The 225915-nt window shown below is 62.3% G+C and carries 208 protein-coding genes and 5 pseudogenes (2 of these 213 only partly in view); 91 read left to right on the top strand and 122 right to left on the bottom strand.

All coding sequences use genetic code 11. The features are described from left to right. Both FJ972_RS25780 and FJ972_RS25775 read right to left on the bottom strand, forming a co-directional pair. Positions 1 to 1296, bottom strand: partial view of an aspartate aminotransferase family protein gene (locus FJ972_RS25780; RefSeq protein ID WP_140498398.1) — the 5' portion only. 36 nt of this gene lie to the left of the window's left edge; only the first 1296 of its 1332 coding nucleotides appear in the window; the start codon lies at positions 1294 to 1296; the stop codon falls past the left edge of the window. Beyond that, positions 1293 to 2177 (bottom strand): MurR/RpiR family transcriptional regulator, encoded by an 885-nt coding sequence (locus tag FJ972_RS25775; RefSeq protein ID WP_140515002.1) that lies wholly within the window; start codon positions 2175 to 2177, stop codon positions 1293 to 1295. Before FJ972_RS25775 ends, FJ972_RS25780 begins: the two co-directional genes overlap by 4 nt. A 107-nt stretch (positions 2178 to 2284) precedes the next feature. On the opposite strand from FJ972_RS25775, the gene FJ972_RS25770 reads away from it, so the two are divergent. The 5 genes from FJ972_RS25770 (at position 2285) to FJ972_RS25750 (ending at position 6985) form a co-directional block, all read left to right on the top strand. Next, positions 2285 to 3514 (top strand): ABC transporter substrate-binding protein, encoded by a 1230-nt coding sequence (locus FJ972_RS25770; RefSeq protein WP_140524814.1) that lies wholly within the window; start codon positions 2285 to 2287, stop codon positions 3512 to 3514. A gap of 77 nt (positions 3515 to 3591) precedes the next feature. Further along, positions 3592 to 4491, top strand: coding sequence for a branched-chain amino acid ABC transporter permease (locus FJ972_RS25765; protein ID WP_140524813.1), 900 nt, complete (start codon positions 3592 to 3594; stop codon positions 4489 to 4491). A gap of 10 nt (positions 4492 to 4501) precedes the next feature. Then, positions 4502 to 5482, top strand: a complete 981-nt coding sequence (locus tag FJ972_RS25760; RefSeq protein WP_140524812.1) for a branched-chain amino acid ABC transporter permease — start codon at positions 4502 to 4504, stop codon at positions 5480 to 5482. Beyond that, the gene (locus FJ972_RS25755; RefSeq protein WP_140515007.1) at positions 5472 to 6227 is read left to right on the top strand and encodes an ABC transporter ATP-binding protein; all 756 of its coding nucleotides are present in this window, start codon (positions 5472 to 5474) and stop codon (positions 6225 to 6227) included. Before FJ972_RS25760 ends, FJ972_RS25755 begins: the two co-directional genes overlap by 11 nt. Then, positions 6227 to 6985: an ABC transporter ATP-binding protein gene (locus FJ972_RS25750; protein WP_140498392.1), complete on the top strand. Its 759-nt coding sequence runs from the start codon at positions 6227 to 6229 to the stop codon at positions 6983 to 6985. The genes FJ972_RS25755 and FJ972_RS25750 overlap by 1 nt, the downstream gene beginning before the upstream one ends. Positions 6986 to 6994: 9 nt before the next feature. Here FJ972_RS25750 and FJ972_RS25745 read toward each other — a convergent pair whose 3' ends face one another. Then, a complete protein-coding gene (locus tag FJ972_RS25745; protein ID WP_140524811.1) occupies positions 6995 to 8410 on the bottom strand; it encodes an amidase in 1416 nt (471 codons plus the stop codon). A gap of 74 nt (positions 8411 to 8484) precedes the next feature. Between FJ972_RS25745 and FJ972_RS25740 the strand changes: the two genes are divergently transcribed. The 4 genes from FJ972_RS25740 (at position 8485) to FJ972_RS25725 (ending at position 13461) form a co-directional block, all read left to right on the top strand. Beyond that, entirely contained in the window at positions 8485 to 9324 is an 840-nt protein-coding gene (locus FJ972_RS25740) for a 3-keto-5-aminohexanoate cleavage protein (protein WP_140524810.1), read from the top strand. Positions 9325 to 9537: 213 nt separating this feature from the next. Then, positions 9538 to 10158 carry a (2Fe-2S)-binding protein gene (locus tag FJ972_RS25735; protein WP_140524809.1) on the top strand — a complete coding sequence of 207 codons (621 nt, stop codon included), beginning with the start codon at positions 9538 to 9540 and terminating at the stop codon, positions 10156 to 10158. Position 10159: 1 nt separating this feature from the next. Next, positions 10160 to 11179: an FAD binding domain-containing protein gene (locus FJ972_RS25730; protein WP_140524808.1), complete on the top strand. Its 1020-nt coding sequence runs from the start codon at positions 10160 to 10162 to the stop codon at positions 11177 to 11179. Positions 11180 to 11181: 2 nt separating this feature from the next. Then, on the top strand, positions 11182 to 13461 hold the full coding sequence (locus tag FJ972_RS25725) for a xanthine dehydrogenase family protein molybdopterin-binding subunit (protein ID WP_140524807.1): 2280 nt from the start codon (positions 11182 to 11184) through the stop codon (positions 13459 to 13461). 214 nt (positions 13462 to 13675) lie between these two features. Here the strand turns inward: FJ972_RS25725 and FJ972_RS25720 are convergent, their stop codons facing one another. Next, positions 13676 to 13957, bottom strand: coding sequence for a hypothetical protein (locus tag FJ972_RS25720; protein WP_224619155.1), 282 nt, complete (start codon positions 13955 to 13957; stop codon positions 13676 to 13678). 372 nt (positions 13958 to 14329) lie between these two features. On the opposite strand from FJ972_RS25720, the gene FJ972_RS25715 reads away from it, so the two are divergent. The 3 genes from FJ972_RS25715 (at position 14330) to FJ972_RS25705 (ending at position 17025) form a co-directional block, all read left to right on the top strand. Continuing rightward, complete coding sequence (locus FJ972_RS25715; protein ID WP_140524806.1) at positions 14330 to 15349, top strand: isopenicillin N synthase family dioxygenase; 1020 nt, start codon at positions 14330 to 14332, stop codon at positions 15347 to 15349. Positions 15350 to 15674: 325 nt separating this feature from the next. Beyond that, positions 15675 to 16364, top strand: a complete 690-nt coding sequence (locus FJ972_RS25710) for an SDR family NAD(P)-dependent oxidoreductase (protein ID WP_140515016.1) — start codon at positions 15675 to 15677, stop codon at positions 16362 to 16364. A 409-nt stretch (positions 16365 to 16773) separates the two neighbouring features. Next, positions 16774 to 17025: a DUF768 domain-containing protein gene (locus FJ972_RS25705; protein ID WP_140498383.1), complete on the top strand. Its 252-nt coding sequence runs from the start codon at positions 16774 to 16776 to the stop codon at positions 17023 to 17025. A gap of 52 nt (positions 17026 to 17077) precedes the next feature. Here FJ972_RS25705 and FJ972_RS25700 read toward each other — a convergent pair whose 3' ends face one another. From FJ972_RS25700 to FJ972_RS25690, 3 genes are all read right to left on the bottom strand, one after another. Beyond that, a complete protein-coding gene (locus FJ972_RS25700) occupies positions 17078 to 18196 on the bottom strand; it encodes a P1 family peptidase (RefSeq protein WP_140524805.1) in 1119 nt (372 codons plus the stop codon). Between the two features lie 8 nt (positions 18197 to 18204). Then, on the bottom strand, positions 18205 to 19836 hold the full coding sequence (gene xseA, locus FJ972_RS25695) for an exodeoxyribonuclease VII large subunit (protein ID WP_140524804.1): 1632 nt from the start codon (positions 19834 to 19836) through the stop codon (positions 18205 to 18207). Positions 19837 to 19912: 76 nt separating this feature from the next. Continuing rightward, positions 19913 to 20869, bottom strand: a complete 957-nt coding sequence (locus tag FJ972_RS25690; RefSeq protein ID WP_140498380.1) for a LysR substrate-binding domain-containing protein — start codon at positions 20867 to 20869, stop codon at positions 19913 to 19915. Between the two features lie 177 nt (positions 20870 to 21046). On the opposite strand from FJ972_RS25690, the gene FJ972_RS25685 reads away from it, so the two are divergent. Continuing rightward, positions 21047 to 21337, top strand: coding sequence for a DUF1127 domain-containing protein (locus FJ972_RS25685; RefSeq protein WP_140524803.1), 291 nt, complete (start codon positions 21047 to 21049; stop codon positions 21335 to 21337). 168 nt (positions 21338 to 21505) lie between these two features. On the opposite strand, the gene FJ972_RS25680 is transcribed toward FJ972_RS25685, so the two are convergent. The 4 genes from FJ972_RS25680 to FJ972_RS25665 all read right to left on the bottom strand — a co-directional run bounded on the left by FJ972_RS25680 (position 21506) and on the right by FJ972_RS25665 (position 25697). Beyond that, the gene (locus FJ972_RS25680) at positions 21506 to 22552 is read right to left on the bottom strand and encodes a DUF937 domain-containing protein (protein ID WP_140524802.1); all 1047 of its coding nucleotides are present in this window, start codon (positions 22550 to 22552) and stop codon (positions 21506 to 21508) included. A 99-nt stretch (positions 22553 to 22651) separates the two neighbouring features. Further along, the gene (locus FJ972_RS25675) at positions 22652 to 24025 is read right to left on the bottom strand and encodes a glutamate--cysteine ligase (RefSeq protein ID WP_140515023.1); all 1374 of its coding nucleotides are present in this window, start codon (positions 24023 to 24025) and stop codon (positions 22652 to 22654) included. Positions 24026 to 24268: 243 nt separating this feature from the next. After that, positions 24269 to 25003, bottom strand: coding sequence for a 16S rRNA (uracil(1498)-N(3))-methyltransferase (locus FJ972_RS25670; protein WP_140524801.1), 735 nt, complete (start codon positions 25001 to 25003; stop codon positions 24269 to 24271). A gap of 31 nt (positions 25004 to 25034) precedes the next feature. Beyond that, on the bottom strand, positions 25035 to 25697 hold the full coding sequence (locus tag FJ972_RS25665) for a hypothetical protein (protein WP_140515026.1): 663 nt from the start codon (positions 25695 to 25697) through the stop codon (positions 25035 to 25037). Positions 25698 to 25785: 88 nt separating this feature from the next. Here FJ972_RS25665 and FJ972_RS25660 point away from each other — a divergent pair, with 88 nt between their 5' ends. Beyond that, positions 25786 to 26484, top strand: coding sequence for a type 1 glutamine amidotransferase (locus FJ972_RS25660; protein WP_140524830.1), 699 nt, complete (start codon positions 25786 to 25788; stop codon positions 26482 to 26484). Positions 26485 to 26765: 281 nt separating this feature from the next. After that, the gene (locus tag FJ972_RS25655) at positions 26766 to 26906 is read left to right on the top strand and encodes a hypothetical protein (protein WP_181165325.1); all 141 of its coding nucleotides are present in this window, start codon (positions 26766 to 26768) and stop codon (positions 26904 to 26906) included. Between the two features lie 40 nt (positions 26907 to 26946). On the opposite strand, the gene FJ972_RS25650 is transcribed toward FJ972_RS25655, so the two are convergent. The 3 genes from FJ972_RS25650 to FJ972_RS25640 are packed head-to-tail and all read right to left on the bottom strand — an operon-like array spanning position 26947 to position 29719. Further along, entirely contained in the window at positions 26947 to 27714 is a 768-nt protein-coding gene (locus FJ972_RS25650; protein ID WP_140524800.1) for a metallophosphoesterase family protein, read from the bottom strand. Positions 27715 to 27753: 39 nt separating this feature from the next. Beyond that, positions 27754 to 28890, bottom strand: coding sequence for an alpha-hydroxy acid oxidase (locus FJ972_RS25645; protein ID WP_140524799.1), 1137 nt, complete (start codon positions 28888 to 28890; stop codon positions 27754 to 27756). Positions 28891 to 28915: 25 nt separating this feature from the next. Beyond that, on the bottom strand, positions 28916 to 29719 hold the full coding sequence (locus tag FJ972_RS25640; RefSeq protein ID WP_140515030.1) for a FadR/GntR family transcriptional regulator: 804 nt from the start codon (positions 29717 to 29719) through the stop codon (positions 28916 to 28918). A 210-nt stretch (positions 29720 to 29929) separates the two neighbouring features. On the opposite strand from FJ972_RS25640, the pseudogene FJ972_RS25635 reads away from it, so the two are divergent. The 4 genes and pseudogenes from FJ972_RS25635 to glcF all read left to right on the top strand — a co-directional run bounded on the left by FJ972_RS25635 (position 29930) and on the right by glcF (position 35664). Then, a pseudogene (locus FJ972_RS25635) lies at positions 29930 to 31250 on the top strand (DUF3422 family protein). A gap of 160 nt (positions 31251 to 31410) precedes the next feature. Next, entirely contained in the window at positions 31411 to 32907 is a 1497-nt protein-coding gene (locus FJ972_RS25630) for an FAD-linked oxidase C-terminal domain-containing protein (protein WP_140515031.1), read from the top strand. Positions 32908 to 33124: 217 nt separating this feature from the next. Next, the gene (gene glcE / locus FJ972_RS25625; protein WP_140524797.1) at positions 33125 to 34330 is read left to right on the top strand and encodes a glycolate oxidase subunit GlcE; all 1206 of its coding nucleotides are present in this window, start codon (positions 33125 to 33127) and stop codon (positions 34328 to 34330) included. A gap of 11 nt (positions 34331 to 34341) precedes the next feature. After that, positions 34342 to 35664: a glycolate oxidase subunit GlcF gene (gene glcF / locus FJ972_RS25620; RefSeq protein WP_140524796.1), complete on the top strand. Its 1323-nt coding sequence runs from the start codon at positions 34342 to 34344 to the stop codon at positions 35662 to 35664. Positions 35665 to 35682: 18 nt separating this feature from the next. Here the strand turns inward: glcF and FJ972_RS25615 are convergent, their stop codons facing one another. After that, positions 35683 to 36603 (bottom strand): bifunctional 5,10-methylenetetrahydrofolate dehydrogenase/5,10-methenyltetrahydrofolate cyclohydrolase, encoded by a 921-nt coding sequence (locus FJ972_RS25615; protein WP_140524795.1) that lies wholly within the window; start codon positions 36601 to 36603, stop codon positions 35683 to 35685. Positions 36604 to 36855: 252 nt separating this feature from the next. Next, positions 36856 to 37590 (bottom strand): L,D-transpeptidase, encoded by a 735-nt coding sequence (locus tag FJ972_RS25610; protein ID WP_140498365.1) that lies wholly within the window; start codon positions 37588 to 37590, stop codon positions 36856 to 36858. Between the two features lie 214 nt (positions 37591 to 37804). Here FJ972_RS25610 and FJ972_RS25605 point away from each other — a divergent pair, with 214 nt between their 5' ends. Continuing rightward, positions 37805 to 38443 (top strand): DNA-3-methyladenine glycosylase I, encoded by a 639-nt coding sequence (locus tag FJ972_RS25605; RefSeq protein WP_140498364.1) that lies wholly within the window; start codon positions 37805 to 37807, stop codon positions 38441 to 38443. Positions 38444 to 38445: 2 nt separating this feature from the next. On the opposite strand, the gene FJ972_RS25600 is transcribed toward FJ972_RS25605, so the two are convergent. After that, positions 38446 to 38697, bottom strand: coding sequence for a hypothetical protein (locus FJ972_RS25600; RefSeq protein WP_140515041.1), 252 nt, complete (start codon positions 38695 to 38697; stop codon positions 38446 to 38448). A gap of 249 nt (positions 38698 to 38946) precedes the next feature. On the opposite strand from FJ972_RS25600, the gene hisS reads away from it, so the two are divergent. The 7 genes from hisS to FJ972_RS25565 all read left to right on the top strand — a co-directional run bounded on the left by hisS (position 38947) and on the right by FJ972_RS25565 (position 48053). Continuing rightward, entirely contained in the window at positions 38947 to 40449 is a 1503-nt protein-coding gene (gene hisS / locus FJ972_RS25595) for a histidine--tRNA ligase (RefSeq protein WP_140524794.1), read from the top strand. Positions 40450 to 40704: 255 nt separating this feature from the next. Then, on the top strand, positions 40705 to 41826 hold the full coding sequence (locus tag FJ972_RS25590) for an ATP phosphoribosyltransferase regulatory subunit (RefSeq protein WP_140524793.1): 1122 nt from the start codon (positions 40705 to 40707) through the stop codon (positions 41824 to 41826). After that, positions 41823 to 42521: an ATP phosphoribosyltransferase gene (gene hisG / locus FJ972_RS25585; RefSeq protein WP_140524792.1), complete on the top strand. Its 699-nt coding sequence runs from the start codon at positions 41823 to 41825 to the stop codon at positions 42519 to 42521. The genes FJ972_RS25590 and hisG overlap by 4 nt, the downstream gene beginning before the upstream one ends. Before the next feature lie 246 nt (positions 42522 to 42767). Further along, positions 42768 to 44540 carry an AMP-binding protein gene (locus tag FJ972_RS25580; protein WP_140524791.1) on the top strand — a complete coding sequence of 591 codons (1773 nt, stop codon included), beginning with the start codon at positions 42768 to 42770 and terminating at the stop codon, positions 44538 to 44540. A gap of 431 nt (positions 44541 to 44971) precedes the next feature. Beyond that, a complete protein-coding gene (locus tag FJ972_RS25575; RefSeq protein ID WP_226880426.1) occupies positions 44972 to 45787 on the top strand; it encodes a DUF427 domain-containing protein in 816 nt (271 codons plus the stop codon). 29 nt (positions 45788 to 45816) lie between these two features. Next, positions 45817 to 47580, top strand: a complete 1764-nt coding sequence (locus FJ972_RS25570) for an MOSC and FAD-binding oxidoreductase domain-containing protein (RefSeq protein WP_140524789.1) — start codon at positions 45817 to 45819, stop codon at positions 47578 to 47580. Positions 47581 to 47687: 107 nt separating this feature from the next. Further along, entirely contained in the window at positions 47688 to 48053 is a 366-nt protein-coding gene (locus tag FJ972_RS25565) for a hypothetical protein (RefSeq protein WP_210239845.1), read from the top strand. Between the two features lie 55 nt (positions 48054 to 48108). Here the strand turns inward: FJ972_RS25565 and FJ972_RS25560 are convergent, their stop codons facing one another. The 3 genes from FJ972_RS25560 to FJ972_RS25550 all read right to left on the bottom strand — a co-directional run bounded on the left by FJ972_RS25560 (position 48109) and on the right by FJ972_RS25550 (position 50488). Continuing rightward, positions 48109 to 48624: a TMEM175 family protein gene (locus FJ972_RS25560; protein WP_226880636.1), complete on the bottom strand. Its 516-nt coding sequence runs from the start codon at positions 48622 to 48624 to the stop codon at positions 48109 to 48111. A gap of 605 nt (positions 48625 to 49229) precedes the next feature. Beyond that, the gene (locus FJ972_RS25555; RefSeq protein ID WP_226880424.1) at positions 49230 to 49946 is read right to left on the bottom strand and encodes a nucleoside-diphosphate sugar epimerase; all 717 of its coding nucleotides are present in this window, start codon (positions 49944 to 49946) and stop codon (positions 49230 to 49232) included. Positions 49947 to 50065: 119 nt separating this feature from the next. Beyond that, a complete protein-coding gene (locus tag FJ972_RS25550; RefSeq protein ID WP_140524788.1) occupies positions 50066 to 50488 on the bottom strand; it encodes a DoxX family protein in 423 nt (140 codons plus the stop codon). Between the two features lie 117 nt (positions 50489 to 50605). Here FJ972_RS25550 and FJ972_RS25545 point away from each other — a divergent pair, with 117 nt between their 5' ends. Next, positions 50606 to 51511: a LysR family transcriptional regulator gene (locus FJ972_RS25545; RefSeq protein ID WP_140524787.1), complete on the top strand. Its 906-nt coding sequence runs from the start codon at positions 50606 to 50608 to the stop codon at positions 51509 to 51511. Between the two features lie 192 nt (positions 51512 to 51703). Here FJ972_RS25545 and FJ972_RS25540 read toward each other — a convergent pair whose 3' ends face one another. The 3 genes from FJ972_RS25540 to FJ972_RS25530 form a co-directional block, all read right to left on the bottom strand. Beyond that, positions 51704 to 52621 (bottom strand): NADP-dependent oxidoreductase, encoded by a 918-nt coding sequence (locus FJ972_RS25540; RefSeq protein WP_140524786.1) that lies wholly within the window; start codon positions 52619 to 52621, stop codon positions 51704 to 51706. 157 nt (positions 52622 to 52778) lie between these two features. Beyond that, positions 52779 to 53480, bottom strand: a complete 702-nt coding sequence (locus tag FJ972_RS25535; protein WP_224681810.1) for a nitroreductase family protein — start codon at positions 53478 to 53480, stop codon at positions 52779 to 52781. Positions 53481 to 53608: 128 nt separating this feature from the next. After that, a complete protein-coding gene (locus FJ972_RS25530) occupies positions 53609 to 54562 on the bottom strand; it encodes an AraC family transcriptional regulator (protein ID WP_140524785.1) in 954 nt (317 codons plus the stop codon). A gap of 262 nt (positions 54563 to 54824) precedes the next feature. Here FJ972_RS25530 and FJ972_RS25525 point away from each other — a divergent pair, with 262 nt between their 5' ends. Then, positions 54825 to 55778: a DMT family transporter gene (locus FJ972_RS25525; protein ID WP_140524784.1), complete on the top strand. Its 954-nt coding sequence runs from the start codon at positions 54825 to 54827 to the stop codon at positions 55776 to 55778. Between the two features lie 12 nt (positions 55779 to 55790). Here FJ972_RS25525 and FJ972_RS25520 read toward each other — a convergent pair whose 3' ends face one another. Continuing rightward, positions 55791 to 57227 (bottom strand): PLP-dependent aminotransferase family protein, encoded by a 1437-nt coding sequence (locus tag FJ972_RS25520; protein ID WP_140524783.1) that lies wholly within the window; start codon positions 57225 to 57227, stop codon positions 55791 to 55793. A 579-nt stretch (positions 57228 to 57806) separates the two neighbouring features. Between FJ972_RS25520 and FJ972_RS25515 the strand changes: the two genes are divergently transcribed. Then, positions 57807 to 58931 (top strand): acetylserotonin O-methyltransferase, encoded by a 1125-nt coding sequence (locus FJ972_RS25515; protein WP_224619146.1) that lies wholly within the window; start codon positions 57807 to 57809, stop codon positions 58929 to 58931. A gap of 122 nt (positions 58932 to 59053) precedes the next feature. After that, positions 59054 to 59581, top strand: coding sequence for a c-type cytochrome (locus tag FJ972_RS25510; protein WP_140524782.1), 528 nt, complete (start codon positions 59054 to 59056; stop codon positions 59579 to 59581). Between the two features lie 159 nt (positions 59582 to 59740). On the opposite strand, the gene FJ972_RS25505 is transcribed toward FJ972_RS25510, so the two are convergent. After that, on the bottom strand, positions 59741 to 61285 hold the full coding sequence (locus FJ972_RS25505) for an alpha/beta hydrolase (RefSeq protein ID WP_140524781.1): 1545 nt from the start codon (positions 61283 to 61285) through the stop codon (positions 59741 to 59743). A 283-nt stretch (positions 61286 to 61568) separates the two neighbouring features. Here FJ972_RS25505 and FJ972_RS25500 point away from each other — a divergent pair, with 283 nt between their 5' ends. Next, positions 61569 to 62363, top strand: a complete 795-nt coding sequence (locus FJ972_RS25500; RefSeq protein ID WP_226880421.1) for a class I SAM-dependent methyltransferase — start codon at positions 61569 to 61571, stop codon at positions 62361 to 62363. Here FJ972_RS25500 and FJ972_RS25495 read toward each other — a convergent pair. Beyond that, positions 62357 to 63427: an ROK family transcriptional regulator gene (locus tag FJ972_RS25495; protein ID WP_224646902.1), complete on the bottom strand. Its 1071-nt coding sequence runs from the start codon at positions 63425 to 63427 to the stop codon at positions 62357 to 62359. The genes FJ972_RS25500 and FJ972_RS25495 overlap by 7 nt on opposite strands. 81 nt (positions 63428 to 63508) lie before the next feature. Further along, a complete protein-coding gene (locus FJ972_RS25490) occupies positions 63509 to 64159 on the bottom strand; it encodes an SGNH/GDSL hydrolase family protein (RefSeq protein WP_140498346.1) in 651 nt (216 codons plus the stop codon). A gap of 355 nt (positions 64160 to 64514) precedes the next feature. On the opposite strand from FJ972_RS25490, the gene FJ972_RS25485 reads away from it, so the two are divergent. The 5 genes from FJ972_RS25485 to FJ972_RS25465 all read left to right on the top strand — a co-directional run bounded on the left by FJ972_RS25485 (position 64515) and on the right by FJ972_RS25465 (position 69842). Next, the gene (locus FJ972_RS25485; RefSeq protein ID WP_411961462.1) at positions 64515 to 65561 is read left to right on the top strand and encodes a substrate-binding domain-containing protein; all 1047 of its coding nucleotides are present in this window, start codon (positions 64515 to 64517) and stop codon (positions 65559 to 65561) included. A 68-nt stretch (positions 65562 to 65629) separates the two neighbouring features. After that, complete coding sequence (locus tag FJ972_RS25480) at positions 65630 to 67141, top strand: sugar ABC transporter ATP-binding protein (protein WP_140524779.1); 1512 nt, start codon at positions 65630 to 65632, stop codon at positions 67139 to 67141. A gap of 9 nt (positions 67142 to 67150) precedes the next feature. Further along, positions 67151 to 68113 carry an ABC transporter permease gene (locus FJ972_RS25475; protein WP_140524778.1) on the top strand — a complete coding sequence of 321 codons (963 nt, stop codon included), beginning with the start codon at positions 67151 to 67153 and terminating at the stop codon, positions 68111 to 68113. Positions 68114 to 68116: 3 nt separating this feature from the next. Beyond that, entirely contained in the window at positions 68117 to 69070 is a 954-nt protein-coding gene (locus tag FJ972_RS25470; RefSeq protein WP_140524777.1) for an ABC transporter permease, read from the top strand. Between the two features lie 88 nt (positions 69071 to 69158). Then, positions 69159 to 69842, top strand: coding sequence for an SGNH/GDSL hydrolase family protein (locus tag FJ972_RS25465; RefSeq protein WP_140498341.1), 684 nt, complete (start codon positions 69159 to 69161; stop codon positions 69840 to 69842). 228 nt (positions 69843 to 70070) lie between these two features. Here the strand turns inward: FJ972_RS25465 and FJ972_RS25460 are convergent, their stop codons facing one another. After that, positions 70071 to 70979, bottom strand: a complete 909-nt coding sequence (locus tag FJ972_RS25460) for a hydrogen peroxide-inducible genes activator (protein ID WP_140515065.1) — start codon at positions 70977 to 70979, stop codon at positions 70071 to 70073. A gap of 125 nt (positions 70980 to 71104) precedes the next feature. Here FJ972_RS25460 and katG point away from each other — a divergent pair, with 125 nt between their 5' ends. Next, on the top strand, positions 71105 to 73303 hold the full coding sequence (gene katG / locus FJ972_RS25455) for a catalase/peroxidase HPI (RefSeq protein ID WP_140524776.1): 2199 nt from the start codon (positions 71105 to 71107) through the stop codon (positions 73301 to 73303). A gap of 78 nt (positions 73304 to 73381) precedes the next feature. Here katG and FJ972_RS25450 read toward each other — a convergent pair whose 3' ends face one another. Continuing rightward, positions 73382 to 74059 carry an MIP family channel protein gene (locus FJ972_RS25450; protein ID WP_140498338.1) on the bottom strand — a complete coding sequence of 226 codons (678 nt, stop codon included), beginning with the start codon at positions 74057 to 74059 and terminating at the stop codon, positions 73382 to 73384. 318 nt (positions 74060 to 74377) lie between these two features. Here FJ972_RS25450 and FJ972_RS25445 point away from each other — a divergent pair, with 318 nt between their 5' ends. The 4 genes from FJ972_RS25445 to guaA all read left to right on the top strand — a co-directional run bounded on the left by FJ972_RS25445 (position 74378) and on the right by guaA (position 78674). After that, positions 74378 to 75667, top strand: a complete 1290-nt coding sequence (locus tag FJ972_RS25445) for an RsmB/NOP family class I SAM-dependent RNA methyltransferase (RefSeq protein ID WP_140524775.1) — start codon at positions 74378 to 74380, stop codon at positions 75665 to 75667. Between the two features lie 128 nt (positions 75668 to 75795). Next, positions 75796 to 76254: a PaaI family thioesterase gene (locus FJ972_RS25440; RefSeq protein ID WP_027146613.1), complete on the top strand. Its 459-nt coding sequence runs from the start codon at positions 75796 to 75798 to the stop codon at positions 76252 to 76254. Positions 76255 to 76388: 134 nt separating this feature from the next. Continuing rightward, entirely contained in the window at positions 76389 to 77057 is a 669-nt protein-coding gene (locus FJ972_RS25435) for a 5'-methylthioadenosine/S-adenosylhomocysteine nucleosidase (RefSeq protein ID WP_140524774.1), read from the top strand. 54 nt (positions 77058 to 77111) lie between these two features. After that, on the top strand, positions 77112 to 78674 hold the full coding sequence (gene guaA / locus FJ972_RS25430; RefSeq protein WP_140498335.1) for a glutamine-hydrolyzing GMP synthase: 1563 nt from the start codon (positions 77112 to 77114) through the stop codon (positions 78672 to 78674). Positions 78675 to 79075: 401 nt separating this feature from the next. Here guaA and FJ972_RS25425 read toward each other — a convergent pair whose 3' ends face one another. The 9 genes from FJ972_RS25425 to FJ972_RS25385 all read right to left on the bottom strand — a co-directional run bounded on the left by FJ972_RS25425 (position 79076) and on the right by FJ972_RS25385 (position 89525). Continuing rightward, complete coding sequence (locus FJ972_RS25425) at positions 79076 to 79828, bottom strand: hydroxypyruvate isomerase family protein (RefSeq protein ID WP_140524773.1); 753 nt, start codon at positions 79826 to 79828, stop codon at positions 79076 to 79078. Further along, positions 79828 to 80481: a 3-oxo-tetronate 4-phosphate decarboxylase gene (gene otnC / locus FJ972_RS25420; RefSeq protein WP_140524772.1), complete on the bottom strand. Its 654-nt coding sequence runs from the start codon at positions 80479 to 80481 to the stop codon at positions 79828 to 79830. The genes FJ972_RS25425 and otnC overlap by 1 nt, the downstream gene beginning before the upstream one ends. Beyond that, a complete protein-coding gene (gene otnK, locus FJ972_RS25415; RefSeq protein WP_140524771.1) occupies positions 80478 to 81743 on the bottom strand; it encodes a 3-oxo-tetronate kinase in 1266 nt (421 codons plus the stop codon). Before otnK ends, otnC begins: the two co-directional genes overlap by 4 nt. A gap of 51 nt (positions 81744 to 81794) precedes the next feature. Then, entirely contained in the window at positions 81795 to 82781 is a 987-nt protein-coding gene (denD, locus tag FJ972_RS25410) for a D-erythronate dehydrogenase (protein ID WP_140524770.1), read from the bottom strand. Positions 82782 to 82822: 41 nt separating this feature from the next. Continuing rightward, positions 82823 to 84778: a hypothetical protein gene (locus FJ972_RS25405; protein WP_140524769.1), complete on the bottom strand. Its 1956-nt coding sequence runs from the start codon at positions 84776 to 84778 to the stop codon at positions 82823 to 82825. 15 nt (positions 84779 to 84793) lie between these two features. Then, the gene (locus FJ972_RS25400; protein WP_224619126.1) at positions 84794 to 85732 is read right to left on the bottom strand and encodes an ABC transporter permease; all 939 of its coding nucleotides are present in this window, start codon (positions 85730 to 85732) and stop codon (positions 84794 to 84796) included. 23 nt (positions 85733 to 85755) lie between these two features. After that, on the bottom strand, positions 85756 to 87663 hold the full coding sequence (locus FJ972_RS25395; protein ID WP_140515078.1) for a sugar ABC transporter ATP-binding protein: 1908 nt from the start codon (positions 87661 to 87663) through the stop codon (positions 85756 to 85758). 80 nt (positions 87664 to 87743) lie between these two features. Next, entirely contained in the window at positions 87744 to 88727 is a 984-nt protein-coding gene (locus FJ972_RS25390) for a substrate-binding domain-containing protein (RefSeq protein ID WP_140498327.1), read from the bottom strand. Between the two features lie 51 nt (positions 88728 to 88778). Further along, positions 88779 to 89525 carry a FadR/GntR family transcriptional regulator gene (locus FJ972_RS25385; RefSeq protein WP_140498326.1) on the bottom strand — a complete coding sequence of 249 codons (747 nt, stop codon included), beginning with the start codon at positions 89523 to 89525 and terminating at the stop codon, positions 88779 to 88781. Positions 89526 to 89661: 136 nt separating this feature from the next. On the opposite strand from FJ972_RS25385, the pseudogene FJ972_RS25380 reads away from it, so the two are divergent. From FJ972_RS25380 to FJ972_RS25370, 3 genes and pseudogenes are all read left to right on the top strand, one after another. Next, positions 89662 to 89763 (top strand): annotated as a pseudogene (locus tag FJ972_RS25380) (tyrosine-type recombinase/integrase); the annotation flags it as partial. A gap of 258 nt (positions 89764 to 90021) precedes the next feature. Then, complete coding sequence (speB, locus tag FJ972_RS25375; RefSeq protein WP_140515080.1) at positions 90022 to 90990, top strand: agmatinase; 969 nt, start codon at positions 90022 to 90024, stop codon at positions 90988 to 90990. Between the two features lie 17 nt (positions 90991 to 91007). Then, positions 91008 to 91640 (top strand): DUF1989 domain-containing protein, encoded by a 633-nt coding sequence (locus tag FJ972_RS25370; RefSeq protein WP_140515081.1) that lies wholly within the window; start codon positions 91008 to 91010, stop codon positions 91638 to 91640. A 75-nt stretch (positions 91641 to 91715) separates the two neighbouring features. Here the strand turns inward: FJ972_RS25370 and FJ972_RS25365 are convergent, their stop codons facing one another. Further along, a complete protein-coding gene (locus tag FJ972_RS25365; protein ID WP_181167339.1) occupies positions 91716 to 92627 on the bottom strand; it encodes a LysR family transcriptional regulator in 912 nt (303 codons plus the stop codon). Positions 92628 to 92973: 346 nt separating this feature from the next. On the opposite strand from FJ972_RS25365, the gene FJ972_RS25360 reads away from it, so the two are divergent. The 8 genes from FJ972_RS25360 (at position 92974) to FJ972_RS25325 (ending at position 99460) form a co-directional block, all read left to right on the top strand. Further along, complete coding sequence (locus tag FJ972_RS25360) at positions 92974 to 93828, top strand: transporter substrate-binding domain-containing protein (protein WP_140524768.1); 855 nt, start codon at positions 92974 to 92976, stop codon at positions 93826 to 93828. 110 nt (positions 93829 to 93938) lie between these two features. Continuing rightward, positions 93939 to 94586, top strand: a complete 648-nt coding sequence (locus FJ972_RS25355) for an amino acid ABC transporter permease (protein WP_140524767.1) — start codon at positions 93939 to 93941, stop codon at positions 94584 to 94586. A 3-nt stretch (positions 94587 to 94589) separates the two neighbouring features. Next, positions 94590 to 95240 (top strand): amino acid ABC transporter permease, encoded by a 651-nt coding sequence (locus FJ972_RS25350; RefSeq protein WP_140498320.1) that lies wholly within the window; start codon positions 94590 to 94592, stop codon positions 95238 to 95240. 30 nt (positions 95241 to 95270) lie between these two features. Then, positions 95271 to 96089, top strand: a complete 819-nt coding sequence (locus FJ972_RS25345) for an amino acid ABC transporter ATP-binding protein (RefSeq protein WP_140498319.1) — start codon at positions 95271 to 95273, stop codon at positions 96087 to 96089. Positions 96090 to 96129: 40 nt separating this feature from the next. Then, on the top strand, positions 96130 to 97140 hold the full coding sequence (locus tag FJ972_RS25340; protein WP_140524766.1) for an agmatinase family protein: 1011 nt from the start codon (positions 96130 to 96132) through the stop codon (positions 97138 to 97140). A gap of 61 nt (positions 97141 to 97201) precedes the next feature. Then, positions 97202 to 98146, top strand: coding sequence for an agmatinase (gene speB, locus FJ972_RS25335; protein WP_140524765.1), 945 nt, complete (start codon positions 97202 to 97204; stop codon positions 98144 to 98146). Positions 98147 to 98234: 88 nt separating this feature from the next. Beyond that, entirely contained in the window at positions 98235 to 98678 is a 444-nt protein-coding gene (locus tag FJ972_RS25330) for a transposase (RefSeq protein WP_224681797.1), read from the top strand. 416 nt (positions 98679 to 99094) lie between these two features. After that, a complete protein-coding gene (locus FJ972_RS25325; protein ID WP_140524764.1) occupies positions 99095 to 99460 on the top strand; it encodes a hypothetical protein in 366 nt (121 codons plus the stop codon). 167 nt (positions 99461 to 99627) lie between these two features. Here FJ972_RS25325 and FJ972_RS25320 read toward each other — a convergent pair whose 3' ends face one another. Beyond that, a complete protein-coding gene (locus FJ972_RS25320; RefSeq protein WP_140524763.1) occupies positions 99628 to 99927 on the bottom strand; it encodes a DUF1236 domain-containing protein in 300 nt (99 codons plus the stop codon). A gap of 823 nt (positions 99928 to 100750) precedes the next feature. Further along, entirely contained in the window at positions 100751 to 102205 is a 1455-nt protein-coding gene (locus tag FJ972_RS25315; protein WP_140524762.1) for a caspase family protein, read from the bottom strand. Positions 102206 to 102394: 189 nt separating this feature from the next. Between FJ972_RS25315 and FJ972_RS25310 the strand changes: the two genes are divergently transcribed. The 4 genes from FJ972_RS25310 to FJ972_RS25295 all read left to right on the top strand — a co-directional run bounded on the left by FJ972_RS25310 (position 102395) and on the right by FJ972_RS25295 (position 108648). Beyond that, positions 102395 to 103120, top strand: a complete 726-nt coding sequence (locus tag FJ972_RS25310) for a hypothetical protein (RefSeq protein ID WP_140498312.1) — start codon at positions 102395 to 102397, stop codon at positions 103118 to 103120. 235 nt (positions 103121 to 103355) lie between these two features. Beyond that, entirely contained in the window at positions 103356 to 106031 is a 2676-nt protein-coding gene (locus FJ972_RS25305) for an autotransporter (RefSeq protein ID WP_140524761.1), read from the top strand. 246 nt (positions 106032 to 106277) lie between these two features. Then, the gene (locus FJ972_RS25300; protein WP_140515088.1) at positions 106278 to 107384 is read left to right on the top strand and encodes an OmpA family protein; all 1107 of its coding nucleotides are present in this window, start codon (positions 106278 to 106280) and stop codon (positions 107382 to 107384) included. A gap of 19 nt (positions 107385 to 107403) precedes the next feature. Continuing rightward, a complete protein-coding gene (locus FJ972_RS25295; RefSeq protein ID WP_140524760.1) occupies positions 107404 to 108648 on the top strand; it encodes a caspase family protein in 1245 nt (414 codons plus the stop codon). Between the two features lie 56 nt (positions 108649 to 108704). Here FJ972_RS25295 and FJ972_RS25290 read toward each other — a convergent pair whose 3' ends face one another. Next, positions 108705 to 109214 (bottom strand): DUF6931 family protein, encoded by a 510-nt coding sequence (locus tag FJ972_RS25290; protein WP_226880417.1) that lies wholly within the window; start codon positions 109212 to 109214, stop codon positions 108705 to 108707. A 259-nt stretch (positions 109215 to 109473) separates the two neighbouring features. Here FJ972_RS25290 and FJ972_RS25285 point away from each other — a divergent pair, with 259 nt between their 5' ends. Beyond that, positions 109474 to 110007 carry an OmpA family protein gene (locus FJ972_RS25285; RefSeq protein WP_140498307.1) on the top strand — a complete coding sequence of 178 codons (534 nt, stop codon included), beginning with the start codon at positions 109474 to 109476 and terminating at the stop codon, positions 110005 to 110007. A 68-nt stretch (positions 110008 to 110075) separates the two neighbouring features. Here the strand turns inward: FJ972_RS25285 and FJ972_RS25280 are convergent, their stop codons facing one another. The 8 genes and pseudogenes from FJ972_RS25280 to FJ972_RS30280 all read right to left on the bottom strand — a co-directional run. After that, positions 110076 to 112406: a M23 family metallopeptidase gene (locus FJ972_RS25280; protein WP_140524828.1), complete on the bottom strand. Its 2331-nt coding sequence runs from the start codon at positions 112404 to 112406 to the stop codon at positions 110076 to 110078. Beyond that, positions 112403 to 112810 carry a DUF1036 domain-containing protein gene (locus FJ972_RS25275; RefSeq protein ID WP_181165311.1) on the bottom strand — a complete coding sequence of 136 codons (408 nt, stop codon included), beginning with the start codon at positions 112808 to 112810 and terminating at the stop codon, positions 112403 to 112405. Before FJ972_RS25275 ends, FJ972_RS25280 begins: the two co-directional genes overlap by 4 nt. Before the next feature lie 104 nt (positions 112811 to 112914). Next, positions 112915 to 115341 (bottom strand): serine/threonine-protein kinase, encoded by a 2427-nt coding sequence (locus tag FJ972_RS25270; RefSeq protein WP_140515092.1) that lies wholly within the window; start codon positions 115339 to 115341, stop codon positions 112915 to 112917. Next, positions 115341 to 116120, bottom strand: coding sequence for a PP2C family protein-serine/threonine phosphatase (locus FJ972_RS25265; RefSeq protein WP_140515093.1), 780 nt, complete (start codon positions 116118 to 116120; stop codon positions 115341 to 115343). The genes FJ972_RS25270 and FJ972_RS25265 overlap by 1 nt, the downstream gene beginning before the upstream one ends. Before the next feature lie 158 nt (positions 116121 to 116278). After that, complete coding sequence (gene tssM, locus FJ972_RS25260) at positions 116279 to 119833, bottom strand: type VI secretion system membrane subunit TssM (protein WP_140524759.1); 3555 nt, start codon at positions 119831 to 119833, stop codon at positions 116279 to 116281. Between the two features lie 22 nt (positions 119834 to 119855). Next, the gene (gene tssL, locus FJ972_RS25255; protein ID WP_140524758.1) at positions 119856 to 121361 is read right to left on the bottom strand and encodes a type VI secretion system protein TssL, long form; all 1506 of its coding nucleotides are present in this window, start codon (positions 121359 to 121361) and stop codon (positions 119856 to 119858) included. A gap of 333 nt (positions 121362 to 121694) precedes the next feature. Next, the gene (tagH, locus tag FJ972_RS25250; RefSeq protein ID WP_319023032.1) at positions 121695 to 122474 is read right to left on the bottom strand and encodes a type VI secretion system-associated FHA domain protein TagH; all 780 of its coding nucleotides are present in this window, start codon (positions 122472 to 122474) and stop codon (positions 121695 to 121697) included. A 48-nt stretch (positions 122475 to 122522) separates the two neighbouring features. Next, positions 122523 to 122744, bottom strand: a pseudogene (locus tag FJ972_RS30280) (FHA domain-containing protein); the annotation flags it as partial. Between the two features lie 274 nt (positions 122745 to 123018). Between FJ972_RS30280 and tssI the strand changes: the two are divergent. From tssI to FJ972_RS25235, 3 genes are read left to right on the top strand one after another with little or no spacing between them, the layout of a single operon-like run. Further along, complete coding sequence (gene tssI, locus FJ972_RS25245; RefSeq protein ID WP_140524756.1) at positions 123019 to 125346, top strand: type VI secretion system tip protein TssI/VgrG; 2328 nt, start codon at positions 123019 to 123021, stop codon at positions 125344 to 125346. Beyond that, positions 125330 to 125782 (top strand): DUF6484 domain-containing protein, encoded by a 453-nt coding sequence (locus FJ972_RS25240; protein WP_140524755.1) that lies wholly within the window; start codon positions 125330 to 125332, stop codon positions 125780 to 125782. Before tssI ends, FJ972_RS25240 begins: the two co-directional genes overlap by 17 nt. 7 nt (positions 125783 to 125789) lie before the next feature. Further along, positions 125790 to 126953: a hypothetical protein gene (locus FJ972_RS25235; RefSeq protein ID WP_140524754.1), complete on the top strand. Its 1164-nt coding sequence runs from the start codon at positions 125790 to 125792 to the stop codon at positions 126951 to 126953. A gap of 30 nt (positions 126954 to 126983) precedes the next feature. On the opposite strand, the gene FJ972_RS25230 is transcribed toward FJ972_RS25235, so the two are convergent. From FJ972_RS25230 to tssA, 18 genes are read right to left on the bottom strand one after another with little or no spacing between them, the layout of a single operon-like run. After that, positions 126984 to 127991: a hypothetical protein gene (locus FJ972_RS25230; RefSeq protein ID WP_140524753.1), complete on the bottom strand. Its 1008-nt coding sequence runs from the start codon at positions 127989 to 127991 to the stop codon at positions 126984 to 126986. Positions 127992 to 128023: 32 nt separating this feature from the next. Beyond that, positions 128024 to 129112 (bottom strand): DUF2169 domain-containing protein, encoded by a 1089-nt coding sequence (locus FJ972_RS25225; protein WP_140524752.1) that lies wholly within the window; start codon positions 129110 to 129112, stop codon positions 128024 to 128026. 3 nt (positions 129113 to 129115) lie between these two features. Further along, positions 129116 to 129607 carry a hypothetical protein gene (locus tag FJ972_RS25220; RefSeq protein WP_140524751.1) on the bottom strand — a complete coding sequence of 164 codons (492 nt, stop codon included), beginning with the start codon at positions 129605 to 129607 and terminating at the stop codon, positions 129116 to 129118. Beyond that, complete coding sequence (locus tag FJ972_RS25215) at positions 129607 to 129999, bottom strand: hypothetical protein (RefSeq protein WP_140524750.1); 393 nt, start codon at positions 129997 to 129999, stop codon at positions 129607 to 129609. Before FJ972_RS25215 ends, FJ972_RS25220 begins: the two co-directional genes overlap by 1 nt. A gap of 11 nt (positions 130000 to 130010) precedes the next feature. Then, the gene (locus FJ972_RS25210) at positions 130011 to 130859 is read right to left on the bottom strand and encodes a DUF4150 domain-containing protein (protein ID WP_140524749.1); all 849 of its coding nucleotides are present in this window, start codon (positions 130857 to 130859) and stop codon (positions 130011 to 130013) included. 2 nt (positions 130860 to 130861) lie between these two features. After that, positions 130862 to 131407, bottom strand: coding sequence for a type VI secretion system-associated protein TagF (tagF, locus tag FJ972_RS25205; protein WP_140524748.1), 546 nt, complete (start codon positions 131405 to 131407; stop codon positions 130862 to 130864). After that, entirely contained in the window at positions 131389 to 134925 is a 3537-nt protein-coding gene (tssM, locus tag FJ972_RS25200) for a type VI secretion system membrane subunit TssM (protein WP_140524747.1), read from the bottom strand. Before tssM (FJ972_RS25200) ends, tagF begins: the two co-directional genes overlap by 19 nt. 1 nt (position 134926) lies before the next feature. Next, positions 134927 to 136249, bottom strand: a complete 1323-nt coding sequence (gene icmH, locus FJ972_RS25195; RefSeq protein ID WP_140524746.1) for a type IVB secretion system protein IcmH/DotU — start codon at positions 136247 to 136249, stop codon at positions 134927 to 134929. 4 nt (positions 136250 to 136253) lie between these two features. Further along, positions 136254 to 137588, bottom strand: coding sequence for a type VI secretion system baseplate subunit TssK (gene tssK / locus FJ972_RS25190; protein WP_140524745.1), 1335 nt, complete (start codon positions 137586 to 137588; stop codon positions 136254 to 136256). 38 nt (positions 137589 to 137626) lie between these two features. Then, positions 137627 to 138079, bottom strand: a complete 453-nt coding sequence (tssJ, locus tag FJ972_RS25185) for a type VI secretion system lipoprotein TssJ (RefSeq protein ID WP_140524744.1) — start codon at positions 138077 to 138079, stop codon at positions 137627 to 137629. Positions 138080 to 138082: 3 nt separating this feature from the next. Then, positions 138083 to 139555, bottom strand: a complete 1473-nt coding sequence (gene tagH, locus FJ972_RS25180) for a type VI secretion system-associated FHA domain protein TagH (RefSeq protein ID WP_140524827.1) — start codon at positions 139553 to 139555, stop codon at positions 138083 to 138085. Then, entirely contained in the window at positions 139552 to 140619 is a 1068-nt protein-coding gene (gene tssG / locus FJ972_RS25175; RefSeq protein WP_140524743.1) for a type VI secretion system baseplate subunit TssG, read from the bottom strand. Before tssG ends, tagH (FJ972_RS25180) begins: the two co-directional genes overlap by 4 nt. Further along, positions 140583 to 142457, bottom strand: coding sequence for a type VI secretion system baseplate subunit TssF (gene tssF, locus FJ972_RS25170; protein ID WP_140524742.1), 1875 nt, complete (start codon positions 142455 to 142457; stop codon positions 140583 to 140585). The genes tssG and tssF overlap by 37 nt, the downstream gene beginning before the upstream one ends. 1 nt (position 142458) lies before the next feature. Then, positions 142459 to 143214 carry a type VI secretion system baseplate subunit TssE gene (gene tssE / locus FJ972_RS25165; RefSeq protein ID WP_140498535.1) on the bottom strand — a complete coding sequence of 252 codons (756 nt, stop codon included), beginning with the start codon at positions 143212 to 143214 and terminating at the stop codon, positions 142459 to 142461. Continuing rightward, positions 143201 to 143656, bottom strand: coding sequence for an Hcp family type VI secretion system effector (locus FJ972_RS25160; protein WP_115143971.1), 456 nt, complete (start codon positions 143654 to 143656; stop codon positions 143201 to 143203). The genes tssE and FJ972_RS25160 overlap by 14 nt, the downstream gene beginning before the upstream one ends. Positions 143657 to 143701: 45 nt before the next feature. Then, positions 143702 to 145207: a type VI secretion system contractile sheath large subunit gene (tssC, locus tag FJ972_RS25155; protein ID WP_140498288.1), complete on the bottom strand. Its 1506-nt coding sequence runs from the start codon at positions 145205 to 145207 to the stop codon at positions 143702 to 143704. A 2-nt stretch (positions 145208 to 145209) separates the two neighbouring features. Continuing rightward, positions 145210 to 145749 (bottom strand): type VI secretion system contractile sheath small subunit, encoded by a 540-nt coding sequence (gene tssB / locus FJ972_RS25150; protein WP_140524740.1) that lies wholly within the window; start codon positions 145747 to 145749, stop codon positions 145210 to 145212. A gap of 5 nt (positions 145750 to 145754) precedes the next feature. Continuing rightward, positions 145755 to 146927 carry a type VI secretion system protein TssA gene (gene tssA, locus FJ972_RS25145; RefSeq protein ID WP_140524739.1) on the bottom strand — a complete coding sequence of 391 codons (1173 nt, stop codon included), beginning with the start codon at positions 146925 to 146927 and terminating at the stop codon, positions 145755 to 145757. A 321-nt stretch (positions 146928 to 147248) separates the two neighbouring features. On the opposite strand from tssA, the gene tssH reads away from it, so the two are divergent. Continuing rightward, positions 147249 to 150008: a type VI secretion system ATPase TssH gene (gene tssH / locus FJ972_RS25140; protein WP_140524738.1), complete on the top strand. Its 2760-nt coding sequence runs from the start codon at positions 147249 to 147251 to the stop codon at positions 150006 to 150008. 154 nt (positions 150009 to 150162) lie between these two features. Here tssH and FJ972_RS25135 read toward each other — a convergent pair whose 3' ends face one another. The 4 genes from FJ972_RS25135 to FJ972_RS25120 all read right to left on the bottom strand — a co-directional run bounded on the left by FJ972_RS25135 (position 150163) and on the right by FJ972_RS25120 (position 152893). Then, positions 150163 to 150561: a hypothetical protein gene (locus FJ972_RS25135; protein ID WP_140524737.1), complete on the bottom strand. Its 399-nt coding sequence runs from the start codon at positions 150559 to 150561 to the stop codon at positions 150163 to 150165. Between the two features lie 537 nt (positions 150562 to 151098). Further along, positions 151099 to 151311, bottom strand: a complete 213-nt coding sequence (locus FJ972_RS25130; RefSeq protein WP_181168590.1) for a hypothetical protein — start codon at positions 151309 to 151311, stop codon at positions 151099 to 151101. Positions 151312 to 151397: 86 nt separating this feature from the next. Next, a complete protein-coding gene (locus tag FJ972_RS30370; RefSeq protein WP_411969792.1) occupies positions 151398 to 151688 on the bottom strand; it encodes an SDR family NAD(P)-dependent oxidoreductase in 291 nt (96 codons plus the stop codon). A gap of 89 nt (positions 151689 to 151777) precedes the next feature. Next, complete coding sequence (locus FJ972_RS25120) at positions 151778 to 152893, bottom strand: alkene reductase (protein WP_246674174.1); 1116 nt, start codon at positions 152891 to 152893, stop codon at positions 151778 to 151780. A 171-nt stretch (positions 152894 to 153064) separates the two neighbouring features. On the opposite strand from FJ972_RS25120, the gene FJ972_RS25115 reads away from it, so the two are divergent. Then, the gene (locus FJ972_RS25115) at positions 153065 to 153976 is read left to right on the top strand and encodes a LysR family transcriptional regulator (protein WP_140524735.1); all 912 of its coding nucleotides are present in this window, start codon (positions 153065 to 153067) and stop codon (positions 153974 to 153976) included. 22 nt (positions 153977 to 153998) lie between these two features. On the opposite strand, the gene FJ972_RS25110 is transcribed toward FJ972_RS25115, so the two are convergent. Continuing rightward, positions 153999 to 155426: a PLP-dependent aminotransferase family protein gene (locus FJ972_RS25110; RefSeq protein ID WP_140524734.1), complete on the bottom strand. Its 1428-nt coding sequence runs from the start codon at positions 155424 to 155426 to the stop codon at positions 153999 to 154001. Positions 155427 to 155511: 85 nt separating this feature from the next. On the opposite strand from FJ972_RS25110, the gene FJ972_RS25105 reads away from it, so the two are divergent. The 5 genes and pseudogenes from FJ972_RS25105 to FJ972_RS25090 all read left to right on the top strand — a co-directional run. Then, the gene (locus FJ972_RS25105) at positions 155512 to 155925 is read left to right on the top strand and encodes a cupin domain-containing protein (RefSeq protein ID WP_140524733.1); all 414 of its coding nucleotides are present in this window, start codon (positions 155512 to 155514) and stop codon (positions 155923 to 155925) included. Between the two features lie 13 nt (positions 155926 to 155938). Continuing rightward, positions 155939 to 156394 carry a carboxymuconolactone decarboxylase family protein gene (locus FJ972_RS25100; protein WP_140524732.1) on the top strand — a complete coding sequence of 152 codons (456 nt, stop codon included), beginning with the start codon at positions 155939 to 155941 and terminating at the stop codon, positions 156392 to 156394. A 12-nt stretch (positions 156395 to 156406) separates the two neighbouring features. Beyond that, complete coding sequence (locus FJ972_RS30205) at positions 156407 to 156535, top strand: hypothetical protein (protein WP_263486386.1); 129 nt, start codon at positions 156407 to 156409, stop codon at positions 156533 to 156535. Between the two features lie 165 nt (positions 156536 to 156700). After that, positions 156701 to 156894, top strand: a pseudogene (locus FJ972_RS25095) (SDR family oxidoreductase); the annotation flags it as partial. Then, a pseudogene (locus tag FJ972_RS25090) lies at positions 156895 to 157186 on the top strand (NADP oxidoreductase coenzyme); the annotation flags it as partial. A 133-nt stretch (positions 157187 to 157319) separates the two neighbouring features. Here the strand turns inward: FJ972_RS25090 and FJ972_RS25085 are convergent. Continuing rightward, on the bottom strand, positions 157320 to 157907 hold the full coding sequence (locus tag FJ972_RS25085; RefSeq protein ID WP_140524731.1) for a TetR/AcrR family transcriptional regulator: 588 nt from the start codon (positions 157905 to 157907) through the stop codon (positions 157320 to 157322). A gap of 140 nt (positions 157908 to 158047) precedes the next feature. Between FJ972_RS25085 and FJ972_RS25080 the strand changes: the two genes are divergently transcribed. The 4 genes from FJ972_RS25080 to FJ972_RS25065 are packed head-to-tail and all read left to right on the top strand — an operon-like array spanning position 158048 to position 161491. After that, on the top strand, positions 158048 to 158683 hold the full coding sequence (locus FJ972_RS25080; protein ID WP_140524730.1) for an NADPH-dependent F420 reductase: 636 nt from the start codon (positions 158048 to 158050) through the stop codon (positions 158681 to 158683). 46 nt (positions 158684 to 158729) lie between these two features. Beyond that, positions 158730 to 159683: an SDR family oxidoreductase gene (locus tag FJ972_RS25075; protein WP_140524729.1), complete on the top strand. Its 954-nt coding sequence runs from the start codon at positions 158730 to 158732 to the stop codon at positions 159681 to 159683. 31 nt (positions 159684 to 159714) lie between these two features. Next, the gene (locus FJ972_RS25070; RefSeq protein WP_140524728.1) at positions 159715 to 160335 is read left to right on the top strand and encodes an NADPH-dependent F420 reductase; all 621 of its coding nucleotides are present in this window, start codon (positions 159715 to 159717) and stop codon (positions 160333 to 160335) included. A gap of 46 nt (positions 160336 to 160381) precedes the next feature. Further along, complete coding sequence (locus FJ972_RS25065; RefSeq protein ID WP_140524727.1) at positions 160382 to 161491, top strand: epoxide hydrolase family protein; 1110 nt, start codon at positions 160382 to 160384, stop codon at positions 161489 to 161491. Between the two features lie 246 nt (positions 161492 to 161737). Here FJ972_RS25065 and FJ972_RS25060 read toward each other — a convergent pair whose 3' ends face one another. Beyond that, on the bottom strand, positions 161738 to 162673 hold the full coding sequence (locus FJ972_RS25060; protein WP_140524726.1) for an IS110 family transposase: 936 nt from the start codon (positions 162671 to 162673) through the stop codon (positions 161738 to 161740). Between the two features lie 240 nt (positions 162674 to 162913). Next, positions 162914 to 163114, bottom strand: a complete 201-nt coding sequence (locus FJ972_RS25055; protein WP_140524725.1) for a hypothetical protein — start codon at positions 163112 to 163114, stop codon at positions 162914 to 162916. A 243-nt stretch (positions 163115 to 163357) separates the two neighbouring features. Between FJ972_RS25055 and FJ972_RS25050 the strand changes: the two genes are divergently transcribed. Together FJ972_RS25050 and FJ972_RS25045 are read left to right on the top strand one after the other, a co-directional pair. After that, positions 163358 to 164002 carry a non-heme iron oxygenase ferredoxin subunit gene (locus FJ972_RS25050; protein WP_181173460.1) on the top strand — a complete coding sequence of 215 codons (645 nt, stop codon included), beginning with the start codon at positions 163358 to 163360 and terminating at the stop codon, positions 164000 to 164002. After that, positions 163999 to 164253: a hypothetical protein gene (locus FJ972_RS25045; RefSeq protein ID WP_140524723.1), complete on the top strand. Its 255-nt coding sequence runs from the start codon at positions 163999 to 164001 to the stop codon at positions 164251 to 164253. Before FJ972_RS25050 ends, FJ972_RS25045 begins: the two co-directional genes overlap by 4 nt. Positions 164254 to 164552: 299 nt before the next feature. Here FJ972_RS25045 and FJ972_RS25040 read toward each other — a convergent pair whose 3' ends face one another. Next, complete coding sequence (locus FJ972_RS25040; RefSeq protein ID WP_140524722.1) at positions 164553 to 165155, bottom strand: NADPH-dependent F420 reductase; 603 nt, start codon at positions 165153 to 165155, stop codon at positions 164553 to 164555. An 83-nt stretch (positions 165156 to 165238) separates the two neighbouring features. Continuing rightward, complete coding sequence (locus FJ972_RS25035; protein WP_140524721.1) at positions 165239 to 165973, bottom strand: SDR family NAD(P)-dependent oxidoreductase; 735 nt, start codon at positions 165971 to 165973, stop codon at positions 165239 to 165241. A 277-nt stretch (positions 165974 to 166250) separates the two neighbouring features. Here FJ972_RS25035 and FJ972_RS25030 point away from each other — a divergent pair, with 277 nt between their 5' ends. Together FJ972_RS25030 and FJ972_RS25025 are read left to right on the top strand one after the other, a co-directional pair. Next, positions 166251 to 167147: a LysR family transcriptional regulator gene (locus tag FJ972_RS25030; RefSeq protein ID WP_140524720.1), complete on the top strand. Its 897-nt coding sequence runs from the start codon at positions 166251 to 166253 to the stop codon at positions 167145 to 167147. A gap of 92 nt (positions 167148 to 167239) precedes the next feature. Beyond that, positions 167240 to 167791 (top strand): GNAT family N-acetyltransferase, encoded by a 552-nt coding sequence (locus FJ972_RS25025; protein WP_140524826.1) that lies wholly within the window; start codon positions 167240 to 167242, stop codon positions 167789 to 167791. A gap of 108 nt (positions 167792 to 167899) precedes the next feature. Here FJ972_RS25025 and FJ972_RS25020 read toward each other — a convergent pair whose 3' ends face one another. Next, positions 167900 to 168739 (bottom strand): hypothetical protein, encoded by an 840-nt coding sequence (locus tag FJ972_RS25020; RefSeq protein WP_140498263.1) that lies wholly within the window; start codon positions 168737 to 168739, stop codon positions 167900 to 167902. A gap of 556 nt (positions 168740 to 169295) precedes the next feature. Between FJ972_RS25020 and folP the strand changes: the two genes are divergently transcribed. After that, on the top strand, positions 169296 to 170072 hold the full coding sequence (folP, locus tag FJ972_RS25015; protein ID WP_246679090.1) for a dihydropteroate synthase: 777 nt from the start codon (positions 169296 to 169298) through the stop codon (positions 170070 to 170072). Between the two features lie 9 nt (positions 170073 to 170081). Here the strand turns inward: folP and pqqE are convergent, their stop codons facing one another. The 8 genes from pqqE to FJ972_RS24975 form a co-directional block, all read right to left on the bottom strand. Next, positions 170082 to 171203: a pyrroloquinoline quinone biosynthesis protein PqqE gene (gene pqqE / locus FJ972_RS25010; RefSeq protein WP_140498258.1), complete on the bottom strand. Its 1122-nt coding sequence runs from the start codon at positions 171201 to 171203 to the stop codon at positions 170082 to 170084. After that, positions 171200 to 171493 (bottom strand): pyrroloquinoline quinone biosynthesis peptide chaperone PqqD, encoded by a 294-nt coding sequence (pqqD, locus tag FJ972_RS25005; RefSeq protein ID WP_140498256.1) that lies wholly within the window; start codon positions 171491 to 171493, stop codon positions 171200 to 171202. The genes pqqE and pqqD overlap by 4 nt, the downstream gene beginning before the upstream one ends. Further along, complete coding sequence (gene pqqC, locus FJ972_RS25000; RefSeq protein ID WP_140524719.1) at positions 171490 to 172248, bottom strand: pyrroloquinoline-quinone synthase PqqC; 759 nt, start codon at positions 172246 to 172248, stop codon at positions 171490 to 171492. Before pqqC ends, pqqD begins: the two co-directional genes overlap by 4 nt. Continuing rightward, positions 172245 to 173183: a pyrroloquinoline quinone biosynthesis protein PqqB gene (gene pqqB, locus FJ972_RS24995; RefSeq protein WP_140498251.1), complete on the bottom strand. Its 939-nt coding sequence runs from the start codon at positions 173181 to 173183 to the stop codon at positions 172245 to 172247. The genes pqqC and pqqB overlap by 4 nt, the downstream gene beginning before the upstream one ends. A 413-nt stretch (positions 173184 to 173596) precedes the next feature. Next, complete coding sequence (locus tag FJ972_RS24990) at positions 173597 to 174154, bottom strand: PQQ-dependent catabolism-associated CXXCW motif protein (RefSeq protein WP_140524718.1); 558 nt, start codon at positions 174152 to 174154, stop codon at positions 173597 to 173599. Further along, on the bottom strand, positions 174151 to 175044 hold the full coding sequence (locus tag FJ972_RS24985) for a substrate-binding domain-containing protein (RefSeq protein WP_140524717.1): 894 nt from the start codon (positions 175042 to 175044) through the stop codon (positions 174151 to 174153). The genes FJ972_RS24990 and FJ972_RS24985 overlap by 4 nt, the downstream gene beginning before the upstream one ends. Then, positions 175016 to 175540 (bottom strand): c-type cytochrome, methanol metabolism-related, encoded by a 525-nt coding sequence (locus tag FJ972_RS24980; RefSeq protein ID WP_140515133.1) that lies wholly within the window; start codon positions 175538 to 175540, stop codon positions 175016 to 175018. The genes FJ972_RS24985 and FJ972_RS24980 overlap by 29 nt, the downstream gene beginning before the upstream one ends. 176 nt (positions 175541 to 175716) lie before the next feature. After that, positions 175717 to 177492 carry a methanol/ethanol family PQQ-dependent dehydrogenase gene (locus tag FJ972_RS24975; protein ID WP_319023031.1) on the bottom strand — a complete coding sequence of 592 codons (1776 nt, stop codon included), beginning with the start codon at positions 177490 to 177492 and terminating at the stop codon, positions 175717 to 175719. An 812-nt stretch (positions 177493 to 178304) separates the two neighbouring features. Between FJ972_RS24975 and FJ972_RS24970 the strand changes: the two genes are divergently transcribed. Continuing rightward, positions 178305 to 178658: a hypothetical protein gene (locus FJ972_RS24970; protein WP_140498241.1), complete on the top strand. Its 354-nt coding sequence runs from the start codon at positions 178305 to 178307 to the stop codon at positions 178656 to 178658. 52 nt (positions 178659 to 178710) lie between these two features. Here FJ972_RS24970 and FJ972_RS24965 read toward each other — a convergent pair whose 3' ends face one another. The 6 genes from FJ972_RS24965 to FJ972_RS24940 form a co-directional block, all read right to left on the bottom strand. Further along, positions 178711 to 179574 carry a quinoprotein dehydrogenase-associated SoxYZ-like carrier gene (locus FJ972_RS24965; RefSeq protein WP_140515257.1) on the bottom strand — a complete coding sequence of 288 codons (864 nt, stop codon included), beginning with the start codon at positions 179572 to 179574 and terminating at the stop codon, positions 178711 to 178713. A 117-nt stretch (positions 179575 to 179691) separates the two neighbouring features. Continuing rightward, positions 179692 to 180663 (bottom strand): quinoprotein relay system zinc metallohydrolase 2, encoded by a 972-nt coding sequence (locus FJ972_RS24960; protein ID WP_140524716.1) that lies wholly within the window; start codon positions 180661 to 180663, stop codon positions 179692 to 179694. A 34-nt stretch (positions 180664 to 180697) separates the two neighbouring features. After that, the gene (locus FJ972_RS24955; RefSeq protein ID WP_140498534.1) at positions 180698 to 181438 is read right to left on the bottom strand and encodes an ABC transporter ATP-binding protein; all 741 of its coding nucleotides are present in this window, start codon (positions 181436 to 181438) and stop codon (positions 180698 to 180700) included. After that, entirely contained in the window at positions 181407 to 182153 is a 747-nt protein-coding gene (locus FJ972_RS24950; RefSeq protein WP_224519073.1) for an ABC transporter permease, read from the bottom strand. The genes FJ972_RS24955 and FJ972_RS24950 overlap by 32 nt, the downstream gene beginning before the upstream one ends. A gap of 77 nt (positions 182154 to 182230) precedes the next feature. Then, entirely contained in the window at positions 182231 to 183217 is a 987-nt protein-coding gene (locus tag FJ972_RS24945; RefSeq protein WP_140524715.1) for an ABC transporter substrate-binding protein, read from the bottom strand. Between the two features lie 31 nt (positions 183218 to 183248). After that, positions 183249 to 183458 carry a hypothetical protein gene (locus FJ972_RS24940; protein ID WP_140524714.1) on the bottom strand — a complete coding sequence of 70 codons (210 nt, stop codon included), beginning with the start codon at positions 183456 to 183458 and terminating at the stop codon, positions 183249 to 183251. A 360-nt stretch (positions 183459 to 183818) separates the two neighbouring features. Here FJ972_RS24940 and FJ972_RS24935 point away from each other — a divergent pair, with 360 nt between their 5' ends. Then, positions 183819 to 184199 (top strand): c-type cytochrome, encoded by a 381-nt coding sequence (locus tag FJ972_RS24935; RefSeq protein ID WP_140498230.1) that lies wholly within the window; start codon positions 183819 to 183821, stop codon positions 184197 to 184199. A 48-nt stretch (positions 184200 to 184247) separates the two neighbouring features. Here the strand turns inward: FJ972_RS24935 and gph are convergent, their stop codons facing one another. Genes gph through FJ972_RS24885 form a run of 10 tightly spaced genes read right to left on the bottom strand, consistent with a single transcriptional unit; the run spans position 184248 to position 194227 of the window. Continuing rightward, the gene (gene gph / locus FJ972_RS24930) at positions 184248 to 184949 is read right to left on the bottom strand and encodes a phosphoglycolate phosphatase (RefSeq protein WP_140524713.1); all 702 of its coding nucleotides are present in this window, start codon (positions 184947 to 184949) and stop codon (positions 184248 to 184250) included. Next, the gene (locus tag FJ972_RS24925; protein WP_140524712.1) at positions 184946 to 185503 is read right to left on the bottom strand and encodes a thioredoxin family protein; all 558 of its coding nucleotides are present in this window, start codon (positions 185501 to 185503) and stop codon (positions 184946 to 184948) included. The genes gph and FJ972_RS24925 overlap by 4 nt, the downstream gene beginning before the upstream one ends. Positions 185504 to 185524: 21 nt before the next feature. Continuing rightward, positions 185525 to 186211: a ribulose-phosphate 3-epimerase gene (gene rpe, locus FJ972_RS24920; protein ID WP_140524711.1), complete on the bottom strand. Its 687-nt coding sequence runs from the start codon at positions 186209 to 186211 to the stop codon at positions 185525 to 185527. Positions 186212 to 186271: 60 nt separating this feature from the next. Continuing rightward, on the bottom strand, positions 186272 to 187210 hold the full coding sequence (gene cbbX / locus FJ972_RS24915; RefSeq protein ID WP_140524710.1) for a CbbX protein: 939 nt from the start codon (positions 187208 to 187210) through the stop codon (positions 186272 to 186274). Between the two features lie 7 nt (positions 187211 to 187217). After that, positions 187218 to 187652, bottom strand: coding sequence for a ribulose bisphosphate carboxylase small subunit (locus tag FJ972_RS24910; RefSeq protein ID WP_140498220.1), 435 nt, complete (start codon positions 187650 to 187652; stop codon positions 187218 to 187220). 18 nt (positions 187653 to 187670) lie between these two features. After that, positions 187671 to 189164: a ribulose-bisphosphate carboxylase large subunit gene (locus FJ972_RS24905; protein WP_140524709.1), complete on the bottom strand. Its 1494-nt coding sequence runs from the start codon at positions 189162 to 189164 to the stop codon at positions 187671 to 187673. A 21-nt stretch (positions 189165 to 189185) separates the two neighbouring features. After that, a complete protein-coding gene (gene fba / locus FJ972_RS24900) occupies positions 189186 to 190265 on the bottom strand; it encodes a class II fructose-bisphosphate aldolase (RefSeq protein ID WP_140524708.1) in 1080 nt (359 codons plus the stop codon). 11 nt (positions 190266 to 190276) lie between these two features. Then, positions 190277 to 192289, bottom strand: a complete 2013-nt coding sequence (gene tkt, locus FJ972_RS24895) for a transketolase (RefSeq protein WP_140524707.1) — start codon at positions 192287 to 192289, stop codon at positions 190277 to 190279. 10 nt (positions 192290 to 192299) lie between these two features. Further along, positions 192300 to 193172 (bottom strand): phosphoribulokinase, encoded by an 873-nt coding sequence (locus tag FJ972_RS24890; protein ID WP_140498210.1) that lies wholly within the window; start codon positions 193170 to 193172, stop codon positions 192300 to 192302. A gap of 8 nt (positions 193173 to 193180) precedes the next feature. Continuing rightward, a complete protein-coding gene (locus tag FJ972_RS24885; RefSeq protein WP_140515144.1) occupies positions 193181 to 194227 on the bottom strand; it encodes a class 1 fructose-bisphosphatase in 1047 nt (348 codons plus the stop codon). A 124-nt stretch (positions 194228 to 194351) separates the two neighbouring features. Here FJ972_RS24885 and FJ972_RS24880 point away from each other — a divergent pair, with 124 nt between their 5' ends. Beyond that, positions 194352 to 195284: a LysR family transcriptional regulator gene (locus FJ972_RS24880; RefSeq protein ID WP_140498205.1), complete on the top strand. Its 933-nt coding sequence runs from the start codon at positions 194352 to 194354 to the stop codon at positions 195282 to 195284. 101 nt (positions 195285 to 195385) lie between these two features. Here FJ972_RS24880 and FJ972_RS24875 read toward each other — a convergent pair whose 3' ends face one another. From FJ972_RS24875 to FJ972_RS24850, 6 genes are all read right to left on the bottom strand, one after another. Continuing rightward, a complete protein-coding gene (locus tag FJ972_RS24875; RefSeq protein WP_140524706.1) occupies positions 195386 to 196012 on the bottom strand; it encodes a hypothetical protein in 627 nt (208 codons plus the stop codon). After that, positions 196012 to 196887 carry an ABC transporter permease gene (locus FJ972_RS24870; protein WP_140498201.1) on the bottom strand — a complete coding sequence of 292 codons (876 nt, stop codon included), beginning with the start codon at positions 196885 to 196887 and terminating at the stop codon, positions 196012 to 196014. The genes FJ972_RS24875 and FJ972_RS24870 overlap by 1 nt, the downstream gene beginning before the upstream one ends. Then, on the bottom strand, positions 196884 to 197672 hold the full coding sequence (locus tag FJ972_RS24865; protein ID WP_140515148.1) for an ATP-binding cassette domain-containing protein: 789 nt from the start codon (positions 197670 to 197672) through the stop codon (positions 196884 to 196886). Before FJ972_RS24865 ends, FJ972_RS24870 begins: the two co-directional genes overlap by 4 nt. A 70-nt stretch (positions 197673 to 197742) precedes the next feature. Continuing rightward, a complete protein-coding gene (locus tag FJ972_RS24860) occupies positions 197743 to 198186 on the bottom strand; it encodes a hypothetical protein (RefSeq protein ID WP_140498197.1) in 444 nt (147 codons plus the stop codon). Positions 198187 to 198215: 29 nt separating this feature from the next. Further along, positions 198216 to 199187, bottom strand: coding sequence for a YVTN family beta-propeller repeat protein (locus FJ972_RS24855; RefSeq protein WP_140524705.1), 972 nt, complete (start codon positions 199185 to 199187; stop codon positions 198216 to 198218). Between the two features lie 21 nt (positions 199188 to 199208). Next, a complete protein-coding gene (locus tag FJ972_RS24850; RefSeq protein WP_140524704.1) occupies positions 199209 to 200438 on the bottom strand; it encodes an ABC transporter substrate-binding protein in 1230 nt (409 codons plus the stop codon). 68 nt (positions 200439 to 200506) lie between these two features. Here FJ972_RS24850 and FJ972_RS24845 point away from each other — a divergent pair, with 68 nt between their 5' ends. From FJ972_RS24845 to FJ972_RS24825, 5 genes are read left to right on the top strand one after another with little or no spacing between them, the layout of a single operon-like run. Beyond that, on the top strand, positions 200507 to 200722 hold the full coding sequence (locus tag FJ972_RS24845; protein ID WP_181170932.1) for a hypothetical protein: 216 nt from the start codon (positions 200507 to 200509) through the stop codon (positions 200720 to 200722). Further along, a complete protein-coding gene (locus FJ972_RS24840) occupies positions 200719 to 202545 on the top strand; it encodes a (5-formylfuran-3-yl)methyl phosphate synthase (RefSeq protein WP_140524703.1) in 1827 nt (608 codons plus the stop codon). The genes FJ972_RS24845 and FJ972_RS24840 overlap by 4 nt, the downstream gene beginning before the upstream one ends. 3 nt (positions 202546 to 202548) lie before the next feature. After that, complete coding sequence (locus FJ972_RS24835) at positions 202549 to 203100, top strand: flavoprotein (protein WP_140524702.1); 552 nt, start codon at positions 202549 to 202551, stop codon at positions 203098 to 203100. After that, a complete protein-coding gene (locus tag FJ972_RS24830) occupies positions 203093 to 204487 on the top strand; it encodes a DUF6513 domain-containing protein (protein WP_140524701.1) in 1395 nt (464 codons plus the stop codon). Before FJ972_RS24835 ends, FJ972_RS24830 begins: the two co-directional genes overlap by 8 nt. Beyond that, complete coding sequence (locus tag FJ972_RS24825; protein ID WP_140524700.1) at positions 204488 to 205072, top strand: DUF447 domain-containing protein; 585 nt, start codon at positions 204488 to 204490, stop codon at positions 205070 to 205072. Between the two features lie 20 nt (positions 205073 to 205092). Here FJ972_RS24825 and FJ972_RS24820 read toward each other — a convergent pair whose 3' ends face one another. After that, on the bottom strand, positions 205093 to 206139 hold the full coding sequence (locus FJ972_RS24820; RefSeq protein WP_140524699.1) for a hydantoinase/oxoprolinase family protein: 1047 nt from the start codon (positions 206137 to 206139) through the stop codon (positions 205093 to 205095). On the opposite strand from FJ972_RS24820, the gene FJ972_RS24815 reads away from it, so the two are divergent. Beyond that, entirely contained in the window at positions 206089 to 206880 is a 792-nt protein-coding gene (locus FJ972_RS24815) for a HisA/HisF-related TIM barrel protein (protein WP_140524698.1), read from the top strand. The genes FJ972_RS24820 and FJ972_RS24815 overlap by 51 nt on opposite strands. A gap of 135 nt (positions 206881 to 207015) precedes the next feature. Here the strand turns inward: FJ972_RS24815 and fae are convergent, their stop codons facing one another. The 7 genes from fae to FJ972_RS24780 form a co-directional block, all read right to left on the bottom strand. After that, positions 207016 to 207522, bottom strand: coding sequence for a formaldehyde-activating enzyme (gene fae / locus FJ972_RS24810; protein WP_140498176.1), 507 nt, complete (start codon positions 207520 to 207522; stop codon positions 207016 to 207018). Between the two features lie 148 nt (positions 207523 to 207670). After that, positions 207671 to 208480, bottom strand: a complete 810-nt coding sequence (locus tag FJ972_RS24805; RefSeq protein WP_246673099.1) for a triphosphoribosyl-dephospho-CoA synthase — start codon at positions 208478 to 208480, stop codon at positions 207671 to 207673. A gap of 63 nt (positions 208481 to 208543) precedes the next feature. After that, the gene (locus FJ972_RS24800) at positions 208544 to 209491 is read right to left on the bottom strand and encodes an ATP-grasp domain-containing protein (protein WP_140515160.1); all 948 of its coding nucleotides are present in this window, start codon (positions 209489 to 209491) and stop codon (positions 208544 to 208546) included. Positions 209492 to 209542: 51 nt separating this feature from the next. Continuing rightward, positions 209543 to 210499, bottom strand: a complete 957-nt coding sequence (mch, locus tag FJ972_RS24795; protein WP_140498170.1) for a methenyltetrahydromethanopterin cyclohydrolase — start codon at positions 210497 to 210499, stop codon at positions 209543 to 209545. After that, positions 210496 to 211557 carry an ATP-grasp domain-containing protein gene (locus tag FJ972_RS24790; protein WP_226880412.1) on the bottom strand — a complete coding sequence of 354 codons (1062 nt, stop codon included), beginning with the start codon at positions 211555 to 211557 and terminating at the stop codon, positions 210496 to 210498. Before FJ972_RS24790 ends, mch begins: the two co-directional genes overlap by 4 nt. A 46-nt stretch (positions 211558 to 211603) precedes the next feature. Next, a complete protein-coding gene (locus FJ972_RS24785; protein WP_140524696.1) occupies positions 211604 to 212497 on the bottom strand; it encodes an NAD(P)-dependent methylenetetrahydromethanopterin dehydrogenase in 894 nt (297 codons plus the stop codon). Between the two features lie 29 nt (positions 212498 to 212526). Next, on the bottom strand, positions 212527 to 213498 hold the full coding sequence (locus FJ972_RS24780) for a beta-ribofuranosylaminobenzene 5'-phosphate synthase family protein (RefSeq protein ID WP_140524695.1): 972 nt from the start codon (positions 213496 to 213498) through the stop codon (positions 212527 to 212529). Positions 213499 to 213655: 157 nt separating this feature from the next. Between FJ972_RS24780 and FJ972_RS24775 the strand changes: the two genes are divergently transcribed. The 5 genes from FJ972_RS24775 to FJ972_RS24755 all read left to right on the top strand — a co-directional run bounded on the left by FJ972_RS24775 (position 213656) and on the right by FJ972_RS24755 (position 218591). Continuing rightward, on the top strand, positions 213656 to 214036 hold the full coding sequence (locus FJ972_RS24775) for a 4a-hydroxytetrahydrobiopterin dehydratase (protein ID WP_140524694.1): 381 nt from the start codon (positions 213656 to 213658) through the stop codon (positions 214034 to 214036). 385 nt (positions 214037 to 214421) lie between these two features. Continuing rightward, positions 214422 to 215261: a tungsten formylmethanofuran dehydrogenase gene (locus FJ972_RS24770; RefSeq protein WP_226880409.1), complete on the top strand. Its 840-nt coding sequence runs from the start codon at positions 214422 to 214424 to the stop codon at positions 215259 to 215261. Beyond that, positions 215255 to 216886: a formylmethanofuran dehydrogenase subunit A gene (locus FJ972_RS24765; protein ID WP_140524692.1), complete on the top strand. Its 1632-nt coding sequence runs from the start codon at positions 215255 to 215257 to the stop codon at positions 216884 to 216886. The genes FJ972_RS24770 and FJ972_RS24765 overlap by 7 nt, the downstream gene beginning before the upstream one ends. After that, positions 216874 to 217782: a formylmethanofuran--tetrahydromethanopterin N-formyltransferase gene (gene fhcD / locus FJ972_RS24760; protein WP_140515165.1), complete on the top strand. Its 909-nt coding sequence runs from the start codon at positions 216874 to 216876 to the stop codon at positions 217780 to 217782. Before FJ972_RS24765 ends, fhcD begins: the two co-directional genes overlap by 13 nt. Then, the gene (locus FJ972_RS24755) at positions 217779 to 218591 is read left to right on the top strand and encodes a formylmethanofuran dehydrogenase subunit C (RefSeq protein WP_140524691.1); all 813 of its coding nucleotides are present in this window, start codon (positions 217779 to 217781) and stop codon (positions 218589 to 218591) included. The genes fhcD and FJ972_RS24755 overlap by 4 nt, the downstream gene beginning before the upstream one ends. A 124-nt stretch (positions 218592 to 218715) precedes the next feature. Here FJ972_RS24755 and FJ972_RS24750 read toward each other — a convergent pair whose 3' ends face one another. The 5 genes from FJ972_RS24750 to FJ972_RS24730 all read right to left on the bottom strand — a co-directional run. Beyond that, positions 218716 to 219462 carry a GGDEF domain-containing protein gene (locus tag FJ972_RS24750; protein ID WP_140524690.1) on the bottom strand — a complete coding sequence of 249 codons (747 nt, stop codon included), beginning with the start codon at positions 219460 to 219462 and terminating at the stop codon, positions 218716 to 218718. A 104-nt stretch (positions 219463 to 219566) separates the two neighbouring features. Next, a complete protein-coding gene (locus FJ972_RS24745; RefSeq protein ID WP_140524689.1) occupies positions 219567 to 220253 on the bottom strand; it encodes a thermonuclease family protein in 687 nt (228 codons plus the stop codon). Positions 220254 to 220272: 19 nt separating this feature from the next. After that, a complete protein-coding gene (locus FJ972_RS24740) occupies positions 220273 to 221472 on the bottom strand; it encodes an ABC transporter substrate-binding protein (protein WP_140524688.1) in 1200 nt (399 codons plus the stop codon). A gap of 453 nt (positions 221473 to 221925) precedes the next feature. Then, positions 221926 to 222294, bottom strand: a complete 369-nt coding sequence (locus FJ972_RS24735) for a hypothetical protein (protein ID WP_140498145.1) — start codon at positions 222292 to 222294, stop codon at positions 221926 to 221928. Between the two features lie 26 nt (positions 222295 to 222320). Next, positions 222321 to 225915, bottom strand: partial view of a DUF5801 repeats-in-toxin domain-containing protein gene (locus FJ972_RS24730; RefSeq protein ID WP_226880407.1) — the 3' portion only. Its footprint extends 12299 nt past the window's final position; only the last 3595 of its 15894 coding nucleotides appear in the window; its start codon lies beyond the right edge, outside the window; it ends in the stop codon at positions 222321 to 222323.

Here is a 225915-nt window from a genome sequence, read left to right as displayed (position 1 = left end):
GTCGCCCAAACGGTCGACGATAATATCGACCGTGCCGTCGTCGACGATGAATGGCGGTGCAAGCAGGACGTGATCGCCAGCCCGCCCATCGACGGTGCCGCCCATCGGATAAACCATCAACCCCCGTTGCATCGCTTCAGATTTTATCCGGGCATGGACCTTCAGGCGTGGATCGAACGGGGCCTTGGCCGAGCGATCCGCGACGAGCTCGATGCCCTGGAAAAGGCCGCGCCCGCGAATGTCCCCGACATGGTGATGGTTGCCGAAGCGCTCACGCAGCCGCCGTTCGAGCGTGGTGCCTCGCGCCGCGACATTGGCAAGCAGACCATCACGCTCGATGACCCGCTGGACGGCGAGGCCGGCCCCACAGGCGAGCGGATGGCCGATATAGGTGTGACCGTGCTGGAAGTCGCTGCCTTGCGAAAAGGCATCGAATATCCGCTCGGACGCCAGCACCGCGCCGAGCGGGGCGTAGCCGCCGCCGAGTCCTTTGGCGACCACCATGATGTCGGGAGCGACGCCCTCCTGCTCGCAGGCATGCAGTGTTCCGGTGCGACCCATGCCGCACATGACTTCGTCGAGGATGAGCAGCACGCCGTGGCGATCGCAAATCTCGCGGATGCGCCTGAAATAACCGGGTGCGGGTGGCACGGCGCCGAGAGTCGCTCCAACCACGGTCTCTGCGACAAAAGCAATGACCGTTTCCGGCCCGAGTTCCTGCAGCTTCGTCTCAAGCGCATCGGCGGCGCGCAGCCCGTAGGCCTCGCTGCCTTCATCCGGCCGCTGATGCCGATAGGCATAGCATGGTTCGATATGATGGTTTTCGATCAGCATGGGCTCGAACGGCGCCTTGCGCCAGGCGTTGCCTCCCACCGAAAGCGCGCCCAGCGTATTGCCATGATAGCTCTGCTGACGGGCCACGAAGCGGCGGCGCTGCGGCTCGCCGCGCTCGACGAAATATTGCCGCGCCATCTTCAGGGCGGTCTCGATGCCTTCCGATCCGCCGGAGACGAAATAGACGTGATGAAGATCGCCCGGCGCGTGAGCGGCAAGTTCGTCCGCCAGTTCCTCCGCCGGCCGGGTGGTGAAGAAGCTGCTATGCGCATAGGCGAGCCGGTCGAGTTCGGCATGCATCGCGGCAAGAACAGCCGGATGCTGATGGCCAAGGCATGAGACGGCCGCACCGCCGGAGGCGTCGATATAGCGGCGTCCCTTGCTGTCGATGACGGTGACGCCATCGCCGCCGACGGCAACGGGATAGTCGTGGTGGATCTGGCGATGGAGGATATGCGTCATGACCGTTGCCTGGTTTCGTAGATATGGGTGGAAAGGGTGTCGAACTGACGTTCCACGTCGCGCATGGCGGCCAGCGCGCGATCGCCGGCGGCGGCCGCCAGGATCGCGGCCAGCGTTTCGGCGATGGCAAAGGCCGGTGCCATGGTGTGGAAAAAGGACGGGCTCTCGGTCGGCACGATGATGACGGCGCCCGCCCGGTTGACGAGCGGAGAGACCACGCTGTCGGTAATCGCCACGATTTCGAGCGCGCGGCTGCGTGCATAATCGACGAGTTCGACGGCGGCGCGCGTATAGGGCTTGACGCTGATCGCCAAAAGCACGTCGCCCGCTCCCGCTTCCCACAAAGGATCAGGCCCGGTTCCGCCGACGCCGTCAAGCAGACGCACCGCGCCGCCGGCGAGGCCATAGACGTAGGCGAAATGGCAGGCGACGGGGTAGCTCGACCGATAGCCCAGCGCATAGATGCGCTTGGCGCCTGCCAGCACCGAGGCTGCCCGGGTCACCGCCTCCAGCGTCGCCGGATCGCAAAGCTTCGCCATATGGCGCTCGAGCGTTTCGGCCAGTTCGAAGGCCAGCGCGCCGTCTCCTCCGCGCTTCCGCCGCGCCATCAATGCTTCGGCCTTGCCCAAGAACTCCTTCTCGCCGCGGCGAAGTTGCTCGGCGTAGAGGTCGCGCAGGCTATCGTAGCCGTCGAAGCCCATGCGCTGGGCAAGCCGCGTCATCGATGCCGGGGTCACCCCGGCGCGCTGCGCCTGGACGCGCATCGACAGGAGGGCAACGTCACGCGGATTGTCGAGCACCCATTGCGCCGCCGCGCGAAGCTGGCGCGGCATCGTCTCGAAACTCTCGAGCAGGCGCGAGCGGAAGGCGGGTTCCAACATGGCGCGAATTTACGCCGGCCGTTGACGAGCTGCAATGAATATTTCAATCTGCCAGAAATGAGCGTAGTGTTTCATTCAATCAGAAAACAAGAACAGGGGAAATTCGCATGAAACAGACCATATCCAGTCATTTGGGAGCGCTGGCGGCACTCGCGCTGGCTTCCTTGCCGTTCGCAGCCGCACCGGCTCTGGCCGAGGATCCAATCGCGCTAGGCTGGGTGGGGCCGCTGTCGCCGCCCGGCAACTATTCCGGCGGCCAGGAGATGCAATGGGCGGTGCAGCTCGGAGTTGACGAGGTCAACAAGGCCGGCGGCGTGCTCGGCCGTCAGCTGAAGGTGAGCTACGAGGACACCAAAGGGCAGCCGGCCGACGGCAGCGCGGCGGCGGTTCGGCTCATCACCAAGGACAACGTCGCCGCAATCTTCGGCGAATTCCATTCCTCGGTCGCCCTCGCCGAAATCGAGGAGGCGCACAAATACGGCGTCGCCTGGGTCGGTACAGACGTATGGGCGGATGCCATCACGGCCAAGCAGTATCCGGAAGTCTATCGTCTCGCTCCGGCCAACTCGCTCGTTTACGTTAAGGCAGCCGACTGGACGGTCGAGCAAGGTTTCAAGAACATCGCCATCATCGCCGAAAACACGGACTTCGGCCAGGGCGGGGCCAAGGTCATCGCCGATGAGCTGAAGGCCAAGAACGTCCCCTATACGCTGGCAACGATCGACCTGAACCAGCAGGATTTCACGCCCGCGCTGCTGCGCCTGATGAACCAGAGCCCGAAGCCTGATGCGATCCAGATGGTGATCGCCGGACAGGCGCAGTATCAGCTGGTCAAGCAGGCCTGCCAGCTCGGCCTCGCACCGACTGCCGAAACGGCCCTCATCGGCTCCTCGGGTCTGCTGCAGAAGGAAGTGTGGGAAGTCGACGGCGAATGCGCCAACAATCTTCTCATCGTCAACGTCGCGCAGCCCAAGTCGCAATGGAACGACAAGGCCAAAGCATTCGTGAAGGCGTTCACCGAACGCTACAATAGGGCACCGACCGGCGTGGCCATGGAGGCCTATGACACGTTCGGTGTCGTCGTCGAAGCGATCAAGAAGGCAGGCTCGGCTGACCGCGCGGCGATCGTGAAGGCACTGGAAGAGATCAAATATGAAGGGGTGAACGCCACCTACACCTTCCCGACCACCAAATCTCCCGACTGGGCTTTCCATCAGTTCGTCGACGTGCCGTTCACGATCATCCAATACACGGCCGTGAACCAGGCGCCGGAGGATGCTGCGATCGTCTATCCGAAGAAGTGGGCCACCACCGACAAGGTCATGCCCGGCAAATGAACGGCACGCCGGCGGCTCCATGGCCGCCGGCGGCCGCTTCGCTGGACAGGCGGCCGACAACAAGGTGATGTGAACCCATGAGCTATTTCCTCCTCCTGGCCGTCAACGGCCTGGTCATCGGCCTCATTTTCGCGCTGACGGCGGCGGGGCTCACTTTGGTCTTCTCGGTGTTGAAGGTCGTCAATTTCGGCCATGGATCGCTCTATATGCTGGGCGGCTATGCGTCCTACTACATCATCGCCTGGTTCCATGCGCCGCCGCTTGTCGGTGTCGCCGGCGCGATGGTGGCCCTGTTCATCTTCGGCGTGCTCTTCGAGAGGCTCGTCATAGCGCCGATGTATACCGACAAGGTCGAGCGCAAGGACGAATACGCCATTATCGTCACCTTCGGCCTCACCATTCTGATCACCAATCTCGGCCTTGTCGTCTTCGGCCCCTTCGCCAAGGCGCCGCCGTCCTTCATGACGGGAGCGCTGATCCTCGGTCCGTTGATCCTGCCTTACGACCGGCTGATCGCTGCGGTCGCTGCCGTCGTCCTGCTTGTCGGTCTGACGCTTTTCCTGAAGCGCACCTCGCTTGGCCAGGCACTCGATGCGGTGAGCCAGAGCCGCGAGTCCGCCGCGGTCATCGGTATCGATCCACGCCGCATGTACACCATCGCCTTCGGCATCGGCTCGGCGCTTGCCGGCGGGGCAGGGGCGTTGATCGCGCCGATCTTCGCCCTGTCGCCGTCGATGGGTGAGTTGCCGGCCGTGCAGGCCTTCATCATCATCGTGCTCGGCGGCATGGGTTCCGTCGGCGGAAGCATTACCGGCGGCATCCTGCTCGGCCTGGTGCAAGGGCTGGGTGTCGGCTATCTGCCGGACCCCAATCGCGCGCTTGCCTATACGCAGGCGTTCGGAGCGCTGCTGCTCGTCATTGCATTGCTCTTCAGGCCGACCGGCCTGTTCGGCCGCTCGCATCTGCGGCTGGAATAGGATCACGGCAATGGTCCGTCCAACATTCTCGCAATCGGCCCAGGCGATTCTGCTCGTGGTGGCGTTGCTGGTGCCGCTCGGCGTCGGACCATACTGGACCCACGTCGGCGCCATCGCCTGGTACTATGCGCTGCTTGCCGCGAGCTGGGCGCTGCTTGCCGGTTTCGCCGGTCAGTTCTCCTTCGCCCATGTGGCTTTTGCCGCGCTGGGCGGATATGCCTCGGCCTTGTTCGTTGGCCAGATCGGCATGCCGCTGCCGCTTGCCATTCTTGCCGCCATCGCTCTTGCCGTCGTGGCCGGCGCCCTGATCGGCGCGCTCGTCCTGAGGCTTTCCGGGCCTTATCTGGCCCTCTTCACGCTTGCCATTTCGGAAATCTTCCGCCTCGTTCTGGTCGCGGAGGAGGACATCACACGCGGCATGCTGGGCTTGCCGGTGCCCGGCCTCTTTTCCGGTCGATCGGACCTGCCTTATTACTATCTCGGCCTTGCGCTCGTCGTCCTGGCGGTATTGGGAATGAATGCCTTGTTGGCGACCCGCGTCGGTCTTTTTCTACGTGCCATCCGGGAAGACGAGGGCGCCGCGCGCGCCAGCGGGGTGGATACCACGCGCTACAAGATCCTCGTCTTCGTGGTAACCAGCGTGATCGCGGCGATAGCCGGCATTTATTACGGCCATTTCATCGGCATCCTGACGCCCAACATGGCTATCCTGCCGGAGATGGGTCTGGTTATCGCGATGGCGGTGATCGGCGGCATCGAAAGCCTGCCCGGCGCCGTGGTCGGCGCAGTCGTCGTCTTCCTGCTTTCCGAGACGCTGCGGTCCTACGGCGAATGGCGTTTCGTGCTGATGGGTCTGGCGCTTATCCTGGTGCAACGCTTCGCGCAGAACGGCCTGTATCCGATGGTCGAAAACTGGGCGCGCTTCCGCGCGCGGCCACGGGAACAAGCGCCTGTTCCAACTGCTACCACCGAGGAACCCCATGCCGGTTGAGAAGGACACCGCTTTTTTCTCGGTCAGTGGTCTTGCCAAGCATTTCGGCGGCATCCATGCCGTCGAAGGCTTATCCTTTGCCTTGGCCCGCGGCGAAATTGTCGGGTTGATCGGTCCCAACGGCTCGGGAAAGACAACCACCATCAACATGGTGACGGGCGCGCTCAAACCCGACGGCGGTGCCATCCTCGTCGAGGGCACCGACATGGCGCGCTCGCCGGCCAATCTTTTCGCGCGCCGCGGTGTTGCCCGTACTTTTCAGGTTCCCCGCCTGTTCCGCCGCATGACCGTCCTGGAAAACCTGATCGTGCCGGCGCTTTCCGACCCGGCGGAACGGCGCGCCGCGGCAGAGGAGCGCGCCCGTGGGGTTCTTGCTTTCCTGAGGCTCGACCATCTCGCCGACAGTTATGCAAGAGCGCTTTCCGGCGGCCAGCAGAAGCTGCTGGAACTCGGCCGGGCGCTGATGCTCAAACCGAGATTGCTGCTTCTGGACGAGCCCTTCGCCGGCGTCCACCCGCGCCTGCTGGAGGAGATCATCGAGCACATAAGGAGCCTCAATCGCGACGGTCACACCATCGTCGTTGTCGATCACAACCTCGAGGCTATCCAGTCGGTCGTAACGCGCGTCATGGTGATGGCGCGAGGGCGCAAGATCGCCGACGGCGCGGTCGCCGAGGTGCTGCGCAATCCCGAGGTGGTGCACGCCTATACGGGATCCCGCGCAACGCATCGGGAAGCACGATAATGGAAACCGCTTCCCTGCCATCGACCCCGCCGCTGATCGCCTGCGAGAACCTTGTCGCCGGCTATACGCGCGACATCGACATATTGCGCGACGTTTCGGTCAGGGCCTGGCCTGGCAGCATTTCCTGTGTGGTCGGGCCGAACGGCACCGGCAAGTCGACGCTTCTCAAGGCGTTGTTCGGCTTTCTGAAACCGAGTGCCGGCCGGGTGCTTCTGCGAGACGTGGACATCACCGGAAACCCGCCCTTCCGGATGCTGGGCCTTGGCCTGGCCTACCTGCCGCAGCGGCCGAGCCTCTTTCCTCATCTCTCGGTCGAATCGAACCTGAAACTCGGTCTCTGGCATGCCAGGCCGAAGAAGACGGTGCTGACCGAGAAACTGGAACATGTCTATGAGCGGTTTCCCGTCGTTCGCGAGAAACGCGCGCAGCCTGCCGGCCAGCTCTCGGGAGGCCAGCAGCGGCAGGTCGAGATCGCACGCAGCCTGATGGCCGATCCGTCGGTCTACCTGATCGACGAACCGACCGCCGGCGTCGATCCGCAGACCAGCGAGACGATCTACGACATCGTCCGCGATCTTGCCCGCGAACTCGGCAAGGCCGTGCTGCTGGTCGACCAGGATATTCGCGCCGCGCTTGCCATCACCGACTACGTCTATGTGGTCAAGAACGGCACGGTTTTTTCCGAAGGCGCGCGCGCGGATTTCGGTGCCGACACCGACGCTCTTGTCGCACGTTGGCTGTATGCGAGCGGTGAATGAACGGGCAGCTTACGGAGTGGCGTAGCCCGGCGGCTGTTCGAACAGGCCGTCGCGCCGAATCTCTAGCGCCCGCCCGATCCTCAGCGCCAGCGGATCCTGGAAGCGGCGAACCGCGATCTGCAATCCTGCGGGCAGACCATTGACGAGACCGATGGGGACGCTGAGCGCTGCCATGTCGAGGAGGTTCACCATGCGGGTAAACGTCCCAAGCGGCGTCGTTGTCTCATCGATGTCGGCCAATGGCGGCGCGGTAATCGGCGCCGTTGGCGTCAGGAACGCATCGGCGCCTTCGAGATCGCGATGAAACTCGATCTGCGCGGCTCGGCGCCTTGCAATCAACTCGTGATAAGCGGCGAGGCCGATTTCCCTGCCCTTGAGAACCCGCATGCGGATCGCCGTGCCGACGCCGCTGTCCGCGGGTTCCACGTAACGGCCGAGATGATGCCAGGCTTCGACGGCCATGATGTCGCCGGCCAGGGCCTTGTAGGTGTCGTAAGATTGCGGCATCGGCATCCGATCGACATTGGCACCGAGCGCCTCCAGTTCAGCGACGGTGGAGTCGAAGCGGTCCAGGATGCCGGGGTCTACGCCGGCAAGGTCCACGGCCGAGGGGATGCGCAGGCGAAGGCCCGATATGCTCCGCTCGAGCCCGTCGAGCGGCGAGGTCGGCGCCACGCCAAAGGTGGCCGGATCGCCGGGATCGGGACCCTCGAGCGCGGCCAGCAGAAGGGCTGCATCCTCCACCGACCGGGTCATGGGACCGATGCTGTCGAAGGACATGGCAAGCGGCAGCAAGCCGCCGCGCCCGATAAGGCCGAAGGACGTCTTCAGGCCCACGATTCCGCACATGGCGGACGGATTGCGGATGGAGCCCGTAGTGTCGGTGCCGAGCGCGACCGGCACCAGTCCGGCGGCGACGGCCACGCCCGAACCGCTCGACGATCCGCCCGGCGCGCGCGGGATGGCGCTGTCACGCGGGTTCAGGGGCGTGCCGGCGACCGGGTTGGTCCCCCAACTGCCAAAAGCAAATTCCACGGTGTGCACCTTGCCCAGCAGGATCATCCCGGCCGCGACAAGGCGTTCGATTGCCGTTGCCGTGGCGGTTGCGAGTTCGCCCGCAAGCGCTTTCGAGCCTGCCAGGGTCGGATAGCCTTCGACGTCAAGCAGGTCCTTGGCCGCGAAAGGGATACCGTCCAGCGGCCCTTTCGAGACGCCGCGACTGCGACGCTCGTCGGCTTCGCCGGCGGCCTGGAGCGCAGCCTCAGGAAACAGCCGGACGAACGCATGCAGCGAATTGTCATGAACGTCGACACGATCCAGCGCGCGCCGGACGATCTCGGTCGAGGATGTGTTGCCATCGGCGAGCGCGCGGCTGAGTTCGGCGGCGGTGGCGAAGGCGGAAATCCCTTGGGCGGTGGCGTTCATGCTGTCCTACCTGTGCGAGTCGGTGAAATGAAGCATGGAAAACCACGTTGCGGGAGAGCCAATTGGGCCCGGAGATGAAATTGAAGCCGTTGCTGATCATGGTTGCGCCGAACGGAGCGCGCAGAACGAAGGCCGATCATCCGGCTCTGCCGATGACCGCCGACGAACTTGCCGAAACGGCGAGGCAGTGTCTCGCTGCCGGCGCCGCCGCCATCCATGCGCATGTCCGCGATGCTTCAGGCCGGCACACGCTTGACGCCGCGCTTTACCGGGATGCCATCGCGGCGATCCGGGAGCGGACGCAGGGCGTCATGGCGATCCAGATCACGACCGAAGCGGTCGGGCTCTATTCGCCACGCGAACAGATGGATCTTGTTCGGACGCTTCATCCGGTTTCCGTCTCGATAGGCTTGCGTGAGATAATCAGCGATGGCGAGGCGGAGCCGGCCCGCTTCTTCGCGTGGGCCGGTCGGGAAGGCATCGCGGTCCAGCACATTCTCTATGATCGGGCCGATCTCGACCGTTTCATCGATCTGCGGCGGCGAGGCATTCTGGCGGAGCCCACAAGCCCCCGGCTGCTGTTCGTCCTTGGACGCTATGCCGCCGATCAGGAAAGCCGGCCCGAAGACCTCGATGTCTTCCTTGAAGGGCTCGATGCGCATGATCTTGAAGGCGCCGTATGGTCGGTCTGCGCCTTCGGACGGGGCGAGACCTTGGCGCTGACGGCGGCGATCGCTGCGGGAGGGCACGTGCGGGTCGGCTTCGAGAACTCTCTCTGGCACGCCGATGGCAGCCTCGCCCGCGACAATGCCGAACGGGTCGCGGCAATCGTCGAAGCCGCTGGCCGCACGGGGCGCCCGATTGCTTCTGCCGCGCAGGCGCTTGATATTCTCGGAATTGCCCGCCAGCAGTGAGGGCCCGCGCGCCTTGTTAGGGGATCGGCCGCGCGCCTGCAAATTCGCCAGGGTAGGACGGGCACGGTCTCGAACGGACCCGTCATATCCTTGCATCCAAATCGGGCGGCTTGCCTTGCGAGCCGTCTTCCTTGTGCGTTTTATCGCGGATGGCCCGGAACAATGGCCCCGATGAGGGGTTTGGTCGCGACATAGCGAGCGACGGAGCCAGCGATGTCCGAGCATGTTCCCCCAAACTCCTCCAGTCTCAGCAGACGAAGCTTTATGACCGCGACCGTCTCCGCGGCTGCGGTGACTCCGCTTCTGGCCTCGACAGCCAGGTCCGAGGAGCCTCCGGCTGCTGCCGCCAAGCCAACCGAGCCTGTCATGACAACACTGACCATCAACAAGCAGCCATACAATCTGGCGCTCGACAGCCGAACCAGCCTGCTCGACGCCTTGCGCGACCATGTCGGCCTGACGGGCACGAAGAAAGGTTGCGATCATGGCCAATGCGGTGCCTGTACGGTGCTGGTCGATGGCCATCGCGTGCTCTCCTGCCTCAGCTTCGCGGTGATGAACGAGGGCAAGGCGGTAACCACCGTCGAAGGGTTGGCGTCGACGGATGGCGGCCTGCATCCGATGCAGCAGGCCTTCATCGATCACGATGCGTTCCAGTGCGGCTATTGCACGCCCGGCCAGATCATGTCCGCGATCGGCTGCGTCCACGAAGGACATGCCGGTTCAGAGGACGACATTCGCGAATATATGAGCGGCAACCTTTGCCGATGCGCGGCATACCCGAACATCGTCGCGGCAATCGTCCAGGCCCGCGACCAGATCAGGAGGGCCTGAGATGCATCCTTTCGTCTATGAGAGGCCCGCCAGCCTCTCCGCGGCGGTCGCCGTCGCCTCGCGCTCGGCCACCAGGCATCCGCCGACGCAAGCCCCCGCGCAGTTCATTGCCGGTGGCACCAATCTCGCCGACTATATGAAACTCGGCGTCGCCCGGCCGGAACGCTTGCTCGATTTGAACGGTCTCTCCGAACCGGCATTGCGGCGGATCGAGACCGGTGGTGAGGGTCTGCGCCTTGGCGCTCTTGTGCGGATGGGCGACGCGGCCGAGAATGCCGAGATCAAGCGTCGGTATCCGGTGATCGCGGAGAGCCTGCAACTGGCGGCAAGCGGCCAGCTGCGCAACATGGCAAGCCTTGCCGGCAACATCCTGCAGCGGACCCGCTGCGAATATTTCCGCGAAACCTCATGGCCGTGCAACAAGCGCGAGCCAGGCTCGGGCTGCGCCGCGATGGAGGGGTTCAACCGCCAGCATGCCGTGCTGGGGACCAGTGAGAACTGCATCGCGACCTATCACGGTGACTTTGCCCAGGCCCTGATCGCGCTTGACGCCACGGTTCATGTCCAAGGCCACAACGGGCGGCGAAAGATTCCGTTTGCCAGCCTGCATCGCCTGCCCGAGGACAGCCCTCACATCGAGACCGACCTGGCACCCGACGAGATCGTCACCGCCATAGAGGTGCCCGCCGGCGCATGGACCAGGCGTTCGCGCTATCTCAAGATCCGCGATCGGCAATCCTATGCGTTTGCCCTTGCATCGGCCGCGGTCGCCCTCGACCTCGACGGCGAGACCGTGAACGAGGCGCGCATCGCGCTTGGCGGCGTGGCGACCGTACCCTGGCGGGCAAGAGCGGCGGAGGAGATCCTGCGCGGCAAGGTGCTCGACGAGGCAGCGGCGGCCGAGGCCGCCGAAGCCGCGTTCGCCGAGGCCCAGCCGCGTCGGCACAACGCATTCAAGATAGAACTCGGCAAGCGAACCTTGATCAGGGGGCTGCTCGAAACCCGTGACATGAAGGTGTGATCATGAACGTCGCCGCTCCACAGCCGAAGGAAAACATGGGACAGCCGCTGCCGCGTATCGATGCGCGGCTGAAAGTGACCGGCCAGGCCGAATACGCGGCGGATCTCCCGGCCGCCAACATTGCGCACGCCGTGCTCGCGACGAGCAGCATCGCCAAGGGCAAGGTCGCCAGGCTTTACCTGGATGACGCGCGCTCGGTGCCCGGCGTGCTCGACATCGTCACCTATGGCGACCTCGACAAGGTCGAGACGCCGAAATTCGGAAATACCGGCGCGAGTTCTATCGGGCCGCTGCATGACAAGGCGATCTTCCATGACGGTCAGATCATTGCGCTGGTGGTCGCCGAGACCTTCGAAGCGGCCGAGGAGGCGGCGCAAAGGATCCGCGCGGACTATGCCGAGGAAAAACCGACCGCCAGTTTCGACATGCCGGGGACAAAGACCATCGACGCCGCCGGCAAAAGCCCGTTGTTCAAGGAGGACGTCAAGGCCGGCGATTTCGATGCCGCCTATGAATCGGCCCCGATGAAGATCGATGCGCGGTATTCGACGCCGACCCAGCATCACAACCCGATAGAGCTGTTCTCGACCACCGCTGTTTGGCAAGGCGACCAACTCACCGTTTACGAGCCCTCTCAGAACGTGACCGGCTGGAAGGTCGAGTTGGCGCGGCAATTGAGGCTCGACCCAGCGAATGTGCGCATCGTCTGCCCTAACGTAGGCGGCGCATTCGGCTCGAAGGGGCCGATGACGGCGCGAACGGCCATCGTGGCTGTGGCCGCCAGGCGGCTTGGCCGGCCGGTGCGCTGTGTGGTCAGCCGCATGCAGGCGTTCGGCACCCAGACCTATCGGGCCGAAACCCGGCACCGCATCCGCATCGGCGCCGGCAAGGACGGCCGCATCACTGCTTTCGGCCATGAAGGCTGGGAGGTGACCTCGAGACCCGATTCCTATGTCGTCGGCGGGACTTCGGCCACCGGTCGCATGTATGCTTATGGCTCGGTGCTGACGCATGTCTCGCTGGTGCAGGCGGATCGCAACACGCCCGGCTATATGCGCTCGCCGCCCGAGACGCCCTACGTCTATGCCCTCGAGAGCGCCATGGACGAAATGGCCGTCGCACTCGGCATGGACCCGATCGAATTTCGCCGGATCAACGAGCCTCAGAAGGAGCCGATCGGCGGCAAGCCGTTCTCCAGCCGGTCGCTGATGAAATGCTACGATCAGGCCGCTGATGCCTTCGGCTGGACGAGACGGGATGCGAAAGTCGGCTCGATGCGCGACGGCGACTGGCTCGTCGGCATGGGCTGTGCGACGGCAGTCTACCCGACCGCTGCCGCGCCATGCGCGGCCCGCGTGCGCCTGACCGCCGAAGGAGACGTGCGCGTGCAGTGCGGCTCGCATGAAATCGGCACAGGTGTGCGAACCGTTGCCGGCCAGATGGCGGCGGAACGTCTCGGTGTCGACATCGGCAAGGTCGCCGTCGAGATGGGCGACAGTGCCTTGCCGCCGGCGCCGGTATCGGGAGGTTCGATTTCCACTGCCAGCGTCTGTTCGGCCGTGCTCAAGGCGTGTGATGCTGTGCGCACGAAATTGTTCGCCGCAGCGGTCGCGGAGGGTGGCCCTCTTGCAGGCTCGCACAATGAGGAACTGGACCTCCACGAGGGACGGATCCTCACCAAGGGCGGGGCGTCGGCAAGCACCGCCGATATATTCAAGGCCATGCAGGTAGGCGCCATCGAGGAATATGCCGAATTCGCGCCGAAGGGCTCGACCCCCGAAGCGCTCAAAAAACTCTATGCCGGCCAGTCGGAATTCCATGGCGGCGAGTCCGACGCGGATTCGGTGAAATATGCGTTCGGGGCCGAATTCGTGGAGGTGCACATCCACAGTTACACGCGCGAAATCCGTGTGCCGCGCATTGTCGGTGCGTTCGCCGCCGGGCGCATCATGAACACGCGCACCGCGCGCAGCCAGCTGATGGGAGGCATGATCTGGGGCATTGGCCAGGCCCTGCATGAGGCGACCGAGATCGATACCCGCTATGCCCGCTATGTGAACCGCGACCTGCAGGATTATCTGGTCCCGGTGAATGCCGATGTCAGGGACCTTGACGTCATACTGGTTCCGGAGATCGACCATGAGGTCAATCCGGCTGGTGTGAAGGGCCTGGGCGAACTCGGCAATGTCGGCACCGCCGCTGCCGTCGCCAGCGCTGTCTACCACGCGACCGGCAAGCGGATCCGCGACTTGCCGATCAGAATTGACGATCTGATCGTTTGAGGACCGAGACAAAGAGGATTGCTCCGCCGCAACAAGCGTGGGTTTGTCCTCGCCCAGTTTCACTGCCTTGCGGATCGGGATGCTGATGCGTCAGGAACCGACTGTTTCATGCCAGGGTGATCCGGAACAGCCGGAACCCTTCCCGCCCCATCGAACGGAACTGACCGTAGGAGCGCTCAGCCTTGGCCGCGCAGGATGCTGACGACGAGCAGCGTCAGCGCCGTATTCCACAGCGCCTGCTCGGCCCGGTATTTGCACCGGCAGCCACCACGCCCTGCGCCTGGTCGATGGCGTGTCCCAGCAGGCGCGGAATGAAAAGCTGCAGCGTCGCGGCGATGAAGGTCGAGACGATGGTGATGGCGACCTGCCAAGGGTGGCGCAGCGTCATGCGCATGATACGCAGCAAGGTGCCAGGGCCCTTGCCCCAGGAGGCTTGCGCCACATGGGCAAACGATTTGCCGCGCCCCGCCGCGCTGCCGATTGCTTGCGTGTTCAAGGACCTATCCAAACCGATCCGGACTTTAGCCCGGACGAATGAAACAGATTCAAATTCAAGTGCCACGATGTTACGCGCCTCCCGCGCGGCCGTTCAAGGGCCAATGACAGCTTCGCGCTGTGCCTGAAATGACACGCCCGTATTTCGCGCAATGATCGCGCTCATCGTCAGGCTGCCCGCCCAAATAGAAAAATTGTTCGTCCCGGCGGCCCCGAAAAGCCGATCGTTCCTTTCCCGGCGCACCGAACTCCGTGAGATTTGGGGCATCGATGGCGGCTTCGGCCGCTGGAAAAGGAGCAGCACATCCACGGGCCCGGGTTTCCGGGCGAAGTTTTCAAGCAGCACCCGGAAAGAACCCGGAAAGGAGCTGACATGCCCAGAATAGTGCCCGTGCTCGATCTGAGCCGTCTCGAACAAGGCGCGTCGGAGCGCCGGACGTTTCTGGCGGATCTGCGCTCCGCCTCGCGCGACATCGGTTTTTTCTATTTGGCTGGCCACGGCATCCCATGGGCCGACATCAGCGAGACGCTCGCCGCTTCGCGGGGTTTCTTTGCCTTGCCGGAAGCCGACAAGCTGTCGATAGAGATGGTCAATTCCTCGCAGTTCCGCGGTTATACCCGCGCTGGCGGCGAACTGACCAAGGGCAAGGCCGACTGGCGCGAGCAGCTCGACATCGGCGTCGAGCGCCCGCCCATCGCGCAAGGCCCGGGAATTCCTGCCTGGACGCGGCTGCAGGGGCCGAACCAGTGGCCGTCGGCGTTGCCGGCGCTGAAGCCGGCGCTGCTGGCCTGGCAGGCCAAGGCGACGGCCGTGGCCATTCGTCTGCTCAAGGCCTTCGCGCTGTCGCTCGACCAGGCCGAGGACGCTTTCGATCCGATCTATGGCGGCGAACCCAATCATCGCATGAAGATCGTGCGCTATCCCGGCCGCGAAGCGACCGGCGGCGACCAGGGCGTCGGCGCGCATAAGGACGGCGGTTTCCTGACGCTGCTGCTTCAGGACGACAACAAGGGCCTCCAGGTCGACTATGACGGAAGCTGGGTGGACGTGGATCCGATTCCCGGAACGCTCGTCGTCAACATCGGCGAGCTGCTGGAGCTCGCCTCGAACGGCTATTTGAGAGCCACCGTGCATCGCGTCGTGACGCCGCCCGCCGGCGTCGAACGCATCTCGGTGCCGTTCTTCTTCAGCGCCAAGCTCGATGCCACGATACCGCTGCTCGAGCTTCCCGAGGGACTGGCGGAGCAGGCGCGGGGGCCGGCCAGCGATCCTGACAATCCGCTGTTTCGCGATGTCGGAACCAATGTGCTGAAGAGCAGGCTGCGCTCCCATCCCGACGTTGCGCGGCGTCATTATGCCGATCTGTTTGAGCCCGAGACCCGGGCAGGCTGAGCCATTCGGCAGGTAGAAATTTTTGTAGGGCAGCAAAATTTTAGAATTCTATTCGTCGTCAGCGCGCGAAAATGGGCTCAAGATAAAATTATCGTTCGAGGTTTCCTCCCATTCCTCCGAACGGTGTTCCCCTCTGAAGGTTATGACCTTCTTTCTGGCCGGGCCGTCTTCGCGCCCGGCCATTTTTCTTTGCCGGGAACAGTTTTTGCGGCCTGGGAGCGCGCCACGACGACACGCCATTTTCTTGGAAATGCTTTCTCTTGCGTTCCACTTGGGAAGGCGCAACCCTCTCCAATCCAGTCACCACCGCGAAAGAGAGATGCTCATGACATCCAATGTCGCCGTCATTGCCGGAGCGGGATCCGGATTGAGCGCCTCGCTTGCGCGCCTTCTCGCAAGGGAAGGTTTTCGTGTCGTGCTGGCCGCCCGCAACGTCGAGAAGCTCGACCCGTTGCTGGCGCAGACCGGCGCCCAAGCCGTGGCAACCGATGTCTCCGATGCCGCGTCGGTGCAGCGCCTGTTCGAGGTCGCTGACAAGGCCGGCCCGCTGTCGCTCGTGGTCTTCAATGCCAGCGGACGCGCCCGTGGCCCGATAGCCGAACTCGATCCAGAGGCTGTCAGGCAGGCCTTGCTGGTGGGGGCCTATGGCGGCTTCCTGGTTGGCCAGCAAGCAGCCAACCGGCTGCTTTCGCAAGGCTCGGGCTCGATCTTCTTCACCGGCGCGACGGCAAGCGTCAAGGGATTCGCCGGCTCGGCCGGTTTCGCGATGCCCAAATTCGGCTTGCGTGGACTGGCGCAATCCATGGCTCGCGAACTGGCCCCCAAGAACATCCATGTCGCGCATTTCGTCATCGATGGCGCCATTGCCTCGACCGTGCCGGGAGGGGCTCCCGACCCGCAGGATCGACGGTTATCGCCGGACGCGATCGCCGAGGCCTATCTCGGCATCCATCGCCAGAACCGCAGCGCCTGGACCTGGGAACTCGAGCTCAGGCCCTGGGTCGAGACCTTCTGATCGGCACGGTGACCTATGCAGCTTTCGCGGGGCTTCCATGCAAGGCGGCGGAGAGAGTCGACATTGCATGGGGATGTCACTATATAGCGGCGGCTTCGATGGCTTGTGCCTGGAAACGGCAACGTCATCGGGCAGCTGTTGTGACAGCCATTGAGATGCAAGCGGACCTGAAAACCGTAAGAAGCAAGTAGAAGCAGCCTCTCGAGGCGGGACAGGATTCCCGCCAAACGATACCCGCCCCCCAGAAACAGAAAATGTTCTTCAATCCTCTATTTCCTTTGGCTCTGTGGACCTTGGACGACATCGGCTTGCCGTCCGGTGGCGACTCGGCTGGAATGGGGACATGCATCCTTCACCGGATGCCGACGTTTATGATTACCAACCGGCTTCGCCGCCAGGGAAAAGCAATATGAGTGAGCACGCCATCGAATTCTTGCAGGGATGGATTGGCGAAAAAGTCCATTGCCAGTCCCACGCCAGGATCGAGAAGCAGGCCGAGACGCTGGCCAGGGAATGCGCTGCCAAGGCGGCCGAGGTCGGCATACCGCTGGAGGATATCCAGGAAGAAGTCGGCGACATCCAGGAACTCATCGCCTCCCGGCTCGAGGAAGCGGCCGAGGCCGACGAGCACCAGCAGGCCGCGAGCAAGGCCGCGGAATAATTCAGGAGCAATCCTGTATGAATACGCGGACCATTCGGTCCGCGTATTTGTCTCAGCCGAATTTCTCCTCCAGCCACGCCTTCGGCAGCGCCGGCACGAAATTGCCGTCGCGGCCGGTCATGTCCTCGTTGGCGACCATCGCATTGAGGACGGCTTCCTCGACGCCCTGGACCACGGCATCGAAGAACGGATCGATGTCGCTGTCGGGGATGAACTCGGCGCGAGCGATCCGGCCCGGCGGCGCCAGGGCCGCGTCGGGATTGGCGGTAGAGAAGGCGAGGAAGATGTCGCCGGAACTGTGATAGCCGAAGCCGCCGGTCATGGCGACGCCGAGCGGCACACGGCGGGCCAGCCGCTTCATCTGATGCGGCAGGAACGGTGCGTCGGTGGCAATAACGGCGATGATCGAGCCTTTTTCGGCACGTGGGGTGCCTTCGCGGATCGCCGGTTCGACGAGCTCCAGCCCGGCGCGCAGGCCTCGAAGCGTGAAATTGCGCCGCTTGCCGAAATTCGCCTGCACGACGGCGCCGACGGTGTAGGCACGCCCTTGCCATTCGGTGATGCGCGACGCGGTGCCCGAACCGGCCTTGAAGCCGAAGGCGATCATGCCGGTGCCGCCGCCGACGCTGCCTTCCTCGATCGGTCCGCTGGCGGCACCGTCGAGCGCCTCGGCAACATGCCCTGGTGTCACATGATGACCATTGATGTCGTTAAGGAAGCCGTCATAGGTTTCCGCTGCCACCGGCAGTCCCCAGCCGCTGTCGAGTGCCGCCGGCAGCGCTTGGCTCATCCAGCGCAGCGTGCCGTCGCGCGAAACGCCGCAGGAATGCGTGTTGGTGACGGTGATGGGGAAGTTGAAGGCGCCGGTCTCCTCGACGATATGCGAGCCGGTCAGTTCGCCATTGCCGTTCTGGCTGAAGATGCCGGCAAAGACCGGTATGGCAAGGTCGGCCCGCGGCCTGGGCAGGATCGCGGTCACGCCGGTGCGCACCGGTCCCTGGCCCACGACGAGCGGGCCGTCGCCTGAAATCAGCGTGGAATAGCCGACCGACACTCCAGCCACGTCGGTGATCGCGTTGAACGGGCCGGGCGTGCCGTCGAAGCCGATGCCGAAGCTTCGCGCGCGCGGCTTGCCGGAGGGCGTTTTGTGATGATGCGGATTGTCTGTCATGTCACGGTTCAGAATAGGGAGCCCTGGCTGCCGGGCTCCTTGGCCTTGGTCGCGGTTTTGGCGGCCGGTCGTGGCCGCGCCGAGCCGCTGGTCGCGACCGCATCCGCCGTGCCGTCGGCGAACTCCAGGGACAGCGCCATCCCCGCCGTCAATTCCGCCGCACGCTTGACGACGGCGCCGTCGGCATCCTTCACCAGGGCGAAGCCGCGTGCCAGCACCGCCTTGTGCGACAGCGTCGCCAGCAAGCGGTCGGCCTGGGCGACGCGACTGCGCAGCCGCTCCAGCCTCAGCGATGCCGCATGCGTGCTGCGCCGCGTCAGCGCGGTCAGGAAATCCCTTTGGGTCCGCTGCCGCCGCGCCGTGGGCTCTATGGTGATGCGGCCCTGCAGCGCCGCCAATTGCTGCCGGAGCCGCTGCAGCGACGCCCGGGCGCATTTCGGCAACTGATCGGCGGCGCGATTGAGTTCGGCGCGCCGGGCCCTCGTCAGCGCGCGCAACGCACCCTGTGCCCGCAGGAGATTGCGCTCGTTGGTCCGCCGCGCCTCGGCAATTCGCTGCGACAGCATTGCCGGCGTCAGTTTCAGGGCGAGGAAGCGTCCCCGCTTGCGTTCGGTCGAAACCATGAGGCCGCGCCCGAGCCGGCTCGCCGCCTCGTCGAGGCGACGACGTGGCAGCGCCAGCAACTGATCGGGCGAGGGCAGCGCACGCGCTGCCCCGCGCACGGACTGGCGCTTGCGCTCGAAATTGCGCGAAACCGCAGCCTTGAGCCGCGCGCCGAGACTGGCGAGCGTCGCTTCGAGGTCAGCCTTCACCGGAACGGCGATTTCGGCCGCCCCCGTCGGCGTCGGCGCCCTCACATCCGCGACGAGGTCGATCAGCGTCCAGTCGGTTTCGTGGCCGACGGCCGAGATCACCGGAATGGCGGAGGCGGCGACGGCACGGGCCAGGGCCTCGTCGTTGAAGCCCCACAAGTCCTCGAGGCTGCCGCCGCCCCGCGCCACGATCAGCAGGTCCGGGCGCTCGATAGTGCCATCCCTTGCCAGCGCGTTGAAACCGGCGACGGCGGCGGTCACCTCGGCGCCCGCGGTTTCGCCTTGCACCCGCACCGGCCAGACGAGCACATGCAGCGGAAAACGATCCTTGATCCGGTGGATGATGTCGCGGATGACGGCACCCGTCGGCGAGGTGACGACGCCGATGACGCGCGGCATGAAGGGCAGCAACCGCTTGCGGCCCCCCTCGAACAGTCCTTCGGCCTGCAGCCGGCGCTTGCGCTCCTCCAGCAGCGCCATCAAGGCTCCGGCGCCCGCCGGTTCCAGATTGTCGATGACGATCTGGTAGTTGGATTTGCCGGGATAGGTGGTGAGCCTGCCGGTGGCGATCACCTCCATTCCTTCTTCGGGGCGGAATTTCAGCCGGCCCATCGTGCCCTTCCACACCACGGCGTCGAGCCGCGCGCGGTCGTCCTTCAGCGTGAAATAGGCATGGCCGGAGGAGTGCGGCCCGCGATAACCCGAGATTTCACCGCGCACCCGCACATTGCCGAAGGCATCCTCGACCGTGCGCTTCAGGGCGCCTGATATTTCGCTCACCGTATATTCGGTGGCGTTGCTGCGTGATTCGGATGCTGCTTCGCTCATCGGCCGATTGGGGGGTGGTTGCGCGCCGGCGTCAAGCTGGCTGTTTTCAGGTCGGCGTTCAGGTGCGTCTGATCGCTTACCAGCCCGGCAGGATCTGGTTCGGCTTGGTTCGCCGCATCTTGCTGAAGGCGAGTGCCGCGAAATCGAACGTTCCCGCCTCTTCGCCAAGCGGCACCGAGATGTTGTCCAGGCTTTCGGAAATGTGCCGGGCCAGCGCATCGACGATCTCCGGCCGCGAGGTTTGGCCGCGCATGATGCCGATGCGGCAGTCGGGCAGGGCGCCGAAGCCGTCGGCCTCGCCCAGCACCCGCATGCCGGGCCTGAGCGCGCATTCCGGCAGCACCGAGATCGCCAGGCCCGACAACACCGCGGCGGTGATGACCGTTGCGGAAAAGCTGGTGAACAGGATACGATAGTCGCGGTTCTGCTGGTCAAGCACGTCGACGGCGGCGCGTCGCCAGATACAGTTTGGCCGGCCAAAGGCCATAGGCAGCGTCTCCTGCTCGTGCGTGGCGTGGTTGGCCGAGGTGACCCACAGCAGCGGTTCGCGCCGCACCACCTCGGACTGGCCCCGCACGTCGTTATGCGTCACCAACGCCAGGTCGAGATTGCCGCGCTTGATGTGTTCGACCAGCCCCGGCGTCGGTTCGCAGACGACGGTCAGTTCGACGCGTGGATTGGAACGCGTGAAGCGCGCCATGATCTCGGGCAGGAAACGGTCGGCGTAGTCGTCCGGCGTACCGATCCGGATCGTGCCTTCGAGCCGCCGGTCGTCGAAGGCGGCCAGCGTTTCGCGGTTGAGATAGAGCAGCCGTCTTGCGTAGGAAAGCAGCTTGTCGCCTTCCTCCGTCAGTCTGTTGCTGCGCCCTTCCTTTTCGAACAGCGGCTTGCCGATCCGCTCCTCTAGCCGGCGCATCTGCATCGACACCGCCGACTGGGTGCGGTGCACCTCTTCGGCCGCCCGGGTGAAACTGCCAGTGTCGGCGATCGAGATGAAGGTCTGCAACTGATCTAGATCGAGCGGCGCTTTCATCGGCATGATCCATCACTAGTGTTGATGCTTAAGATTAGAAACATTCGTTGGATTAATCAATCGAGCAATGGCAAATTACTGATGTCCACATGAAGGCATGTGAATCGAAGCCGGAACGGCCGCTGTCGCCAGCGCCGATCGCCTGGTTTTGCCCGTTCGAGTCTGAAGGAGACCGACATGGTTACGTTTGATTTCGCTACCGAGACCTCGCGCATCACCACGCGTCCGGCCGTTGCGACGCGCGTGATTAATGCGGTCTCCAATGTCTACCAGGCCTGGAAAAACCGCCGTGCCTTCTATCGCCTCGGCGAGATGTCGGACGCCGAGCTTGCCGATATCGGCCTGACGCGCGCCGACCTGCACGTCGCCATCGACGTGCCGTTTGGCCGCGATCCGACGGCGATGCTGCGCGAAATCGCCAGCGATCGCGTCGAAACCATCGAGGACATCGCCCGCAGGGTGGCCTGATCGGTTGAATTTCGGTCCCGCTGAACCTTTCATCAGTCAGCGCGACAAAGGTTATGCAGGCTTCCCACTCCCTGCCGGTCCCCCGCCGGCCTGCCTGCACGCTGCCCGGTCCTCCCAAGGACCGGGCTTTCTTTTTGCGTTAGGCAAAAGCCAAAACCTGGGCGACGGCTACCGCCGATCCATGCCGCGCTTGAACTGGTCGAAAATCGACTCCATGCCTTTCTGGTAGTCGTCGCGCTGCTGCGCTCCGGTCTCGAACATCTTGCCAAACAGATCGTCGAACGGGTTCGTCGGCCTGCCGCTCGGATTGGCCTGCGGCTGCGGCGCCTGGGGCTGCCGCCGAGCTTGGGGCTGCGGCGCCGGCTGCTCGCCGCCTGATGCACCGCCACCCTGCCGCAGCATCTCCTCGAAGATCTTGCCTAGCGGACTGTCGCCATAGGGGCTCTGGGTCTGCTGCGGCTGAGGCTGGTCCTGCGGCGGCTGCGCGCCACCGCCGAACATGTCCAGCAGCACCTTGCCGAGCGGATTGTCGCCAAAGGGGTTCTGTGTCTGCTGCGGTTGCGGCTGGGATCGGCTTTGCGGCTGTGGCACGCCGCCGCCGAACATGTCCTGCAGCACCTTGCCAAGCGGGTTGTCCATCGGGTCTTGCGATGGCGGGCTCGGCTGCGGCGCCGGCGCCTGGGCGCCGCCCAGGCCGCCTCCCTGGCGCATCATCTGCTCGATGATCTCGCCCAGCGGATTGCTGCCGGCGGCGCCGAAGCCGCTGGCCGCCTGCATCTGCCCCCCGGCCAACTGATTGGTGGTCTGCTTGAACAGCCCGCCCATCATCATCGAGGCCAGGGCCGGCAACATCTGTTGCAGCACCTGCTGGCTGATACCGGTCGCTTGCGCCGCCTGGCCGGCAACCGCGCGCGACAGATCCTTCGAGCCGAACAGATGCCCCAGAATGCCGTTGCCCTCATTGATGCCTTGCGGCGAGAAGGCCCGGGTCGCGTCCTCGAAATACTTGGCGTGCTGGCCGCTCGCCATCGCCGTCATGAAGGCGCCGAGCCCATAGGGATCGGCGGTGTTGCGCCTCAGTCCTTGCGAAAAGGCAGGCAGCAACGCCTCCACCGCAGATTGCGTCTGCTGCATCGAGAGCCCGTATTGTTGGGCAAGCGCCTGCATGCCGCTGCCGTTCTGGGCTTGTGCCAGCATGTCGAACAAGGAAGGCATTGGTCTCTCCTCCGGAAATCCCCGCCGGAGAAGCCTAATTCGTTTCCACCGCCGATTGAAGCGGCTTTTGCAGGAGCTCGGCCGCCTCAAAGCCGAGGGTCAATAGGCGTATTCCATGAACACCGGCTCGATCGAGCCGCCCCAGCGTGTGTGGTAGGCCGACAGCATCTCCTCGGCGCTGGTGGTGCCGCGCGCCACGACCTCGTCGAGCGTGTTGAGGAACGAGGTCTCGTCATAGCCGTCGCGGTTCTTCTTGCCGCGGTTCTTCAGCCCCATGCGCGAGATGGTGAGCACGTCGCGCGCGATGTCGCGCAACGTGGCGTTGCGGAACGGCGCCGAAATGCCTTGTTCGGGCACGGCGTTGCGCATCGCCAGCACTTCCCCGTAGGTCCAGCTCGAGGTCAGCGCCTCCGCCGCATCGAGCGCTGCCTCGTCATAAAGCAGCCCGACCCAGAAGGCCGGAAGGGCGCAGATGCGTCGCCACGGCCCGCCATCGGCGCCGCGCATCTCGAGAAAGCGCTTCAGCCGCACGTCGGGGAAGAGCGTCGACAGATGATTAGCCCAGTCGCCCATCGTCGGCAATCCGTCCGGGATTTCATTGCGGACGGCCCCGGCCATGAACTGACGGAAGGTGACGTGCGTCATGTCGTGGTACTGGCCGTCGCGGATGACGAAATACATCGGCACGTCGAGTGCCCATTCGACATAGTCGGCAAAACCGAAATCGGGCGAGAAGCAGAATTCGAGCAGGCCCGAGCGTTGGTTGTCGGTGTCGCGCCAGATGTCGCCGCGCCAGCTCTGCAAGCCGTTCGGCCGGCTTTCCGTGAAGGGCGAATTGGCGAACAGCGCCGTCGACAGCGGCTGCAGCTTCAGCGACACCTGCATCTTGCGCCGCATGTCCACCTCGCTCTCGAAGTCGAGATTAACCTGGATCGTGCAGGTGCGGTACATCATGTCGAGGCCCTTGGTGCCGACCTTGGGCATGTAGCGCGTCATGATCTCGTAGCGCGACTTCGGCATTTTCGGCGTCTCGGCCAGCGACCATTTCGGGCTGCCGCCAAGGCCAAGGAAGCGGATGCCCATCGGCTCGGCGATCTCGCGCACCTGCGCCAGGTGGGCATTGCCCTCGCGGCAGGTCTGGTGGATCGTCTCCAGCGGCGCGCCGGAGAGTTCGAACTGGCCGCCGGGCTCCAGCGAAATCGCGCCCTGGCCGGTCGGCTCGACCAGGCCGATGATGCGGCCGTCATCGATGATGGGGTCCCAGCCGAGCTTTGACTGCATGCCTTCGAGGATGGCGCGTATGCCGCGCTCGCCGCCATAGGGCACCGGTCCGTTGCCGTCGACGTAGAACGGGAATTTCTCGTGCTCGGTGCCGATGCGCCACTTGTCCCGCGGCTTGTTGCCCTCGGCCAGATGCGCGACGAGTTCGTCCATGCCTTCGATCGGCCGGAAATCGGTTGTGTCGCGCGCCATCATCAAGCCCCTGCGGCGCTATGATCCCGAAATCGACCTCGATTTTCGGGATATGCGCCAAAATCAAAGTACTACAGCGGCCTTTGCGCGTCGACGCGCGGCACTGCAGGGCGGCCGGAAGACCGCCGGCGCTAGATGGACGAAATGTCAGTAGCCGATCAAGCGAAAAATCCTGAGCCAGAGGTCAACAGGAATTGAACGATGCGGCTCTTCCCATCTCCACAAGAGGGGAGGAAGAAACCCTCACCAATCGCCGATTGTGGCCTGCATCACCGCCAGTGCGGCCACGGCGGCCGTATCGGCGCGCAGGATGCGCGGGCCGAGCGGAATGGCAGTGACGAAAGGCAGAGCGCGCAACAGCTTGCGCTCCTCATCGGAAAATCCGCCTTCCGGCCCGACCAGCAGGCCGAGCTTCCTTTCGCTTACCGCTTGCAGCGCGGGCAGGGGATTGTTGGTCGAAGCGTCCTCGTCGCAGAAGACCAGCCGCCGCTCCTTGTCCCAGCCGGTCAGCAGGCGTTCGAACTTTTCCGCTTCCCGCACCTGCGGCACCGCAAGTATGCCGCACTGCTCGGCCGCCTCGACGACATTGGCGCGCAACCGGTCGATGGAGGGTTTCGCCACTTGCGTGTGCTGGGTAATGACCGGCTGCAGCACGCCGGCGCCCATTTCGACCGCCTTCTGCACCAGATAGTCGAGCCGGCCTTGCTTCAGCGGTGCGAAGCAGTAGACGAGATCGGGCAGCGGCGGCTGCGGCCGTTGCCGCGCCAGCACCCTCAGCTTCACCGCCTTCTTGGACCTGGCCGCGATGGCCGCCGACCATTCGCCGTCGCGGCCGTTGAACAACAGGACCTCGGCGCCCTCGCCAAGCCGCAGCACATGCAGAAGATAATGGCTCTGCTGGTGGCCGGCGTCGAACTCGATCTCCGGCCCGAGATCGTCGGGCACGAACAGGCGTTGCATCTTGTAATTGGCGCGCATGGCCGAGGAATGGGCGAGCCGGCGGTTGGCGTCAAGCCTTGGCGGAAGGATGCCAGACGGGTTCGTAGCCTCGCCTCAGCACCCCGATCGTGGTCGGCGGCGTCAGCAGCCGTAGCGGCCGATGAGCGAGGTCGTTGAAATCCTGCGCTCCGCAATATCCTGCGAACGACCAGCGCAGCGCCTTGCCGCGACGCAAGGCGTAGGCATTGCCTCCACCCTCGACCATCGTGCCGTCGGGCAGGCCTGCAAGCTCGTCAGCCGCCACCACCGGCGGCTTGCCGCCCGCGGCCAGCCGCTCCTTGTGCAGCCGCTTGTCGACCTGCGGCGCGCGCGGCTCCGTTATGCCGAAGGCTTCGCCGAAGCGACCCACAAAATCCCTGGCCCGTTCGCGCCGGCAGAAGAAGCAGGGCCGATGGCCCGCCGCCAGCGCCGTCACCTCGTCGAGGAAGAACAGTTCCGTCCAGCCCGCCTTGGGTCCCGATAGATCATCACGTCGCCGGTTGCGGCCCATCGGCTCGCGCCGCACGTCGCCGAAGTCGCAGACGCAGATGATCCAGGCGTGAAGCGCCCAGCGTTTTTTCAACAGCGTCCTGGTCTCGGGATCGTGGATGATGCCGCGATTGCCCATGAACAGGCCGCGCTCGGGCACGGCGTGGATAGCGCCGAACGGATCGACCCGGTTTTGCAGTGGCATAGTTTTCTCCGCGCGCCCGCATCTTGGCTGAAATGCCGGCGCCATGATATCGCTCGTCGCATCGTTTTCACGTCAGCAGGGTTTTGCGATGCGGGTGCTGGTGGTCCAGAACTACGACAACACCGGCCTCGGCCAGGTCGGCGCGGCACTTGCGGAAGCCGGTGCCGATCTCGACATCCGCCTTCCTTACAAGGGCGATCCGCTGCCGGATGATGCGAACGGCCACGACGCCATGGTGGTGCTCGGCGGCGGCCAGAACGCGCTGGCCGATGAGGAATATCCCTATTTTCCGGCGCTGCTCGAACTGACCCGCGATTTCGCCGGCCAGGACCGCGCGGTGCTCGGCATCTGCCTCGGCAGCCAGCTGGTTGCCCGCGCCTTCGGCGGCGAGAACCGCATCGGCGACGCCAACGAATTCGGCTGGCGCGGCGTTTCGCTGACGCCGGAGGCCAAGGCCGATCCGGTGCTGGCCGAGCTTCCGGAAAAGTTCCCGATCTTCCAATGGCACGACGACACCTTCGTGCTGCCTGAAGACGCCGTGCGGCTCGCCGGCAATGATGTCGCCGAGAACCAGGCGTTCCGCGTCGGCCGCGCCGTCTACGGCTTCCAGTTCCATTTCGAGGCCGATCGGCCGCTGGTGAAGGACTGGAGCACCTCTTTCGCGCCGCTCATTGCAGCGCGCCACCCCGACTGGGCCGGCAAGCTCGAGGGCGAAATGGCCCGTAACGGACCGGATGCCGATGCTGCCGGCCTTGCCATCGCCCGCGCATGGGTGGCGACGATCTGAGCATCATCTCTGCGGACCAGGGCGTGGCACAATTGGCACGCGGCGGTGAATCCGCCTGGGGAAAACCGGTTTCGTCCTTGGCTTGTGTACGCCCGCCATCCTAGAAGGCGCGCGCTCTGCATCACCGGTGCAACCGCGATGGACCTTTGTGTGGCCCGTGCGACACACCGCCGATACAGAACGTGCCTAGAAGCGCGAAATCGTCGAAACTTTGAGACGTATTTTCGGTTTCAACGCATTGGTAACCGCCTCGTGCACAGATGCAGGAAGCTCAACAAGAGATGACGTCCGTGAAAGCAGCGCTTCTGTCCTTTGCCATGATGTCCGCCATCGTGATTTGCGGTCTCGGCATCTATGCGGCCGATGCCGCCAACAACCACAACGCCGTCGACGGCTACGGCGTCACCGCTTCGCTGCGCTGAATAGCCGGACCGTTCGCGTCGTTTCCGCGACGCGCGCCACTCAAGCTTCCCTTATTGTCATTGTCAGAATGCGTTTGTCGGCGTCCTCGACAACGAGCGCGCTCAGCATGCCTGATTGCCAGGCGAGCGTATCGACATTGACGCGGTTGGCCATGACCTCCGCCTCGGGAACGGGCGTGTGGCCGTGCACCACGATCTTCGGGAAAAGGCCAGCGTGATCGTGGAAAACGTCGCGGATCCAGATCAGATCCTGCGGATTCTGGTTCTCCAGGGCAACGCCTGGCCTGATGCCGGCATGGCAGAAGAAGAAGTCGCCGAAGCTGATTGAGAAGGGTAGCGAGCGCAGGAAGTCGATATGGTGTTGCGGTACGGCTTCGAGCAGAGCCTGATGCCCCCGTCTCATCGTCTCCATCCTGCCGAACCAGCCGGCGTCGGCCGCGAGGGGCACACCGTAGGATAGCGCCGTCTGGACCCCGCCATAGCGCATGAAAAGCCCGTCCGGGTCAGGGGTATCGAGAAAATCGAGAAAGCCGAGATCGTGATTGCCGGCAAGCATCAGGTTTCGCGGATCGCGTTTGCGCGCCTCGATCAGGAAATCGACGACCTCCTTGGAGTCCGGCCCACGGTCGACATAGTCGCCGAGGTGGATGACGCGCCAGTCGCGAGCCGGCTTCCATTCGAGCTCGCTCTCGATCCGCTGATGCATGGCGGCCAGCAAATCGAGCCGGCCATGGACATCGCCGATTGCGTAGAGACGCATGCCGTCCGGTCCGCGCGCGTCCAGGAAATGAATGTCGGGTTCTGCCAACGTATCGCTGTCTCCGTGATCAGGCCGTCGCCGACCTGGCTAGCGCCGGATCTGGTCCTTGCCCATGTCGGTCACCAGACGTTTTCCGCACAGCGCCAATGTGATGTCCATCTCCTTACGGATGATTTCCAGCGCTTTGGTAACGCCTTCCTTGCCGAGCGCGCCCAGGCCGTAGAGAAACGGCCGGCCGATATAGGTGCCCCTGGCGCCGAGGCACAGTGCCTTCAGCACGTCCTGGCCGGAGCGGATGCCGCCATCCATGTGCACCTCGATCCTGTCGCCGACCGCGTCCGCGATTTCCTCCAGCGCCATGATCGACGAGGATGCGCCGTCCAACTGACGCCCGCCATGGTTGGAAACGACGATCGCGTCGGCGCCCGTTTCAGCGGCCATCAATGCGTCTTCCTTGTCGAGAATGCCTTTCAGGATCAGCTTGCCGCCCCAGCGTTCCTTGATCCAGGCGACATCCTTCCACGACAGATGCGGGTCGAACTGCTCCGTCGTCCATGACGCCAGCGAAGCCACGTCGCCGACGCCCTTGGCGTGGCCGACGATGTTGCGGAACGTGCGGCGCTTCGTGCCGGCCATGCCCATCCACCAGCGCGGACGGACCGCGATGTTGGCGATGTTGGCCAGCGTCATCTTGGGCGGCGCCGAAAGTCCGTTGCGGACATCCTTGTGCCGTTGGCCGAGTATCTGCAGGTCGAGCGTCAGCACCAACGCCGAGCATTTCGCCGCTTTTGCCCGGTCGATCAGGTCGAGCACGAAGTCCTTATCGCGCAGCACGTAAAGCTGGAACCAGAACGGCTTCTTCGTCACCGACGCGACATCCTCGATCGAGCAGATGCTCATCGTCGACAGCGTGAACGGCACGCCGAATTCCTCGGCCGCCTGCGCCGCCAGCATCTCGCCGTCGGCATGCTGCATGCCGGTCAGGCCGGTTGGGGCCAGCGCCACCGGCATGGCCACCTTCTCGCCGATCATGGTCGATTCCAGTGAGCGGTTGCTCATGTCGACCAGCACGCGCTGGCGGAACTTGATCTTCTGGAAGTCCTCCTCGTTGGCCCGGTAGGTGCTCTCGGTCCATGCGCCGGAATCGGCATACTCGAAGAACATCCTGGGCACGCGCCGTCGCGCCAGGTCCTTGAGGTCGGCAATGGTGAGAATGTCGCTCATCGTGTCCCCGCTTGATCGATATCGTTCAGGAGCGTTTGCGCGCCGGTTCGGCATCGCCGGCTTCAGAGCGTTGCCTGAGCCTGAGCCGCGATACGCGCTGCCAGTCGCCGCTGCGCTCGGCTTGCGCCATCGACCGCTCGACATAGATCATGTGGTCCATCGCCGCCTGCCGCGCGCCGGCCGGGTCGCCGGCCTTGACCGCGATGTGGATCGCCCGGTGCTGGGCCAGCAGCGCATCGCGCGCGCCGGGCACCGTGAACACCAGCAACCGGTTCTGGAACACGCCTTCCGACAGCAGCCTGTAGCAGGAGCGCAGCGTATGCAGGAGCAGGATGTTGTGCGCGCATTCGCAGATCGCATGATGGAATTCGACGTCGATCTCGGCTTCGTCGTCGAAATCCCCGGTGCGGTGCGCTTCGTCCATGCGTGCCATGATGCGGTCGAGCAGGGCCAGGTCCTCCGGCGTGGCGCGCCGCGCCGCATATTCGGCGGCGATCCCCTCCACCTCGCGGCGATATTCCAGGTAATCGGCCACCGCCTTGCGATGCGTCGAGATCAGGTCCGCCACCGGCTTGGTGAACAGCTGGCCGATGATGTCGGCGACATATGTGCCGCCGCCCGGCCGCGTCGTCAAAAGGCCGCGTCCCTCGAGCGCCTTCAGCGCGTCGCGCAGGATCGGCCGGGACACATCGAACTGGCGTGCCAGCTCGCGCTCGCCAGGCAGCCGGTCGCCGGTGCGCAGCACGCCTTCGAGGACGAGGCTTTCGATCTGCTGCACCACCTCGTCGGCGGTTCGCGAGTGCTCGATCCTGGAAAAAATGTCGCTCAACGGCATGCCTGGGAGTGTTGAACCGGTGTCACGCAAGATAAAGCCAGCGTCGCCAACTGGTCAAATTATTTATCCAATTGGTCGAAGCGTGTCGGCTTCCCCGCTCGCGCCCATATCGTCTTCGGCTAAACTTTGCTGTTTGCGTCAGGAGCCTATTGGCTCTAGAGGACGCAACTGCAAGAGGGTTCAAAGAAACCCGGGGAACAAGCCGTGTCGCACGACCCGTCCAATCTCGAATTTCAGCCGCGCGCCAAGGGCAGCGTGCTCGGCTTTCCGGCGCATGAGGGACGGCCCGGCGCGCTGGGCGAAGTCCATGCCCGTCCGCACCCGCTGGTCGAGAAGCCGCGTGTGCTGATCCAGCTCGCCTTCATGACCGAGGGTGGCGCCGGCGTCGATCATTCGGTGCTTTCCGAGCTGTCGCGCCGGCTCGGCATAGCCGCCCGACCGTCAGGCCCGCCATCACGCCATGAGATGGGGCCAGGGCTCGTTGCGCTGGGAGCGGCATACCGAATTCTCCACCTATCTGTGGGAAGGGCCGCTTGCCGAAGGCGGCAAGGGCCAGGAGGATTCGCCGTTCGGCAACGGATTTTCTCCACCCGGAACCGTTATTTCAGGCATCCGGCTCGAGATCCGCAAATGGACGCAGGCGGGCGAGCGGTCGATCGCCGGCTTCGATCCGACCAGCCTCTGCTATTCGCTGGTCGAACGCGGCAATGCAGCAATCGTCACCGATTTCCGCCAGGATGGCGACGGCCTGACCCGTATGCTGATCCTTGACCGCGCCCTGACGCCGGCCAGTACCGGCGCCTTGTCGCAGCGGCTGATCGACATCGAGACCTACCGCACGCTCGCCATGCTCGGCCTGCCGTTGGCGCTGGCCTTGTCCGGTCGCGCCCGCCGTATCGAGGACAGGCTGGCCCAGATCACGCTGGAGATGAAACTCGCCGAGACCCGCGACAGCCAGAAATTGCTTGCCGACCTGACCGAACTCGCGGCTGAGTTGGAAGCCGACGCGGCGTCGAGCCTCTACCGCTTCGGCGCCAGCCGTGCCTATGACGGCATCGTCGGCGAAAGGCTGGAAGCGCTCGAGGAAGAAGCCGTACAGGGATATGACACCTGGGCGGGGTTCCTGCGGCGGCGCATGGCGCCTGCCATGCGCACCTGCCGTTCGGTCGAGGAGCGTCAGGCCAACCTGTCGCGCAAGCTGACGCGCGCCACCACGCTGCTGCGCACCTGGGTCGATGTCGAGGTCGAGAAGCAGAACCGCGACCTGCTCGCCTCGATGAACAATCGCGCCCGGTTGCAACTGCGCCTGCAGCAGACCGTCGAAGGCCTGTCGGTCGCGGCCGTTTCCTACTATGTCGTCGGCCTCGTCGGCTATGTCGCCAAGGGCGCCTCGATCTTCGGCCATGCCTTCGCGCCCGAAGTGGTCACGGCGGCGTGCGTGCCGCTCGCCATCCTGCTGGTCTGGTGGGGCGTGCGGCGGGTGCGGCGCATGCATTCCGAGCCGACGAAACATCCGGGCGAGTAGGCGCGCCTTTACTTCCCACAGGGTAAAGCGCGCCAGCGGCAGATTGCCGCTACGGAAGGCGTCCGTTGCGTCCGTGTCCGCTCTCGGTCAAAGCGGGGTTTGCAACCGACGCCCTTCACTGGTAAAAGATTTTGACCAGTCACGCGAGATGAGGCTGCCGATGTCCGGCCTTGCCATGCCCAAGCCAGACGACGCCACGATGCGCCGGCGCGGCGAGATCGTCGCCGACATGCGCATTATCGTGCCGGGCGAGGGTGTGGTCGACGCGGCCAACGAAATGCGCGCCTTCGAGAGCGATGGCCTGACCGCCTACCGGCAATTGCCATTGGTCGTGGTGCTTCCCGAAACGGTGGCACAGGTTTCGCGCGTGCTGAAATACTGCAATGACCGCAACATCCGCGTCGTGCCGCGCGGCTCCGGCACCTCGCTGTCGGGCGGCGCGCTGCCGCTGGAGGACGCGGTGCTCCTGGTCATGAGCCGCTTCAACCGCATTATCGAGATCGATTTCCCCAATCGCATCGTCGTCGCCCAGCCGGGCGTCACCAATCTCGGCATCACCACCGCCGTCGAGCAGGAGGGTTTTTACTACGCCCCCGACCCATCTTCCCAGATCGCCTGTTCGATCGGCGGCAATGTCGCCGAAAATTCCGGCGGCGTGCACTGCCTCAAATACGGCCTGACCGCCAACAATGTGCTCGGCATCGAGATGGTGCTGATGAGCGGCGAGGTGGTGCGGCTCGGCGGCAGGCATCTGGACGCGGAAGGCTACGACCTGCTCGGCGTCATGACCGGCTCCGAAGGCCTGCTGGGCGTCGTCACCGAAGTCATCGTGCGCATTTTGAAGAGGCCGGAGACGGCACGTGCGCTGCTGATCGGCTTCCCGACCAGCGAGCAGGGTGGCCAATGCGTCGCCGACATTATCGGCGCCGGCATCATTCCCGGTGGCATGGAGATGATGGACCGTCCGGCGATTCATGCGGCGGAGGATTTCGTCCATGCCGGATATCCCCTGGATGTCGAGGCTCTGCTGATCGTCGAGCTCGATGGGCCCAGCGTCGAGGTCGATCATCTCATCACCGCGGTCGAGGCGATCGCCATCCGCAACGGTTCGACCACCTGCCGCATTTCGCAGTCGGAGCAGGAGCGATTGAGCTTCTGGGCAGGGCGCAAGGCTGCCTTCCCCGCGGTCGGCCGTATCTCGCCCGACTATTATTGCATGGACGGCACCATCCCGCGCAAGGAACTGCCGCGCGTGCTGGCCGGCATGCGCGAGCTCTCCGAAAAATACGGGCTCGGCGTCGCCAATGTCTTCCATGCCGGCGACGGCAATTTGCATCCGCTGATCCTCTATGATGCCAACGTGCCAGGCGAACTCGACAAGGCCGAGAGTTTCGGCGCCGACATATTGCGGCTGTGCGTCAAGGTCGGCGGCGTCTTGACCGGCGAGCATGGGGTGGGCGTCGAGAAACGCGACCTGATGCCGGAAATGTTCAACCAGATCGACCTCGACCAGCAGATGCGGGTCAAATGCGCCTTCGATCCCAATCATCTGCTCAACCCGGGAAAGGTGTTCCCGCAACTGCGCCGCTGCGCGGAGCTGGGGCGCATGCATGTGCATCGCGGACAGATGGCGTTTCCGGACATTCCGAGGTTTTGAGGGTTATGTCAGCGCCTGAACGCCCCCCTCTGTCCTGCCGGACATCTCCCCCTCACGGGGGGAGATTGGCAGCTTCGTCGGTTCGCCCTTCCGCCAACGCTGGAGATTGGCGAAACCCGGCGCGGCATCCAATCTCCACCCTTGAGGGGGAGATGTCCGGCAGGACAGAGGGGGGCGCGAAGGAACGCGGCATTCCCGCATATTGCGCATCGGCGCCATGACCACCTTCACTCCCATCACCCCTTCCGAAGTCCTCTCCACCGTCGCCTGGGCGGCGGCGGAAGGCTCGCCGCTCGAAATCCTCGGTCACGGCTCCAAGCGCGGCATCGGCCGTCCGCTGCAGACGGAGCACACGCTCGACCTGTCGAGGCTCGCCGGGGTCACGCTCTATGAACCAGCCGAACTGGTGCTGTCCGCAAAGGCCGGCACGCCGCTGGCCGAAATCGAGACGCTGCTGGCGCAAAACGGCCAGCAACTCGCTTTCGAGCCGATGGACTACGGCCCGCTGCTCGGCGGCGAGCCGGGCAAGGGCACGCTTGGTGGTGCGCTTGCAGCGAACCTCTCCGGCCCGCGCCGGCTGAAAGCGGGGGCGGCGCGCGATCACATCCTGGGCATCCATGTGGTTTCCGGGCGCGGCGAGGCCTTCAAATCCGGGGGCCGCGTGGTGAAGAACGTCACCGGTTATGACTTGTCCAAGCTGATGGCCAACAGTTGGGGCACGCTGGCCGTGTTCACCGACGTCACCTTCAAGGTGCTGCCATCGGCCGAGACCGAGGTTACGCTCGCCATCCGCGGCCTGCTCGACGATGCGGCCGCCGCGGCCATGGCCCTGGCGCTCGGCTCCAGTGCTGAAGTATCGAGCGCCGCGCACCTTCCGGAGCGGATTGCCGCACGGGTTGCCGCAGGTGCGCTCGGCAATGATGCGGCCACGCTGCTTCGGGTGGAGGGTTTTGGCCCCTCCGTCGCCTATCGCATCGCCGCGCTGAAGGCGTTGCTCGGAAATGCCGGACCACTGGAGGAGATTTGCAGCGAAGCGTCAGCTGCCCTGTGGCGTGACGTGCGCGATTGCAGGCCTTTCGTGGACAACAACGACAAACCGCTCTGGCGCGTATCGATGGCGCCTGCCCAGGCGCACCAGATGGTTTTGACGCTGCGCATGCAGGCCGCCGTCAGCGCCTTCTATGACTGGCAGGGCGGACTGGTGTGGCTGCGCATGGAGGAGGGTGACCCGGAAGCGACGCTGCTGCGCGGACTTCTGAGAAAACATGGCGGCGGCCATGCGACATTGGTGCGCGCGGCTCCTTCGCACCGCGCCGCCCTGCCGGTGTTCGAGCCGCAGGCTCCCTCACTGGCAGCGCTCAGCCAGCGGCTGAAGCACGAATTCGACCCCAAGAACATCCTCAATCCCGGCCGCATGGCCTAGGACATCAAGAGATGCAGACCAATTTCTCGCCCGCACAGCTTGCCGACCCGCATGTCGCCGAGTCGGAAAAGATTCTGCGCAAATGCGTGCATTGCGGTTTCTGCACCGCTACCTGCCCGACCTATGTGACGCTGGGCAACGAACTCGATTCACCGCGCGGGCGCATCTACCTGATCAAGGATATGCTGGAAAACGGTCGCCCCGCCGACAAGGAGATCGTCACCCATATCGATCGCTGCCTGTCCTGCCTCGCCTGCATGACCACCTGCCCGTCTGGCGTCAACTACATGCATCTGGTCGACCATGCCCGCGCCCATATCCAGCAGACCTATAGGCGGCCGCTGCTCGATCGCCTGACCCGCGCCATGCTGGCCCTCGTCCTGCCCTATCCCCAGCGTTTTCGCGCCGCGCTCAAATTGGCGAAACTGGGCAAGCCGTTCATTGGCCTGTTCGAAAAAGTCCCGGCGCTGAAGCCAGTCAGTGCCATGCTCAAGCTCGCGCCGGCATCGATCCCGGGAGCATCGCCGATGGCTTCGCCGGGCACCCATACTGGGCAGGGGGCGAAGAGGGGCCGCGTCGCCATCCTCACCGGTTGCGCGCAATCGGTGCTCGATCCCGCCGTCAACGACACGACCATTTCACTGCTGACGCGGCTTGGCGTCGAGGTCGTGGTGCCGCCGGGCGAGGGCTGTTGCGGCGCGCTCGTCCATCACATGGGCCGCGAGCAAGCCGCCCTTGCTTCTGCAAGGCAAAATGTTGATGCCTGGACCCGCGCGATTGAACAAGGCGGGATCGATGCCATCATCATCACCGCGTCGGGCTGCGGTACGACCATCAAGGATTACGGTTTCATGCTGCGGCTTGATCCGGCCTACGCCGAAAAGGCTGCACGTGTCTCCGCGCTGGCCAAGGACATTACCGAATACCTGACCGCCATCGACCTGCCCGAACCGGTGCGCAAGCCGGGCACGGTCGTCGCCTATCATTCGGCCTGTTCGATGCAGCACGGCCAGAAGATCACCCGCCAGCCTAGGGAATTGCTGGCCAAAGCCGGTTTCATCGTGCGCGAGCCGCGCGAAGGGCATTTGTGCTGCGGTTCGGCCGGCACATACAACATCCTGCAGCCGGAGATTTCGGCCAGGCTGCGCGACCGCAAGGTGAAAAACATCGAGGCTACCGGCGCTTCGGTCGTCGCCACCGGCAATATCGGCTGCATAACGCAGATCGCGTCTGCCGCGAAGCTGCCGGTGGTGCATACGATCAAGCTGCTCGACTGGGCCTATGGCGGGCCGAGGCCGGAAGGTGTCGCGGAACCCGGCCCTGATCGCCGCTGAGTAGGGGCCGCCCCGGCGTTATTCGGCCGCCAGCCTGTCGATCGTGCCGTAGGTCGCCTCGTAGAGCGCGCGCTGGCGGCTGAGCGCCACCATCGTGTTGCGCAGCAGGATCGCAACGGTGATCGGGCCGACGCCGCCCGGCACCGGAGTGATCCAGGAGGCCACGTCCTTCACGCTGTCGGTGTCGACGTCGCCGACGATACGGGTGGAACCGTCCGGCAGCGTCTCGGAATTGATGCCGATGTCGATGACGGCCGCACCCGGCTTTACCATGTCGGCCTTGATCAGGCGCGGCTTGCCGACGGCGACGAACAGCGCATCGGCGCGGCGCGCGTGCGCGGCGACCGAGCGCGTCATGTGGTGGCAGACCGTGACCGTCGCGCCTTCGCTCATCAAGAGGAAGGCGATCGGCTTGCCGACGATCTCGGAGTGGCCGACCATCACCACTTCCAGGCCCTTGAGGTCGAGGCCGGTTTCCTTGAGCAACTCGACCGAGGCGGCCGCCGTGCAGGGCGCCAGATCGAGCTGGTTGTAGACGATGTTGCCGATCGAGGCCGGATGCATGCCTTCGACGTCCTTCAGCGGATGCACCGCCGCCTGCAACGTCCTGATCGGGATATGTGCCGGCACCGGCCGCTGGATGATGATGCCGGTAACGCGCGGATCGGCGTTCAGGCCGTGGATCGCCGCTTCCAGTTCGCCCGCGGTGATGGTGGCGGGAAAGCGCCGTTCGTCGAAATCGATGTCCGCCAGCTCTGCCTTGGCGCGCTGGTTTCGTACATAGACATCCACCGCCGCCGTATCGCCGACGGTGATCGACACCAGTTTGGGCGGGAACCCTTCGGCCCTTGCGATCGCCGCATCCTCGCGCACGGAGGCGATGATGCGCCGGGCAACCGGGCCGCCCTTGAGATAGCGGCTGTCGTCGGACAGTGACATGATCGGACTCTTCTGACCTGAGCGTTGCCTTGCCATAGCAAAAGAACAGCGGCAATGGCAGCACGAATGCGAACCGTCATGCCTTTTGCGCGACGTGCGGGCGCGGCAGTGCTTCGTCCGAAACGGAAAGGGCAGCACGGTTTCCCGTGCCGCCCTTTCTGACCGGCCGCATCCCCATACGGCCCGTCCCCCGTTATTCCTTCCGATCCCGGGAAGCGCTGCGCTTCCGGATCGGGTGATTCGCAGCAACTATTATATCACCTCGACAGTGGTTCCGACATCGACCCGTTCATAAAGGTCGACGACATCCTCGTTGCGCATGCGGATGCAGCCCGACGACACGGCGCCGCCGATCGTCCAGGGCTGGTTGGTGCCGTGGATGCGATATTCCGTACTACCGAGATAGAGCGCGCGCGCGCCGAGCGGGTTCTCCATGCCCCCGGCCAGGTAGGTTGGCAGGTAACGCCCCTTGGCGGCCTCGCGCTTGATCATCGCGGCCGGCGGGCGCCAGTCCGGCCAGACCCGCTTGTTGGTGATCTTGTGCGTGCCCGACCATTCGAAGCCCGGCTTGCCGGTGCCGACGCCATAGCGCCGCGCCTTGCCGTTCTTTTCGACCAGATAGAGGAAGTTCTGGGTCGTATCGATGACGATGGTGCCCGGCTTCTGGGAGCCGTCATAGGCGACTTCCTGCGGCAGGTAGATCGGATTGATCTGCGGGCGCGCGACCATGCGCTTGGCCGGGGCCTGCACGGCCGCCGTTTGCACGCGGTCGGGCTGCGCATAACGCGGGCGCGGCTGCTGCGCGACCTGCCGGTTCTGCCGCACGATCCCCGGCGCTTGGCCAAGCTGCAGCACCCAGGGGGCGGAAAGGTCGGGGCTCACCATCACCGGCGGTCTGTCGGCATAGCGGTCTCCGGCCGTGGAAGGTGTGACGCCTGCGGCAAACGCAGCCACGGCGCCGAGCACGGAAAACAAAACTCTCTTCATCGGGAAAGCACCTCGATCGTCTGACAAACCGGGTGGAAACGACCTCCCGGTTCAGCGATCATTGGCGCGGGAACAGCAACCGAAACATGAATCGGAATGTGTAAAATGCGGAACTGTCGGTAAACCTTTTGGTGTGGTTACCGCCGCGTTCAGGAATCTGGTAAAGCCAAGGTAAAGCAGCGCAACCAGCGCGTTAACGAATGGAATTCTCGCCATGGACAAGGAAAGAACCGGCCTTCTCGCCGGACCCGACGGTGTCGCGCGCTGCTTCTGGCACGGCAATCTGCCCGACTACCTGCATTACCATGACCATGAATGGGGCCGCCCGGTGGCGGACGACCGCCGGCTGTTCGAGAAGATCTGTCTCGAAGGCTTCCAGTCGGGCCTGTCCTGGCTGACCATCCTGCGCAAGCGCGAGAATTTTCGCGCCGCTTTCGCCGGATTCGATTTCGACAAAGTCGCCGCCTTCACCGACAAGGACGTCGAGCGCCTGCTCGGCGATGCCGGCATCATCCGCCATCGCGGCAAGATCGTCTCGACCATCAACAACGCCAAACGCGCCCGCGAAATGGCCGATGAATTCGGCTCGCTCGCTGCCTGGTTCTGGAAGTTCGAACCCGGCAGGGAGGAACGGCCCCAGGTGGTCGACCTCGCCCATCTGCGCGCCAATCCGACCACGGCGGTCTCGATCCGCATTTCCAAGGATCTGAAGAAGCGCGGCTGGACCTTCGTCGGCCCGACCACGGTCTACGCCTTCATGCAGGCGATGGGTCTGGTCAACGATCATCTCGAGGGGTGTGTGTGCCGCAAAGAGGTCGAGAAGGAGCGGAAGGCTTTCAAACGGCCGAAATAGCCTCAGGCGCCGTTGGCACTTCCCAGGAACAGGCCGGCGACGATCGCGACCACGGTGGCGACGGTTGGATAGATCACCAGCAGGCCGGTCACCAATGCGTCGCGCAGGGAAGGTCCCTTGCCGGTATCGGCGTGTACCTCGAACGGTCCGGCCGGCTGGCCGATCATCCTGGGAGCATGGACATCTGCGGCGCGCAGGCGTGCCGGCATGTCGCCCGCATCCCTGTTGTCGTGAAACTCCACCGCGCTCATCATGTCCCGAACCCCTTCATTGCGGTGTGCTGTATCGGCCTCGATTATGTCGGCACGATGCCGCGCCGATGGCGGGATTGTTTCATTTTCGGTGCGTTTTTGTTTCGGCGAACGCCCGCGTGCCTTCTCGCATGCATGGAGACAGCGCCTGCCGCCGGCCTTGCCCGGTAGGACCTGTTCGGTTAGGACACGCCCGTTGCGAAAATCGCAACGCTGTTGAGTTTTCAGCAACACGAAACACCGGGCGAATCCATGGCCGACAAATCGGAAAAGACGAAAGCGCGGCTGCCGCGCGGTTTTGCCGACCGCAGCGCCGAAGATATCCGCGCCGTCGAGAAGATGATGGCGACGATCCGCTCGGTCTACGAACTCTACGGTTTCGAGCCCGCCGACCAGCCGCTGATCGAATACACCGATGCGCTCGGAAAATTCCTGCCCGACCAGGACCGGCCGAACGAAGGCGTGTTCTCCTTCCAGGACGATGACGACCAGTGGCTGTCGCTGCGCTACGACCTGACCGCGCCGACGGCGCGTTTCGTCGCCGAGAATTTCGAGCGCCTGCCAAAACCCTATCGCAGCTACCGTTCCGGCTGGGTGTTCCGCAACGAGAAGCCCGGTCCCGGCCGCTTCCGCCAGTTCATGCAGTTCGACGCCGACACGATCGGCACGCCGGGCGTCGCGGCCGACGCCGAGATGGCGATGATGATGGCCGATGTGATGGAAGCGCTCGGCATCAAGCGCGGCGACTACGTCATCCGCGTCAACAACCGCAAGGTGCTGGACGGCGTGCTCGAGGCGATCGGCCTCGGAGGTGAAGGGAATACGAGTCGTCGGCTGACCGTGCTGCGGGCGATCGACAAGCTGGACAAGCTCGGGCCGGAAGGCGTGCGGCTTCTCTTGGGACCAGGGCGCTGGGACGGCGGCAAGGAAGGCGAGGGCGACTTCGCCAAAGGCGCCGGGCTGAATGATACGCAAGCCGAGGCGGTTCTTCTGGCGACGGCGCGAAACGCGCAGGCCGGCCAGGATGCCAGCGTCGGTGCGAACGCCGTCTACCAGGAGGGCGTTGGCGAGCTCGCGACCATCGAGGCCCTGGTCAGGGCGGCGGGATACGGCGAAGATCGCGTCGCCATGGACCGCTCCGTCGTGCGTGGTCTCGAATACTACACCGGCCCGGTCTTCGAGGCCGAGCTCCTGGCCGAGATTCCCAACGAGGATGGCCAGATCGTGCGCTTCGGTTCGGTCGGCGGCGGCGGCCGCTATGACGGGCTGGTGTCGCGCTTCCGCGGCGAGCCGGTGCCGGCGACGGGCTTCTCCATCGGCGTTTCCAGGCTGATGACGGCGCTGAAGAACCTCGGCAAGCTCGACAGCGCCGACGTGATCGCGCCGGTCGTCGTGCTGGTGATGGACAGGGATACCGAAAGCCTCGGCCGCTACCAGAAGATGGTGGGCGAGCTGCGTGCCGCCGGCATCCGCTCCGAAATGTATCTCGGCGGCGCCGGCATGAAGGCGCAGCTCAAATATGCCGACCGTCGCGGCTGTCCGGTCGCGATCATCCAGGGCGGCGACGAGCGCGCCAAGGGCGAATTGCAGATCAAGGACCTGATCGAAGGCGCGCGCCTGTCGGCCGAGATCACCGATAACGCCGAATGGCGTGCCGCCCGCCCGGCGCAGGTCACGGTGGCGGAAAGCGAGCTGGTGGCAGAGGTGAGGAAGATCCTGGCGGCGCAGGCTGAGGAGAGGGCGCGTGGCAAATAGAGGCCGCGTTCTACGGCGCCCCCCTCTGTCCTGCCGGACATCTCCCCCTCAAGGGGGGAGATCGGCTGTCACCATGGCTTTCGCCAATTTTCAGGATTCCAAGAAGGGCACCAGCTGCGAAGCAGCCAATCTCCCCCCTAGAGGGGGAGATGCCCGGCAGGGCAGAGGGGGGCGCCGTAGAGCACCAGCCTTGACCTGGATCATTGGCGTCTCCGGTTTGGGACCAGAGGGTCGTACAGCGCTGAGGTTTGCAAATTGACCTCCCGCTATCCCGCCATCGCGGCCGACATCGCCGGCCTCTTCGCGACCCGCGACACGCATGCGGTGGAGGTCGCCGTGCTGCAGCCGGCCGATCCGTTTCTCGATATGGCCGGCGAGGATTTGCGCCGCCGCATTTTCCTGACCGAAAGCGAGACCGGGCAGACGCTCTGCCTGCGGCCGGAATTCACCATTCCCGTCTGCCTCGATCATATCGCCAGCCAGGCCGGTACGCCGCGTCGCTACTCCTATCTGGGCGAAGTGTTCCGCCAGCGCCGCGAAGGCGGCAACGAGTTCTTCCAGGCCGGCATCGAGGATCTCGGCGACCGCGACACGGCCGCTGCCGATGCCCGTTCGGTGGCCGACGCGCATGCACTGCTGTCGCTGGCGCTGCCGGGCCAGCAGCTCTCGATCACGCTCGGCGACCAGGCCATCTTCGAGGCGGTGCTGGCGGCTCTCGGCCTGCCGCGCGGCTGGCGCATGCGGCTCGCCCGCGCCTTCGGCTCGGCGACGATGCTGGAGGCAGCCCTTGCCGATCTCGCCAATCCGCCGCGCAACAGCCAGCTCTCCGGCCCGGTCGCGGCACTTGTGCTCGACGGTGACCTGGACGGTCTCTCCGCGCATATAGCCGGCGGCATGGAACAGGCCGGCCTGTCGGCTTCGGCCGGACGCGCGCCGGCCGATATCGCGCGGCGGCTGATCGAAAAGGCCGAGCTGCGCAGCGTGCGGCTGTCCAACGAAGCCTTCGCGGCGCTGAAGACCTTTCTGGCGATCGACGTGCCGCTCGACGGCGCGGCCCAGGCGCTCGAGAGTTTTGCCGGTGCCGCCGGGCTATCGCTCGGGGCCGCGCTGGAAAAATTCGCGGCGCGCGCCAAGGCCGTCGAGGCGAACGGCCTGCCGGCGCAAAAGATCCGCTATGACGCCGCCTTCGGCCGCCCGCTCGATTATTACACCGGCCTCGTCTTCGAGATCGCGGCGCAAGATGGTGAAAGGCCGCTGGCCGGCGGCGGCCGCTACGACCGGCTGCTGACGCTGCTCGGCGCCAAGACGCCGATCCCCGGCGTCGGCTTCTCGGTCTGGCTCGACCGCATCGAGGCATTGCGGGAGCACGCGCCATGATCACGCTGGCGATCCCGTCCAAGGGCCGGTTGAAGGAGCAGGCGCTGGAGGTGCTGGCGAAAGCCGGCCTCGCCATCAGCCTGCCCGGTGACGAGCGCAAATATCACGCCCGCGTCGAAGGCATGGACAATGTCGAGGTCGTTTTCCTGTCCGCCTCCGAAATATCGGGCGACATCGGGCAAGGTGCCGTCGATCTCGGCATCACCGGCGAGGACCTCGTGCGCGAGAACCTCGCCGACTGGGAGGCGCGCGCCGAAATCGTCGCCCGTCTCGGCTTCGGCCATGCCGATGTCGTGGTGGCCGTGCCCGACATCTGGCTCGACGTCGAGACCATGGCCGACCTCGATGATGTCGCCGCCGATTTCCGCCAGCGTCACGGAAGGCGGCTCAGGATCGCCACCAAATACTGGCGGCTGACCCAGCAATTCTTCTCGCAGAAGCACGGTATCCAGGTCTATCGCATCGTCGAGAGCCTGGGCGCCACCGAGGGCGCGCCGGCGGCCGGCCTTGCCGATGTCATCGTCGACATCACCACCACCGGCTCGACGCTGCGCGCCAACCATCTCAAGGTGCTGGTCGACGGCGTCGTGCTGCGGTCGCAGGCGTGTCTTGTCGCATCGCGAAAGACGCGTTCCACGGCCGACGAGACGATGCTGCGCGACATAGCGGCCAGCATGGCCTCGGTGAAGGGATAGCTGGCGGCGGACAAATTTTGTTCTTGCTTTGTGCCGGCCACTATGCTACAAATACCGCTATGGTGATGATTTGCGCCCCCCGCCCTTCGAGGCGGGGTTTTTCGTTCTGCGCCATTCTCACGACCCTGCCATTCTTATGACCGTGGAAGGCGGCGCGGTCCGCCTTCGAAGCTTGGCCCTACCTTCGGCGGGATTTCCACCGTCCCGGCAGGCTGATAGGCTCGGATGTTCTGGGAGGAGAGAGCGATGCCGGTCAATCTCGACGAGCTGAAGAACGCCACCAGTTTGCGCGGACGCGGGGCGCGCGCCGGCAGCGTCTTTGTCGCGCCCGTCGACGGCAAGGCGCACGTCTCGGGCGAGCGTGGCGTGCCGCTGCTCAACAAGACCATTCCCGCACTGTTCTCCGACACGGCCGGCAAATACGGCACGCTCGATGCCGCCGTCTTCGTCGGCCAGGACAAGCGCTTCACCTGGAGCGAGCTGTCCGACACGGTGGATGCGCTGGCCGCCGGTTTCCTGGCGCTGGGCCTCGAAAAGGGAGATCGCGTCGGCATCTGGTCGCCCAACCGCTGGGAATGGCTGGTGACGCAATTCGCCACCGCCCGCATCGGCCTGATCCTGGTCAACATCAACCCGGCCTACCGGCTCACCGAGCTGGACTATGCGCTGAACAAGGTCGGCTGCAAGGCTCTGGTCACCGCGGCCAGCTTCAAGACCTCGGATTATCTCGGCATGATCGAGACGCTGGCGCCGGAGATCGCGACGGCCACGCCCGGCAAGCTCAGGGCACAGAAACTGCCGGCGCTCCGGATCGTCATCCGCATGGGCGAGGAGAACTCGCCCGGCATGTTCAATTTCGCCGATGTGCTGGCGATGGCGGGGCGCGACGAGCATGACAGCCTCGACCGCATCTCCGAAGGGCTGAAGCCGGAGGACGCCATCAACATCCAGTTCACCAGCGGAACCACGGGCGCGCCCAAGGGCGCGACGCTGACCCACAACAACATCCTCAACAACGGCAATTTCGTCACCTCGGCCATCAGGTTGACGGTCGACGACCGGCTTTGCATTCCCGTGCCGCTCTACCATTGTTTCGGCATGTCGATGGGTACGATGGGCTGTGTCACCAAGGGCTCGACCATGGTGTTCCCTGGCGAGGGCTTCGATGCCGGCGCCACGCTGAACGCCGTGGCGCAGGAACGCTGCACCGGCCTCTACGGCGTGCCGACCATGTTCGTCGGCCTGCTCGACCATCCCGATTTCGCCGCCTTCGACCTGTCCAGCCTGCGCACCGGCATCATGGCCGGCTCGCCATGCCCGATCGAGGTGATGAAGAAGGTGGTGTCGCTGATGCATATGTCCGAAGTGACCATCGCCTACGGCATGACCGAGACCAGCCCGGTCTCCTTCCAGAGCAGCGTCGACGACCCCTTGGAAAAACGCGTCTCGACTGTCGGGCGCGTTCATCCCCATGTCGAGGTCAAGGCCGTCGATGCCGATGGCGCAACCGTTGCCGTCGGTGCGCCGGGCGAACTCTGCACACGCGGCTATTCCGTGATGAAGGGCTATTGGGACGACGAGGACAAGACCCGCGAGGCGATCGATGCCGACGGCTGGATGCATACGGGCGACCTCGCCACGATCGATGCCGAGGGCTATTGCAACATCGTCGGCCGGGTCAAGGACATGGTCATCCGCGGCGGCGAGAACGTCTATCCGCGCGAGGTCGAGGAGTTCCTCTACCGGCACCCCAAGGTCAGGGAGGTGCAGGTGTTCGGCATTCCCGACGCCAAATACGGCGAGGAGCTCTGCGCCTGGATCGTCTTGAAGCCCGGCCAGATCGCCACCGAGCAGGAGATCAAGGCCTTCTGCGCCGGCCAGATCGCGCATTACAAGATCCCGCGCCACATCCGCTTCCGCACGGAATTGCCGATGACGGTGACCGGCAAGCCGCAGAAATTCCTGATGCGTCAGGCCATGGTGGAGGAGCTGGGGTTGGTGGCGCAGAAGACTGCGTGAGGCGAGCGCGGGGCAGGAAGGTGCGGTTGCCGAGACGAGTGTGAATGTCGCATTTCGGGGCCGAAAGCGGACTGGCAGGTTATAGGCAATGCGCCTGCCAAAGTGGACAATCGCTGGGGTGGTTGAATGGCCGATTGCTGCTGCGCCGCGCCGATTTGATCGACCCATATAGCGTGCGAACGGCCGTCCCTCAGCCGGCTTGCAGTCGCCTAGCCGTCTTCCGCGAAGTGGGTGCGAATTTCCGAGCGCGCGAGCCGCTCTGGAAGTTTGCGATCGGTGGTGGAACCAATTTCTCGGACTTACGTTGCAATAGCTATTTGCGGCTCTGCCGCGATATCGGGAACTGAGCAGTGGGACTGTCTTGGCAACAAGGTCCTCTCTCGACGGGAGCCATCGGTCGGTTTCTCGTCCCCGAAGCGTTGCCCAAGAGAATGTTATATGTGGAACGGCTGCGCCGGCGCATGCGCGTATTGTTTGGCGGGGTTTGGGTTGCCGAAAGCGACGACGTTCTCCTACTGTTTGAACCCGCCCGCTACCCGGTAGCTTATTTTCCGGAGTCCGACATTTCAGCACATGTGTTGGAGCGGACAGAGCAGATCACCCAACATCCTGATCTTGGGTCTACTTCATGGTACACTGTCCGGGTAGGCGAGCAACACGTGGCCGCCAGAGGAGCGTGGCAACACACGAACCTCCCTGCCCATGCAACAGAACTCCAGGGACGATTGGCGTTCGCATGGCGCGCCATGGATGCCTTCTATGAAGAAGACGAACGAATCCTGGGTCATGCTGCCGACCCATACCATCGCGTAGATATTCGACAGAGTTCTCGTCACCTCGTGGTCCGCTACAACGACCGCGTCGTTGCGGATACCAGGCATCCATTGGGCCTTTACGAATCCGGGTTCGCTCCACGCTGGTATGTCCCTCGTGATGACATCCACGAGTCCTCCCTCACAGCGGTAAAGCTTCAGACGTTCTGTCCCTACAAAGGGCTCTGCAGCTATTATTCTATTGGCGACGCTCGTCAGGCGGCATGGTCCTACACCGACGCCTATCCCGAAGTCCGCCGCATTTCCAACCTTGTGTCGTTTGAGCCGGACATAGTTCCGGTCTTCCTCGACGACGTTCAGCTTCATCTCGAGCCTGGCCAGACGGTCGTCCCTCACGGTCCTGATCGAAATCTCGATGTGGCCGAGTTGGAGCGGGCACCTGGTGGAGGCCCCGAAATGATTGCCGGCGGCTAGCTACCGGTCGCGATTAAACGGAGCGGAGCATGGCGCGACTATTGTCCGTGAACGTGGGGCTTCCGCGCAACATCTCTTGGAATGACCGCACAGTATACACCGGCATTTTCAAAAACCCGGTAGCCGGACGTTGTCGCGTTGGCCGATTGAATTTGGACGGCGACGGTCAGGGCGACCTCGCTGGGCACGGGGGCGAGCAGCGGGCCGTCTTCGTCTATCAAATCGCATCATATCGCTACTGGCAGAAGCACCTGAACAGAACCGACTTCGTCTATGGTCAGTTCGGCGAAAACTTCACGGTCGAGGGCTTGCAAGACGATGCAGTTTGCATCGGAGATCGATTTCGTATTGGAGGCGCGCTTTTCGAGGTCACTCAACCTCGCGTCACATGCTACCGGGTTGGCATCCGCATGGACGAGCCCCGAATGCCGGCATTGCTGACTTCCAGCGGCCGGCCAGGATTCTACTTCCGAGTTCTGCAAGAAGGCGAGGTAGGAGCGGGCGACGAAATCCTCAAGGTGGGCGAAGCGAATGAACGGGTAACCGTCGCTGAGCTGAATGCACTGCTTTATTCACCGGAACATCCCCGCGTCGAATTGGAGCGCGCGGCGCGGATCAAAGCGCTTTCGCCAGGATGGCGGGGTTCTTTTGAGGCTTTGCTGCGCAGCCAATCGACCGGCGTAGAGAGCGGCAATGCCGGGCTCGCTCCGCCAGCCGCGTTACACCCTGCTGCTCCCGGATTTCAGCCGCTCGCGGTGGCTGATCTAGAGCAGGAGTCCGTGGACGTCGTCTCTCTGTCGATGCGGCATCCCGATGGAAAGCCGCTCCCGCCCGCTCTACCTGGTCAATATATCGTGCTGCGCCTTCGCCCGACCCGTTCCAGTGCTGCGCTATTTCGCAGCTACTCGCTCTCGGGCCCACTCTCGGAAGAGCGCTACAGAATCAGCGTCAAGATCGAACCGCACGGGACGGCCGGCCTTTTTCTGCGGGATCATGTGCGGATAGGCGATCTTGTCGACGTAAGCTCGCCGCGCGGAAGCTTTACATTGCAGCCTGGGCAGAGCCCCGTGGTACTGCTCAGCGCAGGCATCGGCGCGACACCTCTTCTGGCAATACTATACGCGCTGGCGGCAGCCCGGGACACGCGGCAGGTCCTCTGGCTATACGCGGCTCGCGACAGACGGCACCATCCTTTTGCAGCCGAAGTCCGCCGTCTGATGGCCAGTCTCCCCCATGGTCGCAGTTATGTCTGCTATAGCAGGCCAGACCCGGTCGACAGACTCGGCGTCGATTTTGATGCAACCGGCCACCTATCACCATTGGTCTTCAATAGTGTCAGTATCCCGCAGGACGCGGACGTCTATCTCTGCGGACCTGTCGACTTCATGGCAGACATGAAAGAGGCGCTAGCCGCATCGGGCGTCGCCCCGGATCGCGTTCGTATCGAGATCTTCAACGGGAGCGAGCCGCTGAACCCCGGTGTTGTTGCCAGCGAGCGGCGCGCGCCACATCTGCCGGAAGGCGACACCGATGCCGGTCCGCTGGTCTCCTTCGCTCGAAGTGGTGTAGCCGCCCATTGGAACCCTTCAGTGTACCGGAGCATTCTGGAGCTGGCAGAGGCCTGTGACGTTCCCTCCCGGTGGTCATGCCGAACCGGTGTTTGTCACAACTGCGAAAGTGGGTTGATATCAGGCGCGATCGCCTATGAGCCTGAACCGCTTGAAAGGCCGGCCGACGGCAACCTTCTCATTTGCTGCTCGCAACCGACCCGTGATCTAGTCATCGATTTGTAAGCTAATCGAAGGGGACGGACTATGAAGTCTGGCACAGCCGCGTTCGGAATATTATCGCTTGAGGTTGTCACACTGCCCGCGATATCGATCGTGCGCTCCGGTTTTATGTGGACCGGGTCGGCTTTGCGCTCGATGTCGACTATGCGCCGAACACCACCTTCCGTGTGGTCCAGCTCACGCCGCCTGGCTCCCACTGCTCAATACAATTCGGCAAAGGCGTTACGGACGCGCCCGCAGGGTCGCTTCGCAACATCTATCTTGTCGTTACGGATATTGAGACTGCGCGAAGCCGGTTGCTCGAACGCGGAGTCGAAGTCAGCGAACTCAAGCACAAGGCTCCGATCGACGGCTGGGGTGGGGCGTTCGCCCCAGGTTTCGACCCCAACCACCGAGACTATGCCAGCTTCGCGGGCTTCTCGGATCCAGATGGCAACACTTGGGTGCTGCAGGAACGGGGACACCCTGATGTGTGATGCGCGAGCAGCGCTGTGAAATCGCAAAAATGCTGCGGAGTTAGGCCTACTTTTGTCAGTTTCGCCGCGTTTCAGCCATTGGCGGTTCGGGATTCAAATAGCCGAGCAGACAGCAGATGCAGAGACCCAAGCCCGCAAGGGGGTACTTCAGCGCAATCATTGCAGCCACGCCGAAGAGGGCCAAGGTCGTAAAGGATCGGACGCGCATGAGCCTGCGTACTTTGGGCGAAATCTTGACGCTGCTTCGCCGATCGAGCAGCTCCCAGATCAGCCCGATGTAGGTTGCATTCACCAGAGAGAAGGCGGCTGCGTAAAAGGCTACGGGCTGCGGCTCCAGTTCGCTCACCGCCATCCAAGCAGTGGATAGCGGGAGCAGTGAGATCGAAAACAAATGCGCGAAATTGAACCACATGAGGTGCGGTGTCGTCTCGCGAGCGTAGCGCATGAGGTAGTGGTGATTGGCCCAGACGATGGCGATGAAGATGTAACTCACAGCGTAACTCAGCCACGTCGGCCACAGGGATAGCAACGCAACGAAAGTCGGCTGACCGGGTGGTCTCAACTCCAGCACCAGCACGGTGATGAGACGGCGAATACGCCATCAGAGAACATGCTCAGTCGTTTCTAGAGTCGCAGGGCAAGATATTTACGTCAATTGGCTGTCGACTTACCTATCTCGGCTCGGAGTTCCGGCATTCAGGGTCTTGCGAGATAGCGTCTTCCCGTGCCACTCAAACCAAGCGCCAATCGGGAAGGCAATGAAGATCGATGATCCGCTCGGATCCGGCTCACATCTCTGCCGCCATGAACGCAGACGAAAACGACCACTTTCGGGAACGTTTGAAAGTTTGCTGAATGGCGGGAAAGAGGCGCATAGCAGCCGTCCAACAAACGCGCATTCGCCTTGCGCCGACCTCAAGCCTGAAGGGCACCGCCTCAGCCCCCCACTCCTTCACCGCCCCCCCGTAGAGGGGGCTCGAGGAAGAATAATAGAGCACCGGCAGCGGATCGATCAGCGCGCCTGCCATTCATAGACGTTCGGGCGCTCGGTAAGCGCGCCAACCGGCACGTCTTGTTTTCGCCTGCCACATCCGCTTCCGAGGCGCTCGCTCCGCGTGAACGGCTGAGCACTTCCCGCGCCGCGTCTAACGCGGGAAGTCTCCGTCTCTCCCGGACTTACGCCTTGGCGGCGTTCTGTGCAGCCTCGAACACATCGCGTGCGGACGTCGTACCGGCTACGTGCTCCGTACTCGCGACGCCGAGGTCCATCCATCCCGCGTTGACGGCCTCGAACATTTCTTGGGCAGGTCCGGAGTGGCCTTTCGGGATGCCGAATTGCTCGAAGGCTTCCGCCCACCCTGCACGCGGGATTGCAAAGGCTTTCACGTCGCGATTGAGGACCTCACCCAGCTGCCCCGCGACGTCATCGGCGGTGACCATCGAACCAACCTCGATGACGCGCTGGCCCGACCACGCCGGCCCGGTCAAAAGGGTTGCGACCGTCGCGACCATGGTCGATTTCCGGTTTGTCGGATTGTAGTAGACCGGTAGCGTTCCGCCTTCGGCGACCTGCAAGCCGTAGAGGAAGTTTTCGAAGAACCCGCCGGCGCGCACAAATGCGATTGGCGATTTCAGGTCGCGAAGACCTTGCTCCAGAAGCGACAGGGCCGTGATCACCCCGTGCCCGCTGGTTCGGTTCGCGCCCATCGACGAAAGCGCAACCACTCGCGGCGGCGCTGCCTTGGTGAGCGCCTCGACATAGTTTGCAATCACGCCCTTTGCTTCTTTGTAATCGGGCGAGGGCGCCCAGACAGGGGGCAACATGACGAACGCGCCTTCGACGCCTCCGAGCGCTTGCTCGATGGCTGCCCGATCATTCCAATCGCCCTCCACCAGCTGCGGTGCGCCAACAGATGTTCTGCCGTTGCGCCGCCAACTTTTCCCGTGATTCCCATGACTAGAAACATGTGTTTTCTCCTGATGTCGAGGGACAGGGCACTGCCCCGGTTGGTTCAATGGATGAGTGGTAGAATGGCCCGGACTCGGGGATCGCGCAGATAGAGGCCGCCCCACGCCAGCGCGCCCAGAAGCAGGGAAATGATCTCCGGCGGCGATCCCAACTCACCAATGCGGACGTGGGCGCAGATGGCGCCGCCCAAAAAGCCCGTTACCAGGATCGCGCCGAGGACGGCGGTGGCCGGAATGGCGTAGAGGATGGCGCAGGCGAGTATGATCGGGCCCATGACACGGGTCAGGTCCATCGCGAACCCGGTTTCCTGCAACATGCCCGCGATCTGTGCCGGCGCGAAAAGCTGAATGGTGCCGTCTGCCACCAGAGCGATAACGACAAACGCGCTCATGATCCGGCCGGCCCACAGGGCGCGATGCAAGGTCACGGTTTCGGCTGCCTGACGCGGGTTCATGGTTTCGGACACTTGTCGTTCTCCGATGGGGAGATCCCATATCCGAAACTTACTGTGCCTCCTGAGTGTGATAAACACCGAGAAAACGAACCAACTGTTCTCTTTATAAAAAACAATAGAGGTACGAAAATGCAGAATCTCGAGCACGTCCTCATTTTCATAACGGTAGCGGAAATGGGCAGCTTCACCCGCGCGGCCGATAGCCTGGGCATCCACAAGGGGAGGGCCTCGACGGCGGTCCGGAAGCTGGAAGAAGACGTCGGTGCCAGGCTCCTGCACCGCACCACGCGCAGCGTGCGCCTGACGGAGGACGGGCGCGCGTTTCATGCCCGTGCCCGCGATCTGCTGGCTGAAGTCGATGATCTGCACTCGATGTTCGCCGGCGATCGCGTGGCGCTTCGCGGGCGCTTACGGGTCGATCTTCCGACCGAAGTGGCGCGCACGACGATCGTGCCGGCCTTGCCGGAGTTCATGGCGGCTCACCCCGAGTTGGAGCTGGAGGTGTCGAGTACCGACCGGCAAGTCGATCTGGTTCAAGAGGGGTTTGACTGCGTCTTGCGACTTGGTCCCATCGGAGACGAGACGCTGATTGCCCGTCCGCTGGGCCTGTTGCGCATGGTCAACGCCGCCAGTCCCGCTTATCTGGCGCGCTATGGCGTCCCTCGGTCGCTGGACGACCTCCAGCGCCAGGAACATCGGACAATTCATTTTTCGACGATGCTGGGCGCGAGACCGCATGGATGGGAATATCCGGACGGCGACGGCTACGCGACGCTTCAGTTGCCAGGCGCGCTACACGTCAACAGCGCGCAGACCTACGACGCTGCTGCCGTCGCCGGCCTTGGCCTGATTCAAGCGCCACTCCTGGGGATTGGCCAATACTTGAAGAGTGGAGCGCTGGTGGAGATCATGCCCGATTTGCGTCGCCGGGCGATCCCCGTGTCCTTCGTCGTAGCACATCGCAGCAATCTGTCGCGCCGCGTCCGCGCATTCATGAAATGGATCGAAGATGTACTGGCGCCGTATCTCGAATAGCGGGACGAACATCTTCGTCCCGCCCGAAATTGCCATCCTGAGTATGTCTGCCGGTCGGCGGTCGCGGGCCAACAGAATGCGACACTGAAAACAACCGGGTTCGACATGAGATCTCGCTGCTCGCAGCCTATCCGGAGCCGCCCGTCTGGACGAAATCGGGGAGAGAGGAACCGTCCTCTCTCCCCCAAGTCCTCACGGGCGAACACGGATGACCGTTTTCCCCGCGCGTCGTTCGGTCGAGTTGAAGGCCGCGATCGCCTCGTCGAGGGTCGCGACTTTGCCGATGTTTGTCCGCAGCCGTCCGTCCCGCACCCGCTGGACGATTTCGCTCAGCTGGGCACGATCGGCTTCGACGACGAAGTCGACCGCCAGGGCATCCACGGGCCGCGTCTCGGCCGGGCCGACGACGGTCACGAGCGTGCCTCCGGCTCGGATCAGGCCCGCGGACCGCTTCTGGATGTCGCCGCCGATGACATCGAACACCAGATCGACGCCGCGCACGTCTTCCAGGGTGTCGTTCTCGAGGTCGACGAATTCATTCGCACCGAAGTCGAGCGCCTTCTGGCGGTCGGCAGGGCGGCCCGTGCCAATGACGTAGGCACCGGCCTCTCGTGCGAGCTGCGTCACCATCGACCCAACGGCGCCGGCCGCACCATGCGCAAGGACGCTCTGCCCCGCCTGAAGACGGCCGTGCTGAAACAGTCCCTGCCACGCGGTCAGGCCCGAGATCGGCAGGCTAGCGCCCACCGTGAAGTCGACATCGCCCGGCAGTGGCGCGAGGTTGCGGGCCTCGATGGCGATATACTCCGTCAGGGTGCCGTCGCGATACCAATCGGCGAGGCCGAACACCCGCTGGCCTACCGAGAGCCCGGTCGTGCCATAGCCGAGGGCGGTGACCACTCCGGCCAGTTCGTGCCCGGGGATCGATGGCGTCCGGTCGCGATCGACGCGATCGGTCCAGGTCGAGGGCCACGTCAGCTCGGTCGGGACGAACCCCGACGCATGAATTTCGACGACGACATCGTTTATCGCCGCCTGCGGCTCGGGCCGCTGCACCAATTTCATCCCGGCCGTTCCTGCAGCCTGGTCCGTCACTACGATCGCTTTCATGGGAATTGTCTCCTCAGACATTTGTTGGTTCGGGGTAATTTTAAGGGCGTGGAAGGACTTTTCGATCTCTCATGCAATCAGCCATTGGCGCGGCGCCTTCCACGAGAGCGGCAGTTCTTGCCATCCTCGTCTCCGTAAGATCTGGAGTTGCCGGGGATTATGCAAACTCCAGGACATCGGCCACCGGCATGCGCGGCTTCTGCGGCCAGTTGCCGGCTCGCTCCGGCCCGACGGTCAGCAGCATGACCGGCACTTCGTCTTCGGCCAGGCCGAACTCGCGGTGCACCGCCTCGGCGTCGAAACCGATCATCGGTGTCGAACCCATGCCCAGCGACCGGGCCGTGTAGATGATCGCCGCGGTGCCGAAGGTCGCGGAGCGTACCGCCTCGTCGCGCTGGCGCTGCGGCTGATCGTCATACAAACCGCGAGCGGGGATCTCCCATTCCGGCACCAGGTGCGCCGGCATGATGCCGGCCTCCACCACGGGCGCCAGGCGGGCTGGGACGGTGCTGGCATCGGCCAGCCTGCCGATGATGATGAAGGTCACGGCCGCATCGGTGATCGCCGGCTGATTCCAGGCGATCGGGCGCAGCCGTGCCTTGGCTTCCGGCGAGCGTACGGCGATGAAGCGCCAGTTCTGCAGGTGGAAGGAGGTTGGCGCGGACGTGCCGATACGCACCAGGTCGCGGATTTGGTCGTCGCTCAGGGTGGCAGCGGGATCGTAGTACTTGGCGGCGCTGCGGCTCAGGATCGTTTCGATGACGGCATTCGTCGCGAAAGCGTTTTCGCTCTTCCCGGTTTGCGCGAATATCTGGGCGGCTACGCGGGTTGCGGGTCCGGTGGTGGCGAGGCAGTTCATTGGATGGCTCCCTTATCAAGTGATTGCCTAGCCTAATTTACGGGGAGGAGTGATTATCTCGAGACTGAATAAGCTCAATATGATGCGTGAAAGGATCAAATGGCCTTCCAGATACCAGACTGCGCGTCTTACTCGCCCTTGTGCGCCAGTCGCCGCCACTCCCCCGGCGTCATCCCCATCCTTTCGGCGAAGACACGCCGGAACGCCGAAACGGATTGATACCCGACGGTCTCGGCCACGGCCTCGGTGCTGATCGCCGGCTTCTTCAACTCGTTGGCGGCCAGACTCATGCGAAGATCGGTCAACAAATCGAGGGCGGAGCGACCCAGCTTGTCCTGGAACTGGCGCATGAACGTAGCGCGCGACATCCCGCACAAATCGGCCAGATCGGGCAGTTTCCAGGGCCGTGCCGCATCGGCGAACATCGCGGAAATGGCTGGAGCAAGCCGTGGATTGCCGGCCAGGGCCAACAAACCTTCGGGGGCTTTCCCGGATCGGCTGGCCGCGCGCAGTACCAATGTGAACAGGGCCGAAGAAAGCGCGTTGAGAATGGCCCGTCCTCCGGCTCTGTCTCCGGCGGCCTCCATTCGCATCAGCGTCACCAGGCCGGCCAGTTGGCTGGAGGCGGAGCCGATGCCGTTTTCTTCATCGCCATCCTTGGACCGCGCCACCAGATCCGCAGGCAGGTAGTGGACAAGCCGATCATGGGGCGGCGCGATAAAAAATCGCCCACACAGCAGATCCAGTTGCTCGCCCTGGCCATCATTCTCGCTCAGCATCCATCCGGCAGCCCCCCGCCGTTGCTGGGTAGGGATTGGTATTTGCCCGCTGCCGTCGTGCAGCACATGCGCCGCGCCGTGAGGCAGCAGCACAATATCTCCACTCACCAGCTCCCTTGCTGCTCTCGTGTCCGGATCCTCCAAAATGGCCCGGCCCCTGACGATGACATGGTAGGGAATTTCGTTTGCGGCAGCCTTGCTCCAGGCAATGCGCCACGGCGCACCGTAGGCGCAGCGGACCTCGAGCTGGCCGGTAACGGTGATGATTTGCAAGAGATGGCTGAGCCAGTCCACTTCAGACATTGGACCTCGAAAACCGGAAATGGTGAAAACATCTTATCGCAATTGTGCACTGGTTCTATCTGTCGCTCACATTTCCAAACCCGGCTACGCTCGCGCCTGGATCGCGAGCGAGCCACCGAGCGCCGCACGATCGGAACAGGGGGCCTGTATCAGGCGCCGCGGCCAAGTGCAGTTTCTTTCGCCTTTCAAAACGGATGCACGACCCAACCGCGCAGGCTATATTGTCGCATCGGGCCGACGTCATCGAAGGGGAGGGCATGACATGCAGGCAATGCCGATAGCGCACCACGTCGCGCAACCCAAGGTCGTGCCCTCCGTGACCGGCTATCCGGCCGCCGTCCTGTGCTGGCTGCTTTCGGCTGGCGTCTATATCGCGGCCAAATGGGTGGCGCCTGAAATGCCGCCCTGGGGCCTCTGCTTCTGGCGGCTGACGCTTGCCTGCGCCATCCTGCTGCCGATCGTGCACCGTCATCACGACGCGATGGTCGGACTGTTGCGAACGCGCGTCGTGGAGGTCGTCGCGGTGGGGGCGATCGGCCTCACCCTGTGCCAAGGTATGATCTACCATGGCCTCAACGACACCGACGCCACCACGGCCGGCATCATCATGGCGCTGTCGCCTGTCATGACGATGGTGCTCGCCCGTTTCGTGCTTGGCGAGCCGCTCGGGCTGTGGAAGTCGCTAGGCGCGCTGGTTGCGCTCGCCGGGATGATTTTCATCGTTGCCCACGGCAACCTGACGGCGCTGCTGCAACTCAAGTTCAACGCCGGCGAGCTGTGGATCGTCGGCAGCGCGTTCTGCTGGGGCCTGTACACCGTGCTTTTGCGCCGTGCCAAATTCGGCATCGAACTCCTGCCGATGGTCGTGCTGCTGCTCGGCGCTGGTGCGCTGGTCGCCTTGCCGTTCCATGTGTGGGAATTGTTCAACGACGAACGCTCCGCCATGGACGTCCACAGCATTCTCGCGCTCGCCTATCTGGCCGGTCCGGGCGGCGCCTTGATGTACTATCTCTACAACAAAAGCGTGGAAACGCTCGGCGCGAGCCGAGCGAGCATGCTGCTCTACCTGCAGACGGTGTTCGTCGCTGTGTTAGCCTATCTGCTGCTCGGCGAGGGCTTGCACGATTACGATCTGGTCGGCGCGGCCTTCATTGTCATCGGCATCGTACTCGCCACCGTGGTCAAACCCAGGCCAGCTCAACCACGCGTGGCGTAGATAAATCGAAGGTCAGGGCGGTTCACTGTCGAAACAGGCGCGCAGCAAATGCAACCCTTCTTCGATGCGGGGCGTCGGAATGGCGCCATACCCCAGCATGATGCCGGCTCGCGGTATGGCGTTCACGGCGAACCGTGACAGGATCTGGACGGCGACGCTGCGATCGGCTGCGCGGCGGGCGACCTCGGCGATCCGGTCCGCTGACATTTTCCGGGCAAGAGCGGTGAGATGGAGCCCCGTTGTCGATGGGATGAGCTCGAGATGATCGGCAAAATCATTGGCGATGGCGTTCGCGATGATCTGGTGCCGTTCCCGGTAGATTGCGTTCACCCGACGGATGTGACGCGCAAAGGCGCCCTCATCGATGAAACGCGCGAGCGCTGCTTGCGCCGGGGTCGATGAATGCCAGTCGCTGACGAATTTCGCTTTGTGCACGGCCGCTCGCAGCGATGGCGGCGTCAATATGAAGCCCAGCCGAAGCGTCGGCAGCATTGTCTTCGAGAAGGAGCCGACGTAGATGACCCGGCCTTTTGCGTCGAGCGTCTGCAACGGCTCGAGGGGACGGCCCCCGAAACGGAACTCGCTGTCGTAGTCGTCTTCGATGATGGCCGCGTTATTTCGCTCGGCCCAGGCCAGCAGCGCCTGCCGGCGCGGCAGCGTCATCGTCACCGAAAGCGGAAATTGATGAGACGGCGTGACATACACGGCTCGGACTCCGCGCGGTAGCGCATCAACGACCAGGCCCTGGCGATCCACCGGTACACCGACCACACGAATACCCAAGGCCTTGAACAAATGCCTCGGAGGACCGTAGCCCGGATCTTCAATGGCAATTGCATCGCCCGGTGCCAGCAGGACGCGGGCCAGGACATCCAGTGCCTGCTGCGTACCGTTTGTGACAATGATGTCGTCCGCAGCCGCCCCGATCCCTCGGGAGATGCCTATGTGCCTGGCGATTGCGACCCTGAGATCGTGATGTCCGGCGGGATGCTCGTAAGTGCCGGCGGTCGCTTCGCCCGAACGCAGCGCCCAAACCACCGACCGCCGCCACGCCCCGTGCGGAAACAGCGAAGCATCGCAAAACCCGGCGTGAAAGTCGAACCGAACCGGCTCGAATGCGGGTGGTGGGGCTATCGCCTCCCAGATCTGGCGTGGCTGGAGCACGCCGGTAGATCGGCGTCCGGTCTTTTCTCGCCCGGCCGGCACGACCAATTCGCTGATGAACGTCCCAGACCCCTGCCGGGATGTCACGAACCCTTCCGCGGCGAGCCGTTCATAAACCACGGTCACGGTGGCACGCGACACGGCAAGCGTCCGCGCCAGTTCGCGGCCAGGCGGCAGAGGGTCGCCGGGCCGCAGCCGTCGATCCAGAACGGCGCGCCGTATCTGACGATAAATCTCGCCGCTGAGATTCTTGCGCCCGACCAGGCTTATGTGAAAGGCGGTCATTGTTCAGCAACTGGAATTGGTCTGACGCAGGCACTGGAATTCAGCCTGCCACCAGTCCTCCTGCGTCCTGCGCTGGCTTAGCGGTAGCGCCTTGCAAGTGTCGTCATGCCAATTGGAATTGGACTGGCCAAGAATCCATGAATTGGCACTTCTATCGGTCCTCTAGCCTCCTTACCATTGCTTCGGCGGCAAGGGAAGAAGCGGATGGCTGGCTATGGCAGGCTGAAATGCCTCGAGCGGAGACTCGAATCCATCACCCGTCGAGCGTGCGACTACCTTGGTCTATGCCGAAAACCACAGTCGCGGCCCTCAAGACTTGGCAATTATCCGTCTCAAGAGGTCGGGCAATCGCGGATTTGTCCCCCGAGCTGTTGAGGGACATTCGGACCACGGGGCCGATCCTACGCCGGTCGCCAGGGCTGACCCTATTGCGCGCCATCGGCGCGGCCTTGCGAGCACAAGGCCGCCGCCGCTTGCTGGTGGACCATTCGATCGGCGGCATTTTCGAAACCCGCGCCGTCGAGACCACCGCGCGGCTCGAAGCTGCGAACCAACCGTCAACATTTTGGGGAGAGTGCCATGCCCAACCATCAGCGCTCTGCTACGCGCACGACAACGCTTGCCCACCAGCCCGGTTCGATCCCGGGCGAGACAGGGCTGCGCGCGGCCGACCGACCAATCGTCACCAAGCAAGAGCTTCCTTCCGCTGTCCCACTGATGGCGCTTTCGACCGGTTTCTGGGCCTTCAAGACTCTGGCCGCCGCGCACGAGTTGGACCTCTTCAGCCGCCTTGCGAGCGGCGCCGCCATCACGGTTGCCGGTTTGGCGGAAGCGCTCGGCCTGCATCAACGACCGGCCGAGATGCTGTTGACCGGCTGCGCTGCACTTGGGCTCCTGGAGAAAACGGACGGCCGCTATCGCAACACGCCCTTAAGCGAAACTTATCTCGTGAAGGGTAAGCCGTATTACTTCGGCGGCTTCGTGCAGATGGCCGACAAGCGACTCTATGCGGGCTGGGGAAGGCTTGCAGAGGCGCTGCGCACGAACCGGCCAACCACATGGGATCCGGCAGTGCAATCCTCGATGTTCGAGGGCGAGGATCCTACGATGCTGGCGCTTTTCTGGGAGGCGATGCATTCGCTTTCCACGATGACCGCGCGCAAGCTCGGCGAAGCCGTGGATCTCAGTCATTTCCGCCGCCTCCTGGACATCGGCGGCGGATCGGGCGCGTACGACATCGAGCTTTGCAAACAATATGGGGCGCTGCGTGCGACCGTGTTCGACTTGCCGCATGTCGCCGCGATCGCCGCGGGAAAGATCGCCGAGGCCGGCTTGACCGACCGCATCGAGACCGCGGACGGCAATTTCTTCGAACAGCTTCCCGGGGATCACGACGTGCATCTCCTGTCGATGATCATGCACGATTGGGACGAGGCGAAGAACCGCGCCCTGCTGCGCCGATCCTTCGAGGCTTTGCCAAGCGGCGGCGCGGTCGTCATCAGCGAGCTTCTCGTCAATGATGAAAAGACCGGCCCGGCGCCGGCCGCGCTGATGAGCCTCAACATGCTGATCGAGACGGAAGGACGAAACTACACCCCGGCCGAGTATTCGGCGTGGCTCGAGGAAGCCGGATTCAGGCACGTCGAGACGGTCTGGTTCGATGCTCCCGCCGCGAACGGCGCCGTGATCGGCCGCAAACCGTAAGGCGCAACGTAGAGCGGATCAGGTGCGCCGCAATCGGCTGGCCGGGCTGCGTAACGGCAGCCCCCGACGGGAGCACGACAAAGGTCATAGGAGAAGCCAAGAACAAACCAAGGGAGAAAACCATGTTTCCAGCGTCAGTTCGTCTCGCATTACTCACGGCCTCGGTCGTCGCCCTTCCATCATACGCCGCCATGGCCGACGACGCGCAGGTCGCGCGTGGCGAGTACCTGGTCACGATCGCCGGCTGCAACGACTGCCACACGCCCGGCTACTTCTTCGGCAAACCCGATATGTCGCGTTTTCTTGGCGGCTCGGATGTGGGCTTTGAGATACCTGGCGTCGGTGTCTTTCCCGGTCGAAACATCACACCCGACAAGGAGACCGGCATCGGCAGCTGGACCCCGGAGCAGATCGTCGCTGCGATCCAGACGGGCCAGCGGCCGGACGGCCGCACCCTGGCGCCGATTATGCCCTGGCCTGCTTTTGCGCATCTCACAGCGGACGATGCCATGGCGATCGCGGCGTTCCTGCAAAGCGTGAAGCCGGTAAGCAACAAGGTCCCGGTCCCGTTCAAGCCTGGCGACACGGTGTCGAGATCCATGATGCGGATCATACCGCCGGGCGGAACCGCTGCCGCTGCACCGAAATAGGCCGAAAACCGGCCTTCCACCGGACGTCGTGCTCGACGCCGCCCGGCGTCGTCCCGGAGCATGGCCAAAATGGCATCCACGCCGGCCTCGCCATTCGCGGTCAGTCCCACAGCCATTTCCACACGCGGAACTGACGGCGGCTGACGCCGCAATCGCGCATCAGCTGCTTCGTGCAAGCGCGCTGATGCTGTCGAGCAGCGGCTGTTGGTCGCCGACCCAAAACCAGTGGTCGTCACCGGCGACCTCGATGAACCGCGCGCCCGGGATCCCGGCGGCCAGGAGCCGCCCTGCCTCGACGCGCACGGCGCGGTCGCCGGACCGGTGCAGGACCACCGTCGGGGCCGAGACTTTTGCGAGCAGGGAACGGACATCGGTATCACGCAGCGCTTCGAGCAGACCCGCGACCGCGCCGGGGCTGGAGGCTGCCCTGAGCAATCCCGCCCACCAGGTCTCCGCCTGGCGGTCTCCGGAGAGGCTGGGGGCGAAGGTCTCGATTTCCGCCGGGCCGCCCCAGCCGGCGATCAGCCGCTGCTTCCACAGATCGTATTGCGCGGCGGTCAAGGCGAAGGGATAGTCCGACGCGCGGCTGCCTTTCGCGAGCGAGCCCCACAGGACAAGGCCGATGAGCCGATCCGGATGATCGAGGGCGAAACGGACACAACCCGGCCCGCCTTCCGAGGCGCCGATGAGCAAGGCGCGGCTGCTGCCGGCCGCGTTCATGACTGCCAGAATATCCTGCGTTGTCGTTTCGACTGTGGCACGGACACCGACACGGTCGGAAAGTCCCATGCCGCGCCGGTCGAACAGGATCAGGCGGCCCAAGCGCGAAACCGCTGATATCCAGGCGCGGCAGCGTCTGTCTTCCCAGATACGCTCGACATGCGAAATGAAGCCGGGAACAAGCACGATGTCCGTCGGTCCGCTGCCGACGATCTGATAGGCGAGATGGATGCCGTCTACTTCGACGTAGCGCGTCCTGGGCACGTCCAAAGTGACATCTTGAGTTGGCTCCCGCACCAGGGCAAGCGTGGCCGGGTCCGGCGCTACGCCGAGTTCGTCTCGTAACAGCCGGACACAGCTTTCGGCCTGGCGCTCGGCTGCCGCCCTGTCCCCGGCCGCCAGGTGGGCGCGGATCAGGTGACGGTGCGCACTTTCGCTCAAGGGGTCGAGTGCCGCCAGGCGCGTCGCATGCACGACCGCGCTGCGTGGTTCGCCGCCGGCGATCTTCGCTTCGATGGTACGCTCCAGCGTCTGCACCAGTCGGCTACGCAAGGCCTCGCGCCTGAAAAAGACCCACTCGTCGAATTCCGAACAATCCCGAAGGGAGAAGCCGCCGAGATAGTCGCCCTTATAGATGTCGGACGCCTCATCGAGAGGGCCGACATTGCAGGCATGCTCGAAAACCTTGGAGTCGAGCTCGACGAAAAGCGCCGAGTGTAGGCTGAGGGATGCCCCCGTGGCGGCGATGACCTCCGTGCCGAACGCGATGCGAATTTTATGCAGTGTGCGCCGAAGGCGTGCTCGTGCGGCTTCTTCGTCGGCTTCGGGCCACAGAAGCGTGGCGGCGACCTCGCGCGCCACGGGCCCGCCGGCCTCGGCGACATAGATGAGGAGCGCGGCCGCCTTGCGCAAGGCGAGCTCCACGGGCTGCCCGTTCAGACGGAACTCCGGAAACCCCAGAAGTCGGAACTCCAATCTTTCCATCGACCCGTACGCGGCCGAGCGGAGACGTTCAGGGGACGCCGGCCTTCTATCCATCCCACGACGGCGGGCCGATCGGGCCCGATCAGGAGACTCCTTGGAGCGAGAAATGTCACCGGTCAATACTCTCAGCCAGCATTGCACGTCCGAGGCCATTGCCGGGGGTGGCGTTCCCATCGGCGTCAAGAACGCAGGGAAAGGAGGCTGAGACATGTGCCAATCCTGTCTCTCCTGGTACGCACGTTGCATTGCTCCCTACCTCGTCCACGCCGGCTGTTCGGCAAACGTGTTCGCGCGCATGCGAAGGCGCCTGATCCCGCGGGCGCAGGGCATTGTCGTCGAAGTCGGCTTCGGGTCCGGCCTGAACCTTCCCTATTACGACGCCGCCAGGGTGGAGCGGCTGGTCGGCATCGATCCCGACGGCACGATGCTTGGCCTGGCCGAACCGAAGATCCGTTCCCTGCCGTTCGACGTCGACTGCATCCGGGCCAGCGGCGAAAGGCTGCCCTTGATCGACGGCCTCGCCGACACGGTCGTCGTCACCTATGCCTTCTGCACCATTCCCGACCCTGACGCGGCGCTGACCGAGATCCGCCGCATATTGAAACCTATGGGCCGGCTGATCTTCATCGAGCACGGCCAGGCCGAGGGGCCGCGCGGCCGCAGATGGCAGGAGCGGATGAACAAGCCGTGGGGACAGATCGCCGGCGGCTGTCATCTCAACCGCCAACCGCTGCACTTGATCCGAGAGGCGGGCTTCCGCATCGTTGAAGAGGAGCGCGGGCGGTTCCCGCTGCCCTTCTGGCAATTGGGAAGCCACTACGCCGGCGTCGCGGTGCTCCGACAGGGTGACGGGCCATCACCCCAGGCCAGATCGTGCATTACGAGGTCCCACGCACATCCGCTTCCGCGCGGAATTGCCGATGACGGTCGTCGGCATCCCGTTCCTGATGCGCGAGGTCACAGAAGATGGCGTGAGGGACAGCTTCTCGCACCGGAGTTAGCCGACATTCAAACCGCGTGCATCCACGTCTCAGATGGGGCTTTGCAACCCTTCTGTTATCAGCGTTCCGATCATTGAATCATAAACCGCGAGCTGAACGGCAGGCTGGCTGCGCCGACGGCTTTCGGGCTGATGGTCACCCGCGCTGGCAACGCTTGGACAGCGGCAAATTCCCGGCCGATATCGGCGCACAAGGCCTTGGCGATTTTCTGCGGCGCATAGCTGGACAGGAGGACCGTCCTGAACTCGACAAACTGGGTCAGCGCCGAGATCGATGCTTTCAGGCGGTTTGAGCATTCCCCCAGCCATTCGGTGTAGGCCTCTCCAAGATCAGGCCACTCAGGGCTGCTGCTCCAGATGATTTCGGACGAGCGTCCGCGCATGGCCAGTTCGCTTTCCAGGCGCATGAGGCCATGATCGAAGCTGGCACTGGAGTTTCCCTTATAGATCTGGTGGTTGAGGATGAGCCTGCTCTGCAGCCTAGCTCCGAGATAGAAGAACAAATAGTCGTTCAGCGGCTTTGCGACGCCGAACATGCTCTCGCCGCCGGCCGCCGCGGTGATGTCGTTCTGGACGAAGACCGGCAGCTTGATCTGCTCTTCGATCTCGCTTTGCAAAGCCTTCAGGGACGTGCTCGATCCGTTGCCGGTTGCAGCCATGGCGTCGACCTCATCGGGAACGGCCAGCCCGATACCCGCGACCCGGCTGCGCGCCTCGACCGGCAGGCTCGTCATGGCTTGCCTGATCGTCGCAAGCAAATCGTTGTTTTGCGGAAACGGATTGGCTTCATCCGCGGGCAACTGCGTGTGGAAGCGCACGGTGCCGATGAAGTCGATGAGCGCGATGTCGATCCTGCGCCGGCTGAAGCCGACGCCGACCGCGTAGGCACCTTCCGGGTTGAGTGAAAGCGGGATGGTGGGGGGCCCGACACGGCCGCGCTGCGCCTCGCCCTGCGAGACCAGCCCTTCCTGTTCGAGGGAGCGGACGATGACCGAGGCCGTCTGCGCCGACAGACCGGTCTTCTCGCCGATTTCCATCCGCGATATGCCCTCGTTCTGAAGCAGCAGCGACAGCACCAGACGCTCGTTGTAGCTGCGCACGCTCAACGCGTTCAGCCCGCTCGCACGATCGGCGATGCGCAAGGGATTGGGTGGTGCAAACCTCATGTCAGGCAAGGGTCGCCCCATCGGTAAGAGCGCATTGCCGGGCGGCGGTATGGTTGCTCATGTCGAGCGGCTCCAGCCGATCGCATCGACCGCGCGGGCGAGTGCGATGCCAAGCAGTCTGTGCGCTTCGGCATCGATGTGAAATCCGTCCGCTTCGCTGCAGGACACCACCGAGCCAGCATCGAAAAAGTGCAGTTCGAGCGAATCCGCCAGCACCTCGAACTCGAGCGCCAGCAGCCGCGATTTCTCCGGTGCGCCGGCGAAGATGGACTTCCACTCCTTGACGTCGTCCTGCATCGGCGGCGGTGCGACGATCATGATTTCGGGTGTGGTGCCGCCCGGACCGGGCGCCAGTTCCTTGATGTCGTAGACAAGGCAGCCGATGCCCATAGCCACTTCCGACGGCGGTTTGTTGAAGCGGATCTTGAGGTCATTGGTGCCGAGCATGATGATGACGAGGTCGAGCGTCGCATGGCTCTGCAGACAGGGGCGGAGATAGGTTCTACCGTTCTTGTGTGCCCCCTCGATCGGATCGTCGTGGACGGTGGTTCGACCGCTCAATCCTTCCTCGATGACATACCAGTCGGGGCCTAGCTGAGCGCGCAGTATCCCCGGCCAGCGCTCAGCCGGGCCATAGCGCTCGAGCGGCCCCTTGCCGGGGATCTGGCCGTGCGTGTTGGAGTCGCCGTAGCACAAGACTGATCGCATGATTTTCCCGCCGGGACTGACCGCGCGCCGGTGCAGGACGAGCGCTCTTCATGATGAATAGCGGAGTGGCGAAAGGCAAGCAACGGAATAGTCATTCAACATGACTAACTATTGACAGGTCAAACCCACTATGCTTCTAAAGTGCCCGGAGGAGTTCTCGACCGTCATCATTGTCCAGCCGAAATTGGGCCTCGACACACATGTGTTCGGGGGCGGGAGAATTGCGTGCATAGGTCGGTTCGCGACGACAAGCATGCATCGGGAGAGCGTCTCGCGGCCCGTGCGCGTCCGTACGGCCGGAGCAACCACAAGGAGGAGTTCAATGTTAGGATTGCTGAAAACCGTCTGGCTGGGGATGCTCGTTGTATCAGCGCTTGCCGTAACGTCCCTGGCGCACGCGGAAGATGTCAAGCTGATGGACGGCGTCGCGCCGCGCCCCGACGACACGCGCATGACCGAGGCCGGCGCATTCAAGAAGGATCCCCCTTGGGTCATCGGAATGAGCGACTTCGGCGTCAACGCCAACACCTGGACCGTGCAGGTCGCGCATGAGGCGGAAAATGCCGCGGCAAAGGACAAGCGCATCTCGAAGTTCATCCTCCTCGATGCCGGCTTCGATCAGAAGAAGCAGGTAGCCGATATCGAGGATCTGATCGCCCAGCATGTCGACGCGATCATCGTTCAGCCGGTGACCAGCACGTCGGCCAACGCCAGCATTGCCAAGGCGGTCGCCGCCGGCATCCCTGTCATCCTTCACACCGGCCGCATCGATTCCGATGCCTACACCACCGAAATCCAAGGGGGAGCCGAGCACTTCGGCAAGGTAATGGGCGACTGGCTGGTGAAGACCGTTGGCGACAACGGCAAGATCTGGGTCCTGCGCGGCCTTGCCGGCCACCCGGAAGACACCAACCGCTACAATGGGCTGCTGGAATCGCTCAAGGGCACGCATGTGCAGATCATCGCCGAGGAGCATGGCGACTGGCAGTATGACAAGGCCAAGAAGCTGTGCGAGACGCTCTATCTGAACAATCCGCAGGTCGACGGCATCTGGTCGTCCGGCGCCGACATGACGCGCGCCTGCGTCGATGTCTTCAAGCAGTTCGGCACGCCGATCCCGCCGATTTCGGGCGAGGGCAACAATGGCTATTTCGGCCAGTGGATCACGGATGGATTCAAGTCGATCTCTCCGGAATACAGCCCGGCCCAGGGTGCTGCCGGCGTGCGCGCCGCTGTAGCCCTGCTCGAGGGCAAGCAACTCTACAAGCGCTATGTCTACAACCCTGATGGCTGGGACAAGGACAAGGCCGCGAAATACTATCGCGACGACCTGACGGCCAATGTCTGGTGGCCGAGCGAACTCCCCGAAGACAAGCTCAAGGAATATTACGGCAAGAAGTGACACGCCGTGGCCGGCGGGGAGTGGACAAGCGTCCCCGCGGGCCCTTCCAGTGGTGAAGCGAGGGTTTAGTGGCCAATCTTATCGAGATGTCGCACATTTCGAAGGCATTCGGGGGAAGCAAGGCGCTCCACTCCGTTTCCCTCGATCTGAAGGCCGGCAGCGTTCACGCCCTGATGGGCGAGAACGGCGCCGGAAAATCGACCTTGATGAAGATCCTGGCGGGCGTGTATCAGCCCGATTCCGGCGGGATCTTCATGAATGGGGAAAAGCTCGATCTGAAGTCACCGCGCGCCGCGCTCGATGCCGGCATCTCGACCGTTTTCCAGGAACACTCGCTGCTGCCTAATCTGTCGATCGCCGAGAACATGTTTCTCGGCCGGGAGCCGACGAACCGGTTCGGCTCGATCGACTATTCCGCGATGAACAGCCGAACCGCCAAGGCACTCGGCGAACTCGGTCTCACGCTAGACTCCTCGCAACTCGTTTCCAACCTGACCATTGCCGAGCGGCAATTCGTCGAGATCGCGCATTGCATCCAGGCCGACGCCGGCGTGCTTATTCTCGACGAGCCGACAGCGGCGCTCAACGCGGCCGATGTCGATGTGCTCAACCGCAATATCCGCCGCCTGCGCGATAGGGGAAAGGCAATCGTCTACATTTCGCATCGCATGGAGGAAATCTTCGAGCTGTGCGACACTGTGACGGTGCTGAAGGACGGCGCACTGGTCGGCACCAGAACGGTGTCCGAGATCACCGCAGACGAACTCATCGCCATGATGGTCGGGCGCGAACTCCAGGACCTGTTCCCAGATCGCACGGGCGACAGGGGCGGCGAAATCCTGCGCGTCGAGAATCTCAGGATCACCGAGACATCGCAGCCTCTGTCGCTGACGTTGCACAAGGGCGAGATCGTCGCCCTCGCCGGGCTTGAGGGACAGGGCCAGCAGCGCTTCTTGCGCTCCCTCATCGGCCGCTACCATCCTTTTGCCGGGACGATTTCCATCAACGGCAAAACGCTCGACATGCCGCTCTCGACATCATCAGGCGTTCGCCATTTGCAGCAGCTGAAGGTCGGTTTCGTCCCCGAGGACCGCAAGGAGGAGGGGCTCTTTCTCGCTTTGCCGATCGCCCACAACATCGCCATCGGATTGCATTCGAGGCGACGCGAACTTGCGCCGGCGCGGCCCTATCGAAGCGTCATCGCCCGCATGATGGATGTCATGAACATAAAGGCGACAGGGCCGTCCGCTCCGGTCGGTTCGCTGTCGGGCGGCAATCAGCAAAAAGTACTGCTCGGCCGCTACCTCGCCGCGGATCTCGATCTTCTCCTGGTGGAAGAGCCGACCCGTGGCGTCGACATCGGCGCCAAGTCCGAGATCTACCATCTGCTGCGCGACTTCACCCGCAAGGGTGGCGCGGTGCTGGTGCTGTCGCGCGAGACGATCGAGCTGATCGGGCTGTGCGACCGCATCTATGTCGTCCACCACGACACAATCGTGGCCGAAATGCCGGCAGCACAGGCGACGGAGCACAAGATCCTCGACGCGGCCCTGACGGGCGGCTCGGCGCGCCGGCACTAGGGGCCTTCCATGTATCGTAGCCTGTCCAACATCGTGAGTGGCCGGAACACACGGCAGGGCCAATGGGGTCTTCCATTGTTGGTTGCCTTGCTCATTTCGCTGTGGCTGTCGGTTCAGACGACGCAGTTCGCAACGGCCGAAAACCTTTTCAACCTGGTTGCGCAGGCGATGCCGCTGGTCATCGCGGCGGTCGGACAACTCGTCGTCGTGGTCGTCGGCGGGCTCGATCTATCGGTCGGCTCGGTCATCAGTTTCACGACGGCGGTGCTGGCGCTCGACCAGCCGGCGATCGTGCTGATCCCGGCGGTCTTCGTGCTGGCCGCATTCATCGGGCTGATCAACGGCCTGGCGATCACCCGTTTCAACGTCCATCCAATCATCGCCACGCTATCGACGCAGTACATTGTCCTTGGCATCACGCGCATCTTGCGTCCCGTCTCCGGCGGCACCGTTCCGGAGATCGTCATTGCTGCCGTCTCAGGCAGTTTCCTCGGTATTCCTTATCCGGTCTTTTGGGGAATCGTCGTGATGCTGTTGGCCTGGAAGCTGCTCTACGGATCGCGATACGGCCTGCATCTGTTTGCGATCGGCGGCGGCATCGCGTCGGGGGCCGAAAGCGCTGCCCGCAATTTCGGCGTCTCCGATCGCCGCAACATCATCCTCGCCTATGTGGTCTGCTCCTGTTTCGCGGCCGTTGCCGGTGTCTTCCTGGCCGGGCGCATCGTGTCGGGTGATCCAAATGTCGGGTTGCTTTTCGAACTCGACACGGTCACCGCCGTGGCACTTGGAGGCACCCAGCTTTCAGGCGGAATCGGCAGCCTGCACGGCACGGTGATCGGCGCGCTTGTGATGGCACTGCTGGCCAATGGCATGAACCTCGCCAACGTCTCGCCCTTTGTCCAGACGGCGATCAAGGGCGGCATTCTCTTGGCCGTGGTCGGGCTGCAATCCCGCAAGAAGATGGGGCTCTGAGCGATGACTGCCGTTCTCGCAAACCCGATCGCCCGGCGTCTGCTTCGCATACCGCCGTCCTACTTTGTCTTCCTCGTGCTTCTGGCCACGCTGTGGGTCGCACGGCCGAACATGCTCAACCTCAACATCATGGGCATCTTCATCAGGCAGATCGTTCCGCTCGGCATTCTCGTGCTGGGGCAGCTCGTCGTCATGCGCGTGAAGTCGATCGACCTCTCCGGCGGCGGCATCATCCTGCTGATCAACTATTTCATCTCGTCGGGCAGTTTCCCGGGCGCGTCGCTGCCCTTCTTCGTCGTACTGGCGCTCGCCACGGGCCTCGTCATTGGCCTGTTCAACGGCTTCATGATCGGCATCCGGCGGGTGTCGGCCGTCATAGTCACGCTGGCCGTCAGCATCATCCTGGTCGGACTGGTGCAGTTCCTGTCGAGCGGCAATCCACCCGGCGATGTGCCGAGACTGTTCAACGACCTCTACAACACGAAGTTCCTGTCGGTTCCGACGCCGGTGCTGTTCTGGATCATGCTGACCGCCGCGGTGTGGCTGCTTCTGTCGCAGACAGTGTTTGGTCGTTACGTGGCCTCTGTCGGCGAGAATGCCGAAGCCGCCCATTTTTCCGGCGTGCCGGTCCAGCGCACGGTCATCCTGGCGCATACGCTCGCCGGCCTGATCGCGGCGATCGCGGCCCTGGTACAGACAGGTTCAATCGCCGTCGGCAGCGTGCGCGTCGGTCTCGACCTGCCGATCCTGGCAGTCGCGGCGACGATCCTTGGCGGCGTCGCCTTCGGTCGCGGCGACGGCGGCGTCTGGGGACCTTTCTTCGGCTCGCTGTGCTTCGCGCTTTTGTTCGTCGTGATGACGGTGCTCGGCATCGACGAACCCGGCAAGCTCATCGCCCAGGGCGTCATCATCCTCGGTGCGGCGATCTTCTACGGAGTGCGCGTGCGAACCTCCTGAATCGAAACAAGGCAAGCCGGCACCGGCGTTAGGGCTGGATCGATAGATCTGCACGTTCAGACAACTGCAAACAGATGGAGAAACATGGATGTCACCGCCAAAAAATATCATGTGCTACGGCGACTCGCTGACCTGGGGCTGGGTTCCGGTCAAGGAAGGGTCGCCGACCTACCGCTACCCCTATGATCAGCGCTGGACGGGTGTTATGGCGGCGGCGCTGGGAGCGGGCTACCACATCATCGAAGAAGGTTTGAGTGCGCGCACGACCTGTCTCGACGATCCCAACGATCCGCGCCTCAATGGCGCCAATTATCTGCCCTCGGCCATCGCCAGCCATCTGCCGCTGGATCTGGTCATCGTCATGCTGGGCACCAATGACACGAAGTCCTATTTTCGCCGGACACCCTACGAGATCGCCAACGGAATGGCGAAACTGGTCGGGCAGATCCTGACGAGCGCCGGCGGTATCGGCACGCCTTATCCGGCTCCGAAGGCGCTGGTCATCGCGCCGCCGCCGCTGACCCCGATGCCCGATCCCTGGTTCGAGGGTATGTTCGGCGGCGGCCACGAAAAGTCCAGGGAGCTGGCCAGGCAGTACAAGGCGATGGCGGATTTCATGAAGATCGACTTTCTGAATGCCGGCGATTTCGTCACCACGGACGGTATCGACGGCATCCATTTCACCGCTGGCAACAACGCCGATCTCGGCCGCGCGGTCGCCGACAAGGTCAAGTCTATTCTTGAGCCAAGCCGAGCCAGCACCGCCGCCTGAAGTCGCGACGCCCGCCGGCTTGCGCAACAGGCCGGTTTGCAGGCGTGTCGCATTCTTCCTGTATGCCATTATGGACCCAACGATGAGCCCGGTCCGTAATTCTGCCCAACACGTTCCGTGGCACTTGACCCACTTGCTTTTATGAAGACGAGCTATCCACTCAAGCCGTTCAACAAGCGCACATTCGAGGTTTGCCTGGGCTGATAGCCAGCTTGGGCTCTTCGTCCTTCACACCGCCTGCACCGCCGCCGCCAATCCTCGTATGATCTTCGCCAGCTCCCTGCACTCATTGTGCAAGGTGCTGTTGCGCCGCCAGGCAAAGCAGATCGTGCGCTGCGGCATGGGTTCCTGGAACGGCACGATCTTGAGATCGGGGATAGTGCCGGCAGGTCCCGTGGCCATTTCCGGGATCAGCGTCACGCCGAGCCCGTGCGCCACCATCTGCAAGAGCGTGGTCAGGCTGGTGGCGCCGTAGCTTGCCATCGCCACCGGCCGCACATTGCCGCAGACAGCCAGTGCCTGTTCGCGCAGGCAATGGCCCTCCTCCAGCAGCATCAGCCTTTCCAGCGCCGGGCTTTCAGGCGGCACCGGCGGCGAGGCGAAAGCCGGATCGCCTGACGGCACGGCCAGGAAAAACCGGTCGGGGAACAAAGCCTCGGTCACCAGGCCGGGATGGTCGAGCGGAAGCGCGGCGATGAAAGCATCGAGCTTTTGCGACGCGATGTCCTCGACGAGCGAGGCGGTCACCGCCTCGCGCAGTTCGAGCATCAAGTCCGGGAAATGCATTTTCAGCTCGGGCAGCGCACGCGGCAAAAGGTAGGGCGCGACGGTCGGAATGATGCCCAGCCGGAAGCGCCCTCCCATGGCAGGGCGGCCACGCCGGGCGATGGTCTCGACCTCGCGTATGTCGGAAAGGATGCGTTCGATGCGCGGCAAAAGGGCTGCCGCCTCGTCGGTCATGCGCACCGATTTGCCGCCGCGTTCGAACAGCCGGCAGTTCAGCCGCTGCTCCATTTCCGCGATCTGCGAGGACAGCGCCGGCTGGCTCACGCCTGCAAGTTTCGCCGCACGCCCGAAATGCAGCGTCTGCGCAAGTGCGTCGAAATAATGCATCTGGCGGACGGTTAGGCCTATCATAAGAAAATCCTATTGAAAGGAACAGGAAAGGCAATTTGTTTTTATCGGCAGGCTGGCCTAGTCTGGAATCATTCCAGGATGGCGGCGCTGGCTGCCCGGAACCCTCGGCAAAATTGGAGTGCAAGATGGACGCGAAAACCGACGACAACAGCGCGGGCAAATGCCCTGTCGCGCATGGACCCGGTGCCAGGACCAACCGTGACTGGTGGCCCAACCAGCTGGACCTCGGCGTTCTCCACCAGCAGTCGAACCTCTCCGACCCGATGGGCGAGGACTTCGACTATGCCAAGGAGTTCGCGAGCCTCGATCTCGACGCGGTGATCAAGGACCTGCACCATGTCATGACGGATTCGCAGGATTGGTGGCCGGCCGACTTCGGCCATTACGGGCCGCTGTTCATCCGCATGGCCTGGCACAGCGCCGGCACCTACCGCATCGGTGACGGCCGCGGCGGCGCCGGCGCCGGCCAGCAGCGTTTCGCACCGCTCAACAGCTGGCCTGACAACGCCAATCTCGACAAGGCGCGCCGCCTGCTGTGGCCGGTCAAGCAGAAATATGGCCGCAAGATTTCCTGGGCCGACCTGCTGATCCTCACCGGCAATGTCGCCCTGGAATCGATGGGCTTCAAGACCTTCGGCTTCGCCGGCGGCCGCGCCGACGTCTGGGAACCCGAGCAGGACGTCGATTGGGGATCGGAAACCAAATGGCTCGACGACGAGCGCTACTCCGGCGACCGCGAGCTTCGCGGCCATCTCGGGGCCGTGCAGATGGGCCTGATCTATGTCAATCCGGAAGGCCCGAACGGCAAGCCCGATCCGCTGGCCTCGGCACGCGATATCAGGGAAACCTTCGGCCGCATGGCGATGAATGACGAGGAGACGGTGGCGCTGATCGCCGGCGGCCACACCTTCGGCAAAACCCACGGCGCCGGCGATGCCTCGCTGGTTGGCGCCGAGCCGGAAGGCGCCGGCATCGAGGCGCAGGGCCTCGGCTGGTCGAGCAAGCACGCGTCGGGCATTGCCGGCGATGCCATCACTTCGGGGCTCGAGGTCACCTGGACCACGACGCCGACCAAATGGAGCAACAACTTCTTCGACAACCTGTTCAACTACGAATGGGAATTGACGAAAAGCCCGGCCGGCGCCCATCAGTGGACGCCTAAGGGCGGCGCCGGTGCCGGCACGGTGCCGGACGCGCATAATCCCTCCAAGCGCCGCGCGCCGGCCATGCTGACCACCGACCTCGCGCTGCGGGTTGACCCGGCTTACGAGAAGATCTCGCGGCGGTTCCACCAGAATCCGGATCAGTTCGCCGACGCCTTCGCCCGCGCCTGGTTCAAGCTCACCCATCGCGATATGGGCCCGGTCGTTCGCTACCTTGGCCCGCTCGTGCCGAAGGAAGAGCTGATCTGGCAGGATCCCATCCCGGCCGTCGACCATGAACTGGTCAGCGAACAGGATATCGCATCGCTGAAGGCCAAGATCCTGGCCTCGGGCCTGTCGGTTTCCGAATTGGTCTCGACCGCCTGGGCTTCGGCCTCGACGTTCAGGGGTTCCGACAAGCGCGGCGGCGCCAACGGCGCCCGCATCCGGCTGGCGCCGCAGAAGGACTGGGACGTTAATCAACCTGCTGAATTGGCCAAGGTGCTTGCCACGCTCGAATCCATCCAGAAGGCGTTCAACGCGGCACAGACCGGCGGGAAAAAGATCTCGCTGGCCGATCTGATCGTGCTCGGCGGCGTCGCCGCGATCGAGAAGGCGGCGAAGGATGGTGGAAACGAGGTGAAGGTGCCGTTCACGCCGGGCCGCATGGATGCCTCGCAGGAACAGACCGACGTCGCCTCCTTTGCCGCGCTTGAGCCGAAAGTCGACGGCTTCCGCAACTATGTCCGGGGGCCGCAGCCGATGTCGATCGAGGCGATGCTGGTCGACCGGGCACAGTTGCTGACGCTGACCGCGCCGGAGATGACGGTGCTGGTCGGCGGCCTGCGGGTGCTCGGCGCCAATACCGGCAAGTCCAGGCACGGCGTGTTCACCGACAGGCCGGGCACGCTGACGAACGACTTCTTCGTCAACCTGCTCAGCATGAACACGGTCTGGGATCCGGCCGCCGGTTCGGATGAGATCTACGAAGCGCGCGACCGCAAGACCAAGGCGGTCAGGTGGACCGGTACCCGCGCCGACCTTATCTTCGGCTCGCATGCGCAGCTGCGTGCGCTGTCTGAGGTGTACGGGTCCGCGGATGCCGGGCAGAAATTCGCCAGGGATTTCGTCGCGGCGTGGACCAAGGTGATGAACGCCGACCGGTTCGACATCGCTGCCTGATCCGAGCAAGGACTTCTCGACCCAAGAAAAAGGCGCGGGGCTTGGCCCCGCGCCTTTTTCTTGTCCAGGCTTCCGAAGTCAGTCCTTTTCGAAGACGCGCGCCTTGGCGACGACGCCGGCAATGGCGCCGCCGATCAGCGGCGCGACGATGAACAGCCAGAGCTGGCTGATCGCGGCGCCGCCCGAGAACAGCGCCGGGCCAATGGAACGGGCCGGATTGACCGATGTGCCGGTCACCGGGATCATGGCGAAGTGGATGCCCGCCAGCGTCAGGCCAATGACCAGTCCGGCGAAGGCCGTCGCATGCCTTTCCGCGGTAACGCCGAGGATCACGGTGACGAAGGTGAAGGTGCCGATCAGCTCCCACAGGAACGCGGAAGAGACGCCCCATTTCGTCTCGTCCCAGCCATTGGCGCCGAAGCCGCCAGTGTGTCCCCCGGCCTGGCCGGAGACGATGATCCACAGCGCCAGCGATGCCAGGATGGCGCCGATGATCTGCGCGATCCAGTAGGGGATGACGTCCTTGGCCGGCAACCGGCCGGCAAGGAACACGCCGAGTGTCACAGCCGGGTTGAGATGCGCGCCCGAAATGGGGCCGATCGCGTAAGCGGCCGCGATAAGGCCGATGCCGAAGGCCAGCCCGATGCCTTCTTGTCCCAGCGGCAGCGCGCCGCCGAAGCCGCCCGTCACCACCGACGCGGTGCCGATGAACACCAACAGGAATGTGCCTAGAACTTCCGCCAGATAAGTCTTCATTGCCCTCTCCTCGTGACGATCCGCCGGTCAAACGCTTTCCGCGCCGCGAATCATGGTGGTAAGAGTATTCCCAACCAAAAAACTTGGAAAGCTGAGCTGTCGTATCCCTACCGTGCTTGCAGCCCCCAGTTAAGAACATTAGAGAGCTTGCATCTATTGACGAACTGCTGTTGACCGCACCGGAAGATTTACTGCTCGAGCGGTTTTCGCCGATCCCAACAGGCGGCCTGCCGTCGCGAGAGGGGGCGGGGTTCAATCTCACCGTGAAAGGCTCTAAGAGCAGACCGAAATGATGCGCTCGATTTGGTGGACTGAAGAATGCGACTAGGCGGACGGCTGGCTGCGGCCATCGAAGTGCTGGAAGACATTGGCCGGCGTCACCGGCCGGTGGCCGATGCGCTGAAGGACTGGGGCCTGTCGCACCGTTTCGCCGGCGGCGGCGATCGTGCGGCGATCGGCAACATCGTCTACGATGCGCTACGCCGCAAGCGCTCGGCAGGCTGGCTGCTGGGCGAGGACACGCCGCGCGCCATCGGCTTCGGCGCCCTGCTGCTCGAATGGGGCCAGACCGCGCGCTCGCTCAACGAAGCGCTCGACGGCGACAGGTTCGCGCCGCCGTTGCTGACGGCTACCGAACTCCAGGCAACCGACGAGCGGCGGCTTGCCGACGCCTCGCCCGCGGTGCGCGCCGACATACCGGATTGGTGCGAGCCGCTTTTGCAACGCGCGTTCGGTGAGGCCTGGGTCGAGGAGGGCGCGGCGCTCGCCACCCGCCCGCCGCTCGACATCCGCGTCAACACTTTGCAGGCCGATCGGGCCAAAGTGCTGGCGGAACTTGCCGAAACCGGCGCCAAGCCAGCCCAAATCGCGCCCCAAGGCATTCGCATACCGCCGATCGACGGCGACGGCCGGCATCCCAACGTGCAGGCCGAGCCGGCTTTCCAGAAGGGCTGGTTCGAAGTCCAGGACGAGGGATCGCAAATCGCCGCCGCTCTTGCCGGCGCCGAGCCTGGAATGCAGGTGCTCGATTTCTGCGCCGGCGCCGGCGGCAAGACGCTGGCGCTGTCGGCGGCGATGGGCAATACGGGTCAGGTCTTCGCCCATGATGCTGAGAAGGCGCGGCTGGCGCCGATCTTCGACCGCATCCGCCGCTCGGAAAACCGCAACGTGCAGATCGTCACCAAGCCGGCGGAATTGTCGCCGCTCACTGGCCATGTGGACCTCGTCCTGGTCGACGCGCCTTGCACCGGCAGCGGCACCTGGCGGCGGCGCCCGGACGCCAAATGGCGGCTGACGCAAAGGCAGCTCGACGCCCGCAAGGGCGAGCAGATGGCGATCCTCGATACCGCAAGCAGCTTCGTCAAGCCGGGTGGCCTGCTGGTTTACGTCACCTGTTCGGTGTTCGACGAGGAGAATGGCGACCAGGTCGCAGCGTTTTGCCAGCGCAATGGCGGTTTTGCCCCGGTCGACCATCGCCGGCTCTGGGACAGCCGTTTTCCCGGCCATGAAACGGCGATGCGGCTCGGCGCGCTGGGCGGTATCTGCCTGTCGCCGGCGCTGAGCGGCACCGACGGTTTCTACATCTGCGCGCTGCGTAGGGCTTCCTGAATGGAGCGGAAGCGAAACTTGCGCTTCCGCTCTCGAGATCAAATTGCTGCAGTGCAGCATTGGATGATTGCTTGCCGCTCACGCCTCTGCAATAAGCTTTTCCGGCAAAGGTGAAAGCAGCGACGGCCATGGCAGCAAAGATCGTACCCGCTCCGGACTATGAGGACCGCGTCAGGGCGTCCTTCGCGCGCCAGCAGGCGATGGCGACCATCGGCGCCGAATTGACGCTGGTGACGCCCGGCATCATCGAAATCGAAATGCCCTATTCGGCCGCACTCACCCAGCAGCATGGTTTCCTGCATGCCGGCGTCATCTCGACCGCGCTGGACTCGGCTTGCGGCTATGCGGCCTTCTCGCTGATGCCGGAGAATTCCGGCGTGCTGACCATCGAGTTCAAGGTCAATCTGCTGGCGCCGGGCAGGGGCGAGCGCTTCCTGTTCCGCGGCTCGGTGACCAAGCCTGGCCGCACCATCATCGTCGCCGACGGCCAGGCCTATGCCTTCGCCGCCGACGGCGAAGCCAAGTTGATCGCCACCATGACCGGCACCATGATGACGATGGTGGGCCGCGACGGGATTGCTGGGTGAATGGCCGGTTCGCCGCAGGCGAATTCATCGTGCCAGTGGCACGATGAAAGGCCACGAACGCCGGGAGCTGCCGGAGGCAGCGGGTCCCGGCGAGCAGGTGGTGGAGACAGCAGGACAGGGAGGAGTAAATCATCATGACCGATAAAGTGTCGCGCCTGTCCGGCAAGAACGTCCTCTTCGTCATGGCGGTGCAGGCCGAATACGGGCCGCATCTACAGCGGCTGTTTACCCCGCTGATGACCGGTGTCGGCCCGGTCGAGGCAGCCGTCCGGCTTGGCGCCGAATTGTCTTGGCTGAAGTCGCAAGATGCGCTGCCGGACCTCGTCGTGTCGCTCGGCTCCGCCGGCAGCCGGACCTTGGAGCAGACGGAGATTTACCAGGCCATCTCGGTCAGCTATCGTGACATCGACGCCTCGCCGCTTGGCTTTGAGAAAGGCGCGACGCCGTTCCTCGACCTGCCGATGACGGTGTCGCTGCCGTTGCGGATTCCGGGGATAAAGCAAGCCACGCTGTCGACCGGCGGCGCGATCATCACCGGCGCGGCCTTTGATGCAATTGCGGCAGACATGGTGGACATGGAGACCTTCGCCTGCCTGCGCGCCTGCCAGCTGTTCGAGGTGCCCCTGATTGGGCTGCGCGGCATTTCCGACGGCGCGGCTGATCTCAGGCATGTCGGCGACTGGACCGAATATCTGCACGTCATCGACGAAAAGCTGGCGGATGCCGTCATGCGCCTCGAACAGGCGATCGGCTCGGGCTTGCTTTGGACGGGTTCTCCTGGTGACGTGGCGGGACCGTTCTGAAAGTCGGGCTCGCAACCCATTGCGCCGACTCGTTTCTTTCTCTAAACGCTCGCCATGAAAACAGCCAATCAACCCGACACCGTCCTGATTGTCGATTTCGGCAGCCAGTTCACCCAGCTCATTGCCCGCCGCATCCGCGAAGCCGGCGTGTTTTCCGAGATCGTGCCGTTCCAGTCGGCCGAGGCGGCATTCAAGCGCATCAATCCAAAAGCCGTGATCCTGTCCGGCGGTCCGGCCTCGACCACGGATATCGGCAGTCCGCGGGCGCCGCAGATCGTCTTCGAGGCCGGCGTGCCGGTGCTCGGCATCTGCTATGGCCAGATGGCCATGTGCGTGCAGATGGGCGGCGTTGCCGAAAGCTCCAATCATCGCGAATTCGGCCGCGCCTTCGTCGAGATCGAGAAGGAAAGTCCGCTGTTCGAGGGCCTCTGGGCAATCGGCCAGCGTCACCAGGTGTGGATGAGCCATGGCGACCGCGTCATCTCCTTGCCCAAGGGGTTCGAGGTGTTCGGCAAGTCGGAAGGCTCGCCCTTCGCCATCTTCGGCAATGTCGAGCGCAAGATGTATGGCATCATGTTCCATCCGGAAGTGGTGCATACGCCCGACGGCGCCCGGCTGCTCAGGAATTTCGTCCACAACATCGCCGGCATCGAGGGCGACTGGACGATGCGCGCCTACCGCGAGCACGCGGTCGAGGCGATCCGCAAGCAGGTCGGCAAGGGCAAGGTCATCTGCGCGCTCTCGGGCGGGGTCGACTCCTCGGTCGCCGCGCTGCTCATCCACGAGGCCGTCGGTGACCAGCTCACTTGCATCCTCGTCGACCATGGCCTGATGCGCAAAGACGAGGCCGCCGGCGTCGTTTCGATGTTCCGCGAACATTACAATTTGCCGCTCATTCTGGTGAACGCGTCGGATCGCTTCATCGGTGCGCTCGAAGGCGAGGCGGATCCCGAGAAGAAACGCAAGACCATTGGCCGGCTCTTCATCGAGGTGTTCGAGGAAGAGGCCAAGAAACTCGGTGGCGCCGATTTCCTGGCGCAAGGCACGCTCTATCCCGACGTCATCGAAAGCGTCTCCTTCACCGGTGGCCCGTCGGTGACGATCAAGTCGCACCACAATGTCGGCGGCCTGCCCGAGCGCATGAACATGAAGCTGGTCGAGCCGCTGCGCGAACTGTTCAAGGACGAGGTCCGCGCGCTCGGCAAGGAACTCGGCCTGCCCGAGAGTTTCATCGGCCGCCACCCGTTCCCGGGCCCGGGCCTTGCCATACGCTGCCCCGGCGGCATCACGCGCGAGAAGCTGGAGATCCTGCGCGAGGCCGACGCCATCTATCTCGACGAGATCCGCAAGGCGGGGCTGTACGACGCCATCTGGCAGGCCTTCGCCGTGCTCTTGCCGGTGCAGACGGTCGGCGTCATGGGCGACGGCCGCACCTACGAATTCGTCTGCGCGCTGCGCGCCGTCACCTCGGTCGACGGCATGACGGCAGATTTCTATCACTACGACATGGCCTTCCTGGGCGCCGCCGCCACCCGCATCATCAACGAAGTCCGCGGCATCAACCGCGTGGTCTATGATGTGACGTCGAAGCCGCCGGGGACAATCGAGTGGGAATGATTCAGACCCACCCAAACGCCGCCGAAAACACGCCCATCTGCGACGTAGCTGTCTGATAATAAATGTAAATCCTATCTGGGACAATCAGCCACAATCGGTGCGCAGAGAAGATCGCCAACCCCGGCTGATGACGCGAACGACGTCTTCGCGCCGTATATCAGTCCAACAGACTTGCACTGCAAACTTCTGAAAGGGGACATTTGCCCCTGATCGCAGCATAGCAGCATATGACCGTGGCAGTCGCATTGGCCCCTCGAACGCAAGGCCGGCTTTCTAGCCTAGGTCATCCCGAACGCGGCAGATCCGCTATCGACCGGGTGTTCTCACGCCTCCTGTCTGGCGTGGATATCGGCTCCACCGGGGCCGAAAGCGTGCCGCGCCAAGCACGCGCACTCAGGCCTCTAGTGGTCGAAGCGCTTCATCCAAGCAAAGGAATCGGTGACGGGGCGATATTCGGCGCCGAATGCACCATCATAGCCGGCGTCCGCGATTGCGCGCAGGAGCCAGCCATAGTCCACCTCGCCGTGATCGGGCTCGCTACGATCCGGTACGGCGGCGAATTGGATATGGCCGATCTTGTCGGAAAATTGCCTTACCGAGTTAAGCAAATCGCCTTGAATGATCTGCATGTGATAGCAGTCGAACATTACCTTTACCGCACCGTCTGTCGCATCGATCACACGCAATGCGGTGGAAAGGTCCGAGAGGAGATAGCCCGGCGCATCGCGCGGGTTCAGAGGCTCGATCAATATGCCGATGTTGTGCCGTGCCGCCGCCTTCGAAGCGTACCGCAAATTGCCGGTGAACGTCGCGAAGGCTTCGTCACCGATTGCCCTTCCTGCCATCACATGGATGTTGCGACAGCCTGTTACGGCTGCCCATTCAATCGCCTGGTCGATCGCCGCGCGCGCTTCCGTTTCACGGCCCGGCAGCGCGGAGAGGCCGAAATCACCCGCCCCAACATCCCCCCGGGCCGTGTTGATGCCAAGCAGCGGAAGACCGGTTTCGGCGAGCAGCGCCGCGACCACCGATGCGTCGGTATCGTACGGCCAATGCATCTCGACCGCCGCGAAACCGCGCCGCTTGGCCGCGCGGATCGCATCCGGAAGCGCTAGGTTACGAAAGAGAAATCCCAGATTGGCCGAAAGTTGCATCAGTCGTCCCACTCCACGTCAAAGTGTTCCACTAACTCGCGAATTTGAGGAGCCGCGAGGATCTTGGGCCGCAAGCCCTGGGTGAGAAGCGTGAGCTTGGCCGTTTCCTCAAGTTCCTCCATCGCATAGGCGGCGGCTTCGAGATCCTTGCCGGCGACGACGGGTCCGTGGTGGGCCAGCAATACGGCCGACCGTTTCCCGGCGAGTCCGCGCACGGCGTCTCCCATCGCCGGGTCGCCGGGCCGGATGTAGGGCAGCAGTTTCACCTTTCCCAGCCGCATGACCGAATAGGCCGTCAGCGGCTTGAAGACGCTGTCGGGATCGATGTCGGGCAGAAGCGAAACCGCGACGGAATGGGTCGAATGAAGATGGACGACCGCTCCGGTGCGCGCGCCGCGTGTCTCGTAGAACGCCTGATGCAGCGGCATCTCCTTCGTCGGCTTGTCGCCGTCCAGGAACCGTCCCTCAGCGTCGAAGAGCGACAGGCGGGCGGGGTCGAGCGCGCCAAAGGACGATCCTGTCGGCGTGACGAGCAGCCGACCGTCGCCGAGGCGGGCGGAGATGTTCCCCGAGCTTCCCGCAGTGAGGCCCCGCGCGAACATGGACGCAGCGATGCTGCACATCTGATCCCTGAGTCTTGTTTCATCGCTCATCGTAGAACGCCTCCCGTAAGGACGTCGGCTGCCTTTTCGAAGAACCCGGCCGAGCCGAAATTGCCCGATTTAAGGGCGAGCACCATATCCGGGTCACGGGCCTTCAACGCCGGAACACCGGGGTCGATCTCCGGTCCGATCTCGAATGACGAAATGTTGAGCGCCGATACGACGGCCCCCGATGTCTCGCCGCCCGCCGTAACCAGCCGGCGTACGCCACGCGCCGAAAGCTGACGCGCCAGTTCGCCGAAAAAATCTTCAACCGCCGTCGCGACGCGCTCCTTCCCGTAGCGGTTCTGTGCGGCGGCGACGGCTTCGGGCTCGGCCGACGAGAACACCAGTGGCAAGCCGTGGTGCTGGCGGTCGATCGCCCACTCGGCATATTCAACAGGATTCGCCGTGCCGTCCACGACCGCATCCACCTCCACAACGCGCGTCGGATGGCTTTTCCGGTGCTCGGCAATCTGGCGCCGGCTCATGGTCGAGCACGAACCGCAAAGCGCGGCCGCCGGCCCCTGTATTCCCTTCCAATGCGTGGCCGCCGTGCCGATCAACCCGGCCCGACGAAAGTTGGCCGGAAGTCCCAGCGCTATTCCCGAACCGCCGCTGAGCAGGACATCGGCTTCGGCAGCCTCGCCAATGGCGATAAGGTCCTTGTCCTGGATGGCGTCGACCACGACGTAGCGAGAGCCCCTGGCGGATGCTGCCTCCAGCGCATCCCTGATCGGGAGGGCGCCTCCCGCTACGACATCGTAGGGGACATGGCCGATCCCGCGCGCGGTCTGTCGCGCAAGCCAACGCCGCAGATCGGGATCCGTCATCGGCGTAAGCGGATGCTTCTCCAAGCCGGATTCGCTCAACAGCCGATCGTTGACGAAAAGATGCCCCTGGTAGATCGACCGGCCGGTTGCGGGAAACGCCGGACAGACGATCGCGCGTGCCGCTCCCAACGCGTCGCCAAGAGCGTCCAGCACGGGACCGATATTGCCTTCGGGCGTCGAGTCGAATGTCGAGCAGTACTTGAACAGATATTGGCGGCAGCCTTGGCGTCGAAGCCACTCCAACGCCGCGAGCGACTGCTTCACCGCCTCCGAGGCGGATATCGTTCTGGTCTTCAGGGCAACGACGCCCGCGTCAACCGAGCGGTCGGAGGCGGTGTTGGGAACCCCGTTGTACTGGACCGTGCGCATGCCCCCCTTGGCAAGCGTGTTGGCCAGGTCGGAAGACCCGGTGAAATCATCGCCTATGCAACCGAGAAGCATCGGAATTTCCCACATTCAACTTTCACGAAATGCCCGCGATCGTGCGCTGCCTCAAGGGGTGGTTCGAGGGGCGTCGTCCGCCAGGTAAACCGCGATCAGTTCGTCGACCGTGCTTTCGGCCACAAAGCCCAGACTGGTGGCCAGCCTGGGCGTGAAGGATTTCGGCCACCCAGCAATAATGGCCTCGATCGCCTCGTCCGGCGTGCGGTCTATCAACGCCTCGGCTTCGGCCCCTGCCACGCGGCGGAGCGCGGCAATCTGGTCGGAGACCGTGGCCGCGACACCCGGCATGTTCAGCGTGCGCCGGGCGCCCAGCGCGGATGTATCGAGCATCGCGGCATGGATGAGGAAGGCTACCGCCGAGCGCGGGCTCGCCAGCCAATGCTTGACGGTCTCCTTCACCGGCAGCACGGAGCGCTGCCCGGCGAGTGGCTCGCGCAGGATGCCGGAGAAGAAGCCCGAGGCTGCCGCGTTGGGAGTGCCGGGCCGAATGACGATCGTCGGCAGGCGTATCCCGACGCCGTCGAGGAAGCCGCGGCGCGAGTAGTCGGCCAGCAACAGCTCGGATATCGCCTTCTGGGTGCCGTAGCTGGTCAGCGGGGCAAGGATGTAGTCGTCGGGAATAGGGTCGGGCAGAGGCGCGCCATAGACAGCAACCGAGGAGGTGAACACCAGCCTGGGGATATATTTCCGCCGGGTTCCTTCCAGCCGGATCGCCTCGAAAAGAGCGCGCGTGCCGTCCATATTGATGCGATAGCCCTTCTCGAAATCGCGTTCCGCTTCGCCGGACACGATGGCCGCGAGATGGAAGATCACATCCGCGCGGCGCGCGGCCAGATCCTGCGCTGCGCCGGGAGCGGAAATATCGGCGGCAATGGCTTCGACAAAACCTATGTCACCGGTTGGCACCGGCGGCTTCGTCACGTCCGCCAGCGTCATCCGGTCGATCCTTCGATCTCCAAGCGATGCTGTCCGCGAAAGCTCGGCCGCGAGTTTGCGGCCGATCATTCCACCAGCGCCAATGATGAGTATATGCATGGATGCTCCGTTCTCTTCCGGGACTGGTTTGTGATGCCGCTTCAGACCTGCCTGAGCGCGCGCACGACTGCGTAGGCTTCGAGCGACAGGGTTTGCGTTCCGTCATGCGTCAGCCGATCGAGCAGATCCGGTTGGCGCGATGCCGCGACGAAAGATGAGGCGTCAAGAATTGCAGCGCGCGCGAAGCCTTCGGGGAGGCGCACCTCCAGCGCGTTGGGCGAGGGGTTGCATAACCACAGCTCGGTGCCTTTTTCGGTAACCGCCGCGATCCCTCGCACTGCGCCAGGGACGGACGATCGCAGCGGACGGAGCGGGCAGCCTTTGAGCTTCGCCAGGCCTCGCACGATGTGCCAGACAGGATAGAGCTCGCCCTTGCCTTCGAACCAGGGCTGCGGAAATGACGTCGGCACGGAGAGGACGCCGAACGGGCCGACCGCGGCGCCGAGCGCGATGGCCGCCGCGCCGCCTTCCGCGAAGGCGGCGAAGTAGCCGAGGTTCCAGGCCGCTCCCATGACGCCCCGCTGGCGCGGATCATTGAAATTGACCGCCTGCCGGATGTTGGCGGGATTGGCGACCGGCGCTTCACCATAGGGATTGTCGCGCAACCCGATTGCGGACGGCCCAACGGAATATGGGCGGCCCTTGGCGATCGCCGGCACGGTCCTGGCAATATGCGGCAGGCATTCGAGCGTCTCCATCAAGGAGCGGTCGTCACCAGCGTGGAAGATCGCCGCCGTCGTGAATGTCACGAGGTCTATCGCCTCGGCCGGGGGACGTTTGCGGTTGAGCTCGGTGAAGAAGCTGAACATGCCTCCGCCGATGCGAGATCCGGGGAAGGCCGCGCGCGCGGCCGTATAGAGCTTCGCCGCATCCGGCGCTGGCGGCCAGATGCTGCCGGGCAGCGTGCATTTAAGATCGGGTGCGGGCGACACCAGAACCGTCGTGAAGCGATGATCGAGCCTCGCGGCCACCTTGCCCAGGGAGTCGATTTCCGCCGCGGCGCCAGCATCGTCGGCATGCTCGACCACTGCTTCGAGCCAGGGTTGGGCGCCCATTGCGATGGCGATCTCGACCTGCCTCGCCAGCGTTTCGGCATCATGGCCGAGCCGCGGATCGTAATGGCAGATGACATGGGCGACGCCGAGCTGGGCAAGCGTCTCGACATGCCGCAATGCGGCCGAAGCGTCATCGGGATGCAATCCGACGCCGAGAGGTGGAATCGCGTCCGCCGCCTCGCCGAGCGTCAGGGCGGCGATGCCTCCCGCCTGACGCGACGGACCCTTGGGAGAGCCCTTGACGGTCAGGGTGATCTTCTGTTCGACGACCTCGCCGGGCTCGATCCTGTATGGCCAGGGCAGAGCGAGGGGACGAACATAGGTCTTGTAGGAGGCGTCGGTCCAGTTCCGCTGGTCCTCCATCTCGAACGCGTCGCCCTCCATAAGGCAGCTGACCTCCAGCCCGCCGGGAGTACGGTGCGAGATTTCACGCAGATCCATCATCGGCTGCACCGGATCGATCTCCACAGGAAACCGTGTCTCGACCCTCTCGCCGCTTGTGTGCGTGATCGTGGCGGCCGCGCCGCTTATGCCCTCTATGGGATGCAGGACGACAAAGCCGGTCCGGTTCGTGAGAAGCCCGGTCGGCGTGGTTCCGCGAGCCGAATAGGTCAGAACGCCTGCCGCGGTACCAGCGATGCCCACGTCATAGCCGAAGGTCTCGCCTTTGCTGGCAACGCTTGCGCGATAGGCCACACGAAAGCGATCGTCGTCCTTTTCGACGACCAGGTCGGTGATCTTCGGAATGAGCGTCGCCCAGTCCTTGTCGCGTACCACGAACGAGATTGCGCGGATCACCTCTTCGCCATGCATGCGGCAGTCGCGCAGGTTCGCGCCGTCGAAAAGCACGCTGAGGGGCCCGGCGCTCAGTAGCCGCTCCTCTGCCGGTAGTTCTTCGGTGCCGTAGAGGCGGACGGCGCGGGAAGGATCGGACTGTGTCATAGGATTCTCCCGGTCTCAAACGCGGCGCGATTTCCAGGTGATGAGGCGCTCGGCCAGCAAGGCGAGGATGATGATGGCGCCGATGGCGGTCCCCTGCCAGAACGGCGAGACGCCGAGCAGGTTGAGGCCATTGCGGATCATCACCATGATCAGAACCCCCATCAGCGTGCCGAATATCGTGCCTCGTCCGCCGTAGAGGCTCGCGCCACCGATGACCACGGCCGCGATGGCGTCGAGTTCAAGCTGGTTCCCCCCGATCGGGTCAGCCGACATGATCTGCGCCAGCGAAAAGGTCATCGCCGTCGCCGAAAGGGCACCGGACGCCACGTAGGGAAAGATCGAGTAGAAGAGGGTGTTGAGGCCGGCCGCCCGGGCGGCTTCGATGTTCGAGCCGACCGCGTAGATGGTTCGCCCGCCCTTGGAATATGTCAGCCACGCCCAGGTGGCGAGGTAGAGCGCGATGAGGAAGATGACGTTGGCGGGGATGCCCAGCAGGTTCGTGTAGACGATATTCTGCAGCCCCATGGGCAGTCCCGAAATCGAGCGCTGTCCCGACACGATGTAGGCGAGACTGCGCCCCATCGCCATGACCCCGAGCGTCACCACGAAGGGCGCCAGGCCGAACACTGCGATGAGAACGCCGGAGAAAAGCCCGATCAGGGCGCCGCAACCTATGGCGAGCGCGATCGCCACCGGAATGGGGAATTCCTTCAGGAGTAGGGCGAGGATGATGCCGGTCACGCCCGCGACCGACCCGACGGAAAGGTCGATGCCGCCAGTCAGGATCACCAGGGTCATGCCGACGGCAACTATGCCAAGCACCACCGATTGGTCGAGTATGTTGAACATGTTCCGCTCGGTGAAGAAGTGCGGCGAGATGAACGACAGGATCACCGCAAGCACCATGGCGAGGCAGAGCATCCGGAACTCAAGCGTGCTGGCGAATCTGGGCATCGCAAAGGATCGTGTGGGCGCGTTCATGCGTCGATCTTTTCGTCTTGAGGTGTATCGAACAGGCCGGCGATCCGGGCCGACAGGGCCCCGGCGTCCGGCAGCCTGGAGCCGGCCGGCAGGCTGAGCCCGATCCATCCCAGATCGTGCCCTCGGCGATTGGACAGTGGTGCAAGCAAGGTAGAGCGGCCGTCATTCTCGGTCACGATGCCGGGTTGACGCCTTCCAAGCGCGAGGGGGATTGCCGTCTCCTGCGCAAGATAGACATGCCCGGCCGCGAGTCCCATCGTTGCACCCGGCGTACCCTCGGCGAGGGCGAGGCAGACGAACCGGTCGTCGTCGATCAATCCCCAAAATGCCGTGCCGCCATGGCCGGCGACAAGATCGCGCAGGAATGCCGTGTTGCGCTCGGCTGAGCTTCGGGGCGCGGCGAGCAGCGTCAGGCTCTCTTCGCTCAGTCGCGAGGCGGGCAGGTCGGCGATGGTATAGCCGTCACTCACCACGACGACCCGCTCGCAGATCCCCAGTAATTCCTGGAAATCTGAGGAGATCACGACTACGGCTATCCCCCTTTCGGCCACCTCGCGCAGCAGTTCGTAGATTGCCTGGCGTGTCCCTATGTCGACGCCTTTCGTAGGCTCGTCGAGGATGAGCACTTCGGGCTCGATCAGCAGCCAGCGCGCGATAATGATCTTCTGCTGCATGCCGCCGGAGAAGTGCAGAAGGTTTGCATCCATGCGGTCGGTCGGAAGGTCGAGACGCGAAATCAGCTCGCTGGCCTGCTTGCGGCGCGCCGAATGGCCTCGCCCGAAACCCCTGTGCTTGCCCATCTGGGCGAGGAAGAGATTTTCGCCGACCGTCATGTCGGGCACGATGTTCTGGGCCCGCCGGTCCTCGGCGACCATTCCGAGACCGGCGCGGATTGCCGCGATAGGGCTGTTGGGGGCAATCTCCTTGCCGCCGACAAGGACGCGCCCGCGGCTGCGGTGGCGCAGTCCGAATATCGCTTCGGCGCTCTCCGAGCGTCCAGCTCCGACAAGCCCGCCGAGGCCGAGAATTTCACCCCTGCGCACCGTGAACGAGACGTCACGCACGAAAGGCGGGGCTTTGAGCCCAATTACCTCCAGAGCCACCGGCTGCTCGTTAGTGGTCACTCGCGAGACGGCCTTTCGATACACATTTCCGATGTCGCGTCCCACCATGTGGCGGATGACGTCGGCCTGCGTGAGCCCCGCCGTGGGCACGCTTTCGGCCACGGTCTTGCCCTCGCGCAGGATTGTGACGCGATCGGTGACTGCGAAGACCTCCTCGAGCCGATGCGACACGAAGGCGAGTGCCTTCCCGCTGTTTTTCAGCCGCCCCATGATCTCGAACAGCCGGTCAACCTCGATCGGCGAGAGGGAGGCCGTCGGCTCGTCGAAGATGACAAGATCGGCGTTGAGGGCCAGCGCCTTGGCTATTTCGACGAGTTGGCGTTGCGCTGCCGAGAGCCGGCGCACCTCGATGTCGAGTGGCAGTACGTGGTCGTGGCCAAGTTCCGACAGGATGGTCTGCGCCCTGTGTCGCAACTGGCTGAAAGACAGACGGCCCGGCATCGCGTAGCTGGGCAGGAAGATATTCTCCAGCACGCTCATGTCGGGCGCCAGGCTGGTTTCCTGTGCCACGAGGGCAATGCCGGAACGCAGCGCGTCGCGCGCGGATCCGACGGTCAAGGGAGCACCCTTGAAGAGTATCTCGCCCGACGAAGGCGGCAGGTGTCCGCAAACGATCCGTGACAGCGTCGATTTTCCCGCGCCGTTCGCGCCCAGCAATCCGCAGATCTCGTACCGGCAGAGCGCTATCGACGCGTTGCTGAGCGCGTAGGCGTTCCCAAACAGGCGGGTGACGCCACGAGCCACGAGAAGCGGCTCGGGAATCTTGCTGCTGTCTACCATCCGAGGACACACTCCAAGTGGTACGAATAAAGCGTCCGGGGGAGGTTGCCCCCGGACGGCCTATGTCGGCCAGGCCCCGATTACATCTCGTTGGCGAAGACCGTTTCCTTGATGGTTGGAAGCTCCTGCTCGATGTTCTTGCTGGTCACGATCTTGATCGGCACGAGGATTTTCTTTTCGGGAGTCTTGCCGCCGAGATGGTCGACCATCGCGCGTCCCGATTCCTGGCCCATCAGATACGGCTGCTGCATGCCCGAAACGACCAGTTCGCCCGACTGCAGCAACGGCACGAATTCCGGCACGCCGTCGAAACCGGCGACCAGCACGTCGCCGGTGAGGCGGGCCGCCTTGATTGCCTGCAAGGCGCCCAGCGTCGGGCCGTCGGTCTGGACGAAGAGGCCCTTCATGTCCGGATTCGCGGTCGTCATATCCTGCGTGAACTTGAAGGTTTCGTCCGCGGTGTAGGTCTGCATCTGCTGCAGCCCGGCTTCCTTGGTGATGCCAGCCTCTGTCATCGCGTCCTTGAAGCCCTTGGTGCGGGCCTGGCCGTTGAGGCGGGCCTGGCTGATGCCGACAATGCCCACGCTGCCGTCCTGCTTGCCGGCGGCCTTCATTGCCTCGGCCAGCGCTTTGCCGACGCCGTTCGCGCCCTGATAATTGTCAGAGATGATGAAGGACACATAGTCGCCGCTGTCCGTGCCGATGTCGGCGATGACCACGGGAATGTTTGCCTGCTTGGCGAGATCGAGCACGGCCGGCGCGGTTGAACTGTCTGTCGGAGAGATGATGATCCCGGCGACGCCGCGGGCGATCGCGTCCTTGGCATTTTTAAGCTGGGTCTGGGCATTGTTGCCCGAATCCAGCGCCTGATAGGTGTAGCCTCCCTTGGTTGCGACATTCTCGATGCCCTTGGAGAGGTATCGCCAGAAGGCAAGATCAAGGCCTGGAGTCAGATAGACCAACTCCTTGGATTCGGCGAGAGCGGCGGTCGCCGTCCCGGCAATGCCGGTCAGCGCGACAACGCCCGCGAGGGCTGCGGTGGCAAAAAGGCGTCTTGTCAGCATGGGAACTCCTCCTGTTGTGCTGCATGGTTGCCCGGCAATCCGCCCCTATTCTTATCCCTTTCGAGCGGATTGCGTTAAAAGCTGCTTGGTCGTGGTGTAGATGCGTGTTTCGTGGACCGCGAAGGCCCTTGCGGCCGCCTCGGAATCGCGCGCCTCAAGTCCCGCAAGAATGGCACGGTGATCGGCGATGCTCGTTGCGATGCTTGAAGGCTGGGCGACTGCTCGCCGCCGATGGTCGAGAAGGTAGGAATAGAGATCGGCGGCGATATCCGCCAGCGCGGCATTGCCGCCCGCCCGATAGATGGCCGTGTGAAATTCGCGATCGCAAATGAGGAAGCGAACGGGATCGTCGATCGCCGCTTCCTGCGCCTCGATCGATTTTTGCAGGGTCTCGAGCGTCGCGGCTTCAACCCGGACAGCCGCGGCCCGCGCCACCTGATCTTCGATCAGCAACCGCGCCTCATGCACGTCGTCAAGACTGTATCTGGAAATGTCGCGATAGCGGGCCGATTGGACCGCGAGTTCCCCGACTTCCGTCGAGGCCACCACTGTCCGCGTGCCTTGGGCGACGGAAAGGATGCCCTTTGTGGAAAGGATTAGGATCGCACCGCGCACCGTCTCGCGGCTTACCGACAAAGCGCCCGCAAGTTCACGCTCGCTTGGCAACGGGTCCCCCACGTCAAGAATGCCGGTCGCAATGAATGTCGCGATCTTCTGGACGACGAAGTCCTTCATCGAATGCTTCGGCACGCCGCCAAGCGCACTCCCGTCGTCGGTCAGAATCGCTCGTAGGTCCATCCGTCCTTACATCCGAAGAGGTCTAGTGGTCCGGTATATGTACCAGTAGGCCTGCTTCAGCTGTGCGTCAATAGCGAGACGCGGCCGTCAAATCTCGGCTGACAAGAGATATTGCTTTGGGAGCGGTGAGAACGTTCTCAGCCCGCATACTCTCCGGCACAGCTTCGCCACTCACCTGCTTGAGCAGGATGTCGACATCAGCGTCATCCAGGTGCTGCTCGGGCACAGCAAGCTCGAACGACAGCGCTCACCGGCGGAGCGGGAGTCTTCCTTCCATCGATTTCGGGCTGCTCTTGTTCTAACCCTAATACGGCCAATTTCCGGATAAATCGATATGAACGCCCGATACTCGTGATGGATAGGAGTGGCGGGACCATGCTAGCCACGAGGCAGACAGACCGCAGGCCTGTCGTGCTTCACTCCAGCTTAAGCGCTTCGGCTCATATCGAAGGTCGCTGCCGGATGGCGTGAGGGTTATCCGAAAGGGAGAGTCTCGATGTCTGGACACGGGTATGAGGGTGGGCGGCTCGATCTCCCCTTCGTTGGGCTTAGCACCTTCGGTAAACGGCCGATCTGCCTTGATTGGGACAAGATCGACGCGGATGTCGCCGTGCTGGGTGTGCCCTTCGACATGGGGACCCAGTACCGCTCCGGTGCACGTTTCGGCCCCCGCGCCATCCGCGAGGCCTCGACGCTGTTTTCCTTCGGTCATGCCGGCGCTTACGACCATGAGGACGACCAGATCTATCTGCCGCTCGACAAGGTGCGGATCGTCGATATAGGCGACGCAGATATCGTGCATACCGATACCGTGGCCAGCCACGCGAATACGGAAATGGCGGTCCGCAAGATTCTTGAACGCGGAGCGCTGCCCGTCGTTCTGGGCGGCGACCATGCCATCAACATTCCCTGCGTCAGGGCGTTCAGCGAACATGGCCCCATTCACATCGTGCAGATCGATGCGCATCTCGACTTTGTCGACGTGCGTCATGGCGTGCGCGAAGGACACGGCAATCCGATGCGCCGCGCGGCCGAACAGTCGCATGTTAGCGGCCTCAGCCAGATCGGCATCCGCAACGTCTCCTCGACCGCCCGCGACGGTTACGAGGATGCGCGCCAACGCGGCTCGACGATCCTTTCCGTCCGCCAGGCGCGCAAGCTCGGGGTCGAAGGTGTTCTGGCGACCATTCCGGAAGGCGTACGCTACTATGTGACGATCGACATCGACGGTTTCGATCCGTCGATTGCGCCGGGCACTGGCACGCCTAGCCATGGCGGCTTCCTGTATTATGAAGTAATGGAAATGCTCCGGGGCCTTGTGAAGCGCGGCGACGTCGTCGGCATCGACCTCGTCGAGGTGGCCCCGGCCTACGACCCTTCGGGCATCACCGGCTTTCTCGCAGCACAGGTACTCCTGAACTTTCTCGGCTATATCTTCGTCGAACACGAAGCGCGCGGACGCTGAACGAAAGGAATTCAACGATGCCAACAAACGCAAGTAACGGTCAGGTTCACGTCATTCCTGCCCGCCAGGGCGTGGCGACGCGCGTTGCCCAAGGCCAGGTGATCACCGTCATCAACACCCACGGCACCCAGGTGGTGGACACCTGGGCCTTCTGCGCCGACGATATCGCGGAATTCATGTCGATGGAGCACAGTCGTGGAGCCATGCTCAAGGTGAACCCGAAGAACGGCGACACGCTGTGCAGCAACAGGCGGCGTCCGATGCTGACCCTGATACAGGACACGTCGGGTGGCGTGCACGATACGCTGATCGCCGCCTGCGACCGCTATCGCTACCAGCAGTTGGGCCATGTCGGGCACCATGACAACTGCACCGACAATCTGGCGACGGCCCTCGGCGCGGTCGGGCTGACGCCACCCGAAACCCCTTCGCCGCTCAACCTGTTCATGAACATTCCCGTCGGCGAAGACGGTTCGGTCACCTTCGAGGCACCGGTGGCGGGACCGGGCTCCTATGTGTCGATGTGCGCGGAAATGGATTTGATCGTCGCGTTCTCAGCCTGCCCCCAGGACCTCATTCCGGTAAACGGTCAAGGCTGCGTTCCAACCGAAGCGCATTATCGGATCGACGCCAAGGCGCCGCGCCTTTAAAGCGCAGCCCAGCATCCAGACCATTGATCCCGAAAAGCGGCTCCCGCTTTTCGGGATCAATGCATAAAGGAGTTTTTACATGCCGCGTACCTTGGGCATCTTGTTTTTTGCGTCGGCGGCTTGCCCTTTTCCGGCCGATTTTTCGGCACTCCCCACCCTTTTGCGCAGTTCCTGAAAAAAAATCCTCTGCGACAGCGACGCTTTCTTGTGCTTTGGCGCGATGATGACGAAGGGCGAGCGGATCTGCGCCTCGGGAATAAGCAGCGCCTTAAGCCGGTTGTTCTGTCTAAACGTGACGGTCATGTGATCCGGCAGATAGCCGACGAAGTGGCCGCTCAGGATATACATTGCCTGCGCCTCGATATTCGAAGCATAGGCGCCGACATGCGCGTTGGGGAAATGCTGCAATTCCGACTTGTTGGCATAAGGGCGCACCACCATCTGCGATGCTTCCACATCAGCCTTTGTCACCAGCTTGCGGGAAAACAGCGGGTGGCGCTCGCTGCAGTAGAGCGAGTTGATTTCATAATGGAACTCGGTCTGCGAATAGCCGGGCAGCAATTTGATGCGGGGGGAGATCGCGAAGTCGATCCCGCCCTTGGCGGTTTCCGCGATAAGCTGTTCAGGCGAGCCGATGGTGATGCGCAGATCGACTTCGCTGGCTTTCTTGATAAACTGATGAATGACGTCATCGAGGCCCAGGGCTGAATCGGTAACGGTGGCATCGACGATCCCGACGCGCAGCACACCCGTCGCCTTGGAGCGCAGTTCGCCCAGTTGCATCTCGAACGCCGACAGCGCTGAAGTCAGCGAATGGGAATATTCATAGACCGCGGTGCCTCTATCGGTCAGTTCGAAGCCGCGCCTGCCGCGTTGGCATAGCGAAAACCCCAGCCGTTCCTCCAACGCGTTGATTTGGAAACTGATCGTCGATTGGCTCATCGCCAAAGCAAGCTGTGCTCCGGTAAATCCGCCATGCTCGACCACCGAGCGGAAAACCCTGAGCGCACGAATGTCGGCAACCGACAGACGCATTCTGACACTCCTCCTTGAGCCTCTCAGACGGTGTTGGGTATCAGCCTTACATCGTCAACTTCGATGTATAGTCTATTCCTTCCATGTTTATCAAAGATTCAATCCTGCCATGCTGCCCTACCAGATGGTGCCGTGCCGTCATGCCACTGGGGAAGCAAACAATCGGGCCGGCATTGCAGCCGGCTGACGACCTGGAGGTTTAAGGCTCGTCACGCATGCGAGATTCCTGAGCGCGTACAGAAGCCTCGGACTCCAAATAATCCATAATAAACGGGAACATACGAAACTGGAGGAAGTTATGCGATCCGCTTTGAAACTGTGCACTTCGACGCTGTTGGCCGCGTCGCTCTCGCTCGCCGTGGCGAGCATTGCCACCGCCTCCGATCTTCTGGATCGGATCAAGGCAAAGGGGGAAATCACCATCGCGTCCGAGGCCCGCTACCCGCCGTTCGAATATGTCGAAAACGGCAAGATCGTAGGCTACGGAGTTGACCTCTTCGAAGAAGTCATGAAGGCGCTGCCGGACGTGAAGGTGAACCGGCTCGACCTGCCGTTCCAGGGCTTGCTGCCCGGTTTGCAGACGGAGAAGTTCGATGCCATCATAACCTCCGTCACCGTTAACAAACAGCGCTACGATACCTACAGGCTGTCTCTGCCAATCGCCGACGCGTCGTTCTCCTACGTCAAGCGCAAAGGCGACGCCGCCTTGAACACGCCCGAAGACCTGAGCGGCAAAAATGTCGGCACGCAGGCCGGCTCGGCACAGCTCAAGGGCACCGAGGCTTTTTCCGAGAATTTAAAGGCAAAAGGCCTGGCGCCGATCGCCAACATCCAGACCTATGTCGACTTCAATGAAGCCTATGCCGATCTCGCTGCCGGGCGCACGGATGCCGTCGTGAATTCCCTGCCCAATCTGCTCTACCTGCAGACGCAGCGCGGCGACGTCTTCGAAACCATCCGCACAACGTTCGGGGACCCGACCTATTTCAGCTGGGCCTTCCGCAAGGACGACGACAGCAAGGCGCTTGCCGACTTCATCGATGACCAGTTCCGCAAGCTCGCCGCCGATGGAACCATGGCCAAACTTCAGGAAAAGTGGTTCGGCTTCACCATGAAACTGCCGACGGACGCTCTGCCCGAACCCAAGAGCTGACGAGTCGGCATCCAACGCCCGGATAAAGGTGAGGCTTTCCAGCCTCGCCTGCCTAACAACGCACAGGCTGCAAGCCTGGCCTCAAGTCCATAAGGTCTGACGACTTGGCAATGTTCGCCCTCATCCAGAACAACCTGCCCATCATGCTCTGGGGCGCGGGCATGACCATCCTGGTGTCGGGCGTCGCCATCATCCTCGGCATGCCGCTCGGCCTCGTCCTGTGCTTCGGCCTCACCTCGAAGAAGACGTGGCTGCGCTGCTTTTCGCGCATCTATCAAAGCGTGTGGCGCGGCACGCCCATCCTCGTGCAGTTGCTGATTATCTATTATCTGCTGCCGCTCATCGGCATCAATGTAGCGCCCATCCTCGCGGCCATCCTCGCGCTGACCCTGAACACGATCGCCTTCCAGGCCGAGATATTTCGCGGCGGACTTTTGGCCATTCCACCAGGGCAACTGGAGGCGGCGCGCATGGTAGGCATACGCAAATGGGCGGGGCGCCAGCATATACTCGTGCCCCAGATATTGCGCCTCGTCATCCCGTCGCTGGTCAATGAGACCATCAGCATCCTGAAAAACTCATCGCTGGTCTCCGTCATCGCGGTGACGGAACTGATGCGGGTAAGCCAGCAGATCGTCGCGACCACCTATCGCCCGTTCGAAATCTACATCACCGCCGCCGTCATCTATATCGTCATCAATTTCCTTCTGTCGCTGATCGGCCGCATGGCCGAGCAACGGCTGGCGCAGAGGGCCTGAGCCATGGCGCAATTCTTCGACCTATGGGTGCAATACGGACCGCTGATGCTGGCCGGCCTGGCGACGACGGCCTGGATCTGCGCACTTGCCACAGCCCTCGGACTGGCGATCGGCCTGTTGCTCGCCTGCCTCGAGAGCACGCCGTTCACGCCACTGCGCTGGGCCGTTCGTGCCTATATCGAGATCATGCGCGGCCTGCCGATCCTGATCCTGCTGTTCGTGCTCTATTATGGCGGCCCGAGCATAGGCCTCCGGCTGAGTGCCGAAGCGGTGGGTGTTTTCGGCCTCGGCTTCTATGGTGCCGCCTATTTCGCCGAAATCTTCCGCTCCGGTTTCCAGTCGATCTCCAAAGGCCAGATCGAGGCGGCGCGCATGGCCGGGCTCTCAGGCACGCAGATCATCCGCCATATCAAGCTGCCGCAGATGCTGGTCATGATCACGCCACCGATGGTCAACCAGATCATCATCCTCATCAAGGAATCCGCGGTGCTGTCCATCATCACCGTTGCCGAGCTGACCAAGAACACGACGCAATTCGTCAACGAGACCTACGCGGTCATCGAACCTTATCTCGCCGCCGCCCTACTGTACTGGCTGCTGGTCGAGGCAGTCGCGCAGCTCGGCAAATATGTTGAGCGCCGGGTGCGGTTCTAGGCCGCTCAACCACCAATTTGGGAATAAACGATGGCCACTGAAACCACCGAGCCCGTCATCAAGATCCGGAATCTGACCAAGGATTTCGGCACATTCGCGGCCCTGTCCGGGATCTCGCTCGACATCAACCTCTCCGAGGTCGTCTGCATCATCGGACCGTCGGGGTCGGGCAAGAGCACGTTGCTGCGTTGCGCGAGCTTCCTCGAGGAATATACGAGCGGCGAGATCGAGATCGAGGGCCGGTTGCTCGGCTACAAGCGCGGTGCCGAAGGACTGGTACGAGAAAGCGACCAGAACATCGATTCCGTGCGCCGCAACGTCGGCATGGTGTTCCAGCACTTCAACCTATGGCCGCATATGACAGTGCTGGATAACGTGACGCTGGGATTGCGTCTTTCCAAGCGCGCTCCCGCGGCCAAGGCGAAGGAAAGCGGGCGCCGTGCGCTGGCCAAGGTCGGCCTCGCGGATTTCGCCGAGCGCTACCCCTCGCAGCTTTCCGGCGGCCAGCAGCAGCGCGTCGGCATCGCCCGGGCGGTCGCGATGGAGCCGCATGTGATCCTGTTCGACGAACCGACCTCCGCACTCGATCCCCAGCTCGTCGGCGAGGTTCTCGACACCATGAAGCAACTGGCCGTCGAGGGCATCACCATGGTGGTGGTGACGCACGAGATGGGCTTTGCCGCCCAGGTCGCCGACCGTGTCGTCTTCATGGACCGCGGCAAGGTGATCGAGCAGGGCCCGCCCGCCAAACTCTTCAACGATCCGCAAAGCCCGCGCTTGCGTGAATTCCTCGACACTTGGAGACAGCGCAACATGCTGTTCCAGAGCGAGCCCACCGCCGGCCAGTAGGCAGCGGCACAATCGACACGACAAGACGGAGGACCGTACCATGAGCGAAGGTTTGAGCCCGGCAGGTGTTTCCCGCATGTATGGCGACGTGCCACCCTTCATGGCATTTCCCTATGTGCGCGATCTGGCAGGTCTTTCCGCCGACGCTGTGGTGGTGGGCATGCCCTATGACGGCATCGCCACCTTTCGCGGCGGCGCGACCCGCCGCGCCCCGCAGGAAATCCGCAAATACTCGCTTCTTTACGGCAGCTACAGCTTCGACTGGGACCTCGACATGCTGGCCCATATCACCGTCGCCGATGCCGGCGACATCGATGTAGTGCCGGGCGACAATGCCGCCAGCTACGCCCGCCTCGAAGCGCGGCTTGCCGCGGTGCTGGTCAACGGGGCGGTGCCGCTGACCATCGGCGGCGATCACGGCATCAGCTATCCGGCGGTACGCGCGGTCTCCGATGCCGGCGACACCCCGGTCGGGCTCATCGTCTTCGACACCCATCTCGATCTCAGCGAATCCTTCGGCGGCGACCGCCTCACCCGCGCCTCGCCCCTGCTGCGCATTGCCGAACTCGACAAGGTGGCCCCTCGCCGCATCGTTGTCATCGGCGCGCGCGGCCCCCGCAACCTGCTCGAATGGACCCCGCTTTACCGCAAGCTCGGCATCACCGTGTTTTCCATGGAGGAAGTCGAGCGCCTCGGCATCGAAACGGTTGCCGAACGCGCACGCGCCATCGCCAGTGCCGACGGCGCGCGCCTCTATATCAGCCTCGACATCGACGGCGTCGATCCAGCCTTTGCCCCGGCAACCAACAGCCCCGAACCAGGCGGCCTTACCTCGCGCGAGATCATTCGCGGCGTAAGGATAGTGGCCCGCGACGGCTTTGCTGGGTTCGACCTCGTGGAGGTATCGCCGGATTTCGATGCTTCCAGCGGCACCACCAGCATCCTGGCCGGCCGGCTGCTGGCCGAGGCCCTGTTCTGCCTCGCGGCCAAGCGCGCCGGCAAGCAGAACGCCTGGCGCGACGCCCACAGGTCCGACTTCCAACAGAAATAGCACCACCTTCGGAGTGCGCCTCGCGGTCAAGCGACCCGATGCGCCAACAGGACACAAGACCATGAGCATTACAAATTTCCAGCCACTCGATTCCGGCAGCGTTCCGCGTTTTGCCGGCCCTTCAACCTTCATGCGCCTGCCCATGGCTACCCCCGAGCAGGTCGACATCGCGCTGATCGGCGTCCCCTTCGACGGCGGCACCACCAACCGGCCGGGCGCGCGCCATGGACCGCGCGAAATCCGCAACCAATCCAGCCTGGTGCGGCGCGTCCACCATGTGACGGGCGTCTCGCCTTTCGAACAGGTGCGTGCCGGCGACTGCGGCGACGTGATTGTAAACCCGCTCGACCTGCCCGGCTCGCTGGACACGATCAGCGCCTTCTTCGAAAACGTCCACCACTCCGGCGCCCGGTCTCTAGTCGTCGGCGGCGATCATCTGATCACGCTGCCCATCCTGCGCGGCATCGCCAAGGAACCGGCCGGCCTCATTCACTTCGATGCCCATTCCGATACCTATGACGAGTTCTTCGGCAACCGCTATAATCACGGCACCCCGTTCCGCCGTGCCGTCGAGGAAGGCCTGCTCGATCCCAAGCGCATGGTCCAGATCGGCATCCGAGGAGCGATCTCCGATGTGGAAAACTACGATTTCGCCCGCGAGGCCGGCATCCGGATCATCTTCATCGAGGAATTCATGGAGCGCGGCGTGGGCACGGTGATGGCCGAGGCGCGCTCGATCGTCGGCGACGCGCCGACCTACGTCTCGTTCGACATCGACGCGCTCGATCCGTCTTTTGCCCCCGGCACCGGCACCCCGGAGATCGGCGGCATAACGACGCGCGAGGCCCAGAAGATGATCCGAGCGCTGGCCGGCGTCGACATCATCGGCGCCGATCTGGTCGAAGTCTCGCCGCCGCTCGATCCTTCGGGCGTCACCGCGCTAACCGGTGCCACCCTCCTGTTCGAGCTTCTCTGCGTCATGACGATGCAAATACCGGCTAAATGAGACCCATGTGTGGAGTGCGCCCCTCGGACCGGACAGGATGAACAAGCAGAATTGACTTGGAAGCCGGGCTTTCGAAGGATGGAAGCCCATGGTGGCTTATCGCACGCACAGCATCGAGTTCAAACGTCAGGTAGTGCAGGAGTTCCTGTCCGGCGAGACGCTGCATGGTCTCGCCAAGCGGCACGAACTGCCGCGTAACCTGATCCGCATCTGGGTTCAGAAATACGAGGCCGGCTCCTTCGACGAAGACGTGGCGGCGGCCGACACGATGCAGACCTATGAGGCGCGGATCGCAGCGCTGGAGCGGCTGGTAGGCCGGCAAGCCTTGGAAATTGAGTTTCTAAAGGGGGCTCTGAAAAGCGCACCACGTCCGAGAAGCGGGACTACATCCGGATCAAAATTTCTCCCGCCTCCAACGCCCCTGCTACCGATTGAGCCCCGGAGGCGGGGCAAGGAAGCCATAGTTGCGTCGGGAACAAGCGGCGAGACCGATCCGCCGATCTCGAATTCCCATCCGAAGAGTTCCGCGTAAAGCGGCGCAGGTTCGCAGGATCACGCCCTATTATTTCAAAGTGGATGATTGGCTTGGCCATGATGTCCAACCTTTTAGACGGTTCGCAAAACAGTCGCAGCCCGAGCGGCAGCGGCTGCTGGCTCGGCAGGTGAAACACCTCCCAGGTCGCCCGCATCTGGCCACAATCGTTCTGTGCGACAACACCGCGGGACCGTCAGATCGGGGCGACGATGCGGAGAAGGCAACGGTTCACCGACAAAAAAGGCACGAGAGAAAAGAGCGCACCTCGGATGTTGCGCGCGAGTCGATCGAGGTCGAGCGGGCGGCACGGGATGCGAAGACAGCTCGGCTCCGAGAGCAAGGGCTGATGACTGAGATTCGCAGCTCAGCACCTAAGAAGGTGCAGCCCCGATAACTGCTTAAGGGAGGCAGCGATGCTCGATACCCATACGGACATTGCGCGGGCGGCTATTGAAGCCACCTTCCTGCCACGTCGCGCCGCATTTCCGCGCGATATTGATCACTCCCGACGCGTGCTCGCGACATCACGCGAGCTTCTGAAACGCCTGCGCCAAAGCCATGGCGATGACACCTCCCGAGCTTGGGAGGATGCAGACCCGGTTCCCTTCGCTATCTCAGCGTTCGATGCCGATGTTCTCCGGGCAGTGTTCAAAGATTTGGTGTTGGGAACATACGCGCCCAAATGTCGATGGCGCGATCTGGCTAAGACCCTGGTACTCGAATACGCCGGGTGCGATCAGGTCGAAGTTGGCTTGCTGGATTGGATCACCAGGAAGTAAGTACCTTGTGCCAAGTCGAGTTGAGCGCGTGTTCTAGAGATCCACCAGGCGCGCCACGAGGGGGTTGCGACGTCTCGACTTCAGGAGTTTATCTCAACTGTCCGAATGGCGATTTGACATACCCAACCCGCCGCCAGCTATGGCGGAGGTCGGGTTCGTTCTAGGTCTCAGTCGTAGACTTTGACGATCTTGCGGGTGCCCGGGTCCACCAAAACCGTGCGGTTGTCGATCACCACATACCGGTATTTGACATTGGGGACCTCATGGAGCTCGACCGTGTCCGGCAGAGCCGTGCCGACATTCAGCTCAAGTCCGAGAAGGTTCACGGAAGCCAGCGGTTGCTTCTTCACGTATTTGCGCACGACGGTGTCCTGTTCCGGTGTGATGACAACATCCTGTGCCGCAACTGCGCCGACGCCGGCCAAAAGCAATAGCGCGGCAGCGGTGCTGGTAAGGGGGATCTTCATGGTTTTTCTCCTGTTGTTCCGGCGACAGCACAAGTCTTCTGTGCGCCAGGCAACTGAACACGTCGGCAGGCCGAACGTTCCTCGATCAGGCTTCAGTCGGAATCCTGACCAGACCAAAGGCCGATCACAAAACGCAATGGTCTTATCTCTTGAGACTAGGCGGAACGGCTTAGGGCTAGGCTAGTTGCTTCTCCAAATCAGGAGAAAGCAGATGGATAAAAGCATTGGCCAAGCGCGTTGGTTGCTCGCGCCAACTTTCGCCGCAGCCGTCACATTTTTGGTGATCGGCATATTCCTTGGCTGACATGTCGTGGATCGGCACAGCTACGTCCCTTCCTGTGCTGATAGGGCCCGCAAGCCGCTTCGGTGGCTGGCGGGCCCTCTATTTCCAGTATGTTTGGTGAGCAAAAGACAATGACATCGATCCAGAGAACCAATGAGAGTGGCAACGCAAACCAACCGGCAAATGACAACGATGATCATGCGCCTGCGCTACTGGACGCTGTTTCTTTGACGAACGAGGAAAACATTGCCGACCTTGTCAGGCGAACCGAGCGCGTGGCGATTTTGGTAGTGTTGGGAATGGGGGGCTGGTTGATGTTAGTCCCCGCTATCTACCTTGTACTGAGCCACCGAATATGAATGAATAATTACGCCAGCATATGATCGCCCGTCTCAGGGGCCGGGGTCGGACAGTTTCATCATCCGCGCAGCTTTTCGCCTCGAATTCCAGCGTGGCGCTCGTTACCGTGACGCTTGATCATCTTGTTGGGCTGCAGCACCTGATCTGGAACTCGAGCGCGGCCCATTGCTGACCGGCTCGCTAAAACACACCACCAATGCCTATGCCGCCACTGATGTCCGGTGGGGGAGGCGCGGGACGTCTCGGGGCGGCCTGCGAGCGTTTCGCAGTCGTCCGTACGGAGCCGTTTCGTGAAGGGGCGGCGTCCGACGCTATCTTAGCCGGCTTGGCCTTCACGATGACCGGCTGCTTGCAGATTCTGCCTGAGCGCAAAAAGAGATCGCCCAGCAGTCCGACGCTCGGCTCCGTCGTCGCCGCGACTTGCTTGGTATTCTTGTAGTAGTCGGTGAGAGCACGGATTGAACCCGTGCCCCAATCTCCATCAATCTGCATCCGGTAGCAACCCAAGCGACGAAGTTCGGTCTGAACGTTGCGCGCAAGATCGGCTGTCTTGTCTTTGTCCGCCTCGCCCATGGATGCGCCGACAATGAGCGTTTCGAGACCGGAGACGACGCTTTGGCGAGCGTCCTCAACCCTTTCGGTCGGAGACAGATTGGCGACCTGTGTGCCAACCGGCTCGGGTGAACTGGCGGACGGTGCCGGAATCTCGAGCGACCGCAACGTCTGTCCGACGATTAGCACGGCGGTCTGCAGGTCATTGGAGGCAAGCTCGACTTGCAATCTCTTCTTTGCCGCGGGGTCCGTAAGGATGCGTGAAAGGCTTGCGCTCAACTGTCCCGGATCGAGTACCTGTTGCTCCGTGAAATAGAACTGCTCACGCAGGTTCGATTGATCCCACGGCACTTGACGGCCAACCGTCAACGCTTCGGTTTCGTTGCGGACGCGGATCATCATATCCGAAATGCTGAGCCCGGGGATCTCGAGATTCTTCAGCAGCGCAATGGTGAACGGGCTGTTTTCGCCGCCGCCATCGGCCGTGACATTGCCTGGCTGGGTGGCAAAGGCAACGAACGTGTTTTCACCGACTTCAACTTGCGCCAGACCATTGCCGGCACCGGCACCGAGCGGATTGTTGCGGCACGCGTCCAGGAATATGAACGTCTGGCGGTCGCGGCGCGCGAACCGCGCGATCACATCATTCAGCTTGATGGCCGTGGCGGTGAGTTTTTCCAGGCTTTCAGGATCGGGCGTATCGACCGGGAGCAGGTAGTTTTCGCCGTTCAACTGCACGCCATGACCGGCGTAGATAATCAAAACTGCGCTGACGGTAGGCAGCCTTGCATCAGCTTCTCGAAAGATTCTGGAAAAATCTTGGGTCGAAAGATCGGTGCCCGTCAGGACCTCAAAATTTAGCCGCTTCAAGCTCTCTGAGAGCTTTGCGGCATCATTTGCGGCATTGGGGAGATGCTCAAGTCGGCTGCTTTGATAGTTCGAATTCCCGATGACGATCGCTAGCCGGTTGCGTGGCTGCGGCGCCGCGGTCGGCTCGACCGCGGCGCGAGCACCAGCTGAGCCAAGAAGCAGGAAAATGAGAAACAGTGGGACACGAAACAGAAGTCCGTTGCAGTGGGTCATGTCAGCACGCTCGCTCCGGCCTGCCTCAATCTTGGTCCAGCAACTTCCCAACGCACCACGACGCAACCACAATCAGCCTGAGCGCCTGCCCCATACCGGCGAAGGTCACCAAAATTTATACCAAGAATCCTGTCAAAGATAGGGAAAAGGGATTTGTATGCGATCAGTCATTGGACTGTGGAGGACAAGATGCCGACCAAGATCAATCTTGCGCTGCCGGTTTATGGAGCAGCCTACAAAAGCGTGTTCGTTCGCAGCCTGTTCGCGGCCTTAACTCATAAGAGCCTGTCCAACTACGCCTTCACGCTGTCGGAAATCGAGTACACGGATATTCCATTTTCGCGGAACTATCTGCTCACGAATTTCTACTACAATAAACCGGATTGCAGTCACATTCTGATGATCGACAGTGACATGGGCTTTTCACCTGATCTTATCGCGGCGATGCTGGCGCTGGATAAGCAAGTCGTCGGCACCCTTTATCCGCGGCGCCGGATCGATCTGCGCAAACTCCATTCCCTCTCGACACTGCCCTTCGACAAAGCCTTTGCGCAAAGCCTGGAGTTCATCGGAACCGTCGTCGAACCTCGGCAAGAGCAAGAAGGCTTTGTCCGGGTAACGTCATGCGGCACGGGCATCTTTCTGGTCTCCCGCGACTGCGTGACGGCCATAATCGAGAAGTTACCCGAGACGGTGGACCGGTCTCGTTACAGAAAGAGCAAGTACACCGCTCAGTTCGAGAATTTCCTGACGCCATTTGCGAAGATTGTGACGCCGGAACTGGACCTCCCTACCGATTTCTCGTTCTGTCACCGCTGGGTTGAGCAGTGTGGTGGCGAAATATGGGCAAGCTACCATCGCAAGATTGCACATGCGGGAGATCTGACTGTTTCGGCGGCCTATTCTGATCTTTAAAGATGCCTTTGAAGTTTGGCCACTGCTTTTGACAGGCTCATTTAAGTTTACGATAGTGTCCTTGTCGCCACAGATAGCCTTATAGTCTCCTGAGAACGAACGCCAAACCATTGCCGCCCAGCAACGCGACGCGTACAGTGCCGGTTAAGCAGTCAACGATCCCATGAGATGGATCGTTGATCTATTTAATTGCCTTGATTTGTGACGGTATCGATTTCTCGTAAGGTGGGGTCGAATGAGAGTGTCGCGCGAGGCCTATCAATTGACGGGAGTCTCGTTGCTCGCCTTAGCGGCGGCGTCCACGTTCCAAGTCTCTGGCGCGGCGGCCTGCTCCGCTACTGCAAACGGCGGCGGCACTCCCTTCCAGGCGACATCGGTTACCGTGAACTGCACGACGACCGGGGATTTTCAGGACGTCGATGGCGTATTCACCACCCGATTTAGCGGGTTCGAGAACTCGTCGGAAGTCATCGTCAACGACTACGACGGCAATGGCGACGACGTCGTGAGAATTTTTGGCGGCCTCCTGACCGATAAAGCGGCGACAACACCCGGTGTAGGCGGCCTGCCTGCGGGAGGGTCGACCTCCTTACAGCCGGCGGACGGTACAATCGAACTCCTCGGCGGCAACGACCGGTTTGAGATGTTCTATGGGGATTTCTTGGGGGTTCCGTACGCCCCAACCGTCGCGGCCAATCTCAATACCGGGGCCGGGGATGACCTGGTCGTCATTCAGGCCGGCAGTATTCAGGACATTGACCTTGGAGATGGTGCCGACAGCGCCGTGATATTCGGCGACGGTACACAGGTTGGCAATGTGACCGGCGGCAGAGGTGACGACCTGTTATCGATCGGCATCCTCACTACCGAGGAGGGAATTTTTTTCAGCGCGCCGACCGTCGGCGTTCTCTCCGGGGGCGATGGCAATGACACCATCATCATTGCGGGGGGCACAGTTGATGCCCTGGATGCCGGGGCTGGCAATGACCGGGTCAGCGTCAGCGGCAGTGCCGCGGTCGACCTCGACCTCGACGGAGCGGCCGGAAACGACACGATAATGGTCGCTGGCAACGCCACCATTGGCGGCAGCATATTCGGCAATGACGGCGACGACACCGTCAACATAAACGGCGGAACCATAGGCGCCACGACAGGTGGCAACATCACCGGCGGCCTAGGCTTCGACAGCGTCTCGGTCGTCGGCGGCGACATAAAGGGCGGCATCGACGCCGAACATGTCCATTTGTCGGGTGGCACGATCGAGGGTGACATTACCGGCCTTGGACCCAACACGCTAACCATCGATCATATCGGCGCCGTCGAGCCGCTCATCCTTAGCGACGGGGTGCTATTCAGCGGTACAGGCGCCAACGGCACAGTCGTCGACACCGACCTTGCCGCCGGCGGCAAGAGCCAGAACTTTGCCGGCTTCGACAATTTTTCGGCCGACCATTCGACCCTTCGCTTCAGCGGTGGCACGCAGGGCATAAACCAACTCAACCTCGGTAACGGTTCAACGCTGTTCATCAACGGCAACGTCACTATGCCGGGTTCGATCATCGCGACAAATTCCCTGATCAACATGATGGACGGTGTCGCCGACGACGTGTTGATGCTCGGCGGCCTCGCCCTCAACAGCGCCACCATCAGCCTCGACATCAACCAACAGACGCTACGGTCGGATCAACTCGTTGCCAATGCGTTTTCGGCTGCCGGCACCAGCACCATTATTGTCAATCTGCTGGGCACCCCCCAATTCGCCCAAGTGACCAATATCCCGATCATCGTCTCGGCCAGCGGACCGGTTGCCGGCACCTTCCGTCTCGGAAGTATTTCCGGCACGCCGGGTTCGCTTTTCAGCTATGAGATCGTGAACGGCCCGAATGGCGGCTTATTCCTGCGTGCCACGCCGGCCAGTTTCGGCATTGCGGCGGCGCCGACCAGCGCGACCAACGCGGGCGCGGTCGAGGTGGCACTCGACGCTCTCTACGGCATAAACCGCGACGCGATCGATGCTGACCTCCACCTTTCGCCTGCATCCGGATCTGGAATGGTACCGGTTTCTTCGAGCTTCGGGGTCTTTGCTTCCGGCCAGTTCGCTCATACCGAGCATGACGGCTATAACATCAGTGGCGGCGGCCTGAATGGCCCGGGCCCGAGCTTCGATGCCAATGATTTTTCGGCCGCCATCAGCCTGGACTTCAATGCCGCCAAGCATTTCCAGTTCGACAATGAGTATGGCCTGAACATCGGTGTATTCGCCGGCTACGCCTCGACTGACGTCAATCTCGGAGCCTTCCAGGGATTTGATGCCATAGGGGAAGGTAACAACAAGGCCGGACTGTTCGGCGGCTACGCACTGTTGCGCAAGGACTACAATTACGCGCTGGTCTCGGCCTCCGGTTTCTTCGGCCGAAGCGACGTGATGAACGGGGTGCTTGACACCACCGGCAGCTATGACACCGAGGGCTACGCGGTCACGGGATCTGTCGGCCACATCTTCGCGCTGGGCGAACGCACCCGTTTCGATCTGCGTGGCGGCCTGCTTGGTGTTTCATTCCGCGGCGATCCCTACACTGACAGCGGTGGCAATCAGTTCGGCAAGAGCCGGCTTTCATTTGGCGCCATCAAGTTCGAGCCTGGCATTTATGGCGATTACACGCTGAGCAACGGTATGGTGTTCAGCCCCTATGCGCGTGGCGAATTGCAGCAGCGTTTCGGTTACAAGAACACGACCGAGATCGGTACCAGGACGATCGCCTTCGACGATGCGGATTTTTCCGTGGCGCTATCGACGGGGTTCAACCTGAAAGTTTCGGAGTTGACGACCGTCAACGGCGAAGTCCGTGGTAAGGCCTCCTCGGATAGCTCCACTATTGGCGCCAAGCTCGGACTTAAGATAGCTTTCTAGCGGTTCCTCGATCCGCGGATCATCCGCGCCCGCGCTGAGTTCCTGACGTCTTTGGGATGGGAATAGCAGGACCTTCGAATCCCCCGCACTCAGGCAAGGTGCGGTATCGTGATGCCGGGATCGCGGGCTGGCCAAACACACCAACCGGGATGCTCGCCAATTGGCAGCAAGTGCTCTATGCTCTCTGGAGACACCGCATGGTCGTGATGTCGATACGGGGTTCTGTTGTCGTAGGCAGGGGGAGCCATGTTCGAAGTTCTCGGAGTCTGGCGCAAAGCACGGTCAAGAAGCAGAGTCGCCGCGAAGACGCTTGGCTTGATCGTTTCGTTGTTCGTGTTGTTTTTGCCCGGACTGGGAACGGCGAACGCGCAGACAAACTGGACGCTCGATCCGACCGCTTCGGTCCTCACCTATCAGTCGGTCAAGAAGAACACGATCGTCGAAACCAACAAGATCAGGAATATTTCCGGCAGCCTCACTTCGACCGGCGACGCCAAGGTCTCCTTTGACCTCAACTCAGTCGATACCGGGGTCGACCTGCGCAATGTCCGGATGCGGTTCCTCTTCTTTGAGACCTACAAGTTTCCAACCGCCGAACTGACAGCGAAAGTGGATCCGGCGGCATTTGCCGACCTCGCCACCAAGCGACGTATGAAGGCGGTTCTTCCATTCCGTCTCAACCTGCATGGGGTCGACAAGGATCTTGAGGCCAATGTCGTGGTGACCATGGTCAGCGACACCATGGTGTCGGTCGCCTCGGAGGCCCCTGTCGCGGTGCATGTGGAAGACTTCGGTCTATTGCCCAATGTCGACAAACTCCAACAGGCGGCCAGTGTGACCAACATTGTTCCTACCGCATCGGTGTCGTTCGATTTCGTGTTCACGGCCGACGGAAGCAAGCCGCCCCCCGCCCAGACCGTTGCGGCAAGCACCGAGGTCGGGCCCGTCGCCACCGATGCGACGAAGACCAACTTCAACGATGAGGAATGCCTCAACAGGTTTGCGGTGCTGTCCCGTACCGGGGCGATCTATTTTCGCCCCGCGAGCGCGCGGCTCGATGCCCAAAGCCGCCCGCTCCTCGCTGAGGTCGTCGGTGTCGTCAGCAAATGCCCAGGCCTAAAGGTCGAAGTTTCCGGACACACCGATGCCGATGGACCGGTTGCAGAGAACAAGCGCTTATCGGAGCGCAGGGCCCAGGCAGTGGCCGACGCCATTGTTGGAGCGGGCATTCCGCGCACGCAGATTACGGCGACCGGCTACGGCGAGGAACGCCCAGTCGCCGGCAACGACACGCCGAAGAACAAGGCGCTCAATCGGCGGATCGAGTTTTCCGCCACCAAGCTCGTCAACTGAGGAAGGATCTGTTGTCCCGGTGGGTTTCGATCTGATCGCCCGTCGCAGTAGCCTTCTGCGCGCAATCGGGCTCGCGGCAGTTGCGCTGCTTTTCACTTTGACGGCAGCCGATGCCGAGCGCCGTACAGCGCTGGTACTTGGCAACTCCCAATATCTGCACGCCCCGGCACTCGCCAATCCGGTGCGCGACGCCAAAGCCATCGCCGAAAGCCTGAAAAATCTTGGTTTTGAAGTCGTTTCCGGCTTCGATCTGACCAAGTTGCAGACCCAGACGACAATAGCGCAGTTCGCAAAGCAGGTGCGCGGGGCGGACATCGCGCTTTTCTTCTATGCGGGCCATGGCTTGCAGGTTTCAGGCAGCAACTATCTTCTTCCGATCGATGCCGCCCTGGAGGACGAGACTTCGCTCGACTTCGAGGCGGTGCCTGTCGATTTCGTTCTGCGACAGATGTCTCGCGAGACCAGCATAAGGCTTATTTTCCTCGACGCCTGTCGCGACAATCCTCTAGCCGAGGTGCTGGCAAAGACCGCCGGCGTCAGGGGAGCAAAAAGCGGCCTTGCGGAAATCTCGATCGAGAATGGCGGTGCCGGTACGCTTGTCGCGTTCGCCACCAGTCCAAATCAGGTCGCCTACGACGGATCCGGCAAACATTCGCCGTTCACCTCGGCGTTGCTTGCGCACATTGGCGAGACAAATGTGTCCATCACTGAGGCTATGAACCGTGTTACCGCCGATGTGTTCAAGGCAACCGCTAGCAAGCAGCGCCCCTGGAGCAACGTCTCGCTGACCACCGAGGTCGTCCTGCACAAGGTTGATCTCAACGCACCGCTGATCGTCGGTGAGGCGGGCGTTCCCGGACCGCAAGGCGACTCGGATACGCGCAATGCCACTGCTAATCCGTCGAGCTCCGCCAATGACGCCCAACTCGCACTCAATGTGCTCCGTCAGAAAATCCCAAAACTCGCCTCTGACGACCCGATCTTTTTCGACGTTCCCATCGATTTCGGTGACCCCGAAATCGATGGGAAGAGTATTGCGGAGCTCATAAAAGGCGAGCCACGCTTCAGTCCGGTGGAGGGCCTCGACAATTCGGTATGGCAGGGCAAGCACTGCGACGGCTGCCATGAGTGGAACGAGACCCGACTGTGTGATCAGGCGAAGAATTTCGCCGCCAACGATGTCTCCGTTCTGCGCTTGCAGCATCCGCTTGGGACACGCTTCAAGGTGGCGCTCGCCAAATGGGCTCAAGGCGGTTGCAAGTAGGCGGGACGGAGGGCGTCCTCCAGTTCTGTGGGAGCCGGTCCTGTGGGCGAGTGCCCCTAAGATGCATCCGTTGACTGGTGGAGGGCCTCGATCTCGGCCATCTGGATACCGATTTCGACGAACGCCGACAGCACCGAGAAGCGGTCCACGAGCGCCACGCGTGCCAGACCGGCCAGAATTCCGGCATTGATTGCATAGGCAGCAGGAGAAGGCTGCAAATCCAGTGCCGGCATCGCGGCCACGGCTGACCGATCTTCACGCGATCCCGCAGCTAGGATAATCCAGCCGACCGGGGTTGTTGGCGATTTTGCCGCGGCGGCTCTGACGTCTGTTCGATGGCGGGGGCTGTCGGGTTCGCTCACCCAGTCGCGGACAAGACCGAGCAACCGGTGATCGGTCTCATCGAAGAGGTCGCTCAGATGGCTTAGGCATTCGTGGGCCCACCAGACCGCGGCCCGCTCGGGAAGCAGGTAGGCGCAAAATGTAATCGCTTCCTCAGGAATGCGCCCGGCGAGGAGGTCGCGGCAAAACGCGATCGAGTGCTGTTCGGTCGGAGGAGTGCGCATGTCCCTGGTGATAGCGGGACAAGCTGCGAAAAGATCCCGTGCCGTTTTGAATCGGAGCCCATGGGCCATGAACGCCGCGCTTTCATCGAGGAACTTTGGCCACTCAAGCCTCAGGCACGGCGCGGGTCAAGTCTCAAGCCGTGCCACGGCCAAAACAGTCGCGATGATCGCACCTCCAACGTTTGGCCACAGACAATTGCGCTGGAATTTGATATGTTCGCGATCGATCAAAATCGGATACTCAAACAGGAGGAGCGCTATGCAGTGGAGTCGTTCAGCCTTTGTCTTGGCGGTCGTGTTTTTCTCGAACCATGCTTCCGCCGATCCGGCTCGGAAATCAGAAGACATCGTGAAGTTTTTTGCCGGCGCAGCCGATCTTGGCAAATCTCGAGGAATTTGTGTCGGTTCCGAAGAGGAGTGCAACAAGAGCAACACCAATGGGCAGCAGGAAGGCAGATCCAACCTCGACATGCTGATCAATTTCGGGCTGGATTCGGCCCAACTCGACGCAACCGCGCGCGCTGAGCTCGAAGAGTTTGCCAAGGCTTTGAAAGACAACCGGCTGAGCACGTTCAACTTCGTCGTCGAAGGCTACACCGATGCGACGGGCACGCTGCGCTACAACGAAGGTCTGTCACAACGAAGAGCGAAATCGGTGGCAGCTTTCCTGACGGCCAGCGGTGTCGAGGCCGCGCGCATCAACGCCGTCGGCATGGGCGAGAAGAACCCTCGCAACGCCAACCCGTACGATCCTGCCAACCGCCGCGTGGAAATGCGGATAAAAACGCAATAACCGTCGAAACTGCGCGGCAAACCGAGGGGGAACCCTTCTGCGCAAGAAACTCATGCCAGACCTGACGCTCAGAGCGTATTTGGGATCGAGCCCATGAGAGCAGTGATGGCCTGTTTGTATTTTTCGAACTCCGGCGACGTCTGACGGATTTCGGTGGTCGTTGTCTGTGACCCGGCGTCGGTTGCCAGATGAGTCAGCTTCTGGCCCATTTTTCTTTCGGCCCAGTCCACCACGTAGCTGGCTGTCTTGCCGGTGAGGAACGGGTTGGCCTGGATGACGGCCGACCCCAGGACAGCGCTCAGCTGCGCCGAACCTGATGCCGACAGAACCTGATGCGCGCCTTCCATTCCAAGGAAATGACAGAGATAGAGCCGGCCGGCCGTGATTTGGTGGCCGCGCTGGCGCAGGTAGGCCTCGCCTTCGCGCGCCAGGTTGCGCACCATCTCTCGCGAGATCGTGGCGTCGTAGCGCAGGGCGAGTAGGTCCTCGGTCGACAGCGTGCGTGCAAGCTCCGGGCGGTAGGTATTCATCATCCTGATCCAGGTCTTGGTTATGAACTGGCCGGCGCCCGTCGCGGAAGAATTAGGATTCTTGGCGCGAGCACTACCGCCACTTTCGACGTGAACGATGCGCTCGGTGAGCGTTTCGACCGCGGAATCGTTCGATGCGACCGCGGTAACCGTGCCCAAGGGGTCGATCGCCTCGCCGTTTTGGTAAAGCTCGAAATGCAGGTGAGGGCCGGTCGATAATCCGGTGGTGCCGATATAGCCGATGACGTCGCCTGCCTTGACCTTGGTGCCGACGCCGGCTTCGATTGCAAATTTCTGCATGTGCGCATAACGCGTCTCGCGGCCGTTTTTGTGCAAAATCTTGACCAGATTGCCGTAGCTTCCCCCATCGCCCTGGAAGGTGATCTCGCCATCGAAGGCGGCTGCGATCGGCGTGCCGACGGGTGCCGCCCAATCGACGCCCTTGTGGATGCGCACGGTCCCCAGAATGGGGTGCTTTCGTGGTCCGAAGGTAGAGGTCATGACGCCATTCACCGGCGTGACCATGCCGTTGGTGACTGTCAGCGAGCGTACCTGATCGTCACCTGTAACACACGCAAACTGGCCGTCGCTTTGCTGGAAGACAAAACAGTCGAGGCTTTTCTCGCTCCCCTGCACGCCCACATACAGAACCCGTCCCGCGCCCTCGTCCTTGCCCCTGGGCGTCTGTGAATAGATCATCACCAGACGCTGGTCCTCGCTTGCAAAGGCGTCCAGATCCTGTCCTCTCGAAAGATACATGATCGCCTCGCCGATCACGCCGGTTGGAACATTGTTGCGGGCTGCCGTCGAATAGATGGCGTCGAGCAGACGATACTGTCGTTTATGCGTACCTTCTTCCTGTGCGCCCGAATAGTTGAACAGATCTTCGCGAACCCAGGGATCAACACCCGACACGAAGGCGCCCGCGCCGTTGCGCGTCAGCGTGCCGACGAACAGGTTCTTGGCGTAGATCGAAACCTGCATCAGGGACATTGCGCTCGTGTCGCGCGTCGGCCTGAACCCTCGCATCGCAACGACGTAACCCGCTGCCAGGCCGTCCCGGTGGAAAAGCGCGCTCAGGGCCTCGCCTGCCAGCTTGGCATCCTGCGCGGAGAAGTGCGCATCCAACGCTACGCTGTCCAGACTGCGATCATTGAGAACCTTTACGAACGTGTCTTCGGTCGCCGCGAATCGCTGGTACTCATTGGTGACGGCTACGACGCTCGTGTTGTTCTCGATCTCGGTCTTCTGGAATGCCGGCAGGGCTGCATCGCCTGCATCGATCGTCTCACCCCATCCGGCTTCGGGATCGTCGCTGTCGGCTTTCTGACCGGAAGCCGCTTCAAGTTCCCTGGCGGGAGGCGAGGGCTGAAGATCGTTCTCCAGATCGCCCGATGGCGCGGCAGCGGTTTTTCGTTGCGCTTGGAAGAATGCGAAATCCTCCTGCGTCGACGGTATCGTCGTCATGAATTTTTCGCTGGCGCTCAGCATGACGTCTGACAGGACTTCGAGCTGGGGAGAAACGTCGGCCTGATCGAGTTCTGCCGGACGCGGGACCACTCGGCCTTTGGTTGCGGCGCCGGCATCTGGCGCAAGGGTGATCCACATCGGGTCCCCCGCCAGATCGATCAGCGCTGGCACGTAGACGGATGCGTCGGCCGGCACATCGTCCCCCCCCTCGACCGCATGCAACTCCTCGTCTTCGTCGCCGAATGACCAATAGTCCGCGGTCAGGTAAAAACCGGCGGCCACGCAAAGCAGCACAGCCGAGGTCAAACCCACCATCAACCTACGCCATAGCGTGCGCCTGCGAAGGGCGGCGCGCGCCTGCTTCTTCTGTCTGAAGCTCGTGTCGATATGGTGTGTCACGGATTGCTTGCGGTCAGGAAGAAGGTCCACCGCACCTGTTCGAGGGTGTCGACTTCCAGAAACCGGGCGGTGATGTGGCCGCGCTGCCAGCATTCGTCACTGCCGCGGATCGAGAAACGTCGCCGTTCGATGCACATTTCGGTCAATCCGGCGAGGATGGCATGACCAAACACGTCAGTTGCATAGATGTAGACGTAGCGGTTGGTCAGTTCCTCCCGGATAACGTTCACGCATTGGTTTGCGCCGATGGTCCACCATCCATCGGTCTGGTCCGCATTGTCGACCTTCTGGCCGACGGCGAGATTGACGACATCGAGTGTCTGATTGCAGACCGTGAACTCGGCTCGCGCTTGGCTGGACAACAGCAGGGCGAGGGGAGCGCCCAAAATGATCGCGAGTTTCATGCGCGCCCTCGGGGCAGATAGGGCTGGAACCGGACCTGCTGCTTTTCGGGCAGGGCAGACCAAGCGGTCAAACACCAGCGGCGGCGTTCCATGCTAGGCCCACGCTATCCGCCGAGCCGGAAATACTTGGCAGTGGCTGAGAACCGAGATCCGTCGGTCTCGACTTCCTCGATGATTTTGGGCAACAGCGCCGAAGCTGGCGTGGGATCGGAGAAGGCAGCCGACTGAATGTCGCGAGGGCCCGTGATCACCAGTATTATCTGCGGCACGGACTTTCCAGCAGCCTTATCGGCCGTGCCGAGACCAATCGGGATCCTGAAGGTCGCCTTGTCCGACCCCGTGACGATGCGGTCGTCGAGATTGAACACCATGCCTTTGTGGTCGATCAGCAGAACGCTGGAGATGAGCCCTCTGCGCGTTACCAATGTACCGCTAATCGGCGTACCGTTCGGCACAGATGTTCGGTCGAGAACAAGCTGCGGCTGGTCGGCCGCGGTCTGTCCCAGAAAGCGCAGAAAATTGGTTACCTCGCATTGGCTTGGCTCAATGAGGCGGACGCTGATGTCTGGCTCGACATGGAATTTTGCCTGGAAATCGCCGAGCATGCGTTCGAATGGCTGGACGGCCGTGCCAAATCCTTCGATTGCGGCGGCCTTGTCGGTAGCAGATGTGACGGCGGCATAGAAACAGTCGCCGCCGCCGAAGGCGCGAACCCAGGCGACGCGTTGAGCGATATCGTCGACCGCCGGGGGGATCGCTGGTTTGGGCACGTTCAACGCTACAACGCGTTGGTTCGGCTGCTTGCCTGTCGGCAATGCAGAAATCTGGCTGTTGCCGTTGGCATCCACCGCTGGACCTGCATTCGATTTCAGTTCCGGGATTGGGGCGGCCGGCGGGCTGGCCTGTGGTTCGGGCTTTTTGATCTCGACAACCTCTGTCTCAGCCGGCAGCGGAGTTGGGATCGTTTCGGCTTCTGGCGGGGTTGGAGCGGTCGTATCGGGGGAAGTCGGCTTTTGCCTATCGCTGGCCGTCATGTCAGGCTGGATTGCCGGCGATGCTCTTCCTGGCGGCGGCGCGTTCGTCGGGATTGGCTTCGGCGGCGCCTCGGTTCGTAGAGGTATGTCGACAGGCTTGGCCGACGGCAGTCTTTGAGCTGCCACAGCATCTGGCTTGCCCTCGGCCGGCGGTGTGCCGGCCTGCGTTTTCGGCTGCGCCGGCGGAACAACATGTGGCGGCTCGGGCGCGTTCGCCGCATTCTGCGTAGCGGCGGGCTGTGACGTTTGGGGCGCGGGCTTTGCTGGCTCTGCCGCGGAAAGCGACGTCTTGCCGACAGGCGGCGTCGCAGGCGTCATGACGCCGCCCAGATAAAGGCCGCCTCCAGAGGCCACGGCTAGCGCCGCCAAGGCACAGAGCGCGATCGTTCGGGTCCTTGTGGATTTGCCAGGCGCCTCGGCTGTGGCGGTACGTGCAGCGCCGACGGGGCCCGGACGCGGCGGTCCAGACAAATGCGCGGGCCGCACATGCTGGACGAAGCGCGGCCCACCTGAACCCGTCGCGGCTGCCTCGTCGTGCCGCTCGACCTCATTCTTGCTGGCTGGAGCCGCGGCTTGCCCTATCGGCGGCAAACCCGGCCTAACGCGGGGTGTGAGGGAAGTCGGCGGGATTGTCTCCTCGTTTTCATCACGCGTCATCCTGGCGATTTCGGCCATGCTGACGGGCCGGTCTCGCGGATCCGGTTGAAGCATGGCTTCGACAATGCCGCGAAAATCGTCATCGATATCGGAGAGATTAGGCACGGTTCGGCGCTTTTCGATGACTTCGAACTGCGAGCCGCTCATATCGATCGGCTTGCCGCGCAAGGCGGCGACCAATACCAGCCCAAGGCTGTAGATGTCGGACTGCTCTCTGACGTCGCCGCTGTAGAGCCCGAGTTGTTCGGGCGAAACATAGTTGTACTTTCCCGCGAACCTTCCGCCTATCAGGGTCTCTCCGCCCACCGTCGCCGAGCGTGCGATGCCGAAATCGATGATCTTCGCACGGTCAACCCGGTCCCCCGGCAGAATAATGTTATCCGGCGAGAGGTCGCGGTGTATTGCTCCGGCCTGGTGCACGGCGCTTAGACCGGAGGCGAGGCGATGGCACAGCTTTCGTACCTCTCCCGTCGGCATCGCCCCACGTCGCATGATGTCGAACAACGACGCTCCATCGACGAATTCCATGGCGAGGTAGGGACGACCGATCCCCGGATCGATCGTGAAGACGTGATAACGCACGACCGCGTCATGCGACAGGTGGTTCAGGATAGTTGCCTCTTTGCGAAACAGGGACAAGATCGTTTGGTCGCGCGCGAATTCCGGCAAAACGATCTTGATCGCGACGTGGTCGCCGGTCTGGATGTTGTGGCCCCGGTAGACTTCGCCCATGCCCCCGAATGCGATCCGCTCGTCAAGTTCGTAGATACCGCTCAGTTGCGTGCCCACGGCAGTGTTGGCCGCGCCTGGCGATATCCGCGTCTTGTCGTCGGCGCTCATCAGCCCCGCCCCCGCGCTTTGTACGCAGCTGGATGGGGCGACTGGCTGTCGTATCCGCCCGCGACCCTGACAAGCACGATGGTCACATTGTCTGTTCCGCCACGCGCCAGAACCGTTTCCAGCAGGTTTTCACACGCCGACTGAGGTGTCGCGGACACTGTCGCAGCCTTGATCTCAGCATCGGTGACATGCGCCGTCAGGCCATCGGTGCTCAGCACAAAGATGTCCCCCGGCAGGATTTCACCTTGCTGGAAATCGATGACAATCTCGTCGCTGACGCCGACTGCCTGCGTAATGACATTGCGGCGCGGCCAGGTGAGCGCTTCGGCTTCGGTGAGCATGCCTTTATCGATGAGTTCCTGAACCTCGGTATGGTCCTTCGATATTTGCGAGATCGAGGCCTCGCGGATCAGATACACGCGGCTGTCACCAGCCCAGAGGCAGGCGAACCGCCCGTCTATGGCAAGCAGGGCGGCAAAAGTTGAGCCGATTGTTATCCCGCGAGACTGGGAGATGCGGCGGATCTCGGCATTAGCCCTGCTCAGCCTGTCTTCGAAGCGCGCCCGAAGATCCGGTGCGGAGCTGGCAATCCCGATCGTTGCCAGATGATTGACGATACTGGCTGAAGCGACTTCTCCGGCGTCGTGACCACCCATCCCGTCGGCGACCAACCACAGGCCAGCCTGGGGCTCGACCAGGTAGTTGTCTTCATTGAGCTCCCGCACACAGCCTCTGTGGCTCACGCCGAAGCTTTCAATGGGAAGGGCGACATTGTTCAATTTGCCACCAAACGCTTCACCCAGCGTCCTCCGCGGCGCACCTTCGGGCGCGTTCGTGCCACTTTGCCACAGGCTCAAACATTAGAGTATCGAAAACTAAAATATGTGTGTGCCTGGTTTTGCGCTTCTGCGGCTTACTGCCCAGGATCATCTCAATCTCAGAACGCCTTGGGACAGCTGAACCCGGAAAGGGCAGGGAGCAGGAAGGGGTTGGTGCCGGACCCTGTCTGGATCGTGTAGGTGACGTCGCGCCCGCCGATCACGAAGCGGGCCTGCATGCTGCCCTCGTTGCCCGTGATAGCCGCCTTGCTCAGAAGCCGCGTCAAGGCCCACGGCCCTTCGAACGTGATGGCGGACTGGCGCCCTGGCATTTCTGGTGTCAGGCTGAGGCTCGCGGATGGGCTAGCCGTACCGGTCGGCCAAGTCACCGTGCTCGGCCCATTTCCGGTCTGGTTGCTCTGAACGGTCTGGCCATCGACATCAAGTACGGCCATGTCGGCATCGCCATGCAGCGAGAAGGGTGTAAAGGTGACGCTGACGGAGGGTACTGAAGCGCCCGATGGAAAAAAGGCAATGCGGATTTCCGCAGCCAACTGGAAGTCCTTCAAGGTCGATTTCGACAAGTTGCGTCCAAAGCGCGTATCCTGTTTCCAACGCCAGTCCTGGCCGGTCATGTCGATCAGCGAGGCCAGATTTTGTGCAAAGAACCGGTCCATCAGTCCGCCTGGGGCGAACAGCTTCGCGAAATCGGCCATGGCGACATCCTCGGTGCTGCTCCCGTCGAAGGGGTAACGGCCGTTGATCGCTGCCTCGCAGGGGGCTGTGACCGTCTGGTCGAGTATCTGGTTCAAGTTTGTCACCGAGGTTTCGGCGACGTTACCTTCGAACTCATCTGCCGTCGTGTTGACCATCCGGCCGAGTTGCTTGGGCAGACGCGAGACATTGGCGCGAAGGGTGGCAATCTGTAGCTGCAGATTACCGTTGAGCCGCTCCACCTGCGAAGGAACTTCGGTGGCCAGTCGCAGGCTTTGATAGATGTCGCTGAAGTTCTGGGTTAGTGCGTCGATCGGGCGATGTCCGGTGGGCCCGTTCACCAGGACCTGGAATGATTTGAATCGCGCTTCAATGTTCGCGCCCAGATTCAAGTTCTGTACGTCAGCGGGCTGTGCGCCGGCGCGGATTTGCGATTTGCCGTTGGCTATGTGTATGCCGATACGGGCTAAGCCCTTGGCTAATTCTGCGGCGCTGCGTTGCTGGTTTTGAGCCGCGGATTCTGTCTCGGCGCCAGGACCGTCACCTGGGTCCCGTGTCAGCGCCGTCTCGTTGGCGATCGCCGAAAACAGCCGCTCTATCGGCGAATTGGGGGAGGCAGCGGCTGAAAGCGCGGTGTAGTGCGGCTTGTCTGTCAGCATCGCCTTGAATTTCAACTGGTCGAGAACGCTGTTCCACGCGACGGCGAACGCCTTGCCGTAGCGATCGAGAAGTTCGGGGCCGAGCCTGAGCAATTGCTGATCGATGTCGCCTTGCTCTCCGCCACCACCGAGAACCCACTGCTCGTCGACGAGCATCTGCGCAATGCGCGAGAGTTGGGCAAGGTAGAACCTGTTGAAGCCGGAACTGGTGTAGAGACCGGGAACACGAAGGTCCGCCAGCTCGCTGCCATCGATACGTTCGAACAGCAGTTGGGCTTCGGGACCACCTTGCTGGGAAACGGAGAAGTCATCCAGCGCCGCCGCGTAGATCGCCGACTTGATCAAAGCGGTCGCTCGATCGGCAAGGCTCATGCGTTCGAGAGAGCGTTGTGCGGCTTCAACAAGTGGCTGGTTCAGTTCGAAAACGGGGTCGTAGGCGTCGTCCAAGGCGAGCATGGCGCGCAGGTGCTTTTCGAGGTGCGCTCGTCCCTCGCGGTTGTTTTCGCCCGGGTATCGGTTCTGTTCCCAATCTTGCTTCATCCAGGAAACGATCAGCGCGTCATCGACCTTCGGCGCCTTGCCACCAAGCATGAGGTAGATTTTCAACGGCTCGTAGAGTGCGGCGGGATCGCCCATCTTGGCTTGGATCGTTCGCTCGGCCTGGATCAGCAGGCGCGAGCGCAACATGCGTTCCAGGCCTTTCCGATAAGCGGTCCGGGACGCGGAAAGAAGTCTTTCCCGCTGACTGAGGCCGAACGTCTCCCCGATCGGTGTCGCTAGCTCAGCGGCTTCGAACCCGGCCGGCAGGTCGCGCAACTGGTCGAGCGGGCCGATGACGTTTTCAAGGTCCACATCGGTAACCGTGGCCGCCTTGAGCAGCGTTTCCGCCGTCGCGCGATACTGGCCCATAGCAACCGTTGCGGACGCGATCAGCGAGCGGTTGGCCGCGAAGCTCAGAGCGAGCGTACCGAGTGCGGCAGCAGCGATCAGCGCTATCGTACCGAGGCCGCCAAATCTGGCCACCGCCGCCCGCCTCGCAGCTGATTTGTCATACGAAACCCATCCCGATTCGGCAAAAATGACGTCCGTCAGCAGATCATGCAAAAAGAAGCTTTTGCCGGTTCCGGAAAGATGCGGGCGGGAATTGCCCCCGAAATTGCGGCCGATTGCGCCCAGCACCTGATCGATGGGCGTTCCCTCTTGCGTGCCTGACGAAAAATAGAGTCCACGCAGGCTGGCGTTCACCTGGCTGCGGGACGGGTCGAATAGACCGGCGACAAAACTGGTTATGCGCCCCCTCAGCGCGCCGAACTGAGCCGGAAAGCCGAAGATGGAGATGCGCGTGACCGGATCAGCCTCTTCCTGGAGGCGGTCGGCCATCTCGTCCGCGAGTCGTTCCGCCAGCCCATCGAGTTCGGCAGGAGCCGCGGCGGCCATGTTCCTATCGCGCTCCGCCGTCTGGAATGTCGTGCCCCATACCTTGCGTCTGCGCGCCTCGTCGAAACCGCCGAAATAATCCGTGAACCCTGAAACCAGATCGGCCTTGGTGAAAAGCAGATAGACGGGAAACTGGATCTTCAGCGTCTCGTGAATTTCTCTCAGGCGGCTGCGTATCTCGACGATGTGGGCATCAAGCTGCTGATCATCGAAGCTCATCACATCGGCAAGGCTGATGGCCAGGATGACGCCGTTTATCGGTTGTCTGGTGCGGTACCTCTTGAGCAGTGACAGGAATGCGAGCCAGCTCTTCTTGTCAATCTCGGGATTGGAGTCCTGCGTCGTATAACGACCTGCGGTGTCGATCAGCACGGCCTGATCGGTAAACCACCAGTCGCAGGCACGTGTTCCGCCAACACCGGCCACCGGTTGGGCGTCCCCCGAACCGGCAAGCGGAAAATTCAGGCCTGAATTGACCAGAGCCGTCGTCTTGCCGGCACCCGGCGGGCCGATGACAACGTACCAGGGGATCTCATAGAGAAAGTTGCGCTTGCCGCTCGACCGTTTGAGCGCCGCCACGGCCTCATTCATCCGCGCTTCGAGCACCCGAGAATCGTCATCGCGGTCGGCATTGTGCGCAACGACGGCTTCGAGCGCTTTTTGCGCCTTCCTCGCTTTCCAGAAACGCAGCGCGTAAAAAAGCGCCAGCAGCGCGAGGATCACACCAATGATCGTCGCGCGCAGCCACCCAGGTCCGAGCGGCCGGATGTCGGCGAAGCGGATCAATGGCCCGGCAAACCACACTGCCGCGACGAAGCCGGCCAGCGCGATCACGCTGAATATCCGCAACAGCCAACGCGTCATGGGTGGTTCCAGCGGGCCGTGCTCACAGTGTTTCCTCCCGGGGGATCATCACATCGACACGGCGGTTCTTGGCGCGGCCATCCAGTGTCGCATTGTCGGCGATTGGCTCGTCCTCGCCTTTACCCTCGACCGTCAGTCGCGAGGGATCGCTGAATTTCACTGCCATCAACACTTCGACTGCCTTCGCCCGGGCGACGGAAAGGTCGAAATTGGATTTGAACGCGCTCGACTTTCGTGGTTTCACATTGTCCGTGTGGCCGACGATCCGGATTGGTCCAGGCTCGTGTTCCAGAGCCGCGGCGATGTCGGTGGCAATGGGCTGGAATTCCGGCCTCGCCTCGGCCCTGCCGGACTGGAACAGCAGGAGATTGTTGATCTCCACGACGATGAAGTCGCCCTTGGTGCCGATGGTCAGCCCGCCGCCTTCGAGATCCTTGGCCAATGCCGCACGAATACGATCAATCTGCGCGGTGGCCGCTGGTGGGGTGACTTTCGCCGGCTCAGCCAACGGCGCCACGCTGGCGCGTTCTATGACGACTGGTGTTGATGGGTCGAGCGCCAGCAATTCACCCGCGACCGCCTCGCCTTCATTGGTGATGAAGACCCGCAATGCGAAGAACGCCGCTGTCAGCAACGCGGTCGCCGCTGCCGCGACGACCCAAAGCGGCAGGCGGGCGGAGGACTGCGCCATCGTCGCCGCTAGGCCCTGCCAATGCGGCGAGATGTCTCCACCGGAACGCGGCCTGAAATAGCGAAGCGTCTCGTAGACGTCGCGACGAACGCGTTCGAGATTGTTGTCTTGTCGCGTCACGCCTCGATACTGGCCTTCGAAACCCAGCGACAGGCAGGCATGCATCAGTTCGAGCAGATCGTAGTGTTTTTCGGGACTGGCCAGGATCTTGTTCAGCGCTTCGTAGAAGCCGGTGCCGGTGGGCTCGAGGTGAAAGAATTGCCGCAGCATCCCGTGTGGCGCCCAGGCGTCAGTCCTGGGCCACGGCAGGTTACCGATGAGATCGTCGGCGGTTTCGCAGAGGGCGAATTTCGCAATCCGGGCATCCTCTTCGGCAACGCCTGACTTCTCAACTATCCGGTCGAATTTCTCAATCGCCTCCGTGACATGTTGCGCCAATGGCGCCGCCTGTCTTTCAACGGGCAAGAGCCTGAACTGTCCGAGCAGCATCAGCAAAGGTGCCGCCGCGGCGAGAATGGGGTTTGCCGCGGCGTATTTGATGCCGCTCCCGGCGTTGAATAGGCTTTCCTGCTCGATGCCTGTCCTCGGCGCAGTCCCAGCAGAGCCTGTCGGCGCACCAACATCGCCGGGGCCACCTTGATAAATCACGGTTCCGGATGCCCAGCCTGGCGACCGCCCGCCGCCTGGATCGAACACCGTCGAATCCTTGATTGGAGAGGACTGGCCTCTGTCCGCGACGGGCAGCTCGGGAATTAGCGTCGATTTTTGCTTGCTCCGCGGATTTGCGCGAATGACCGTCTTGCCCGCCGGGCCGAAGGGGTCGTCCTTCGAACTCATCGCAGATCGTCCGTGCAGGCGGGGCGCCGGCGATGGGGTGAGATGGGCGCAGAACCGTTTCCGGCCAGGTAAAGGAAAAACAGCCGCTGCCGGCCGTGGCAATGGCTAGAAGATGCTATCACGCAGTGACATGACATTTGCCGCAGACCCTCAGCTCAATGAGTCTTACCCGCTTGGCGAACTGTCTTATGCGATCGTAATCTCAGAAATCGTCGATTGGAACCGGACGCCGGGCGTCAGCGAGACTTTTCTTCGCCGACTGCCGTGCCATGCATTTTTGGCCATATGCTTTTTGGCCATACGTTTCCCGGGGCCGTGCCTTCCTGGGACCTCCTATTTCTGCTTGCCGGCCTTGGCGTAGGCCTCGCTGAAATAGGCCAGGAATATATCAAGCATGCCGTTTTCATGTGCCTCCTCCATGGTCCGCCATGTCGCGACATAGACGTCCCAGGCTTGGCTCTTCTTCTTCGTAAACGAGGTAGGCGGGAGTTTCCTGCCGATCGCCTCGGGCGACAGGTCGTCAAGCAGCCGGGAGAGCGCGGTTTGCATCGCGGTATAAGTGGCAAACTCGTGAGTCTTGAGATCGCGGAATGCATCTTCGATGCTGCGCCTGGCATCAAGATAGCCGGTCTTGCGCCGGGCGAACATGATTTCCAGGATGTCGTCGGTTCCTGGAACGAACTTCATCGGATTGTTGTCGGCGGCGCTGATCATCGTTCGCTGTGTGCTTTTGGCCAACATTTTCGCGGCCGCGCGTGCTTTCAGCAGCAGGGTCAGCTCCTCGACCACGTCCCGCAAGACCGCGCCGATTTCGGCGGCAACTTCATGGGGGTCGCGCGATTGAAGCAATTCCGGCGAAATGCCGGCTGCGATCGCGATCTCCCGCAGCACCTCGTCCCTGGTTGAGGGCAGGGCAGGCGACGAGAATGTCGGCGCGGAACTGCGCTGTGCGGACCGTTGCTGCGCGGGCTCGAAGAAAGGCCCATCTCCGAATTCCAGCGGCCGGCCTGTCGCGACCGGCGTTTCCCGCTGTGTCGAATCGCGGCTGGGGTGGTCTGCCGTGGCGCGCTCTTCTTCGACCGATACTAAGACGACATAGCGGCCGATCAGCATCCGGTCGCCATCGACCAGCCGATGCGGGCCGCTCATGCGCTGGCTCGATCCATTGATGAAGGTCCCGTTGCGCGAGATGTCGTACAGCCAGAACGCGCCCGCCTCGTATCGAACCTCGCAGTGCCGACCCGAGATGAACTTGTCGGGGTCGGGCAAGGTCCAGTCACAAGCATCGCGCCCGATTTCGAAGCCGCTATCACGCGCCACGTAGCTGGTCGAGGTGCCAGCGAGCAGGGCGTCGACATTGTTGATCCGCAGACTGATGTACATCCAAGATCGCCGTCGATCGTTGATCGATACTCCAACATTCTAGCAGCTTGCAGGCAAAACAGGACAGCGGCGTTTCAAGCCGACGAGAAGGCGGGTAAGATTCTGTCGCCCGCCTGTCCTCTTTGGTCAGCGGGAAAACATGTGATAGGCTAAACATGGCCTGGCGTGGCGGATTTGGAAAGTTCCTGAACGTAACACCGCTAATGACACCGTTAATATAGCGGGAACAACAAATCCATCACACTGGCGGCCGCGTCCAGGAGGGGCTCGACCCATGCCGAATGAACGTGCCACCGTTGTCCGCACACCGGTTGGCTCCGACTTGTTGACCTTCACGCATCTTATCGGACGCGATGAGATCAGCCGTTGCTTTGCCTACACGGTCGGGTTCGTGAGCACAGACTCCGATATCGACCCGTTGAAGATGCTGGGCGGGCCTGTCTCGATCGAAGGTGAATCCGATCCAAAGCGCTGGCTCAGTGGAATCGTATCGGAGTTTCGGCTCACCCGCATGGAGGACCGGCTAGCCTACTACGAGGCCGTCATGAGGCCGTGGCTCTGGTTTCTCGGCAACACCACAGATTGCTATATTTTCCAGAACAAGAGCGTCGTCGACATCGTCAAGGATGTCTTCAAGAAATACGGTATTTCCGAATTCGATCTACGCCTGCAAGGGTCCTATCCGGCGCGTGAATATTGCGTGCAATACGACGAGACCGATCTGGACTTTGTGCAGCGGTTGCTGGAGCACGAAGGTATCTTCTATTTCTTCGAGCACGATGACGGCAAGCATACGCTTGTCCTGGCTGACGCGATGAGCAAGCTGAAGCCTGCGCCGGGCTACGAGAAAGTGCTCTATAACTTTGAAGGTCAGGGCTCCCGGCGCGACGTCGAATACATCACCGAATGGATACCGGGCAGCTCGGTGCGCCCAGGCGCCTATGCCCACACCGATTATGATTTCAAGAAGCCGGGCGCCGACCTCATGGCCAAGTCGGCCCAGCCGTTCAGTCACAAACCGTCCGCGGGTGAGAACTACCGCCAGCCGGGCGCGCATCTCGAAGTAAGCCGGGGCGACAGCCTGGCTTCGATCCGGCGCGAGGAGATCCAGGCCTTGCACCAGCGCATCGCCGCGGCCGGCACCGTGCGCGGCTTGTATTCCGGCTGCACGTTCAAGCTGGACGGTTTTCCGCGCGAAGACCAGAACCAGGAATATCTGGTGGTCAGCGCCGAATACAGGCTGTTTGACCCCGGCTATAGAGCCCAGGCCGACGTCGAAAGCGAGAGTTTCAAAGTGGTCCTCGGTGTGGCGCCGACAGCCTTGCCCTATCGCCCGCCGCGGACCACGCCACGACCGATCATGCGCGGCCCGCAGACGGCGACGGTGGTCGGTCCATCCGGCGAGGAGATATTCACCGACAAATATGCGCGGGTGAAGGTCCAGTTTCATTGGGACCGCGTCGGCAAGAAGGACCAGAACAGTTCCTGTTTCGTACGGGTGTCGCAGAGCTGGGCCGGCAGTGGCTGGGGGTTCATCCAGATACCGCGCATCGGCCAGGAGGTCATCGTCGACTTCATCGAAGGCGACCCGGACCTGCCGATCATCACCGGCCGGGTCTACAATGCCTCGCAGATGCCGCCCTACGGCCTGCCTGGCAACGCCACACAATCGGGCTGGAAGTCGGATTCTTCCAAAGGCGGTGGCGGCTACAACGAACTGATGTTCGAGGATAAGGCCGGCTCCGAACTGGTCAATTTCCAGGCGCAGAAGGATCACAACCTTCTGATCAAGCATGACCGCACAAAGCTGGTCCAGCACGATCAGTCCGACCGCATTGACCACGACGCCAAACACTCCGTCGGCCACAACCTCGACGAGGACGTCGGCAACAACAAGACGGTCAAGATCGGCGTCGACCAGACCACCAACATCGGCTCGAACGACACCGAGACAGTGGGCGCCAACCGCTCGCTGACAGTCATGGCCAACGAGACCATTCATGTCGTGTCGAACTCGACGGAAAACATCGACGCCAATCATTCTCAGACAGTGGGGATTGTACAGACGATTACGGTGAAGGCGGCGCGTTTCGACACCGTCGGCGCCGCGGAGACCCGTAGCGTCGGCGGTTTTCAGATCAACAGCATCGGCGCGACCCGTTCTGTCAGCGTGGTGCTGGGGCAGAGCCACGACATCGGGGCTTCCGACAGTTGGACCATCAAATCCGACCAGACGGTGAAAATTAATGGAAATCAGACATTCAATGTAGACGGCGATCATGCTTCGACGATCGGCAAGGGACGGACCGCCAAGATCACCGCGGACGATGGCACCCAAATCGATGGGGCTCACGCGCTCAAAGTCGGCAAGAGCAGCGGCATCGACATTACCGAAGACAGTTCGATCAAGGTCGGCAAAAAGCTTGTGATTGATGCCGGCGACGAGATCACGCTGAAATGCGGCGATGCGACGATCAACATGAAGAAGGATGGCTCGATTTCTATTAAGGGCAAGGAAATCCGCATCCAGGGCAGCGGCGATGTCCAGGTCAAAGCTGACGGCGACGTCAAGATCAAGGGTAGCAATGTCTTCAACAACTGAACTAACTGGATGCAACGAATCGGTTGAAGGTATCGACGGGGTTGTCATCGGGCTGTTGATCGGCTTTGAGGAGGGTGCACCGCTAGTGGTGTTCGTAGGCAATCCCGGCGAGACGGCACTCAAGGCGCGCAGCCTGGCGAGACTTGACTCCTCGGCTGTGGGCGCGGAGGTAGCGCTGCTTTTCGAAGGTGGCGATCCGGGCCGCCCGCTCGTTATCGGACGCATTGTGGACCCAGCTCACACGCGCGAACAAGTGCAGGTGATCCGCGACGGTGAAACCGTAACGCTGACCGCCAAGGAACGCATCGAGCTGCGCTGCGGCCTGGCTTCCATCATTCTGGAGAAGAACGGCCGCATTTCGATCCGCGGCAGCCAGTTGAGCAGCCAGGCAAGCGGCGTCAATCGCGTGCGGGGCGCGGCTGTTCACCTCAACTGAGAAGTCCATGCAGCGGATTGCGACAATCCCGGCGATTATCGAGCAGCATGTCGAGGACGCCGCGTTCCTGTGGCACCGTCGTTCGCGCGAGATCGACGGCCCTATCATGGGCGCCTTCGACATCGGCCGCATCGACCAGCGGCTCGACGCTAATCTCGATGGGCTCTTCGCGGCAGGCCAGACGGCTTGGGACCTGGCGTCGGCGCGCTTCGCCGACTACCAGGAGCCGCCCGAACTGTTTCTGCTTGGGGCCCTAGCGTTTGAATGGCAATCCGCGTCAGCGATCAAGTTCGCGTTGGAGAGCGCGGGCCGGCTCGGGAAGTCCGGACTGTCAGCGCTGTCTGGCTCTGTTGCCCGCAGTTCGCCGGGTAAGTTGAAGCCCTTCGTGGCGCGCTGGCTAGATTCGACGGTCGCAATGGAGCGTGCGTTGGGAGTCGGCGCGCTCCACCACCATGGGGGCAATCCAGGGCCCAGGCTGACGGGATTGCTCTCTGATGGCGACGCTGAGGTACGCCGCAGAGCGCTCAAGCTCGCAGGAGCGCTGCGGCGTAGAGATGTGATCGCCAAGGTTTGGGTATGCCTGGAGGCACCCAGCGCGGAGGAGCGGCTGGAGGCGGCAGTGGCGGCCTGTCTGCTGGGGGAGGCGCCGCGGGTCCATCCCATGCTCGACAAGATGGTGGCTCGTAACCCGGAGCTTGCGGGAGCCGTATTCGAAATTCGGTTGCTCACCACGCCGTCGACTGCGGCGCGGACGTGGTGGGAGCATTTCGTATCCACCGCCGCAACGCGCGAGGCGGCTGTCGCGGCGAGCGGACTGGCGGGTGACATGGCGATTATGCCTTGGTTGATCGAGAGGATGCGGTCGCCGGAACTCGCTTATGCGGCGGGGCTCGCGCTGCGCGACCTGATTGAGATTGACTTTAATGACACCGACGTGTTCGTCACGGACCCAGCCAAACTCGGGCCGAAGTTCGAGATTATAGAGGCGACGCCGCTACCTTGCGCTTCGCGGGTACAGACTTGGTGGGACAATGGGAGGGGGCCAGCGAAGTTCGGCAAATTCCAATCGATGCGACGGCTGAGACTGGACGCTATGAGGGGCGCGCTCGCCAACGCGGAGATCGCCCTGACCAACTGGAGGCGTTCACGCTCAATTCCGGCGTGGATGTGAAGACTCCGTCCACGACGCAAAGACACGCGGTTAAGCTCTGATGACCTCACTCACAAGCGCAGCGGCGCGCATCCCGGCTTCCGATCTGGCTTCGCACATAGCGACGCGGCCCGGCGCATAGCCTTTGGTGAAGCTGTCGGCGGCAATAAGCAGTGTGAGTGCGCCGGCACCGGCACCGATGTCGCCCACCGTCATCGCGGGAAGAGCCATTGGAAGGATCTCGCGGCGCGTCCGGTAAAAGCGGGAGCGGCCGATTAGTCCCTCCCAGGCACTATAACGCTCGCCGTTGTCGTTGCTAACAATGAACTTGATGCCAGACTCAGTGGCGCCTTCACCCTCAATCGCCGCACGGCAGGCAGCGACCAATGCTCTGCCCTGACTGTAGTTTTCCGCTAGCACGGAGTTTTCCTCCAATGCAACGCCGACGCCGTGAATGGTGCATTGCGTCTGCACGTCGGGGCTTGGCGCGCGGCGCAGGCAGACGACGACGGCGCCTTCGCCTGGCACAAGGCCTTGCGCGTTGTCCTCCGCTTTCAGGCGGTTGGCCGCCTTCAGGCGAGCGAGGTCCTTGTCGTTCACCAGGCTGTCGACGCCACCCAGCAGCACTTGTTCGACTCCTGGCGTGACGAGCAGGTTAGCCGCCCGATCCAGCAGCCCTATGCACGCTGCCGCGCCTCCGTCGACAATGCGCGAGGTGGCATGGAAGGTTTCGCCCAGCGCGTCCTGCAGGCCGGTCAGGAACTCCGTGGCCGGGGTCTCCGCGAAGGCGGGGTGCTCGCGAAAAGCCTCGGGCGCTACCAAGAGCAGCGCACTTGCGCTGGCGGCAAGGCCGCCTGTCTCCAGCGCCTCAGCGACCGCTCGTGTGGCCATGCTGGTGAGCCAGACTTTCTCCGTGTGGCGCAGCGAATAGTGCGATGGAATGCGGGAGACGGTCTGTTCCGCGCCGAAGGGATCCGTGAGGGTACGCTGCTCGAAGGCGGAGAGGCTGGCCCGGATTGCCGCCAGTGTCTGGCGTGCATTGAGGCCGGCTGGCGTCACGGCACCGCCACCCACGACGTAGATCGGCGCCCTTAGGCTAGCCATGTCGCCCTCTCTGCAATGACGCCGCTGCCGCCGCGCGGGTTCAGATAGACCTTGCGTTTGCGCCGCGCGAGGAGGAAGGCCGGCGTCACATGGCCGAAAACGATCTCCCTGAGCGCTGGCGTGTTGCGCCTGGTCACTAGGAACAAACGCGATTTCAGCGTGAGGCGGCGCAAATCCGGCTCAATGACGACGGTGTCAATGTGGAACGGATGATCCTCCGCGCGGTCATCGTAAAGAAGGCGGATCGGAGCCACGACACGCGGTATGCGAAAGTTCCAGCGGCCCTCCGGCGTCATGCCGATGACGCTGACTCCCTCGCCTTCGTTCAGCCGCTGCAACTGCTGGTCGGCGGGCGCACAGAGATTGTGACGCGGATCAAAATCCCTTGGCGGAAGAGGCCACTGATTGTCGATCCACGCCTGATCGTAAGTACCTGCAAACTGTAGCCTCGGATGCCAGCCACGGCCGACCACCCCAAACCCAGCCGGGCTTGGCCGATCGGATGGGCTAAGGAACCGCTCACTCGCATAGGTGACGTTGGGTGCATGCGTCTTCACGGCCTTGTCCGCGGAGCGGGCATGATGGTAGCCGACGCCAAGCGGGTTGCGGGTGTCGGTCTTGCCGTTGTCATCGGTCCCCCCATACGCGCGTTCGTAGATTATCGGCATCTTGGCGAAGGGATGTGGTTGACTATAGCCGCCCGCGTCATACAGGCGATCGCCAGTCACGTTGAGCACCTTGCGGATATTGGCGAACCTCAACCCGACCTGCATTTCATGGACGCGCCCATCGCGCGGCGCATGTGCCTGGCCATTCAAGATCACGTCGACCCCCGGCTTCGTCCACGCGATTTCCCCCTCATAGCGGGTTGACGAATAGGCAGGATCCCCGAACGGCACGTCGCCAAAGCTTACCGGCAATTGCTCCGATGCCGGCTGAAACTGCGTCGCGTTTTTTAGCATATCAAAGCTGGCCGAGAAAACGGCGAGGAACACCTCATTGCCATCGGCATTCGTTTGCACAAACGTACCGGCAACGAACGGCGTGCGATTCTCGATCCAGACAGCGAATGTCATGGATCAGCACCAGGCCCCGTTCTCGTCCAGGCCGATCGGCCAATAAGGCATGCAGGCGATCAGCTTTGCTGGATTCGTCTCGCCAGCATCGATCAACCATTGCAGCAAAAAGGTCTCTGCCGCGACCCCTTCGGCTTCTCCGGCCTTGACATTCACCGTCACGCATTTCAGCCAGTAGCGACGCACGACCCAGACGACGTGTGGGTTGGAGGCCGCTCCAGCGACGCGAGCGTTGAAAGCTTCTTCCAGTGCCTTTTCGCGGCTACCGTGACGCTCTTCCTCCGAGACGATGATGCCTGCCCACCATGACGTGGCGATGTCGTAGGCGTCCTTAAGATCCGACAAATACTCGCCGAACAAGGTCTGATGCATGGTGCTTGCTTCGTCCAGCCCGCGGGCCACACGAATATCCCCAACTGGCGCGACATAACGCGGTTGCGTCAGCAAACGGCGCGTGCCGAGATCGTTGTCGTAAAGCGTAATCAGCGGAGCCATCAGACCACCTCGTCTTTCTCGTTGAGCGCGATCGGCAGAAAGCAGATGCCTTCCGTGACGTCGGTGAGATCAGGCGCGAATGACGGGAGATCGAAAAGAAGGACATCGGCGGGACGCACGAACCCAATTTCCTCACCCATGCTATCGATGCCCCATTTCTCAGCCGGCTCCTCTTCCGGCATTGATTGTTCGCGATTCATGTCGTCAATCTGGAGATAATATTTGCGGAAGATCCCCAGCACCCGCGGGTGCCCGGCCAGGCCGGTTGGCCAACGCTTCCAGACCACTTCGCCTTCATCGGCTTCCATCTTGTCCCACCATGCCTGCAGCGCGGGCAGCACCCGGCGAAGTTCTTCGATGTAGCGGTTACGAATATCGACAATGTCGGTCATTGTGGCGTCCCTTACAGAGCTGCTGCACTGCCGTTGAAGTTCTTCGCGTATTTACGGGCTTTCGAGCCTTGGCTGTTCGAACACTTATTGCAGTGAGGCATGACCGAATCAGCGGTGTCGAAGTGCTCCTGAAATTTTTCCAGTCCCATGTGACAACCACCCATGTGCCAAGCCAAGACCTGCGGCGGCTGATGGTCATGGGTCATGTACGGCTTGTCTTTCAACGGCTTGCCCGGCCCTGTCGGCTCTACCTTCCCGGGCTCTGAGGCTTTCCAAGTAGTGTTGCTCGTTCCACTGTCCTGCTTACACTGCCAACATTCCTGTCCGTTCACCTTGTCGCGCTGGGCAGCCGTTCGCTTTTCGGTCCGCTCAAACTTCGGATTTGGTGGGCATGGACCCAAAATGAAATTGTCCAATAGAAACGCGAGGAATTTGTTGAACGCAGCGACGTTGACGCAATTGGGCGGCGGGTCGCTCGCGGTGTTCTGGTCCATCATATCGCCATGACGGTCGACGCCCTTGCCTTCCGCCTTTACCGTGAAGGACCACAACTTGAAGACGCCCTTTCCCTTTATCTTGTGGGTCACGACCCCTGCGCCGAGGCCTTGCGTGGCGGGTTCGTCGCCGGTACTGGTCGAGATCTCCGATGCATTCTCGATAGCCGTCGGCTCGCCATCGATCTTGACACTCTTGGTGCCCTTAGTCAGATCCGACGACGACAGCATATTGACGTATGGTACCGGAACCGGGCCTGCGGGTGGGGATGGCGGCGAGAGACAGACATCGCCTGGTGCGATACCTTGGCCGTTGCTGCCCTTGTGAAAGAAGCCCATTTTCTCTGCGTAGACGCTGAGTGCCATGATCAGAATCCCCTCGGCATGGCACGCGCGGCGCGCATGGCCGGTAGGGCGTTGTTCGCGAGATCATGGATGTCGGCGAAGGCGAATTCTTGCACCTCCCAATCATCAGTCCAAAATGCAATGCGTTTGACCGTGGAGAACGAGGTGGGTGGATCGAGAGCCTGCAACGTTATGGCGACACGTTCCTGCTCCCAATAGTGCTCAACAGTCAACTTAGCGATCCGAGCCACACCCTCAAACCAAGGATCGGATGCATCGGGCGTCGCACCCAACCCCGTCACCACGAACGGATAGCGGCGGCCGATACGGTCCTGGCTCATGCGCCAGGCGCCAGCACAGGGTTGGTCGCCAAAGATCGCGTCCTGAACGACGAAGCGCCAGACTCGGTTGTCGAGGTCCTCACCTTCATCCGGCCGCGCGCGCAATTCCATCGACATCCAGCGGTCCCAGCGGTCGATAAAAGTCCGCGGCAGGTTCCAAGCGACGAAATCCCCCGTCGCCGGGATCTTGCCGTAGAAGCCGGGCGCGTTCATATCTGCGCGGGACATGTGAACTTCTTGAACATTTCGAGGTTGTAGGGGTTTTCGACGCTGGCGGCCTTGAGCTCGAAATCGGCGTACATGCCTTTCGTGCCCAGGCGCAGACTGTAGACATCCGAAAGCGAGGTTCCGGTGAATCGGCCGCTGCGCAACATCCTCAGCCATGCCCAGCTGCCGGTCTCGTTGAGCATGATTTCGGGCGATCCGTCGATCGGCTGGAAGGCGAGCGAAATGACCCCGGTGCCGTCCTTGCCGGGCCAGGTCATCGGTTGCGGCCGCGTTGCGTTGTTGTAGTAGACGAGGCTCTGGCCATCGAGATTGAGCGTGACGCGCGTGAGGTTGGGAGACAGATCCTTCGGTTCGAGCGTGAAGCTCATCACCGGTCCGGCACCCCCGGGGAAAAGATCGTCGCGGATGTGCCTGGCCTGCTCGAACGCCGCCAGCGCCGAAGGGTCGAGGCCGAAATCGGCGCGCCACTTCCAAGGCTCGCCGGTCGTGTCGACATAATTGATCAGGTGGTCGTTGATGAAACCGTCGATCAGCCCGGCCGGCCCGAACAGGCGGGCGAAATCGTGCACGTTGACGTCGACCGCACTGGCTTCGCTGAAGGGATAGCGATTGTTCAGCGCCGCTTGGCAGAAAGGCAGTATGTCGGCCCGCCAGATGGCGTTGAGTTCCGAAGTGACCGCCTTTTGAGTCAAATTGCTGGTGTCGCCGGCTATCCCGCCCAACCAGCTGTTGATGGGATCGGGCAGGATCTGGGCCTGCCTTGCCACCGCGCCCGTCAGTTCGGCAAGGCCCCCCTGTTTCTTGATGGCGTCCTGTGGATTGGGGTTCGCGGTGACCGTTTGCAGGACGTTCGAAAGCGCGGTCAGTGCGACAACGGCAGCATCCAGCGCCGGTGGCTGGCCGTCGACCTCTGCGATGGTGCTCTTCAGCGGTTTGAAATGTTCGGCCACCAGATTGCCGGTCAGGTCCACCTCACTGGCGGATCCGGCGCGGGGAAGTAGTTTCGCACCCGATGTCGCCAGTTTGCCCAGCTTGCCCAGCTTGCCGAGCAGTTTCGAAGCGCCCTTGGCTGCCGCCTTGTCGTCGGCAGGCGCTTCGTCGGAACGGGTCAGTTCTGTCTCCTGAACGACCGCCGTAAGCAGCCGCTTCAGCGCTGAATCCGCACTTGAGAGGTCTTTCAGGTTTTCGCCGGCGACATTGAGATCGGTCAATGGTGCAAGCCTCATGTCGCGCAGGAAGCTATCCCATTGCGCGATGTAGTCGTCGTAGTAGAGCTTCAGAATATCCTCGGACAGCGCCGAGACGGATGTCTCGGCATTTTCCGAGCAACCGCCGGCGAAAACCGCACGATCGAGCGCCGCCTGGGCGGCGACATCGTCGATGCGGTCGAGAATGACGTCGTGAAAGCCGGAATAGGTGAAAGCGCCCGAAATGCCGACGCGTAATGTCTTGCCCGAACGCCGTGCAAACACCTTGCCGCCGTTTGGGCCGGCGAAATTGGCCGGTATCCACTCCTTCAGCCCGGCCACTGCCGGATCGGCCAACAACTGCTTGTAGCCACGCGCCGGCAACGAAATCGTGCAGACCGTTTTCAGAGCTTCGGCAACCAGGGCCTGGTCCGGCGCGACATAGCTTTCGTCGACCGTCATCCGGCGGATCGCGGCAAGCTGATGCTCTTCGGCGTCGGCTGTCGGAAATGGCGCCGCGGCCGCGAATTCGGGCAGACTGTTCACCCACCAGTTCTGGGCGTAGTCTGGATCCATCTGCGACAGGCCCGTCATCATGCGGTAGGTCTTGAGCGCACCGAGCATGAAGTCGGGATCGCGGATCTGGCGCCACATCGTCGCCTCGAGCAGGGCCACCATCCGGGGCTCGAGCACGTTGCGGAGGGCGTGGTCATAAGTGTCGGCCTGTGCCCTGACCAGTTCCGCCGAGGCCGATGGGCCAAGCAGATCGTGGGCAGCGCCCGGCGGTGCTGTCCGGGCATTTGCGACCGCGTCCATCGCCTCGAGCGCGCCGTCCATGGCAGGCCGCTCCACCGATGCCGGGGTTGCGGCAGCGGAGGTCAGCGGCGTTTGCAGCGCTTCGAACTGGCCTGCCTGCGCCGAGATCGCATGGCGGTTGTCAAAATAGGACCAGGTGAACAGGCCGCCTGCCAGCAACGCCGCCGCAGCGCATGCGGCAGCGGCGCCGCGCCAGATCCAGGCTCGGCGGCGTTGCGCCAGTGGGTCAAATGTACCGAGGCCTGCTTCCTTGAAGATGACTTCAGTGAGGAGGTTCTTCAGGAAGAAGCTGCGTTTCTCGACCCGAGATGCGGGCAGGGCGCGCCGCGGCGGAAGACCGAAGGAGGAAGACAGCGCGGCGGTCAGCCGGTCGATAGGCGCCCCTTCCTGCGTCGCCGATGTCAGGTAGAGGCCGCGCAGCCAGGCAGCCTCCTCATACCGGCTTTCGCCGAACATGGCTTCGACCAGCACCTGAATCGGTTCGGACAAGCTTGTCAGTTGGGCGGGAAACCTGAAGATTTCGGCACGGGCGGCGAGTTTGTCCTCGTCCTCCAGGCGCGTCACCAAGCGCCGCTCGAGTTCGGTCGCCAGCGTCGCGATTTCTCGTTCGATGGTCTTGCCATCGACGCGCGCATCCAGCGCGAAGGTCGTCCCCCACACCTGTTCGCGCGAGGCGGTGGACAGACCGCCGAAGAAGGGCTCGAAGCCCTTGATCAGGTCGGCCTTGGTCAGCATCAGATAGACCGGCAGGCGGATTTCAAGGCGGTCGTTGAGCTCGGCCAACCGGCGGCGGATCTTGCGCCCGTGCGCCTTGATGGCCTCGTCGCCCTCCGAAAGGACGTCGATCGAAAGCGCGACGATCACGCCGTTCAGCGCACGGCGGCCGCGATGTTTCTTCAAGAGGTCGAGGAAACCGAGCCATTCGGCCGCGTCGACATCCGGCTGGCTCTCCTGCTGGACATAGCGGCCGGCAGTGTCGATCAGAACCGCGTTTTCGGAAAAGAACCAGTCGCAGTTGCGCGTGCCACCGACCCCCTGCAAGTCGTCGGTGAGATCGATCGGAAAATTCAGTCCGGACTGCCGCAAGGCGGTGGTCTTGCCGGTCGCCGGCGGCCCGACGATGACGTACCATGGCATCTCGCGCAGGAACTTGCGCCCGCCCAGCTTGCGGCGCCTCAGTTCGGTCATCACCTCGGCAAACTTGGCGCCCACGGCGGCGACGTTCTCCTCGCCTGGGCTGAGCGGCTTTTCCACCGCTGGCGCGGCAATCTCGGCCACGAACATCCGGTTGGCGCGGATCGCCCGACGCTGGGCAACGATCAGCCAGACCAGCCAGAAGATGACCAGCAGCGCGATGATGACGATGCGCACATTTTCGGAGGCGAAGGGCTCGTAGGGACCGACCCTGACGATCGGACCGAAGATCCAGATAACCAGGGATAGCAGCGTCAGGCCGATCAGCGTCCACAGCCAGCGCGATGTCAGGACCGCCCAGAGGAAGCGCAGGATGAACATCTCACAGCCTCTTTTCGACGAGCACCTCGACGCGGCGATTCAAGGCTCGCCCCTCGCGCGTGCTGTCGCTGGCCACAGGATCGGTGGCTGCCCGGCCCTCCGAATGGACGCGATCCTGCGGCACTCCGTTTTGAACCAGCATGTCGGCAATCGTCCGGGCGCGAGCCTCGGATAGGCGCTGGTTGGTCGACAGCGGGTTGGTCTTTTGCAAAGGAACGCTGTCAGTATGGCCGACCACCGTGATGTTTCCGATCAGCTCCTGATTGGCGAGGATCACCTTGGCGATCGAACCGATCAAGGGTTCGAAACCATCGGTCAGTTGTGGCCGCGATGACTGGAATAGTTCGGGGTTGGAGGCCTGGATGATCAGCTTGGCCAGTGAAACACTCTCGGTGCCGCTGAGAGCAGATTTGAGCTCGGCCGGCGCCCCCGCCTGGAATTCCGGCAACAGCGCAAAATCCACTTTTTGCGGTGGCGGGGCGTCGACTTTGGGCGACGCGCGGGTGATGTCGCCGCGGGCAGGCGGTGGCAGGGCACGAACAAGTGCGGAAAGCTCGACCGCCTGGCTGCTCAGTCCCATTGACAGCCCGATATGGATCGCCGCGGCTGCAACCGCAGCACCGAGCGCCATGACCCAGATCGGCACGATGAAGCGCTGCGGCTGGTCGGAGGCGATGACACCTTTCCAGTTTGGCGCTAAAGGCGCGCCTTCGGCGTCGGCATTGCGCAGGAAGCGGGCCGCCGCCACGCGAACCGCATTGAGCGAGCGGTCGCCTGAGCGGCCGGGCACGCGATATTTGCCACGGAAGCCGAGCGCCAGGCAATGGTACTGCAGTTCAAGCAATTCTCGGTCCCGGTTAGGATGTCGTTCCAGTTCGTCGAGTCGCGTGAAGAATTGCGTGCCGGCATCGACATCGCCGCGCAGCATGACGACGAGCGGCTGCCGCGGCCAGGCGCTGGCCCCGCCCCAAGGCGTGTTCAGGGCCAGATCGTCGAGCAACGCAGCCACCACCCAGGCTGCCTGGTCGGCTCGCTCCATCGAGGACCCCGTCGACATAGCCGTGTCGCGTGCCCGAACCAGTTCTTCGAGCAAACGGGTGCGCAAGACTTCCGGATTGTCTGGCGGCATTGCGCTTTCGAGCTCGGGGGCGAACTCGAGCAAGGGCGCAAAGGCGTTGACAAGCGCGTTCGGGTGGGTGCGAGAGCGTTTTACCAGTGCGCCCGGCGAAAGTGGCGCCATGGGCCTTGGCATCGGCGCGCCGCTCAATCGTATGCGAGTGCGTTCGCGATCCTCCGACAGTCCGAAAGGATCATCGCGGCTCATGATCTCACCTGTTCACCGAATAGCAGTCCACCTGCGGCTCGCTTGGCAACACGCCCGAAACACCGATGACGAAGCCTGGTGCGTCGAGCAGCGAGGCCCAGTGTTCGCTTTTCTGATCCAATTCGAGGCACAGTCGATCGCCGTCGTAGGGGATTTCGCGTGGCTGGGAATGAAGCGGCTTTAGCGGAATGCCCGGCAAGCGCGATTTCCACAGGCCCTCGAACTCGTCGGCCGAGCCGACGGTCGCCTGATTGACGAAGATCTTGCGCAGGGCATCCTCCGACAGCTCCGAGCCGACCCGGATGACGATGCGGCTGGCCACCAGCAGCTTTGGGTTGTCGATGCGAATTTTCCAGACATTGGTCGAGTGCCGCATGACAGGCAGCGCACGCGATTTCGGCTCGATGTAACGAAGGCTGAGAATGAGCGAGCGCAGCGCGTCCGCCAGCGCCGAATAGGCAGGGCCGGGCGCCATGTGATCGTAAGCGGGCAACTCGCCCAGCCGCCGCGCGCTCGATCCGTAAGTTGCCATCGAACCGGCGAGCCCGGCGAGTTCCAGGTAAAGCTCGGCCGGATGGAAGACATCCTGCGCCAGCATGTGAGCCAGACGCGGACGCGCCGCATTGGCGAGATTGAGCGTCAACAGATCTTCGACGCTGCGCCCAGGCCCGCCCATGACCATCTTGCCATGCGCCTCGGCGATCTGGTCGAGGCCGGTGACAACTTCCAGAAGCAATTGCCGATACCAGGCCACCGCGCCGGTAACCAGTGCCGGTGGCAGGAAGGTCTCGTCCAGAGAGACGCCGCCATCGGCTCGAACTCCGTTGAGGTCGGCTATCGGCAAGGCGGTGTAGCCACCAACCGACTTGCCAGGTGCAAGCAGCAGCGCCTGCGGACGGGCGATTTCTATTTCTTCAGGATCCGAACCGCCCTGGACAGCGTCGCGCACCGAAACGATCCGCCCGTGATATCGCGCTCCAGAGGCGGCGGCGTGTGCCGGATCGAAGCCGACACCACCGGGAGGCTCCAGCGGCAAGGCGACCAGCACCGGCCCTGCGCCCGTCTCGGGGGTGACCGGCAGCGGTCGCGGCGCGTCCATCCAATCCGGAATGGAAAAAGGTGTCCCATCCGGGAAGATGCCCCGGGCCGACAGGATCGCGACCTGGCCGGATTCCAGCAATGCCTGGTCCAGCGTCAGCTGTCGAAAGCCGAACGTATGCAGTTGTCCGGCCTGCAACGCGCCGCGCACCGTCGCCTCGAAGAAACGATCCTGCTGCTGGAAATGCTGGGTTCGCAGGAAAAGTCCTTCGGACCATAGCACCCTGTTTGCATCGCTCATGCCGCTACTCTCTGCATTGAGCTCCCTTACCTTGGCTGCTAGGCGGAGATGCCGCCGCTGCCCAACGTGACATTGATGGTGAATTTTGATCCCGGCGACACCGACTTGGTTGTCCGCCAGTTCCTGCCGCCAGGTTCGCGGATCAGTGCAACGAAGCCCAGAGCCGTCGCGTCCGGCTCGACAGTGATGGTCTTGGATGCGGATTTTCCGGGCCCGACGGCGATCTGGTCGGACCCGATAAGATCTCCTGCGAGTGCGCTGCCGGCATCCCCCTGCAGCGCAAAATAGTCGGCGGAATTGAATTTACCGGTGCTTTTTAACCGCATCACGAGAACCGTCACCGGCCGGTCGCCGCCACCTGGCCCCGGATTCATGCCGGCCCCGCCGGTCACGTTGACGGTGATCACCGACGGCTTTGGCGGACCGCTCTGGCACGCTGCAACCAGCCCGGCCGCGCCCAGGGCAATCATCAATTCACGTCGGTCGATCATGGCTTACTCCTCCTCATATGCATCTCGAAAATCAGTGCCGATTTCGCCAAGGAAGCTTTTTTCCGCGCTTTCGGCGATTTCGCGATGGCGTTTTTGATAGAGCTCCCACAGCTTGGCGCCGCGCCCGCCCGAAAGCAGGGTGCCGATCGCCGAATTCGATTTCAGCTCGTCCTCGATCGCTGCGGGATCGAAACGATCGATCATCCGTCGCAAAGCGGCCTGTATGCCTCGCCAAGCGCGCACGTGATGTTGCGCGAGATCGCGAACTGCATCGGCGATTGCCGCCTCCCCGGCGAGAAATCCGGGGCTGCGCTCAGCGACCAGCGTCACGATGGCGTCGTCAACCGTCGGAAGAAATTTGAGCGGATTGACTTCGGAAGCACCGACCATTGTCTGGGCGACGCGAGCATTTCCTTTCTCCTCGGTCCGCTTGCGCAGAAGCTGCATCAGTCCTTCCATCATCAGCCGGTACTCGCGGCCGAACTTCTCCATTTCCACGATGCTGTCGCGCCCGGGGAAATCGGCTTCCTCGACGCCCATGCCGCGCAAAAAGGCGGCGCGGAGCGCCATCTCGGCAGGCTGCGCGCTTGCCGGCGGCCGGGCAGGTTTGGAAGCAGCACCCATGCGCGCTGGAGGCAGGACATCGGCCGGTTGCGCGGGAATATCCCAGGGATTGGCGGATGGTGGCCGTTGGGCAATGCGCTCGCGCTGTCCGGTCGAGGCCGAGTTATTCGTCGAACTGGGCGAGGAGACCGGTCCGAAACCAAAATCGTCGTTGAAGTCGGACAGCTTTCCCGCTGCGGATTCGCCTCCGTGGCTGGGAGAGGGGGGCCGGTCGAAGCTGAATGGATCCGCCCGGCTGGCCACCCCGCCCTGCTCGACATAAGCGGCGGCGCTTTTTGACACCGGCGTTGAAACCGGATTGAGGCTGAACGGGTCGTCGAAAGCAGGCGAGTTGCGCTGGCCGGAAGACGCGCGTTCGAACGCCCCTGGGATCGGCTGCTCGAACGGGTTCGGCAGATCAGCAGGTCGAGGCCGTTGCGGCGCTTCTTCGACCTTGGCGGAAAAGAAGTCATCGCGGCCGATGCTTACCGGCGCCCGCGATGCCGCTGGCAGACGTTCTGGTACCGGCTGGATGACTGCGGGCGCTTGAGCGGCCGCGATCTGCAGGTCGACACAGACGACGTAATCGCCCAGCCTGAGCCGCATGCCGCTTTGAAGGCGTGCGGACTTGCCTGGACCAAGCGGGCTATCGGAATCGTTTATGAACAAACCGCTGCTCGATGTGTCGGTGACGAAATATCCATCTCGCCCGCCAGAGATTTTGCAGTGAGCACGTGAAACGAACATGTCGGGATCATCGATCTGCCAGCCTGCATCGGCGCTGCGGCCGATCACCAGCTCACCTTCGTCCAGGCGAGTTTGCCGCACCGCCTGGGCGCGTGGCCCTTGCTCTAGCGTTAGCAGCAGACTCATGCCGCGCCCCCCGCCATTTCCGGCCGCCATCCGACGATTGTGCGCAGCCGCATATCATCAGCATCTCCCCTTTCAGCGGGTCGCGCAAGCCAGGCGGTTCGGCCGAGCTGCACCGCTCCAATACGGGGCGGCGGCACTGCTTCACGCGCAAGCACGATACGCAGATCGACATCGAGAGATTCTCCGACCATGTCGCGAACCGCGTACTGGAACAGTTTGAGCCGCTGGCTGCCCGGCAGGAATGTCTTGAAATCATCATACTTCAAAGGGCCGAGCCGCAGTTCGATCCTGCTTTGGCGGGTGAAAACGCGTGGGCCGATCGTCGCCCCCCGACCGAGCACAGCAAAGGATTTTGCGAGGCGGGTCTGGAGGCCTGCTGGTATGGTTGTCCAGGCGGCGACGAATTCCTTGATCTTTACCGGCACCTTGAAGGCTTCCGCCAGGAACAGCGTCAGTCGTTCCGGGCCCTCGACCTGGCTGGCGAGCGAAGCCGCCTGGCGAAGCTTCACCATGTCGAGATCGATGTTTCGGGTGCCGGGAAGTCCGATACCGGCCATGGCCGCAAGCATGGCGCGAACCCGGCCACCGACCGCGCGTTCAACCTGAACGGCCGGATTCGCATCCGCCCACGCCCGATAGTAAAGGGCGATCATGCGGTGCTGCAGAATGTTGACGAAGTCGACGAAAGTAGTGTCGCTGGTCAGCTGTGCGTTGGCCCCGGCGAACCATCGCTGCGACAGCCGGTCGAGCACCCAGCGCGTCAGATGCAGCGGCATTGGACCCTCGGGGCCCAAGAGACCCAGATTTGCAATCGTGACCCGGGCCGGCTTGCCGTTGTCGGCTTCGCGGAACTGGACCAGGTCCCTGGCCGAGAAGGCGAGGCGCACATGCTGGCCAAGCCTTGCCGGCTCACGGTCGGGACGGCCGGAATGGCCGAACACGGCATTTTGCTGTTCGAGACGGCGCAGCAATTCGAAAAAGTCGAACCCTTCGGACAGACCTTCAGCGGGGTTTGGGCTGGGCTTGTCTAGATCAGGGAGCGATTGCCGGGCGTCATCGGCCATGGCACATCCTCCTGCTTCTGCAGCAGCCGCGTGCGGGTCCGCACGAAACCGTTTATTCCGGCATATCGGGCGAACAGCCGCGCCAGCAAAGCCGAAAGCAGCAAAGTGCTTTGGCCAGCCAGGATGGATTCATCGACATGCAACGTCACCTCGGTGCCGCGTCCGAAGCACATCGGCCCCTCGATCTGAAGCCGCTCCACGACGGGCCGCGAGTCGATGCGGGCGATCGAATGTACATTGCGAGCCAGGCTGGGATCGCCTCGGTCGGCATAGATATCGAGAAGCGCATGCAACGGGTCGACGCCGCGGCCCTCCTTGGCAAGGCTGAGGAAGTTGAGCATGAGCTGTGCCACCAGCCGCCAGGCGAGATCGTCGGCGCGCGATTCACCCTCGGCCCCTGTGGGCAGTGCTGCGGGGATCGCCGGCTGCGGTGGACGCAGGGCTCCAAGGAGCCTGACGATTTCGACCGGGTCGCCGGCCTCAAGCGTCAATGTGGGATTGTCATCGAGGATCGGCAGGTCACGATTGGTGCACAGTGCTACGACGTCGAGACGCTTCAGAGGTCGGTACGCCGGGCTTGCGAGCGGTCGCGATACGGCCAGGAAAACGTCGTCGCCGGTGTATGACGTGCGCGTTAGACCGTCGCGCCGTTCGTCTTCGGTCGCGCGCCGAGGGCGCCGCTCGGTTGAGTAGACCCACCCACTGCCGCTGTTCTGCCCCAGGCTGAACAGTTCCGGAATTTCGGCGTCGTTGCCTTCGGTGTCGGCGTCCTCAACACGAATGATCCGATAGATTTCAAAGTCGCGCGCCCTCGTGCGGTCTGCATGCAAAACCTGGCGTGTCTTACGCGCATCGATCTCGACGACGTTGCACTCACGTTCGAAAAGATTGATGATCGGCGTTGCGAAAAGTTCGAAGTCGGCCGATGTCAGATCGGCCAACTCTGGCACCGGACGCCTGAATTGGAAGACGATCTCAAGCCCTCCGTCGCATCGACGCACGACAGGCTGTAGCCCCGAAACCCGCACATAGTGGAAGCGCTCGGGCATTATGAAGTATTCTCGCAGGAGGCGATATCCTTCGAATGTCGGGCGGGTACGCGGCATCAAGGCTTCGTCGTCGCTGATGCCAACCATTTCGGGCGCTGGCAAGGGCGACAACGGGTTGCTCTTGCCCTCAGCGCGTGCGCCAACGGTTGAGCAAGTGCCGAAGATCGCGTCGAATAGCAGCGGCGCCTTGGTTCGCCCGGCAAAATAAATATCGAGCCGGTCGAGCGTCAATTCGTGGAGCTTGCCTTTTCCGGTCGGGGCCAGCGTGATGCGGAGCGCCGCCTCGCCGCGCACACCGCCGACCGTGGCCATCCCGGCCGCCGCCAACGCGCTGCGGTCCTGAAAATAGCTGACCGAAGTGATTGCTATCGGCCACAGGGTCGTCTCTTGCGCGGTCGAGAAAGTGCAGCGCGTCGAAAGGCCGGGCCGCAGGCTGGAAACCAGCCGGGTGTTGCGCCTGACGACGTGGCCGTCGAGCAGGGTCTGGACCTGCTGGCCTGGTTTGAGCACCACCATCGCCGTTGCCGGCGCCGGGGTGACCAGATCGGGATAAAGAACGTCGAGCACACTGCGCGAAAATCGCGAACGCTCGGCGTCGACCTTTAGCCGGGTGCGCGCCGCGAGGAAAGCCACGCCATCCAGCAGCCGCTCAACATAGGGGTCCGGACAGGGGACCGTGTCGAGGGAAAGGTTGCGCGCGACCGCTGGATGCATATCGGCAAATTCGGCCGCAAGGCCGCGGATGTGGGTCAACTCCTCCTCGTAATATTCGACGAAGACCCGATCCATCTCAGGCGTCCCTGATTTCGGTCCGCGCCGCGCCGTTATCGAGATTGATCGTAGTGCGCAGGCGCATGCGTTCCGGTGTCGGGGTTATGATCAGCACACCGTCAATCTCGATCTTGAGGCCGGCGGTCTTGTCGCCAAGCGTCACTGTGACCTTTGTTGCGCTTTCCTTGAGGCGGGGCTCGAAGGTGGCGAGCACCGCACGGATCTCACGCGCCAGCACATCGCGATCAAAGTCGCGCGAAGACCTGCCCGAGAAGGAGGGGACGCCGTAATTGACCACGCTCCGGCGCACCTCCGGGAAATCTGCGAGCGACGGTGGGTTGTCCGATACCTGTTCATTTTCCAGATCGGACAGGAGCGGCGTGGCCTCGAAGCGCTCGGTGTTGAAGAGCGCCTCGACGTCACGCCGCACTGCTTCTCTGAGCACGCGGGCTGACACCACAACGCCGCGACTTTCGATCTCGACCCGATGCTGGGTCTGAAAGGCCAATCGATGCAGACGCCGTTTTTGCTCGGCTGTGAGTTCGGCATCAGCGTCGATGGCCCGCGCGCTGGCGCCAACGAGGGCGTCGACACGGTCGGCGCCAAGCTCGTCGAGCAAGACATGGCGCAGCCCGTCTATCTCCGAGGTCAGACCAGGCAGGTCATTGACGAGGCGATCCCAAAGCGACGGCTGGACGGCCTCGCTTTTTGCCCGCAAGCTGCCGGTACTGTGCTGCTTGCCAGCGTCGGGTCGCCGACCCTCACTTGCCGACATAGACATCCATTTCGGCTTCATCATTGCCGTCATAGACGAACTTGATCTTCTTGTAGGCGAAGCTGACCTCTTCCTGGATCAGGTCTTCCTCATCCTCGGCCTGCGACATGTCGTATTCCATGATCGAGGCGTCGGTGAGGGTGACGACCAGATAATCCTTAGTCTCGCCATCGATCGTCCGACGTGCCGAGAACACCACTTCATCGAGGGCCTTGTTCTCGAACAAGGCTTTCTTGAGATAAGGCGAAGATTTGTCGTAGTGTTTGATGAACTTGATCATGCCCATGGACACGCGCCCCCGACGTGAGAGCGAATTCGGGTCATAGGGTGCGACCATCTTGTAGTCGACGCCATGGATTTCGATCTCATCATCGTGGCCGTCGCGGGTGCTGGGGCCCTTGATATCGGGAACCTTCAGAAAACCATCAATCTTTACTGGCATTGTCTCTCTCCACCATTGTCAAAAAAAAGATTGTTGTTGCTGCAATCAAGTCTTAACGGACGGCAGTTCCGACACCAGTCGAAGCGAGGCATTGATGCCCTCCAGCTGGTAATGCGGGCGCAGATAGAAGCGGGCGTTGTAGTAGCCCGGCCGCCCCTCCACGCTGTCCACTTGGACCTCGGCGGCGGCGAGCGGGCGCTTGGCGCGCGCCTTGTCGTCGGCAAAGGCCGGGTTGGCCAGCACGTAGCGGTTGATCCACTCGGTCAACCAGATCTGCATGTCGGAGCGTTCCTTAAACGACCCGACCTTGTCTCGCGCTATGGCTTTGAGATAGTGCGCAAAGCGCGAAACCGGGAACAAGTAGGGCAAGTTGGCGCTCAGCCGCTCATTAGACTGCGCATCGGGGTCCACCAGTCGGCCGGCGCGCGTTTCGTCGTCCTGTAACGAATGGGCACCGATGAAAGCCGCAAGATCCGTGTTCTTCCGGTGCAGGATCGGCATCAGGCCAAGCTTGGCGAGTTCCGCCTCACGCCGGTCATCAATGGCGACTTCCGTGGGGCATTTCATCGCTATCGACCCATCATCGGTCGGGAAGCTGTGCACCGGCAAATTAAGCACCGTTCCGCCGTTCTCGACGCCGCGGATCTGGGTACCCCAGCCAAACAACTTGTGGCTGCGGTTGATGTTGACGCCCATCGGGAAGGCGGCGTTCATCCAGACATACTTGTTGTGATCGCCCTGCACCTCTTCCTCGAAGGTGAAGCCCTTCACCGGAACGGTGTCCGTGCCATATGGCAGCCGGGCCAGGACGCGGGGCATGGTCAGCCCGATGTAGCGAGCATCCTCGCTTTCCCGCAGCGACTGCCAGGAGGCATAGGCCGGGTTGGAAACGATCTGCTGCAGATCCTGAGGGTTCGGCAATTCCTGCCAGCTATCCATACGAAACAGTCGAGGCGAGGCGGCCGCGATAAAAGGCGTGTGCGCAGAAGCGCAGATGCCGGAGATGTTGCGTAGCAGACCGACGTCGCGCGGGTGGTTGGAAAATTCGTAGGCGCCGATCACGCAGCCGATCGGCTCGCCGCCAAGCATCGAATATTCGTCTGTGTAGACTTTCTTGAAGATCGGACTCTGATCCCACATCTGGCCTTCGTAGTCTTCGAGCGTGTCGGCCAGCTGCTCCTTGGAAATGTTCATCACCCGGATTTTAAGCTTCTGGTCGGTCTCGGTGTTGTTGACGAGGTACCACAGGCCGCGCCATGTGCCTTCCATTTCGCGCACTTCCGGTGCGTGCAGGATCTCGTTGACCTGAGCCGTCAGCATCTTGTCTATACCGGCGATCAGCGACTTGATCGACTTGATGGCATTGGACGAGATGGTTGTGGTGTCGGAACGGGACTGCGCTGCGAGCGCGAGATTGCGCACGAGTTGCTGCAGCTTCTCGCTGTCGTCCTTCTTGACCTTGAAATCCTTCTCGAGGAGTCCACTGAATTCTCCAAGGTCTATGGCTTCGGCCTCGGCGGCGAGGGTGGCGGTCTTTTGCTGTTCGGCCATGGTTATTCTCCCGTCTTGTCGTCGTCAGCCAGCGCCTGGCTGGCGATCTTGCCAAGAAGTGGCTCGTTGTTCAGCAACTGCGCGATACGTTTTTCGGCGTCTACGCGGCCATCCATGAAGCCCAGCAATTCCTCGAGTTGACGACGCATCTTGAGGATCTCGGCCAGTTGCGGAACCTGCTCGGCGATCTTGTCGGGGGCGAAATCGCCCATTTTGGTGAAGGTGAGATCGAGTGCCAGTTCCTCGTCGCGCTCTTGGCCTTCGGCCTGCGGCAGCGTGTTCTTCACCCGCGCTTTGACGCGGGGTCCGAGCGCCTCCATGAACTTGGGGAAGCGGTTCGCGTCGGTCTCGACGAAGGAGCGGTCCAGAACCGACTTTGACGCTTCCTTAGTTTGCGAAGCACCGGAAAGGTCGGCCATCACGCCCATGACAAACGGCAGTTCGATCGTCGTCGGGCTGCCGTAGGTTTCCACGTCATAGGCGATCTGCACCCGTGGCGCGCGATTTCGTTCGATGACCTTGGCTTTGCTTTCGGCTGGCATGTGTCTTACCTTTCATCTTTCTGTGCCGTCTTCTTGATATCGGGAACGCCGGCAAGAAGCCGAAATTCCTTCAGTCCCGACGGGGCGAGATCTTCCATCAGTTCAACGAAATCCATATGCACCATTCGGCGCACGCGCCTTGCCAGGTGCGGGATCGGGCTGGACGGTTCGGTGCTGTCATAGAAGGCGACGACGAGATCGAGGCATTTGACGACGTCGTCGCGCGAGGAGATCCGGTCGGGCAGGCCGCTGTCGCCGGATTTTGCGTAGCTTGCCACGCTTGCCATCGTATCGGCTCCATGGCCGTTGCGAACACGTGCTGCCGGTTCTGCTGGCGTCGCGACCGGCTTTGCGAGGCCGTTCGCGGCAGTGGCACCGGTCGCGTTTCGTTCGAGGGTCGTCAGCAGACGCTGCAGAAACCGCTTTAACTCGGGAAGCGTGGCGCCAGCGCCTTCGAGGCGGGAGTTAAAGGCGGCTTCGACGCTCTCGAGAGCGGCGATCGCGGCGCGGGCGTCGGCTATGAGCAACGTCATTTCTGGCCCGGCCTGATCAATCAGCGCCGCGCATGCGCTGCGCACCCGGTTCACCAGTTGGCTGTGCTCGCTTGCCAGCTTCGCCTTCTCGGCCGCATTCAGTCCCGAAGCAGCCTCCTGCAGCATGACCCGCTCGTCAAGCGAACCCTTCTCCAGATCCGCGCCCAGGATCGGCCCAATGGCGCGCGGCGCAAAGAATGTCATTTTCCGCAAATCTTTGAGTAGACCGTCCTGGCTGTTCTGAAGGTCGGTAAGCGCATTGATGCGGCGCAAGGCTGCTTCGCGCGGCGTGGCACCGGACCGCAGGGCCGGATGCATGGTCGTCCAATGCTGATCGACGGTTTGCGCGATGAGGGTCAGGCCGGCAGCCAGGCCGGCCAACCCATGCTCGTTGGCCAGTCCACGCGTAACAATGACGAGAAGGCGCAGGTCCCGGCCGTGAGACCGCAGCTCTTCAGCCCTGGTAAGCACGGTAGGCCAGTCTATCGGAACGTCGACTTCAGTGTTTTTGCTGCCTTGGAACTCGACTTTCTTCTGCTGTTCCGTCAGTCGCTCCAGCTCATGGAAGGCCGGGTCGTTGCGCAAATCCTCCCCTGACGGATTTTCACCGTCGAGCGGAGTAAGCCAAAGTGCGACATCAATCACACAGACCCCCAGCGACCGGCCCTCAACGGCACCTGACCCAAGGTTACCACACTGATGTGCCGTACGCCAATTAAAGCCGCTGCTTAAAAGCTAACGAAAGCTGACCACCGCGTGTTCGCTATGGGATGGCTTGGCGAGACTGCCGAACCCAGTCGGCAAAATACACCACACGGATGCGCGAATTCTTCTGCCGCCAGTGGTTCGGGTTTCCAAAGGCTGACGGCCCCGCGAACGGCCTTGGCGACGCCGTCCATCAGGCGCTTTGTCAAGCGACGGCTTATGTGGCAGGTTGTCGACTGGCAGATTGCAGGAGCAGGTTCGATGGAACAGCGCCGGTCGTCACAGAGCTTCAAGCGTAAGGAACTGGTCGGCAAGCTCAATCCTGTCGGCGTGCGCGCCTTCAAGGCAGCCGCGGACACCGCCAAGCTGCGCGGCAACCCTTACGTCGAACTCGTCCACTTCATCGAGCAACTGGTGCTTTCCGATCGCTCGGACGTGCAAATGATCATCGCCGATGCGGGAGTGGATGCCAGCCGGCTCACGGCCGATATGACCCGCGCCGTGGACAAGCTGCCATACGGCGCCACATCGATCGAGGAATTTTCCGACCACATCTTTCATGCCATCCAGGAGGCCTGGAACTTGGCGACGCTTGAGTTCAGCGTCGAGGAAGTCCGCAGCGCGCATATTCTGCTCGCTTGCCTGAAGACCCCGGTCCTAGAAGGCCTGCTGTCGAAGATCAGCGGCGCATTCGACGAGATCGACGCCGACGCGGTGATCGCGCGGTTCGCCGATGTCATGGAGGGCTCACTCGAAGCTGGCACCTCGACCACGGTCTCCGCAACGGAGATGCCACGGCGGGCTCCGGGTGGGGATTCGGCGCTGGCGAAATACGCCACCGACCTGACCCAGCGCGCCCGCGACGGCAAGATCGATCCCGTCGTCGGCCGCGACCCCGAGATCAGGCAGATCGTTGATGTCCTGATGCGGCGGCGGCAGAACAACCCGATCCTGACGGGCGAAGCCGGGGTAGGCAAGACCGCGGTCGTCGAGGGCTTCGCCTTGCGTATTGCCCAGGGCGATGTACCGCCGATGCTACAGGGCGTCAGCGTGCGCATGCTCGATGTCGGTTTGATGCAGGCCGGGGCAAGCGTAAAGGGCGAGTTCGAAAAACGGCTTAAGGCTGTAATCGACGAGGTGCAGTCGTCCGAAACACCGGTTATCCTTTTTATCGATGAAGCTCACACCTTGATCGGCGCAGGCGGCCCTGCTGGAACCGGCGACGCGGCCAATCTCCTGAAGCCGGCGCTGGCACGCGGTGAACTGCGTACCGTCGCGGCAACGACCTGGGCTGAATACAAGCAGCACATAGAAAAAGACCCGGCGCTGACCCGTCGGTTTCAGGTGGTAAAGATCGACGAGCCTTCCGAAGCTGTGGCCGTTCTCATGTTGCGCGGGGTGGCCGGAGTTCTCGAGCAGCACCACCGGGTGCAGATACTGGATGAGGCGATCGAGGCGGCAGTGGGCCTGTCACACCGCTATATCCCGGCGCGGCAACTACCCGACAAGGCGGTAAGCCTTCTCGACACCGCTTGCGCCCGGGTCGCAATCTCGCAGCATGCCACGCCGGCCGAGCTCGAGGATATCATACGGCGGCGCCAGGCGCTGGAGGTCGAGCACGGCATCATCGATCGTGAGGCGGCGATCGGGATCGAGGTGACCGAACGGCAGGCACGGGTCGACACCGGACTTGCCGAAACAGGGGTCGCGCTGGCTGCCGCGCAACAACGTTGGGACCGCGAAAGAGTTTTAGTTGCCGAGATACTCGAATTGCGTGCCCGGCTGCGCGGCGACGGTATGCCGCTCGATGCGATGGAAACGCCAGCGGATGCCAACGCCTCTGAGTCTGAGTTGCCTGAGATCCAAACGCCCAAGGACAAGGCATCCGATCCCAAAGTGAAAACGGCTGTTGCCGATGGACTTCCACCTGATCCGGTCGCCGATCTTACCCGGTTGCGCGAACGCATGGCTGAACTGGCCGAGGCGCAAGGCGAGGCGCCGCTGATCCTGCCCTCGGTTGATCGAAATGCCGTGGCCGCGGTGGTCCAGGACTGGACCGGCATCCCCACGGGGCGCATGCTGTCGAGCCAGACCGAAAAAGCCCTCCGGCTCGCGGCCACTCTGTGCGAGCGCGTGGTTGGCCAAGAGCATGCCATGGAGATGATCGCCAAGCGTGTGCAGACCAGCCGCGCCGGGCTCGGCGCGCCGGAAAAGCCGGTGGGGGTGTTCCTGCTTTGTGGCCCCTCCGGCGTCGGCAAGACCGAAACCGCGCTGGCCTTGGCGGAGACGCTTTATGGTGGCGAACAGAACCTGATCTCGATCAACATGTCGGAGTTTCAGGAGGCGCATACTGTCTCGACTTTAAAGGGAGCGCCCCCCGGCTATGTCGGCTACGGCAAGGGTGGCATCCTGACAGAGGCGGTTCGGCGCAAACCCTATTCGGTGATCCTGCTGGACGAGGTCGAGAAGGCGCATCCGGACGTCCACGAAATCTTCTTCCAGGTTTTCGACAAGGGCATGATGGACGACAGCGAAGGGCGGCGCATCGATTTCAAGAACACATTGATCCTGCTCACCTCGAACGTCGGCTCCGAAGTCATCATGGACCGGACGAGGAACGGCACGGTTCGGACCGGCCTCGAAGATCTGGATACGGCCTTGCGCCGGCCGTTGCTGAAGGTTTTTCCGGCGGCGTTTCTTGGACGGGTGGTAACCATTCCTTACTACCCGCTGTCGGATTCGATGATCGAGGCGATCACCCGTCATCAGTTCGCCAGGATCGCTCGCCGGCTGCGTGCAACCAGTGGCGCGGAACTGGTGATCGGCGACGGCGTCATCGATCTGGTCAGGGCGCGCTGCACGGAAATCGAATCCGGCGGGCGGATGATCGATGCCATCTTAACCAACACGCTTCTGCCGGAATTAAGCCGCGGCGTGCTCAACCGGTCGCTTGACGGTGAAAAGATGACGAAGGTGACCGTCGGAGCCTCCGACGGGGGCTTTACTTATTTCTTCGAGTAATTTGGGCGGATGGTACCGGCGCATCAAACGGCTTTTGCGTCCCGCGGTGGATTGAAGGATGCCTTCCACGGCATGGCGCAAGAGCGCGGCGAGGCTTTTGTCCGCGCTAGCGTGCAAAAGGCAACCAAGCACGCAAATGAGTTCCTTTGGGCGGCTAGACCTCTCGCCGTCGCTTGCCGTCATAGTCCCCAGGTGTGCTCATTCTGGCCCCTGGATTATACTGAACGTGAATATGCGGAAACATAGGCCCTTGATCGTTCACCAGGACTAAATACTTGGCCTTGCCAAGTTCAGAGTTAAGTTCCTGCTGCAAAAAGTATCCTAAAAGGATTGACAACATACCGGTCCCGCGATCCGCCAGCTTTTTCGTCCTAATATCAACCGCATTGCCGGAATGATGCAGGGACCAGCGGGAATGATTATACCACTCTTTTCCAGCAGTAAGCTCAAGCTCAAGCCGCCTCGGCGCATGTTGTCTGAAAACGCGTCGAATTATCGGAATGGCCTCCTGCATTTGCGGGCTGAGGCCGCTTTCAATCGTTCTCTCCCTCATCGCAATCTCCATGAAAAGAATGCGTCATTTCCTTACCACAACTAACACACGTATGCCTCATCCATGAATATCGCAGGGCCGAGATTGAGCTCTTTGTGAGTGCAAACGTGACGCCTCAGGTCGTATACAAGCCGGTGCACCATGCCATGTTGCCGTCGTCACCCATTTTGGCGGGCGGTTCTCTGTCATGCATCGTGGCAGGATCATCGAGTTCGGCCCACCACCGGATCATTACTGACCCCCACTCAAACGCCGCCGAAAATACGCCAATCTGCAACGTAACACACTGAAAACAAAAGTAAAAAAATTCCATAGACAATCAGCGACAATCGGCGCGCAGATAGCTACTTCGTCGGCAGGTAGTCGTGCCGAAACCACGTCCCAATTCGCCAAGCGCCCGATGGGCTCACGGCAATTGGGGATTGCTGGTGGATTGCGGTAATTCGTTTGGTCGTGCTGGAATTTGATACGAGTGTCATTCCAAGTACCTGGCGACCATCGGCCACGCCGCAAGTTGGCGGCTATCTGCAGCCAGCTTTAAAAGCCAATGACCATCCACGGATCGGTGTCATATCCGAGGCGCGGCTTTTCCGGGGTTGCTCCATCCGGCATTTTGGCCGTGCCAGTCAAACCGCAGTCCAGATCTCTCACCTGCTTCTTGGTCGAGTGCTTCGTAGAGCACAGGGCCGCAGCATCACCGACCACCACTTTCTTTTCCTTGGCAATGGTGCCACCAGTCGCAGCGATCATGATAGCCGCGCAAAATATAGCAACTCTCATCGTACTCCCCCACGGTTGCGCATCCTCAAGATGCCGGACATTACGTTACGTCATTTTTATATTAGCACAAGCGAATATTTAATCCTCACGCCCGCCTCCTGCCAATGGCCTCGAGGCGGGCTGCTCCTCCATTTCGCGATGGCCTTCACGCCAAGCTCGTCCGCTGGATCATCGCCACGAGCGATGCCGACAACGTGATGACCGGCGGCGGCGAGCCGCGCCGAGAGCGCGCGGCCGATGCCCTTGCTGGCGCCGGTGACGAGAAATGTTCGCTTTGTCATGATGTTTCTGCCTGTAGTGAAAGAAGGGCGGTCAGGCGCACCCAGATCCAGGATCTGCGCGGGCACAGGGCGACTCCGCCGGAACCTATGGAGGTCGTCTCGACCGGCAGGAGTGCGTGGCGCTGCGCCGGACTCCTGCTCGGCCTATCGTCGTGTCAGGCGGCCCTGCTTGCGGCGCCATTCTTCGAATAGGTGGGGAAGTCCGTGTACCCCACGTCGCCATTGCGGGTGTAATAGACGGACCGGTCCGCTACGGCCAATGGCCAGCCGCTCCGAAGACGCTCGACGAGATCCGGGTTCGCGATATACGGCCTGCCATAGGCAATCAGGTCCACCAGCCCGGTATCGAGCGCTGCCTGGGCGCGCTCGACGTCATTGAAGCCGCCGCACCATATGAATGCGCCGGGGAACGACGCTCGCGCCTTGGCGAGCATGTCGTGGTCGAGATGGCGCGCCTCGAACGTGGCCGATTCCATGTTGCCGTCGGGCAGCAGCTCATACAGCAGATGGGCATAGGCCACGCCGCGGCGCCCGAGCTGCTCGACGATGTACAGGAACGTCTCCTCGACGAGCGGATCAGCGGGCATCGAACCATATTTGCCGAACGGTGAAAGGCGAACCCCCACGCGTCCCGCGCCGAATTCCGCCACGACCGCGTCGACGACTTCCATCAGGAAGCGCGCACGATCTTCCATGCTGCCGCCGCCGTAGCGGTCGGTGCGGGTGTTGAGCACCGAGTTCATGAACTGCTCGATCAGATAGCCGTTGGCGGCATGGATCTCGATGCCGTCAAACCCGACCTCCCGCGCATTGGCGGCGGCTTTGGCGAAGGTTCCCACCATGGCCGTCACTTCCTCGGTGCTGAGCGGCCTCGGCGTCTCTGCCGCCATGAAGCGCAACCGGCCGTCCGGGCCATGGGCGAACACCTCTGAGCCGACGGCCTGTTCCGCGGTCACGCCCACTGGCGCCTGGCCGTTCGGCAGAAGCGAGGAATGCGCCAGTCGGCCGACATGCCACAGCTGCATGAAGATGGTGCCGCCCTGACGATGAACCTCTTCGGTCACCGGGCGCCAGGCCTGCTTCTGGGCTTCGGAGTGAATCCCGGGAATCCGCGCGTAGCCGTGGCTGGACTGATCCACGTCGTTGACTTCGGAGATGATCAGGCCGGCGCTAGCTCGCTGACCGTAATATTTGACGGTCAGTTCGTTCGGGAGGTCGCCATCTGTCGGAAGAGCACCCTCGGAGGTGCGGGTGCGCGTCATCGGCGGCATGACGATGCGGCTCGTGAGGTGGACGGGACCTAGATCGAAGGAATCGAATAGAGAGGGCATGGGGCGGCTCCTGTGGAGAATTAAAGCTCCAGAAGATATAAAGGGATACTCCTCAGCAGATTAGTGCCGGACTGGTGGACTCACTATTGCGTCTGAAGCTACAATAGGCGGATGAACTCGCGTTTCGATGGCATCGCCGAATTCGTAGCCGTTATTCGGCTCGGTAGTTTCACCGCGGTTGCGGCGGAAATGGGCATGGCCAAGTCCGCGATCGGCCGGGCGGTGTCGCGTCTGGAGGCGCGCTTGGGCTCCAAGCTGCTCCACCGGACGACCCGCCGCCTGACCTTGACGCCTGCCGGAGAGGCCTGGCTGGAGCACTGCGTCGCGGCACTCGACGAACTTGAGCGTGGCGAGAGCGCCCTCGCGCTCGCGCGGGACACGCCTGGCGGCGAAGTCCGCATCGATCTCCCGACGGCCTTCGGTCGACTGCACGTCATGCCCGTACTGTTAGGGGTTGCGAAACGCTATCCGGCGCTGAACCTCAATGTCAGCTTAACCGACCGGCGGGTCGACCTGATCGGCGAAAACATCGACCTCGCCGTGCGTATCGGCAATCTTGAGGATTCGACCGACCTCGTCGCGCGACAGATTGGGGTCCAGCAGACGGTGATAGTCGGAGCACCTGGCTATCTCGCACGGCGGGGCGTTCCGCGATCCTGGAGCGATCTTGCCGGACACGATTGCATCGTCGGACGACGGCAAGGCAACCGCATCGCCTGGCTGATGAAGCAACCCGACGGCTCGACAGCGCGGCAGGCCGTCCCCGTCAAGCATGAACTGCAGGATTTCGAGACGGTGCTAATGGCCGCTAAGGCAGGACACGGTCTGACGCAACTTCCGTCATGGATGGTGGAAGGCGATCTTCAAGACGGGGCCCTTCAGATTGTCCTGGAGGGCCTGTCAGGCGGCGAACTGCCGATCAGCGTCCTGTGGCCGCAGACAAAGGCGCTACCGGCGAAGATTCGCGTTACCATAGACGGCCTCGTTCAGTGGTCGCTTGTTTCAACGAGTGTCGCTGCCTAGCAACGTCTTACTTGGAGCAGTCTCAAATCGGCTGTCCGCCGTCTATCTGCCTAATCGCCTCGAAGAGCCGATCACAGGATTTTGCCAGGTTCTTGCCCGGCGTGGTGGCGACCCCGAGCAAGAGGCCGGATTCGGCAGTGGCGGGCGACGCATACCACGCGGAGAGCGGTGCGGGCGACATCCCGAAGGCCGAAACCTCGCGCGCCACGGTAATGTCCGATATTTCCCTCGGCAGCTTCAGCAGCACGGCCAGGCCCGGCGTTGCAATCTGGTCGGCATTCACATTCGCCCAAAGCTGCTCGAGCAACGTCGCGCGCCTTGCGACATAGGCCCGCTTCGTGCGGCGGAGATGGCGAATATAGTGGCCCTCCCGCATGAATTCGGCGGTCGCGAGCTGCACTGCCGGTCCCGGGGCGGGCGCTAAGCACGCCGCGACTTCAGCGAAAGCGCATACGAGGCTGGCCGGCACGATCGCGAAACCCAGCCGAAGGGTCGGGCTGATTGTCTTGCTGAAGGACCCGATGTGAATGACGCGCCCGTCGCGGTCGAGCGACGCGAGCGCCGGCGCGGCCCTGCCGGTCAGCTGAAGCTCGCTCAGATAATCGTCTTCGATCACCCAGGCCTGGGTCGAAGCTGCCCATTCGAGCAGGCGCAGGCGCCGCTCGAGCGACAAGGTCGAGCCGAGCGGCGCATGTTGACCCGGTGTGACCAGGGCAAGCTTCGCGGTCGGATGCTGGCACAGTGCGTCATCGAGATCGATGCCGTTGCAATCGACCGGGACCGGAGCGAGAGACAAACCGGCGAGTTCGAGCCCCTTTCGGGTCCATGGGAAACTGGGCTCCTCGATCCAGGCGGTCTCCCCCGCCAGCTTCAGAACGGATAGCGCCAGGCCGAGCCCCGCACCGAAACCTCCAGTGATAATGACCTGCGACGGCAGACAGATGATGCCCCGTGCTACGGGGAGGTAGCCAGCGATTTCCCGCCTCAACTCGAGTTCGCCGCGAGGATCGGGGTAGAGGGCGGCGGCAGCGGCTTCGGCGCGGATGGCGTGCGCGCGTATCCGCGCGAACAAGGTGGCGGGGAAGATATCGCTTGCGGGGATGCCCATCTGGAAGATCCGGGGACCCTGCGTCATCTCCTGATAAATCCGCATGAAGGAGCCTTCATCCGGCACCGGCTCGGATTTCGCGACGGTGCGGGGGCGCTGTGCGACGCGCGTTCCCTCAGCTGGCGTTGCCTCGATCAACTGGGCGGCCGCGAGCTTCTCATAGGCGGTCCGGACGGTGCCGCGCGCGACACCCAGCTGCGCCGCCAAGTCCTGCCATGAGGGCAACCGTGCGCCTGATTCCAGCGCGCCTTCCTCGATTGCGACGGCCACGCCCTTGCGAATTTGCTCCGCAAGGGAAGTCTTGGCGGCGCGATCCAAATCCAGGTCCAGCGGCTTGCTCATGAAGCCTCAGTACACGATTTTTTTGCGTTCTTGGTGCTTTTTCCTGGCCCGATTCGCCGGCATCTATACGGGCAAGGAGATGCCAATGCGAATTCGTGCCATTTTCACCGCCGCCTGCGCCGCGATTGCCATCGTCGGGCCGGCCTGGGCGCAGGACGACCAATCGGAGACGGTCACGCCGAAGTTCGAGCAGGTGATCCCCAACATCCCCGGCAAATCGATGGTCGTCGTCGAGGTCGATTATGCGCCGGGCGCCGCTTCCCAGCCGCACCGGCATGCCAGGTCCGCCTTTATCTTCGCCTATGTCGTCTCGGGCGAGATCGAGTCCAAGGTGAACGATGGCGAGACCCGCATCTACAAAGCGGGCGAGAGTTGGTCGGAGCTGCCCAACGCAACCCATTCGGTCAGCCGCAACGCCAGCAAGACCAGGCCGGCGAAGCTGCTTGCGGTCTTCGTCGTCGATTCCGACGACAAGACCCTCACTACTCCCCTCAATTGAACGGATCGGAACGATGGCCAAGAGGCTCGACTACAACCAGATCGCCCCGAGCGGCGCCAAGGCGCTCGGCACCGTCTACGGCTATGTTCTCCAGAGCGGCTTGCCTGCCGAACTGGTCGATCTCGCCTATCTGCGGGTCTCTCAGATCAACAACTGCGCCTATTGCCTTGACATGCACACGCGTGACCTCGTCAAGACGGGCGTGAAGATCGAGAAGATCGCGCTGGTGCAAGCCTGGGAGGAAGGCGGCAGCCTGTTCAGCGAGAGAGAGCGCGCCGCGCTTCGCTGGGCCGAGAGCGTGACCAATGTTGCACAGACCGGGGTTCCGGACGCCGCCTATGAAGCCGTGCGTGCCGTCTTCGATGAAAAGCAGCTCGTCGACCTAACGATCGCGATCAGCCTGATGAACAGCTACAACCGAATGGCCATCAGCTTTCGGAATACGCCCCAGGCCGTTCTCGAGAATTGATGGAGCAGAATAATGAACGGTAACGTGATTTCCAGGATCAAGATCCCGGACAGCAAATTGGCGCGCGAGGCGACCGAGTTCGTTCGCGACAGCAAATCGAGTTCCTTTTCAATCACTCTGTTCGCTTGCGCCTTCTGGTGATCGTAACCTGACAGATGGCGGCCCTAAGGAGAGGCGGCTCAACTCGCAAGCCGGCAGCCCCATTGTCGTCGGTCAGGAGTGTGCACGGCGATTCCGAAACCGGCCGTTCCGTATGCGGCCTGAGAAGCGGTACACTCACGTTTCAGCTTGGACTTTGCAGCTATTCCCGCTTGCATCGCGACCGAACTCGCGACCGAAGCGCTCGGAGAGGACGGCTTGAAGGCTTACGGCTCAATGACTGCGTTTCAGCGCATGGGCGATCCGGCAGAGCTCGGGGCGGCGGCACCCTTCCTCGCCTCATCGGACAGCAGCTTCATGACAGCGAGGTAGAGGTCGACGGCGGCCTAGCCCAACTCTGACAGCCGTCTTCCAAGTTCATTGAGCAGGCCTTCTCAGGTGCAAACTGGTCAAGGGTTTCAATCATTTGATCGCTGCCATCCTTGACCAGGATCCGGCCGTAAAGGGCGGCAGGAGAGTCATATTCCTGGCGAGCGATGATGAAGACGCCGCGGCGCAGATTGGTACGCTCGCGGAAAATCTCGGCTTTGCGCCGATAAAGCTAGGCGGGCTTTCCGAAGGCGACTGCTCGTGCAGGCGCGCAGGAACAACTGGGGCTGGCTGGTCTTCGAGGACCTGGTCAAATTTGACTGATGAACATGACGTCCCCACCGGCAGGGACACGATGCACGCATCGGATCGAGCACTATCCGATGCGTGCGGCCGAGGTGATGCTTGGAAGCAAACGATGAAGTGCTCCGCCTCTCGTCAGCAGTATGACGAATACTTAGTTTTGACGGTCGAGCGCAGCAGAAGCCGATCCGGTCGACGGGTTCGCCAGGATGGCGCCCGTAATGATGCGAAAGAGATGATCGGCCCGCGGCGCGAATGAGGGTTGGTCGACCGCCCAGCCGAGCGCCGTCATCAGGGCGAACAGGTCATCCCCATTCATGTCGAGCCGCGCCGCGCCTTCGGCCTGTGCGCGGAGCAGCAGTCGCGCGCTCGCCGAGTGCACCGCTGCGCATGAAGCGTAAAGAGCGGAGTTCGGATTCGTGTGGGCGGCGGCCATCATGGCGACGACGCCCCTATAGCTTTGGGCGAACGCCAACCACTCCTGGAACCAGGAGATGAGCGCTTCGTCAGGCGAATCCGAGGTTTCGAGTTCATCTGCCCTCTGAGTCAGTGCGTCCAGATTCGTACACAGCAGCGCCTCGAACAGGGCTTCTCGCGTCGGGAAATGACGAAGCAGCGTGGCTAACCCGACCTCGGCCCGACGGGCGATATCGCGCATGGACGCATTGATACCGTGCTCGGCGACGACGTCACGCGCGACCGCGAGGATATGGCTGTAATTTTTTTTTGCGTCGGCTCGCATGAGATGCCTTGATAAGCGGATCAGTGATCCGTATATGTGGATCGATGATCCGGTTACTAAGCGGATCGGTGAACCACTAAATAGAGTGCGTCTGCACAAATGGCAACAAAGGCGCCGCCCGCCCCGCAAGGAAAATGAACATGAGCACTATCAGCATCATCGGGTCAGGCGGTATGACCGCAGCGATCGGCGACCTTGCCGCCAAGGCCGGACACACCGTCGAGGTGATGAGCCGCGACGGTGCCAAGTCGCGGGCGCTGGCCGAGCAGGTCGGAGCCGGCGCGACGACCGGAACGTTTGGCGCCGCTCCGGTCGGGGACATTGTCATCCTGGCGGTTCCCTATTCGGCCGTTCTCGACGTGGTGAAGCAGTACGGCGAAAAGCTGGCAGGCAAGCTCATTGTCGACATCACCAACCCCATCAAATCCGACTTCACGGGTTTCTTGACTCCTGAAGACAGTTTCGGCGCTCAGGAGATCGCCAAGGTTGCTCCTGCCAATGCCACTATCGTCAACGCGTTCAACACCCAGAACGCCCGGGTCTTGGCTGCCGGTCCAATCGGGGGCCATCCATTGGACGTGTTCATCGCCGGGGACGACTCTCAAGCGAAGGCGCGCGTCTCGGCGTTCATCGACAGCCTCGGACTACGTCCGATGGATACCGGGCGGCTGATTATGGCCCGAACGCTGGAGCACGCCTGCATGCTGTGGCTGGGCCTCATGACCCACTCCGTCAAACACACCAACTTCTCAATCCGCGTCAGCCTCCTCGGCTGAGCCCGCGGCACCACGTCTCGCATCACATTACCCAAGGAGCAGCAGCATGCGCGTTTTCGTTACTGGCGGGACCGGCCATATCGGTTCGTATGTCATCCCCGAGCTCATCGCGGCCGGACATGAGGTCATTGGCCTGGCCCGGTCGGACACGTCCGCGACTGCGGTATCGGCACTCGGCGCCAAGGTACGTCGCGGGGATATCACCGACCTCGATGGGCTCAAGGTCGCGGCGGCGGAGTCCGACGGCGTCATCCACGTCGCGCACCGGCAAGACCTGCTGCCCTCCGGCGGGATCGACGCCGTGGCAGCCGCGGAGCTCCAGATCATGCTCGCCTACGGCGAGGCGCTGGCGGGGACCGGAAAGCCGCTCGTCGTCTCAGGGAGCATCGGCTCGCCGGGGTGGGAAGGCCTGGGCCGGCCAGCCACCGAGGAAGATCCGGCTCTTCCCGGCGGCGAAGCATACAAGGGCACCCTGCGGGTTCGCAACGCCGTGGAACTCGCCGTGATCGGCTTAGCGGGACGGGGCGTGCGGTCTTCGGTCGTCCGAATTCCTCCCATCGCGCACAGCACGACCGATGCCGGCTTCCTCCAGCTGCTGATCGGTCTCGCGAAGGAGAAGGGCGTAATCGGTTACCCCGGAGACGGCGCGAACCTCTGGCCGGCTGTGCATGCCCGCGACCTGGCCTCCCTGTTCCGCCTGGCGCTGGAGAAGGGGCCGGCTGGCAAATATTGGCACGGGATTGAGGGCGAGGGCATCCGGTTCCGCGAGATCGCTGAGGCCATTGGCAGCCGTATGGGCACGCCTGCTGTGCCCATCCCTGCGGACGTACTGATGTTGCCGGGCTTCTTCGGCTTTCTCGCGAACTTGGTCACGCTGGACCTTCCGGCGTCCAACGCCGTCACCCGCCAGACGCTCGGCTGGGAGCCAGCTCAGCCGGGCCTGCTCGAGGACCTCGACAACGGCCATTACTTCCCGGCGGATCGTATCGCGATCCCGTGATCCGTCCACCCAACTCACAAGGAGACAACACATGAGCACTATCAGCATCATCGGCTCAGGAGCCATGGCCGCCGCGATCGCGGGCCGTGCCGCCAAGGCCGGACATACCGTCGAGGTTGTCAGCCGCGACCCCGCCAAGGCGCGGGTGCTCGTCGACCAACTTGGAGTCGGAGCGACCACCGGGACATACGGCGCCGCCCCCGCGGGCGACATCGTCATCCTCGCCGTGCCGTACAGCGGTGCCGCGGCGGCGGTAGCCGACTTTGGGAAAGCGCTCGATGGCAAGGTGATCGTCGACATCGCCAACCCGGTTGCCCCCGACCTCTCAGGCCTGGTCACGCCCCACGGCAGTTCCGGCGCGCAGGAGACCGCAAAGGGCCTCCCCGCCGGCGCGCATGTTGTGAAGGCATTCAACACGATCTTTGGTCACGTGCTTGCGAAGGGCGGACGCCTCGACGCGTTCATCGCAGCCGACGATGTGGAGGCGAAAGCGCGCGTCTCGACGTTTCTCGAAAGTCTCGGGCTGCGTCCGCTCGACGTGGGCGGCTTGCACATGGCCCAGACGCTGGAGGCGCTCGGTTTGATGATGATTGGCCTCGCCAAAAACGGCGCCGGCACCTGGGACTTCGCCATGAACGTCGATATCGGCTAAATCACCGACATCAGCCCTCCGCTGCACTACAGCCAAGGAATCGATCATGATCACTCCCTTCCAGATTCCCTATGATGCGGACCAGGCCGCTGACCTTCGTAGCCGCCTCGCACGGACGCGTTGGGCCGACGCGGTAACTGACGACTGGACCATGGGAACCGAGCGCGGCGTCCTCAACCAGTTCATCGATTTCTGGCGTGACGGCTATGACTGGGCGCAGCGACGAGACCGGCTTAACCAGCTTCCCCATTTCCGGACGACGGTCGACGGCCATGGCATACACTTTCTGCATTTTCGCAGCGGCCAAAGGGGATCGACCCCGCTACTGCTGATGAACGGCTGGCCGTCAAGCTTCGTGGAGTTTCAGCGTATAGCACCGCTGCTTACCCAGGGAACGCCGGCATTCGATGTCGTGATCCCCACCATGCCCGGCTTCGGCTACTCGGACAGGCCAACCCGGCCCTACGAGGCGGAGCCCAGCGACCTTTATCCGAAGCTAATGACGATGCTGGGTTATGGGCGATTCGTCGTGGCTGGGACTGACATCGGCTCCGGCCTTGCCACGCGAATGGCGCTTCGGCATCCGGCGCGTTTGCTGGCTCTCCATGTCTCGGCGGTCGCGCCGAAGCCGATTCCAGAAGATGCGTCGCCCCTGTCGAAAGCCGAGATCGACTATGACGAGCGCCTCCAACTGTGGAGCCGGGAGGAAGGGGGCTATCAGGCGATCCAGAGCTCGAAGCCACAAACGCTCGCCTTTGGGCTTGCCGACAGTCCTGTTGGCCTAGCCTCGTGGATTGTCGAGAAATTCCGGGCCTGGACGGACTGCGATGGCGACGTCTTCTCTGTCTGGCCCCTCGAAGCCTTGATTGACACCTTGATGATCTACTGGATGACCAACACGATCGGGTCGTCTGTCCGCTACTATTACGATGCCGCCCGGCTGCGGCCGCCGTTGCGGGCAGATGACTTTGTGCATGTTCCCACCGCCGTCGCGATGTGGCCACATGATCTGGCGCTCGCGCCGCGCGAGCGGGCCGAGCGGCTCTACAATGTGCGGAGTTACACCGTCTTTCCGCGTGGCGGGCATTTTCCGGCCTGGGAAACGCCGGAACTCTACGCCGACGATTTGCGAAAGATCGCGCTCGCCGCGATCTGAACGAACAAGCGTGTTCCGCTTCACCCACGAGCGGGCACGGCTCGTGGAGATTGCCCGCCAGCGGCGTGCCGAGCAGGCGGCTGGCCAAGCTCGAAGAACAGCGGGTGGAATATCTCGATCGCAAGCTCGCGCAGCCAGAGCAGCGTGATCGACTACGGACGTTTCTGATGACGCTTCCCGCTGACTCCATTTCCGAGGAAGCGTTCGGGCGAAGAAGGAAGGTTACCGCTAGAGTATCCGTGTTGGTCAAGGAAGGGATGGGGTCCAGTTTCGACCATCCCTGAGCAGAGCGTTTGCGAGGAGGATGAGCCTTCTCATGATTGCGGTGATTGCGACCTTTGCGGCTTTGCCGGCTGCTCTGAGCTGATCGTACTTGGTCTTGAGATTGGGATTGAAGCGCAGGGCGACGAGGGCGGGCATGTAGAGTGCCTGTCGGACATTGGCCCGCCCGCCGCGGATGAAGGCGCGGCCGGTCCACTGCCCGGACTGCCGGGTGAGCGGAGCGAGACCTGCGAGGGAAGCGGCCTGAGCCTGGCCGAGCGTACCGAGTTCGGGCATGTCGATGAGCAGTGCGAAGGCGGTGATTGCCGAGACGCCCGGGATCGAGACGAGGATGGCGAAGCGGCGGGAGAGATCGGAATCGGCCTGGATGAGCGCCATGATCGCCTTTTCGACAGCGGCCATTTGACGTTCGATCTGCCTGAGCTGCTGGGCATTGTGGCGCTTGAGGATGGGAAGGGTCAGCGTCTTGGCCCTGTTCCTCGCCGCTATCCGGTTCTTCACCAGCGCCTCGCGCGCCATGTGCAGGTCCTTGAGATCGTTGAGGAGCGGACTGCGCGGCTGCCGCGCCTCCAGATCGAGCAGCGCACCCATGCGGGCGAGCATGGCGGCGTCGAGCCGGTCGGTCTTGGCGCGCCTGCCGGTGGCCTCGGCGAAGCGCCGGGCCTGGCGCGGGTTGACCTTGACGGGCGCGAAGCTTGCCGCAGCCAGCCTGCCTTCAAGGGCGCGGTGATACGGGCCGGTCGGCTCGTAGACAATGTGAGCGTCGGGTTCTCCCAGCCACGTCACGAAGGCCCTGTGGCCGGGATTGTCGTTGGCAAAGCGGCGGCTCGCACCGTCGCTCAGCCTGTGGGCGTCGAGATGGTCTTTCGATATGTCGACCCCGATGGTATCGTTGGTCATCTTTCGCTTGTCCTGTGCTTGTCATCCGGAGCCGATCTCCGGGTATCCGTTCAGGCCTCAAGGAAAGACGAGGGCGATCCGACTCTAGCTCGACCCGTCAGACGGTCCGCAATTCCACCGATCCGACCCTCGCCGCTGAGGGAGGGCGGCTACCCTCTCCCGGCGGTTCCTTTCTGACCCGTTCGGCAGCAAATGTCATAAGACAAGCCATTCACGGTCCACGATCTTCGGCATACGGGATCAGTGTTTTGGTACATCTGCACCAGACGATTTTTCCATCTCGAAGCGAGCTAGCAAGTCGCTGTCGTCGCCAATTGCCGGCTTGACGCTGCTTTGGGCAGCCCGCTTCCAAGTTCGCGTTTCCGGCTCCTTTGGAAGTGTTCCGTTCACGAATTGCAGGCCCTTCCGGCCGTTCGCATCGCAATAGATCGTGAGGGCCATTTCTGATCACCAGATTGGCGCTTGGCGCATCGTCTCGGGCACGACCGGTTCGAATTCTCCGATAGATCTCCGTGCCTACATACCGCCGCGTCCGGCTGCCATGCAGCTGTATTTTCGGCGATTGCTTGCCTGTGGTCGATCACTCGGCATGGGGTTTCATCGATATCTCTATTTCCACAATGAATTTGCGAGCGAAGGAAAGAGAACGAAAATAAACGAAACAAAACGGATATGGGGAGGCGCATGGACACGCAGACTAATCCAGAAAGCAGGCAGTGGATCCAGGCGATCCGTGCCGACAGTCTTCCTGTCGACGATGCGACGCGCATCGAGCACCAGGGGGTATGTATCGCCATCTTCAATTTTGCCGGCAAGTTCTACGCCACTTCAGGCATTTGTACGCACGCCCACGCCTTCCTTTCGGAAGGCTATATCGACGGCCAGACGGTGGAGTGTCCTTTGCATCAGGGACTGTTCCACGTTCCCACCGGCACACCGCTTTCACCGCCCGTCACCGAGCGGCTGAAGACCTACGAAACCAAGGTGTCGGACGACGGTTTCCGGGACTATCTCGACGTCTATCCGGTCGGCGACCTCGCCGGCGGATTCGTCTGGAAGCCGGGCATGGGCGCCAGCTTCGTCGGCCCTTACAGCAAGCTGCAGATCAAGGCGCCTTTCACGGATTATCTGCCGTTGTCTGAAGGTCCGGTGCTCGACGCCAGCAAGAAATGTCGCATCGGCCTGGTCTTCCATGGCTTCAACCATCCCTGGCTGATCAGCCTCGCCGACACCGCCGCCTGGGAAGCCAAGCGCCATCCGAATATCGAACTGGAGGTCATCGACGCCGAGTTCGACGACAACAAGATGGGCCAGGTGATCGATACGTGATCGCCAAGCAATATGATGGCATCGTGCTGTGGCCGAACCGTGAAGCGCCGATGGGCCCGCCCGTCGACCGTGCCATCGCCGGCCTTGGCGCCGGTATTGTTTCCAGGACCGAGTACCTTCCGGACGATCGTTTGACGGCGCTTTCGATCTCGGATCACAAGCCGTTCACGCAATCCTTCGCGGCGTGTCTGAAGGTTCGCCAAACGCTACGTCCGATAGAGGCTTTCATGCAGCTGGTCAGGGATCATTAGACTGACCGCGGTACTTCCGCCCTTTTAGGGCGTTGCCCAGCAACCAAGTGCCTTTTCGCGCCGCCGCATGGCATTGCTGCCGGCGCAATCGGTCAGTCCGCAGCCCAAAGCTCTACGACCAATTGCGGCCGCCGCATGGCGCACGCTTGGCCGCTCCCCGCTCTTCGAACGGCGCCCATACGCAGTCAATCCCACGCCAGCCTTCGCGACCTTGTGGTCTTCAAATATTCGGTCGCGCGCTGCTCGAAGAAGTTAGCGCGCGACCAGGTCTCGGCGTTGATCACGCGGTCGTAGATTGACTACTGCTCCTTCTTGAACAAATCCTGGAAGATGAGGTGGCCCCAAGTGCGGCCGCGTGCGTGCACAAGCGCGCCACCCTCGTCGAGCTTTCCCAGCTTGACGGGTGCGAACCCGAGTTGTTTGGCCAAGGCCGCCACGGCGGCGGTCGCGTCCTCGTCGTCACCAGACAGAAAGACGACCCGGTGGCCGTCCTCGACGATCGGATCGGCAGCCAGGGTGGCCGCAGCCAGGTGATTGAACCCTTTGACGAGCTTGGCGCCGGTGAACGCCTTCGCGACGAAGGCGGAGGACGGCAGACCGTCCAGCTCTTCGGGGAGAACTCCAAAAGTGTTCATCGCGTCGATGACCGTCTTGCCTTCCCAGTTCGGCAGGGCTTTCGCGACCTCGCGATGCTCCCAGAACGGGACCGCCAAGATGATTGTGTCGGCCTCGAGCGCATCCCGCAGCGACTTGGCAATGACCGTGGGTCCAATCGCCCGAGCCTGCGGCGCCAATGCCTCGGGCGGCCGGCGGCTCGCGACGGCCACCTTGATTTTCTTACGGGCGAAGGCCTGGGCGAGGGCCTGGCCTATCTTGCCGAATCCTACAATTGCATAGCTCATAATACTTCTCCGATCCGTGTTGATGTCGATTCCCGGCCCTCAACGGCGCTGGTTAATTGAATGGAGTGCCGGCCGGGCGTGCATCAGAGTTGCGCAAGGCCGCCGTCGACGGCGACCTCGCTGGCGGTCATGAAGCTGCTGTCCGACGACGCGAGAAAGGCGGCGACGGCCCCGATCTCCGCCGGATCAGCCATTCGCTGGAGCGGTGTCATCGCGGCGAAGACCTTCTGGCCCTCCTCGCCCAGCGCTTCTTTTGCGAGTTCGGTCGCGGTCGCCCCGGGCGACAGCACGTTGACCCGGATGCCGGTGCCCTTCAGGTCCTCCGCCCAGGTTCGCGCGAGGTTGCGCACTGCCGCCTTGCTCGCGCTGTAGGCGCTCATTGCCGCGGCGCCCGTGGTGCCGGCGCTCGATCCGGTCAGGATTATCGAACCGCCTTGGCCCATCAGCGGCAGCGCCTTCTGGACAGTGAAGATCGTACCCTTCACATTGGTGTCGAAGGTTTCGTCGATATGCTCGGCGGTGATCTCGCCGAGCGCAAGCTGGCTTCCCGCCCCGGCATTGGCGAAGACGATGTCGAGGGTTCCGCGCTCGGCCTTCACCGTCGCGTAGAGTCGGTCGAGGTCGGCCTCATCCGAGACCGAGCCCGTCACCGCGCGGGCATTGGGCCCGAGCTCGGCCAGAGCCGCGTCGAGCGTTTCCTGCCGGCGGCCGAAGATGAAGACGAAGGCGCCCTCCTCGATGAAGCGCTTTGCCGCGGCGCGGCCGATGCCGGTAGCGCCGCCGGTGATGACTGCAACCTTACCGTTTAGCTTTCCCATGACTTTTCCTTCCAGGCTCTGCCTTTGATCGTTCGGGAAGAACCCCGAGAGCCTGGAAATAAGTCTGCAGGGGTCAGGCTTTGAGTGCGGAAGTGCGCACATCGGTGGTGCAAAATCGATCCGGTCGGACGACTGCCGCCAGCCGCGACGAATTGGTGTCCGTCGTTCGGAATTGGGCCGCGCTCGTCGACATAAGCTATGATAACCGCCCACACTGCTGTACGACTGCGTTGGATACGGGCTTTGGAAAGCGCACCGCGCGGTGCGGGATCGCGCCATGATCGACTGGGATGATGTTCGCTATTTTCTGGCCGTGGCGCGCGGAGGCTCGGTGCGGGCTGCCGGCGAGCGCCTCAGTGTGAACCACTCGACCGTGCTGCGACGCGTTGCACAGCTCGAGGAACGCCTCGGGACGCAGATGTTCGAAAAGCTGCCTTCGGGCTACCGCCTGACGGCTGCGGGCGAGGAGGTGCTCGAGCTCGCGAACCAGATGGAAGCGTCGTCGCACCAGTTGGAGACACGCGTCTTCGGGCGCGACCAGAGCGTGCGCGGGCTTCTGCGGGTGACATTGGCTCCGACCCTTGCGACACACCTGCTCATGCCTGATTTCGCCGAGTTCGCGCGTCTGCATCCCGACATCGAGATGGACGTCTTGTCGTCCGGGGAGCTGGCAAATCTGACCAACCGAGAGGCCGACGTGGCGATCCGCGTCGTCTATGACCGCAAAACCCTGCCGCTCAATCTTCACGGCCTGAAGGGGCCGGAGTTGTTCGGCGGCGTCTATATGTCCCGCGATCGACTGGCCGCCTGGCATGCGAGCGCGCCCGATCCCATCCGGTGGATCGTCATAAGCATTCATGGAATTCCGGGCTGGGCCCGCGAGGGCGAGGTTCGCACCACGGGGGTTCCATTCAGGACCACGGACGCCGAGGCGCAGATCGTTGCGGTACGGCAAGGGCTCGGGATCACGACACTGCCGTGCTTCGTCGGAGATGCCGACCCCCTGCTGGTGAGGGTGCCGGGCACCGACCTGCACATGTACGGAACGCTCTGGCTTCTCACGCAGGGGGAGACACGCAAGACGAAGCGCGTGCGGCTCTTCACCGAGTTCGTGTCCCGCAGGCTCGCGGCGTACGCTCCGCTTTTCGCGGGACTGTCCATATCGCGCGACTGACGCCTGGCGGGTTGACGGCCTGCCTTGCCGACGGCTTTCTGGTCGCCGCTTTCCGGCTATCATTGGCGCCGCCTCAGGTGGAAAATGCTTCGATGGAAACTGTCCGATTTCCCAAGCTCACGACACCAAGGCTCGTGCTTCGGGCGCCGAGAAAACGGGATATCCCGGCATGGTTTGCGCGCGCGACGGATGTCGAATCCGCCTCTCTTGCCGGCGATCCTGTTCCCGACGACATAAGCGCGGGCGAGCGATGGTTCGCCCGTTCGCGTCAGCGTTTCGCTGACGGTACGGCGATCCAGTGGTCCATAGATCAAGTAGGAGTTTCGGAAGCGATCGGGACAATAACCCTGTCCTTCGGCGCAACCGACGCCAAGGCAGCCGCATTGGGATTTGTGCTCGCGCGTGCGCATTGGGGGCACGGACTGGGCAGCGAGGCGGCGCGCGAAGTTCTCCGCTACGCTTTCGAAACTCTGGCGCTTGAACGGGTGACGGGCGAAGCGGCGGCGCGCAATTTTGCCTCGGTGCGGATATTTGCGAAGCTTGGATTCAAACATGTCGAAAGCTTCATCGACGAGTCCGACGGCGAGCGTTGCGAGCGCTTTACGCTCGACCGAGACATCGGGCCGTCACTGTTGGCAAGCTAGGGCTCTGAGCCATGGCAATAGCGTTGCTCCGGCGAGTCGATACTGACCTGCGCTTGCGCGCCTCTCTCGACAAGACCGACGGCTGGACGCGATCGAGCGCAGCCAGGTTCAGTTGGTGCTGGTTGTGGCTGTGAACCCGCACTGCTTCTGTTCCATATCGATCTGCTTCGTGATGCGGACGGCGTTCTGTGCGTAGGCTTCCGTCACGGAGCCACTATTCACGGTCTTGTCCTTTAGCGGACTCACGCCTGCGCAGAGGTGGAAAACATGCGGCTCGGTGGACTTCGCGGCTCCGTTTTCGGGCGCGATCCAGTAGACGACATCCTGACCTGCGGGGTGGCTCGCGTCCCGCGTCGCCGCCGTCACCGCGGCGGTGTCCGTGGCGATCGCCTGCGCCTGAGCGGCGACGTCGGGCGAACAGGCAGTGGTGGGCTGCCCCGACTTGATCTGGGCTGCGCATGCGTTCATATCCTGGGTGTATTGTTCGACCGACGGGGGTTTGAAGCTGATCCCCATGACCGTCGCGAGCACGGCCAGCGCAGCGCCGACGCCGCCGGCAACCTTCTTGGTCCGCGGGTCCATGTTTTTGTCGGTGAGGATGAGGAAAACCAGCGGGAGAAAGGCAATCAGCGTGATGATTGCGCCGAGTTGGTTTTGGAAGAAGAACCTGGCCGTGTCGGATGCACGGGCCGGATCATGCCTGTTCGCCGCCTTCCACAGCAAGTTGCCGGCGATTGCGAAAATCGCGATGCCGACCAGAAGGCCGATGATCAGCGGCAGGTGTGCCTGATCGAATTTGTTCTGGCGAAGCAGCATAATCCCGTAGATTTCGCCGCCAATGGCGACGATCCACGAGAGTGCGGCGAAAAGACGAAGACGCGTGGCGGAGGACTTCTGGCCCTGCGTCGCTTGCCAATCCTTGGTAACGTCTGACTTGTTGTCGGTCATTGACCAGATCCCCTGATATCGACACTTAGGCGGGCGGCGTTAGCAGCGTCATTGAACGAGCATTACTTGCCTTAGCGATGCGGGCAAAATGTGAGCGCCACGGCAGGCTTAATCCTCATACATATTGCGCATGAGTGAATCCGTCCATACTCATTGAGGCAGACACCTATGCAGCGATGGCTCCGTTAATCTCTGGCCCGAACTGACGACACCAGCCGAAAATCGAAATTGCCATTGCCATCTCCGTGGTTCCTTCCTCGGCGGCTTTCGCACACCCTGCGGCGCCCGAACATTCGCTTCTCGCACTGTGGGGTTATGATAGCCTGGGCGACCGAAAGATCGAATACGACGCGAATTCCACAATGACGATGACCACGACACCAACTGCGGTATTGCGTGGCATGGAGCTCAGCATCCCTCGCGAGAATGCACCCGGCAGACTATGTCCGAGCGATCACCAGGGAGGCGTGGCGTCGATGCTCGCCGCGCTCGCCCGATGAACCGTTGGCAACTTGCTCATGGACGGTATCTCGATCTTGGTGCGAGATCGTTGCTGATGGGGATCTTGAACGTTACGCCGGACAGTTTTTCCGACGGTGGAGAATTCGATCGGCCGGAGCGGGCACTCGAACAGGCACGGCGTATGATCGGCGAGGGCGCGGCGATCATTGATGTCGGGGGCGAGTCCACCAGGCCCGGCGCCGGCAGCGTTTCGGCGCTTGAGGAACAATCGCGTATCCTCCCGATCATCGAGGCGCTGTCGTCGGACGGCGACTGCATCGTTTCGGTTGACACCTATCGGGCCGAGACGGCGCGTCTCGCGGTCGCGGCGGGTGCACATATCGTCAACGACGTACACGGCCTGCAGCGCGAACCCGACATTGCGCACGTCGCAGCGGAAGCCGGCGCTGGCCTCGTCATCATGCACACCGGGCGCGACCGGGAAAAATTGGCCGATGTAATCGCCGACCAGTTCCTGTTCCTGAACAGATCGCTGGAGATCGCTCGCAACGCCGGCATTCCGGACGACTGCATCGTGCTGGACCCAGGCTTCGCTTTCGCCAAGAGCGGAGAGGAGAACCTTGAACTCATGGCTCGCTTCGGCGAACTGCGCGCTCTTGGTTTTCCATGGCTCGTCGGCACCTCGCGCAAGCGGCTTGCCCATCACCTGGTCGGCGAAAGCGACGAAGGGCGGGACGTTGGCACAGCTGCAACCAGCGTCATCCTGCGGTTGAAGGGTGCTTCGATTTTTCGTGTGCACAATGTCGGGATCAATCGCGATGCCCTGGCTTTCGCCGACGCAGTGCGCGAGCGCGAGAATACGGCGGAATGAAAGAACCTGTCAGGCGGGCTCGGTCACGACGCCGATACGCCGGTAGGTGAATGGTTCGTCCTCCGAAGGAACTGTCGCGGTACGCTTGGCTTCGTCGATCAGCATCGCCATGCGCGCGTGGATCGGCGACTTCGCGCAAGCCGGATCCGTTGCGGCGGCATCGCCGGCGATCACCATCGCCTGGCAGCGGCAACCGCCCCAGTCGATCTCGCGTCGTTCACAGCCGCGACAGGGTTCCTGCATCCAGTCCGTGCCGCGGAAGGCATTGAACGCCGGCGAATCGGCCCAGATCGAGGAGAGGGTGTGTGGTTTGAAACGCTCGAAGCTGAGCGACGGGATCGTCTGCGCGGCATGGCACGGCAGCACGGTGCCGTCAGGCGCCACCATGAACGCGTCACGCGCCCAGCCACCCATGCACGGTTTGGGGTAGATGGCGAAATAGTCTGGTGTCACGAAATCGATGTTGATAATGCCGGCCAGCCGCTCGCGTGCTTCCGCAACGATTTCCGCCTGCCGGTCGACTGCTGCACGCTCGGGCATCAGCTGATCGCGATTGATCAAAGCCCAGCCAGCGTACTGGACGTTGGCGATCTCGAGCCTCTCCGCGTCCAGCGAAAGGGCAAGATCGATGAACTCCGGTACCTCCTCGATGTTATGGCGATGGATCGGCGCGTTGATGGTGAGAGGCAAGCCGGCAGCTCGCGCGCGGCGTGCCGTCTCCAGCTTCTTGTCGTGGCTGCCTTTGTGGTTGCCGATGCGTTCGGTGGTCTCAGGCCGTGCGCCCTGAAAGCTCAATTGCAGATGGTCGAGCCCGGCTTCGGCAAATGCTTCGATGCGGCCTTCGGCGATGCCGACGCCCGCGGTAATCAGATTTGTATAGACGCCGCGCGCTGAAAGTCCGGCGATCAATTGCTCGAGGTCGCGGCGCAGCGTCGGCTCACCGCCTGACAGATGCACCTGCAGAACACCGAGATCGGCGGCCTCCGAGAACAGGCTGAGCCAGGTCTGTGTGTCGAGTTCGCGATTGGCCTTCTGCAATTCGAGCGGGTTGGAGCAATAAGGACATTGCAGCGGGCAGCGATGTGTCAGTTCCGCCAGCATGCCGATAGGAGGGAGGAGGGGCGTGTTCATAGCTTCACCAGCAGCTTGTCCGACCACTCTTGCAGGAAGGCGATGACGTCGGCCGCCACGGCCTCCTCCTCGGCCTCATAATCCGTGGCAAGGCCGGCGATGATTTCGCCGACCGTGGACCGTCCGTCGCAGCGCCGCAATATGTCGAGGCTGATATCGTTCGGCCAGAATATTCTCTCCGGTGAAAGCACGGCGAACGCCTGCCGCACGGAATCGTACTGTATGCGCACGTGCTTCGGCAGGAAGGGTATCGATCGCAGCGACACCAAGGCTCTTTCGCGCAGCATCATGGGGCTGCCTCGGGGCGGAAGGCGCCGGGCGGTATGTTTCCCGGCTCGCCATAGGCGTGTTGAAGCGCATCAAGCATGGCCCAGAGTATATCGCATTTGAACACCAGCGCATCTATTGCCTGCTGCTGGCGTTCCGCCGTATCAGCATGGCTGAGCACGTAGGTAAGGGCGAAGTCGGCGTCGCGCGAGGCTTGTTCGGGCCGTTGCTTGAAATAGGCCAGCGTATCCTCGGTGATATAATCGTATTTGGCCAGCATCGCCGGTACGCGCTCGCCGATGATAAGCGGTGAGAACATCTCGGTCAGCGACGACGCGACCGCCTCGAACAGCGTCCGGTTGGTGCAAAAGGAGAGGTAGGCCCCCACGGCGAACCGTGTCGCCGGCAGTGCCAGCGTTTCGCTCTTCACGGCCTCGGCGTCCAGACCGAGTGAGGTTGCCAGATGCAGCCAGCGCGCGATACCGCCGCTCCAGCCGTCCTCGCCATCATGGTCTTCGATACGTTTGCGCCAGGCGGCGCGAAACGCCGGATCCTCGGCATGTGCGAGGATCATGGCATCCTTGCGCGGGATGACAGCCTGGTAGCAATAACGGTTCAGCGCCCAGGCCTTCATCTCGGCCTTCGACAGCGCGCCGCTGGTCATCCTGTGATGGAAGGGATGATGATTGTGGTAGCGCTCGGCGCCGACCTGCCTCAGCACGGCTTCGAGATCGCTCGTGGACAGGCCGCCTTTGGCCGCATCGCGGAAATCGTTCAAAATTCCATCTCCATGCCGTCGCCTGCGACTTCCCAGCCTGCCGCCTTGACCGCCGCGTGTTCGGCCGAATTCTCGTCAAGGATCGGATTGGTGTTGTTGATATGGACGAAGACGCGGCGGCCCAGCCTCACATCGGCCAGGCTGGCGATCGAACCCGCGTCTCCCGAAATCGCCAGATGCCCCATGCGCGCGCCGGTTTTCTGACCGACGCCGGCGACGATCATCTCGTCGTCGGTGTAGACAGTGCCGTCGAACAGAAGACAGGCTGCATCGCAAAGACGCGCGCGCAGCGTCGCATCGATGCGCGCGCAGCCCGGGATGTAGAAGACAGAATCGCGGCTGCCGATACCCGCAATTCGGACTCCAATCGTGTCACCGGCGTCGGAGCTGAAATTGGCATCCGGATGGTCTTTGTCCTCCAGATAGAGTGCTATCTTTCCAGGCACCGGAAAGCTCTCGATCATCACGCCGGTCTCGCTGCCTTCCGCATCGCAGATGACCAATTCTTTCGCTGTCGGCAGGATGCGCCGCGGCACGACCGCCGGATCGAGAACGTTGAAAATCGAATTCGCCTCCAGCGTCGCCAGAACCTGCGCCGTTGCATAGATGGCGAAAGGCTGCCGCTCGCGCAGGCTGAGCAGTCCGGCGATATGATCGACATCGGCATTGGTCAGCACCACCGCGCGGATAGGCGTCGAACGCAGCGGCGCGTCGCGCGCAGGTTGCAACTCTGGCGTTGCCGCGATCTGCTGGCGAATGTCGGGTGAGGCATTGAAAAGAACCCAGCCGACGCCATCCGTCGAAGCGATGACACTTGATTGGGTTCGTGAATGCACGCCAGCCATCCCGGAGCGGGCCGCACGACTGAGACGATAATTACAATTCCATTGCGGAAAGCCGCCGCCTGCCGCCGATCCGATGATCCTCAAATGCATGAAAACGCCCGCCCCGCGGCTTCTCTGACCAGCAGGCAATTTGCAGCCCTGAAAAGTGCCGCGCGCGCCCTACACGCGTCAAAACCTTTCGCCAAAACCCTTGCGGGGATGCGTGCCCCTGTTGCCAGGGACACGCACCTCTGCGGCCTACCTCTTGGGAGTAATTTCGGCAGGCAGATACCGAGAAATTTCCATGCCCGCAGCAACCTGGCACATGGTCGGTTTTTTCCAGTTCTTCTTCATGACATTTCTCCTCTTATACCAGTCCGAAGGGACCGATCCCTGTTGTTAGCCAACCATTGCAGGGCACCGAAGCAATGGCTCGTCCATCACGTCTCAAAATGGACAAACGAAAAAGTAGGTTTTGAAAAATCGAAAAGCAAAACTACCGGGAATAATTGCATAACCTTCCTTCAATTGTTCGTTTCATATGGTCTTTTCACCTCCAGCGGAAGATTTGCACCTTCCCACCCATCGGCCCCGAGTGGATACCAGATTACCGAACTGTAGCCCCACTCGATCGCCCGTTTGGCGGCATTCCAGGACATCCAGCAATTCGTCATGCAATAGAACAGAATCGCTCGCGATTTGTCCGTGCCGGCCTTGGCTTCGAGGCCTTGGCGAAAATAGCTGGCGGTCTCTTGCGGAATAGCGCCGTATCCCACGTCGGCCAGCCATGTACTGCCTGGAATGTCCTTTCTAACCTTATCTCTCCATATCGTTCCTGCCGGCAAATTGGTCGGCTTGGGCGTGTTCGGCATCACGTCGAAGAAGACTGCTTTCTTCGCTCGCCACAGCGCTTCAGCTTCCGCCGTCGTCACCACCCTGGCGCCTTGCAGCGTCGGCGGCACCGGCGCCCGATAGTCGTCCATCCGATACCCCCTGGGTTCGGCGATCTCGCCAGCCCGCGTCGGTTCGGCCAGACCCATAAGGCTCGCAGCGACCAGCAAAAAAACAGCCTTTCCCTTCATTGGGTGATCGGATTGTCGTGTTCGTCGATCAGCGGCACGTTGTAACTCAGCAGGAGCCTGTTGATCTCCGCCTGGTTTTCCCTGATCACCCGGTTGAGCGTCCGCTTCCATTCCTGGTCGGACGGACGTACGCCCATGGTGATGCGGTAGGACATGCGCGAGCCGGTTTTTTCCTTTACCAGCGGAACAATCGCCACATCGGCTCCAAGTTGCTTGGCATAGTAGCCTGCCATCGGTCCCCACAGGACCGCCGCGTCGATCTTGTGGGCCAGCATGTCCTTGATCATGACCTCCCCCATGGAGGGGGTGACACGCGTATCCACCGCAAGCGGATAGATCTTGGCGGTCCGCAGAAGCTTGTTGGCGGCCATGTTGGCGGTTGGCGGCGTGCGCTCGACAACCCCGATCGTCTTGCCCGTGAGTTTGGGATCCTCGATCGTTTCGACGCCCTCCATATCGTTGCCCTTCGGGTAGACCAGCACATATGTGGAGCGATAATAGGCGTTGGTGTTCTGCACCAGTTCATCGCCTTGGGCATAGCCCATGATGATGTCGCATCGGTTCGCTCCCAGCGTGTTGCGAACGAAGCCGGTGACAAGTGGAAACCAGGTATAGGCGACGGACTTCCGTCCGGTTTTCGCGGCTACCAGTTCGGCGAGTTTGTTTTCGAAGCCTTCGCCGCTCTTGTCGGTGAAGGGCATATTCGAAGGATCGGCGCAGACGCGCAGAATGTCGGGATCGACCAGTTCTCCCGCCGCGCCGAGGCCGGCGCCTTGCGCCTGCGCGTTCGATGGCAACAAGGCCAGTGCGCCGAGAATCGGCAGAACGACGCGCAGCTTCAATGCACCGCAGCCGTTCATGTCATCCGCCCATGCAGGATGCTTCGGCATCCTTCGCCGCCTGCGGCTTGTCTTCGTGCTTGGGCGGCCTGCCGCGTGGCGCCGCACCATCGGCGCGCGCGCGCAGGTAGACATAGAGATCGTCCAGGTAGCAATAGACGTTCTTGTTGTCGCCAAAGGCAGGCATGACGTTTTCCTTGCCGCCGCCGACATTCTTGCGGCCCTCGGCGACGATCGAGAGGAACGTGGCGTAGTCCATGGTTTTCAAGCTGTTGACCAGGGCCGGCGCGTAGCTCGAACCTGTCGCATCCTGTCCGTGACAGACATGGCAATCGGAGTGATACCGGCGGTAGCCGCTGAACGTGTACCAGTCGACGGTTCCGTTCTCGATCTTGTAGGTCGGATTTCCATCCGCATCCAAATACTTGCCGCCTTCTTGCTTCACCGCCTTGGCTTTTTCCATGCTGTCCTCGGCCCACGCCACGCCTGAGCTTGCCAGAGGCAGCAGAGCCAGGACGAAAGCCGAAATTACAATGCGAACGGACATTCAAACGCTTCCTTCATTTGCCGTGGACACGGTTTTGCTGCCGTGGCCGGCATTGATCGGTGTGTCGGGGGTGCAACCGCATCGAGAGCCCGGCCATGGTTTCGGATGATCCGGGCTCTCGTTTTTCAAACCTCCGGTCCAACAAGACCTGAGGCGTGCTTAAGGTTCCCCGCCCGTCAGTCCGGGAGACCGAAGACGGTGAGCTGACCGCCCAGCGTCGTATAGTCGGCAAGTGCCGCGTAGCCGCCGACGGCACCCAGACCAGCGGTACCAACGACCGCGGACTGATCCCCTTGCGCACGGCCCTGATCGACGGCGCCATGCCAGGCAGCAGCGTTGTCAGGCGAAAGCAGACCGCCTGCCAGACCGATACCTGCCCACCCACCGACGCCGGACAGAACGGCGATGTACTGCTTGCCGTCATGCTCGTACGTGGTGATGTTGCCGATGATGCCGGACGGGGTCTTGAACTTGTAAAGTTCCTTGCCGTCCTTATCGACCGCCTTGATGTAGCCTTCGAGCGTGCCGTAGAAGACGACGTCGCCATCTGTCGCCAACGCGCCCGACCACACGGAGAACTTCTCAGGCTTCGACCAGACGATCTCGCCCTTGGCCGCATCCCAGGCAATGAAGTTGCCCATGCTGCCGTCGCCGCCAGGTGCCGGGTACATCGACACTGTGGCGCCAACATAAGGCTGACCGGCGGTGTAGCTTACCTTGTACGGCTCATAGTCCATGCAGACATGGTTGGTCGGAACATAGAACAGGCCGGTTTTCGGCGAATAGGCAGCTGGCTGTTGATCCTTCGTTCCAAGCGCCGCCGGGCAAATACCCGTCGAGTTGGTGTCTTCGCCGTTCTGCTGGGTCGAATATTTCGCCACGACCTGCGGGCGACCATACTGTTCGCTCTTTGGGTCCATGACGACTTCCGTCGCCCAGTTCACCGCTGGATCGTATTTCTTGGCGACGAGAAGCTCGCCGGTGGCGCGATCCATGGTGTAGGCGAAACCATTACGATCGAAATGCACCAGCACGTCGTGTTTGGCGCCATTGACCTCCATGCCATCGACGAGGATCATCTCGTTGATGCCGTCATAGTCCCATTCGTCATGCGGGGTCATCTGGTAGAGCCATTTGGCAACACCGGTATCGGCATCGCGGGCCATGATCGTCATTGACCAGCGGTTGTCGCCAGGCCGTTGGACCGGGTTCCATGTCGAGGGATTGCCGGTGCCGTAGTAGACCAGGTTCAGCTTGGGATCATAGGAATACCATCCCCATGTCGTGCCGCCGCCTGTCTTCCATTGCTCGCCTTCCCAGGTGTTGGTGCCGGAATCCTTGCCTACCGGCTTGCCCAGCTGGGTGGTTTTCTCGGGATCGATCAGGGTGTCGGCGTCGGGACCTTCCGAATAGGCTTTCCAGGCAAGTTTGCCGTCTTTCAGATTGTAGGCGGCCAGCCAGCCGCGAACGCCGAACTCGGCGCCGGACACGCCGATGAGTACCTTATCCTTGACCACGACGGGGGCAGCCGTGCCGGATTCGCCTTTGCCGCCGTCGGTCATGTCGCCATTCTTGACCGACCAGACGACCTTGCCGGTCTTTGCATCGAGGGCGACGACCGTGGTGTCGGCCTGATTGAGAATGATCTTGCCGTCACCATAGGCAACACCGCGATTGACCGTATCGCAACACATGATCGGAATGACATTCGGATCCTGCTTGGGCTCGTATTTCCAGAGGATCTTCCCGTCATTCTTGAGGTCGAGCGCAAAGACATTGTTTGGGAAGGGCGTATGGACATACATCACATCGCCGATGATCAGCGGTCCACCCTCATGCCCGCGCAGCACGCCGGTGGAAAAGGTCCATTTGACCTGCAGGTTCTTCACATTATCCGCAGTAATCTGGTTGAGTTTGGAATAGCGGGTGTTGGCGTAGTCACCCGTCTGCATCGCCCAGTTCTTCGCATCCGAAGCGAGCTTTGCAAGATCCTCGTTGGCCGACGCCGTATAGGCCGCGCCGAGCGACAGAAACGCCGCAGTGGTTAGAATATACGTAGCTTTCGTAAGTACACGCATCCGAATTCCTCCCGGGGTTCACAGTGATGAATCGACTGTCAGGCCCACAAGGGCTCGCCCAAGCGATTCACGGGGGGGAAATATTTCCGGCAGCGTGTCACGACCTAAGCCAGATGTGCAGAGGGCACCGTTACTGCCCACCTCACTTTGGCCTACGAAAGACTGTCGCCGCTCCCTAATGACGGTGACGCCCTTGAAGCCGGAAACAGGGAAAGGCTATGTCATCCCAAAAGGCTAGGCAAGCAAAAAAGGCCTAGTGCATTGTTGCACCGCAATATTCTAAATGATGCACTGCAATATACAGAAATGAACAGAACTACAAGATTAATATGAAGTGTTTTACGCTCCCGCGGTGACCGAGAACCGTACTAAAATAGTCTTACTGTCGGTCTTTTGATTTTAATATACACCGAGGTTATTTGCTAATGTTTATCGCTGCCCATCTTGGATGGCATGTAAAAAGTCTCGTCGTTCTCCGATATTGAGCGAGATACGAAGCGGTCGCGGGAGCCTGGGCGCGGAGCCGGTGATCAAGTCGTCATCCATAGCTATCGCTCGTGGACAGCCCTTTCCTCCTTTGGTCGTATACGGAACCCATGGGTGCTTGACTGGCTTTACGGCGCGTTGCCAACTGGCACGCCGATCTCGTCCGGGCGCATCGAACCCGGACCAACCGGAGGTTTCTCATGATCAGATATGTTGGATTTTCGACCTTGCCGCTGCTCTTCACGGCGACACTGGCCATCGCAAACCCGGCGGGTGCTGCCGGAGACTATCCCACAGTAACGGTTGTCGACTACGTGCTCGGCTGCATGCGAACGAACGGCCAGACGCGTCAGGCGCTGGAAAGCTGTTCCTGCTCGATCGACGTCATCGCCTCGATCCTTCCCTACGACCACTATGAGACGGCTGAGACCTTCAAGAGCATGTCTTTGACGACGGGGGAAAACGCGGGGCTGTTTCGCGAAAGCGCACCGGCGAAGGCAGCCCGTACAGAGCTGAAGCGTGCGCAGTCTGAAGCCGACGTGCGTTGCTTCTAAAGATCAAGCGTGCCCATCGCGGTGGCAGTGCGGCATACCGTATTTCGAGACTTCAGAGCCCCGTTTTCTCCAGCGGCCACTGATTGCGGAATACCTTGCCATCCGTGTCGATCGCTTCGACCTGGATTTCACCATTGCCGTGCGCCGTGAAATCGAATCGGAAATTGGGGTCTTCCGAAATCGATATTCCACCTTCCATCGAGAGGATCGGCCGGCCGGCCTGCGAGATCGACAGCTTCTGAACAAAATGCGCGGGAATGAAATACTGGGTCAGTGGATCCCGCTGCAGGCCCGAATTGTTCGGGTGGCGGATCATCAACTGCAACTCCTCTGCCTTGCTCATCGTCTCTTGGGGTGGGAACTGGCGCAACTTCATCTGCCCCATCGTCGCCATGGCCTCGTCCTGGTTCTTGACCGCAGGGGCGGAGCAGCCGCCTGACGCCTTGACGAAGGTCTGAGCCATGTGGAGTTGGCCGCCTTGAGTCTCCGCTATGGCACGCAAATAGGAATAATCGTTGACGCGCACGCGTGTCGACAGATGTGTCACCCCGGCGTCCTTGCCGATCTGGAACGTTGCCGCCACCGGCGCAGGATTGGCGTCGATGATCAAGGTCACGGATTTGATGCCGTCCGGCGCCTTGGCTGGGTCGACATAGATGTCGACAGGCACGATGGCGGCATCTTGCGCCCGCTTTGGCGCTTCGATCCTGACCACGCCGGTATCGACCAGAATAGCTCGGTCGCCGAACACGTCGCCTTTCAAGTCTTCCCAGATCTTCTCCGAAGAAGCCGTTGTTTGCTGTGCGTTGGCGGCTGAGGAGACGCCGAACAGCGTACCGATGGTCAAGATGATTGCGGCCAAGAATGGTGCAAGCGACAAGGCGAACTGCCTGCTCGCGTAAGCGTGATTTTGCATTTCGATGCCTCCACCAATGCAACAGAGGTGGTGCCCAGGCTGGCGTTTAGAATATGCCTTTGACGACGCGTTGGCAAATCGCCCCACTTCATGATCTCTGGCGCATGTCGGTGTGGTCTATTCCCATTCGAGTTCAGCAAAAGCAGCCGTTGCGTTGCGCTCATTGTAGTCGTCGAACAGGTGCCATTTGCCCCGTTCGCTTCCGGCGGCGGTTTTGACGGCCTCTCGGAGCGGCGTCCCGTCGGCGATCGCCTTGCGGATATCGCGCGCCAGAATCTCGAAATAGCGCCGTTCTCCTGCCAGCGCCTGCGGCCAGTCGGCCGGCACCGGACCATGACCCGGAACGACGCGCGCGGCGCTGATCGCGGCGAGCGCATCCATCTGGCGGAGCCAGCCAAGCAGCGATCCGTCGAGCGTCGGCAAGGAGCCCATGAACACGAGATCGCCGGCAAAGAGCGTGCTGGTCTCGGGGTCGAAGACGGTCAGGTCGTTGTCGGTGTGCGCAGCCTTCCATGCCCGCAGTTCGAGCATGCGCCCCCCGAGATCGAGTTCCAGGCGATCATCGACCAGCATCGCCGGCGAAACGATCTCGACTCCGTTCATAAGCGCTTCGCCGACCTGTTCGCGATAATTGTGCAGATAGAACGCACCACGCGCCTCGAGGGCACGCGGCAAATTGCGATGGCCAACAATGGTCGCGCCGATCTCCCGGAATGCCGCATTGCCGAAAATGTGATCGGGATGCATGTGGGTGTTGATCAGGAAGCGAACCGGTTTTGCGGTTATCTTTCCGATCGCGGCGAGCAAGGCGTGCGCCTCGGTCAGGCTGCCGCCACTGTCGATGACGGCAACCGCGTCGGTGCCGACGACGACGCCCAGATTGCAGATGGCACCGTCGTTTGTTGCGGTCATCAATTCATCCACGCCCTGAAAGGCGAAGACGCCGTCGGCGATTTGGCCAACCGAGAACCGCAGGCTGCCAGCCGCGGCCAAGGCGGCTCGTCCGAGGCAGCATGGCAGCAAGGCAGCGCTGACGGCGGTGCAGGCAAAGCCACTCATAACCCTGCGTCGTAGCCGATCAATCGACATGGGGTCCTCCGATATGCATTCGCCATCAGGGCGTTCAGGTGACGCCCGGGAACCTTTGCCGGAACGACCGCAGAAGGTCACTCATCACCTGTGAATTGCGATGTTGCCGAGGCAACCGCACGTCGAACACGCCGAGCACATGTGCTGGTCGCGGCGCGAGCACGATGATGCGATCCGACAGCATCAGCGCCTCGCGTAGATCGTGCGTTATCATCAAGGCGGTCGTGGGTCGTGCCGACCATACCGACAGAAGCAGGTGACGAAGCCGCTCGGCGGTCTGGTGGTCGAGCGAGACAAAGGGTTCGTCCAGGACAAGCATCGCCGGCTCGGTAGCGAAGGCCCTGGCAAGTGCTGCCCTGCGCGCAAGGCCGAGCGACAGTTCCGCAGGATAGAGAGAACGCATGCCGGCGAGGCCGAGAGTTTCAAAGAGCCCGTCAAGATTCTTCGTTCTCAAGCTTTTCGGCAAGGCCAACCTGACATTTTGCTCCACCGTTCGCCACGGCAGCAAGATCGGCTCCTGGAACACGGCCGCAATGCGGTTGGAGCCTCCTTGCGGCAACTGGAAGGATCCGGAAAAATCCTTGTCCAATCCAAGCAGGATACGCAGTGTCGTGGTCTTGCCGCAGCCCGACGGTCCCAGCAAGCAGGCGAACTCGCCTTGCCGGACCTCGAAGGAAAGGTCCTGAAGCGCCGTGATCGAGACGCCTTGCGCGGACCTGAAAGTCTTTTCAGCGATATCGACCCTAAGCGGGACGACGGCGCCAACGGGTTGCATGTCGTTCAACGGGTTGCACCAAAAGAAGTTCGATGACGAGCATCACCGCCACGAAAGCCAGTGTGTAGGCAAGAATGGCGGCGACGTCGAAGAGCTGGAAATAGAGATGGATTTGGAAGCCGACGCCGTTCGACCGGCCGAGCAGTTCGACGACCAGGACGATCTTCCAGATGAGGGCGATGCCGGATCGTGACGCGGCGGCAAGATAGGGTTGCAATTGCGGCAGCAGGATGTGGCGGATGCGATCGAGAGGACCGAAGCGATAGACAGTGGCCATTTCGGCGTAGCTCGGATCAAGCGCCCTGGCGCCCTCACGCATCGTCACCACGACATTCGGGATTTTGTTCACCGCCACCGCGCCGATCGCCGCCGCCTCGTTGAGGCCGAACCATATGTAGCCGAGGACGATGACCACCAGCGCCGGGATGTTGAGGAATAGAATTACCCATGGGTTGAAAAAGCGGTCGGCGCGACGATAGCTGCCGAGCAGAACGCCGATCACCGATCCTATGATCATCGCGACGATATATGCCGCGGCGACCCGGCCGAGGGTCGCGCCGAGATGATAGAAGAGGTCGCCGCTCGCAGCCTCCCTGAGGAGCACCTGCCAGACCTGTCCCGGCCCCGGGAGGGCACGGCTCCGCCAGACACTCGCCGCAAGGCTCCACAGCAGGCAAAGCCCGAGCAAGGAAACCGCCACGGTCAGCGCGGGCATCAGCGTTGTCGCCAAGCTGGATCGCCCGGACATGCTCGTCGGGGCACCTCGCGTGCCGTTGCTGGTTTCCGGTGCGGTCATTCCGTGCGGTCCTGCCAGAATGTGCCGGGCGCCATCTCGGGCGCGCTGCCGACCAGCTTCGCGCCACCGATCGCCGCCAGCACGTGATAGAGCTTGCCGGCGTCGGCCGCTTCCTCGGCGACCGCCCGCCTGGGGATGCCTTGGCGGTAGCGGTCGCGCAGTTTTTCCAGCTCTTTGCCTTCCGCGCGAATGATCGGCGCCAGGCGCAGCCACTCCTCGTCGGATCTGGCCAGCAGGTCCTTGGCTTGCGCGGAGGCCCTGACGAAGCCCCTGGCGGCCTCCGGGTTCTCGTTCGCCCATTGGTCGTGGAAGACGTAACCGAGTGCCGACACAGGTCCCAAGGCGCCGAGCTCACGCGTCGCATCGTTCACGCCCATCAATCGACGAAAGCCGTTGGCCTCGAGACGGGCGCAGAAATGCCAGAAATTCAGCACCGCATCGAGTTCGCCCTGCATGGCCTTTTCCGAAATCAGCGGTGGCGCGCCAAAGATGATGTCGCTGGTTGCCAACAGGTCGATCCCGTAGTCGCGTCTGGTCAGAGCCTGTATCAGGAGCCAGCTCTTGTCGAGCGGGCCGCCGGCGACGCCGATCTTCCTGTGCTTGAGGTCGGCGACCGTCTGGATCGGCGACCCCTCCTTCACCATGATCGCCCCCACGGCGGTCGAATAGGGGGCTAATGTGAGGTCGCCGCCTTCCGACCGTTGGCGCGAGACCCACAGCCAGTCGGAGACGATCATGTCGATCGCACCGGCCAGCAAGGCGACGTTGGTCGCGTCCTCCCCGGCGAAATCGATGATCTCCAGATCGATCCCGTTCGCCACATCGAATTTGTGTTCCGTCAACGTGTCGAGTTCCCAACTCACGGTTCCAAACTTCAGGACACCGATGCGAATCCTGGCTGCTGCAAAGGCAGGCCTGGCGGCGAGAGCAGCAACTGTGCCGAGAACCGCCAGACGCAGCGTGTTGCGCCGTGAAATCATCATGACACCTTCTCCCTGGGCTCCAGGACGTCAATCAGATCGATCGTTCCTTGCTCGGAAATGCGCATTTCCAGCGCATGACCTTGAGGGTCGGGTGTTCCTGAGACCATTTCGCGATCTCGCTGGGTGCAAGGAACATGCATTGGAGCAGAGAGCCGCGGCTCTCGAAATAGAGGTGTTCGTCTCGGCAATTGCCCGGATTGGTGCTGAGGCACACCGTTAATATGAGATCGACCATATCCATTTAGCACCTCTTGCGCTCCGGGACGCCTGTCTCGACTGGTCCGGCCCAATGAGGAGCCTGGACAAAATCGCCAGTTGCCGGATTCCCGAGGTGCCAGTGGAGAAACCGGATGTCTTGAAGCTACGCATTCGCCCGATAGCCGTCAACAAAGACGAATACCGGTACCCTGGGTACCCAAGCCTCTATACCTTTATACGATTGACTTTCACCCCACGCCAACTAGCTTTTCGATTCGCGCGGCGCCGCTTCACAAAGGGAAAGCGGATACTCCACCCCACCGCGTAAGGTGCATGCCAATGGATGAAAGATCGGCATGCGCAAAATCGTCCAGGGCACCCAGACGATCCATGAGGAAATGCCATGCGCGCAATCGCATTTTTCGCAGTCGTGTTTGCTGTGTCCTTCATCACAAGCCAATCCCAGGCACAGGATGCCGCGGCGGGTGAGAAGGTCTTCGCCAAATGCAAGGTCTGCCATGTCGCCGACCAGGACAAGAACAAGGTCGGCCCGTCGTTGAACGGCGTCATCGGCCGGACGGCTGGCACACACCCGGGGTTCAGTTACTCCCAAGCGATGGTCGCGGCAGGCAAGTCCGGCGTCAAATGGGACGAACCCACGCTGACGACTTACCTTCGCGATCCCAAGGCCATGGTCAAAGGAACGAAGATGGCGTTCGTCGGCCTCAAGCAGGACCAAGACATCGCCAACGTCATCGCCTATTTGAAGCAATTCTCTAAATAGCGGCGCCGCCGGCCGTTCGAACTTGCGTCCGGCCGGCGTTCGCCCCGATCAAGCACCGGCTTGCAGCCCCTGCATCGCCGCAGGCAGGTCGAAAAGGCTGTCGCAAACCTGGTCGGCGCCAAGCTCTTCAACCGGAAAATGGGTGTATCCGCCGCGCAGCAGAATGACGGGCATGCCGGCGGCGCGTGCGGCGCCTGCATCGGCGCCACTGTCTCCGATCAGCAGCGCGTCACAGGGGTCGACTCCAAGCTGGGCTAGCGCCAGCAGCAGGGCATCGGGCGCGGGTTTCAGGCATGTCACCGCGTCTCCGCCAATGATCGCACGGAAATATTCCGTCAGTCCGAAATGCAGCAGGATCTCGCGAGTCGCCAACTGCGGTTTGTTGGTCGCCACGCCCATGGCCATTCCCTTCGCGTAGAAGTGTGTGAGAACCTCCCTGACGCCAGGCATCAGTCTTGTCAGGCCGGTCAGATGTCGGCTGTAGATCGGTGCCATGACGCGGTTGGCCTCATCGAGCGCGTTGCCGACGAGCGGCGCTCCCGACGCCGCGAAGGCCCGCTCGACCAATTTCCTGACGCCGCCACCGATCATGGCCTTGACCTGGTCCAGGCGCAACGGCGGCAGATCGCGGCTGGCCAGCAACTCGTTGACGGCGGCCGTTATATCAGGCGCCGAATCGACCAGTGTGCCGTCGAGGTCGAACAGGATCGCCTTCGGCGGTCGAAGCGACCTACCTGCGCCGACATTCATGCAGCATCCTTCCACTTGATCGAGCAGCCGATCGAGGCGATCTGGTCGAACGGACCATCCCCGGTTCGAGCAACCTGCTTCATCGCCTCGAACAGATCGCGTCGCAGCCCGAGCGGTCCGGATTCGCGTCGCGACGCGTCCAGCCGGCCGCGATATTGCAGTCTCAGTTCGCTGTTGAACCCGAAGAAATCGGGAGTGCACACCGCTGCGTAGTCGCGCGCTACGGTCTGCGCCTCGTCGTGCAGGTAAGGGAAGCTGAAGCCGTTCGTCATGGCGAAGCGCTTCATGTGGTCGAAGGAATCGTCCGGGTAGGTGTCGGCATCGTTGGAGTTGATCGCGACGAAGCCGATGCCTTCGGCCTTGAGGTCATTGGCGTCGCGCACGATGCGAGAGATCACGGCCTTCACATAAGGGCAGTGATTGCAGATGAAGGCCACGACCAGGCCATTCGGGCCGGCGTGACCGAAGATGGAATGCGACGTGCCGTCGACGCCGGGCAAAACGGCATCGATGGCGGGCCAGCCGAAATCGCATACAGGTGGGACCGCAGCCATGTTCGTCTCCCCGACAACGGTTTACGCGGCTTTCCGGATCGCGCCATCGGCCGCCTGTCTGATGGCGCCGATATTGGCACGATAGGCTGCCTCGGTGCCTCCCTTGAATACAGCCGAACCGGCGACCAGTACGTTGGCGCCAGCCGCGGTGACCAGCGGGGCGGTTTCGGCCGTGACTCCGCCGTCGATCTCGATGTCAATCGGGCGATGGCCAACCAAAGCCTTGATCCGTCTGACTTTCTCGATGACCGCTGAAATGAAGGCCTGGCCGCCGAAGCCTGGATTGACCGTCATCAGCAGCACCAGATCGAGCCGGTCGAGCACATACTCGATGACGCTCTCCGGCGTCGACGGATTGAGCGACACCCCGGCCTTCTTGCCAAGATTCCTGATCGCCTGCAATGAGCGGTCGAGATGCGGTCCAGTCTCGGCATGCACCGTGATGATGTCGCAACCGGCATCGGCGAAGGCGGCCAGATAGGGGTCGGCCGGCGCGATCATCAGATGGCAGTCGAAGATCTTGTCCGTTCGGCCACGGATCGCCTTGATGACCGGCGGACCGAAGGTGATGTTGGGCACGAAATGCCCGTCCATCACGTCGAGATGGATCCAGTCGGCGCCCGCCTGAACGACAGCTTCGACCTCGTCGCCGAGCCGCGAGAAATCCGCGGAAAGCACGGAGGGCGCGATGATTGTCCTGGTGACCATGGTCGTCGTCTCCAATTTCTGTCTTCCGTGTCGGGTCGCCGCCCGCCAGCCGGCTTCGCCTCAGCGCGTCTTCGTCTCCGGTTCGCCTTCGAGCTTCCCTTCCGCGAATACGCGGCTGCCGCGGATATCGGATTCCTCGATGGTGATAAGGTCTGCCTTGGTCAGGGCACGGTTTCGCGATGCGAAAAGCCGGTTGGCCTGACGAAGCCGCGCCCGGTCCAGCCCATTGCGCACCGAGCGCGCGTTGGAGAAATGCGGCAGCCTCATGCGGATCGGAAGATACTCTTCGAGCGCCTGAGCGGCCGCCTCGCTGAGGCGGTAATTCTGCTCCGCCAGCATGATCTCGGCGATCGATTTCAGCTCACTGACGCCGTAGTCGGGAAAATCGAGGTGGTGGGCGATGCGCGAACGCATGCCGGGATTGCTGTCGAAGAAACGATCCATCTTGTCCTTGTAGCCGGCAAGGATCACGACCAGGTCGTCACGGTTGTTTTCCATGCATTGCAGCAGGATCTCGATCGATTCCTGGCCGTAGTCGCGTTCGTTCTCGGGCTTGTAGAGATAATAGGCCTCGTCGATGAAAAGCACGCCGCCCATGGCACGCTTGATCACGTCGCGCGTCTTGGGTGCGGTGTGGCCCACATACTGGCCGACGAGATCGTCGCGCGTCACCGCGACCAGGTGGCCTTCGCGGACATAGCCGAGTCGATGCAGGATTTCGGCCATCCTCAGCGCCACGGTGGTCTTGCCCGTGCCGGGATTTCCCGTAAAGTTCATATGCAGTGTCGGTGCGCCCGAGGTCAGTCCGAACTTGCGGCGAAGCCGGTCGACCAGGAGAAGGGCCGCGATCTCGCGGATGCGGTTCTTGATCGGCTTCAGTCCAACGAGTTCGCGGTCAAGCTTATCCATCACCTCGTCGATGCTGGACGCTTCGAACTCGGCCTGCAGATCAACCAATTCGTCCTGCGCGGCTGCGCCTTTTGCTATCGTGTCCAGCATGGCTCAGCTAGCTCCGCTCGCCCTCGGGCCTGTCGGTGGCATAAGGCACGATCGAATAGCCCTGGCTGCGGCCGTCACGCTCCTGGCGCAGCAGCCGGAACCCGGGTTCGCTGGGTGGCCGGTTGACGATGAACGACATGCGCGGCGCTTCCCATCCCTTGGTCGAATCGAAGGCGGTTACCCGGACATACATGTTCGGACAGGCTTTCCGGCAAGCGTTGACTTCAAGCAGGATGCCCGCCGGGTCTCTCAAGTCGAACATCGGGTTGCCGTACATTTCCCAGTAGGTGTTTCGCGGGTGCGGATCATCCGTGTACTCGACGCTGACGGCCCAGTGGTTCTTCAGCGCATATTTGATCTGCGCCGAAATCTGCTCATCAGTGAGATCGGGCAGGAACGAGAACTGTCCCTGCGTGACCTTGTTTCCCGGATTGGTCATCATGGCGACGGTTCCTTTCTTCTAAAAGCTGGGCGTTGCGGTTGGCACGAAGTCGGCCGTGTCGGTCGATTCATAGTTGAAGGTGACATCCTTCCAGGTCTCCAGGGCAGCCTTCAGCGGGGCGCACCATTTGGCCGCCTGTTCGAGGATTTTGGTTCCTTCGCGCAGATAATCGCGTCCCTCGTTGCGGGCCAGGATCATCGCTTCCAATGCAACGCGATTGGCCGTCGCGCCTGCCTGGATGCCGTCGGGATGGCCGATCGTGCCGCCACCGAACTGCAGGATGACGTCCTCGCCGAGATAATGGATCAACTGGTGCATCTGGCCGGCATGGATACCGCCCGAGGCGACGGGCATCACCTTGTTTAGTGAGGCCCAGTCCTGATCGAAGAACAGCCCGGTCTCGAGGTTCTGCGGCGTGCGCTCCTCGCGCAGCGTGTCATAAAACCCCTTGATCATGAGCGGGTCGCCTTCCAGCTTGCCGACCACAGTGCCGGCGTGGATATGGTCGACGCCGGCCATGCGCATCCATTTGCAGATGACGCGAAAATTCATGCCGTGGTTCTTCTGGCGCGAATAGGTTGAGTTGCCGGCGCGGTGCAGGTGCAGGATCATGTCGTTGCGGCGTGCCCACTTGGCCATCGACTGGATCGCCGTGTAGCCGATGACGAGGTCGATCATGATGATGCAGGAGCCAAGCTGTTTGGCGAATTCGGCGCGCTCGTACATCTCCTCCATCGTGCCGGCGGTGACGTTGAGATAATGGCCCTTGACCTCGCCGGTGGCAGCTGAAGCCTTGTTCACCGCCTCCATGCAGTAGAGGAAGCGGTCGCGCCAGTGCATGAAGGGTTGCGAGTTGATGTTCTCGTCGTCCTTGACGAAGTCGAGGCCACCCTTCAGCGCCTCGTAAACGACGCGGCCATAGTTGCGGCCTGACAGCCCCAGCTTCGGCTTCGTCGTCGCGCCGAGCAGCGGACGGCCAAACTTGTCGAGCCGCTCACGCTCCACCACGATGCCGGTTGCGGGTCCCTGGAAAGTTTTGAGATACGCGACCGGGATACGCATGTCTTCCAGTCGCAGCGCCTTGACCGCCTTGAAGCCGAACACGTTGCCGATGATCGATGCGGTCAGGTTGGCGATCGAGCCCGGCTCGAACAGGTCGAGGTCGTAGGCAATGTAGGCGAAGTACTGTTGCTCGGTCTTGGTGCCGGGACCGGTGTTTGGAACCGGCTCGGATCTGAACGCCTTGGCGCGGTAGAGCTCGCAGGCTGTCAGCCTGTCGGTCCACACCACGGTCCAAGTCGCGGTTGAGGATTCACCGGCGATGGCGGCCGCTGCCTCCTCGTGGTCGACGCCGGGTTGCGGCGTGATCCGGAACATCGCGATCAGATCGGTCTCCTTGGGCCTGTAGTCCGGCTCCCAGTAGCCCATCTTCTTGTAAGGGATGACCCCCGACTTGTAGCGTTCCTTGCCTTCCTTGAGCGTACCCGCTGGCAGCATATCGATCTTGTTCATGACAGGTCTCCTGTTTGTTGCTCAGGCGGCTTTCGCGGTTGCGATATGGGGCGCGAGTTTTCCCGCGGCATAACGTTTGGCCATCTCGTCCATGGCGATGACCTTGATCTTCGAGGCGTTGGACGCCGTGCCGAAACGCTCGAAGCGGTCTCGGCAAAGATCGTGCAAGGCGTCCATGGCGGGCTTCAGGAATTTTCGGGGATCGAACTCGCGCGGATTCTCCGTCGCGACGCGGCGGAACTGCCCGGCCATGGCCATGCGGCAATCGGTGTCGATGTTGACCTTGCGCACGCCGTAGCGGATGCCGCGCTCGATCTCCTCCACCGGGACGCCAAAGGTCTGGGGCATCTCGCCGCCATATTTGTTGATGATGTCCTGCAGTTCCTGTGGCACGGAGGAAGAGCCATGCATGACCAGATGCGTGTTGGGCAGCTTCTCGTGGATCGCCTCGATCACCTGCATGGCCAGTATGTCGCCGTCCGGCTTGCGGGTGAATTTGTAAGCGCCGTGCGAGGTGCCGCAGGCGATCGCCAGCGCGTCCACCTGGGTTGCGGCCACGAAGTCGACCGCCTGATCGGGATCGGTCAAGAGTTGGTCGTGGGAGAGCGCGCCCTCGGCGCCGTGGCCATCCTCGGCCTCGCCCTGGCCGGTTTCCAGCGATCCGAGCACGCCCAGTTCGCCTTCGACGGAAGCCCCGACCAAATGCGCCATGCGTGTGACTCGTTCGGTTACGGCGACGTTGTAGGCATAGCTTGCCGGCGTCTTGGCATCTGCCATCAGGGATCCGTCCATCATCACCGAGGTGAAGCCGTGGCGGATCGCGGAAAGGCAGGTGGCCTCGTCGTTGCCGTGGTCCTGATGGATGCACAGCGGAATGGTCGGATGCATTTCAGTCAATGCCTCCATCATTTTGGCCAGCATGACGTCGTTGGCGTAGGACCGGGCCCCACGTGAGGCCTGGATGATGACAGGCGCGTCGCAGGCTTTGGCCGCTTCCATGATTGCGAGGCCCTGTTCCATGTTGTTGATGTTGAATGCAGGGACGCCGTAGCCGTGCTCGGCGGCATGGTCGAGAAGCTGGCGAAGGGTGATGCGGGCCATTGTGGGTCCTCCTAGATGATGAGCTTCAGCGCCGCCGCAGCAACCGCTTCGGACGTTATGTTGAAATGCCGGTACAGATCGGGGGCAGGGGCGCTGGCGCCGAAACCGGCCATGCCGACGACAGCGCCCGTCTCGCCGACCCAGCGGTCCCAGCCCAGCCGGGCCGCCGCTTCGACCGCGACGCGCGGCGCGGAGCCGAGAACGGCCTTGCGGGTGGCGCTTTCCTGCTCCTCGAAAAGCTCCCAGCATGGCATCGAGACGACCGCGGCGGCGACGCCATGCTCGGTCTCCAGCCTTTCGGCGGCGGCAACCGCGATCTCGACCTCCGAGCCGGTTGCGATCAGGGTGACGGCGCGGTGCCTGGCTGGCTCGCGCAGGATGTATGCGCCCTGGCTGGAGCGGTTCGCGTCGCTGTGCGCCTCACGCAGCATCGGCAGGTTCTGGCGCGACAGCACCAGCACGCTCGGCCGATCCCTGCTCTTCAGCGCAAGTTCCCAGCATTCCGCCGTTTCGATGATATCCGCTGGGCGAAAGACATTGAGGTTCGGCGTGGCACGCAGCATCGCCAGGTGCTCGACCGGCTGATGCGTCGGGCCATCCTCGCCGAGGCCGATGGAATCATGCGTCATCACGTAGATGACGCGCTGGCCCATGAGCGATGAGAGCCGTATCGCACCACGCGCATAGTCCGCGAAGCAGAGGAACGTACCGCCATAGGGCACGAAGCCTCCATGCAGTGCGATGCCGTTCATGGCGGCGGCCATGCCGTGTTCACGAATGCCGTAGTGAATATAGCGGCCGGCATAGTCGCTCGGCGCAATGCGGTTCATGCCCTTGGTGATCGTCAGATTCGAGTGCGTCAGATCGGCCGAGCCGCCGACGGTCAATTCCGTGGCGCCGTTGATGACCTCCAGCGCCATTTCGGAAGCTTTTCGCGTTGCCACCTTGGTTGCCTTCTCGACATGCCCTCGCCGAAAGGCATCGAGCGCTTCGAAGACCGCGTCGGGCAGTCTGGCGGCGACCGCGTTCTCGAAGGCCCCTCGCTGCGGCGAGGCGGCAAGCCGCTGCTCCCAGGCGCCCCGCATCGCTTCGCCGCGGCCGGCAATTTCGCGCCAGGCGAAAAGCACGTCGTCAGGCACCTCGAACGGCGCGAAGGTCCAGCCAATGTTCTCGCGGGTCGCGGCGATCTCTGCTTCGCCCAGCGGCGCGCCATGCGTCTTCTCCGAACCGCCGAGATTGGGGGAACCCTTGCCAATTACAGTGCGGCAGGCAATCAGCGACGGTCGATCCGACTGCCGCGCCGCCTCGATAGCCGCGGCGACAGCTTCCATGTCGTGGCCGGAGACCGTTTGGACATCCCAGCCGGCGGCTTTGAAGCGCGCCGGCTGGTCCATCGACGTGGACAGGGAGGTTGGCCCGTCAATGGAGATCGCATTGTCGTCCCAGAACACGATCAGGCGGGAAAGCTTCAGGTGGCCGGCGAGGTCGATCGCCTCGTGGCTGATGCCTTCCTGCAGGCAGCCATCGCCTGCAATCACATAGGTATGATGGTTGACCAGATCGGCACCGTAGCGGGCAGCAAGCATGCGCTCCGCCAGCGCCATTCCGACCGCCGTGGAAATGCCTTGTCCGAGCGGGCCGGTGGTGGTCTCGACACCAAGCGCGTGGCCATATTCGGGATGTCCGGCCGTGCGGCTGCCCAGTTGCCGAAACCGCTGCAACTCCTCGATCTGCATGTCTTCATAGCCGAGCAGGTAGTGCAGCGCGTATTGCAGCATCGAGCCATGGCCGGCTGAAAGTACGAAACGGTCACGGTCGGGCCAGCCCGGCCTGGAAGGATCGATATTAATGAAGCGGTTGAACAGCACCGTTGCGACATCGGCCATGCCCATCGGCATGCCGGGGTGTCCCGAATTCGCTTTTTGGACGCTGTCTATCGCCAGCACGCGAATGGCGTTCGCCATGTCGAGCTCCGAGACGACGGCGGCGGCGGCGGCAGGCTTTAGTGCTGTTTGGCTGGTCATGGCGTCCTCCTCACGACACACGGCTCTTGCGTTCGATCAATTGCAGGATGAGCGGCGTCAGGATCAGCTGCATGGCAAGGTCGAGCTTGTTGCCTGGCACCACGATGGAATTTGGCCGCGACATGAACGAGTCGTGGATCATCGACAGCAGATAGGGAAAATCGATGCCGCGCGGATTGGCGAAGCGGATAACCAGCATCGATTCGTCAGGCGTCGGAATCCAGCGCGCGATGAAGGGGTTGGACGTATCGACGATCGGCACGCGCTGGAAATTGATGGCGGTCTGCGAGAATTGCGGGACAATGTAGCGGACATAGTCGGGCATCCGGCGCAGGATCACGTCCATCACCGCCTCGGTGGAATAGCCGCGTGTCGAACGGTCGCGATGGATCTTCTGGATCCATTCGAGATTGATGACCGGCACGACGCCGATCTTGAGATCCGCATGCTTCGCCAAATTGATCGTGTCGGTGACGACACAGCCGTGCAGCCCCTCGTAGAAGAGCAGGTCGCTGGGACCGAACTCGCGCCATTCGGTAAAGCTTCCCGGTGGCGTGCCGTACTGCTTTTCCTCTTCCTCGTCATGGATGTAGGTGCGGGTTCTTCCGGATCCCCGGCGGCCGTATTCCGCGAACACCTCTTCGAGAATCCCGAGTTCGTTGGCCGCGGCATGGAAGTGGGTGAAGTTCGGATTGCCGGCCTTCTCCTCTTCGGCCACCTTTGCCTTCATCGCGGCGCGGTCGTAGCGGTGGAATGCGTCGCCTTCGATGAACGCGGCCTCGATGTTCTCGCGCCGGAAGATCAGCTCGAAGATACGCTTGACCGAAGTGGTGCCGGCGCCCGACGAGCCGGTGATGGTGATGATGGGGTGCTTGGCTGACATGGTGCTGCTCAGGCTCTGAAGAGGCCACGGCGGCTGAACAGCGGCGCTCGTTCGCCGATGTTGCTCGGCTCGGTGTGGTAGCGGGTGACGCGCGCGACCTCCCGCGCCGACCCGAAGACCATCGGCACGCGCTGGTGCAGGCTGTCGGGTTCGATGTCCAGGATGCGGTTGATCGTATCGGTGGCCGCACCGGCAGCCTGTTCTATGAGATAGGCAATCGGGTTGGCCTCGTAGACCAGGCGCAGCCGTCCCTGACCGTAGCCCTTGCGCCGGTCGCCGGGGTAGAGAAACACGCCGCCGCGCATCAATATGCGGTAGCAGTCGGCGACCAGGGAGGCGATCCAGCGCATGTTGAAATCCTTCTCTCGCGGTCCTTCGGTGCCCTCCAGGCAGTCGTCGACATAGAGCCGCACGGCCTCGTCCCAGTGCCGGTAGTTGGCGGCGTTGATGGCGAACTCCTGGGTGCGTTGCGGAATGATCCGGCTCTCGTATGCCTGGACGAAGGTGCCGAGCCTGGCCGACAGGACGAAGATATGCGTACCGCTGCCGAGCGACAGGACGAGCGCCAACTGCGGCCCATAGATGAAGAAACCGGCGCCTAGCTGATTCACGCCCGCCTGCAAAAAAGAGGCGGCCGGATCGGCATCCGGCGCGCCAGTTGCGGGCAGGAGCGAGAAGATCGTTCCGATCGACACGTTGGTGTCGATGTTGGAAGAGCCGTCGAGCGGGTCGATGGCAATGGCGAGTGGTGCTTGCCTGTCGAGTAGGACCGGCTGCTCCAGCTCCTCGGAAGCGTAGAGCGCGACCGGAGCGTGGCGCATGGCGTCGAGGAAGATGTCGTCGGAGAAGACGTCGAGATCCTTCTGGACATCGCCGTCGGCGTTGGCGCCACGGGTCCCGGCAAAGGCGGCGCCGAGCACACCTTGATTGATGGTATTGCGGATCTTGCTGGCGGCCTGTGTCAGCTGACGGACAGTCGTTACGACCGCGGAGCGAAGTTCGTCCGGCTGGCCGAGATAGGAGTTCAGAAAAGCGTCGAGCGTTGCCGCTGGCATCGTAACCTCCCGATCCAGCCGCGTCTCCTCGGATCGGCTGGATCGGGGGAATGAAAACAAACGACACTTGATAAGTAAAATTCAATAACTTTACGTTGGTACTAAAAATAATTTAGCATGAGACATGAGAAACCTCACGCTCAAGCATTTCAAGACCATCCAGGCCATCATCAGGCACGGAAAAATTGTGAGTGCGGCCAAGGCGTTAGGTCTGTCTCCTTCAGCACTGACAATTCAGTTGCGGCAAATGGAGGAAGAATTCCAACTGGCTCTGTTCGACCGGACGTCGGACGGCATGCGTCCCACTGCCGCAGGTTTGGCCGTCGTTGAGGCAGCGCAAGCTATCGAGGAGCATCTCGGTCTGCTCGAAGACAAGATCGACGCCATCAAGGGCGTTCGTACGGGTAGCTTGAGGCTCGGCGTCGTTTCCACCGCCAAGTATTTCGCGCCGCGGTTGATGGCTGCGTTCATGAAGGAACATCCCGACATCGACATGCGGCTTGCCATCGGCAATCGTGCCCAGACAATCGACAACCTCAAGAATCACGACATCGACATCGCGCTGATGGGGCGCCCGGCGAAAGAGGTACCGGTGCGTGCTTCGGTCTTCGGCGACCACCCGCTGGTCATCATCGCGCCGCCCGAACACCCGCTGGCGGCGGCGCGCGATATCTCCAAAGAGCGCATTGCCGAGGAGCATTTCCTTATTCGCGAGCCCGGCTCCGGAACCCGCATCTCGCTGGAAATATTCCTGAGCGACGTGCCTGGCCGCATCGACGAACTCGGTGTCGAGATGGGCTCGAACGAAACGATCAAGCAGGCGGTGATGGCTGGTCTGGGCATCGCCTTCATTTCTGCCCACACCATCGCCGCGGAAACGGAAGCTGGCCGGCTCGTCATCCTCGACGTTGTCGGCATGCCGATCCGCCGACAATGGTTCTCGGTGATACGAACCGATCACGCAATCTCGCCGGCCATGGCTACGTTCAACGATTTCCTGATGCGCAAGGGCGCGATGTATCTGCCCCTGTTCGGTAAGCTTTATCCCGATTCCTGAGCGGGATGACCGACGGATGGCGTTCGGAATCGACCGGAGCGAGACGCCGGACGTGTCGCCTGCCAAGAGACGTGAAATCCGTCGCAAGGTCGACTGAAGGTCTATTTCTTCCGACCGAGCGTTTCCGAGACGGTCCTGGACAATTGATAGAGCCGCTGCTCGATTATCGTCGGCACGTCGCAGACATAGGTCAGCGACTGGACACGTTCGTTGAAAATGCGCGTCGCGAAATTCAACTGGTCGGTTCGCCGTTCGACTTCGTCCGGATCGGCGTCGGCTTTGGCACGTAGGGCGTCGACGTCGGATGCTTCCTTGCGCAATTCAGCCGCCATTTCGAGCTGTTTGTGGGCATAGCGGGAAATGCCGGAAATCACGTGCGAACGCTCGGCGTCCATGTGATCGAACATTCCCTGCACCAGCATCGCCATCTTTGGTGCGACCTGCTCCGCCGGCAGAGAAGCCACGAAGTCCTTGATCTCCTTCTGGGCTTCGGCAATCGGCGTCCGTCGGGCCGCCACCGCCTCGACCAGCGCGGAGACGCCCGAATCCTTCGACCAATCCTTCGCCGCCGGGGGAAGCTCCGGCCCATTCCAGATCTGGCCGAGCGAGAGCTGCGGCACCTTGCGCTGCATGCAAGGCCAGTCGGGATCGGTGTTTGCCGCCCTGGCGTCCATCGGGACAAGCATGGCGACCAGAACCAGGGTGTGCACAAGTCTCATTCGCGCCATCAGCCGTTTCCTCCCGTGTCCTGTTTGCGGGTCATCAGGCCGCGCGAAGGATCGTACGCAATGATGGCGCCGCCCAGAAACAACAGCGTGCAACCGGCGACGACGCCCAGCGACAGCCAGTCGATCTGCCCATAGAAGGCGAAGCGGATCAGTTCGACGGCATAGGTGAACGGATTGGCGAGGCAGATCTTGTAGAGCAGGGGGCTTGCCTCCTGGATACGCCACAAAGGATACAGCGCCGGAGACGCGAAATAGCCTGGAAAGATAACGAAGTTCATGATGCCGGCGAAGTTTTCGAGTTGCTTGATCATGGACGACAAAAGCATGCCGAGCGCGCAAAGCATCATGCCCGACAGAAACAGTGCCGGCAGCACGTAGAGATAGCCGAGCGGCGGCGCCCTGACGCCCCACAACCAGGCGACGATCAGAAATGCGTAGACTTGCACGATCGATACGGCCACGCCGGCCAACATCTTCGACACCAGCAGGAACCAGCGCGGAAATGGGCTGACCAGCAGGATGCGCATGTTGCCCATCTCGCGGTCGTAGACCATCGACAGTGAAGACTGCATGCCGGAAAACAGCAGGATCATGCCGCACAGACCCGGAGTGATGTAGACCTCGTAGAGCACATAGGTCTTGTAAGGAGGGATGATCGACACGCCGAGCACCTGGCGGAAGCCGGCGGCGAAGATGAACAGCCAGACGAGCGGCCGCACCAGTGAGGAAATGAACCGTTCGCGTTGGTGCAGGAAGCGCAGGCACTCGCGCAGGACGATGCCTTTCAGGCAAATGAGATAGTGGCGGAGGCCGAATGGTTCAGACCCTACCGGTTTGATGCCGACAACTTTTCCGGGCATCGCAGGAGCGCTCATGACGATGTCTCCGCCATGCCTGCCGCGTCGATGCGGCTGAGCTTCGAAAAGGCATCGCGAATGGAATTTCCTCCATTTGCCTGGACGACATCCGACACCTTGCCCCTGGCGACCAGGTCACCCCGCCGCAGCACGACGACATGATCGGTATCGTCGACTTCATCGATCAGATGCGTGGCCCAGAGCACGCCGATACCATCGGTTTCGACGAGCTTGCGGATGGTGGCGAGGATGCCAGCACGCGACTCGATGTCGAGGCCGACGGTCGCTTCGTCAAGCAGGAGCAGGGAAGGTCGGTGAAGCAGCGCCCGGGCGATCTCGATGCGCCGCATCTGACCGCCGGAGAGGCTGCGTGCCTTGTCATGCTGGCGGCCCTGCATGTCGACTGTGTCAAGCAGCGCGGCGATGCGCTGCCGGGCTTCGCGTCCGCCAATGCCATGCAGCGAGGCATGGTAGGAAAGATTCTGATAGACGCTGAGATCGAGGTCGAGCGTGCGCGCCTGGAACACGATGCCGACCCGTCTGAGAGCTTCGCCCGAAGCGCTGCGGATGTCGTGGCCGAAGATGCGGATCGACCCGTGACGCGTGTCATAGAGGTGGCTGATCAGGGAGAACAGCGTTGTCTTGCCGGCCCCGTTGAGGCCGAGCAGGACGGTGAACGTCGCCGGCAAGATCGAGAACGAGACCTCGTTGAGTGCCCGCTTCGGTCCATAGGAGTGGCTGACGGCACTGACGTCGAGCGCCGCCGCCTCGTCTCCCGGTCCGCTTGTCCTCACATGCTGCATGCCCGGATCGCTCCTTCAGGACGCGTTGGCAGGACGCACTGCTATCTAGAGCGCCTGATTTCCTTTGGTCTCACTTGATCGTGATCTTGCCCTTCAGGCCCTTGTCGGCGAGGTCGGGAACCGACCAGGTATACTCGCCGGGGCGAACTGTGTGGAATTGCACCTGGATCGTTCCCGCGTCGTCGAATTCCAGCCAGGCCGGTCCGCCGTCCATATGCACCTCCAGATCGTCGATGACGATCTGGTCCATCCACACATTGCGGAACAGGTCGGTCACGAATTTGTATTCGAAACCGCCCTTGGAGGTGATCTTCCAGCGATAGCCTTGGCCGGCGATCAGCTCGAAATCCTTCTGATTGACGGCATAGGTGGAATCGGCCGAGCCGATAATCAATTCCGGCAGGTTCTTGCTGGCACGCGATGGTTTTGGCGTTGCGTCATCCGCGCTTGCGCCGATCGGAGCAAGCACAAATCCGGCGAGCGCGGCGAAGATAAATCTATGGCGAAATTTCATGTCGCGATCCTCCCCATGATCAATGTCTGCTATTTGGGCGAAATGGCCACACCCCAAGGCTGCTGGCCCACGGTGAGCGATTGGACCGGCTCGTCGGTCGCCGTATCGATGAACGTGATGTCGTTGGAGTTGCCATTCGTGGTGATCAGCGTTTTCTGGTCGGGTGTGAAGGCCAGGTGCCAGACGCGTTGGCCGACGAGGATGTATTTCTCGACCTCGAAGGTGTCGGTATTGACCACGGCGACATGGTTCGCCGGGCCGAGCGCGACATAGGCTTTCTTGCCGTCGGCGCTGATGGCGATGCCTACCGGCTGGATGGTCTCAGCCCGCAATCCCTGAATCGCGAACTGGATCTTCTTCACCACTTCGCGTTTGGCGTTATCGATGACGCTGACGGTGCCGCCCACTTCGGCGCTGACCCAGACCTGCGAGCCGTCCGGCTTGAATTCGGCAAAGCGCGGGCGCGTGTCGACCAGCACGTTATCGGTTACATCGTGGGTGCCAGTGTCGATGAAATGCGCCATGCTGGTGGTTTCCGAGGTGTTGACCATGGTCTTGCCATCAGGGCTGATACCCATGCCTTCCGGTTCCACGCCGACTGGAATCTCGGCCATGACCTGCTTGCTCTCGACGTCGATGGCGGTGACGAGGTTGTCGTCCTCATTGGCGACATAGAGCGTCTTGCCGTCAGGCGAGAGCACGAACAATTCGGGATCGGGGCCAGATGGCAGCGTGCCGACGATTTGCAGCGTCGCGGTGTCGATGATTTCGACCGTGTCGTCATCACTGGCGCAAAGATAAACGAATTTGCCGTCATGCGAGATGGTGATGCCGCGTGGCCTCTGGCCGACCTCGACGGTCTTCACCACTTGCATGGTGGCCGTGTCGACGACTGTCATCGTGTTGTCCTTCTCGTTGGAAACGTAGGCCGTATAGGCCGATGCCGGGCTGGCCGTGAGGCCGGCCGCGAGAATGGCGAATGCACAAGCTCGTGTCTGCACGCAAATTCCTCCCCTTTGGCCCTACTTGAGAACGCATTTCGTTTCCGGCTGATCGATACCAAGCGTATCGAGTTCGGAGAATTGGTGGAGATAGCCCTCCTGCGGTGATGTCGACACGACCGACTTGGTGTCGCCAAGCAGGATCGGCTGGCGAAGCTGGAGGTTCCATTTGCGGAAGGTGAGCTTCTGTCCCTTGAAGGCGGCAACCGAGAAATCGCCCGATCGGATGTAGTCACTGATCTTTTTGGCATCGTCGCCTTTGGTGCGCGTGGTGGCTTCGCCGACGGCACGCACTGCTGTCCACGCCGACATGTCCTTGGAAAGCATCCGTCGGCTCGTCGTCTTCAGGAAGCGGCTCTGCATCTGGATGCCGCCCCATTGCTCGCTGGCGGGATGCCACGACGATGCAACAAGCCCGGCCGTGCCGGCGACCAGCCGCGGCGTCCAGGTGCGGTAGGGCACGTAGGTGCCAAACACCTGGCTTTCGTCGGCGACAAGCACAATGTCGTGCTCCGGCAGATCCTGCGTGAATACGGAAATCTGCTGCTGTATCTGCGTGGCGCCGGTGTCGGTACGCCTGGCCGTGCCGGTGTCCTTGAATTCCTTCTCGGCGACGATCTGGCCGCCGAAACGGGTTGCCGCGCGGCGCAACGCGTCGGCGTAGAGATGGTCCTGCTCATGCGAGCCGTAGAGCAGCACCCAATTCGGCCACTTCTTCACCATGAGATACTGCGCCAGCGCATCGGCAAGCATGCTGCGCGTCGGCGCGATATGAAAAACATTGATGCGGCAGTCCTCCTCGCGCAGGCTATCGTCGGTGGCACCGATGTTGAAGATCAGCACGCCCTTGTCGCGGGCTATATCGGCGATCGACAGCAATTGTTTGGCCGAGAGGTCTGCGACGACATAGTGGTCACCTTTGGCGATCAGGTCCTCGAATGCCTGAACCGCGTCGGCTTCGGGTTTGATCTCGGTCACGTCGAGGCTGAATTTCTGGTCGGTGAATTTTCCGGTGGTGTTGTTATCGCCGATTGCCACAGTGGCGCCGGCGACACCTTCATCACGCGGCGGCAGGTCGAGCATGGAAAGCGTCAATTGCGGCGCGTAGGCCCGCAAATACCCTATCTTGATTTCAGTGACCTTTTTTTCCGGCTTCGCCGCCGCTTCCTGGGCTATCGCGCCCGGAGCGTTGACGGTCAGGGAAAAAAAGCACAAAAAGGCGGCGAGAGTGCCCGGCACCGCGCTCGTCATCGATAGTAATTACCCATTCTTGCGCTGAGGTCCGACGGGTGTCGGAGCAGCGCTAAGTCCAGGTGCCCATGGTCAACTTAGCCGACCCGCAAAATTTATCAAACCCTATCGGACGACTTTTCGCGTCTGCCCTGGCTCGCTGTCTTTTTGACAAACATGCCATGGCGGCTGAAAAGATTGCCATCTTCGATTTCGAGGTCGTTCGCAGCTATGTCATCCGCGACGTGCGTGAGAATCGAGCGGACGAAATCTTGTCCTCCAAACTGGAGAAACTGTTCAAATGACCAGAATGCTGGCCAGCGTCACCGGCATCGAAGAGGCGGAGATCGTTCTTTCGGGCGGCGCCGACATCGTCGATCTGAAGGATCCGAAGGCGGGAGCGTTGGGCGCGGTACCCATGGAAACCATCCGCCGAACGATTTCGTTCATCGCTGGTCGGGCTCCGGTCAGCGCGGTCTGCGGCGACCTGCCGATGGAACCCGAAACGATCCGCGCCAAGGCTGAAGAGATCGCGGCGACCGGCGTCGATTATGTCAAGATCGGGTTTTTCCCATCGGCTCACATCCCTGCCTGCGCGGAGGCGCTCGAACCGCTCGCCGCGCGAACGAAGTTGATCGCTGTGCTCTTTGCCGATATGGCGCCGGACTTCGAGCTCCTGCCGGTATTCGGCAGGCACCGCTTCCACGGCGTGATGGTTGATACCGCGCAGAAGGGAAAGGGCCGGCTGCTCGACCATTTGCCACCGGAGCGGATTCCGGGATTCGTCGATCGAGCCAAGTCGCTCGGTCTGATGGTTGGCCTGAGCGGATCGCTCGAAGCCCCGGATATTCCACGTCTATTGCCTTTCGCTCCCGATTTCCTCGGCTTTCGCGGCGCGCTGTGTGGCCATGCCGACCGCGCGGGTTCAATCAGCGCCGAGGCGGTCTCGCAGATTCGCGAATTGGTCCCGGCAGAGCCTGGGACGGGCGGTAAATCGAGCATCGACTATCGCCTGTTGGCAGCGAGAGGCTATTCGCCGGGCACCGATCCGACACTGGGCACGGACAGGATTTTCGTGCGGGATTTTGTTCTGCCGGTCCAGATCGGTGCCTACAGCTTCGAGCATGGTCATACTCAAAAGGTGCGCTTTGATGTGATCGCCGACGTGCTGCAAGTCACCGACCATCCCGAGGACATGCGCCATGTGTTCTCCTATGACATCATCATGGATGGCATTCGCACCATCGTCGCGCGGGGGCACATTCAGCTCAGCGAGGCTTTGGCCGAGCAAGTGGCGGCGCACGTTCTGGAGAACCAGCGCGTCGTGCGCGTCACGGTAAGGGTGGAAAAACTCGAGCTCGGGCCTGGCGGTGTCGGCGTCGAGATCGAACGCAAGCGCCAATCGGCAGGACGCGGTGTCGCCTCCGGCTCTGCCGGCCGAAAAAACCGAAGTAGTGTTTCCCGGCCGCGCCAGCAAGGCTCCGACGTCCTCGGGCGGGCCGTCGTCAAGCTTGGCGGCAGCACTGCCCATGCGGCGGAAATGACGAGCTGGATCGCGGCGCTGGCGGGTTCCAGGCTACCGATCGTCATCGTGCCCGGCGGCGGCCTGTTTGCCGACCAGGTGCGCGAGACGCAGACCCGCATGGATTTTTCCGACACCGCCGCACATGCCATGGCGATCCTCGCCATGGAGCAGTTCGGCCAAGTCATCCTCGATCGGGACGAAAGACTGACGCCGGCACGATCGCTGGAGGAGATTGTGCGAGCATTGGACGAAGGCAAGGTTCCGGTGTGGCTGCCGTCGTCACTTGCGTTGCCGGCACCGGACGTTCCGGCCTCTTGGGACATTACCTCCGATTCCCTGGCTGCCTGGCTTGCCGGGAAGCTTGGCGCGAACGCGCTGTTGCTTATCAAGCAGACCGATGCATTCTTCGACAACGATACCCCTGACAGCCTGAAGGCCAGGGGCATTGTCGACCCAGGCTTTGCCGCCATGCTGCCCGACGGCATCGATTTCCGTCTCGCCGGTCCGAAGGATGCCGCCGAGGCGGGCGCGCTACTCGCATCGGGCAAGCTGCCCGGCATCGGGATCGTGGCTTCGACCCGCTCGGCAAAGAAGGCAGGATAGCCGATGGTGAAGCTGCACGTGCCGCGCTGGGCGTGGGTTTTGACGGGGTCCGGGCATTTTTTCACGGAGAGCTTCGCACTTGTTCGCCAACTCGAACATTGCGATGTCTTCGTGTCGAAAGCCGCCAATGAAGTGCTGCGCATGTACAAGCTCAAACTCGATTTTCCGGAGACGACGCGCGTGCTGCACGACAAGACGGCGAGCGCCATTCCCGTCGGCGAATTTTACCACGGCGTCTACCACACGGTCGTGGTGGCGCCTGCCTCGTCCAACACGGTTGCCAAATGCGTCTGGGGTATATCCGATACGCTTGCCACCAACGTCTTTGCGCAAGCCGGAAAGTGCCGCGTGCCGATCATCGTCTTTGCCTGCGACACCGCACCCGAACTCGAAACCATGGCGCCGCATGGCCTGGTCAAAGTCTATCCGCGTAGGATTGACCTGGAAAACACCCAGCGGCTGAAGGGGTTCGAACGAACCCAGGTCGTCGAGTCGCTCGCGGACCTCAACGCGGCGGTTCAGCAACGCCGGGCCGAGCTGTCCGGCCATGGCTGAGCGGCTGGTCTTTCTCACGGGACATTTGGCCAGGGCACGGTTGGAAAAGCTGCTATCCGGTCTGGGCGAGACGGAGTTTTCGTGGGAGGTGGTCGATATAGGTGTCAAGGTCGCCGCACTGATGACCGAAGACATCATAAAGCGGCGTCTCATCGCGCCCAACGCCGTTGACCGCTTTATCCTGCCAGGGCGCTATCGCGGCGATATCGAGCAATTGTCGAACCATTTCGGCGTGCCCTTTGCGCGCGGTCCTGACGAGATCGCGGACCTGCCGGCCTTTCTCGGCCGTGTCGGCGAGCCGCCGGATCTTACGCGTCATGATATGCGCATTTTCGCCGAGATCGTCGATGCGCCAATGCTGTCGATCGAAGCGCTCATGCTGCGGGCGGGGACGCTAGCTGCGGCCGGCGCCGATGTCATCGATCTTGGCTGCCTGCCTGAAACGCCATTTCCGTTGCTGTCGGAGGCTGTGCGCGAGCTCAAGGCACAAGGGTTTCAGGTCAGCGTCGATTCGGCCAGCGCGGACGAACTGTCGATCGGTGCACGCGCCGGTGCGGACTATCTTCTCAGCCTCGACGAGAACACGCTGCCGATAATCTTCGGCCATGGGGGTACGGCAGTGTTGATCCCGTCCGCCCCTGGCGATCTGGATTCGCTTGGCCGCGCTATCGATACGGCGCAAAGGGCTGGCATTTCCTTTATCGCCGATCCCGTGTTGGATCCGATCCACTTCGGCTTCGCCCAATCGCTCGGCCGCTTCATCGAGGCGCGCCGCCGCTGGCCGGAGATCGAATTGCTGATGGGCACCGGCAATCTCACCGAGCTTACCGATGCCGATAGTTCCGGCGTTACGGCCGTTCTAACGGGCCTCTGCTCGGAGCTCGGGGTTCGAAACGTGCTAGCCGTGCATGTCAGCCCGCACACGGTGCGGACGATCGAGGAGCACGACATTGCCCGCCGCGTGATGTTTGCCGCCCGCAATGACGGTGCACTGCCGCGAAGCTATCACCCAGGCTTGCTGCAGATCCACGATCGCAAGCCTTTCACGGCCTCGACCGATGATATCGCTGCATTGGCGGCCGAGGTGCGCGACGCCAACTACCGTATCGCGGCAGCGGAGGACGGCATTCATATTTTCAATGGCAAAGGGCACGCGGTTGCCACGGGTGCGTTCGAATTCTTCGCCGCACTTGGCGTGGAGACCGACGGTGCGCATGCTTTCTATCTGGGCGCGGAACTGACGAAGGCCGAGATCGCGTGGCGCCTCGGCAAGCGCTATGTTCAGGACGAGCCGCTCGCATGGGGCGTTGCCGCACCGGCTCTCGAAACCGACCGTACCCGTCTTGCCGAACCGGGCGAGACGCTTCGCGCGAAGAAGGAGGGTTAGGTGCCTTACATTCGCGAGACAATCATCACCACTGTCGACAAGACAGGAAAGGTCCATATCGCGCCGATCGGCATCATCTCCGAAAAAGACGGCTGGGTTATCGCGCCGTTTCGCCCCTCGGTTACGCTCGACAATCTGGCGGCGGTGCCGTTCGCCATCGCCAACTACACCGACGACGTGCGCGTCTTCGCTGGATGCCTGACCGGGCGCAAGGACTGGCCGACCGTTCCCCTTGAAGATTTTCTGGTTCCCCGGTTGGCGACTGCGCTGGCGCATTCGGTTCTCGAAGTCGAGAGCGTTGACGATGATGGCGTGCGCCCTCGCCATTTCTGCCGCGTGCTTCGAGAGGAAATGCATGCGCCCTTCACCGGCCTTAACCGTGCCAAGGCGGCTGTTCTGGAACTGGCCATCCTGGTCAGCCGGCTTGGCATGCTACCCCGCGACAAGATCGAGGCCGAGATCGCGTATCTTTCGATCTCTATCGAAAAGACAGCCGGCGCCGACGAACGGGAAGCCTGGGGTTGGCTGATGCAGCGTGTCAGCGATCACCTAGCCGCCAAAGGGTCCAGCAGCGGGGACGCGTGAGCGTGACGGCGCGAGCGCCGCTACGCTGCTTGTGATCGATATCCAGCCAGCAGCGCCACCGCCGATGCTGGTGCGGCGCGGCTGGCCTCGCCGCGAACAGCTTCATGAGCGGGGACGATGTCGGCGAAATCGACAAAGCGACGTTCCATGCGCTCGGCCAGCCGCCTGATCTGCCAGCGGCCCGTTCCGGCGCCGACGATCGGAACATCTTGAGCAAGACCCCAGGCAACCAGGGATGCTGCGTCGTGGATTTTCCGCAATTGCTGCTCGCTGAACCAGCGTGCGACTTCACCCCATTCCGGCGGCGAAAGTTCAGCGGCGTCGCGCCCGACCATGCGCGCCAGTCGCGCGATTGAGCCGTGGACCGTCTTTTCCTTGCCGTCGGCGGAAGGGTGCATGTCGTCCTCCTCATCGAGCACGCCCAGGATCCGGTGCGCGTCGGCGATCGAGGCGAAATACTCGTTCATCAATGGCGTCAGTCTTCGATGGACAGGAGCAGACGAGGCTACGCCGAACAGAAATGTCCTGGTAAATCCCGTATAGACCAGTTCGCCAGTCAGAAGCCGTCCTGCATCGGTGTACCCCTCATTGACGACGGCGCCATTCTTGATTGCGATAATGTCGGTGGTGGTGGAGCCCATGTCGACGAACAGGGCATCGCCGGCCAATTTTGCCACCAAAGAGGCTGTCGCGTGCCAGTTGGCGGAGGCGACATCGGTGCTCAGCCGCGCTGCCTGCTCGACCTCGACAAAGCCGGATGATCCGGCATAGATCAGCTTTTCGCCTGTGGGAAAACGGTTGGAAATCTGATCCAGCAGCGTCGTCACGCCGATATCGCGGGACGCAAAGATGTCCGACAGTTCGCCCGTCATGGTGAACGCGTTGAGATCGGCTTCCGCATAGATCGGAGCTGTTTCGTCGAGGGCCGAGGTCAGGCTGTGCAACCCTTGCCAGAGCGGCGTGGCGATCGTTACCGCGCCGACGATGCGGCCGCCTTGCGCGCGCGTCACCTTCAGATGCGCGCCGCCAATGTCGAAGCCCGCAATGATGCTCTTTCTTTTTTCCACACTTCAAGCTTTCATGACAGCAGTTGGTCGGCGAGAAAAGCGTTGCGCATCATTCCGGTTCTCGACTTGAAAGGCGGCGAGGTCGTTCGCGCCCAGCAAGGAAAACGCGATCGCTACCGGCCGATCGTTACCCCGCTCAGCCGAAGTTCCGATGTCCTCGCCGTCGCCGAAGGGTTGCGCACGCTTTATCCCTTTTCGACCTTCTACATCGCCGATCTGGACGCCATCGGAGGCGGTACTCCAAACAGCGACGCACTTGCCCGGCTGAGGGCGATGACGCAGCCGCCTGAGCTCTGGGTCGATGCCGGCGTAGCAGACAGGAAAACACTTTCGGCGGCGCTTGCTGAACGTTCGGTGCACCCCGTGTTGGGCTCCGAATCGCAGCAGGACGATGTGCTGCTCCGGCATTTTCGCGATCATCCCGATCTCATCCTGTCCCTTGATTTCCTTGGCGATGATTTTTGCGGACCGCGTTCTCTTCTCGATGAGCCCGAGCTTTGGCCGCAAAAGGTGATCGTCATGACGCTGGCCAAAGTCGGTGCGGCCGCCGGCCCGGATTTCAGGCGGCTGGAGGAGGTCAAGGCCAAGGCGGGAAATCGGGCGGTCATCGCCGCAGGCGGCGTCCGCGATGACAATGATATCCACGCATTGTCAGCGATGGGCATCGCCGCAGCGCTGGTCGCAACCTCACTGCACAACGCCACGCTCACACCTGGTCACCTGGCGTCGCTCGGCGCCTGATCATAGTTGCTCCTCACTCCCGAAAGGCGGGCGCCCTTCGGGAGTGTCGCTTCAAAAGCCCAGAACCCTTTTCAGCCGGCGCAACAGACCATCCGTTTCGGAAGATGGCTTTTCCTGTGCGGGGCTGTCTCTTGTCTAGGCCGCGAACGGATGCTTGACGTTGTCGCGCTGAGCGGTGGCTTCGGCGGCGGTCGGGGTTCCTGCGATAGCGCGCTGGATGGCCTCCTTTGTCGCCTCGTAGTTGTATTTCTGGATCTTGGCGTCGTCGGCCGCGTCCCAATGGATGAATACGCCAACGCAAATGAACACGTCGTCCGCTTCGTTTGCCGGAATTGTCCCGTCCGCGACGCTGTCCTGCACTGCCTTTGCAACGGCGTGCTGCGCCGGGCCGAACATCTGTACAGCCTGCTTGGCGCCCTTGATCGTGACCTTGTTGAACATCACCGTATTGGGCTTGCATTGAAGATTGGGCGCGATCACCGCCAAAAGCGAGGTAAAACCGTCCTTGTTGTTGGTAAGCGCGTTGCAAAATGCCGTTTCGACTGCGCTCCCTCGCGGCCCGATGAGCAGGTCGACATGCGCGACTTCGTTGCCGTCCCCGACCAGCGATTCACCGACCATTACCTTCGAGATTTTTGCCATGCCAATTTCCTCCAAGACACAATTATGATGTCCACGGACGCTGCAACCGAGCAGGCGCTCGATGGACAGCTATCCTTGTTGGCAGCGCCCGGATTGCCCGGACCGGTTGGCTAGATAGCCGCGGAAGCACAGCTCCCGCTTTTGGAAGTCAAGCACCAACGCCGCGATTATGCAAGCGAGTGCCTAGAGTGTGGACTAAAAGAGTAGCCACGGTCAGATCGGCCGAGGTGCCGGGGTTTACTTTGTCCGCCTTCAGCCGGCGGTCGAACTCCATGAGCAGGCGAATGCGTGACGGCTCGTCGCCGTTGGCATGGAGCGTCGCCTGAACGGAAAGAGCGTCCTGTCGCGCCTGATTTGCGACTTCAATTCCGTGATTGCGCACCACGTGACTGTCGGGGAAGCCTGCGAGAAACGCCATATAGGCGAACACGGTCGGCCACATGCCGCTTTCTCCGCGAGCTAGCGCCCCTACCAGCGCGGCCAGCCCTACCCCGAACACGTCGCCGAAACAGGTGTCATACTGGCGGGCGATCATATCGCGGTCGGCAGCCTCCCGCATTGCTTCCAAGAGATGAACCTTCGGCTCCTGCCGCACATCATTCGCGGCATCTCCCAGGCCGCCTGGCGCTGCCATGGCGATCGCCTCGAACACTGCCCTGGTATCGTCCATGCTCAACGCGCGCAGCAGCGAGTCGAGATTGTCCTGCAAGCTGCCACTCCTCATTTCGGCGGCGCCTATCAGAGGCCCCGCCAGGAGGACGATGCCGAGATTGGTGTTGGTTGCTACCGCCAGGCGTGTCGCACGCACCGCCTCCAGCATGCGCTGCCCGACCGAGAGGCGAGGATCGGTCAGCGGCTCGGACGAAACCTCGGCACTCATCATGAACTGGGCGGCGGACATGCCGTGTCCGTCGGCGAACAGGTGGACGTTGCCCGGCTTCAGAGCTTCGATCTCCATCCGGCAGGCATCCTTGTAGCTAGCCCGGAGGCGTTCACGCGATAACGCCATCCTGCCGCTCCGTTACGAATTCGCCGGCGCGGTGAAACGGAAGGGCCGCGGCGCGGCGGTCGCTTCGGTGCGGTCGGCCAGGAATTTCAGCAGGGCATCGGCGATCGCTTCGGCGATGTTCACAGCGACCACCGATTGCAGTCCTGACCAGGCGGGCATGCTGTTCACCTCGAGTACGAACAAGCTGCCATCGTCGGCTCGCACGATGTCCACGCCGGCGAAATCCGCGCCGACGGCGGCTGACGCGGCGACAGCCAGCGATGCCAGCTCAGCCTTGCCAGGTCCCGAAACCGGCTCCGGCACGCCACCCCGGTTGACGTTCGTGATCCAGTCGTCGCTGCTGCGGCTCATCATCGCGACGGTTTCGCCGGCGCAGACAAAAACGCGGAAATCCCGGAAGGGCGGGCCGGCGCGCGACACATAGTGCTGGAGATAGTAGACGCTGTTCACCTCGTCTGCGGCGGGAAGGTCGGAGAGCGTACGGATCAGCCTTATCCCGCGGCCTTGCGCCCCGAACAATGGTTTCAGCACCAGCGGTCCCTCCCGAAGCTCCTGCGCCGCGATCTCCTTGGCGGCGGCAAGTCCTTCGACGGCGAATGTCGGTGGCGTTGGCAGGCCAGCATTTTTCAAGAGGAAAGTCGTCATCGACTTGTCGACGCAGCGTTCGACCGCCTGCGCCGAATTCCACACGGGAACCGACAGCCGGCTCAGCGCGTGCAGTACCCCGAGGCGCCGGGTGATCGCTTCGAACGATCCTGCGGCGATCGAACGGACGAGCACAGCATCGGGCAGCGCACCGCCGAAACCGGGGATCGAAAGTCCGCCCGGGCTGCCGGTGTCGAACGCGATCGCCGCCAGCGGCACGGTTGCAACAATAGCGCCCCGTCGACCAAGCCTTGCCGCGAGGCCACTTGAGCCGGTGTCCGAATTGTCGCTGACGATCAGGATGCGAGGGATCATGTGGTGCCTCGGATGTGGCGGATGACGGACGGGTCTCTTTGTGCCGCCATGCTAACCGAGGCTCCGTTCGAGCATCTTTGGATCACGCCGGCCAGCGCGAAACGTGTCGCCGGTTTCGATCGCCGTCACGATCACTTCGGCCGGGCTGAACAACAGTGGATCGATGGCATAGAAATCCCCCTTGAACCGCTTGAAGATCTCGGCAAAGGGTTGACCGTAGTCCCGTGAGGCGCGGCTCGGAAGTTTCTCCGCGAGGTTGCTGGCCTCTTTTGCCGACCCTTTTACGAAGAGCTGGACGCTGCCGCCATAGATGATGGCATCGTTCGTTCTGCCCATGGCGGTCAGGAAATCCGGGTGGGGGGCGGGGATTGGCGCCGCTCCGATGCCGTCGACAACGTTCTCCAGCGGAAATTTGAGATCGTTGGCCTTGTGCAGGGCAACCTCGAGCGCGCGCGCAACGATCTGCAGGCTGCCGGCAAGGCTTTGCGTCGGCGCGTAGAGGAAGGTGAGCTTGTCGGTTGCCAGTCCGGTTGCCTTGCTCACTTTCTCGACGATTGCTGGGGGAGGCGGTTTGGCAGTCTCCAGGATAAGCACGGCGGACGATGCGGTGTCTCGATAGGAAAGCGCGTCGAACAGGGGTTCGACGCGGGCGAGTGCCCGCGCCGGTCCCGATCCCATGGCGAAATAGTCCTGCGCAGACAGGTTCCAGCCCGCATATTGACTGCCTAGGCAGGCCAGTACGGGCTGCGACGAGCGCACCTCGACGGTGAACGGCCATTTCCGCTCCGTGCGGTCCATAAACACCGAAACGCTGCCGAGACCGCCCATCGCCGCCTCCGCCATGCGCAGCCCGGCCTCGATGCTGCCGGGCGCCTTGGCGCCGACATCGATAAGGAGCTCGCCCAAGGTTCCCTTGGAAGCGGCGATCCGCAGCCGTTCGGCGTCGCTGATCATGCCGTCAGCGATGCGCTGTGCATTGTCGTTCAGGAATGCCGAACCGTCTTTCATGTCCGGTCTCCCTCCCATTGGAGTTGCAACCGGCGGGCTTGCCCCTTGATGAGCCGCCTGGTCAAATCGGCGTTCGGACCGCGCGCGAAGACGGTGCAGACGGGGTCGCCGGCAATCAGAGGGGTGCCGGGCGACTGATGGTCAGCGGTCCATTCGGGCCACGCAATCGACGGAAACCGCGCGATTGGCGTCGCGGCGTAGATCACCATTGAAGCCATCGAATCGACGAAGCGTGGCAAACGGTAAGTTCCGCCGGTTGCAGCTCGCAGATGTGCTTCGATCAGCGGCGCGTCGGCCTCGTCAAAAATGTCCAGCGTGGCGCCTGGCCGCGGATTGATCTCGATGAGCTTGTAGCCATCCGATCCGCGAATGAGATCGGCGCTGCACAATCCAACCAGGCCGGCACGGCGCGTCAGGGCTGAAAGCCAGCCGCCGATGACCGCCGCCTGCCTGCGGTCGAAGCGTCTCAGCCGCACGGCCCCGCCATAGCGGTAGGGCGCCGTGGAGACGGGGGAAGTCCATTGTTGGCTGAAGCCGACGATGCGCGCGGCCTGGCCGTCGCCGACGAACAGGGCCGAGATGCTGCGTCCGGCGACGAAACGCTGGAAATAGCGGCCGGTGGTCTGGCTTTCTCCGGCCGCCTGTCTGATATGCCCACCCCCGGCGCCGCCCACGGTCTTGGCCACCCAGCTGTCTGGCTCAGGCGGTCGATCCCACCGGAATTCCGGATGTGGGATGGCGAGTTCGGCACAATCCGCGGCCAGCAATTGCGGGTCCTTGATCCTGCTGATCGCCGCGCCGCGATTGCCGGCAAGCGGAAAATGGCGAGCGACGGCGTCGACAGTCTCCGTCATCCGCTCAAAACCCGAGCCCAGGACGACGGCGACCGGCTGGTCTTCGCCGACCAGGTCCCGAAGCGTCTCGATGATGCGCTCGCCGTCGATGCCGTCCTGTAGGTTACCCGGCAGCTTGGTCGTTCGTTCTGCCAGCGCAACCGTATCGGTATCGCAGAAGAAATCAGCGACCAACGGACGGTAGCCCGCACGCCGCGCAGCCATGGCCAATGCCCGGCCTGAAATCGCCGCGATCAGCAGAGATCTGGCGCTATTTGGCAATCTCGCGTGCAAGGGAAAACGCTTCCTGGAAATCGAGCGCGATCGTTTTTTCGGATTCGATCATTCTTTTGAAAAGGCCAGACTCGACCTTATATTTGACGTTGCCGATGGCAAGGGGGCCAATTCCGACGGCCTTTGCCGCTTCTAGCGGGTCGCCATTGGCATTGACGGCCAATCCTTCGATGCCTGCGGGCCGGACCGCGTTGACGTCGGCGGCGATAAGCAAGCCGCTGCCTCTCAACTGGGCCTTTGAAACCACCTGGACGCCGGCTTTCGCACAAGCCAGTATGACCTCACTTGCTTCGACCAGATCGGTTTTCCGGGCATCGCTCGATCCGTCAGCCGCATCGACACCGATCTTGAATCGGCTTTTGATCTCGGCAGCGATCTGTTTCACCCTTTCGATGCCGTCATGGCCGACAAGCGTGACGCGGGCGCCCTCCCTTGCCGCGATGACGGCGGTGCAGAAGCCAACCACGCCGGTGGCGCCGAAAACAGCCACCCTCGTGTCCTTCAGCCCGCGCTCGAATTTCTTCTCCAACGCCTTTTCGACCTTGGCCACCATCGCCGCGGCCGTGGTGAACGAGCCGGCTGGATCGGCAAATACCGAAACCTGGAAAGGCGGCACCATCGCCTTTTTCGCGGCATCGAACATGTCGAGCGCCAACGAAGCATCCTTCCCGGCGATAAAGATGCCGGTATCGACGCCGGCATCCGGCGGACGCGAAAAGATCGCGTCCTGAACCAGGCCTGTCACCTCGCCAAGGCCAACATCGACATAGGGGACTACACTGTCGAAGCCCGTGTCGAGCGCCATGTTCACGTCGAACGGGCTCATGTGCTTCAACGGCGTCAGCATATGCAGGATATGTTTGCGGGCCATTTCTCGCCTTTCTGCTTGGAATCTGAGCGTCAGCTGCCGACGAGACCGAGTCCGGTCGAACTGATCTTCGCGCCGGAGTTCCTGCCTTTGACGATCTTGATCTGAAGGCCGTCTTCAACGGCTGTCTTCTGAACCGCGCCGACGAATTTGAGCGCGGCGTCATGCGACGGCGCGAAGGCAAAGCCTGTGGGTCCCCAGGAACTCTGGCCGATCCCGACGGCGCCCGCTTTATTGAGACGGTGAGCGACCATCTCGACCCGCTTTGAGGTGAACACACCGCCCTGCGCCGGAGCGAAATGGCTGCCGATCAGCATCTGTATCGCGGTGACGGCAGCGCCGAATGCCGCAAGATCGCGCTCGACCAAGGCCGGCATGATACCCATCAGTACCCTCCGGCAGATCTCGCCGCTGCCCGCCGTCGGGAAGGGTGGCAGTGAACGGAACGCCGCGACCTCTGCCTCGCCATGCAGTCCATGCCCGGCATGGTCGAGGATGAGGATGACGCGCCATTCTTCGGGAAACGGCAGCCGCGCCACGACCGGAGGCGGTCCGCCACGCTCGTCCTTGCCCGCGTCGACAATCACGCCGCCGTCTTCGAAACTTGCGATGCCGATTCCAGATCGGCCGCCTCGTTCGAGCAGGGTCGCGTCGCCGGCGACATCGAGAGGCAGGTTGTGGAGCGTTCGCAATGCAGAGGCGACGGCAAGGGCGATCTGCGTGCCGGACCCAAGGCCGGCGTGACTCGGGATCGACTGTTCGATCACCAAATGGTGCTGGCCGCGAATGCCGAGATGCCTGCAGAGCGTCGACAAGTGCTCACCGGCGCGAACGCTCTCGGAACCTTCGACTATGGTCTCGCCGGACCGCGACAGGGTGACAACGGTTTCGGGTTCACTCAACGGAAGCCCAACGCTGCCAAAGCGACGTCCGGCATCGCCATTGAGATCGAGGAAGCCAAGGTGAAGGCGAGCGGGCACTCGTACGGTAACAAAATTCGACATCTGCCCCCCGATGGGTGCATCATGGATGCATCATGGAAGTTTAGGTGCCCGCCACGATGATAACTGTTTTCGTCGAGGGAGCAAGCCAAAGAGAGTGCATTCATGTTTCTGCTTTGGCCTGTCGTGTTGACGGACCGAGCAATTCGGGGAGGTCGAGATGAGCGAAACGGTCAAGGAGAAGGTCTATTCGGACGCCGAGATTGCCGACCGGCTTGAGAAGGAGCTGCCGAAATGGCGCTACGAAAACGGCTGGATCCGGCGCAAATACAAGACCCACAGTTGGAAGTCGACGCTGATGGTCGTCAACACGGTTGGCCATCTCGCCGAGGCGGCGTGGCACCATCCCGATATCACCGCTTCCTATGCCTGGGTCGAGGTACGCCTGATGAACCACGCGGCGAAGGGTATCACCGACAAGGACTTCGACTTGGCGAGAAAGATCGAGGACGTTGTCCAGTGGCAGCCGGCCAAGGAAGGCGGAGCGCTGGAGGGAACTCCGGCGACTGATCAACGCTTCGCTTACATCAAATATGATTAAGCGCGGTCGGAGTTTGTTGATAGCGTATGAAAACATTCGTTAATCTGCTGGCAAGCGGGGTTCACGGCCAATCCAGTTTCGTCTAGGATCGGGCCGGCACCAGAAAGTAGTGTAGCGAATGGCGGTTGCTTGGATAGGCAACCGGGAAGCGCTGGTCGAGCGCGCGGCTGCGCATGCCGCGTCGCTGTTATCGTCAAGCCGGTGCCCGGTTTTCAGCTTTGATACGGACATACACGGCACGAGGGCGGCGATCGCGCTGGCCGAGCGGCTTGGCGCGGCATACGATCACACCGACGGCGCGGCACTTGCCCGAGAGACCATGCTTTTTACCGACAGGGGCGCGATGACCGTCGCCCCTGGGGAGACGCGCCGGCGTGCCGATATCGTGGTGATCGTGGGCGAACTCGCACAAACCCATCATGATCTTGTTACCGAACTCGCTGGCACGGTTCCCGATCTCTCGACCAGGCCCGATCTCTCGACCGGGATTGAGCGCGAGTTCTTCCTGGTGGGATCGAACGGGGTGTCCGCGCCGCCGTTGAAAAACGGGCGCAAGGCAACGCTCCTTTCCTGTGGCCAGGCTAGCCTCGGCGCCACGCTGGCGGCGCTGAGGGCGCAGTACAAGGGGCGGCAAACATCGCGACCGGTGTCGAACTTCAACGATTTCGCCAAGGCTCTGGCGGCTGCGCACTTTCCCGTGTTCCTGTTTTCAGGCCACGCCACCGATGGGTTGGCGTTGGAGATGCTGCAGGGGCTGATCGCCGATCTCAATCGCAAATCACGTGCATCTGGCCTTCATCTGCCCGCGAGCGAAAACGGGTGGGGAAGCGTGCTCGCCTCGACCTGGATGACAGGTTTTCCATTGCGCACGGGCTTTGCGCGGGGCTTCCCGGAATTCGATCCCTGGCGTTACGATGTGGCGCGCATGATCGCCGCCGGCGAAGCCGACCTGCACCTGCGGATCTCCGCCACGGTTGCCCAACTCCCGAGAAAAACGGGACGCATGGCACTGATTGCGCTGGCTAAAACGGAAGAGCCGGTCACAGGCGCCGCGGTCACCATCGCCATTGGCGAAGCTGGAGTCGATCACGATGCGGTTGTCTATTCCAGCCGTACCGGCTCGCTGAAGTCGACTGATACCCGCGCTGCTTCGAAATTGCCCTCCGCCGCGACGATCATTCGCTTGGTCGCCAGTCGGGTTTTCGCCGAGGCATTGCCATGCTGACGAAAATTGCCAACGGCGACATCGTCGACCCCGTCAACAGCCGTCTCGGCAAGGGCGACCTGTGGATCAAGGACGGCAAGATCGTCGCGGCGCCGGCTGAGGGGGTGGCCGACCGGACCATCGAAGCCGCCGGCTGCATCGTGATGGCGGGCGCCATCGACATCCACTCCCACATTGGCGGCGGTAACGTGAATACCGCGCGGCTTCTCTTGCCCGAACAGCATGCCGCCCATCAGGCCCGACCGGCGACCACGCCGCTCTCCAATGCCGGCTGGTCGACCTTCCAGACCGGCTGTCTCTACGCCAAGATGGGCTTCACGACGGTCGTCGAACCGGCGATGTCGCCGGGATCTGCACTCCACACCCATCTCGAGCTGGCCGACATCCCGATCATCGACAAGGCGACGCTCGCCATTCTCGGCAACGACGACTTCCTGCTGTCAATGATCCGTGACGCCGCCACACCTCAAATGATCGAGGACTATGTCGCCTGGACGGTCGCCTCGACGCGAGCGCTCGGGGTCAAGGTGATCAACGCCGGTGCAGCGGCCGCCTTCAAGGAAAACGCACGCACGTTCGCGCTGGACGATGTGGTGCCTTCCTACGGCGTCAGCTCGCGCAACATCGTCAAGACGCTGCAGGCCGCCGTCGACAATCTTGGCCTGCCGCATCCTTTGCATGTCCATTGCAACAATCTGGGCATTCCCGGATCTTCGGACACGGCGGCCGCGACGATTGCGGCGGCGGATGGGCAGCCGCTGCACCTTGCCCACCTCCAGTTCTATGGCTATGGCACGGAAGGAAAGCGAAGATTTTCCTCCGCTGCCGCGCGGCTTGCCGAACTGGTCAACACGACGCCGGAAGTCACCATCGATATCGGTCAGGTGATGTTCGGCCAGACGGTCACGGTCTCCTCCGACGTCATGCGGCAGTTCTCGGCGCGGGGCAGCGCGCATCCGAAAAAGACCGTCATTCATGACGGGGATGGCAATGGCGGCGGCATCGTGCCCTACAGCTATGGCAAGGACTTTTATGGCACGATGCAGTGGGCGATCGGGCTCGAGCTTTTTCTCCTGATCGACGATCCCTGGCGTGTGTTCTTCACCACCGATCACCCCAACGGTGCACCCTTTACCGCTTATCCGGCTCTGTTCGAGCTGCTGATGAGGCGGGAAGCACGCACCGAAATGGCCGCTGGACTTTCACGATCCGCCTTAGCGCACTCTACCCTGTCCGCAATCGATCGCGAATACACGTTCGAGGAAATAGCCATCATGACGCGCGCAGCGCCGGCCAGGCTGCTTGGGTTGACGGATCGAGGCCATCTCGGCGCCGGCGCGATAGCCGATATTGCTGTCTATCGCAGGAACGAAAGTATCGCGAAAATGCTCGGACAGGCGGCATATGTTTTCAAGGATGGCGATCTCGTCGTGCAGGACGGGGAGATCATCCATTACCGCTGGGGCAAGGCCCTCAGGCTTAATCCACCTGTGGACAAGGCGATGGTGCGGCGTCTGGAGGACTATCACCAGCAGCGCTACGGCCTGTCCTTGGATTGGTTCAATTTCCCGGATTCCGCGATTGCGCGTGAACAGCCATTCGGCGAGGTGCCATGCCGAACGTGAGCGTAAATGGCGTAACGATCGACGATACTTTTGCCGAAGCCTTCGGGATGCGGGCGACCGCCATCATCATCACCGCGCCGAACCGGAAATGGGCACGGCAGGCGGCGATCACGATGACCGGCTTCGCCACCTCGGTAATCGGTTGCGGCTGCGAAGCGGCAATCGATGCCGACCTGCCGCCGTCAGCCACCCCGGATGGCCGGCCCGGCTGCCGCGTGATGATCTTCGCGATGGGAACCGATGAATTGCAGAAGCAACTGCTCAATCGCGTCGGGCAGTGTGTTTTGACTTCGCCGGGCTCCGCCTGCTTTGCCGGGCTGGAGGGCAGCGCTAAGCTCAAGCTCGGTTCGGCACTGCGTTATTTCGGCGACGGCTGGCAAATCTCCAAGAAGATCGGCGACAGGCATTTCTGGCGCATTCCCGTCATGGATGGTGAATTCCTCTGCGAGGCAACAACCGGACTGACGAAGGAAGCCGTCGGCGGCGGCAATTTCTTTGTCATGGCCGAAAGCAGCGCCAACGCATTGGTCGCGGCCGAGGCCGCGGTCGCCGCGATCGGAATGGTGCCCGGTGCCATCGTGCCGTTCCCGGGCGGCATCGCCCGTTCGGGTTCCAAGATAGGTGGCAAATACAAGGGCATGATCGCCTCGGCCAACGAAGCCTACGCGCCGACACTGCGCGGTGTGGTTGCGAGTGAGCTCGGCCCCGACATCAACGCCGTCCTGGAAATCGTCATTGATGGTGAGACCAATGATGCCGTTGCCGCGGCGATGAAGGCCGGCATCAAGGCCGTCATCCAGATCGGACCGAAGAAAGGCGCGGTTCGCATCGGCGCCGGCAATTACGGCGGCAAGCTCGGTAAGTTCATCTATTCGCTGAAGGATATGTTGCCATGAAGGCGCTGACCTTCACTCTTGTTGCCGAACCGCCTGAGCGCCTCGACCTGTCGCCGCTGACGCCGGAGCGGCTTGCTGGGAGCGAAAGACGGGATATCGAAAAAATCCGGATCGGCATGTCGAAGCACGGATCGAAGGTGGGCGACATTTTTCGCCTCGCCGGCAGCGATCCGCTTAGCATCGTGTTCGAAGGTGGAAGCACACGCCTCGACCGGGTGGCGCAAGGCATGGGAGGTGGATCGGTTCGCGTGATCGGCAATACTGGCGCGCAGGCCGGGCGCGCCATGCGCAGCGGCAAGCTGACGATCGAAGGCAATGCGGGGCCGCACGCCGGCTCTGGCATGCGCGGCGGCAGGCTGGAGATAACAGGTAATGCCGGCGATCACCTTGGTGCGCCGCTCGTCGGCGAACTGGCCGGCATGAATGGCGGCGTGCTGATCGTCAGGGGCAGGGCGGGCGCCTTCGCCGCGGACCGGATGCGGCGCGGTCTGATCTCGGTGCTGAAAGGCTCGGGCGACTATGCCGGCAGCCGCATGATCGCAGGCACGCTGGTGGTAGCCGGTGGCATAGGTGAAATGCCCGGCTACCTGATGCGTCGCGGTTCGATCCTTCTTGATCGCGCGCCGGGACATCTGTCGCCGAGCTTCGTCGAGTGTGGCGCGCCCGAGAGCGTTTTTGCCACCATCATCGATCGTCATCTGATCGCCGAAGGCATTTTGAAACGGCCGCTGCTGGGGAGCGCACCACATAAATATGGCGGCGACAACGCGGTGCTTGGAATGGGCGAGGTTCTCTTTCCGCGCCGATGAGGTTTCCGGCAACGAGATCGATCAAGTGCTTGTGCCTGTCGAGCGGCCCTGCTCGTTGAGCTTTAGGAATGTGTCCAAACGTCGATTTGCCGCCAGTTATTGGCTTCGCCAAGGTTAAAGCGGCCTACTGGAGACCTGTAGGGCGCGTTTCGGCGGATGCGCGGGCGGATAATTGCGCTTCCGCTGAGCGAAACATGTCCTCGAATCCAAGCTCGGTTTCAAACACGGTGCTTCCCAGGCTGATCGCCAGAACGTCCTCGGTCCCCTTGGGCGCGAAATAGACCCGCGCGACGCTTGCCCGAATGCGCTCGCCAATTTCCGCGGCCTCCGCTTCGGTCGTACCTGGAAGAAAGACTCCGAACATCGATGTTCCTATGCGACCTACCATATCCTCCTTGCGGACCGAAGACTGAATGGCCGATGCGACGAGCCGCAAGGCCTCATCGCCCCAATCTGGGCCGAAGCGAAGATTTATGGAGCGAAGGTGTTCGGCATGAATCACCAGGAAGGCGCCCGAGCGCGGCCCTGGCGCTGACGGCCTGGCCGCGCGCCGCTCGACCATCGAGGTGAAAACCGGGCCGTTCAGGCAGCCTGTCACCCTGTCATAGGTCTCGGCCCTGTTGAGCTCCCGCCGGTAGCCGCGGATCTGGGCCTGCTTCAAGCCGATCAATACGAAAAGCGGCAGACCGATGATCAGAGGCAGCAGCACCGCAGTGACCATGCTGCGCCCGAACGGCGTCAGGACATCGCTGAACAACAGCAGATAATTGAGGCCCACGGAGAGGGCAAGGCTGCCAACGGTCCCCAGGACGGCGAGCCACGCGACACCCTTCCATACCGGCTCGGTGGCGGTCGTTTCGGCTTGTGCCATTACCAATCTCCTGTCAGATCGGCGAGCATAGCGCCGGCATGCGCAATTTCAGTTGCGGCAAACCATACAATTTGATCGATGTGCGAATCGTGAATCGATTTCGCCTATCGCGGCGGGCCGAAAACTCCCACCTCCGCGTCCTCGGCGACTGCTTGCGCCTTGCCATAGATGCCGGTGGGCAGCGCGATCGCCCAGCCGTTGGACACAAGCCAGGCGCCGACATCCTGCTTGCCAAGGCTACACGGCGCGGCAATGGCAAAACGTTCGATCTCCGGCGGCATGAAGCACTTCAGCGCGCGCCCACGCAGCCAGGAGTTGAAGGCGGCGCGTGCGCGCTGGCCGCAGGACCAAGCGACATCGTGAAACGAGCAGGTGGCTTCCGGTTCTATGCTGGCCACACCACTGACGGCCACTTTGCGTCCCATGGATTCGAAAGTCGCCGATGACGTTGCCATTGGCCGGAAGAGCAGGGTTTCGCGCCAGTCATCTGGCATGGGCGTTTTAGGGGGCACGGCGAGGCCGAGGTCGCCGAGCGGCGGCCGGGCTTCGATCCGCTCGATCTCGGGCAGGTCAATCGACGGCAGCGCGACAATGCCCTCGGCAACCCTGCGCGCTTCTCGCCATCTTCCGTCGAGAACAGTCGTCTGCGACCGGGCTGGTTGCCCGGCATTCTCGACACGAGTCCCAAGGGCAGGCCTGTCGGTCGCAAGCAAGGCTCCGGCATGCATGATCAGGGCAATCCCGAACAGCAGCTCGAGGCCTCCGACCGTAATGACCAGGCGGGCCAGCACAGCGTTCGTTACCGGACGGTCAGAACCCCGAGGTCGATTTGGCAACCAGTTTGAGCGCACCCTTTTCTATCCGATAGAATGGCATCGATCTTTGGCTGGATCCATCGGCGCGAAAGCGGAACAGGCCGGTCGATCCGCGAAATCCACTCGGATTTTCGAGCACCTGTTTGCTGAAACCGTCAGGTCCGACCGCGCTGGCAATTCCTGCAGTCAGCGCAACCATATCATAAGCGTAGGCTACGTTGACGTCGGCGGGATAATTGTATGTCGTCCTGAAGCGATCGGCGATCGGCCCGGTTTCGCCCGGATCGAGCGTTGCGATATAGGCTCCCTCGAACGATGGTTCCATGGGATGCTCCAGCCAACGGCTGGTTCCGACGACGGAGGTCGCCTTGCCCGCAATGCCCTTTGATTTGAGAGCGGCAAGTATCGGCGACGGGCTGGCATCGCCGCTGGCAATGATGACCGCGTCGGGAGTGTCCACGAGCGAGGCCATTTCGTCGACCGCCTTGGCGGCGCCGTCGCCGGCCGAATATGGAACGGTGACGGCGAGCGTCGCGCCATAGATGCTGAGACTGTTGGCGACCCGCTTCTCGACCGTGCTGGCATTCGAGCCACCCGCGACAAACAATACGAATTTTTTTCCGCCTTTTGCGGCGATGCCCGCAGCGCCCGCCGCCGCACTGTCCGCTTCGCTGAGGCGCACGGCATAAACACCGGCGCCGCCCGCGAAATTGTCGGCAAGCGCCAGCACGGGCGGCCGCTTCGATCCCGACAATGTGGCGATATGCTGGGCTGCCGGCAGTTCGGTCGGCCCGATGACGACTTTCGTGCCGGTCGTCAGGGCTTGCAGCGCCAATTTGCCGGCCTGTGCGTTGTCGCCCCTGGTGTCCTCCACCGTCAGCGTAAGCAATCCATTGCCGATATCGGTCATCGCGAGCTTGGCGCCATCGAGCATCTTGCGGCCATTTTCCCCCGCCGTTCCCGGGGCGGATAATGGCAATAGCATGGTAATTTTCGTCGAACCGGCACCCATCGACTGGGTTGCCTGGGCCGGGCCGGCGGCCGGGGCGCCGTCCTGCCCGGCAGGCGCGGCAATCGCCGCCGGATCGAGCGCTTCGGTAACGCCCCCCTTCGACTGGCAGCCCGACAATACCGCGGCGAGCGCGAAGGCGGTTGCCCAAATCTTCAGCCCACGGACCCGTCGGCCAGCTTCCATGATTGTCCCACCCTGTTCACCGCCGGCTTATTATTCCCGGTCTGGTCTCCGACGCATGTTACGGCGAACTGGTCGTGCCGTCCTGTTTTTCTTCAGCCGCCGAAGAGCCGGGCCCTCAGCGCCCCGACCCGTCGCGCTTGCCCTGAGAAGGTATCGCGGTCCGACGAAAACGCGGAAACGCCGAACGTCGCCATCGGCAACGGCACGGTCGGCTGATAGCTCGCGAACGCCTTGAATGTCTGTCGCATACCACACTGCGGTTGCGTCACAATGGGATCGGCTGCGCCGAGCCGGACGACGGAGGTTGTGCCATGGGAGGCTGCTCCAGCCGGTCGGCGCAAGCCAGCGTGACGACTTGGCCAATGCCGGACAGGGCGATCGTTGCGGCGATCGCCTTCAGGAGTTGATCCGTCCGCTGCCATGGTGGCCAACAGGCGCAGGTTGCCTATCCGGTCAGTGCATGTACTCGACCATGCGATCGTGGAAACACTCGCATTTGTTGAGCGTGTCTTCGTCCTTGTAGTTCGTCTTCAGATAGCCGTAAGCCATGCCGCAGGCGACCTTGGCTTCCGAGGCCCAGACGAAAACCGGCCGGGACGAATTGATCCATTCCGAGCTGTTTGCGACGGCGACCGACTCGTCCATCAGCTTCACCACCTGATCCCTGAGATCGACGATGTTGTCGTTCAGCACCAGGTTGGAGGTGCCGACGACACCGCAATAATCGCCCGTGGGTCCTTCGATGATGTCGGCGGCATTGAGGCCCGTCGACAAGATCGACAGCAGACCGGCCCCAAAAGCCACCCGCAAGATTCTGTTCATGTTGCTCACCCCGTTTCCTTTTGCCCTTAGGCCACGTCCTGCTTGGTACCATGGCTGTCGTCATAGAGTATTTTGACTGCTTCGGCCGCACTGTGGAACGTATAGTTCTCCAGCACCGCCACCGTGTGATAGTTGTCGCCGCCGCCATTGGTGTCGACCTTGACCTCGGCGTTCGCCGCGTTGGCCGAGGACTGCGCGATCTCCACGAAGCCGCCGGCCTCGAGATCGGTGACGCCGGCCAGGCCCTTCAGCAGTGCCGTAAGATCGATCTGGTCGCCCTTGGCCCCGTCATGGAAGTCGGCGATCAGGTCGGTCACCTCGAGAGAGCCGATGGCGAAGGTCTTCGTGCCGTCGGAGGCGACGGTCGGCTGTGCGGGGGCACCGAGCGAGGTGTCGAGTTCGACCTCGACATAGTTGCCGGTGGTGCCGTCGGCCATCTGGAACGTGCCGTTGCCTGTCACGGTCTGCCCGTCGATTTCGCCCACGGCCGGACTGGCCGCCGTGCTGATGGAGACGATACCGTTATCCGCGAGGTGCGACAATTCCCCGGCATCGCTGGCGCCGTTGGTATTGGCGTCCTTCCAGATCAGCAGGCTGCTGAAGGCCGCGTCATTGTGATCGATGACGCCGTCATGATTGCCGTCGAGCGAGGCCAGTGCCGCCGCCCCGCTGGCGAACTTGCCGCCGCCGAAGCTCGGCGTGAACAGCTCGGTGCCGTCGTCGATCTTGCCGTCATGGTTGAGATCGACCGCCAGCATGCCGTCATTCGAGGTGTTCCAGGCAAGCTGGTCCTTCGCCCCGTCGCCATTGATGTCGAACTGGACGCCGTGGCTGAGGTCCGAGAAGGCGAAGCCGTTGTGGTTCAGGTCGAGGATGATGGGGTCGGTGGCGCTCGTGAAATTGGCGGCAGTCAGGTTCCCGAACCCGACGCCGTTTAGCGTCATGATGTGTTCGACGGTCATGCCGCTTTGATTTGGGTTTGTACTGTCAGTGATGTTCACCGAATAGATGCCCGCATTCGCTGTTACCGACGTACCCGAGTAAACGATGAAAGTGTAACTGCCTGTCGCAGGGAAATTCTGGATCGCCGCCTGAATGAACCCCTCGATGGTGGAGTTGTCACCGTCATTGGCAAGCGGCCCGGTCCACGAATTGTTGACCAATTCAATCACCTCAGCGCCCGCCGAAACATTGGTATTGGCAGCGGTGATTGTCTGGAACGTGCCATCAGCTATGTTCGCAGCGCCTAGCACCACCGCTAACTTGTCGTCGGCAACATCGAAGTTGGAAACGGTCGCGAGTGTATCTTGGCTGGCGCTAATCGACGCATGGTTGAAGACAACCTTGTCCGTTGCTGAGTCGTTCCCTAGGTCGATGTTCCATGAAGTCGCGCTGGTACCGGCATTGATCGTTACGCTATCGCCGCCCGTTCCCGCAGTGATGGTGTTGCCGCCCGAAAAGGCCGTGATCTTGAACCCTTCCGTTTGATCTCCGAGGTTCAATGTTACGGCTGCCGTTAGCGTGACATTTTCGATGCCCGTGATTTGGCCGTTGCCAGTATCATTGAAATCCGCGCCGATCTGCAGCGTGTCCGTACCGCTGCCACCCGCAAGCAGCGTGTCGTTCTGAGCGCCGACAATGGTGTCATTGCCCGCGCCGCCAGTAATCGAGTCGGCGCCGGATGAACCCGTTATGACGAAGCCTTCCGTCTGGCTGGACAGATTGAGGATGGCCGCCGCCGTTAGCGTCACATTCTCTACGTTGGCGATTTGCGCGTCGCTTACGGAGGTGAAGTTGCCGTTTACCTGCAGCATGTCCGTACCGCTGCCACCGTCGATGACATAGTCGTTCTGGTCGGCAATGATGGTGTCGTTGCCGCTACCTCCCACCACGATGTCGCTTCCGGCTCCGCCACTCAGCGTTGCGGCGCCGACCGCAAGGAGAATGTCGTTGCCGCTGCCTCCGGTTATTGTCGCGTCGTCATCTCCCCTATACACGGTTACAGTCGTGCTCGCGGACGACAGCGATCCGTCGGTCACAGTGTAGGTGAAGTTACCGGTATCTCCCTTAGCAATATCAACCCTGATGCTGGTCGTCGAAATACCAACGGAAACTTTGTCGACGTCCGTTCCGTTCGACCCGGCGCCGACATTGAGCGCGTTGCCTTCCGGGTCCATGTCATTTCGCACCAACCATGCATTCTGTAATGTGATTGTGGTGCCTTGGCCCGAATTGGACGTGTTGGTATAGAAATTGTCGGCAACGCCGGTTGGCGCGTCGTTGGCATTAGTCACATTCACCGTGATCTGCTGCGTGTCAGTGCCGCCATGGCCGTCCGAGACCTGGACGTTGACGATGTAGGAATTGTTGGTGCCAACATCGGTCGGTGCCTCGAAGTTCGGCGCGGAGACAAAGGCCAGAACGCCTGTCGTCGGATTGATCGTAAACTTGCTGGAGTCAGTACCTGGAGTATTTACGATCGAATAGGTCAGCGCGTCGCCATTGGCGTCGGTCGCGTTGATGTCAGTCACCGCAGTCGTGTTTTCCGGCACGCTGATGGTGAAATCACTGCCGCCATTGGGTGCGGTGATGACGGGTGCGGCGTTCGGGATATCCAGAACCGTTACCTGCAGATCCGCTCCGGCCGTGTCGCCGTCGCCATCCACCAGGACATAGTGGAATGTCTCGATCTTGTCCGCATTGACGTTCACCGGTGCGGTGTAGTCGTAGTCGCCCGCATGATGGATACCCTCGTCGGCGAAATAGAATGTCAGCTTGCCGCCGGCGCTCGTGCTCACCTCGATCGACTTGCCGTCGTTCGCAAGCAGATGCGCGCCGGGTAATGCGCCGGAAAGGCTGATGGCGTTCGTTCCATTGAACGTATAGGTCGTACCGTCGATCGCAATCGACTGGATGTGGCCGCCGTCAGCGCCAAACGCATCGACGCCAAGGCCATGATCGGCAAGAATGCTGCCCGAGGCGGACGATGGCAGCGCACCCGCCAGCGTCGATGAGAGCTCGGTCGGATCCGTCACCGCTTCGGCAATATCGCCTGGGCGCGAGGCGATCTGCGCCAGGAAATTTGTATTGGCGATATCGCTGAAGCCAAGCGCGAAGACCTGGTTCACTTGGCTGCTGGCGAGGAAATTACTCCAGCTGCTCTGCTCGATCGCATCCAGGCTCGCTCCCGATTGCGGGTCGCCGTCGCTCAGGAAGTAGATGTTGGTGGCGTCGGCCGTGGGATGCGGCAAATTCGCGTAGCGATCGGCACTACTGCTTCTGCCGTCGATCAGGTTGGCGGCGGAGTCATATTGCGTGCCAGCCGAGAGACTATTCGAATTGAACCCGTTTACAGTGTTGATGGCACTCTGGATGTAGTTGCTTTCACCGATCGTGTACTGGCCGACGAGCTCGGCTCCTACTCCGAAAGAATAGATTGTGATCTGGTTGAAGATCACTGTCGAACTGCTCAGGAAATTCTGGACCGCTGCCTGCATGAGTGCAAGCCGGGTAGTGAAACCGCCCGCGCCATCCGGATCGCTGTTCATGCTGAGCGAAAGATCGAGCACGAGGATCGCATTGAGCGTCGGCTTGCTGCCTTCGTCTACTTGCACGGTGTCC

The organism is Mesorhizobium sp. B2-1-1 (assembly GCF_006442975.2).
GTDB lineage: Bacteria > Pseudomonadota > Alphaproteobacteria > Rhizobiales > Rhizobiaceae > Mesorhizobium.
This window is presented reverse-complemented; position numbering and strand designations above follow the sequence as displayed.

What these genes read in the sequence shown, in the direction of transcription:
- FJ972_RS25490 (WP_140498346.1), bottom strand. Translation starts at nt 64,159, where the DNA reads ATGCGATCAGTCTTGTGCTACGGCGACTCCAACACGCACGGCCAGATC.
- FJ972_RS25110 (WP_140524734.1), bottom strand. Translation starts at nt 155,426, where the DNA reads ATGAGCAAGCCGCTGGACCTGGATTTGGATCGCGCCGCCAAGACTTCC.
- FJ972_RS25115 (WP_140524735.1), top strand. Translation starts at nt 153,065, where the DNA reads ATGAACTCGCGTTTCGATGGCATCGCCGAATTCGTAGCCGTTATTCGG.
- tagH (WP_319023032.1), bottom strand. Translation starts at nt 122,474, where the DNA reads ATGCTGATCGGCCGCTATGTCGTCTTAGTATCGGTCGAAGAAGAGCGC.
- FJ972_RS25660 (WP_140524830.1), top strand. Translation starts at nt 25,786, where the DNA reads ATGCGGGTGCTGGTGGTCCAGAACTACGACAACACCGGCCTCGGCCAG.
- FJ972_RS25355 (WP_140524767.1), top strand. Translation starts at nt 93,939, where the DNA reads ATGTTCGCCCTCATCCAGAACAACCTGCCCATCATGCTCTGGGGCGCG.
- glcF (WP_140524796.1), top strand. Translation starts at nt 34,342, where the DNA reads ATGCAGACCAATTTCTCGCCCGCACAGCTTGCCGACCCGCATGTCGCC.
- FJ972_RS25040 (WP_140524722.1), bottom strand. Translation starts at nt 165,155, where the DNA reads ATGAGCTATGCAATTGTAGGATTCGGCAAGATAGGCCAGGCCCTCGCC.
- FJ972_RS25345 (WP_140498319.1), top strand. Translation starts at nt 95,271, where the DNA reads ATGGCCACTGAAACCACCGAGCCCGTCATCAAGATCCGGAATCTGACC.
- FJ972_RS25765 (WP_140524813.1), top strand. Translation starts at nt 3,592, where the DNA reads ATGAGCTATTTCCTCCTCCTGGCCGTCAACGGCCTGGTCATCGGCCTC.
- FJ972_RS25020 (WP_140498263.1), bottom strand. Translation starts at nt 168,739, where the DNA reads ATGACCGACAACAAGTCAGACGTTACCAAGGATTGGCAAGCGACGCAG.
- FJ972_RS25545 (WP_140524787.1), top strand. Translation starts at nt 50,606, where the DNA reads ATGCAGAATCTCGAGCACGTCCTCATTTTCATAACGGTAGCGGAAATG.
- FJ972_RS25275 (WP_181165311.1), bottom strand. Translation starts at nt 112,810, where the DNA reads ATGAAACTCGCGATCATTTTGGGCGCTCCCCTCGCCCTGCTGTTGTCC.
- FJ972_RS24830 (WP_140524701.1), top strand. Translation starts at nt 203,093, where the DNA reads ATGGCTGAGCGGCTGGTCTTTCTCACGGGACATTTGGCCAGGGCACGG.
- FJ972_RS24970 (WP_140498241.1), top strand. Translation starts at nt 178,305, where the DNA reads ATGATCAGATATGTTGGATTTTCGACCTTGCCGCTGCTCTTCACGGCG.
- fba (WP_140524708.1), bottom strand. Translation starts at nt 190,265, where the DNA reads ATGGCCCGCATCACCCTTCGCCAGCTTCTCGACCATGCCGCCGAGCAC.
- FJ972_RS25405 (WP_140524769.1), bottom strand. Translation starts at nt 84,778, where the DNA reads ATGACACAGTCCGATCCTTCCCGCGCCGTCCGCCTCTACGGCACCGAA.
- FJ972_RS24785 (WP_140524696.1), bottom strand. Translation starts at nt 212,497, where the DNA reads ATGGCCCGCAAACATATCCTGCATATGCTGACGCCGTTGAAGCACATG.
- FJ972_RS24965 (WP_140515257.1), bottom strand. Translation starts at nt 179,574, where the DNA reads ATGCAAAATCACGCTTACGCGAGCAGGCAGTTCGCCTTGTCGCTTGCA.
- FJ972_RS24840 (WP_140524703.1), top strand. Translation starts at nt 200,719, where the DNA reads ATGACCAGAATGCTGGCCAGCGTCACCGGCATCGAAGAGGCGGAGATC.
- FJ972_RS25210 (WP_140524749.1), bottom strand. Translation starts at nt 130,859, where the DNA reads ATGGCACTCAGCGTCTACGCAGAGAAAATGGGCTTCTTTCACAAGGGC.
- FJ972_RS25770 (WP_140524814.1), top strand. Translation starts at nt 2,285, where the DNA reads ATGAAACAGACCATATCCAGTCATTTGGGAGCGCTGGCGGCACTCGCG.
- glcE (WP_140524797.1), top strand. Translation starts at nt 33,125, where the DNA reads ATGACCACCTTCACTCCCATCACCCCTTCCGAAGTCCTCTCCACCGTC.
- rpe (WP_140524711.1), bottom strand. Translation starts at nt 186,211, where the DNA reads ATGGTCACCAGGACAATCATCGCGCCCTCCGTGCTTTCCGCGGATTTC.
- FJ972_RS25075 (WP_140524729.1), top strand. Translation starts at nt 158,730, where the DNA reads ATGCGCGTTTTCGTTACTGGCGGGACCGGCCATATCGGTTCGTATGTC.
- FJ972_RS24865 (WP_140515148.1), bottom strand. Translation starts at nt 197,672, where the DNA reads ATGCAGCATGTGAGGACAAGCGGACCGGGAGACGAGGCGGCGGCGCTC.
- FJ972_RS24945 (WP_140524715.1), bottom strand. Translation starts at nt 183,217, where the DNA reads ATGATGATTTCACGGCGCAACACGCTGCGTCTGGCGGTTCTCGGCACA.
- FJ972_RS25755 (WP_140515007.1), top strand. Translation starts at nt 5,472, where the DNA reads ATGCCGGTTGAGAAGGACACCGCTTTTTTCTCGGTCAGTGGTCTTGCC.
- FJ972_RS24985 (WP_140524717.1), bottom strand. Translation starts at nt 175,044, where the DNA reads ATGCCGAAGCATCCTGCATGGGCGGATGACATGAACGGCTGCGGTGCA.
- FJ972_RS25700 (WP_140524805.1), bottom strand. Translation starts at nt 18,196, where the DNA reads ATGACAGACAATCCGCATCATCACAAAACGCCCTCCGGCAAGCCGCGC.
- FJ972_RS30205 (WP_263486386.1), top strand. Translation starts at nt 156,407, where the DNA reads ATGAACGGTAACGTGATTTCCAGGATCAAGATCCCGGACAGCAAATTG.
- FJ972_RS25135 (WP_140524737.1), bottom strand. Translation starts at nt 150,561, where the DNA reads ATGAGGGAGAGAACGATTGAAAGCGGCCTCAGCCCGCAAATGCAGGAG.
- FJ972_RS25035 (WP_140524721.1), bottom strand. Translation starts at nt 165,973, where the DNA reads ATGGGAAAGCTAAACGGTAAGGTTGCAGTCATCACCGGCGGCGCTACC.
- FJ972_RS24975 (WP_319023031.1), bottom strand. Translation starts at nt 177,492, where the DNA reads ATGCAGACGGGTGACTACGCCAACACCCGCTATTCCAAACTCAACCAG.
- FJ972_RS25220 (WP_140524751.1), bottom strand. Translation starts at nt 129,607, where the DNA reads ATGGCTCCGCTGATTACGCTTTACGACAACGATCTCGGCACGCGCCGT.
- FJ972_RS24790 (WP_226880412.1), bottom strand. Translation starts at nt 211,557, where the DNA reads ATGGCTGCGCGGCGTGCGGGCTACCGTCCGTTGGTCGCTGATTTCTTC.
- FJ972_RS24775 (WP_140524694.1), top strand. Translation starts at nt 213,656, where the DNA reads ATGAGCGAAACGGTCAAGGAGAAGGTCTATTCGGACGCCGAGATTGCC.
- tagF (WP_140524748.1), bottom strand. Translation starts at nt 131,407, where the DNA reads ATGTCCCGCGCAGATATGAACGCGCCCGGCTTCTACGGCAAGATCCCG.
- FJ972_RS25505 (WP_140524781.1), bottom strand. Translation starts at nt 61,285, where the DNA reads ATGGAAAGATTGGAGTTCCGACTTCTGGGGTTTCCGGAGTTCCGTCTG.
- FJ972_RS24960 (WP_140524716.1), bottom strand. Translation starts at nt 180,663, where the DNA reads ATGTCGATTGATCGGCTACGACGCAGGGTTATGAGTGGCTTTGCCTGC.
- FJ972_RS24905 (WP_140524709.1), bottom strand. Translation starts at nt 189,164, where the DNA reads ATGAACAAGATCGATATGCTGCCAGCGGGTACGCTCAAGGAAGGCAAG.
- FJ972_RS24890 (WP_140498210.1), bottom strand. Translation starts at nt 193,172, where the DNA reads ATGTCAGCCAAGCACCCCATCATCACCATCACCGGCTCGTCGGGCGCC.
- FJ972_RS25775 (WP_140515002.1), bottom strand. Translation starts at nt 2,177, where the DNA reads ATGTTGGAACCCGCCTTCCGCTCGCGCCTGCTCGAGAGTTTCGAGACG.
- FJ972_RS25610 (WP_140498365.1), bottom strand. Translation starts at nt 37,590, where the DNA reads ATGAAGAGAGTTTTGTTTTCCGTGCTCGGCGCCGTGGCTGCGTTTGCC.
- FJ972_RS25760 (WP_140524812.1), top strand. Translation starts at nt 4,502, where the DNA reads ATGGTCCGTCCAACATTCTCGCAATCGGCCCAGGCGATTCTGCTCGTG.
- FJ972_RS25060 (WP_140524726.1), bottom strand. Translation starts at nt 162,673, where the DNA reads ATGACCAACGATACCATCGGGGTCGACATATCGAAAGACCATCTCGAC.
- FJ972_RS25730 (WP_140524808.1), top strand. Translation starts at nt 10,160, where the DNA reads ATGCATCCTTTCGTCTATGAGAGGCCCGCCAGCCTCTCCGCGGCGGTC.
- FJ972_RS25160 (WP_115143971.1), bottom strand. Translation starts at nt 143,656, where the DNA reads ATGCCAGTAAAGATTGATGGTTTTCTGAAGGTTCCCGATATCAAGGGC.
- tssL (WP_140524758.1), bottom strand. Translation starts at nt 121,361, where the DNA reads ATGAGTTCGAAGGACGACCCCTTCGGCCCGGCGGGCAAGACGGTCATT.
- FJ972_RS25575 (WP_226880426.1), top strand. Translation starts at nt 44,972, where the DNA reads ATGTTATATGTGGAACGGCTGCGCCGGCGCATGCGCGTATTGTTTGGC.
- tssB (WP_140524740.1), bottom strand. Translation starts at nt 145,749, where the DNA reads ATGCCAGCCGAAAGCAAAGCCAAGGTCATCGAACGAAATCGCGCGCCA.
- FJ972_RS25605 (WP_140498364.1), top strand. Translation starts at nt 37,805, where the DNA reads ATGGACAAGGAAAGAACCGGCCTTCTCGCCGGACCCGACGGTGTCGCG.
- FJ972_RS25385 (WP_140498326.1), bottom strand. Translation starts at nt 89,525, where the DNA reads ATGGACCTACGAGCGATTCTGACCGACGACGGGAGTGCGCTTGGCGGC.
- FJ972_RS25740 (WP_140524810.1), top strand. Translation starts at nt 8,485, where the DNA reads ATGAAATTGAAGCCGTTGCTGATCATGGTTGCGCCGAACGGAGCGCGC.
- FJ972_RS25235 (WP_140524754.1), top strand. Translation starts at nt 125,790, where the DNA reads ATGCAGCGGATTGCGACAATCCCGGCGATTATCGAGCAGCATGTCGAG.
- FJ972_RS25710 (WP_140515016.1), top strand. Translation starts at nt 15,675, where the DNA reads ATGACATCCAATGTCGCCGTCATTGCCGGAGCGGGATCCGGATTGAGC.
- tssG (WP_140524743.1), bottom strand. Translation starts at nt 140,619, where the DNA reads ATGGCCGATGACGCCCGGCAATCGCTCCCTGATCTAGACAAGCCCAGC.
- FJ972_RS24800 (WP_140515160.1), bottom strand. Translation starts at nt 209,491, where the DNA reads ATGATCCCTCGCATCCTGATCGTCAGCGACAATTCGGACACCGGCTCA.
- FJ972_RS24845 (WP_181170932.1), top strand. Translation starts at nt 200,507, where the DNA reads ATGGTCAACTTAGCCGACCCGCAAAATTTATCAAACCCTATCGGACGA.
- FJ972_RS25030 (WP_140524720.1), top strand. Translation starts at nt 166,251, where the DNA reads ATGATCGACTGGGATGATGTTCGCTATTTTCTGGCCGTGGCGCGCGGA.
- FJ972_RS24950 (WP_224519073.1), bottom strand. Translation starts at nt 182,153, where the DNA reads ATGCCCGCGCTGACCGTGGCGGTTTCCTTGCTCGGGCTTTGCCTGCTG.
- pqqE (WP_140498258.1), bottom strand. Translation starts at nt 171,203, where the DNA reads ATGAACACGCCCCTCCTCCCTCCTATCGGCATGCTGGCGGAACTGACA.
- FJ972_RS25340 (WP_140524766.1), top strand. Translation starts at nt 96,130, where the DNA reads ATGAGCGAAGGTTTGAGCCCGGCAGGTGTTTCCCGCATGTATGGCGAC.
- FJ972_RS24860 (WP_140498197.1), bottom strand. Translation starts at nt 198,186, where the DNA reads ATGAAATTTCGCCATAGATTTATCTTCGCCGCGCTCGCCGGATTTGTG.
- FJ972_RS25070 (WP_140524728.1), top strand. Translation starts at nt 159,715, where the DNA reads ATGAGCACTATCAGCATCATCGGCTCAGGAGCCATGGCCGCCGCGATC.
- FJ972_RS25665 (WP_140515026.1), bottom strand. Translation starts at nt 25,697, where the DNA reads ATGCCACTGCAAAACCGGGTCGATCCGTTCGGCGCTATCCACGCCGTG.
- FJ972_RS24755 (WP_140524691.1), top strand. Translation starts at nt 217,779, where the DNA reads ATGAAGGCGCTGACCTTCACTCTTGTTGCCGAACCGCCTGAGCGCCTC.
- FJ972_RS24870 (WP_140498201.1), bottom strand. Translation starts at nt 196,887, where the DNA reads ATGAGCGCTCCTGCGATGCCCGGAAAAGTTGTCGGCATCAAACCGGTA.
- FJ972_RS24850 (WP_140524704.1), bottom strand. Translation starts at nt 200,438, where the DNA reads ATGACGAGCGCGGTGCCGGGCACTCTCGCCGCCTTTTTGTGCTTTTTT.
- FJ972_RS25425 (WP_140524773.1), bottom strand. Translation starts at nt 79,828, where the DNA reads ATGCAACTTTCGGCCAATCTGGGATTTCTCTTTCGTAACCTAGCGCTT.
- tssJ (WP_140524744.1), bottom strand. Translation starts at nt 138,079, where the DNA reads ATGATCGACCGACGTGAATTGATGATTGCCCTGGGCGCGGCCGGGCTG.
- tssI (WP_140524756.1), top strand. Translation starts at nt 123,019, where the DNA reads ATGCCGAATGAACGTGCCACCGTTGTCCGCACACCGGTTGGCTCCGAC.
- FJ972_RS25290 (WP_226880417.1), bottom strand. Translation starts at nt 109,214, where the DNA reads ATGCGCACTCCTCCGACCGAACAGCACTCGATCGCGTTTTGCCGCGAC.
- FJ972_RS25315 (WP_140524762.1), bottom strand. Translation starts at nt 102,205, where the DNA reads ATGACCCACTGCAACGGACTTCTGTTTCGTGTCCCACTGTTTCTCATT.
- FJ972_RS25435 (WP_140524774.1), top strand. Translation starts at nt 76,389, where the DNA reads ATGACCGATAAAGTGTCGCGCCTGTCCGGCAAGAACGTCCTCTTCGTC.
- tssM (WP_140524759.1), bottom strand. Translation starts at nt 119,833, where the DNA reads ATGACGCGTTGGCTGTTGCGGATATTCAGCGTGATCGCGCTGGCCGGC.
- FJ972_RS25615 (WP_140524795.1), bottom strand. Translation starts at nt 36,603, where the DNA reads ATGTCACTGTCCGACGACAGCCGCTATCTCAAGGGCGGCCCGGTTGCC.
- FJ972_RS25305 (WP_140524761.1), top strand. Translation starts at nt 103,356, where the DNA reads ATGAGAGTGTCGCGCGAGGCCTATCAATTGACGGGAGTCTCGTTGCTC.
- FJ972_RS25360 (WP_140524768.1), top strand. Translation starts at nt 92,974, where the DNA reads ATGCGATCCGCTTTGAAACTGTGCACTTCGACGCTGTTGGCCGCGTCG.
- FJ972_RS25120 (WP_246674174.1), bottom strand. Translation starts at nt 152,893, where the DNA reads ATGCCGCCGATGACGCGCACCCGCACCTCCGAGGGTGCTCTTCCGACA.
- FJ972_RS24935 (WP_140498230.1), top strand. Translation starts at nt 183,819, where the DNA reads ATGCGCGCAATCGCATTTTTCGCAGTCGTGTTTGCTGTGTCCTTCATC.
- FJ972_RS25240 (WP_140524755.1), top strand. Translation starts at nt 125,330, where the DNA reads ATGTCTTCAACAACTGAACTAACTGGATGCAACGAATCGGTTGAAGGT.
- FJ972_RS25645 (WP_140524799.1), bottom strand. Translation starts at nt 28,890, where the DNA reads ATGAGCGACATTCTCACCATTGCCGACCTCAAGGACCTGGCGCGACGG.
- pqqB (WP_140498251.1), bottom strand. Translation starts at nt 173,183, where the DNA reads ATGCATTTGAGGATCATCGGATCGGCGGCAGGCGGCGGCTTTCCGCAA.
- FJ972_RS25685 (WP_140524803.1), top strand. Translation starts at nt 21,047, where the DNA reads ATGGTTACGTTTGATTTCGCTACCGAGACCTCGCGCATCACCACGCGT.
- FJ972_RS24990 (WP_140524718.1), bottom strand. Translation starts at nt 174,154, where the DNA reads ATGAAGGGAAAGGCTGTTTTTTTGCTGGTCGCTGCGAGCCTTATGGGT.
- tssH (WP_140524738.1), top strand. Translation starts at nt 147,249, where the DNA reads ATGGAACAGCGCCGGTCGTCACAGAGCTTCAAGCGTAAGGAACTGGTC.
- cbbX (WP_140524710.1), bottom strand. Translation starts at nt 187,210, where the DNA reads ATGCTGGACACGATAGCAAAAGGCGCAGCCGCGCAGGACGAATTGGTT.
- FJ972_RS25675 (WP_140515023.1), bottom strand. Translation starts at nt 24,025, where the DNA reads ATGGCGCGCGACACAACCGATTTCCGGCCGATCGAAGGCATGGACGAA.
- FJ972_RS25370 (WP_140515081.1), top strand. Translation starts at nt 91,008, where the DNA reads ATGCCAACAAACGCAAGTAACGGTCAGGTTCACGTCATTCCTGCCCGC.
- FJ972_RS24910 (WP_140498220.1), bottom strand. Translation starts at nt 187,652, where the DNA reads ATGATGACCAATCCGGGAAACAAGGTCACGCAGGGACAGTTCTCGTTC.
- FJ972_RS25655 (WP_181165325.1), top strand. Translation starts at nt 26,766, where the DNA reads ATGACGTCCGTGAAAGCAGCGCTTCTGTCCTTTGCCATGATGTCCGCC.
- gph (WP_140524713.1), bottom strand. Translation starts at nt 184,949, where the DNA reads ATGAATGTCGGCGCAGGTAGGTCGCTTCGACCGCCGAAGGCGATCCTG.
- FJ972_RS25310 (WP_140498312.1), top strand. Translation starts at nt 102,395, where the DNA reads ATGCCGACCAAGATCAATCTTGCGCTGCCGGTTTATGGAGCAGCCTAC.
- denD (WP_140524770.1), bottom strand. Translation starts at nt 82,781, where the DNA reads ATGCATATACTCATCATTGGCGCTGGTGGAATGATCGGCCGCAAACTC.
- FJ972_RS25745 (WP_140524811.1), bottom strand. Translation starts at nt 8,410, where the DNA reads ATGAACGCCACCGCCCAAGGGATTTCCGCCTTCGCCACCGCCGCCGAA.
- FJ972_RS25735 (WP_140524809.1), top strand. Translation starts at nt 9,538, where the DNA reads ATGTCCGAGCATGTTCCCCCAAACTCCTCCAGTCTCAGCAGACGAAGC.
- speB (WP_140515080.1), top strand. Translation starts at nt 90,022, where the DNA reads ATGTCTGGACACGGGTATGAGGGTGGGCGGCTCGATCTCCCCTTCGTT.
- FJ972_RS24835 (WP_140524702.1), top strand. Translation starts at nt 202,549, where the DNA reads ATGGTGAAGCTGCACGTGCCGCGCTGGGCGTGGGTTTTGACGGGGTCC.
- FJ972_RS25390 (WP_140498327.1), bottom strand. Translation starts at nt 88,727, where the DNA reads ATGCTGACAAGACGCCTTTTTGCCACCGCAGCCCTCGCGGGCGTTGTC.
- FJ972_RS24765 (WP_140524692.1), top strand. Translation starts at nt 215,255, where the DNA reads ATGCTGACGAAAATTGCCAACGGCGACATCGTCGACCCCGTCAACAGC.
- FJ972_RS25600 (WP_140515041.1), bottom strand. Translation starts at nt 38,697, where the DNA reads ATGATGAGCGCGGTGGAGTTTCACGACAACAGGGATGCGGGCGACATG.
- FJ972_RS25330 (WP_224681797.1), top strand. Translation starts at nt 98,235, where the DNA reads ATGGTGGCTTATCGCACGCACAGCATCGAGTTCAAACGTCAGGTAGTG.
- FJ972_RS25530 (WP_140524785.1), bottom strand. Translation starts at nt 54,562, where the DNA reads ATGTCTGAAGTGGACTGGCTCAGCCATCTCTTGCAAATCATCACCGTT.
- fhcD (WP_140515165.1), top strand. Translation starts at nt 216,874, where the DNA reads ATGCCGAACGTGAGCGTAAATGGCGTAACGATCGACGATACTTTTGCC.
- FJ972_RS25485 (WP_411961462.1), top strand. Translation starts at nt 64,515, where the DNA reads ATGCTCGTTGTATCAGCGCTTGCCGTAACGTCCCTGGCGCACGCGGAA.
- FJ972_RS25670 (WP_140524801.1), bottom strand. Translation starts at nt 25,003, where the DNA reads ATGCGCGCCAATTACAAGATGCAACGCCTGTTCGTGCCCGACGATCTC.
- tagH (WP_140524827.1), bottom strand. Translation starts at nt 139,555, where the DNA reads ATGAGTCTGCTGCTAACGCTAGAGCAAGGGCCACGCGCCCAGGCGGTG.
- FJ972_RS25065 (WP_140524727.1), top strand. Translation starts at nt 160,382, where the DNA reads ATGATCACTCCCTTCCAGATTCCCTATGATGCGGACCAGGCCGCTGAC.
- FJ972_RS25715 (WP_140524806.1), top strand. Translation starts at nt 14,330, where the DNA reads ATGCCCAGAATAGTGCCCGTGCTCGATCTGAGCCGTCTCGAACAAGGC.
- icmH (WP_140524746.1), bottom strand. Translation starts at nt 136,249, where the DNA reads ATGAGCCGCGATGATCCTTTCGGACTGTCGGAGGATCGCGAACGCACT.
- FJ972_RS25440 (WP_027146613.1), top strand. Translation starts at nt 75,796, where the DNA reads ATGGCAGCAAAGATCGTACCCGCTCCGGACTATGAGGACCGCGTCAGG.
- FJ972_RS24885 (WP_140515144.1), bottom strand. Translation starts at nt 194,227, where the DNA reads ATGCCAGCGGCAACGCTCGACGCTTTTCTGAACTCCTATCTCGGCCAG.
- FJ972_RS25270 (WP_140515092.1), bottom strand. Translation starts at nt 115,341, where the DNA reads ATGAGCGCCGACGACAAGACGCGGATATCGCCAGGCGCGGCCAACACT.
- pqqD (WP_140498256.1), bottom strand. Translation starts at nt 171,493, where the DNA reads ATGATGCTGCGCGAAAGAGCCTTGGTGTCGCTGCGATCGATACCCTTC.
- FJ972_RS25450 (WP_140498338.1), bottom strand. Translation starts at nt 74,059, where the DNA reads ATGAAGACTTATCTGGCGGAAGTTCTAGGCACATTCCTGTTGGTGTTC.
- FJ972_RS24740 (WP_140524688.1), bottom strand. Translation starts at nt 221,472, where the DNA reads ATGGAAGCTGGCCGACGGGTCCGTGGGCTGAAGATTTGGGCAACCGCC.
- FJ972_RS25630 (WP_140515031.1), top strand. Translation starts at nt 31,411, where the DNA reads ATGTCCGGCCTTGCCATGCCCAAGCCAGACGACGCCACGATGCGCCGG.
- FJ972_RS25050 (WP_181173460.1), top strand. Translation starts at nt 163,358, where the DNA reads ATGGACACGCAGACTAATCCAGAAAGCAGGCAGTGGATCCAGGCGATC.
- otnK (WP_140524771.1), bottom strand. Translation starts at nt 81,743, where the DNA reads ATGCTTCTCGGTTGCATAGGCGATGATTTCACCGGGTCTTCCGACCTG.
- FJ972_RS25750 (WP_140498392.1), top strand. Translation starts at nt 6,227, where the DNA reads ATGGAAACCGCTTCCCTGCCATCGACCCCGCCGCTGATCGCCTGCGAG.
- FJ972_RS25395 (WP_140515078.1), bottom strand. Translation starts at nt 87,663, where the DNA reads ATGGTAGACAGCAGCAAGATTCCCGAGCCGCTTCTCGTGGCTCGTGGC.
- tkt (WP_140524707.1), bottom strand. Translation starts at nt 192,289, where the DNA reads ATGACCAGCCAAACAGCACTAAAGCCTGCCGCCGCCGCCGCCGTCGTC.
- hisS (WP_140524794.1), top strand. Translation starts at nt 38,947, where the DNA reads ATGGCCGACAAATCGGAAAAGACGAAAGCGCGGCTGCCGCGCGGTTTT.
- hisG (WP_140524792.1), top strand. Translation starts at nt 41,823, where the DNA reads ATGATCACGCTGGCGATCCCGTCCAAGGGCCGGTTGAAGGAGCAGGCG.
- FJ972_RS25025 (WP_140524826.1), top strand. Translation starts at nt 167,240, where the DNA reads ATGGAAACTGTCCGATTTCCCAAGCTCACGACACCAAGGCTCGTGCTT.
- FJ972_RS24955 (WP_140498534.1), bottom strand. Translation starts at nt 181,438, where the DNA reads ATGCAACCCGTTGGCGCCGTCGTCCCGCTTAGGGTCGATATCGCTGAA.
- FJ972_RS25130 (WP_181168590.1), bottom strand. Translation starts at nt 151,311, where the DNA reads ATGATCGCTGCGACTGGTGGCACCATTGCCAAGGAAAAGAAAGTGGTG.
- FJ972_RS25525 (WP_140524784.1), top strand. Translation starts at nt 54,825, where the DNA reads ATGCAGGCAATGCCGATAGCGCACCACGTCGCGCAACCCAAGGTCGTG.
- FJ972_RS25400 (WP_224619126.1), bottom strand. Translation starts at nt 85,732, where the DNA reads ATGCCCAGATTCGCCAGCACGCTTGAGTTCCGGATGCTCTGCCTCGCC.
- FJ972_RS25350 (WP_140498320.1), top strand. Translation starts at nt 94,590, where the DNA reads ATGGCGCAATTCTTCGACCTATGGGTGCAATACGGACCGCTGATGCTG.
- FJ972_RS25055 (WP_140524725.1), bottom strand. Translation starts at nt 163,114, where the DNA reads ATGGCCCTCACGATCTATTGCGATGCGAACGGCCGGAAGGGCCTGCAA.
- FJ972_RS24925 (WP_140524712.1), bottom strand. Translation starts at nt 185,503, where the DNA reads ATGGCTGCGGTCCCACCTGTATGCGATTTCGGCTGGCCCGCCATCGAT.
- FJ972_RS24880 (WP_140498205.1), top strand. Translation starts at nt 194,352, where the DNA reads ATGAGAAACCTCACGCTCAAGCATTTCAAGACCATCCAGGCCATCATC.
- FJ972_RS24750 (WP_140524690.1), bottom strand. Translation starts at nt 219,462, where the DNA reads ATGGCACAAGCCGAAACGACCGCCACCGAGCCGGTATGGAAGGGTGTC.
- xseA (WP_140524804.1), bottom strand. Translation starts at nt 19,836, where the DNA reads ATGAGCGAAGCAGCATCCGAATCACGCAGCAACGCCACCGAATATACG.
- FJ972_RS25540 (WP_140524786.1), bottom strand. Translation starts at nt 52,621, where the DNA reads ATGAAAGCGATCGTAGTGACGGACCAGGCTGCAGGAACGGCCGGGATG.
- FJ972_RS24875 (WP_140524706.1), bottom strand. Translation starts at nt 196,012, where the DNA reads ATGGCGCGAATGAGACTTGTGCACACCCTGGTTCTGGTCGCCATGCTT.
- tssF (WP_140524742.1), bottom strand. Translation starts at nt 142,457, where the DNA reads ATGGATCGGGTCTTCGTCGAATATTACGAGGAGGAGTTGACCCACATC.
- FJ972_RS25225 (WP_140524752.1), bottom strand. Translation starts at nt 129,112, where the DNA reads ATGACATTCGCTGTCTGGATCGAGAATCGCACGCCGTTCGTTGCCGGT.
- FJ972_RS25320 (WP_140524763.1), bottom strand. Translation starts at nt 99,927, where the DNA reads ATGAAGATCCCCCTTACCAGCACCGCTGCCGCGCTATTGCTTTTGGCC.
- FJ972_RS25475 (WP_140524778.1), top strand. Translation starts at nt 67,151, where the DNA reads ATGTATCGTAGCCTGTCCAACATCGTGAGTGGCCGGAACACACGGCAG.
- FJ972_RS25705 (WP_140498383.1), top strand. Translation starts at nt 16,774, where the DNA reads ATGAGTGAGCACGCCATCGAATTCTTGCAGGGATGGATTGGCGAAAAA.
- FJ972_RS25085 (WP_140524731.1), bottom strand. Translation starts at nt 157,907, where the DNA reads ATGCGAGCCGACGCAAAAAAAAATTACAGCCATATCCTCGCGGTCGCG.
- FJ972_RS24815 (WP_140524698.1), top strand. Translation starts at nt 206,089, where the DNA reads ATGCGCGCCGCCAATGTCGAAGCCCGCAATGATGCTCTTTCTTTTTTC.
- FJ972_RS25445 (WP_140524775.1), top strand. Translation starts at nt 74,378, where the DNA reads ATGCGACTAGGCGGACGGCTGGCTGCGGCCATCGAAGTGCTGGAAGAC.
- speB (WP_140524765.1), top strand. Translation starts at nt 97,202, where the DNA reads ATGAGCATTACAAATTTCCAGCCACTCGATTCCGGCAGCGTTCCGCGT.
- tssM (WP_140524747.1), bottom strand. Translation starts at nt 134,925, where the DNA reads ATGTTCATCCTGCGCTTCCTCTGGGCGGTCCTGACATCGCGCTGGCTG.
- FJ972_RS25580 (WP_140524791.1), top strand. Translation starts at nt 42,768, where the DNA reads ATGCCGGTCAATCTCGACGAGCTGAAGAACGCCACCAGTTTGCGCGGA.
- FJ972_RS25465 (WP_140498341.1), top strand. Translation starts at nt 69,159, where the DNA reads ATGTCACCGCCAAAAAATATCATGTGCTACGGCGACTCGCTGACCTGG.
- FJ972_RS25105 (WP_140524733.1), top strand. Translation starts at nt 155,512, where the DNA reads ATGCGAATTCGTGCCATTTTCACCGCCGCCTGCGCCGCGATTGCCATC.
- FJ972_RS25460 (WP_140515065.1), bottom strand. Translation starts at nt 70,979, where the DNA reads ATGATAGGCCTAACCGTCCGCCAGATGCATTATTTCGACGCACTTGCG.
- FJ972_RS24780 (WP_140524695.1), bottom strand. Translation starts at nt 213,498, where the DNA reads ATGTCGAATTTTGTTACCGTACGAGTGCCCGCTCGCCTTCACCTTGGC.
- guaA (WP_140498335.1), top strand. Translation starts at nt 77,112, where the DNA reads ATGAAAACAGCCAATCAACCCGACACCGTCCTGATTGTCGATTTCGGC.
- fae (WP_140498176.1), bottom strand. Translation starts at nt 207,522, where the DNA reads ATGGCAAAAATCTCGAAGGTAATGGTCGGTGAATCGCTGGTCGGGGAC.
- FJ972_RS25080 (WP_140524730.1), top strand. Translation starts at nt 158,048, where the DNA reads ATGAGCACTATCAGCATCATCGGGTCAGGCGGTATGACCGCAGCGATC.
- FJ972_RS24805 (WP_246673099.1), bottom strand. Translation starts at nt 208,480, where the DNA reads ATGGAGATCGAAGCTCTGAAGCCGGGCAACGTCCACCTGTTCGCCGAC.
- FJ972_RS24940 (WP_140524714.1), bottom strand. Translation starts at nt 183,458, where the DNA reads ATGGATATGGTCGATCTCATATTAACGGTGTGCCTCAGCACCAATCCG.
- FJ972_RS25535 (WP_224681810.1), bottom strand. Translation starts at nt 53,480, where the DNA reads ATGAACTGCCTCGCCACCACCGGACCCGCAACCCGCGTAGCCGCCCAG.
- FJ972_RS24980 (WP_140515133.1), bottom strand. Translation starts at nt 175,540, where the DNA reads ATGTCCGTTCGCATTGTAATTTCGGCTTTCGTCCTGGCTCTGCTGCCT.
- FJ972_RS25515 (WP_224619146.1), top strand. Translation starts at nt 57,807, where the DNA reads ATGCCCAACCATCAGCGCTCTGCTACGCGCACGACAACGCTTGCCCAC.
- FJ972_RS25510 (WP_140524782.1), top strand. Translation starts at nt 59,054, where the DNA reads ATGTTTCCAGCGTCAGTTCGTCTCGCATTACTCACGGCCTCGGTCGTC.
- FJ972_RS25570 (WP_140524789.1), top strand. Translation starts at nt 45,817, where the DNA reads ATGGCGCGACTATTGTCCGTGAACGTGGGGCTTCCGCGCAACATCTCT.
- katG (WP_140524776.1), top strand. Translation starts at nt 71,105, where the DNA reads ATGGACGCGAAAACCGACGACAACAGCGCGGGCAAATGCCCTGTCGCG.
- FJ972_RS25300 (WP_140515088.1), top strand. Translation starts at nt 106,278, where the DNA reads ATGTTCGAAGTTCTCGGAGTCTGGCGCAAAGCACGGTCAAGAAGCAGA.
- FJ972_RS25470 (WP_140524777.1), top strand. Translation starts at nt 68,117, where the DNA reads ATGACTGCCGTTCTCGCAAACCCGATCGCCCGGCGTCTGCTTCGCATA.
- otnC (WP_140524772.1), bottom strand. Translation starts at nt 80,481, where the DNA reads ATGAGCGATGAAACAAGACTCAGGGATCAGATGTGCAGCATCGCTGCG.
- tssE (WP_140498535.1), bottom strand. Translation starts at nt 143,214, where the DNA reads ATGTCGGCAAGTGAGGGTCGGCGACCCGACGCTGGCAAGCAGCACAGT.
- FJ972_RS25725 (WP_140524807.1), top strand. Translation starts at nt 11,182, where the DNA reads ATGAACGTCGCCGCTCCACAGCCGAAGGAAAACATGGGACAGCCGCTG.
- FJ972_RS25690 (WP_140498380.1), bottom strand. Translation starts at nt 20,869, where the DNA reads ATGAAAGCGCCGCTCGATCTAGATCAGTTGCAGACCTTCATCTCGATC.
- FJ972_RS24735 (WP_140498145.1), bottom strand. Translation starts at nt 222,294, where the DNA reads ATGAACAGAATCTTGCGGGTGGCTTTTGGGGCCGGTCTGCTGTCGATC.
- mch (WP_140498170.1), bottom strand. Translation starts at nt 210,499, where the DNA reads ATGAAAGACGGTTCGGCATTCCTGAACGACAATGCACAGCGCATCGCT.
- folP (WP_246679090.1), top strand. Translation starts at nt 169,296, where the DNA reads ATGGGGATCTTGAACGTTACGCCGGACAGTTTTTCCGACGGTGGAGAA.
- tssC (WP_140498288.1), bottom strand. Translation starts at nt 145,207, where the DNA reads ATGGCCGAACAGCAAAAGACCGCCACCCTCGCCGCCGAGGCCGAAGCC.
- FJ972_RS25680 (WP_140524802.1), bottom strand. Translation starts at nt 22,552, where the DNA reads ATGCCTTCCTTGTTCGACATGCTGGCACAAGCCCAGAACGGCAGCGGC.
- FJ972_RS25325 (WP_140524764.1), top strand. Translation starts at nt 99,095, where the DNA reads ATGCTCGATACCCATACGGACATTGCGCGGGCGGCTATTGAAGCCACC.
- FJ972_RS25520 (WP_140524783.1), bottom strand. Translation starts at nt 57,227, where the DNA reads ATGACCGCCTTTCACATAAGCCTGGTCGGGCGCAAGAATCTCAGCGGC.
- FJ972_RS25285 (WP_140498307.1), top strand. Translation starts at nt 109,474, where the DNA reads ATGCAGTGGAGTCGTTCAGCCTTTGTCTTGGCGGTCGTGTTTTTCTCG.
- FJ972_RS25215 (WP_140524750.1), bottom strand. Translation starts at nt 129,999, where the DNA reads ATGACCGACATTGTCGATATTCGTAACCGCTACATCGAAGAACTTCGC.
- tssK (WP_140524745.1), bottom strand. Translation starts at nt 137,588, where the DNA reads ATGAGCGATGCAAACAGGGTGCTATGGTCCGAAGGACTTTTCCTGCGA.
- FJ972_RS25100 (WP_140524732.1), top strand. Translation starts at nt 155,939, where the DNA reads ATGGCCAAGAGGCTCGACTACAACCAGATCGCCCCGAGCGGCGCCAAG.